The sequence below is a fragment of the Enterococcus sp. 3G6_DIV0642 genome, from assembly GCF_002140635.1.
Taxonomy (GTDB): Bacteria; Bacillota; Bacilli; order Lactobacillales; family Enterococcaceae; genus Enterococcus_D; species Enterococcus_D casseliflavus.
The window spans coordinates 393,372-624,057 of the sequence record NZ_NGLH01000001.1 but is presented as its reverse complement, the minus strand read 5'-3'; the positions used below and the strand labels follow the sequence as shown (position 1 = coordinate 624,057).

203 protein-coding genes, 1 pseudogene, 1 riboswitch and 3 other annotated features (1 of these 208 running past the window's edge) are annotated in these 230,686 nt (G+C 43.2%); of the genes and pseudogenes, 49 read left to right on the top strand and 155 right to left on the bottom strand.

The features are described 5' to 3' along the window. From A5878_RS03025 to A5878_RS17440, 3 genes are all read left to right on the top strand, one after another. Nucleotides 1-1,078 carry the 3' portion of a helix-turn-helix domain-containing protein gene (locus A5878_RS03025; RefSeq protein ID WP_086294568.1) on the top strand. 428 nt of this gene lie to the left of the window's left edge, so 1,078 of the gene's 1,506 nt are visible here — the last part of the coding sequence; the start codon falls outside the window, past its left edge; the stop codon is at nucleotides 1,076-1,078. A 459-nt stretch (nucleotides 1,079-1,537) separates the two neighbouring features. Continuing rightward, the gene (locus A5878_RS03020; protein ID WP_086294567.1) at nucleotides 1,538-2,413 is read left to right on the top strand and encodes a LysR family transcriptional regulator; all 876 of its coding nucleotides are present in this window, start codon (nucleotides 1,538-1,540) and stop codon (nucleotides 2,411-2,413) included. A 490-nt stretch (nucleotides 2,414-2,903) separates the two neighbouring features. Beyond that, entirely contained in the window at nucleotides 2,904-3,056 is a 153-nt protein-coding gene (locus A5878_RS17440) for a hypothetical protein (protein ID WP_010748814.1), read from the top strand. 51 nt (nucleotides 3,057-3,107) lie between these two features. Here A5878_RS17440 and A5878_RS03015 read toward each other — a convergent pair whose 3' ends face one another. From A5878_RS03015 to A5878_RS03000, 4 genes are all read right to left on the bottom strand, one after another. After that, nucleotides 3,108-3,641: a ParB/RepB/Spo0J family partition protein gene (locus tag A5878_RS03015; RefSeq protein WP_005227576.1), complete on the bottom strand. Its 534-nt coding sequence runs from the start codon at nucleotides 3,639-3,641 to the stop codon at nucleotides 3,108-3,110. Next, on the bottom strand, nucleotides 3,568-4,059 hold the full coding sequence (locus A5878_RS03010; protein WP_005227570.1) for a hypothetical protein: 492 nt from the start codon (nucleotides 4,057-4,059) through the stop codon (nucleotides 3,568-3,570). The genes A5878_RS03015 and A5878_RS03010 overlap by 74 nt, the downstream gene beginning before the upstream one ends. 36 nt (nucleotides 4,060-4,095) lie before the next feature. Beyond that, the gene (locus A5878_RS03005) at nucleotides 4,096-5,403 is read right to left on the bottom strand and encodes a DUF3440 domain-containing protein (protein ID WP_086294566.1); all 1,308 of its coding nucleotides are present in this window, start codon (nucleotides 5,401-5,403) and stop codon (nucleotides 4,096-4,098) included. Nucleotides 5,404-5,726: 323 nt separating this feature from the next. Then, a complete protein-coding gene (locus tag A5878_RS03000) occupies nucleotides 5,727-6,185 on the bottom strand; it encodes a hypothetical protein (RefSeq protein ID WP_086294565.1) in 459 nt (152 codons plus the stop codon). A gap of 957 nt (nucleotides 6,186-7,142) precedes the next feature. On the opposite strand from A5878_RS03000, the gene A5878_RS02995 reads away from it, so the two are divergent. Further along, nucleotides 7,143-7,331, top strand: coding sequence for a hypothetical protein (locus tag A5878_RS02995; protein WP_005227564.1), 189 nt, complete (start codon nucleotides 7,143-7,145; stop codon nucleotides 7,329-7,331). Nucleotides 7,332-7,746: 415 nt separating this feature from the next. Here A5878_RS02995 and A5878_RS02990 read toward each other — a convergent pair whose 3' ends face one another. The 4 genes from A5878_RS02990 to A5878_RS02975 all read right to left on the bottom strand — a co-directional run bounded on the left by A5878_RS02990 (nucleotide 7,747) and on the right by A5878_RS02975 (nucleotide 12,645). Next, complete coding sequence (locus tag A5878_RS02990) at nucleotides 7,747-8,673, bottom strand: LacI family DNA-binding transcriptional regulator (RefSeq protein WP_167827340.1); 927 nt, start codon at nucleotides 8,671-8,673, stop codon at nucleotides 7,747-7,749. Between the two features lie 229 nt (nucleotides 8,674-8,902). Beyond that, on the bottom strand, nucleotides 8,903-11,266 hold the full coding sequence (locus A5878_RS02985) for an HAD-IC family P-type ATPase (protein ID WP_086294563.1): 2,364 nt from the start codon (nucleotides 11,264-11,266) through the stop codon (nucleotides 8,903-8,905). Nucleotides 11,267-11,688: 422 nt separating this feature from the next. Next, the gene (locus A5878_RS02980) at nucleotides 11,689-12,201 is read right to left on the bottom strand and encodes a ClbS/DfsB family four-helix bundle protein (RefSeq protein WP_086294562.1); all 513 of its coding nucleotides are present in this window, start codon (nucleotides 12,199-12,201) and stop codon (nucleotides 11,689-11,691) included. Nucleotides 12,202-12,216: 15 nt separating this feature from the next. After that, nucleotides 12,217-12,645, bottom strand: coding sequence for an effector binding domain-containing protein (locus tag A5878_RS02975; RefSeq protein ID WP_086294561.1), 429 nt, complete (start codon nucleotides 12,643-12,645; stop codon nucleotides 12,217-12,219). Nucleotides 12,646-12,738: 93 nt separating this feature from the next. Here A5878_RS02975 and A5878_RS02970 point away from each other — a divergent pair, with 93 nt between their 5' ends. From A5878_RS02970 to A5878_RS02945, 6 genes are all read left to right on the top strand, one after another. Then, complete coding sequence (locus A5878_RS02970) at nucleotides 12,739-13,647, top strand: YafY family protein (protein WP_086294560.1); 909 nt, start codon at nucleotides 12,739-12,741, stop codon at nucleotides 13,645-13,647. 41 nt (nucleotides 13,648-13,688) lie between these two features. Next, entirely contained in the window at nucleotides 13,689-14,207 is a 519-nt protein-coding gene (locus tag A5878_RS02965) for a helicase (protein ID WP_306297920.1), read from the top strand. A 99-nt stretch (nucleotides 14,208-14,306) separates the two neighbouring features. Then, nucleotides 14,307-14,768, top strand: coding sequence for a GNAT family N-acetyltransferase (locus A5878_RS02960; protein WP_086294558.1), 462 nt, complete (start codon nucleotides 14,307-14,309; stop codon nucleotides 14,766-14,768). A gap of 61 nt (nucleotides 14,769-14,829) precedes the next feature. Beyond that, nucleotides 14,830-15,183, top strand: a complete 354-nt coding sequence (locus tag A5878_RS02955; protein ID WP_086294557.1) for a DUF3784 domain-containing protein — start codon at nucleotides 14,830-14,832, stop codon at nucleotides 15,181-15,183. A 316-nt stretch (nucleotides 15,184-15,499) separates the two neighbouring features. After that, entirely contained in the window at nucleotides 15,500-15,991 is a 492-nt protein-coding gene (locus tag A5878_RS02950; RefSeq protein WP_086294556.1) for a PH domain-containing protein, read from the top strand. Then, the gene (locus A5878_RS02945; protein WP_086294555.1) at nucleotides 15,981-17,447 is read left to right on the top strand and encodes a PH domain-containing protein; all 1,467 of its coding nucleotides are present in this window, start codon (nucleotides 15,981-15,983) and stop codon (nucleotides 17,445-17,447) included. Before A5878_RS02950 ends, A5878_RS02945 begins: the two co-directional genes overlap by 11 nt. Before the next feature lie 114 nt (nucleotides 17,448-17,561). Here the strand turns inward: A5878_RS02945 and A5878_RS02940 are convergent, their stop codons facing one another. From A5878_RS02940 to A5878_RS02900, 8 genes are all read right to left on the bottom strand, one after another. After that, nucleotides 17,562-18,524, bottom strand: a complete 963-nt coding sequence (locus A5878_RS02940) for a transketolase family protein (RefSeq protein ID WP_086294554.1) — start codon at nucleotides 18,522-18,524, stop codon at nucleotides 17,562-17,564. Between the two features lie 3 nt (nucleotides 18,525-18,527). After that, complete coding sequence (locus A5878_RS02935) at nucleotides 18,528-19,385, bottom strand: transketolase (protein ID WP_086294553.1); 858 nt, start codon at nucleotides 19,383-19,385, stop codon at nucleotides 18,528-18,530. A 22-nt stretch (nucleotides 19,386-19,407) separates the two neighbouring features. After that, on the bottom strand, nucleotides 19,408-20,772 hold the full coding sequence (locus A5878_RS02930) for a PTS ascorbate transporter subunit IIC (protein ID WP_005232062.1): 1,365 nt from the start codon (nucleotides 20,770-20,772) through the stop codon (nucleotides 19,408-19,410). Between the two features lie 16 nt (nucleotides 20,773-20,788). Then, nucleotides 20,789-21,070, bottom strand: coding sequence for a PTS sugar transporter subunit IIB (locus tag A5878_RS02925; RefSeq protein WP_005227537.1), 282 nt, complete (start codon nucleotides 21,068-21,070; stop codon nucleotides 20,789-20,791). Continuing rightward, complete coding sequence (locus tag A5878_RS02920; RefSeq protein WP_086294552.1) at nucleotides 21,067-23,106, bottom strand: BglG family transcription antiterminator; 2,040 nt, start codon at nucleotides 23,104-23,106, stop codon at nucleotides 21,067-21,069. The genes A5878_RS02925 and A5878_RS02920 overlap by 4 nt, the downstream gene beginning before the upstream one ends. A gap of 363 nt (nucleotides 23,107-23,469) precedes the next feature. Continuing rightward, complete coding sequence (locus A5878_RS02910; protein WP_086294551.1) at nucleotides 23,470-24,732, bottom strand: PTS sugar transporter subunit IIC; 1,263 nt, start codon at nucleotides 24,730-24,732, stop codon at nucleotides 23,470-23,472. Between the two features lie 14 nt (nucleotides 24,733-24,746). After that, entirely contained in the window at nucleotides 24,747-25,472 is a 726-nt protein-coding gene (locus A5878_RS02905; RefSeq protein WP_086294550.1) for a glucosamine-6-phosphate deaminase, read from the bottom strand. Between the two features lie 2 nt (nucleotides 25,473-25,474). Continuing rightward, on the bottom strand, nucleotides 25,475-26,800 hold the full coding sequence (locus A5878_RS02900; protein ID WP_086294549.1) for a 6-phospho-beta-glucosidase: 1,326 nt from the start codon (nucleotides 26,798-26,800) through the stop codon (nucleotides 25,475-25,477). 145 nt (nucleotides 26,801-26,945) lie between these two features. Here A5878_RS02900 and A5878_RS02895 point away from each other — a divergent pair, with 145 nt between their 5' ends. Then, on the top strand, nucleotides 26,946-27,698 hold the full coding sequence (locus tag A5878_RS02895; protein ID WP_086294548.1) for a MurR/RpiR family transcriptional regulator: 753 nt from the start codon (nucleotides 26,946-26,948) through the stop codon (nucleotides 27,696-27,698). 192 nt (nucleotides 27,699-27,890) lie between these two features. Here A5878_RS02895 and A5878_RS02890 read toward each other — a convergent pair whose 3' ends face one another. Further along, nucleotides 27,891-29,219 carry a PTS sugar transporter subunit IIC gene (locus A5878_RS02890; protein WP_086294547.1) on the bottom strand — a complete coding sequence of 443 codons (1,329 nt, stop codon included), beginning with the start codon at nucleotides 29,217-29,219 and terminating at the stop codon, nucleotides 27,891-27,893. A gap of 144 nt (nucleotides 29,220-29,363) precedes the next feature. Then, on the bottom strand, nucleotides 29,364-30,077 hold the full coding sequence (locus tag A5878_RS02885) for a GntR family transcriptional regulator (protein WP_005227520.1): 714 nt from the start codon (nucleotides 30,075-30,077) through the stop codon (nucleotides 29,364-29,366). A gap of 168 nt (nucleotides 30,078-30,245) precedes the next feature. Here A5878_RS02885 and A5878_RS02880 point away from each other — a divergent pair, with 168 nt between their 5' ends. Next, complete coding sequence (locus A5878_RS02880; protein ID WP_086294546.1) at nucleotides 30,246-31,670, top strand: glycoside hydrolase family 1 protein; 1,425 nt, start codon at nucleotides 30,246-30,248, stop codon at nucleotides 31,668-31,670. 518 nt (nucleotides 31,671-32,188) lie between these two features. Here the strand turns inward: A5878_RS02880 and A5878_RS02870 are convergent. Beyond that, entirely contained in the window at nucleotides 32,189-32,293 is a 105-nt protein-coding gene (locus tag A5878_RS02870) for a putative holin-like toxin (protein WP_086294545.1), read from the bottom strand. 368 nt (nucleotides 32,294-32,661) lie between these two features. On the opposite strand from A5878_RS02870, the gene A5878_RS02865 reads away from it, so the two are divergent. Together A5878_RS02865 and A5878_RS02860 are read left to right on the top strand one after the other, a co-directional pair. After that, on the top strand, nucleotides 32,662-33,495 hold the full coding sequence (locus tag A5878_RS02865; RefSeq protein ID WP_008377906.1) for an AraC family transcriptional regulator: 834 nt from the start codon (nucleotides 32,662-32,664) through the stop codon (nucleotides 33,493-33,495). Beyond that, a complete protein-coding gene (locus A5878_RS02860) occupies nucleotides 33,488-33,907 on the top strand; it encodes a DUF2000 domain-containing protein (RefSeq protein WP_005232083.1) in 420 nt (139 codons plus the stop codon). Before A5878_RS02865 ends, A5878_RS02860 begins: the two co-directional genes overlap by 8 nt. A 193-nt stretch (nucleotides 33,908-34,100) precedes the next feature. Here A5878_RS02860 and A5878_RS02855 read toward each other — a convergent pair whose 3' ends face one another. The 3 genes from A5878_RS02855 to A5878_RS02845 form a co-directional block, all read right to left on the bottom strand. Then, nucleotides 34,101-34,643 carry a DUF3267 domain-containing protein gene (locus tag A5878_RS02855; RefSeq protein ID WP_086294544.1) on the bottom strand — a complete coding sequence of 181 codons (543 nt, stop codon included), beginning with the start codon at nucleotides 34,641-34,643 and terminating at the stop codon, nucleotides 34,101-34,103. Nucleotides 34,644-34,701: 58 nt separating this feature from the next. Next, entirely contained in the window at nucleotides 34,702-35,019 is a 318-nt protein-coding gene (locus A5878_RS02850; RefSeq protein WP_034868787.1) for a hypothetical protein, read from the bottom strand. A 461-nt stretch (nucleotides 35,020-35,480) separates the two neighbouring features. Next, nucleotides 35,481-36,605: a GGDEF domain-containing protein gene (locus tag A5878_RS02845; protein WP_228074223.1), complete on the bottom strand. Its 1,125-nt coding sequence runs from the start codon at nucleotides 36,603-36,605 to the stop codon at nucleotides 35,481-35,483. A gap of 135 nt (nucleotides 36,606-36,740) precedes the next feature. On the opposite strand from A5878_RS02845, the gene A5878_RS02840 reads away from it, so the two are divergent. Then, nucleotides 36,741-37,484, top strand: coding sequence for an EAL domain-containing protein (locus tag A5878_RS02840; protein WP_010748787.1), 744 nt, complete (start codon nucleotides 36,741-36,743; stop codon nucleotides 37,482-37,484). Between the two features lie 371 nt (nucleotides 37,485-37,855). On the opposite strand, the gene A5878_RS02835 is transcribed toward A5878_RS02840, so the two are convergent. The 16 genes and pseudogenes from A5878_RS02835 to A5878_RS02760 all read right to left on the bottom strand — a co-directional run bounded on the left by A5878_RS02835 (nucleotide 37,856) and on the right by A5878_RS02760 (nucleotide 58,547). After that, nucleotides 37,856-38,203 carry a hypothetical protein gene (locus A5878_RS02835; RefSeq protein ID WP_086294543.1) on the bottom strand — a complete coding sequence of 116 codons (348 nt, stop codon included), beginning with the start codon at nucleotides 38,201-38,203 and terminating at the stop codon, nucleotides 37,856-37,858. 124 nt (nucleotides 38,204-38,327) lie between these two features. Continuing rightward, a complete protein-coding gene (locus tag A5878_RS02830; RefSeq protein ID WP_086294542.1) occupies nucleotides 38,328-38,723 on the bottom strand; it encodes a hypothetical protein in 396 nt (131 codons plus the stop codon). Nucleotides 38,724-38,895: 172 nt separating this feature from the next. Next, nucleotides 38,896-39,225, bottom strand: a complete 330-nt coding sequence (locus A5878_RS02825; protein ID WP_086294541.1) for an LPXTG cell wall anchor domain-containing protein — start codon at nucleotides 39,223-39,225, stop codon at nucleotides 38,896-38,898. A 34-nt stretch (nucleotides 39,226-39,259) separates the two neighbouring features. Then, nucleotides 39,260-39,823: a hypothetical protein gene (locus A5878_RS02820; protein WP_015508954.1), complete on the bottom strand. Its 564-nt coding sequence runs from the start codon at nucleotides 39,821-39,823 to the stop codon at nucleotides 39,260-39,262. Between the two features lie 27 nt (nucleotides 39,824-39,850). Then, nucleotides 39,851-40,369 (bottom strand): hypothetical protein, encoded by a 519-nt coding sequence (locus A5878_RS02815; RefSeq protein WP_015508953.1) that lies wholly within the window; start codon nucleotides 40,367-40,369, stop codon nucleotides 39,851-39,853. A gap of 39 nt (nucleotides 40,370-40,408) precedes the next feature. Then, entirely contained in the window at nucleotides 40,409-44,986 is a 4,578-nt protein-coding gene (locus A5878_RS02810) for a hypothetical protein (RefSeq protein ID WP_086294540.1), read from the bottom strand. Nucleotides 44,987-45,360: 374 nt separating this feature from the next. Continuing rightward, nucleotides 45,361-46,836 (bottom strand): helix-turn-helix domain-containing protein, encoded by a 1,476-nt coding sequence (locus tag A5878_RS02805; RefSeq protein WP_086294539.1) that lies wholly within the window; start codon nucleotides 46,834-46,836, stop codon nucleotides 45,361-45,363. 242 nt (nucleotides 46,837-47,078) lie between these two features. Further along, nucleotides 47,079-49,316: an excinuclease ABC subunit UvrA gene (locus A5878_RS02800; protein ID WP_086294538.1), complete on the bottom strand. Its 2,238-nt coding sequence runs from the start codon at nucleotides 49,314-49,316 to the stop codon at nucleotides 47,079-47,081. 393 nt (nucleotides 49,317-49,709) lie between these two features. Further along, entirely contained in the window at nucleotides 49,710-50,120 is a 411-nt protein-coding gene (locus A5878_RS02795) for a type II toxin-antitoxin system death-on-curing family toxin (protein ID WP_086294537.1), read from the bottom strand. Then, nucleotides 50,117-50,353 (bottom strand): addiction module antitoxin, encoded by a 237-nt coding sequence (locus A5878_RS02790; protein WP_086294536.1) that lies wholly within the window; start codon nucleotides 50,351-50,353, stop codon nucleotides 50,117-50,119. Before A5878_RS02790 ends, A5878_RS02795 begins: the two co-directional genes overlap by 4 nt. A 263-nt stretch (nucleotides 50,354-50,616) precedes the next feature. Then, nucleotides 50,617-51,636 carry a serine hydrolase gene (locus A5878_RS02785; RefSeq protein WP_086294535.1) on the bottom strand — a complete coding sequence of 340 codons (1,020 nt, stop codon included), beginning with the start codon at nucleotides 51,634-51,636 and terminating at the stop codon, nucleotides 50,617-50,619. A 213-nt stretch (nucleotides 51,637-51,849) separates the two neighbouring features. Beyond that, a pseudogene (gene nagE, locus A5878_RS02780) lies at nucleotides 51,850-53,295 on the bottom strand (N-acetylglucosamine-specific PTS transporter subunit IIBC); the annotation flags it as partial. Nucleotides 53,296-53,355: 60 nt separating this feature from the next. Further along, complete coding sequence (locus A5878_RS02775) at nucleotides 53,356-54,537, bottom strand: ElyC/SanA/YdcF family protein (protein WP_086294533.1); 1,182 nt, start codon at nucleotides 54,535-54,537, stop codon at nucleotides 53,356-53,358. Between the two features lie 790 nt (nucleotides 54,538-55,327). Further along, nucleotides 55,328-56,071, bottom strand: a complete 744-nt coding sequence (locus A5878_RS02770; RefSeq protein WP_086294532.1) for a hypothetical protein — start codon at nucleotides 56,069-56,071, stop codon at nucleotides 55,328-55,330. Between the two features lie 483 nt (nucleotides 56,072-56,554). Continuing rightward, nucleotides 56,555-56,890: a nucleotide pyrophosphohydrolase gene (locus tag A5878_RS02765; protein ID WP_086294531.1), complete on the bottom strand. Its 336-nt coding sequence runs from the start codon at nucleotides 56,888-56,890 to the stop codon at nucleotides 56,555-56,557. After that, nucleotides 56,853-58,547 carry a DUF2075 domain-containing protein gene (locus A5878_RS02760; RefSeq protein WP_086294530.1) on the bottom strand — a complete coding sequence of 565 codons (1,695 nt, stop codon included), beginning with the start codon at nucleotides 58,545-58,547 and terminating at the stop codon, nucleotides 56,853-56,855. Before A5878_RS02760 ends, A5878_RS02765 begins: the two co-directional genes overlap by 38 nt. Nucleotides 58,548-59,438: 891 nt before the next feature. Here A5878_RS02760 and A5878_RS02750 point away from each other — a divergent pair. The 5 genes from A5878_RS02750 to A5878_RS02730 all read left to right on the top strand — a co-directional run bounded on the left by A5878_RS02750 (nucleotide 59,439) and on the right by A5878_RS02730 (nucleotide 63,286). Beyond that, nucleotides 59,439-59,747 carry a hypothetical protein gene (locus A5878_RS02750; protein ID WP_086294528.1) on the top strand — a complete coding sequence of 103 codons (309 nt, stop codon included), beginning with the start codon at nucleotides 59,439-59,441 and terminating at the stop codon, nucleotides 59,745-59,747. A 698-nt stretch (nucleotides 59,748-60,445) separates the two neighbouring features. Then, a complete protein-coding gene (locus tag A5878_RS02745) occupies nucleotides 60,446-61,024 on the top strand; it encodes a hypothetical protein (RefSeq protein WP_086294527.1) in 579 nt (192 codons plus the stop codon). Between the two features lie 809 nt (nucleotides 61,025-61,833). Further along, complete coding sequence (locus tag A5878_RS02740; protein WP_016609659.1) at nucleotides 61,834-62,079, top strand: hypothetical protein; 246 nt, start codon at nucleotides 61,834-61,836, stop codon at nucleotides 62,077-62,079. A 123-nt stretch (nucleotides 62,080-62,202) separates the two neighbouring features. After that, complete coding sequence (locus tag A5878_RS02735; protein ID WP_086294526.1) at nucleotides 62,203-62,604, top strand: VOC family protein; 402 nt, start codon at nucleotides 62,203-62,205, stop codon at nucleotides 62,602-62,604. Between the two features lie 496 nt (nucleotides 62,605-63,100). Continuing rightward, a complete protein-coding gene (locus tag A5878_RS02730) occupies nucleotides 63,101-63,286 on the top strand; it encodes a DUF6440 family protein (protein ID WP_086294525.1) in 186 nt (61 codons plus the stop codon). A gap of 288 nt (nucleotides 63,287-63,574) precedes the next feature. On the opposite strand, the gene sufB is transcribed toward A5878_RS02730, so the two are convergent. The 13 genes from sufB to A5878_RS02665 all read right to left on the bottom strand — a co-directional run bounded on the left by sufB (nucleotide 63,575) and on the right by A5878_RS02665 (nucleotide 76,848). Beyond that, the gene (sufB, locus tag A5878_RS02725) at nucleotides 63,575-64,966 is read right to left on the bottom strand and encodes a Fe-S cluster assembly protein SufB (protein ID WP_005232103.1); all 1,392 of its coding nucleotides are present in this window, start codon (nucleotides 64,964-64,966) and stop codon (nucleotides 63,575-63,577) included. Between the two features lie 29 nt (nucleotides 64,967-64,995). Further along, nucleotides 64,996-65,490: a Fe-S cluster assembly sulfur transfer protein SufU gene (gene sufU / locus A5878_RS02720; protein ID WP_005232105.1), complete on the bottom strand. Its 495-nt coding sequence runs from the start codon at nucleotides 65,488-65,490 to the stop codon at nucleotides 64,996-64,998. Next, nucleotides 65,468-66,712: a cysteine desulfurase gene (locus A5878_RS02715; RefSeq protein ID WP_086294524.1), complete on the bottom strand. Its 1,245-nt coding sequence runs from the start codon at nucleotides 66,710-66,712 to the stop codon at nucleotides 65,468-65,470. The genes sufU and A5878_RS02715 overlap by 23 nt, the downstream gene beginning before the upstream one ends. After that, nucleotides 66,709-68,010 carry a Fe-S cluster assembly protein SufD gene (sufD, locus tag A5878_RS02710; RefSeq protein WP_086294523.1) on the bottom strand — a complete coding sequence of 434 codons (1,302 nt, stop codon included), beginning with the start codon at nucleotides 68,008-68,010 and terminating at the stop codon, nucleotides 66,709-66,711. Before sufD ends, A5878_RS02715 begins: the two co-directional genes overlap by 4 nt. Before the next feature lie 13 nt (nucleotides 68,011-68,023). After that, nucleotides 68,024-68,797 carry a Fe-S cluster assembly ATPase SufC gene (sufC, locus tag A5878_RS02705; RefSeq protein WP_005227367.1) on the bottom strand — a complete coding sequence of 258 codons (774 nt, stop codon included), beginning with the start codon at nucleotides 68,795-68,797 and terminating at the stop codon, nucleotides 68,024-68,026. Between the two features lie 226 nt (nucleotides 68,798-69,023). Next, nucleotides 69,024-69,566, bottom strand: a complete 543-nt coding sequence (locus A5878_RS02700) for a GNAT family N-acetyltransferase (protein ID WP_010748768.1) — start codon at nucleotides 69,564-69,566, stop codon at nucleotides 69,024-69,026. Nucleotides 69,567-69,626: 60 nt separating this feature from the next. Continuing rightward, nucleotides 69,627-70,283, bottom strand: coding sequence for a DUF624 domain-containing protein (locus tag A5878_RS02695; RefSeq protein WP_086294522.1), 657 nt, complete (start codon nucleotides 70,281-70,283; stop codon nucleotides 69,627-69,629). An 11-nt stretch (nucleotides 70,284-70,294) separates the two neighbouring features. Then, a complete protein-coding gene (locus A5878_RS02690; protein WP_005232123.1) occupies nucleotides 70,295-71,167 on the bottom strand; it encodes a carbohydrate ABC transporter permease in 873 nt (290 codons plus the stop codon). A 13-nt stretch (nucleotides 71,168-71,180) separates the two neighbouring features. Beyond that, a complete protein-coding gene (locus tag A5878_RS02685; protein WP_005232126.1) occupies nucleotides 71,181-72,083 on the bottom strand; it encodes a carbohydrate ABC transporter permease in 903 nt (300 codons plus the stop codon). Between the two features lie 86 nt (nucleotides 72,084-72,169). Beyond that, on the bottom strand, nucleotides 72,170-73,441 hold the full coding sequence (locus tag A5878_RS02680) for a sugar ABC transporter substrate-binding protein (RefSeq protein WP_086294521.1): 1,272 nt from the start codon (nucleotides 73,439-73,441) through the stop codon (nucleotides 72,170-72,172). Nucleotides 73,442-73,486: 45 nt separating this feature from the next. After that, the gene (locus tag A5878_RS02675; RefSeq protein WP_016609652.1) at nucleotides 73,487-74,638 is read right to left on the bottom strand and encodes a glycoside hydrolase family 88 protein; all 1,152 of its coding nucleotides are present in this window, start codon (nucleotides 74,636-74,638) and stop codon (nucleotides 73,487-73,489) included. Then, nucleotides 74,622-76,463: a DUF2264 domain-containing protein gene (locus A5878_RS02670; protein WP_086294520.1), complete on the bottom strand. Its 1,842-nt coding sequence runs from the start codon at nucleotides 76,461-76,463 to the stop codon at nucleotides 74,622-74,624. Before A5878_RS02670 ends, A5878_RS02675 begins: the two co-directional genes overlap by 17 nt. Continuing rightward, the gene (locus tag A5878_RS02665) at nucleotides 76,426-76,848 is read right to left on the bottom strand and encodes a hypothetical protein (protein WP_086294519.1); all 423 of its coding nucleotides are present in this window, start codon (nucleotides 76,846-76,848) and stop codon (nucleotides 76,426-76,428) included. Before A5878_RS02665 ends, A5878_RS02670 begins: the two co-directional genes overlap by 38 nt. Before the next feature lie 177 nt (nucleotides 76,849-77,025). Between A5878_RS02665 and A5878_RS02660 the strand changes: the two genes are divergently transcribed. Next, nucleotides 77,026-78,069, top strand: a complete 1,044-nt coding sequence (locus A5878_RS02660) for a LacI family DNA-binding transcriptional regulator (protein WP_005232137.1) — start codon at nucleotides 77,026-77,028, stop codon at nucleotides 78,067-78,069. 59 nt (nucleotides 78,070-78,128) lie between these two features. Here the strand turns inward: A5878_RS02660 and A5878_RS02655 are convergent, their stop codons facing one another. Then, a complete protein-coding gene (locus A5878_RS02655; RefSeq protein WP_086294518.1) occupies nucleotides 78,129-79,796 on the bottom strand; it encodes a heparinase II/III family protein in 1,668 nt (555 codons plus the stop codon). Continuing rightward, nucleotides 79,793-80,641, bottom strand: coding sequence for a hypothetical protein (locus tag A5878_RS02650; RefSeq protein ID WP_179190614.1), 849 nt, complete (start codon nucleotides 80,639-80,641; stop codon nucleotides 79,793-79,795). The genes A5878_RS02655 and A5878_RS02650 overlap by 4 nt, the downstream gene beginning before the upstream one ends. 169 nt (nucleotides 80,642-80,810) lie before the next feature. Here A5878_RS02650 and A5878_RS02645 point away from each other — a divergent pair, with 169 nt between their 5' ends. After that, the gene (locus A5878_RS02645; RefSeq protein ID WP_086294516.1) at nucleotides 80,811-82,646 is read left to right on the top strand and encodes a DUF2264 domain-containing protein; all 1,836 of its coding nucleotides are present in this window, start codon (nucleotides 80,811-80,813) and stop codon (nucleotides 82,644-82,646) included. Nucleotides 82,647-82,890: 244 nt separating this feature from the next. Here the strand turns inward: A5878_RS02645 and A5878_RS02640 are convergent, their stop codons facing one another. After that, nucleotides 82,891-83,376 (bottom strand): hypothetical protein, encoded by a 486-nt coding sequence (locus A5878_RS02640; RefSeq protein WP_086294515.1) that lies wholly within the window; start codon nucleotides 83,374-83,376, stop codon nucleotides 82,891-82,893. A 91-nt stretch (nucleotides 83,377-83,467) separates the two neighbouring features. Next, nucleotides 83,468-84,235 (bottom strand): AraC family transcriptional regulator, encoded by a 768-nt coding sequence (locus tag A5878_RS02635; RefSeq protein ID WP_010748756.1) that lies wholly within the window; start codon nucleotides 84,233-84,235, stop codon nucleotides 83,468-83,470. A 101-nt stretch (nucleotides 84,236-84,336) separates the two neighbouring features. Here A5878_RS02635 and A5878_RS02630 point away from each other — a divergent pair, with 101 nt between their 5' ends. Beyond that, a complete protein-coding gene (locus A5878_RS02630; RefSeq protein ID WP_086294514.1) occupies nucleotides 84,337-85,869 on the top strand; it encodes an alpha-N-arabinofuranosidase in 1,533 nt (510 codons plus the stop codon). 243 nt (nucleotides 85,870-86,112) lie between these two features. On the opposite strand, the gene adhE is transcribed toward A5878_RS02630, so the two are convergent. From adhE to A5878_RS02580, 10 genes are all read right to left on the bottom strand, one after another. After that, nucleotides 86,113-88,704: a bifunctional acetaldehyde-CoA/alcohol dehydrogenase gene (gene adhE / locus A5878_RS02625; protein WP_086294513.1), complete on the bottom strand. Its 2,592-nt coding sequence runs from the start codon at nucleotides 88,702-88,704 to the stop codon at nucleotides 86,113-86,115. Nucleotides 88,705-88,932: 228 nt separating this feature from the next. Continuing rightward, nucleotides 88,933-89,433 (bottom strand): NUDIX hydrolase, encoded by a 501-nt coding sequence (locus A5878_RS02620; protein WP_086294512.1) that lies wholly within the window; start codon nucleotides 89,431-89,433, stop codon nucleotides 88,933-88,935. 153 nt (nucleotides 89,434-89,586) lie between these two features. Next, nucleotides 89,587-90,693, bottom strand: coding sequence for a M42 family metallopeptidase (locus A5878_RS02615; protein ID WP_010748752.1), 1,107 nt, complete (start codon nucleotides 90,691-90,693; stop codon nucleotides 89,587-89,589). A 12-nt stretch (nucleotides 90,694-90,705) separates the two neighbouring features. Then, nucleotides 90,706-91,776, bottom strand: a complete 1,071-nt coding sequence (locus A5878_RS02610; RefSeq protein ID WP_086294511.1) for a M42 family metallopeptidase — start codon at nucleotides 91,774-91,776, stop codon at nucleotides 90,706-90,708. 13 nt (nucleotides 91,777-91,789) lie between these two features. Then, the gene (locus A5878_RS02605; protein WP_010748750.1) at nucleotides 91,790-92,311 is read right to left on the bottom strand and encodes a GrdB-related putative oxidoreductase; all 522 of its coding nucleotides are present in this window, start codon (nucleotides 92,309-92,311) and stop codon (nucleotides 91,790-91,792) included. 13 nt (nucleotides 92,312-92,324) lie between these two features. Then, entirely contained in the window at nucleotides 92,325-93,671 is a 1,347-nt protein-coding gene (locus tag A5878_RS02600; RefSeq protein WP_010748749.1) for a PTS sugar transporter subunit IIC, read from the bottom strand. Between the two features lie 54 nt (nucleotides 93,672-93,725). Next, on the bottom strand, nucleotides 93,726-94,673 hold the full coding sequence (locus A5878_RS02595; protein WP_005227347.1) for a N(4)-(beta-N-acetylglucosaminyl)-L-asparaginase: 948 nt from the start codon (nucleotides 94,671-94,673) through the stop codon (nucleotides 93,726-93,728). Nucleotides 94,674-94,797: 124 nt separating this feature from the next. Continuing rightward, a complete protein-coding gene (locus A5878_RS02590; RefSeq protein ID WP_086294510.1) occupies nucleotides 94,798-96,099 on the bottom strand; it encodes a Sapep family Mn(2+)-dependent dipeptidase in 1,302 nt (433 codons plus the stop codon). Nucleotides 96,100-96,124: 25 nt separating this feature from the next. After that, nucleotides 96,125-96,853, bottom strand: coding sequence for a GntR family transcriptional regulator, LSA1692 subfamily (locus A5878_RS02585; RefSeq protein WP_086294509.1), 729 nt, complete (start codon nucleotides 96,851-96,853; stop codon nucleotides 96,125-96,127). A gap of 26 nt (nucleotides 96,854-96,879) precedes the next feature. Beyond that, entirely contained in the window at nucleotides 96,880-97,722 is an 843-nt protein-coding gene (locus A5878_RS02580) for a YitT family protein (RefSeq protein ID WP_086294508.1), read from the bottom strand. Nucleotides 97,723-97,969: 247 nt separating this feature from the next. On the opposite strand from A5878_RS02580, the gene A5878_RS02575 reads away from it, so the two are divergent. Continuing rightward, a complete protein-coding gene (locus A5878_RS02575; protein WP_005227339.1) occupies nucleotides 97,970-98,401 on the top strand; it encodes an Hsp20/alpha crystallin family protein in 432 nt (143 codons plus the stop codon). Between the two features lie 131 nt (nucleotides 98,402-98,532). Here the strand turns inward: A5878_RS02575 and yajC are convergent, their stop codons facing one another. Further along, complete coding sequence (gene yajC, locus A5878_RS02565; protein ID WP_086294506.1) at nucleotides 98,533-98,874, bottom strand: preprotein translocase subunit YajC; 342 nt, start codon at nucleotides 98,872-98,874, stop codon at nucleotides 98,533-98,535. An 83-nt stretch (nucleotides 98,875-98,957) separates the two neighbouring features. After that, on the bottom strand, nucleotides 98,958-100,103 hold the full coding sequence (gene tgt, locus A5878_RS02560) for a tRNA guanosine(34) transglycosylase Tgt (protein ID WP_005227333.1): 1,146 nt from the start codon (nucleotides 100,101-100,103) through the stop codon (nucleotides 98,958-98,960). Between the two features lie 198 nt (nucleotides 100,104-100,301). Here tgt and A5878_RS02555 point away from each other — a divergent pair, with 198 nt between their 5' ends. Next, nucleotides 100,302-101,012, top strand: a complete 711-nt coding sequence (locus A5878_RS02555) for a DUF975 family protein (protein ID WP_086294505.1) — start codon at nucleotides 100,302-100,304, stop codon at nucleotides 101,010-101,012. A gap of 448 nt (nucleotides 101,013-101,460) precedes the next feature. Here A5878_RS02555 and queA read toward each other — a convergent pair whose 3' ends face one another. Then, nucleotides 101,461-102,492, bottom strand: coding sequence for a tRNA preQ1(34) S-adenosylmethionine ribosyltransferase-isomerase QueA (queA, locus tag A5878_RS02550; RefSeq protein ID WP_005227329.1), 1,032 nt, complete (start codon nucleotides 102,490-102,492; stop codon nucleotides 101,461-101,463). A 352-nt stretch (nucleotides 102,493-102,844) separates the two neighbouring features. Here queA and A5878_RS02545 point away from each other — a divergent pair, with 352 nt between their 5' ends. Genes A5878_RS02545 through A5878_RS02530 form a run of 4 tightly spaced genes read left to right on the top strand, consistent with a single transcriptional unit; the run spans nucleotide 102,845 to nucleotide 106,246 of the window. Beyond that, nucleotides 102,845-104,020, top strand: coding sequence for a betaine/proline/choline family ABC transporter ATP-binding protein (locus A5878_RS02545; protein WP_005227327.1), 1,176 nt, complete (start codon nucleotides 102,845-102,847; stop codon nucleotides 104,018-104,020). Nucleotides 104,021-104,023: 3 nt separating this feature from the next. Next, nucleotides 104,024-104,659: an ABC transporter permease gene (locus A5878_RS02540; protein ID WP_016609633.1), complete on the top strand. Its 636-nt coding sequence runs from the start codon at nucleotides 104,024-104,026 to the stop codon at nucleotides 104,657-104,659. Next, complete coding sequence (locus A5878_RS02535; protein ID WP_005227318.1) at nucleotides 104,659-105,579, top strand: osmoprotectant ABC transporter substrate-binding protein; 921 nt, start codon at nucleotides 104,659-104,661, stop codon at nucleotides 105,577-105,579. Before A5878_RS02540 ends, A5878_RS02535 begins: the two co-directional genes overlap by 1 nt. 4 nt (nucleotides 105,580-105,583) lie before the next feature. Beyond that, nucleotides 105,584-106,246, top strand: a complete 663-nt coding sequence (locus A5878_RS02530; protein ID WP_005227316.1) for an ABC transporter permease — start codon at nucleotides 105,584-105,586, stop codon at nucleotides 106,244-106,246. 130 nt (nucleotides 106,247-106,376) lie between these two features. On the opposite strand, the gene A5878_RS02525 is transcribed toward A5878_RS02530, so the two are convergent. The 9 genes from A5878_RS02525 to A5878_RS02485 all read right to left on the bottom strand — a co-directional run bounded on the left by A5878_RS02525 (nucleotide 106,377) and on the right by A5878_RS02485 (nucleotide 119,759). Beyond that, nucleotides 106,377-109,208: a discoidin domain-containing protein gene (locus A5878_RS02525; protein ID WP_086294504.1), complete on the bottom strand. Its 2,832-nt coding sequence runs from the start codon at nucleotides 109,206-109,208 to the stop codon at nucleotides 106,377-106,379. Nucleotides 109,209-109,383: 175 nt separating this feature from the next. Then, a complete protein-coding gene (locus A5878_RS02520; protein ID WP_086294503.1) occupies nucleotides 109,384-111,324 on the bottom strand; it encodes a glycoside hydrolase family 127 protein in 1,941 nt (646 codons plus the stop codon). A gap of 49 nt (nucleotides 111,325-111,373) precedes the next feature. Further along, entirely contained in the window at nucleotides 111,374-112,006 is a 633-nt protein-coding gene (locus A5878_RS02515) for a YesL family protein (RefSeq protein WP_086294502.1), read from the bottom strand. A 4-nt stretch (nucleotides 112,007-112,010) separates the two neighbouring features. Further along, nucleotides 112,011-112,904, bottom strand: a complete 894-nt coding sequence (locus A5878_RS02510; protein ID WP_016609627.1) for a carbohydrate ABC transporter permease — start codon at nucleotides 112,902-112,904, stop codon at nucleotides 112,011-112,013. A gap of 12 nt (nucleotides 112,905-112,916) precedes the next feature. After that, nucleotides 112,917-113,840, bottom strand: coding sequence for a sugar ABC transporter permease (locus tag A5878_RS02505; RefSeq protein WP_016609626.1), 924 nt, complete (start codon nucleotides 113,838-113,840; stop codon nucleotides 112,917-112,919). A gap of 102 nt (nucleotides 113,841-113,942) precedes the next feature. Beyond that, complete coding sequence (locus A5878_RS02500; protein ID WP_016609625.1) at nucleotides 113,943-115,529, bottom strand: extracellular solute-binding protein; 1,587 nt, start codon at nucleotides 115,527-115,529, stop codon at nucleotides 113,943-113,945. A 121-nt stretch (nucleotides 115,530-115,650) separates the two neighbouring features. After that, nucleotides 115,651-117,201, bottom strand: a complete 1,551-nt coding sequence (locus tag A5878_RS02495) for a response regulator (protein WP_086294501.1) — start codon at nucleotides 117,199-117,201, stop codon at nucleotides 115,651-115,653. Continuing rightward, nucleotides 117,176-118,819: a sensor histidine kinase gene (locus A5878_RS02490; RefSeq protein WP_086294500.1), complete on the bottom strand. Its 1,644-nt coding sequence runs from the start codon at nucleotides 118,817-118,819 to the stop codon at nucleotides 117,176-117,178. The genes A5878_RS02495 and A5878_RS02490 overlap by 26 nt, the downstream gene beginning before the upstream one ends. A gap of 40 nt (nucleotides 118,820-118,859) precedes the next feature. Continuing rightward, nucleotides 118,860-119,759, bottom strand: a complete 900-nt coding sequence (locus A5878_RS02485) for an AraC family transcriptional regulator (RefSeq protein WP_086294499.1) — start codon at nucleotides 119,757-119,759, stop codon at nucleotides 118,860-118,862. 120 nt (nucleotides 119,760-119,879) lie between these two features. Between A5878_RS02485 and A5878_RS02480 the strand changes: the two genes are divergently transcribed. Further along, the gene (locus A5878_RS02480; protein ID WP_005227309.1) at nucleotides 119,880-121,145 is read left to right on the top strand and encodes a glycoside hydrolase family 27 protein; all 1,266 of its coding nucleotides are present in this window, start codon (nucleotides 119,880-119,882) and stop codon (nucleotides 121,143-121,145) included. Nucleotides 121,146-121,268: 123 nt separating this feature from the next. Here the strand turns inward: A5878_RS02480 and A5878_RS02475 are convergent, their stop codons facing one another. The 10 genes from A5878_RS02475 to A5878_RS02430 all read right to left on the bottom strand — a co-directional run bounded on the left by A5878_RS02475 (nucleotide 121,269) and on the right by A5878_RS02430 (nucleotide 132,182). After that, the gene (locus A5878_RS02475) at nucleotides 121,269-123,269 is read right to left on the bottom strand and encodes a TIM-barrel domain-containing protein (RefSeq protein ID WP_086294498.1); all 2,001 of its coding nucleotides are present in this window, start codon (nucleotides 123,267-123,269) and stop codon (nucleotides 121,269-121,271) included. 33 nt (nucleotides 123,270-123,302) lie between these two features. After that, complete coding sequence (locus A5878_RS02470) at nucleotides 123,303-124,229, bottom strand: AraC family transcriptional regulator (RefSeq protein ID WP_086294497.1); 927 nt, start codon at nucleotides 124,227-124,229, stop codon at nucleotides 123,303-123,305. Between the two features lie 136 nt (nucleotides 124,230-124,365). Beyond that, nucleotides 124,366-124,632: a DUF6171 family protein gene (locus A5878_RS02465; protein WP_005227303.1), complete on the bottom strand. Its 267-nt coding sequence runs from the start codon at nucleotides 124,630-124,632 to the stop codon at nucleotides 124,366-124,368. A 4-nt stretch (nucleotides 124,633-124,636) separates the two neighbouring features. Beyond that, nucleotides 124,637-126,082: an alpha-N-arabinofuranosidase gene (locus A5878_RS02460; RefSeq protein WP_010748730.1), complete on the bottom strand. Its 1,446-nt coding sequence runs from the start codon at nucleotides 126,080-126,082 to the stop codon at nucleotides 124,637-124,639. Nucleotides 126,083-126,092: 10 nt separating this feature from the next. Then, nucleotides 126,093-127,715 (bottom strand): glycoside hydrolase family 43 protein, encoded by a 1,623-nt coding sequence (locus tag A5878_RS02455; RefSeq protein WP_086294496.1) that lies wholly within the window; start codon nucleotides 127,713-127,715, stop codon nucleotides 126,093-126,095. 18 nt (nucleotides 127,716-127,733) lie between these two features. Beyond that, nucleotides 127,734-128,690: a family 43 glycosylhydrolase gene (locus A5878_RS02450; protein WP_060792633.1), complete on the bottom strand. Its 957-nt coding sequence runs from the start codon at nucleotides 128,688-128,690 to the stop codon at nucleotides 127,734-127,736. A 15-nt stretch (nucleotides 128,691-128,705) separates the two neighbouring features. Next, nucleotides 128,706-129,122 carry a hypothetical protein gene (locus tag A5878_RS02445; RefSeq protein WP_008376104.1) on the bottom strand — a complete coding sequence of 139 codons (417 nt, stop codon included), beginning with the start codon at nucleotides 129,120-129,122 and terminating at the stop codon, nucleotides 128,706-128,708. An 8-nt stretch (nucleotides 129,123-129,130) separates the two neighbouring features. Continuing rightward, nucleotides 129,131-129,982 (bottom strand): carbohydrate ABC transporter permease, encoded by an 852-nt coding sequence (locus A5878_RS02440; protein ID WP_005227285.1) that lies wholly within the window; start codon nucleotides 129,980-129,982, stop codon nucleotides 129,131-129,133. A gap of 12 nt (nucleotides 129,983-129,994) precedes the next feature. Beyond that, on the bottom strand, nucleotides 129,995-130,885 hold the full coding sequence (locus A5878_RS02435; protein ID WP_005227284.1) for a carbohydrate ABC transporter permease: 891 nt from the start codon (nucleotides 130,883-130,885) through the stop codon (nucleotides 129,995-129,997). Between the two features lie 46 nt (nucleotides 130,886-130,931). Then, nucleotides 130,932-132,182, bottom strand: coding sequence for an extracellular solute-binding protein (locus tag A5878_RS02430; protein ID WP_086294495.1), 1,251 nt, complete (start codon nucleotides 132,180-132,182; stop codon nucleotides 130,932-130,934). 315 nt (nucleotides 132,183-132,497) lie between these two features. Here A5878_RS02430 and A5878_RS02425 point away from each other — a divergent pair, with 315 nt between their 5' ends. Further along, nucleotides 132,498-133,388, top strand: a complete 891-nt coding sequence (locus tag A5878_RS02425; RefSeq protein ID WP_005227282.1) for a transcriptional regulator — start codon at nucleotides 132,498-132,500, stop codon at nucleotides 133,386-133,388. 71 nt (nucleotides 133,389-133,459) lie between these two features. Here A5878_RS02425 and A5878_RS02420 read toward each other — a convergent pair whose 3' ends face one another. The 12 genes from A5878_RS02420 to A5878_RS02350 form a co-directional block, all read right to left on the bottom strand. Next, nucleotides 133,460-135,283 (bottom strand): APC family permease, encoded by a 1,824-nt coding sequence (locus A5878_RS02420; RefSeq protein WP_005227281.1) that lies wholly within the window; start codon nucleotides 135,281-135,283, stop codon nucleotides 133,460-133,462. Nucleotides 135,284-135,500: 217 nt separating this feature from the next. After that, entirely contained in the window at nucleotides 135,501-138,212 is a 2,712-nt protein-coding gene (locus tag A5878_RS02415; protein ID WP_086294494.1) for a YhgE/Pip domain-containing protein, read from the bottom strand. A 288-nt stretch (nucleotides 138,213-138,500) separates the two neighbouring features. Continuing rightward, nucleotides 138,501-139,175 (bottom strand): HAD family phosphatase, encoded by a 675-nt coding sequence (locus tag A5878_RS02405; protein WP_086294493.1) that lies wholly within the window; start codon nucleotides 139,173-139,175, stop codon nucleotides 138,501-138,503. A 46-nt stretch (nucleotides 139,176-139,221) separates the two neighbouring features. Continuing rightward, entirely contained in the window at nucleotides 139,222-140,022 is an 801-nt protein-coding gene (gene proC / locus A5878_RS02400) for a pyrroline-5-carboxylate reductase (protein WP_086294492.1), read from the bottom strand. A 61-nt stretch (nucleotides 140,023-140,083) separates the two neighbouring features. Beyond that, nucleotides 140,084-140,785, bottom strand: a complete 702-nt coding sequence (locus tag A5878_RS02395; RefSeq protein ID WP_005232219.1) for a GntR family transcriptional regulator — start codon at nucleotides 140,783-140,785, stop codon at nucleotides 140,084-140,086. A gap of 41 nt (nucleotides 140,786-140,826) precedes the next feature. Continuing rightward, the gene (locus tag A5878_RS02390; protein ID WP_086294491.1) at nucleotides 140,827-143,265 is read right to left on the bottom strand and encodes a DNA translocase FtsK; all 2,439 of its coding nucleotides are present in this window, start codon (nucleotides 143,263-143,265) and stop codon (nucleotides 140,827-140,829) included. Between the two features lie 130 nt (nucleotides 143,266-143,395). Beyond that, the gene (locus tag A5878_RS02385; RefSeq protein ID WP_086294490.1) at nucleotides 143,396-143,833 is read right to left on the bottom strand and encodes a PIN domain-containing protein; all 438 of its coding nucleotides are present in this window, start codon (nucleotides 143,831-143,833) and stop codon (nucleotides 143,396-143,398) included. 7 nt (nucleotides 143,834-143,840) lie between these two features. Next, complete coding sequence (locus tag A5878_RS02380) at nucleotides 143,841-144,158, bottom strand: hypothetical protein (protein ID WP_015508880.1); 318 nt, start codon at nucleotides 144,156-144,158, stop codon at nucleotides 143,841-143,843. 175 nt (nucleotides 144,159-144,333) lie between these two features. After that, nucleotides 144,334-145,137: an amino acid ABC transporter substrate-binding protein gene (locus A5878_RS02375; RefSeq protein ID WP_086294489.1), complete on the bottom strand. Its 804-nt coding sequence runs from the start codon at nucleotides 145,135-145,137 to the stop codon at nucleotides 144,334-144,336. A gap of 13 nt (nucleotides 145,138-145,150) precedes the next feature. Beyond that, nucleotides 145,151-145,783, bottom strand: coding sequence for an amino acid ABC transporter ATP-binding protein (locus tag A5878_RS02370; RefSeq protein ID WP_086294488.1), 633 nt, complete (start codon nucleotides 145,781-145,783; stop codon nucleotides 145,151-145,153). A 12-nt stretch (nucleotides 145,784-145,795) separates the two neighbouring features. Next, complete coding sequence (locus A5878_RS02365; protein WP_010748717.1) at nucleotides 145,796-146,440, bottom strand: amino acid ABC transporter permease; 645 nt, start codon at nucleotides 146,438-146,440, stop codon at nucleotides 145,796-145,798. 309 nt (nucleotides 146,441-146,749) lie between these two features. Further along, nucleotides 146,750-146,984: a binding site (T-box leader), on the bottom strand. Between the two features lie 126 nt (nucleotides 146,985-147,110). Next, nucleotides 147,111-148,265, bottom strand: coding sequence for a cobalamin-independent methionine synthase II family protein (locus A5878_RS02350; RefSeq protein WP_179190613.1), 1,155 nt, complete (start codon nucleotides 148,263-148,265; stop codon nucleotides 147,111-147,113). A 126-nt stretch (nucleotides 148,266-148,391) separates the two neighbouring features. Between A5878_RS02350 and A5878_RS02345 the strand changes: the two genes are divergently transcribed. Continuing rightward, nucleotides 148,392-149,312 (top strand): LysR family transcriptional regulator, encoded by a 921-nt coding sequence (locus A5878_RS02345; RefSeq protein WP_005227268.1) that lies wholly within the window; start codon nucleotides 148,392-148,394, stop codon nucleotides 149,310-149,312. Nucleotides 149,313-149,441: 129 nt separating this feature from the next. Here the strand turns inward: A5878_RS02345 and A5878_RS02340 are convergent, their stop codons facing one another. The 5 genes from A5878_RS02340 to A5878_RS02320 all read right to left on the bottom strand — a co-directional run bounded on the left by A5878_RS02340 (nucleotide 149,442) and on the right by A5878_RS02320 (nucleotide 156,871). Continuing rightward, entirely contained in the window at nucleotides 149,442-151,808 is a 2,367-nt protein-coding gene (locus tag A5878_RS02340) for a phosphoketolase (RefSeq protein ID WP_086294486.1), read from the bottom strand. Nucleotides 151,809-152,005: 197 nt separating this feature from the next. Beyond that, entirely contained in the window at nucleotides 152,006-153,430 is a 1,425-nt protein-coding gene (araA, locus tag A5878_RS02335) for an L-arabinose isomerase (protein WP_086294485.1), read from the bottom strand. A 19-nt stretch (nucleotides 153,431-153,449) separates the two neighbouring features. After that, nucleotides 153,450-154,145, bottom strand: coding sequence for an L-ribulose-5-phosphate 4-epimerase (locus tag A5878_RS02330; protein ID WP_010748713.1), 696 nt, complete (start codon nucleotides 154,143-154,145; stop codon nucleotides 153,450-153,452). A 19-nt stretch (nucleotides 154,146-154,164) separates the two neighbouring features. Next, a complete protein-coding gene (locus A5878_RS02325) occupies nucleotides 154,165-155,760 on the bottom strand; it encodes a xylulokinase (protein ID WP_086294484.1) in 1,596 nt (531 codons plus the stop codon). Nucleotides 155,761-155,764: 4 nt separating this feature from the next. Then, a complete protein-coding gene (locus A5878_RS02320) occupies nucleotides 155,765-156,871 on the bottom strand; it encodes a GntR family transcriptional regulator (RefSeq protein WP_081091733.1) in 1,107 nt (368 codons plus the stop codon). A gap of 148 nt (nucleotides 156,872-157,019) precedes the next feature. Here A5878_RS02320 and A5878_RS02315 point away from each other — a divergent pair, with 148 nt between their 5' ends. From A5878_RS02315 to A5878_RS02305, 3 genes are all read left to right on the top strand, one after another. Then, complete coding sequence (locus A5878_RS02315; RefSeq protein ID WP_074934402.1) at nucleotides 157,020-157,886, top strand: SHOCT domain-containing protein; 867 nt, start codon at nucleotides 157,020-157,022, stop codon at nucleotides 157,884-157,886. 205 nt (nucleotides 157,887-158,091) lie between these two features. Further along, nucleotides 158,092-158,922, top strand: a complete 831-nt coding sequence (locus A5878_RS02310; protein WP_086294483.1) for a helix-turn-helix domain-containing protein — start codon at nucleotides 158,092-158,094, stop codon at nucleotides 158,920-158,922. A 107-nt stretch (nucleotides 158,923-159,029) separates the two neighbouring features. Further along, entirely contained in the window at nucleotides 159,030-160,139 is a 1,110-nt protein-coding gene (locus A5878_RS02305; protein ID WP_005227260.1) for an ABC transporter ATP-binding protein, read from the top strand. Nucleotides 160,140-160,649: 510 nt separating this feature from the next. Here A5878_RS02305 and A5878_RS02295 read toward each other — a convergent pair. The 4 genes from A5878_RS02295 to chvE form a co-directional block, all read right to left on the bottom strand. Next, nucleotides 160,650-160,985: a PTS sugar transporter subunit IIB gene (locus A5878_RS02295; protein ID WP_086294481.1), complete on the bottom strand. Its 336-nt coding sequence runs from the start codon at nucleotides 160,983-160,985 to the stop codon at nucleotides 160,650-160,652. Between the two features lie 12 nt (nucleotides 160,986-160,997). Further along, nucleotides 160,998-162,194: a multiple monosaccharide ABC transporter permease gene (mmsB, locus tag A5878_RS02290; protein ID WP_005227258.1), complete on the bottom strand. Its 1,197-nt coding sequence runs from the start codon at nucleotides 162,192-162,194 to the stop codon at nucleotides 160,998-161,000. Nucleotide 162,195: 1 nt separating this feature from the next. Then, complete coding sequence (gene mmsA, locus A5878_RS02285; protein WP_005231476.1) at nucleotides 162,196-163,725, bottom strand: multiple monosaccharide ABC transporter ATP-binding protein; 1,530 nt, start codon at nucleotides 163,723-163,725, stop codon at nucleotides 162,196-162,198. Between the two features lie 147 nt (nucleotides 163,726-163,872). Beyond that, the gene (gene chvE, locus A5878_RS02280; RefSeq protein WP_005231478.1) at nucleotides 163,873-164,973 is read right to left on the bottom strand and encodes a multiple monosaccharide ABC transporter substrate-binding protein; all 1,101 of its coding nucleotides are present in this window, start codon (nucleotides 164,971-164,973) and stop codon (nucleotides 163,873-163,875) included. A 231-nt stretch (nucleotides 164,974-165,204) separates the two neighbouring features. On the opposite strand from chvE, the gene A5878_RS02275 reads away from it, so the two are divergent. From A5878_RS02275 to A5878_RS02265, 3 genes are read left to right on the top strand one after another with little or no spacing between them, the layout of a single operon-like run. Further along, nucleotides 165,205-166,209, top strand: a complete 1,005-nt coding sequence (locus tag A5878_RS02275) for an ABC transporter substrate-binding protein (protein ID WP_008376147.1) — start codon at nucleotides 165,205-165,207, stop codon at nucleotides 166,207-166,209. A gap of 10 nt (nucleotides 166,210-166,219) precedes the next feature. Continuing rightward, on the top strand, nucleotides 166,220-167,668 hold the full coding sequence (locus A5878_RS02270; protein ID WP_074934406.1) for a sensor histidine kinase: 1,449 nt from the start codon (nucleotides 166,220-166,222) through the stop codon (nucleotides 167,666-167,668). After that, complete coding sequence (locus A5878_RS02265) at nucleotides 167,646-169,199, top strand: response regulator (protein ID WP_015508871.1); 1,554 nt, start codon at nucleotides 167,646-167,648, stop codon at nucleotides 169,197-169,199. Before A5878_RS02270 ends, A5878_RS02265 begins: the two co-directional genes overlap by 23 nt. Nucleotides 169,200-169,276: 77 nt before the next feature. On the opposite strand, the gene A5878_RS02260 is transcribed toward A5878_RS02265, so the two are convergent. After that, entirely contained in the window at nucleotides 169,277-171,349 is a 2,073-nt protein-coding gene (locus A5878_RS02260) for a DNA topoisomerase III (RefSeq protein WP_005227252.1), read from the bottom strand. Next, nucleotides 171,282-171,659 carry a DUF1033 family protein gene (locus A5878_RS02255; RefSeq protein ID WP_005227251.1) on the bottom strand — a complete coding sequence of 126 codons (378 nt, stop codon included), beginning with the start codon at nucleotides 171,657-171,659 and terminating at the stop codon, nucleotides 171,282-171,284. The genes A5878_RS02260 and A5878_RS02255 overlap by 68 nt, the downstream gene beginning before the upstream one ends. A 311-nt stretch (nucleotides 171,660-171,970) precedes the next feature. On the opposite strand from A5878_RS02255, the gene A5878_RS02250 reads away from it, so the two are divergent. After that, entirely contained in the window at nucleotides 171,971-172,831 is an 861-nt protein-coding gene (locus A5878_RS02250; protein WP_086294480.1) for an AAA family ATPase, read from the top strand. A gap of 56 nt (nucleotides 172,832-172,887) precedes the next feature. Here the strand turns inward: A5878_RS02250 and A5878_RS02245 are convergent, their stop codons facing one another. After that, nucleotides 172,888-173,178, bottom strand: a complete 291-nt coding sequence (locus A5878_RS02245; RefSeq protein ID WP_240937438.1) for a hypothetical protein — start codon at nucleotides 173,176-173,178, stop codon at nucleotides 172,888-172,890. 197 nt (nucleotides 173,179-173,375) lie between these two features. Then, on the bottom strand, nucleotides 173,376-174,494 hold the full coding sequence (gene mnmA, locus A5878_RS02240) for a tRNA 2-thiouridine(34) synthase MnmA (protein WP_086294478.1): 1,119 nt from the start codon (nucleotides 174,492-174,494) through the stop codon (nucleotides 173,376-173,378). 413 nt (nucleotides 174,495-174,907) lie between these two features. Here mnmA and A5878_RS02235 point away from each other — a divergent pair, with 413 nt between their 5' ends. Next, nucleotides 174,908-175,621 (top strand): C39 family peptidase, encoded by a 714-nt coding sequence (locus A5878_RS02235; RefSeq protein ID WP_086294477.1) that lies wholly within the window; start codon nucleotides 174,908-174,910, stop codon nucleotides 175,619-175,621. A gap of 86 nt (nucleotides 175,622-175,707) precedes the next feature. On the opposite strand, the gene A5878_RS02230 is transcribed toward A5878_RS02235, so the two are convergent. From A5878_RS02230 to A5878_RS02125, 21 genes are all read right to left on the bottom strand, one after another. Further along, a complete protein-coding gene (locus A5878_RS02230; protein ID WP_005227237.1) occupies nucleotides 175,708-176,226 on the bottom strand; it encodes an Asp23/Gls24 family envelope stress response protein in 519 nt (172 codons plus the stop codon). Between the two features lie 56 nt (nucleotides 176,227-176,282). Next, nucleotides 176,283-176,477, bottom strand: a complete 195-nt coding sequence (locus A5878_RS02225; protein WP_005227236.1) for a DUF2273 domain-containing protein — start codon at nucleotides 176,475-176,477, stop codon at nucleotides 176,283-176,285. 11 nt (nucleotides 176,478-176,488) lie between these two features. Beyond that, nucleotides 176,489-177,052, bottom strand: a complete 564-nt coding sequence (amaP, locus tag A5878_RS02220; protein WP_060792382.1) for an alkaline shock response membrane anchor protein AmaP — start codon at nucleotides 177,050-177,052, stop codon at nucleotides 176,489-176,491. Between the two features lie 205 nt (nucleotides 177,053-177,257). Beyond that, entirely contained in the window at nucleotides 177,258-177,863 is a 606-nt protein-coding gene (locus A5878_RS02210; RefSeq protein WP_086294475.1) for a metallophosphoesterase, read from the bottom strand. Nucleotides 177,864-177,904: 41 nt separating this feature from the next. Then, nucleotides 177,905-178,750 carry an aldo/keto reductase gene (locus A5878_RS02205; protein ID WP_086294474.1) on the bottom strand — a complete coding sequence of 282 codons (846 nt, stop codon included), beginning with the start codon at nucleotides 178,748-178,750 and terminating at the stop codon, nucleotides 177,905-177,907. A gap of 177 nt (nucleotides 178,751-178,927) precedes the next feature. Next, a complete protein-coding gene (locus tag A5878_RS02200) occupies nucleotides 178,928-179,269 on the bottom strand; it encodes a DUF1831 domain-containing protein (protein ID WP_005232263.1) in 342 nt (113 codons plus the stop codon). A 68-nt stretch (nucleotides 179,270-179,337) separates the two neighbouring features. Next, nucleotides 179,338-180,477: a cysteine desulfurase family protein gene (locus tag A5878_RS02195; protein WP_086294473.1), complete on the bottom strand. Its 1,140-nt coding sequence runs from the start codon at nucleotides 180,475-180,477 to the stop codon at nucleotides 179,338-179,340. Nucleotides 180,478-180,676: 199 nt separating this feature from the next. After that, the gene (gene manA, locus A5878_RS02190) at nucleotides 180,677-181,630 is read right to left on the bottom strand and encodes a mannose-6-phosphate isomerase, class I (protein ID WP_179190654.1); all 954 of its coding nucleotides are present in this window, start codon (nucleotides 181,628-181,630) and stop codon (nucleotides 180,677-180,679) included. 45 nt (nucleotides 181,631-181,675) lie between these two features. After that, a complete protein-coding gene (locus A5878_RS02185) occupies nucleotides 181,676-182,692 on the bottom strand; it encodes a serine hydrolase (protein ID WP_086294471.1) in 1,017 nt (338 codons plus the stop codon). Between the two features lie 199 nt (nucleotides 182,693-182,891). Then, nucleotides 182,892-183,713, bottom strand: coding sequence for a VOC family protein (locus A5878_RS02180; RefSeq protein ID WP_086294470.1), 822 nt, complete (start codon nucleotides 183,711-183,713; stop codon nucleotides 182,892-182,894). A gap of 175 nt (nucleotides 183,714-183,888) precedes the next feature. Continuing rightward, nucleotides 183,889-184,650: an acetylglutamate kinase gene (gene argB, locus A5878_RS02175; RefSeq protein ID WP_086294469.1), complete on the bottom strand. Its 762-nt coding sequence runs from the start codon at nucleotides 184,648-184,650 to the stop codon at nucleotides 183,889-183,891. A gap of 35 nt (nucleotides 184,651-184,685) precedes the next feature. Next, nucleotides 184,686-185,876 (bottom strand): bifunctional glutamate N-acetyltransferase/amino-acid acetyltransferase ArgJ, encoded by a 1,191-nt coding sequence (argJ, locus tag A5878_RS02170; RefSeq protein ID WP_086294468.1) that lies wholly within the window; start codon nucleotides 185,874-185,876, stop codon nucleotides 184,686-184,688. A 78-nt stretch (nucleotides 185,877-185,954) separates the two neighbouring features. Then, complete coding sequence (gene argC, locus A5878_RS02165; protein ID WP_016609579.1) at nucleotides 185,955-186,977, bottom strand: N-acetyl-gamma-glutamyl-phosphate reductase; 1,023 nt, start codon at nucleotides 186,975-186,977, stop codon at nucleotides 185,955-185,957. 146 nt (nucleotides 186,978-187,123) lie between these two features. Further along, nucleotides 187,124-188,269: an acetylornithine transaminase gene (locus A5878_RS02160; RefSeq protein ID WP_086294467.1), complete on the bottom strand. Its 1,146-nt coding sequence runs from the start codon at nucleotides 188,267-188,269 to the stop codon at nucleotides 187,124-187,126. Nucleotides 188,270-188,473: 204 nt separating this feature from the next. Beyond that, a complete protein-coding gene (locus tag A5878_RS02155; RefSeq protein WP_086294466.1) occupies nucleotides 188,474-190,354 on the bottom strand; it encodes an ABC transporter ATP-binding protein in 1,881 nt (626 codons plus the stop codon). After that, nucleotides 190,351-192,078 carry an ABC transporter ATP-binding protein gene (locus tag A5878_RS02150; protein ID WP_086294465.1) on the bottom strand — a complete coding sequence of 576 codons (1,728 nt, stop codon included), beginning with the start codon at nucleotides 192,076-192,078 and terminating at the stop codon, nucleotides 190,351-190,353. Before A5878_RS02150 ends, A5878_RS02155 begins: the two co-directional genes overlap by 4 nt. Further along, the gene (locus A5878_RS02145; protein WP_005227217.1) at nucleotides 192,071-192,739 is read right to left on the bottom strand and encodes a TetR/AcrR family transcriptional regulator; all 669 of its coding nucleotides are present in this window, start codon (nucleotides 192,737-192,739) and stop codon (nucleotides 192,071-192,073) included. Before A5878_RS02145 ends, A5878_RS02150 begins: the two co-directional genes overlap by 8 nt. A gap of 266 nt (nucleotides 192,740-193,005) precedes the next feature. Then, nucleotides 193,006-194,037, bottom strand: a complete 1,032-nt coding sequence (locus tag A5878_RS02140) for an LPXTG cell wall anchor domain-containing protein (RefSeq protein ID WP_086294464.1) — start codon at nucleotides 194,035-194,037, stop codon at nucleotides 193,006-193,008. Between the two features lie 128 nt (nucleotides 194,038-194,165). Then, nucleotides 194,166-196,178 (bottom strand): glucose PTS transporter subunit IIA, encoded by a 2,013-nt coding sequence (locus tag A5878_RS02135; RefSeq protein WP_086294463.1) that lies wholly within the window; start codon nucleotides 196,176-196,178, stop codon nucleotides 194,166-194,168. Further along, nucleotides 196,178-197,086: an N-acetylmuramic acid 6-phosphate etherase gene (gene murQ, locus A5878_RS02130; RefSeq protein ID WP_086294462.1), complete on the bottom strand. Its 909-nt coding sequence runs from the start codon at nucleotides 197,084-197,086 to the stop codon at nucleotides 196,178-196,180. The genes A5878_RS02135 and murQ overlap by 1 nt, the downstream gene beginning before the upstream one ends. Next, complete coding sequence (locus tag A5878_RS02125; RefSeq protein WP_153882984.1) at nucleotides 197,079-198,143, bottom strand: DUF871 domain-containing protein; 1,065 nt, start codon at nucleotides 198,141-198,143, stop codon at nucleotides 197,079-197,081. The genes murQ and A5878_RS02125 overlap by 8 nt, the downstream gene beginning before the upstream one ends. 246 nt (nucleotides 198,144-198,389) lie before the next feature. Here A5878_RS02125 and def point away from each other — a divergent pair, with 246 nt between their 5' ends. After that, entirely contained in the window at nucleotides 198,390-198,953 is a 564-nt protein-coding gene (gene def / locus A5878_RS02120; RefSeq protein WP_005227211.1) for a peptide deformylase, read from the top strand. 78 nt (nucleotides 198,954-199,031) lie between these two features. On the opposite strand, the gene A5878_RS02115 is transcribed toward def, so the two are convergent. The 8 genes from A5878_RS02115 to A5878_RS02080 form a co-directional block, all read right to left on the bottom strand. Next, on the bottom strand, nucleotides 199,032-200,240 hold the full coding sequence (locus A5878_RS02115) for a M20 family metallopeptidase (RefSeq protein WP_086294460.1): 1,209 nt from the start codon (nucleotides 200,238-200,240) through the stop codon (nucleotides 199,032-199,034). Nucleotides 200,241-200,298: 58 nt separating this feature from the next. Next, on the bottom strand, nucleotides 200,299-201,138 hold the full coding sequence (locus A5878_RS02110) for a MetQ/NlpA family ABC transporter substrate-binding protein (protein ID WP_086294459.1): 840 nt from the start codon (nucleotides 201,136-201,138) through the stop codon (nucleotides 200,299-200,301). Nucleotides 201,139-201,190: 52 nt separating this feature from the next. Then, the gene (locus A5878_RS02105; protein ID WP_010748680.1) at nucleotides 201,191-201,871 is read right to left on the bottom strand and encodes a methionine ABC transporter permease; all 681 of its coding nucleotides are present in this window, start codon (nucleotides 201,869-201,871) and stop codon (nucleotides 201,191-201,193) included. Next, the gene (locus A5878_RS02100; RefSeq protein WP_086294458.1) at nucleotides 201,872-202,948 is read right to left on the bottom strand and encodes a methionine ABC transporter ATP-binding protein; all 1,077 of its coding nucleotides are present in this window, start codon (nucleotides 202,946-202,948) and stop codon (nucleotides 201,872-201,874) included. A 68-nt stretch (nucleotides 202,949-203,016) separates the two neighbouring features. Beyond that, nucleotides 203,017-203,257: a binding site (T-box leader), on the bottom strand. A gap of 50 nt (nucleotides 203,258-203,307) precedes the next feature. Then, nucleotides 203,308-203,546, bottom strand: a binding site (T-box leader). Between the two features lie 53 nt (nucleotides 203,547-203,599). Then, nucleotides 203,600-204,118 (bottom strand): cysteine hydrolase family protein, encoded by a 519-nt coding sequence (locus A5878_RS02095; RefSeq protein WP_086293862.1) that lies wholly within the window; start codon nucleotides 204,116-204,118, stop codon nucleotides 203,600-203,602. An 11-nt stretch (nucleotides 204,119-204,129) separates the two neighbouring features. Next, nucleotides 204,130-204,654 carry a transcription repressor NadR gene (locus tag A5878_RS02090; protein WP_086294457.1) on the bottom strand — a complete coding sequence of 175 codons (525 nt, stop codon included), beginning with the start codon at nucleotides 204,652-204,654 and terminating at the stop codon, nucleotides 204,130-204,132. Beyond that, entirely contained in the window at nucleotides 204,651-205,499 is an 849-nt protein-coding gene (locus A5878_RS02085; protein ID WP_008376222.1) for a chorismate mutase, read from the bottom strand. Before A5878_RS02085 ends, A5878_RS02090 begins: the two co-directional genes overlap by 4 nt. A gap of 13 nt (nucleotides 205,500-205,512) precedes the next feature. Beyond that, complete coding sequence (locus A5878_RS02080; RefSeq protein ID WP_086294456.1) at nucleotides 205,513-206,205, bottom strand: NAD-dependent protein deacylase; 693 nt, start codon at nucleotides 206,203-206,205, stop codon at nucleotides 205,513-205,515. Between the two features lie 157 nt (nucleotides 206,206-206,362). Here A5878_RS02080 and A5878_RS02075 point away from each other — a divergent pair, with 157 nt between their 5' ends. Both A5878_RS02075 and A5878_RS02070 read left to right on the top strand, forming a co-directional pair. Continuing rightward, nucleotides 206,363-207,031, top strand: a complete 669-nt coding sequence (locus tag A5878_RS02075; protein ID WP_074535357.1) for a response regulator transcription factor — start codon at nucleotides 206,363-206,365, stop codon at nucleotides 207,029-207,031. A 14-nt stretch (nucleotides 207,032-207,045) separates the two neighbouring features. Beyond that, nucleotides 207,046-207,951: a sensor histidine kinase KdpD gene (locus tag A5878_RS02070; RefSeq protein ID WP_086294455.1), complete on the top strand. Its 906-nt coding sequence runs from the start codon at nucleotides 207,046-207,048 to the stop codon at nucleotides 207,949-207,951. A 75-nt stretch (nucleotides 207,952-208,026) separates the two neighbouring features. Here A5878_RS02070 and A5878_RS02065 read toward each other — a convergent pair whose 3' ends face one another. Continuing rightward, nucleotides 208,027-208,788 (bottom strand): ABC transporter permease, encoded by a 762-nt coding sequence (locus tag A5878_RS02065; protein WP_179190612.1) that lies wholly within the window; start codon nucleotides 208,786-208,788, stop codon nucleotides 208,027-208,029. Between the two features lies 1 nt (nucleotide 208,789). Then, nucleotides 208,790-209,707 (bottom strand): ABC transporter ATP-binding protein, encoded by a 918-nt coding sequence (locus tag A5878_RS02060; RefSeq protein ID WP_086294453.1) that lies wholly within the window; start codon nucleotides 209,705-209,707, stop codon nucleotides 208,790-208,792. A 317-nt stretch (nucleotides 209,708-210,024) separates the two neighbouring features. Here A5878_RS02060 and A5878_RS02055 point away from each other — a divergent pair, with 317 nt between their 5' ends. The 6 genes from A5878_RS02055 to A5878_RS02025 all read left to right on the top strand — a co-directional run bounded on the left by A5878_RS02055 (nucleotide 210,025) and on the right by A5878_RS02025 (nucleotide 217,000). Further along, nucleotides 210,025-210,327 (top strand): hypothetical protein, encoded by a 303-nt coding sequence (locus tag A5878_RS02055; RefSeq protein WP_005227198.1) that lies wholly within the window; start codon nucleotides 210,025-210,027, stop codon nucleotides 210,325-210,327. Nucleotides 210,328-210,474: 147 nt separating this feature from the next. Continuing rightward, nucleotides 210,475-210,648: riboswitch (Lysine riboswitch) on the top strand. Nucleotides 210,649-210,763: 115 nt separating this feature from the next. After that, nucleotides 210,764-212,353 (top strand): ABC transporter permease subunit, encoded by a 1,590-nt coding sequence (locus tag A5878_RS02045; RefSeq protein WP_016609561.1) that lies wholly within the window; start codon nucleotides 210,764-210,766, stop codon nucleotides 212,351-212,353. 11 nt (nucleotides 212,354-212,364) lie between these two features. Further along, nucleotides 212,365-213,099 carry an amino acid ABC transporter ATP-binding protein gene (locus tag A5878_RS02040; protein ID WP_086294452.1) on the top strand — a complete coding sequence of 245 codons (735 nt, stop codon included), beginning with the start codon at nucleotides 212,365-212,367 and terminating at the stop codon, nucleotides 213,097-213,099. A gap of 204 nt (nucleotides 213,100-213,303) precedes the next feature. After that, nucleotides 213,304-214,656, top strand: coding sequence for a branched-chain amino acid transport system II carrier protein (brnQ, locus tag A5878_RS02035; protein ID WP_074535362.1), 1,353 nt, complete (start codon nucleotides 213,304-213,306; stop codon nucleotides 214,654-214,656). A 118-nt stretch (nucleotides 214,657-214,774) separates the two neighbouring features. Beyond that, the gene (locus A5878_RS02030) at nucleotides 214,775-216,280 is read left to right on the top strand and encodes a helix-turn-helix domain-containing protein (RefSeq protein ID WP_086294451.1); all 1,506 of its coding nucleotides are present in this window, start codon (nucleotides 214,775-214,777) and stop codon (nucleotides 216,278-216,280) included. A gap of 360 nt (nucleotides 216,281-216,640) precedes the next feature. After that, nucleotides 216,641-217,000 (top strand): iron chaperone, encoded by a 360-nt coding sequence (locus A5878_RS02025; protein WP_015508846.1) that lies wholly within the window; start codon nucleotides 216,641-216,643, stop codon nucleotides 216,998-217,000. Between the two features lie 63 nt (nucleotides 217,001-217,063). On the opposite strand, the gene A5878_RS02020 is transcribed toward A5878_RS02025, so the two are convergent. From A5878_RS02020 to A5878_RS01960, 12 genes are all read right to left on the bottom strand, one after another. Continuing rightward, entirely contained in the window at nucleotides 217,064-217,417 is a 354-nt protein-coding gene (locus A5878_RS02020; RefSeq protein ID WP_005227192.1) for a hypothetical protein, read from the bottom strand. Between the two features lie 108 nt (nucleotides 217,418-217,525). Continuing rightward, complete coding sequence (locus A5878_RS02015; RefSeq protein ID WP_074535364.1) at nucleotides 217,526-217,984, bottom strand: low molecular weight protein-tyrosine-phosphatase; 459 nt, start codon at nucleotides 217,982-217,984, stop codon at nucleotides 217,526-217,528. Between the two features lie 3 nt (nucleotides 217,985-217,987). Beyond that, nucleotides 217,988-218,557 (bottom strand): TetR/AcrR family transcriptional regulator, encoded by a 570-nt coding sequence (locus A5878_RS02010; RefSeq protein ID WP_005227190.1) that lies wholly within the window; start codon nucleotides 218,555-218,557, stop codon nucleotides 217,988-217,990. Nucleotides 218,558-218,765: 208 nt separating this feature from the next. Beyond that, nucleotides 218,766-220,226, bottom strand: coding sequence for a helix-turn-helix domain-containing protein (locus tag A5878_RS02000; protein ID WP_086294450.1), 1,461 nt, complete (start codon nucleotides 220,224-220,226; stop codon nucleotides 218,766-218,768). Continuing rightward, nucleotides 220,204-220,695: a hypothetical protein gene (locus tag A5878_RS01995; RefSeq protein WP_015508844.1), complete on the bottom strand. Its 492-nt coding sequence runs from the start codon at nucleotides 220,693-220,695 to the stop codon at nucleotides 220,204-220,206. Before A5878_RS01995 ends, A5878_RS02000 begins: the two co-directional genes overlap by 23 nt. A gap of 44 nt (nucleotides 220,696-220,739) precedes the next feature. Further along, nucleotides 220,740-221,540 (bottom strand): class A sortase, encoded by an 801-nt coding sequence (locus A5878_RS01990; RefSeq protein ID WP_086295798.1) that lies wholly within the window; start codon nucleotides 221,538-221,540, stop codon nucleotides 220,740-220,742. Beyond that, complete coding sequence (locus A5878_RS01985; RefSeq protein WP_086294449.1) at nucleotides 221,530-222,612, bottom strand: DUF916 and DUF3324 domain-containing protein; 1,083 nt, start codon at nucleotides 222,610-222,612, stop codon at nucleotides 221,530-221,532. Before A5878_RS01985 ends, A5878_RS01990 begins: the two co-directional genes overlap by 11 nt. A 67-nt stretch (nucleotides 222,613-222,679) precedes the next feature. Beyond that, a complete protein-coding gene (locus A5878_RS01980) occupies nucleotides 222,680-223,420 on the bottom strand; it encodes a WxL domain-containing protein (protein WP_060792398.1) in 741 nt (246 codons plus the stop codon). A gap of 11 nt (nucleotides 223,421-223,431) precedes the next feature. Then, complete coding sequence (locus A5878_RS01975) at nucleotides 223,432-224,232, bottom strand: WxL domain-containing protein (RefSeq protein WP_015508841.1); 801 nt, start codon at nucleotides 224,230-224,232, stop codon at nucleotides 223,432-223,434. Nucleotides 224,233-224,277: 45 nt separating this feature from the next. Beyond that, complete coding sequence (locus tag A5878_RS01970) at nucleotides 224,278-224,991, bottom strand: WxL domain-containing protein (protein ID WP_016609549.1); 714 nt, start codon at nucleotides 224,989-224,991, stop codon at nucleotides 224,278-224,280. Further along, on the bottom strand, nucleotides 224,924-225,292 hold the full coding sequence (locus A5878_RS01965) for an LPXTG cell wall anchor domain-containing protein (protein WP_015508840.1): 369 nt from the start codon (nucleotides 225,290-225,292) through the stop codon (nucleotides 224,924-224,926). Before A5878_RS01965 ends, A5878_RS01970 begins: the two co-directional genes overlap by 68 nt. 14 nt (nucleotides 225,293-225,306) lie before the next feature. Next, nucleotides 225,307-230,175, bottom strand: coding sequence for a hypothetical protein (locus tag A5878_RS01960; RefSeq protein WP_256925755.1), 4,869 nt, complete (start codon nucleotides 230,173-230,175; stop codon nucleotides 225,307-225,309). Between the last annotated feature and the right edge of the window lie 511 nt (nucleotides 230,176-230,686).

Below are 230,686 nucleotides of genomic sequence, written 5' to 3'. Positions count from 1 at the left end.
TATTGCCACGAATCATCTTGACTTTATTGGTACCGAAGCGGACATCCGATTTTGTCTGTTCGTCTTTTTTTCTGCTTATGGCGATAGCACGATTTTAGATAAGGATAGTCCTGCTGATGCCCGTCTGCTGGTCCAAAAAGCCAAAGAAGCCAACAAGAAAGATTTGCATTACAGCCATTACCGACTTGCTCTGTGGTTAAGTATCGCCAAGCGTAGGTGGCGCTATTCTTACTTTTTGACCTTGCCGCCGTCTTTAGAACGCAATCTATTGGAGAAAGAACGCTTCGCTATTTTCTCAGAAATATTAAACGAACATTACTTGAAAAAATACCGAATCATCCACTTGCCGCAACAAGAACTACTTTGGATCTTTGTCAATGCGCTCCACTGTCTTTCCTATAGTACGATGGACATCAATGGAGAAAACGATGCGGATTACATTTTTCACCATACAGAAAGACCAGAAATTATTGCAGAAGCGGCTGCCTTTTTAGAGAAATCTGGCGTCGCTATTCCACCTGCAGCCGCCCACAAGATCGTCGCGTATCTCGTAAATCTTCGCCTGCTGACGATGATTTCTGCCAATTATGAGTTTGCTGATCCGCAGATCAAAGCCTTTGTTGAAACGACATTCAAGACGGATTACCTTGCTTGGAATGAGTGGTTGAAACCCTTCAACGATCAAAGCCGCTTCTTTTCCTTTACTCACTTGGAACATATCGCAGTCACATTGACTTTGTTAAGCGAGTTAGCGCCTAATCCCCAGCTGAAAAAACACCTCAAAGTAGCCTTTGCTTTTCAAGGCGGTGCTGGTCTAGATGCTTTCTTAGCCGCATCAACGGAATTATTTAAAAACGACCATACAGAAATCAGTTACTTTTTTGAAGTCGCTCCTGATGAACAAGAATTGATCCATCGGGAAATAGATTTGATCGTTAGCAATTTTGACTTACATCTGAAAAGCAACTCCAAATTTCAGCAACTGCGCATTTCCAATGTCCCCACCCTTTCGGACTGGACGATCATCCACAAAACGATTGAACAGCTGATTCAGCCAAGAATCACACCGATTCGTTGACCTAAGGAAACTGACGGCCTTCTTGAAGGAAGCGCCGCCAGTTTTTCATTGCGCGGTTTGCTATTTTGACCCTTTCCTAAGTATCCATTTTTCTTTTCTCTTAGCGTGTCTATTTTTTTCACATCAGAAAAAAATCAGACCTTTTTTGCAAGATTCCTCTCCTAATAAACGCTTTTCCATTCAAGCGCAGCGGAGAAAACCACTGTCTTGTTTTTATGTGCTGTTCGTAATCCCTGAAAAGTTGGCCTGCTTCGTGGATTTTTTAATAAATGAAATTTTAGCGGATATCCTTAGCCACAAATGTGAAATTCGTTATTTTAAAAGCAAAGAAACATACGGTCATAACAGACTGCATGTTTTAAATAACTTTTGTATCTAATTTTTTTATTTACTAGAAAAAAAAGAAATTTTCTCCCCGCTCCTTTTTTGTATAATAGGTAAAAAGAGAGGGGAACAAACGTGGATTTTATCAAGGAGCTGCAATCCTTCAAAACAATCGTCGAGGAAGGTACGTTTACTAGAGCTGCCGCCAAACTAAACTATGCCCAGTCGACCGTTACGAACCATATCAAAAAGTTAGAAGACGAATTAGAAGTAGCGTTATTTTTGGAAGGAAAAAGCAATGTATTGACCTTGGAAGGCGAATTGTTGAAACAGGAAGTACCCGAACTGATTGCCCACTGGGAGCGGGTCAAAGAACAGTTGATCAATGCTTCCCATACGGTCGAGTATTCGTTGCGGATGGGCATCCTTCAACCCTATGACATTTTGGTTTTGCCTGCACTGCTTCACGATTTTTCGCAGCACTATCCAAAAATAAACTTCGAGATCATCGTGGGCTCAACACTGGAATTAGCCAATGCACTAAATGAAAACCGAATCGATTTCGCCTTATGCTCACTTCCTCACGAGAAACATTTTGCCTACGAGGAATTGTTTCAAGAAGAGCTTTGCTGCATTACCTCAATCTCAAACCCATTAATCATCAATAAGCTAGCCGACCTTGAAGGGAGCCATCTCTATCGTTCCAAGTCTGATTGTCCAGCTCGCACAAAAATTGAAAGCTATCTTGACAATCAGGTTCCTTCGATCCATTGGGAGTCTGTCAGCAATATCAGTACGATTCCTTACTTGATCGAACGAACTGGATACTGCAGTCTGATCCCTCGTTCCATCATTGAGCAAACTCATGCTCGAGTAAAAATCGTCTCGCTTCCTTTGCCTGATCCCCACATGTCGATCGGCTTATTATCAAAACATCCACTGATGCTTTCTCCCAGCATCACAAAAAATTTTGTCATCGAGCTAAAAATGCGCTTACTATCTTTGTTATAAAACGGTTTTAATCCGCATTGATTTTTATGCAATTATGCTTTTTCCGGAAAAATAATGTCAGTCATTTTGTAAACCTCGTCACAGTGGGAAACAAAAGAGCTGCACCAAGTCTTTACATATTAAAGACGTGGTGCAGCAAGGCTTTTGAATTCGCTTACGGTTATAAAGTTACGAAATAGTATCTTTTTTCTCGATTCGATTTTTTGTTATCATTTTACTTTTTTTATGCAACCTGATACGATTATTGATGTAAATCGAAGAAAAATTAGAAAAGGTGTCGTTATTCTTAACATTTCCGATTTTTTCTCCGATTGTAAAAAATAGAAACGTATTTTCATTATTTATAAAGTATACTCAATTTTGAAGCGACGGGGTCTCAAGAAACTGAGGCTTGTACCCCGCAGGGCAAAGTCTTTGGGTAGTTATTGCTCAAGGAAGCTGTTTTTGCAATTGTCAGAAAAAATAGACGATGAGAAAAGGAGGAAAAACCATGTTTATCATTGAAGCGATCTTCAGCTTTCTAAGAGACGCATTAGGTGTGATCCTAGCTATTCTCTTAGGGACGCTTTGCTTGTCGATGGTGGTCAATTTGATCGTTATCGTTGTAAAAAACACCTATTCAAAATTTAAAAAGAATTATTAACGAATCGCTATCTTCTAATAGATAGCTTTTTTAAATAGTTTTTTCAACCTCTCAGGTCTCTTTTTTGCCTTTGTAATATCTTTTTTCAAACTCAATCCAAGACTTGCTGAATTCATGGTTAGAAAAGGCACTTTTTAAACCTGAACGCTGCTTAAAGCGAAAGACCTCTTCACGATCCATCCCCAATTCCTTGGCAATTCGTTCATCCGACCACTCGTTAGCCACCAACTGCTGCACGATATTTCCCATCTTCTCGATGCCATGGGTACCACGTGCTCGATTGTGGCGAATCGTTGAAGCGATGCGATTCTCAAAAGGCTTATCGATCACCGTGACCGGAACGCTTGGCAATTCCAAACGATCTTTTGCTACGATGTACCGATGAAACCCATCGATCAAAATATACTTGTCTTGCTCCTTATCGTGGTAACAAACCAATGGCTGCGTAAAGCCATCTTCTCGAATCGACAGTTCCAGTAAATCCATTTCTGGAGCAGCCACGGTGTTGGGGTTATACGTATTCGCGTGAATCTTGCTGACTGGGATCAGCTTCGCCGCTAACACTGGAAAATCGATATCGCTCATGAGGTACTACACTCCTTTTTAGAAATGAATAATTTTTTGTTTGCCGATAGACCGCAAACCCTTTTGACTCCAAAAGTGCAATTTCACTAGGCTGGTTACTAGAAGCGAGAATCTCTGCTTCTGGGTAGTTGCGGCTGATATCCACCAGCATCTTCCGTAAAAGAAACTTTTTAAATTGAGCGGCTGGATCTTTTTCATAGAATTCCCCTAGCTCCACTTTGTTGGCGCCTTTTTCATAATAAGAAAAAGCAGTCACCCGTTTTTCGTCATCAAGAATCACGTACCAGTAGCAGTTCTCATCATTGACTAAGTACGGAAATTGCTGCTGATACACCCGTTCCGCAAAAAAAGCCCCCATCAATTGATAGAATTGGCTTTTCTTATACGGTGGAAAAAATAAAACCAATCGTTCGTTCACAAAACCCTTCCTCTCTAAGGACGCACTCGTCCATCGTTAGGTGATTTTTTTCGTTAAATACTCGTATTTGGCATTCAATTTTTTCAACTGATACTTGGGTAAATGCTCGATCCCCAAAGCCGCCCCAAAATCGACCGCCAACTCATACAATTCAGACTCATCTTTTTTCGTCAAACTATATTGTCGCGTACTCAAAGAAAAATCATTTTTTTCTAACGCACGAGCGATCCCTTTCCAGTCATGCCAGAGTACTTCGTTTTTCAGCCAGTCCTTACGTTTGGTCACATCGGGTATATCTTCCACTTCGATCCCGTGCTTTTCTCGATAATGATCAATCAAAATCGTGATTTTGCGGTAATAATGATCCTGTAATTTCTTTGAATAAAGTCCAATTGATTCCAGTAAAAAGACCGCATACTCTTGCCAAGTCATATGACTGGGCTTTCTCGTATTGTAATGCGCCAATAATCCCGTCTGGGCATACAATCGACCAAAATTGGCTCCTGACACACGATTGACGACGCGTTCCCACGTTTCCGGTTCCACCAAAGCATATTGGTACAAGCCTTTACGTTGCTGCATACCGTAAGGCTGACAGATCCGCATTTGATGGATCGGAACGCCATGATCATACAACTTTTCATAAAAGCCATTGATCGGCCAGTCAAAATGGGCATAGGCTCCCCAGACATCTTCGGTCTTCCAATCATAGATTGGGTAAAAATTAACGACCATTGAATCTGCTACTTGCCGTTTGATCCAGCATTGCTTCCGAAAGTTATACTTTGGCGATGTGATCGATCGATACCGATACAGACTTTCCTGGGTTCGTATCCCCACACCACAAGCAACCGGCTCAAACTGATGATAGCTTGCGTACCAATGAGCAAAGTTTCGTAAAAACTTATCAGGGTTCATATTTGCACTCTGATAGATTTCCATCAATGATTCATCCAAATCAGCAAGTGAAATCGCATCTTTAGGCATCGGCTGTACCCACTTCTCACGTTCTTGTTCATCCCACATCAGCCATTGTGGCTGAAAGACGCTGGTATTGTTGTCCTCGTAAAAGGGCAAACAGAAGTGGAAGGTTTGATTGATACTTGGTAACGCTTTGATTTTTTCCATGAACGTTCTCGTAGCATCATAATTTGCCTCGATATCTAAAATCAGCAGATCAAAGGTTTTCTTTTTGTTCTGTGCGACTTGGTCAGCCAACTGGATCATGGCCCCGCTATCTTTTCCACCACTGAAAGAGAAATACACATGGGGAAACGTATCAAAAATATATTCCAAACGCGTCATCGCCGCTTCTAGCACATTTTCCTTACAATATTTCTTCATAAAAGCTCATGTCCTCATTTTATTTGTCCTTTTTTTGAATAAGTATTACATTCTAGTATAAAGTTTCACTTGGCTTCTTACAAGGACTTAAGGGAGATTTCCCTGTTATTTCATACAGCGACATGTTGAAATACGCGCGCTCATTATCGGATAATCAGTCAACTACAGGCTAAAAAAAGCAGAGATATCAATTTTTTAAACTTCATAATCGCTGCTTGCTACTGATACATCTGCTCTTTTTTGAATCACAAAAAGATAGCCTGTTTTTTCTATGATTTAGCTAATAGAAAGCAATACCATCAACCTGATTATCCGTTCATTCATCACATGTACTTAATTTTCCATAACAGTGAAATTTCTTTGCTGAGGTCTTTGAGCTTCATAGCCTTTTGGATATTCTCAGACATCTTCTTGTAATTACTGATTTTTTCTTCTTTGGGCAGCAGTACATATTCTCGCTTGATTGCTTCAAACTTGTCTTCATGATCGATCACCAGAAGTTGCGTGATCAGATCATGGGCGATCCACCGATGATAGGAATTTTTGTGGGTATGCAGTGCCCAGATCCGTTCCCACTCATCATAAATCAGCTCAGGGTTTTTAATGGCTACTTCTTTAATGATCAAATAACTATTAAAATACTCATTGATATGATTTTGGCCATCAACGACATTCTCCACTAGCTTCTCCCTTACCTTTCGATCATCGATCGCAGTTTGCACAAACGGTTTGGGATCAAACGATGTCGTTTGAAAATGACGCGCGATTTCTTGGTAGTCCATGCTTTCACCTTCTTTAAATGATTGATTTGCAGCAATTACTTTTTTTATCCATATCTTCATTTTAACAGAATCTTTGTACGAAAAAAGCGCTTTTTTGATTGCTTTTACGTTCCTTAAACGTTGGTCTCCTGTACCATTAGAGAATGATAATTCGTTGGCGCGTATTTTTCCTGGCAATATCCAATTTAAAATCGATCAAAAGAAACAGGGAAATCCCTCAATGAAAAGAAGGATTGTAGTCTTTCATCCAATGATCCATTGAGTGCTGACATTGGTTTCTTTGTAGTTTGTGATTTCTTACTCCATCGTATTCTTGACCTTGCGTCTGTAAAAGAGCGCCTGTACTAATAATTTTCTCAATGAAGAATGTGATAAAAATGACATAAAAAAGGAAGTCCCATGACGGGACTTCCTGAGTTTCGTTTCTTCAAACACTATTTTACGCATAGCTGCGAGATGCTGGATCACGCGTCCTTTCTCCGAATACCTCGGTCGGTAGGCATTTTGATCCATTGTTCGGGTGGACGTTTTCTGATTTTTTTTGGTGCAAACATCAGTTGAACCGTTCTTTTGACAAAGTTATTTCGGTATACGTTTTCCATAACTTGCACGCCCTTTTCAATTGAATTAGGAAGTGGTGACACCGATCGTTCTTCCTACCTTTATTATAAGCGTGAAGACGGGACAAAACAAACAATATAGCTGGGGATTTCTAGCTTTCTTTCCCTCAACTTTGTAGTCGATCGCTCGCTAAATTGGTACGATCCATTGAATAATATTCAACTAGCCATCGTATATTTATTGAAAATCCAAATGAAAAATTACAGAAAAGGTTGGTTTTCACTCGAATAAACAGCCGAAAGGACGAGTTTTTGAATGAAAAATCGTTTCACTTTACTTTTTCTTAAATTTTAATTATTATTCTTTTGAAATAAGATTAATGAAGGAGATAAAAACATGGAAAAATACCAAGTGTTCCCTGGTCAAAACTATCAGGCAAATGTTATTGGCTTTACCGGTTTACAAGAAGTTAGTGTGATTCATGTTTACGAAAATACTGCGACTGTTCTAATCAAAGAAACAGCTGAAACAGGTGTTGCGAAATTATGTAATTTTCTAGTGGGTGCAACACAATTAGTTAGTTGATGCTTTGTAATTAATCAAAACATGATGGAGCAATTTGCCATCCAGCATGTTGTAGGAAATCGCTCCAGAGAAACTCGTCTGTGAGATTGCCTTTTTCCTATTCATCAATTACAGTAGTATTTTTATTTATCTACTCAATATCTCTCTACTTTATATATAAATAGTGTTAGAATGAACAAAAGGAAACGTATCAGGCTTCCCCCAAGAGAATCTTCCCCAAGTACTCTTGTCTGATACGTTTCCTATTTTTGTGGCGAAAAAGCCACAGACCAATGGTAGCCCTTTACTCTGTGAAAAGCAAGCTTTCAAAATAAATTTTTTCTTTATTTTTTTATTTTGTCTCTACAATTCCCCTTTAATAAGCAGGCAAAAACACACCTCTCGACAAAAAGGTGTGTTCTTTTTATAACAATGATTATTCACGAATAATAAGTTCGTAAGGCAGAATGATCTGCTCTTGTTTTCTTTCTTGAAACAAGCGAAAGGCTTCTTTGCCGCACTGATCCAGATGAAACTCAACGGAAGAAAAGTGCAGCATTTGACTGATGAGCAGGTTTTCTTGCCCAATCACGACGGGTGCTGTTCCGTGAGGGTATTGATTTAAGATCATCGCTGCGATCTCGTCCCCATTTGTGATCACCCCATCGATTCCTCGTTCCTTAAAAAATGCAGCTGCGGAAATCCCATCTTGTGCTTTGATACAATCCCAATAAATATCTGCTTCAGAAAAATTAGGAAACAGCTCCTTGGCTTTTGCGATCGTGTTGACTGAATTGCAGCTGAGGCGTTTGCTGCGCCCTAGCGTCAGTCCCAAGCGTTTTACACCTTGTTCTTTCAAATAATTGATACTGGCTGTCACAGAGCCGACCAAGTCGATCGCAACGAAAGGAACGGCAGTACCGGTCGAATTTTCACAAAAAACAATCGGTCCTTTTTCCATGTAGGGATAAAATGTCTCGATATGATTTGCGCGGGTGATGACGATCAAGCCGTCAAATCCCTTTGCAGCGAATTCTTCTAGATATTCTAGCTCCAGCTTCCGATCAAAATTGGTCGGAAGCAACGTCACCTTGTATTTTTGGGCAAAGGCTTCTTCCATGATGCCATTTAAAATTCCATCAAAGAAGGCGTGATTGACAAACGGTACGATGACTCCAATATTATAGGTTTTCCCCGAGCTAAGTTTTTGGGCGATTTTATTCGGTTTGTAATCCAGTTCTTCCATCACCGCCAAAATCGCTGCTCGCTTTTGCTCATCAACATAAGGATGGCCATTGATCACACGAGAGACCGTCGTGATCGAAAAACCAGTAATTTTTGCTATATCGCGAATCGTTGCCATTTCTTTCATTCCTATCTGATTGTTTTGCTAATGACCTAAGTCTACCATAGAAAATTAGTTGTTCCACTTTCGACAATTTTCTGAAAAGGTCCCTTGGTTGATTGTACGGTATGAAACGAGTTTCATAGCAAGACTTAGTTAGACTCCTTGAAAAGAAATTTATTTAAAATCAAAAACTGACTGCCTAGCAGGCTGCAAACGCTGCTTAAGCAATCAGTTTTTCTATTATTTACTGAATCATTTCTTTTGATAAACTTTTACGTTTCTTCGTATATCTTCGCATCAGCAGCTCGATGCCCTTATCCGCAAAGCGTTGCATGTAGGCGGAAAAATTCAACAAGGCAATCAAGAGAATGAGGTTGAGATAGCTGGTATTGCCTAGGTTAAAGAGGTCGCGACCGACGATCAAAGCAGCAAAGTACAAGATCTGAGTGCTGAAAAAAATCATCGTTCGATAGCTGTTGATCGCTGGATAGACTTTTTTCTGGATCAAGCGATAGTTCCAAGCAGTAAAAATAATGCTCATGATCGATAGAGCTTTACTGCTGCTGTTGAACCAATAACCAAAGTTGATGATCAGCAGAGTTCCTACCGTAATCGTCAAGGCTGTTGGAAAAGCATTTTTGAAAATCGTTGTCATAAAGTCCCCTTTGATCCGATTGAAGTCTGGTTCAAAGTTCAAAAAGAAAGTCGGAATGCCCACAAAGCAGGCATTGATGATCGTTAATTGGATCGGCTCAAAAGGATAGGTCGTTCCTGATAACAACGTCCCCATGGTGATCATGATGGAGAATAAGACTTGCACTAGCACCAATGAACCTGAGCGGGTAATGTTATTGATCACTCGGCGGCCTTCATCCATGACCGATGGCAAAGCATCAAATTGATTTTCCAAAAGCACCAGATTTGACACTTGACGCGCAGCATCAACACCAGAAGCCATTGCGATCGAGCAGTCGGCTTCTTTCAGCGCCAAAACATCGTTGACGCCATCGCCAGTCATTGCGACGGTATGCCCTTGTTCTTTCAAGTAGAGCACCATTTCTTTCTTTTGTTGCGGCGTCACTCGACCAAAAATCTGATAGTTGCTGACAGCTTCTTTTAATTCGGTCGCAGTTAATTTTGACACATCGATAAAATCAGCAGCCCCTGGTAGATTGACTTTTTTCGCGATTTGACTGACTGTCACTGGATCATCGCCAGAGATGATCTTGCATTGGATTGCCTGTGAACGAAAATACTCCAAGGTTTCCTTGGCATCTTCACGAATCGTGTCTGACAGTAAATAAAAGCCCAGCGGTTCAATATCCGTCGGCAGTCCTGCCTCCTCATAGCCTTGCGTACTGTGAGCCAAAACGATCACTCGGTAGCCTTCTTCTGCCAGCTGTCTTTCCTGTTTTAAGACAGCTTCATGGTTGGTTCCCAGTAAAATCGACGCAGCTCCGATGGAATAAGTGCCTTGTCCTTCAAACGTGACGCAACTGAATTTACGATCTGATGAAAAAGGGACGACTTGCTGCATCTGGTACGTCGTTTTTTCTGGGAAAAAGGTCCGCAGCGCCATTGCTGTTGGGTTCTGATCGGGTAGCTGCGCCATTAAGTTGCCGGTGATTTCTGCCAGCGGTGTTTCCGATTGAAAGGAAATCGTCTTTTCCACCGTCATCTTGCCTTCGGTGATCGTGCCGGTTTTATCTAAGCAAAGAACATCGACCCGTGCCAAGGCATCAATGCAGTTCAATTCTTGCACCATCACTTTTTTGCGGGCCAGATAGACGGCACTGATGGTCAACGTGACACTCGTCAATAAAAACAAACCTTCGGGGAACATTCCCACAGCTGCCGCCACCGTCCGTAAGATGGCGGTGTTGAAAGTTGCATGAGAAAAATAGAACTGTTTAACGAACAAGAGGGTGCATAATGGGACCAAAATCAGGCTGATCCAACGAATGATTTTGTTTAAACTGCCTTGGATCAAGTATTTTTGTCGTTTGATGGTTTTGGCTTCTTTGTTGATTTTTGCGATATAGTTGTCAGCGCCTACGTGGATCACTTGGCATAACGCTTCGCCAGCAGTGATAAAACTGCCAGAAAACAACTCGTCTGCTGGCTGCTTGTAGATCGTATCCATTTCACCAGTCAGCAAGGATTCATTGACTTCTAAAGACCCTTGAATGACTTTGGCATCCGTCGGCACTTGATCCCCGCTTTTCAGTCGTAACACATCATCCATTACGAGTTTGTGGATCGGCAAATTCTCCAGCTTGCCATCCCGATAAACATCGGCTTTGGCAACTTTTAGCAATGCCAGCTTATCCAGCGTTCGTTTGGAACGAACTTCTTGAAAGAGATTGATGATCACATTGCTGAAGACAACAAAAACGAACAAGCCGTTTTGATAAGAACCCGTCAAACAGACGAGAAAGAATAGGACACAGTTGATCAAATTGAAAAAGGTAAAGATATTGGTAAAAAGGATTTTCGGGTACGTATTCGTCGTATCCTTTTTTGTCTTATTGACTTGACCGCGCTGCACCCGCGCCTTGACTTCTCCTGACGTCAAGCCAATGGTTTGGTTGTTTTCGATGATCCTCACCCTTTCTATTCTTAGTCATTTACTTTTATTTTGCTGAATATTCAGCAAACTTGCATCAGACTTGGGAATGGTTTTGTGTTTTTTCTATAAAAACAATTGGCGTCGATTGCGTAAGATACGCCATCGACTCCCCGCTTTTTTTCTGTAAAAAAACAAGTACTGTTTAAAATATAGCATACCCTTTTACGAATTGGCGTTTCATTTTTGTCACCTTCGCGTCACTTTAGTACTTAAAATAACAGTTTATTTCTTAACCTGAACCGACTAGACAATAAGCTATCATAGACTTTCCAGGTGGTTTCTTGCGATGACACAAAACAAAAAAACAGCTGATCTTCACAGATCAACTGTTTAACAATTCTTTAAGTCAGCTGTTCCCTCAGTTGCTAAAAAACGCTCAACCAGCTTGCTTCTTTTATTGATCAATGCAGTGCTTCCTTTTTCCATTTTCGGATTTTCGTTCGGAAATTGGTAAAGGGTGCTACTGTATTGATATGGATCCATTTATAGGCTGGCCACTGTGCTTTGGTGGTTGCCCAATCCCGCTGCCCTGCTTCAAACAGTTCCTGATCGGATAAGCTTTCGATCCACTGGCAAAGGGCCGTCACCTTTTGGTCTAAAAGCTCTTGTTGCTGTGCTAAGGTCAAACTGCCGTATGTCTGATAAAAAGATTGATACAATCCGCCAAGGTTGTTCCATTTGTACCCTTCAGCAGGTGTGTGAACGCTCATCCCTTGCTGTTCCTGTGCTTCCCATGACAATAACAAACTGACCCAGCCGATTTGGTAAGACAAGTTTTCTGAAGGGGTCTTGTCGACACTTGCTATCCGTTGATTTCGCAGGGCTTCAGGAATTTCATCAAATTCTTGGCGAAATTTTTGGTAACGTTCTGTGATCTCTTGGATCAGCGCTACTTTGCTTTCATACTGTCTCATTGTTTGTCCTCCTATTCAGGAAAATAGCTGCTCTTTGTCGCTTTCAGCAATGGCGATAAAAATCGTTACTTCGCCGTCTGGCGCATATTGTTCAAAATCAAAGGAATACTTGCGCTGCAGCTGCTGGTTTTCTTCCTCAGACCAGATTTGACGCCAAGTAGTCAAAATGCCCTGCGCATCGCGCCGATCGATCGGATACTTTTTCCAAGTATATTTTTCTGTATCAAAGTCTGCTTGCTCCGTTTCTTCGAAACAAAGCGAAACGGCATAGTCTCCTTGATAGTTTGACTCATACTCGTGGTAAACGCAAGCGATGACCATTCCTTTTTCTGCGGCTTTCTTGACCGCCTCGCTGTTTTTCTCCCATAAGCCAGTGATTTTTGCTTGAATCGCTGGATCAGTAAAATTATTGGTTCTTTCCGTTGCCATTATCGAAAATTTCATTGGAGTTCCTCCTTCTTTGTCTTTATGATACGATAGAAACCTAGACACCTTCTGTCAGTGTTTTATCATCTTTTTATAAAAGGAGTAACCCCAGTGAGCACGACACGCCTGTTCGGCCTTATCTACCACCTGTTGAATCATGAAAAAGCAACCACTTCTGAATTAGCCAAACAATTTGAAGTCTCGACTCGCACCATCACCAGAGATATCAATACCCTAAGCAGTATTGGCGTGCCCATCTATACCGAAACGGGTCGAAATGGCGGCGTTTATTTGTTAAGCAGTTTTGTGTTGGATAAAGTGTTATTATCAGAGGAAGAACGGAAAAACCTGCTTTTGGCGTTGAAAGGGATTCGCCAGCTGACGCCACAGATCAGTGGGCAATCGCTGGCAAAACTGCAATCCTTGTTTAAACAGCCCGATGCTGATTGGCTAGAAGTGGATTTTTCCACTTGGCATCGGCGAGAAAACGGCAACGACACGTTTAATTTATTAAAAAAGAGTATTTTAACAAACCACGTGATCACCTTTGACTATGTCAGTAAACAGGGACTGCAAAAACGCATCTGCCAGCCTTATAAACTGCTTTTTCGCTCGCAAGCTTGGTATCTGCAAGCCTTCGACCAGCAAAAGAATGCCTTTCGGACATTTAAAATCAGCCGCATGAGTCAAGTCCACGTCACTGACCAGCATTTTTTCCCAGTCACTGCGCCTGATTCTGCCATTGAGTTGACTGTTGACACCTATCCTGCGCGTCTATTCTTTCAAGCCGACGTTCTTTATCGGGTATATGATGAGTTCGATCATCAGGATATTACTTTGACGGAGGAAGGCACTGCTGTCGTTACCGTTGATTTGCCCGAGGAAAGCTGGGTAGTGCCCTATTTGTTCTCTTTTGGAAAAAGCCTACGCATTTTAAGTCCCCCTCGACTAAAGAATCGTTACCAAGAAGAAGTTGCTGCGATTTATGCCAATTTGTCTGAGAACGAGGGTGCGAATTGATTTTTTTAAGAAAAGGATCCCTATTGAAAGGAGTGTTTGATTTGAAGGAAGTGATCGTACAGTATGGCGGGGTTTCGCTAAACCGCCTTTGCCAGCAGTTGGAAGAAAATCAGATTCACTTAAACGCGTATGCTAACCAGCTCTTGCGCCATCCCCAGCTCTCCTTCAGTACCGATAAACAGCGTGCTGCTTGTGTGATTGTTCCCCTTAAAGAACTGGGACTCCCCCAAGGCGGCTCTTTGACGGAGATTTTTGCAGCTGCGCCTTCTTATGGATTGACTTGTTGTACCCTGGAAATGGCCTTACACTTTCGTCTTAGCTATCGCCAACTGGCAAATAGTACCGGACTGAAATCCCAAGGAAAAGCGCCAGCTGCCGCAATCACGATCGCTTCTGTGCCTTTGGAAAAAACCGACGATTTCCCCAAAGGATTCTACGTTCGCCGCATCGATGGGGTTGACTGGCTACGAGGCTATACTTGCGATGCACGCCACCAGTTTGCCCCGGATGACCTGTTTTTGTTTCAACGACGAGACCCGCTGCCAGAGCGCCTCAGCTGAAGGGGAAACAAACCGTTTCATATCAAATGTCCTTGTTTCTCATTTCCTACAATCATTCTGTAGGGTAAGAAGAGCCGAAAAGGACAAAAGGAGAAATAGATGAACTTAATCCCAATGAAAGACAGCGACTATGCTGCCTACTTAACCAATGCAGTTTTCAAATACGCCAATGACAAAGTCCAAGCAGGCACATGGGCCAAAGACGAGGCCCTCGCTCTAGCCAAAGAAAGCTTTGCTTCTTTACTTCCTCAAGGGACTGCCACCGAAAACAATCACTTGTTTTCTTTATTTGCAGCTGATTTTAATGAACCGATCGGGGTGATTTGGGTCAACACAGCTGCCCAGAAAGCCTTCATCTATGACTTTATCATCGAGGAAGACCAGCGAGGAAAAGGCTATGGCACCAAAGCGTTACAGGCTTTGGAAAAGTGGGCGATCCAGCAAGGCATCACCGAAATCGGCTTGCACGTTTTTGCCCATAATCAGTCTGCGTATCAGCTATACAAAAAAATGGGCTATTTGGAAACAGATATTACGATGGTTCGACGTTTAGCTGATTAACTGATGTTGAAACACGAAACCTAACGATCGTTCTTGAACGATAAGAAAGGAGTGAGGAAACTTGTATTGGTTGATTTATCTTTTGGTCGTTGCATTTGCTCTCGGATGCTTTTTGTGTAGTGTTCAGTTTCGCAAACAAAAATGGGGCTTCTTGATAGCTGGATACAATGATTTGACTGAAAACCAAAAAGCACAAGCAGATAGTCAGGCAATCTCAAAATCAATGAGCAAATGCACCTTTTGGACAGGTGTTTATGTTTTGTCTTTGGGTCTTGTGCTCTACCTGCTGCTTGAAGAAATCGGTGATTCGTCAATAATTAGGATAGTATGTGCCCTCCTTACCTTGCTTTTTGTTCTCTTCATTTTCAATGAAGTCCGAAAAAATCGTTCGTACTATTCGATAAATAAAGACTGAGATAAAGAGAGAATTTCTCGTTTTACTCATAAGGTATTTCTAAGCGATCACTGTAATCCAAGTTTTTTTAACCAATGATTGGTTGTTTTAAACGAAAGCATCTGAATGTGATCCCCCTAGGACCGTCATCTAAGACGGTTTTTTTTTTAGGTTATTAGACGACAGTTCTTCCTTGTTTTATAAGAAGATTTCTCACATATCTTTTCGCAATCGAGCCAGCTGTCCTTTCTGAATTCTCCCTTGCCTCTTGTTTTTCTTACACTGCACCATTATATTTATACTTATTAGACATTTTTTTATAGAGAGGACGTTTCCCTTGGATTATCCCTTATTAAATGAACAAATGCCTCAGACCATCATCCGTGTTTGGCGGTTGCGGACAATTACTTCACTAATCATTTTCAGTTTACTTTTCGCTGCTTCTTTTTGGTTTTTATCCATGCAAAACTGGCTTCATTTCTGGGTGTTCGCCCTTTGGTCAAGCTTATTGGCGCTGACTTTGATCAGCCATCTGCTTTCTTTTGTGCTAATGAACTACCGTTACAAATTCCATCGCTACGAGATCCAAGAAAAGGATATCGCTATTCAACGTGGCTATCTATTTCGCAGCACCACGTATATTCCGATCCGTCGAATCCAGCACATCGAAACGGACCAAGGGATCTTTTTGCGAAAATACGCTTTAGTCTCCTTACAGATCCATACGGCTGCCACCAACCACACCATTGAAGGCTTGCCAGTGGCACAAGCCGAACGCTTGCGAGAAACCATCATGAATTTAGTCGAGGTGGTCAAAGATGATCTATGAAAAACAACGACTGCCGTTGCTGTGTATCGGTCTTTATTGGTTCAAAAATTGCAAAAATTTTCTGGTACTAGCATTTCTGCTTGTATTCAAATTATTCAACGACGCCCCTTCTTTTCCGATGATTCTGGGCGGCATTCTGCTATTTTTACTGGTCTGTCTGATTTTTGCGGTACTGTCTTACGTCCGCTTTACCTTTCAAATCGATCAAACGAGTGTACTAGTCAACAAAGGACTCTTTATCCAAAAACAAACGATTTTGCCATTTGAACGCATCCAAACGATTCAAGAGAATCATTACTTTTATTTACGTCCGTTTAAACTAGCTGAAGTGAAGTTGGAAAGCGCCGCAAGTTCGAGTGGCGAAGCCGAAATTCTTTTCCCCGCATTGCCGCTGGCTCTCATTGCCTCTATCGAAGCGTCAAAAAAGGCGGCTGCGACACCACAACAGCCGACTGCCCAAACAACTAGTAGAGAAGAACCAACCGACGATTACGCTGCGTTTTCAGCTGAGAAGTCAGCCAAGCCGCCGCTAGAAACATTCACTTTGAAATTCAAGGAGATTTTCTTGTTTTCTCTCACTGATTTTTCTGTTTTCACCTTGGTTCTAGTCATCGGCTACAACGTGATCGACAACATTCCCAATCTCTTTGCCTATGCATCGGAATTGCAGCAACTTGGCCTTTTATTAGGTGCTGCAATTTTACTCGGGCTGCTGATTTTGTTTTTCTTCCTTGCGATCGCCAGAAATCTTTTCCGTTATTATGGCTTTACGGTGGAAACGAACCAACAACAGCTGCTGATCACGCAGGGCTTGTTTTCTAAACGACACCAAACGATTCCCCTCGCTAGGATCCAAGGGCTGAGTGTCGAACAAAACCTTTATCGAAGAATCTTTCATCTAAGCTCCGTCAAATTACTGCTGGCTGCTGGCAGTTCGTCAGAAAGCGATGATACGGTCTATCTGTTCCCCATTTTGAAAGAGGCGCAGCTGACCGAAACATTGACCCGCTTTTTACCCGAATGGTCGTTTCAACAAACCGCTCTAGTGAAAAATCCACGACCCAACTTTTGGTACTTCTGCCGTTGGCCGCTGCTGATCGGACTGCTTGCTGTAGGAATCTCTGCCTTCTTTTTCTGGTGGTTAGCGCTGATTTTCTTCGTGTTCTTTGGCTCCTTCGTGTTATCAAGCATCTGGCGAGGCAAAATACAAGGCTATCAATTTTTAGATAACCACGTATTGTTGTGCCAAACGATCCGCGGTCTTACGAAGGTGACCGCTTATCTGAAGAAAAATAAAATCCAAGATTTCACTGTCACCACCACGCATTGGCAGCACAAAAGAGGGCTTGGCAAGTCACAGCTAACCATCAAAACCGAAGATACTCTCACCGAAAGTAAGCTGTTCTATTTTCCATTAACCGAAGCAGAAAACTTACGGCGCTGGTTTTTGTCTTAGTTCATAAAAAAGCGTCAAACAGCAGGACTGACACGCTGTTTGACGCTTTTTTTACAAGATCTGAAAGGAATGAAAAGGAAGCATCAACCATTGATTCGCTGATGCTTCCTTTTTCTATCCCTTGACCTTCCCCTCGACTATTTGCTGCTTGATTGAAGCAGCATCTAAGCCATATTCTTTTTGCAGGAAATCGGGTGTGCCGACTTGACCGAATCGTTCGTTGACACCAATACGTTTTAAGGGGACAGCACTGCCTGTTTCAGCAAGCACTTCGGCGACGGCACTTCCTAGTCCACCGGTAATAGAATGATTTTCGATGGTGATGACTTGCCGTTTCCCCTGAACTTCGCGGAGGATCAATTCTTTATCGATTGGTTTGATGGTAAACATGTCGATCACTTCGCAGCTAATTCCTATTTCTGCTAATTCTTCTGCCACTTGCAGTGTTTCAGAAACCAATTGTCCGCTAGCAATCAACAACAGTTCATCGCCTGGTCTTAAAATATTGCCTTTTCCTAGTTCAAAGGTCGAGCCTTTTTCATAAATCATCGGAACCGCTTTCCGATTGCCTCGTACGTAATGAATGCCTGATAATTGGCTAAAGGTTTTTATGATCCACGCCATTTGGACTTCATCCGCTGCATCGCAGACGATCGATTGGGGAATCATTCGCATCAAAGCCACATCTTCCCATGTCGTATGGGTGCCGCCGTTGTGCCCGACTGCAAACCCTGGATCAGAACCGTAAATATTGATCGTATTGCCGCCATAGCCGCCAGAAATAAACAGCTGATCGAATACCCGACGCGTTGCAAATGGCCCAAAGGTGTGGATAAAAGGTGTATAACCAGTTAAACTCAAGCCAGCCGCGACACCAACCATATTGGCTTCCGCGATCCCCATGTTGATAAAGCGTTGGGGATGTTTGTTGGCAATCGCTGTCCAGCCGCTGGCAGAACCAAGGTCGGCATCTAACGCAACTAGCTGGTTATTTTCATCCATGAGTTCCACCAATGTGTCAACGACACAAGTTCGCAGCTCTTTACCAGCAGCAGTGGTTTTGCTTAATGTAAACATGCCTTAGCGTCCTCCTTCGATTTTTATCGTCAATTCTTTGATTGCCGCTTCTGCCGCTTGATTGATCTCATCCGTGATAAACTTCACGGAGTGATTGGCATCTAGTTCTTCAAAGAAAGGAACGCCTTGTCCTTTCACGCTGTCCAAGACAATGCAAACCGCTTGGTCTTCGATTGCTTTGCAGCGCTCGATTGCCTCATCAATGGCTTGCATGTCTGCCCCTGGAACTTTTTCTGTATAAAAGCCAAAAGCAGTCATCTTCTGCTGGATATCAAAGGGATCAAGAATGTCTTTGGTTGGCCCATCTAGCTGTTTTTTGTTGTCATCAATAATGACGATACAGTGATTCAGTTTAAAGTGGGCAATGTATTGGAAGGCTTCCCAGCACTGTCCTTCATTTAGTTCACCATCTCCAACGATCAAATAAACAAAATTGTCCTTGCCTGCCAAGCGCAGGCCTGTCGCGATCCCAGCAGCCATGGAAGTTCCCTGCCCCAGTGAACCTGTGGTGGCATCAACCCCTGGCGTTTTCCAGCGATCCGGATGGGAAGGCAGTCTCGTGCCGCCCTCATTGATCGTCCATAACCACGACCGATCAAAATAGCCCGTATTTGCTAATGCACTATACAAGGCGGCGCCAGCATGCCCTTTTGACAAGACGAGTCGGTCACGATCCGCCCACTGTGGATCTTGTGGATTGATTCGCAGCTGTTTGCCGTACAAAACGGCCAATAATTCAACAATTGAAAAGGAGCCGCCCAGATGGCCTTGTCCCATTTTCTTGATGCTGCAAAGGGTATCTAAACGAATCTTTGCCGCTAATTCTTCAAGCTCGTGGTATTTTTGTTCACTGATTGCCACTATTTATCCCTCCATCCTCTATTTATTCAGAAACAGATTTTGCCCGACTGTTTTTCTTGAAAATCGTCAATCCGATCAAGACCGCGACTACCGCAATTATCCCTGAGAAGATGGCGATTTGACCGCCCATATTGGCTAGGTTTCCTAGGAAGATCCCTGCAACCCCATAGTCGGTATCAGAGAAAGTTGATCCTTGGAACCCAAGATCCCCCATGACTGGCATCAACAAGATCGGCATAAAGCTGATAATGATCCCATGAATAAAGGACCCAATGACGGCGCCTCGCACACCACCCGTTGCATTGCCGTAAACACCTGCCGTTGCGCCACAGAAGAAATGGGGTACGACCCCTGGAATAATAACGGTTGTTCCTGTGAAGACCATGATGATCAAACTAACGATCCCACCGACAAAACTGGTTAGAAAACCAATCAGAACAGCATTTGGCGCATAAGGAAAGACGATTGGACAATCCAATGCAGGAATCGCATTAGGAACAAGCTTTTCAGAAATCCCTTTAAAGGCTGGTACGATTTCTGCCAAAATCAAACGGACACCAGCTAAAATCACAAAGACACCAGCGGCAAACGAACCTGCTTGCTGCAACGAATAAATGATCGAGTTCGTGCCATTGCTAAGATTTTCCGTAATAAATTCACTCCCAGCAAAAATTGCTACGATCACGTATACAACCGCCATCGTAATCGTGATACTAACAGTAGAATCCCGCAAGAAAGACAGGCCTTTCGGAAAATTGATGTCTTCGGTAGATTTTTCCTTATTGCCGACGTATTTCCCAATCAACCCGCTCAATGCGTAGCCGAAGTTTCCCGTATGCCCTAATGCGACGGAATCATTTTTGGTAATTTCTCGGGTAAACGGCTGTGCGATCGCTGGAAAAATCGTGTTACAGATCCCTAACGCTAAGCCGCCAAATAAAACTAGATTAAAGGTGTTCATTCCAGTAACGCTCAAAATCACCGCAATCATGCAAGCCATATACAACGTGGCATGCCCAGTCAAATAAATGTATTTAAAGCGAGTGATACGGGCAATCAAAATATTGAAGGCCATTCCTGCTAACATAATAAGTGCGGTATAGGTGCCGTAAGTCGTCAACGCTAACGCAACGATCGCTTCGTTATTCGGTACGACCCCTTGCATGTTAAAGGCTGCTTGGAACATCTCCCCAAATGGCGCCAGAGAGCTTTCGATCACCCCAGCCCCGGCAGTGACCACGAGAAACCCAACAAAGGTTTTGATCCCCCCTTTGACGATCGTGGCAATGTCTTTTTTCTGCAGCACATTACCCAAAACGGCGATCAGCGCAACTAAGATCGCTGGGGTACTCGCGATATCAACAAGAATATCTAAAAATTCGTTCATGACTGTCTACTCCTTTTTATAGTAATCCTTTTTCCTGACAAACGGCTTGAACCTTTTGCTTCAATTCATCGAGATCGATAATACTGTCTAAAACTACGATCTCACCTAGATGCTGCGCACTATCGGCTAAATCGCCGCCAACGAAGAAAACATCCGCCATATCGGGTGCAGCACTTCCTAAATCATAATGGGACACTTCCACGCCTGAGACACCCAGTTCATTTAAAACAGAATTGATATTCATCTCCACCATAAAACTTGATCCTAATCCTGACCCACACACTGCTGCAAATTTCATTTTTCATCTTCTCCTTCTCTAATCACTTCAATTATTTGATCCGCATTGGTTGCGGAAAGTAACGCAGTTAGTTTTTCATTATTCGACAAAATTTTAGTTAAACTCGCTAACGCTTTTAGATGGAGTTCATTGTCAACCGCCGCCAAACATATAAACACGTGAATGGGGTGTTGCGGATCATCATTCAAAAGCACTGGTTCTTTGACTTTTAATAACGACATCCCGATGGCATTGACCCCATCTTCTGGACGTGCATGAGGCAAAGCGATGCCTTTTCCAATATGGATAAAAGGACCGTGATCCACCACTTTATTGATCATGGCGGTAATATACTGCTCCTCAATTTTATTGGTCTTTTTTAATGGCGCAGCAGCTTCTCGAATGGCTTCTTGCCAAGTCAGCGGCACCTCGGTAAATTGGATGGTTTCTGCTGTTAATAAATCTGATAACATCGGACGTTGGTCTTCCCTTCTATTCAATTCTCGATTGATTTTTCTTTGCAAAATTTTTCTCAGCTTTTGCTTACTGATTCCTGCTTTTAAATCAACATAGGGCAAAATCACTTCTAACACATCGTCAATGGAATGCAATCCAGTTTTTGAAGGGAAAAATGCCGCTTGTACGTTTTTAACCAGTTCATCCTTCTCAATGGGTGTCATAATCGGATTGATCACATAACAGGGTCGTTTGGTTTTGATCGACGCACTGGAAAAAATCAGATCAATCTCTTCATTAAACCGAACATTTTCATACTCTTCGATCGAACGAGCCGGCAAAAAATGGATCTGGGGAAACAGTTCCTTTAATTCTGATTCCAAAATCAAGGATGAACTGATGCCACTGGGACAAACGACTAATGCATTCAGTTGGAAGTAATCACGTTTGGCCTTTTGTTTACTGATTTCTCCACCAAACAAAATCGTAAAATAACCGATTTCTTCATCAGGGATCGTGCCGACTAGGTCTTCTAAAGAACCCAGTGCTCGTCTCGTCAGTTCAAACAACTCATTGTATTGCAGCTTGATTTCTTCAATCAGTACATTCTCCAGTGGAAAACCGTAGCGGATTCGAAAATACGCTGGGACAAGATGATAGAATGTGTTCATCAAAAGGGTGCGATAGTCCACAAACTCGATAGCTGCCAGCCGTTCCATTTCATGAATGATCTTACTGGCACATTCCAATAAAAACTCTAATGAAGTATCTTCGATATCTCCTTGCAGAATCGTTTTCAACAGGATCGTTACATAAAGTTCTTCTGTTTTCCGATCTTTGATGTCAGGAAATTCTGCTAAAAACTGCTGACTGACTTGATGGACATGCAGCGACTGGAGCAGCGGTATTTCTGTCTCCGCTAAAGAAACAGCCGTTTCTGCCATCCGAAAGGATAGATAATTAAGAAAATAAAGCATTTCTTCGAAGCGACTCGGAACGATCACCAGATTGAAATCAGTCAGTGTTGCGGACAAACGATCTCTGATTTGAACATAGATCGTTTTATCCTGCTCATAGATTCCCTCAAATAAGAGCAAGTTCCCGTTTTTCGTATTGGATAACGTGCTGACCTTTCGAAAGGCAAGAGCGCGAATCTGATATTCCTCTCCCTCTAGATAAAAGCCATATTTTCGAGAGTACAATAGTTGAATCTTGAAAGCTGCAAGTTCCTCTCTGATCCCCTTTACATCCTTCAAAATCGTATTTTTACTGACATAGAACAGCTCTTGAAACTGATAGACGGATAAATCTTTCACTGCTGAAAAAGTCAGAAGATAAATCATGGACCGCCGCTCTTCTTCCGAAAAAAACAACGTATTCTTCTGGACATCGAAAAGAATTTCCGGCCATTTTCGTTGAATCAGTGAAGGAATCAAAACTTCTCCCTCATGAATCATGATTCGTTGATTCAACCGCTGTTCAGTGATTTGATTGATTTTGGCAATCTCCGCCAAAAATTCCTCATCCCTCCACTTCGTCAAATCAAGAAACGCCTCAACATTTGGTTCTGAAAACAGATACGTCAATTTGAAATGAATCATATTTGCTACCCCCACCTAAACTATAGCTTGCACAAAATGAAATCGCCATCATTTCTCGGTACAACTGAAACTTCGTTTTTTTTTAACGATGGACCGAAGAGGTGATTTCAAGGATTACCATAACATCCAATATAGTATCCGAGAAGGTTTTGTTGATAGAAACAAATGGATAAAAAATACAACATTAAAAAAAGCGAATCATTTACTGATTCGCTTAGATACTGATGCTATTTGTTGTTTTATTATTGAAACTATCAGAATCATTAAAAGCAATCGTCATTTTTCCAATATACTTTTTTAAAGTTATTTTCTGATACCTAAAAGACTTATCTTAATGAATGATGGAAAATAAGCTTTTTCTATCTACTCACTTATACTAACAGGAATCGTTGTTTCCGTTTCCTGTGTCTTTGCGGCTTCGTTTTTTACTTGCTGCTTTTCCAATATTTTGAAAAATGGCATATAAATAAAATATGAGATAGCAATTGATACAACAGACCAAACAGCTGCTCCAATACTACCATTAGTAGCTAAATAAGGACCAATAATAGGAGGAATAGTCCATGGAACTTGAATAACAATCGGTCCTACTATACCAATATTCATTAGGATATACGTACCGATACATAGGACCATAGGCGTTGCTATAAAGGGAATAAGCATTACAGGATTCATCACAATAGGCAAACCAAAAATAACCGGTTCATTGATACAAAAAATAGCTGACGGCAATGATAATCGTCCAATCGACTTATACATCTTACTTCTGGAATGGAGCATATTTAACACTAGACCTAGTGTTGCTCCAGTTCCGCCTAAACACATAAAGACAATCCAAAATCCATCGGCAAAAACATGAGGAACTTCTACACCACTTTGAAAAGCTGCCGTATTATCAGCAAGATAACTTAGGAAAACAGGGGTCGCAATTCCAGACAAAACATTGTCTCCGTGGATTCCACATATCCATAGCAAACAAACGAGAAGTGTGTATAGCAGCATGCCTGGGAGTGTTCCCATCCCTTGCATTAAAGGTTGGAAAACAATAGTAATGATTTCATTGATATCAACCCCTAATAAAGTTCTGACGATCCATATAACGGTCAGAATAAATGCTCCTGGGATTAACGTTGCAAAAGAAGTTGCTACAGTGGGCGGCACACCTTCTGGCATTTTTATTACAATATTATGAGTGACAAACCATTTAAAAGCATGAGTGACAAATACCCCAACAATGATCGCGGTAAACATACCACTAGCACCAAAATTAGCCAAATTTATCGTCCAGTCATCGTTTAATGTTGCTAGAAGAAAGCCGATAGTTGTGAGCATCGAATTAGAAATAGCATCAACACCAAACTCTTTTCCTAAATGATAGCCTATGCCAATTGCAGATATCAGTCCAAGGATTCCGAACGTAACATTGACTGGTGCATTCAACTGCGGCCCCCAATTTGACACAAAATCCATCCATGACTGTATTGGAAAGTTACCAATGATTAGGAAGATACTTCCAACAATAGTAAAAGGAATCGTCATGGAAATCCCATTTCTTATAGCAACTAAGTGTTTACTATTGCCTATTTTCAGCAATATAGGCAATATCTTGTTCTCAATGACCTGCATCTTTTTTCCTCCTTTTAGTTCACGACTTCCTTATCAACCACCAATACAGGATCTTTGTGCAACCATAGAGAAGTAACAGGACACTCTTTTGTAATCGTACCGCTTAGAAATTGTTGTATCGCAGATTTCTTTTTTGCTCCACTAGCTTGTACGATCATTGTTCCAGATTGTAATAATTGTCCTATCCCTAACGTAATTCCTTTCGTACGATCAACTTTCTCGTCTGAAAAATATTTTTTCCCAACACTTTGGGTTGATTCGTCTAAGTTCACTATATGAGCTTTATCTTCGAAGGACGAACCAGGCTCATTAAAACCTAAGTGACCATTTACTCCAACCCCAAGCAAACTCAGTGTTAACCCTCCATTCTCCTCGATAAATTTATCAGCTTTTTTGCATTCCTCATTTAAATCATCGGCTAAAGGATCAAATGTGTGAAGTTGCTTTAGGTCAATAGGAACCCGATTGAATAAGTTTCTTTTCAAATAGGATATACAACTGCCTTCATTTTTCGGATCGATTCCAACCCATTCATCTAGTTCAATAAACTTTGCCTGGGATAAATCTATTTCTTTATTGATTGCTGCTTCTGCAATGATGTTAAGCGTTCCTACGGGTGTATCACCACCTGCAAAGCAATATAACCCATTTGGCTTTTCTTTCAAGACATCTAAAATGAGTTTTGCACAGATCTTACTGACTTCCTGGTAATTTGCCTCAACATAGTATTTTATATTCATTGTCATTCTCCTTTAAAAAAATTCGGCAGATATTCTTTGTGTGCCAAAAGCATTTCATCAAGTAGTTGCTTTGCTGTCCTATCACTTGGAACTAAGGGATTGATCGTCATCGCTAATAAAGCAGTGTTATAGTCTCCCGTAACAGCTGCTTGGGCCGCTATACGTTCAAAAGACTTAATTTGTTGAACTAGCCCTTTGATAGGAATAGGTAATTCACCTGTAGTCAAAGGGATCGGTCCTTGTTTTGTAATCAAACAATTTACTTCAACCGCTGAATCACAATCGATATCGCTGATGGCTCCATTATTTCTTGTATTGACCGTTTGAATATCACGTTTGTCATTATAGATGGAATTAATTAAATTACATGCTGCTTCACTATAATAAGCACCCCCACGTTCTGATAATTGAGGTGGTTTGATTGCTAGATGTTCATCTTTATAAAGTTCAAACAATTCATGTTCGATTTTCTGCACAACTTCTGCACGAGTTCCTTCTTTTTCTGCTGATTGTTTTTGCTCAGACAACATAGTGGCTGTTTGATAGTAATACCTTAAATAGCCGATGGGAATCATGCCAAGTGTTCGGAAAAAATCTGGTTCCCATTCTAAATCAGCAATGTTTTTCAGACCAACTGCATCACCAGCATCTTGCGTCATCAATGTAAGTACTTTTTGGGTCACATCAATCCCTTTATGATAAATCTTTTTCGCAAAAACCATATGATTTAGTCCAGTAAATTCAACATATAATTCTTCTTTGGGTACTTTTAATGTTTCTGCAATGCCACGTTCTATTCCAATTGGTCCATTACACAAACCTACTACTCTACGCATATTGCTATGGCGTAAGACAGCTTCTGTCACCATGCCAGCTGGATTAGTAAAGTTGATCAGCCATGCTTCTGGGCAAAGACGCTCCATGTCTTTCACTATTTCTAAGATAACGGGAATCGTGCGTAATCCTTTAAAAAGCCCTCCTGGACCATTCGTTTCTTGTCCAATCGTGTCATATGTTAAAGGGATTCTCTCGTCTTTCGCTCGCGCTTCCAAAAGACCTACACGAAATTGGGTCGTAACGAAGTCCGCATCCTTTAATGCCGCTTCACGATCAAGAGTCATATAAATTTTCATTGGAAGTTCCGCTTTTTTTACCATACGTTTAGCAAGTTCCCCAACAATTTCTAATTTCTCTCTTCCTTTTTCAATATCCACAAGCCATAATTCTGAAATCGGTAATTCAGCATATCGTTTAATAAATCCTTCTATCAATTCTGGTGTATAACTTGATCCACCGCCAATTGTTGCAATTTTTATTCCTTTATCCATCCTGAAACACTCCTTTAACTTAACTACATGGTCAGTATAGATTATTTTTATCTCCATAAATACCGCCTTTAAGTAAACGGTTACAAAAGCAAGCGATTGACACCGGTTACAATCCTGTTACAATTTGTAACAGGAGGGGATTACTATGTTGTTTCTTGACTATCAACCAGACTTAAATGAAACGGATATTGAAGTATATAAAGCAATAATTTCAGACGTAAATGCAGTTGCTTCCATGAGTATTCGTGAATTAGCTGAGAAAAGTCATACGAGTACTGCCAGCGTACTACGCTTTTGTAAAAAATTTCGCTGTACCGGTTTTTCTGAATTTAAAATTTACCTCAGTGCGTATCTCGAATCTCTTAAAGAAGAAAAAGAGGTAAAAACACTTGATTTTGAGAGTGAACTCTTGAATTTTTTAGCACGGACACAAGACAAATTCTTTGAAGATAAATTTGATGAGGCAGTTCACTTATTGATGGAAAAAGAGCTGATTATTTTTATTGGCGTAGGCTCCTCAAATGTTGTTGCTGAATATGGTTCTCTTTATTTCTCGTCACTATTTAACATGGCGATTCGCATTGAAGATCCTAGTAATTACCCTATTAATTACCTATCCACTGAGTTAGCAAAAAAAATGTGTATCGTCGCTTTATCCGTTTCGGGCGAGACCACAGAAATCATTCAATATTTAAATCATTTGAATCTATCAGAAAGCTCAGTAATAGGAATTACCAGCAGCTCTAATTCAACACTTTCTAAATTAGCTGATATTACAATAACCTATAATATTTCGCTAGAAAAAATTAATGAAGCTGATATTACAACACAGATACCGGCAATGTACATTATTGAAAAGTTAGCGAAAACCGTGAGAAATAGAATGGAAACTCAATAGATTTGTAAAAAAAAATTCTTCAGGTAATTCTTTCCCTCTATTCACAAGTTCACCGATCGATATTCCCACAAAAAAAAGAGACTCACATGTATCTATGTGGTCTCTTTTTGATATATAGATTTGTTCAATTTATTTGTTTCTCTTACCTTTGGTTTGAGAAGACTTCAAAAAATCTTGTGAAGTTTCCTCTTCTCAATCATTTGCCTCTTCATTCCCTATTGTTGAGGTAACTTTTTCATCGATACGTAAAAATGGTAAGTAGATAAAAACACTCACAGCAATGATCGCAATTTGCAAGACTGATGCTCGCCAATCGCCACCAGTTGCTAAAAATCCAGATATGACAGGAGGAGTGGTCCAAGGTATCTGCACGACAACATGATTGATTAAACCAACAGCTGTTGCAAAATACGCAACTGTTAGGGAAAAAATCGGCGCCAATACAAATGGAATAATCAAACTAATATTGAAAACAATTGGTAAACCAAAAATGATCGGTTCACTGATATTAAATAGTGCAGGAGTTACGGATAATTTTGCAAAGTCTTTGTAGTCTTTACGACGACTAAAGATAAAAATAGCAATTAGCAAAGCAATAGTATTTCCTGATCCTCCCATAACAGCAAACGTATCTTTAAATGCCATGTTTATGATATGTGGAATATCTTCCCTATTCGCATAAGCAGCCATATTCTCTTGCATATTTTGAATTAAGAACGGATCGAGAAGTGAACCTGATATCACTGCTTGATGAATTCCAAACCCGAAAAATAGATTTGCAATTGAGGTAATTAAGAGGAACCCTGGTAAACCTGTCGTTACCTTACTTAAAGGTCCAGTGATTAGAGTAGTAATCAACGAATTAACATCCATATTGAATAATTGATTGACAGCAAATGAACCAATTGCGAAGGTAGTCACGGTAATCATGATTGGAATAAGGACGTTAAATGACTTCAACACAGCTGGTGGGATATTTCCTGACAACTGAATTTGTAACTTTTTGTTATTTGATAACTTAATAAAGAGTTCCGTAGCAGCTAAGCCCACAAAAATTCCAACGAACATTCCTGACGCGCCAGTATGAGTGACAGGAATAACCCCACCTACCTCCAGCGCTTCTTGACTTCCTTCTGGTGTAAACATCGTCATCATAGGGGTGAGAACAATAAACGTGGAAATAGCGACTAGAACAGCAGCAATATGATTTGTATAATTTCTGCTAACACACATATGATAAGAAACTGCCGCAACAACTAATAGCGTCGTTATACTTAGCGTTCCATTACTGATGGAAGTCCCGATTTCTTGAATCGTCGTTAATGTTGCTGGATCAATGATATTTCCCATAAATCCTGTTGGCTCTAAAATAACATAGTTGATCAATGTAACAAATCCCGCCAACATCATAAAAGGCATAAAAGTGGCGAAAGCATCCCTTAGTGTTCGAAGATGAATCTGGTTCCCTAGCCTTGTGGCTATTATTCCGAACTTTTCAAAAATAGCATCTTTTTTACTCATAATCCCGATCAGTCTCCTTTTTTAGTTGTAAGCGATTGCTTATGGGATGATCATACACCAGCTTTTTAAAAAAGTAAATATCTTTATTTAAAATTATATATCTTTTTTAAAAATCAAAAAAAGACCAACGAAATTCGTTGGTCTTCACTTCTCAACAAAAACTGCTTCAAAAATAAAATCTTTGTATAAATGTCTCGAAAGAGAATATTCAAACGGTACACCAGATGACAATGACACCACTTTGTCTACCTCTATCATAAACTCGCCTGGTTTTACAGAAAGAATTTCCGCATCGAAGTCATTTGCCACATCACCTTTGATCCAAATATGGGAAGATTTAATCTCTAGACCAAGCTCATTTGTAATGTAGCCATATACAGAACGTTTCAAATGCTTTGGTTCTAACCCCGGTATAACAGAAAGTGGCATAAACGTTTGCTCAATAGAATACGGTTGTTCATCAATAAAACGACTTCTAATAATATTATAGACATACTCTTTTTGATTTATTTCTAAAATTTCTGCCACTTCATTCGATGGCAACTCAATTGAGAACGTATGGATTTCAGAAGTCACATGTTCTTCCCCTACTAAATCAAAAAGACCTTCATTTGGTCCAAACACTTTCGAATTATCAATTGGTCTGCGTAGAACTTCCGTTCCGAATCCACTACGTGTTCGTAAAACTCCCTCTGATACTAGCATATCAATACCTTTCTTCACAGTGAGCTTACTTGTTTGATACTCATGCGCAAGTTCATCGCCTGTAGGTAATTTTTCGCCGATTTGATAGGTTCCATTGGCAATTTTTTTCTTTACCTCCGTATAAACCTCCATATATTTTGGCTGTTTCTTCATAACTTACTCCCTCATACTCATCTCTATTACTTATACTTTAACATAAAAAATTGTCTTTTTACAGCTAAAAACATACCCATCACGAAAAGATATATATTTTTAATAAAAAGTATTTATTTATACTAAAAGCAATGTTACACTATTAAAAACGAACAGGAGGAAACGATAATGTCAAGACAAACTCAGTTAACATTTCCAGATGACTTTTGGTGGGGCTCCGCTTGGTCAGCAGAACAATCTGAAGGGCGTGGAGAAACAGGAAAAGCAGAGACCGTATGGGATCGGTGGTTTCACGAAGAACCTCATCGTTTTTATAAACGAATTGGACCTAGTATTACGACAGACCATATTCATCGTTACCACGAAGATATTCAATTGATGAAACAAACGGGGCACAATTCATTTCGTGTGTCTATCTCATGGGCACGAATGTTTCCAAATGATGGGGTTGGTAAACCAAACGAGAAAGCGATAGCCTATTATCGAGATCTTTTTACCGAAATGAAAAATAATAATATCAAAGTTTTTGCGAATCTCTATCATTTTGATATGCCCGCAAAATTACAAGATAAAGGGGGATGGGAATCACGTGAAGTTGTTGATGCTTATGTAAATTTTGCTGATACCTGTTTTCTAGCGTTTGGCGACTTAGTTTATCATTGGTTCACCTTTAACGAACCTTTGGGGCCAATCTTGGGCTCTTATTTAGAAGATTTTCACTATCCAAATCTCATTGATTTTAAGCGTGGTGCTCAAGCAGCGTTCTTTACCATATTAGCCCATGCAAAAGCCATTCAAACTTTTAAAAAATACCAGCTATCTAGCAAAATCGGAGTAATTCTCAATTTGAGTCCGACTTTCCCAAGAAGCCAAAATTCAGCAGATAAAAAAGCAGCAGAAATTGCGGATCTTTTTTATACTCGTAGTTTCTTAGATCCCATGGTCAAAGGAGTATTTCCAGAAAAACTAGTCTTGTTGCTGGAGGAATATGACCAATTACCCGTTGATTTCAATGACACAGACCTAAAAATTATTGAAGAGAATACCGCACAGATACTTGGTCTAAACTACTATGAACCACGCCGTGTCAAAGCAAGAACTTCTGCCGTTAATCTAGAAAGTCCATTCTTACCAGAATGGTTCTTTGAACCGCATATTATGCCTGGCCGTCGAATGAATGAATATCGTGGATGGGAAATCTATGAAAAAGGAATTTATGATTTATGTATGGACATCAAAAATAACTACGGAAATATTGAATCCTTTATCTCAGAAAACGGTATGGGTGTTGCTAATGAAGAACGGTTCATGGATGAAAATGGACAGGTGATTGATGACTATCGCATTGAATTTATCCAAGACCATCTCGCCTATTTATGGAAAGCAATTCAAGATGGCTGTAATATAAAAGGATACCATCTATGGACATTCATTGATTGTTGGTCATGGATCAATGCATATAAAAACCGCTACGGCTTAGTTTCTTTAGATTTAGCCACACAGAAACGTACAATAAAGAAAAGCGGCTTGTTTTACAAGGAACTAAGTAAGCAAAACGGTTTTTCCTACGATCTCGAGCGACTGGTAGATTAGCATTCACGAATATGATCGATAGTGATCTGTATAGAAGAAACCTGTTGCCACAACTCCTCTTTCGCACCTTTTAAGAAGGCGACAGGGTTTTATTAGTAAAAAAATAACCGTTTCCTTGCTAAAGTCGACGGTTATTTTTTTGTCATTTTTCACTGTGGCTAGGATACGAAAGAGCAGCATGGCAATAAATGTACCAGAATTTATCTGGAACTTATTAGCCGCTAGTTTCGATAATCATGCTTCCCTTTTCTTTAAACATTGCATTCGTTTTTAAATGTTCGAACACTTTTCCAAAATGACTACATCGAACACCTTATTCCAATTGAGAATAAGGTTTTGCCTATGTCGCTTATCGATTTTGTTTGAAAATATCCTTGTTAAAGTTGAAAAATCACTCTCTTCTTGCTATACTAACTATGTAAAGAGGAGTTGTGGCCACAACCCCTCTGCAGCGCCATTTAAGACGGCGACAGGTTTATTAACTTAAAAAATAACCGTTTTCCTGCTAAAGTTGACGGTTATTTTTTTTTGTCATTTTTCACTGCGGTTAGGATACCAAAGATCAGCATGGCGGTAAATGTACCAAAACTGATCATTAGCCCGATTGCTTCCGCTGTGGACAAAAAGGCTTCTCCTTTCTGAAGAGTTAGTACTTACATTCATAAGCACCACCACCTTTCAAAGATAGCCACCGTCACAAACTTTACTGCAGTCAAATGATACCATACTTCCATCAATAAAACTTTCAAATGCCAAGGATTTATCATTATTTTTTTCACGGCGCATGGTCCATCTGCTGTGATTCATTCCATAGAATCGTCAAAATAACCCGCTGTTCTCTCTTCAAGTCTGATCCGCTCTTTTCCGACCTTCTCCAGCCCTTTTTCTCATTCCCAATCAAGTGCCTTCCATCAAGAAAAATAGTCAAAAGTCAATATCATTCTATTCACCAAAAACCACTTTTGTTATAGTAACAAAAAGGAGAATGCAGATGAGAAATGAACGAAAAATCATTCAAGATAGCACCCTTGGTGTAGAAGCTTTATTATTTAACGGCATCCAGCAGGAGTTTCCTAACCATTGGCACGAATATTATGTGATTGGCTTGATGGAAGCTGGGACGCGTCAATTCACCTGTCAAAATACCTGCTATATCGTTGAAGCAGGCGACTTGATTTTGATTCCGCCAAAGGCTGCCCACCGCTGCCAGCAACTCACGGAGGAAAAGCTGGTTTACCGCAATATCCACTTAACCCCAGAGAACATGGCGGTACAAGTACAAAAAATTTTTAACACTCAATTGACGCCCCACTTTCCTGAACCGGTCATTCGCCAAGTGAAAGAAAAAGAGGAATTTCATGCAGTGCACCAGCTGCTACTGTCGGATCGCGGTGATGAGTTTGAAAAGCAAGAACGCTTTACTTGTCTGCTTCACGACCTGCTTGTTCAGTATGCGGATTTCACCCACGAACAAACGGACCCGGTGTCAAATAAAGCCGCAGCGGCAAAAGCCTATATCGATCAACATTATGCCGAAAAATTGTCCTTGAGTGAATTAAGTGACGTTCTTGGAATGAATCAGTACGTCTTGATTCGGCAGTTTACCAAAGCGTATGGGCTGTCGCCGTTTCAATATTTAAGTACGGTGCGCATCAGTGCTGCCAAGAAAAGACTAGAAGCACAAGAAGCAATTGCAGAAGTCGCTTTTCTGACAGGTTTTAGTGACCAAAGTCATTTTACCCGTATCTTTAAAAGCTTGATTGGGGTCACCCCGAAAGCTTACCAAACAATTTACCAAGAAGATGGAGTGAGAACGTATGAATAACCAAGAAAAATGTGTCATGATTATCGATGAACAATTACCGATTGGCTTAGTTGCAAATACTGCAGCAATTTTAGGCGCAACCTTAGGCAAATTGTTTCCCGAAGGAATCGGAGAAGATATTTACGATTCGACGGGCAGAAAACACCTTGGCATTGTCAACTTCCCCATTCCTATCTTAAAAACGAACAAGGAACAGTTGCAGACCATTCGTGAATCGATCAGTCAGCAAGCAGATCCAGAAGTAACCATCATTGATTTTTCCGACGTTGCTCAGACCACCAATTCTTACGAGCAATACCGTCAGACGCTTGAGACAATTCCCACAGAAACACTGGCTTATTTTGGTCTTTGTTTAAAAGGCAAGAAAAAGAGTATCAATAAAGTCGCTGGCAGCTTGCCGTTGTATCGGTAAAGCGCTAGTAAGAAAACGATCGTTTAAAACAAGTTTTCTTTTTGTCGGCCGAACAGTCTTCTTGCTATATACGTTTTTTATAAACAGTCCTACAAAAAAACAAACACTTTTGAGGTGTTTGTTTTTTTGTAAGAGATTTTCTAGCATACATTTTCTTGCTCTTTGATTTTGCCAAGATCAATTGAAAAATAAACTACTCTCCTTGATAAATATTCAACCCCACTTCAGTATCTTCAACACAACTGTTCGCTGGTGCTTTAACAATCAGAAAAAGAAAGTAAAAGTCTCCCACACAAGAAGCGGCATGTGCGGCAGCAATCAAGATAAAAAGAGATGCCGTCAACCAGCCAAATAAATAAAAAAGAAAGAGACCCACAGAAATGCCAAGGAATGGCGCCAATAAAATGATGGCAAATTTCCCTTTTGAATAAAAGGAATGGGGACTCGTGGCATATGCTACGCCATTTTTGAACCCAAACATTACCTTCCCTTTAGGGTCAAAAAGCTTGAAGAAGGCACCATGGATCAATTCATGAATAATGATGAGAATAAAATACGCAACCATTAAGATCAAAAGATCGAAAATAAACGAAGTTTCAGCATTTGACCCATGACCACCTAAGACAAAGAGTGTAAAGAACACATAGAAAAAAATAAAACTAGGGATCGCCGCGAGATTCAATCTCTTTATTGTTTTTTTATCATCCATTAAATTAATTTGTTTGAGTATTTTCATCGCTGTTCTCCTCTTCTTTTTGTCATTCTTCTTAGTACATGATTTCTATGAATTCCCTTTACCCAACCAACAAGAGCAGCAAACACAAAACCAGTGCCGTTAAAACGAAGAGGAAATTGATCATCTCTGGCGCACCTTCAATCCTTCTCTGTAATGGCGGAGGACGAAAACTTGGATTCATACGTTTCGTTTGGTAGTCCACGCTGCTTGATAAAAAGCTGTCGGAAGGGATCATAAACACCAACAGAACGCCATAAATAATGGATGCAGGAATCAGGAGTGAGCATTTGGCTAGGTAGCCAATCAGTAGACTCACGATCAAAGGAATAGCTACGTACAAAACACTTTGGTACAGTATTCGTCGAATTGGTTTCATAGGGAAGTCTCCTTAGTCAGTAATCGTTACGCACAGGTACAAAATAATTTTATTTACTTATCAAATAAATATACCATTGCTTTTAAAGACTGTAAACACGCCAGAAAACCAAGTCGATGCTGCCAAGCGCGACTGCCCAATGCTTGGTGCAAAAAAAGAAGTGGTTTCTTCCCACTTCTTAAAAAGCACTCTACTTGCCTTTCTATACTCGCTTAACCTCTCAAGATAATCGGCAAACCGTTTAGTAAACCGTTATACTTACCAGATTGCTTCCTCTCTTCCCTTTGAAAAAGACACGACGCTGGAAAAAGAAGCCTGCGAACCTTGTCTCTTTATTAAAACTTCTTCTGAAAAATATTCGTCTAAAAAAATCATACGACCTTGTCTTTCCTTTTGGTTTCCTACAACACCCGATCTACTTGAGAAAAGACTGCGAAACCTTCTTTAGAAAAGCAAACGTCTCAAGAAAAAATAATCGTGCGGTTTCTGCCCTTCCTTTTGGCTTCGTACAATGCTTGATCTGCTTGGTAAAAGGTTTCTGAAATGTCTAACGCAGAGGCTGCTTCTGAAATCCCTGCCGAAAAGTAAAGGGTCAGTTGGGCGGTTTCTAATTTCAACTGTTCATTGCTTAAAAACAAATGGAATTCTTCAATAATTTTTTTCACAGCATCAGAAGTATTCTCTTTAAATAGGACTAAAAATTCTTCGCCGCCATATCGATAGACTTCGACTAAATGGGAAGGACTTTTCTGGTAGAGAAACGTCATCAGTTTTTCCGAAAAGAAGGATAGGGCTTGATTGCCGATTTGATGTCCATGGTGATCATTGATGCGCTTAAAATGATCTAAATCCATCATCACCACGACGAGCTGGTCCTTCTCAAGTAGCGCCAGCTTTGAAATATCCTCGTTCAGACTGCGGAAATTTTTCACCTTGGTCAACTCATCATAATTGCGTTCAATGATTTTTGTGTTAATTTTTTCCAGGAAATTTTTTTGATTCTGCAAATAATACTTCCATAAAGAAACGATCCCCACAGATCCAATGCCTAAAGACACTACATCCCAAACGCTAATTTCGCGGCGATAAAAAAGCAAGGCGTTGAGCATCGGCGAGACAACCGTAACGAAAATCGAAAATAGGTAAAATGCCGTGTGATTTGGTTGTCCATAAAATCTTTTCTTTAATAAGCCCGTAACGATTAAAATGATGTAATTTAATCCGATAATAAAGAGCATGGCTTCCCATTCAAATTTATTGATCAATGCAAAAAAGGTCAGCAAAATGACGGGTACTAACCCAACCAGATAGATTTTTTCTTTGAGAATGCCAAAATAATAAATAAAGATTGGAATCGTATATTCATACGCAACATAACCGATACTGTTCAAAGAAAATGATATAATAAAGTAGACTTGCGAAATAAACAAAACAATACCAATAAGAATTTTAAACGACAGGCGTAAATTCAATTCTTTGAAGTTCTTGATAAACAAATCATATGAAATGAGCAAGCTCACGACTAAAACAGAATAGATCGCAGCATAAATCAGATGGACAAACACACTACTCCTTCTTTCTTTCATAGATTTTTCTTTAAAATCGTTCGCCCATGATTTTGAAAGGCTCGATTCTTTAACGATGAAGTGCACGAAATAAGCTTTTTTTCCTGCACTTCATGAAACCAAAAATAAAGCGACCCCAGAAAGGAGCAGAAACCAATGTCTGAGAAAATAGAACAAGAACTCTTATCGATATTTCCCCAATTATATTTTGATGCCCAGCCTATCTTTCAAATGAAAGCAGATAGTCAGAAAGTGATTGGCTACGAATTATTATTGAGAAGTACCGAAAGAAATAGGTTTCCCCTTTCCTTCTTCCAGCAAGTGATCAAATACAAAAAATTACATACTCGATTACTGCAGTGGTATCGAAATGAAATTTTCAGCTTGCTTCATCCGAACGAAGAAACAAAAATCAGTCTCAATATCCACCCGCAACAACTCAGCTACCCAGAAACCTTTTTGATGTTAGCTGATTTAGCTCCCTACCATGATCGTATTTTGATCGAGATCACCGAAGACGATACAGAACCTTCTATCGCCTGTGATCCCAAGTCCTTTCTTATGAACAAAATCAACCAAATAAAAAAGATGCGCTTTTCTGTCGCATTGGATGATGTAGGGACAGGCATTCATTCACTGACAAATATTGCACCGATGCTGGATAAAATCGATGTGATCAAATTTTCGCCTATCTCGTTGCGAGTGCTTTCCCAAAAGGAAATTTTCTTTTTGATCGACTTCTGGCGAAATATCGCCAGCAATCGTAAAATCCAATTTATTGTCGAAGGGGTCGAAACCTCGGATATCCATGAGTACCTGCTTGAAGAAGAGATTTTTCTTCAACAAGGGTTTTATTTGGACAAACCTGCCCCAGCTGATCAATTAAAGCGAAAAAAATAGCCCTCGCATCGTTTATTTTTCTCACTATACGCGATCAAAAATAAACGATTATTAAAAAAATGAACAGATGCCCTTCAAATATAACACAAATAATTTTATTTGCAGAATTTTTGCTGATTCGGCATCGTTTTAACGGTAATTTCACATGAGAGAAAGTAGAAATCAAAGAAAAGACCTTTTTTTGATAGGTGAATAGACAAAAAGCATTCAAGAAGTCAATTCCTGAATGCTTTTTGTCTATTCACTCTTTTTTCGATACACCCCTTCTATTTCAATCGCTCACCTTCCCTAATTGCAAAAGTATTAAAAATAGTCATCACTTCTTACCTACTCGTCTTGCTAGAAGTGATGCCTACCATTCCCTCTTTGATTCATCTCACATTGAAAACCAGAGAATGTTTCGCTTTTGTTCCTAGATTGTAACCACACAGTTCTTTTAGATAAAAGCGGTAATCATTTTCAACGATTCGAATGATCTCATTGTCGGAAAAATCGTCGAATCGCATCATTTCTGTGACTAAGACCAGTTTGGCGTCGATGCCCAAAATATCTGGGGTGATCGCCCAAAATGTTTCTGGTGAAATGGCTGCTACCAATTCATCAAGGAGGGCCAATTGCTTTTCAACATACGCCGCTAAAGCGCCATTGGCGCGGCGTGACTCCGCAAATTTCTTTTGAAATCCATCAAGGTATTCTGTTTTTGAAGTAAATACCGTCATGCTTTTTTACTCCTTTCTTTGAGGGGAACAAGCCCCGTTATTTTCTTCCTAAAGCTCAGCTTGTTCTTCTAGTTATTCATTCACTATTTTCTCTAGCTGCTGAAAAATCACCCAGGTACAGGCGTCAATGCAGAATATCCAGCAATCCTCTGACCAACTGCTTGTAATGCTCTTTTTGATCTTTTGCTCCATTTTCTGCCTTGATTGAAAGACTTTGCTCAATGGCTGCTTGAGGAATCAGCAGATGAGTATTTAAACTTGAGATAAAGGAAACACTTTCTTCCAATAATTGATACTCTTTTTGCAGGTTGCTGGGTAATTTATATTTACGTAAAGGAAATAAATAGCGAGCACTGGCTTTTATTTCTTCTATACGATCGTTTTCTAGTAAGTAACGCATGGTATCGAGTTGCTTTCCTTGGTGATACGGGCAAGTATCTGCACTCAGCAGATGGGTGTAGTACCCGATGTATTCACTATTTAGGATGGTTCTTTCAAACGCTTCTTTCTTGATTTTCATCTTCTGTATCCTTCTTTCAAAACTATCACTGACCTCACTTATACAGCGTTTGTGGTATCACTAAGTACTGTTTCTTCTTTTGGTCCATTTTTTGTTAAATCTTTCATCAAAAAAAGAGAAACTGCAAGTTTTCCCCACAGTTTCTCCTTTACGCTTCTAGCGATGCCTATAGTTAAGGAGCGACGCTTTCACCGTGTTTCTTTTTTCTTGTTACTGCGACGACAAACAGTACTAGGAGTGCATACCCAAGAATGATCAAACTGCTTGTGTTTGACGAACCTGTTTGTGGTAATTTTCCTTGTCCAATTTGAGAACCATCTGCTACGATCGTTTTCTTATTGTCATCGTCTGCTTCTTCCTCTTGCGTCACCGTTTCACCGATTCGACCAGTCACAGAGACTTGCCCTGTCGTCGCCTCTGCGACGCTGGTTTCCGATAGATCCCAGACAGTCAGAGTCAGTAACACAGCGACGAAAAGAACGATTCGTTTTCGTTTTTTCATACGATAGATCCCTTCTTTACTGGGATTTCAATTCTTAGTCTTCCTCTACATCCGGCGCAAAGCTCAAGACCAATTTGAAACTTGGATTTGATTCTTCTGATGCATCGGTCGGTGTTGCTTCACCAGTAAACGCAAATGTTCCTACATTCGTACCTTGGTTGCCTTCAAGGGTAAATAATTCTGTTTCTGCTACGGTTGGTGTGCCGTTTTCAAACAACTCGATACCATTTACGTTTAACAAGTCTACTTCATCCATATTCAATGGTGTATCGACACCCGCAACAGAAGCGATCACGCCAACTGCTGAGTTATTTGTCACAGTGTAGCTAGGTGAAACGATCTCTTTGTGGCTTGACTCTTCTGTCGTATAGAACAAAGCAGTCGTTGGAATCGTCACATTGATCCATTGGTTCAAATCGTCGGGATTTGGTCCAGGGGTTGTGTTATCGAATGATCCGATGATCCCGTTTACTTGGACATCTCCTGACGTATCGCCTTCACGTCCGTCAATGGTTTGTGTCGCAAAAGCGGTGGTGCCGCTTGCGATTACTCCTGCGATCGTTGCGGTACTTAGAATAGCTGCTACAAATTTTTTCATTTTTATTTCCTCACTTTTCCTTTTTTTTTAATTCTTAACGATAATCGTTAATTCAGCTTCAGTGACCCCTTGTTTTTCTTTGCTTTCAGGGTCGTAAATATTGATCGTGGCTTTGGCGGGATATTCCCCTTTTGCCAACGGTGTCGCCAAGGCGACATTTTCAACAAATTGGTTTGGATAGATCGCACCGGAAGAATAGATGACTTCCCCGCTCGACAGTAAAGAGATATCCACGGCGATTGGGTACACATTGGTGCCCGGATTGACGATCTCGATGGATCCTGTGCTTTGACCATCTTCAAAAATGGCTTCTGGATTGATTTGCAGCGTGAAATAATTCGCATCCGCAATCTCCTGCGCTCGTTCAGAAACCCGCTGATCGGTGGCATCGCCAGATTCTGGCAACAGGTCGGCACTGATCAAAGGGACTGCTGTTTTTGATTGGTAAAAGTAGTACCCGATCCCACCAATAAGTACTAGCAACAGCAACAACCACAAGATCCATTTCCGTCGATCCTTCGTTTCGGTTTGATTCGTTTGCTCCAATGGATTCACCTCCTTCACGTTTGGTACGATCTTTTTTCTTTAATCTCGTGGGACAAAGCGTAAGACGATGCGATACTTCGGTACGAGCAAGTCTTCATAATACCCACCTTGGTCGGCTTCTGTATCAACGATCCATTGGGGATAGTCTCCATAGAAGTCCCCCGTTAAGGAAATCGGCACGCGGCTTCTTTCTTCTAGGCGAACCAAGTGTTGTTCCTCCATTGCTTCATAGAGTTGGATCTGTGTTTCTTCCGTTTTTAGATTCAATCGCAACAGCGGGGTTGAAATATCGTCATAGGTCAGGGTTGGGTCTTCTTCGCTTTCACTTTCGGCATAGTCGAGAGGATCTTCTCCCGCTTCTAATAAGACAATACTGGCACTATCATCGATCGCCAGTTGATTGACGTAGGTATCCACGGCAAGTGGCGATTGATTGCGGATCTCATACGTTTGGCTTTCAAAATTACGATTCGATTCCGCTGTGTTGTACAAGGATTCGAAGACCATTTTGGTCGGGATCGTCACTCGCATATGCTCCAGTTTCGATGTCACATCGATACCGACTGTCAGCTGGTAGGCTTTATTCCCCACCTCAAGAACAGCGAAGTAGCTACCATCTTCGTCCACTTCTCGTGTAAGATCCGTTTCTACGATGCGAAAGTCATCCGTCATATCCGCTTCCGTCAAAACGTTTGCGGCTTGCGCGCGACTTTCTTGAAGGATCAAAGCATCCAATGCCTCTTTTGTAGGTAACTCGTTAATCTTATAGCGATCTAAGGTGATATTGTATGCTTCAAAGTTCACACCTTTAATCACGGTTTGACGAGCGGTCACATCGACATAGGTCTCAATCGACGGTTTTGATAAGAAAATCGACACTTCTGTCTCGGTTTCCAATCGTTCATTTTCTCTTAGTGGAATACGGAAATAGCGATACAGCTGATTTTCATCACGATAGTCGCCCCATTCAATTCGTTCAGAGTTTTTGTCTAATTCGACGAGTTCTCCGTCAGTATTGGTATAGGAAATCACTGTGATATCGGTATCCTCGTACATAGAACCAGTGATTTCAGTCGACTGATCACTCAATGCATCGATTCGGGCAACGAGGCCTTCTGGTTCTGAAAAACGAATTTTATTGTAATTATTTTTCGCAATCACTTGATAAATATCTGTTTGTGTTTCAAGACTTTCTAAGGAACCATCGAATTGTTCGCCACTCAGCAATCTGGAACGTGCTTCGCCATTTCCTGTGCCTCCATAGGGGAAGGTATTCCCACCATTTCGATTGATTCGCATCGTTCCTGATATATTGATAAATTCTTCCGTTGGTGCCTCTAAAGAAGCATTTTCCCAAACTGCTAGTTTTTGACTTGCCACATTGATTCGCAAACCATTCGTAACCGTATTTTGTGCGGAGCGGATCAAACGCTGCAATTGCGCATTGGCTTGACCAGTTCTTGTCGTAGGGTGACTAATTTCAAACAAATTCACATTGTTTATATTCAATCGTGCATTGGCTAGTCTGAAATAAAGAACTTCAGATTTATTTCTTATGGTTTCTAATACAACCGTAGCGTCTTCTTCTGCCGAAAATGAATTACGGACATTGACTAGTGGTCGATTGATAAATTCTGCTGATGTCCCCATGCCTGTTCGATTATCAGTCATGAAAAAATTAGCTCTGGCCCCTACCATGATGTTCGCAAATGAATTCGAATGATTGCTTGAGGCATTCCCTCCCGCTTGCGTATTTAATCCTCTCGCAACCCCTTTAAAGGTCGCGTCATCATTGAGGATGAAATTAGAGGAAGTCGTGACTCTAAAGATTCCTCCAGATTGATCCACGTCAAGGGTAGCTCCTTTGCCAATCCGAACAAATGAATTACTAGCAGTCAACCATATAAAGCGAGAATCTGAAGTCGTTCGATCTCTTCTTGACGTCATGGTGGCATTGTCTTGCAATTCCACTCTTTGTGACACTCGGATTCTGGCGTAATTTTGACTTGTAGCTGAATTTTGAATCGCCGTCGTTGTTGGCTCTGTCAAATGAACTTCAGCATGTTGTCCAAGCGTAACGGAACGAACAGTGGTGTTTCCTGTCATTCCTCTCGCTGCGTTGATTCTCGTATAGGAATTTTCGCCAAATAGCAGATCCGTCGTTCCGACGCCTTGTAAAAATCGTCCCCCCGTATCAACTTCGACTTTACTTGCTTCTTCCATCGTAAATTTCGAGTTCGCCAAGGTTAAACGAAAGACCGCTCGTGCTGCTTGTCGCGTAGTATGATTGACCGTTACTTTCGCTTCACGTCCGAGTTTGATTTCTTCTCTAAATCGGAAAAAATCAACATTTGCATTGCTTCGTCCAGAAACGGTGATCTCAGAGTGATCGCCCACATGCAACCTGCGAATGGTTGAAGAAGCAGCAGATGAGGTACCGCCGGTAAAGCCTTGTGCGGTTTGTAGGCTGATCGTATTTGCTTCACCAATATAGATATCTGTTGTGCTGCGACCAGTGACCAATGGTCCTACTTGATTGAGGGTGATAGTTGCATTTGCTTCTGATAGAAATTGGGATGCCGCCGACGTTGAACCCAATGCAATGAAAGGATTGGCGGCCGATGACGTGCGAGAATAGTTGATTGTCGCTTTTTCTCCTAGAAAGAAGCGTCGTTGCACGGAAAACGCATTGGCTGCTGCACTCGTTGAATGTTCAGCAATCGTGATTTCAGCCCCTTCAAGCAGCTCAAATTGATCGACCATCGTTCCAGCGGTGAAGCCATGACCTAACACACCAGTAAGTTTCGCGTATTTCCCTAAAGTTACCTGAGCCAAGCTTGCGTTGACGAACGCCCCACGCTGATTCACAGCTATTTCTGAATAGTCACCAATGGTGATTTTTCCGTTGCTCGATGCTAAACCGATGACGACATTCGATGTACTTGCTGAAGAGGTCGTTCGCGTTCTCGGTACGTCAATTGTTGTATGACTGCCGACTTGAACCGAAGACGTTGCGAAAAAGGTGCGATACGCTTGACCAACAGTGGCATTACTAGGTTCACTGATGGCTATTTCCACCTGATCACCAATCGAAATACTGTCAACGGCTATGTTGCCATTAAACCCGTTGCTATGCTGATTGTTCATTTTCACGTGGTCTTGGATCACGATCGTGGAACTCGCCACCCCTGTAAACATTGGTCCATGCTGCGAGATCTTGGTTTGTGTGTGCTCCCCAAAATCGATGGCAGAATTCGCACTTCGAAGTTGAATAAATGCCTCGGTCGTTGTGCCCGTCCGCGTTCCTTCAATGATGGTAGGTTGGTCTGCGGTACTATTTTCAACGATGAAGCGGCGTCCGACATTGATGGCGGGTGTCGTACTGACTGTTCCATACTCAGATAGCTTTAACTGACTACCTGCTTGTAACCGTATCTCTCCTAACGTACTGGTAGAGTTCCCGGAAAGTCCTTGTCCTGTACCAACATCCAGAGTTGCCCCTGTGGCTAACGTCAATCGGCTATCTTGATTGGCATTTGGCAAGGAGACCATCGCACCAGATTGGCGAATCGTCGTCACACTTCCTTGACCAAAATCAAGGCTTGCTGCGGTACCTGTCATGTGAAAGACGGTGCCAGTATTGCTGTTGGTACTGCGAGTGACAGAAATTTCAGCTTGGCTAGCGACTGCTACTTGGTTCATTTCAAAAATCGGTGTGGCATTTGAGGAGCGATGATTGATCGTCAATTGCCCTTCAACCAAAAGCCTTTCCGCCGTGAACAAGGTTGGAATGGAAGACATCGCTGTCGTCACCACATTGGTTCCTTTGAAATGAAGTTGTGCTTGGCTGTTATTCACCACGCGTCCTGCGGTAGTGGTCAGCTCCAGTTGGGTATCTTCAAAAGTAATCGTTGATGCCCCAGTTGTTTGAGCCAGCCCTTGCGCTGACTGGATGCCTTGTTGCTGCACCCCTTGCCAAGTCAGTTGAACAGGTGCTGCAAACTGCATCAGGTTCTCGGCTGCCGTCTGTGAAACGATCACAGGTGTTTCTTGACTACGAAAGGTAACGTGCGTCCGTTGGATCCCACTGATTGGCTCAGTTAATGCCAAGTTGCTGGCAAAAGTAAGCACTAGCGATTGCTCATTGGCGATTTCTTCGTAACGATACTCCGCGCCCTCTTCATCGGTGAAGGGTTCCCCAAGTAAAATTGCCCGCAATTGCGCCTCACTTGCTACAGTCAGTTGGATGGTTGCAGCTTCTGCATCGAACCCTTCAACTTGCTCGTTTTCAGATTCTGGCTCCTCTTCATCTTCTGAGCTGTCTGGCGTTTCTGCTTCGGGCAGTGCTTCAGTTTCTTCTACTTCTTCTTGGCTAGCGATCGTTGAATCATCGGTGGCTTCCGAAGAGGTTGTTTGTTCCTCGCTGCTTTGCTCGGTTGACTCTTGCGTTTCCGATTGATCAGCAGAATTATTGGTTTCCTCCCCAGAAGATTGTTGCGTCCCTTCAGAAAGTGACTCTGTTTCTGCATAAGCAACTTGCTGGAACGCCATCGTCGTGTTGACGCCCGTGCTGCTCAGTAGTAATACGGCCGAAAACAATGTAAGTAATTTCATCATATCCTCCTTTCTTCAAGTCTTTGTTGCGTTAAGAAAGCTGAAAACTAGGGAATAGCTTCTTGCTTTTTCACGCAAAGCTGTCTCAATATTCTTCGTTTTTGAGGGAACGACAAAAAAAGACATTTTGATGAATCAAATGTCTGGAGAAAGTTGTTAGATTAAGTTTTCATAAAATAATAACTACATACGAGTTCTGCATTCTCAAAAACGAAGGTTATTGGGACAAATTATTTGTAAGTATGACACGCGTGTTCCTTACTAAACTAAGAATAGCGTGCTCGTTTCTCAAAGGAAAATCATTATTTTCATAAACACCTGAAATAGATGAATAAATAACATACCTATTTAAACGCGTGAACAGCACAGCAATTGGTTTAAAAGAGCGGTTTTTGATAGGGATTTATTTTCCTTTCGAGGTGTTCCCAATCGCGATCATCCGGGAGAGATTTCAACAATAAGTAATCTGTTTTGACTTTATAATCAACGAGGTAGCGATTGTAATTGGTCACGATCAAATCGATATGGTCAGCATTAAGCGTATATTTTGTTAAATATTGCAGTTGAACAAACGTCAATTTATGCTTGCTGCCAAATCGCTGGATCGCTCGGGTTTGGATATGCTGGCACACAAAATGATCCCCTTCTAAGAGGAAATAAATGGTTTTTGCTGGTGCATAATAATCGAAAATCAGCTCGCTATAAATCGTTAAACTGACACAGATGTCTTCTAAGTAAGCAGTAGACAAAGAGAGTTTTTTGCTCTGCTCCTTAAGAAATTGTAAGTTCTTTTGGTAACTCTCGCTGTTGGAACGCATGATCACCTCTTTGATATCATCCATTTCCTTGTTCAAAACTGGCGCAATCGCATGGTTAATTTTTCTCGATAAAAAGAAAGAACGTAAAAATGTCGCAACCGTTTTGGCTTGTGCTTGGGGCACCTCATGGTTTTTAAGAAACAAGTCCGTCACAGTTGTGATGGCTTTGCCTTGATGAAATTGTTGGTAGAACTTTTCCTCTCGTTCTTCTTGATCCAAGGTTCGCTTGCACAAGGTGACTAAGTAGATCCAAGCGAATTCTTCTTTGGGCAGCTGAACTTGATAGATTTTTTCAATGCCTTCCTTCAGTGCGTATAGCTTGGAAAAACTGTTCCCTTTATACGCCTGTCTAACGAGTTCCTTCGGCACAGTGATAGGATAGCCGAGGCTCGCTCGTTTGATGGCAATATAAAACGTGTAGTAAAACGCTGCGGGAGTTGCCCCAGATCCGATTTCATAATAGCCGAACTTGTCCTCCAATTGACCTAAGATCAAGTCATGCAAGGCTTGATCTGGAACCAACGTATAGATCGTTTCCACACCTTCGTAATAAAAATCTTTAAAAAATTTACGCAAGTTGGCTTCGCTTCCCTCAATCGTTAAGGGATTAGATGCCCACTGCAAGCCATAGCTTTTTAAAATAGGGTTTCGCTGATTGAGTAGACGCCGAAACGTACTCTCTGAAAAATGATAATGATGTGCCAGCTCATCCACCTTAGATAGTTTGCCATGAAAAATATTCCCGAGAATTTCAAATAAGCATTCATTTTTTAACAAGCTTTGCTTTCTTTTTTGATAGTCTGCTGGCTTTTTCTCTTCGAAAACAAACCCGCTATTGCCCGAAACAAGTGCAATACTGTCCCCAAAATATTCTTTCATGTATTTGATATCATTGGCAATCGTTCGTTGCGTCACCTGATTGCGCTCTGCTAAGTCGCCAATCGTGAACACACGGTCTCGCTCAATCGTACTCAGCAGCCGAAACAAGCGCGCGGTCGTACGGTTGCTGATGAAGGCCAATTGCAACTCTCTCATTCATTCCACTCCTTTTTTTCAAGAAATTCTTTTCTATACTATTACATAAATAGCACACTATTTGGTAATTATATACTCAAATTTATATATTTTTAATCAAAAAACCTACTAAAAATGAAAAAAATAGCGGGCAGAAATTCATTTTTTAGACTTATCATTTTCTTTTTTGCTGGAGGAAAAAGAAAAAAAGCCGCAAGCAGCGCTCGATGAAAGAGCTGCTTGCGGCTATTTTGGTTTTCTCATTAAAATAAATACTGGGCTGTAATCGAGGACTGGCACTCGATCAGTTTTTCTGGAATCCCTTCGTACAACACTTCGCCACCGCGAATCCCGCCATCAATGCCGACATCGATCAGCCAATCCGCTGCTTTCATGACCTCAAGGTTGTGTTCGATCACGATCACCGTGTTGCCTTTTTCCACTAGTCGTTCGATGATCGCCAAAATGCTCTTGATGTCTGCCATGTGCAATCCGGTTGTTGGTTCATCCATAATGTAGATATTGCCTTTTTTGCTTAATTCTTTTGCTAACTTCAGTCGCTGGCATTCACCACCAGACAAGGTATTCAATGGCTGTCCGAGGGTCATGTATCCTAGTCCCACAGCCAAAATCTGTTTTAATTTTCTTTGGATCGCTTTTTCCTCAAAGAATTCCACCGCTCCTGTGATGCTCATGGCAAGGACTTCATCGATCGACTTGCCTTTCAAGCGATACTGGTAGACTTCTTCTTTAAACCGTTTGCCGCCACAGGCCTGACACAAAACCTCGACGGAATCCATAAAGGACAGTTCCATCTTGATGGTACCGTGGCCTTTGCACGTTTCACAGGCGCCTTCGGAATTGTAGGAAAAAAGACCTGCTGAGACCTTGTTTTCTTGGGAAAATAACTTGCGAATGTCATTCATGATCCCAGAATAGGTCGCTGGATTGGAGCGCATATTTCCCGCCACCGCTGATTGATCGATCGTAATGGCTTCGGGGTATTCTTTAGCAAAAACCCCATTCACTAAACTACTCTTTCCAGAACCAGCGACACCGGTCACCACTGTAAATACTCCTAATGGCACCCGCAGTGCTGTATTTTTCAAGTTATGCAGCGTCGATTTTTTCGTTTCGATAACCTGCTGACTCTGGCGAGGTGCTTCTTTAAAGTCCACCATCTGTCCAAATGCTTTGCCAGTCAGTGTATCTGAGCGCAGCAATCCTTCAAAGGTTCCTTCGTAGGTAATATAGCCGCCATTTTTCCCCGCTTTAGGACCAACATCGATAATATGGTCAGCTGCTTTAATGACGCCTGGATCATGCTCCACTACGATGACAGTGTTCCCTTTGTCCCGTAGTTTGACTAACAATTCATTCAATCGATGGACATCCCTTGGATGCAGCCCAATACTCGGTTCATCAAAAATGTAGATCACATCGTTCAAGCTAGAAGACAAGTGTTTGACCATTTTTACCCGCTGACTTTCCCCACCAGAAAGGGTCGTTGTTTCACGGTCTAAGGAAACATAATCCAACCCGATATTGATTAGATCAGTGATTCTCGCTTGGATGTTTTGAAGCAGCGGTTGGACACTCTCCTCCGAGATTTCTTGAAGAACCGTCAATAGTTCATCCACTTGCATCGCCAAAACGTCCGCAATCGAATAGCCCGCGATTTTGCACGCGAGTACTTGTGGATTGAATCGTTTTCCCTGACAGTCAGGACACTTCTGCTCATTCATGAAAGAAGCGATTTTCTTCTGGGTAGCAGCGGAGCTTTCATTGCCACCTTTGATATTGGAGCGATTAAAACGAGCGACTAAGCCTTCATAGGTGGAACTTATCCCTTCCATATACAAGGAATCGATTTTTTCTCCTTGGGCATACAAAAAGCGGTTCATTTCTTCTTCGCTATATTCTTTCAATGGCTTGTCATTGTCAAAAAAGCCCGTATTGGTGAAAGACTTCAGCAGCCAGGAGCCGACTTTGTAGCCAGGAAGCAAGATCGCCCCTTCGTTTAAGGACTTTTCAAGATCCAGTGCCTTTTCTAAATCTAAGCCGACGATGCGCCCAATCCCTTCGCAAGTGGGACACATCCCATGAGGGTCATTGAAGGAGAAATTCCATGCAGGACCTAAATACGGTTGACCAAGACGAGAAAAAAGCAAGCGGATCAAAGGATTGATATCCGTGATCGTCCCTAATGTGGAGCGGGAATTACCGCCTAAACGGCTTTGATCAACTACTACCGCCATCGAAAGATTGTCGATGGCATCGGCATCGGGCTGGCTGTATTTTGGCAAAAAGTTGCGGACAAATTTCGAAAAGTTCTCATTCAGCTGTCGACCTGCTTCTTGTGCGATCGTGTCAAAGACGATCGATGACTTGCCTGAACCAGAAACACCCGTGAAAATCGTGATTTTTCTTTTGGGAATCTTCAAGTCAAAGCCCTTCAAATTGTTCTGCCTGGCGTTGTGGATCGTAATGTATTCCTGCATGCTATACCCTCCCAGATTCTGTTGAATTTTTTCAGTGAGCGACCATTATAGCACAAACATTCTCGCTGTTTCTCGGAATTTTGAAAAAAAAACTATGTTTATTTTATGTTTTGTTCTAAATGCTGGAATAGCAATGGTGGGGGCTTATGCGATTTTTCGATTGATAGATGAACCGAGGGTTAGAAGAATAACTATTGAATAAAAAACTCGTGGCGCAAGTGGCGAATAGAAAAGACGAAAACAGACCAAATCCCTTTTTATAAGGATTTGATCTGCTTTCGCGTCGATGTGTTTAACGAAAAGTCATGATTAGCTACTAACCTTTAAGCGAACAATTCCGTTTGATTACTAAACAACCATCAATTAATTGAAATGTTTCTTTGCACACTTTACTTAAAAGTTAGGCCTTACGCGATTAGAATCTTGTAAGTAGCTTGCCACCTCTTCGTTTAAATCGTTAAACTCTTTTTTATTAGTAGTAATAGTCAGAATAAAATGGACCGCTTCATCTTGAGAAAAATTTGTCACATATCCATTAAGCTGTAAAAAAGTAATCATAGAAACTAAAGCGGTCCGTTTATTACCATTATGGAAAGGGTGTCTTTTTACTAAGTTAATTGCTAAAATTGATGCCTTATCAAAAATTGTCGGATATAATTCTTTGCCAAACACAGCTTGTGAAGGTTGATTTATTGCCATATCCAACGCACTTGCATCTTTTACACCAATTATTTCTCCTTTAGAATACTGTACAATTACTTTCGCATTGATTCTAATCACATCTGCCGCCGTCAAAAAAATCATAAGTCAACCAAGTCTTTTAAAGCTTTGTCGTATTGATCCATGACTGAATCTACGATTGAATCAATAGAAACTTCTTCAACCGCTTTAATCATTTTTACAGATCCATCCCGTTCAAAAACATAAGTGATTGATTCACCGGTCTGAACACCGATATACTCCTTTACTTCTGCAGGTATCGTTGTAATATCACTATTACCAGATCTTCTGACTTTATAATTTTTTGTTTTTTTCAATTTCCACCCTCCCAATGTATATACAAATGAATTTGTATATACATTATACAACAATAGATACATGCCGTCAAAATATGTCTTAAAGAGCATAACCTTTAACTCTATGATCCGACATACCAAAGAATAATCAATCCAATTTGAAAATATATTTCCTAATTTTTTTCCTACTCACCACAATTGTTGCGAATTCTTGATCACGCATTAAAACTTACTATAAAAAAAACCGAAACAAAGAACTCACTCTCTGTTTCGGTCTTACTTCATTAGTCTACGAAAAATTCTTCTAACACTTCTTGTATTTCATAGGCATGTGCCGATTTGTTTGAACATACCGCGATCAACAACTGCTGATCTGGGTAGTAGACGGAATGGTAGTTGACACCTGGATCATAGCCCATCTGGATGTACTTCACCACTTTTTGTTCTACCACTTTCATCAAACCGCCATAGCCATAAAAAAATTCATCTTCCTCATGGACTTGTGGTGTCAAAAATATCTCGATCATTGGTTTACTCAGTAATTGCCCGCTCATCAATGCATGCCAGAATTTTTCTAAATCTTCAACTGATACATAAGCACCGCCATCCGGCCCGCCCTTGGCTGGGATGGAAAATATATTGGTCTTAAGTCCTGATTCCGTTTCAATATATCCCAATGCCGTATTGCGAGGCAGCGTGTCTTGGGCAAAATAACCAGCATCTGTCATTTCTGCTTTTTCAAAAATATTCTTTTCAATATAGTCGGTAAAGTGCAAGCCGCTAACTGCTTCTACCACCATTCCTAAGAGGATGTACCCTGCATTGTTGTACTTGACCTTGCTTCCCACTGGATCAGCCATGGCTTTTTTTTGAAAAAGCGGCAAAAAATCACGGGGGGTTCGCACTCGATAGGTCGGCAAATCTTGCCAAAGTGCTTCAAAATCATCGGATACTTCTTCATCAAAATAGTCAGGGATACCAGAGGTATGTGTAAGCAAATGATGAACAGTCACAGCTGAATCAAAGTTTGGCAATACGTCTGGAACGCACTCCTGCAGTGTGGTGTCAAAACTCAGTTTTCCTGCTTCAACTAATTGGCAAATGGCTAGTGCCGTAAAAAGCTTACAGCCTGAGGCAATGCCAAAACGGGTATGGGCACGATTTGGCAGTTTCTCTGCCTCGTTTGCATAGCCAAAAGAGCGATCCACCAAAACCTTGTCAGCTTTGACCACACGAATGTTGCCATAAAAAGCGTACTCTTTTTGCTTTTGTTCTAATCTCTTATCAATTAATTGGGTATTCATTTTCTCTTCCTCCGAATGTTTCGTACAAGGACAACTTGTCGTCAACACCAGCCTACCCTTTTCATATTTGGAAACGCAACATCCTTATCTCCTCCTATCTGTTATCAGGGTATCATAGAATAAAGCGCTTCACAATGGTGGTATCTTTGTACTTTTGTGCAAAGACACCCAACCATTCTATCCATCTATCATTTCATGAGCAATGGCAACCTATCTCATCATTTGGTCCAATGCCTCAGCAACGAACCCTACATCTGTTCCAATAATCAACTGTAAATGCTGTTCATCAATAACGACAAGTCCTGCAATTGGTGGTTGTTTGAGTGCCTTTTGATCAACGATACTTACCTTTTTTACGGCAATTCGTAAGCGCGTGGCACAGTGATCGATACTTTGAATGTTTATGGTATCTCCTAATGCGACAAGAATTTTTCGGGCTAGCGCATGGTGATTATCTTGGCCTTCTTTTGCCTTCATTTTGGAAAAAGGAACGTCATCTTTCTCTCTGCCAGGTGTCATTAGATTGAATTTTTTGATAGCAAAATAGAAAGTAAAGTAATAAACAACTGCCATCGCCGCTCCTAAACCAAGCAACATATAAGGCTTATTGGCAATAGGAACCCTCAAACTCAAAAGAAAATCAATAAAACCTGCACTGAAATTGAAACCAGCCGTCCATTGGAAAGTTGCCGCAATCATCAATGATAAACCAGTCAATCCAGCATGGATGAGGTATAGCGGCCAAGCAACGAACATGAAAGAAAACTCTAAGGGTTCAGTCACCCCAGTAAAGAAAGAAGCAAAGGCTGCCGCAACCATTAATGAGCCAATTTGTTTTTTCTTCTCAGGTCTTGCACATTGATAAATTGCGTAAGCACCGGCAGGTAGACCAAACATCATCACTGGAAAGAACCCAGCCTGATACATCCCAGTCACACCTTTGACTCCTTCACTCGCCCAGAACTTGCCAATATCATCAATCCCTGCAATATTGAACCAAAAAACATTGTTTAAGGCGTGATGCAAGCCAGTCGGGATCAACAGCCGATTAAAGAACCCATATAAACCAGCACCGATGGCTCCCATGCTGGAGATCCAACCACCAAATGACACGAGTCCACTATATACCGTTGGCCAAAGAAAAATTAAAATCGCCGATGCGATGGCCATAACCGCTGTTGTCAAAATTGGAACTAATCGCTTGCCACTAAAAAATGAAAATGCCATTGGTAACTTGACTTGCCCAAACCGGTTATAGGTCTCAGCAGCAACGATCCCTGCCAAAATACCGATAAAAACATTTTTGTTATTGATGGCAGAAAAAGCAATATTGACCGCTTCAGCATCTATCCCCTGAAACATAGCTACAGCGCTCGGTGTTAGAAACGTGATCGGTGTTAAAAAAGCGACTAGTCCAGAAACAGCGGCAGCACCATCCTTATCTTTAGCCATACCATATGCCAGTCCGACAGCAAACAAAATACCTAAATTATCTAAAATCGTACTACCAGTCATCAGTAAAAAGGCAGCAAGTAAATTGTTACCTCCCCAACCACTAGGATCGATCCAATAACCGATCCCCATAAAAAGTGCTGCAATTGGTAATGTAGCCACTGGCAGCATCAATGAACGCCCGATTCGTTGCATATATCCTTTCATCTCTCTTGATTCCTCCAACTCTGTCATTTGTGTGTTGTATTTTTGAATCGAATACCTTTCTCATCGCTGCAAGTTTGGGTATTGCCAGATGCCTTCGATCCGCAGCAAATCACGGTACAAAACAAGGCGCTCTTGTTCCGTTGAGGTTTTGATCAGCTCTTCATTATCTGGTTCACCAATGATGTCTATCTCGTATTTAGGCTTTCCTTGTGGATGCAGCTGACCATTGATAATACGATCCGCAGTTTCAAACAAAACTTTTCCGCGGCGGACATGACTCGCAGAACTAATCACTGTGATTTTATTACTGAAATCAAGCTCATTTGCTAAATCAATTGAAAATAAGGCATTTTCAATCGTATCTGTTGCCAATGCTTCTTGAATAATTCGCTTCTCGTCAATGCCATTTTCAACCAACCATTGCTGCATCAGTTTTGCTTCCGTATTCTCTTTCTTCGGAACGCCTCCTGTCACAATGATTTTCGCTGTAGGATTTTTCTCCAAAAGTTTCAATGCATGCTCTAAGCGATTGATCAACGTTTCCTGCATTTGCCCTTCATCATTTAAGGCATAACCGAGTAAAATAAATAAGTGATTTTCTTCGTATTCTTTGATCGCAGTCGGCACTTCTTGCTTGCGTACCGCTTCTATGCGTTCAAATCCATCTTTGAATTTTTCTGTTTGGGCTTTATTTAAGGTTTCCATTTTCTTATATACTGTTTCATCAAAAGAGCCTTCTAATAAACCTGCATATACGTAATACTGAACAAGTGCTTGATAGTTTTCCGGTTCTTGCTCAACCACACTTTTGAAAATCGCCACTGCTTCATCAAGTTTATTATTGATCACTTTTGTGCTGGCTAATGATCGTCGATAATCGGTGGTGACTGGATCTAGGCGGATCACTTGCTTCAGCAGTTCCTCACGTACTTCTTGATCCACTTTAAGGGTCAATCCAGCAAAAACCTCACGTTCATTTTCCTTGAGGTCTCCCCCGTGCCAATAATAATACATTGCCTTATCTAACAAATAATCGATTCGTTCTTGTGTTGGGTTATTGTTTTCTAAAGTGCTAAACCCATCTTCCGTTTGTTCTTCTGCAGTTGCTGATGCTATACTTTGTTCTGTTTGTTCACTTGTATTGATTGTTGTATCGGAGGTTTTCGTTTGGTTCATCTCCGTACATCCGCCCAATACGAGCATTGCGATGAGCAATAAAAGATAATGGTGCATTTTTTTCATAAAAAGACCTTCTTTTCTATTTAATATTTCACTTCTTGAAGGTAAGCGGATTCAAAAGGATGAACCCGCTTGCCATGGTAAAGAAAGCAACCTTCTTTTTTGAAGAATAGAAACCTAGGCAAGTTACGTGCTTCTAGTGGATAAAGCTGACCCTAGTTCGTCTGCTGTCACTGTTCCTTATAGACTGAGGGACAACACAAAGTAAGATTTCATCATCGCTATCTCCTCTTCTATACCCGTGGACATTACTGTCTGCCTCACCTCGTCAGGGATAATCGACTTCTTTCTAATCGTCACTAGAAAGGCGTAGGTTCTTTCTTATCGGCGCCAATAAGAAACGAAACACACGCAAAAAAAGTCATCAGACAGGAAATGTCCAATGACTTGACACAGCGAAATAAACCTCCAGCATCCCGCGTTTTTTTCCGTTAAAATCGCTGGAATCACTAGAAAAACCGCGAGATTTTCGGTACAATAAACACGTTGAGCCTTTAGGGATCAACTATGGCAACTTGATTGGTCATCCTGGTTAGGGGTCTGACTGATCAGGGCCTCGTAAGTCTGCGCCAACAGAATTACGGGGTGCCTATTTTTTTTGGTTTCTATTCGCTTACATTCTATAGAATGTCTTTTGGAAAAGCAAGCGAACATCACAATAAAATTGTAAATAATGGTCAAAAATATAAAAACTGTTGTGATTTTTTTCGATTCGTATAGAATTATCTGTTACTTTGCGTATTTATAAAAAAAGGAGGACCGAATCATCCATGATTCAGTCCTCCTTTTTGCATTAGACAAATACAAACAAAATTCCAGAACAGATCGTGCCTACCAATAGCCCACGAATACTGCCTTCTCCTTCATTGGGTAACTCAAATTTGATGATATTCACCAGCAAAGCGCCGGTGATCAAGGCTTCAATGATGACCACCAAATAGTAGGGCAATGAAACAAAGAGGGAGAACGCAGCTCCCGCGAAAATACTGAAGGAAAGCACAAAGCGGCCATATTTGTTATAGAGGGCACCATGATGGTGATAGAGCAGCCAATCGTTCATGAGAAATTGCAAACCAAAGGCAATAAAGTAGGTCAAAATGTAAAAACGCTCTGATAGCGTATTGGCAATCACGATATAGCCTATCATAATATTGTAGATCACATGAAAAGCGATATCCGACCAAAAAAAGGCGTTTTTGGCACTGGTGATGTCTTTCTTTTCTAACACCATAAACGTCCGCTCATCGATTTTGTAGATCACGTAACTGAAGACTAAGCCAAACAAAACGATGCCATAGACCCCATGACTATAAAAAATCCCCGAATCCCAGCCAAATTCATCGATCAACACCGTTTGAAAATAAGCCAAATGGGGCAATAGATGAACGATCGCATAGGAGATCCCTACCCCAGCGGCAAAGGAGCTCATGTATTGCACGTTTAGTTTTCTGGATGAGATAACATTTGAAGATAGATGGATGAAGATAAACCCTAAAGTGATCATGCAATTCACAAGATTGTTTGTTAGATACGTCATTGTTTTCTCCTTCTTACATTCCGTTTGCGGCATCGTTTAATCGCAATTTTCAATAACAAAGTCTTTTTAATTAGTTATTTTTGGTTATTTTCATGAAATATTCTTGTTTACTATACAGTAAGTGGGCTTTGGGGGCAATAGGTTTTTTAGGATTTTGGGGAGAAATATTTTTGATAGAAAATGACCTTCATTGTTGCCGATTTTTTCCCGATGATCTTGTCTTCATTTTCGGATAGGATAATCTTGTTTTTGCTCTTGCAGACAGTAGGTCTAACTTCATTTTTTATAAAAAATTGGGCTTATTTGAAGTTAACTTCAAATTTCCGAAAAAATGTAACCAATTTGAAGTTATCTTCAACTTTTTCTATTACGACAGATTTTTGACGTTCGTAACCAATCACTGATGAATTCAGAAAGCCGTTGTTGCTCCTATTCCATCAAAAAAAAGAAGCAAGAACTTGCAGCGTCCTTGCTTCTTTTTTGTTACAATTCATTATACTTCTTTTTCGAATCTTTACTTTCTTTCATCGGATACTTCATGTTGTTTTTTTCCAGCTTTTCTTTGATGATCTCATCAATATCAAGGCCCAAATTGTCTGCCAGCATATAGGAATAAATCAGAACATCGGCAATTTCTTCTTTTAGATGTTCGAAATCTTGAGTGGCTTCTTCAGGTGTTTTCCATTGAAAAATCTCCAACAATTCGGCGGCTTCGATGGAGATAGAAATAGCTAGATCTTTTTCATTATGGAATTGTCGCCAATTGCGATCATCTCGGAATTTATTGATCCGTTCCATTGAAGAGGGTTGGTTTTGCATGGTAGGACTGGCTCCTTTCGTTTTGTAGGGTTAAGAGTTTTTGGCGGAGATTGGGATTGATTGCATAGATGTAAAGCCCTTTGATTGCTCGTTTCATTAATACATTCAATGAATTAAGGATGATCGTTTCTTTGGCTTTCTTCGTCAATTCTTGGTTCATATCGTCACGTCCCGTAAACGCCCCTTTGTCCTCATATTTATCGATATCGATGACAAGCTGGTCGGTCTCTGGATCGTAATCAACAGAAGGACCAATGACAACTCCTACATTGTTTAAATCAAAGCCTTGGACGGTGTAGATTGAACCGACTTCACTGATTGTATCTGGTCGCTCCGCCCATGTTCGCTTCGTATCGGTCGTATTCCATGGCAGGTTGATCCCACCAGGATCTACAAGATATGAAGCTCCGTCTTTCTTATGAACATAATCGAATGTTGAGATGATCCGTGACAGACCTTCCTTTTTATCGAGAGAAAAGATTTTATTCTTCAACGCATCATGGGTTTCCATAATCTGAAGCTCAAAAGATGCTGTTGATTCTGGAATCGGTGTTACACGTTTTTCTACGATATCATCGATCCATTGAATTATTTGTGGACTACTTTTCATTCTTAATTGATCTTTTAGCTGAAAGCGAGAAGCATTGTACCTTTTCTGAAACTGATCCAGTTTGTCCTGATCCCAGTAACTTTTGATTTTCAATACTTGCTTCGGATCAAAAATGCAAATCGTGATTTTTGCTCGCTTGATAATCTCTTCTAGTTGGTTTTCATAGTGAAAACTGTTATAGCTGTCTTTCTTCGTTAAAAGCAAATGGGCCTCATCCACAATAACGATGTCTGGATGCAACTTCTGATTATCTGTTTTATTAATAAAGGAAGTTGGCTTTAACATATGATTCTTTTTTAAATTTGGCAAACTTTCTGCCATTGTATGATAGGTTTTTAACATTTCTGAATGGTTGACCAACAAATAGTTATCGGTGCCATTTAATACAGGCTCTGACTTTGTATAGTCTTGAAGGGTGTTATAGAGAGATGCCAATAGGACGCTCTTTCCCGTTCCAGCTTCTCCTTCGATCATCAAGACTTTTTGTGTCTCATCCTGCTGAATCGCTTGTTTACAGTACTCAATGATTTCAAGTTTTATATCTAACTGTTCTGGCGTCAGTTCTTTAAAAGGGGATAATTTATATACATCTTTGTTGCGAATCGTATCGATTGAGTGCTTCGCCAATTGCCGCCTTTGCAATTCTTCCCATAACTCTTGGAAGACCACTTCATCATAATACTCTTTTTCATAATACTGATGCATCTGCACCTGTCTTGTTTGACTGACATTTTGTAACTGAAACTGCTCATCCCCAATGAAGTGATTGATCAAATTGGTTTCGATATTGTAGGTCGCTGATTGATTGAATTTTTCATGTCCAATCAGTAAGACTTCTTTAATTTCTTTGCGCTTAGAGTTATTCAAGTGCTGCTTCAATCGTTTGTTCACTTGAACCGTTTGACCAATGTACGCAACAGGTCTTTTCTTTTCATTTCGGTTGTATAGTATGTAAACGACTGGGTACTGATCGATATAAGCCGTCGTTATGCTAGATAGCTCACCTTTCTTGAAATGATGATCTTCTATGATTAGTTGGTTGGTCATATTTTAGAGTCTCCGTTTAGTGTCTATTCCATTAAGGTTATTTATTTTAGTATATCACTGCATATTTTGCTCTTAAAGCATTAAAGACAAAATTGGTAATTTTTTGTTTTAGCAAAATAACCATTATCTAAAAAATCACTGTTGATTAATCTACTAATTTCGTCCAACGTGCATACTTTGCTAATGATTTAATAGACTAACCTATTATCCTGAAACTCTTTTCAAACGAATCCTCTCTAAAACGTTCTAAAATAAATAGCTGAAAATCCCATTTGCTAATTCATCAAACATCCTCTGTTTAGGATATTTATAAATTGTTTATTAAATTAAAATAATTTATTTTTCAACATTAAAATAAATAAATATTTTATAATTTTAATTTGACTAAAACATTCAATATGCGATAATCATTTACGAAAGGATGATTTGATGAATCATACAGTTACCAGCCTAAGATATCTACGGATCGCTCAAATTTCTTTGTTAACATACTATATTTATTTAGCCGTCCATGACAATATTTTCGAAGCAATTCCATTACTGTTAATCAGTGGTATTTTAGATCTCGTGTACCCGCCAGACTACGCAAACCAGTCATTTTGGTTCCCTTATAAAAAGAAAACAATATTTTTAAAAAGCAACAATTTGTTTCTGGAAAGAGCATTGGAAATCTTAACCATAATTGCTCTTGGTGTTTTTTTATCGCTTGTTTTTTAAATTAAAGGAACAACTTGTGATTGCTGGTTCCCTTTTACCCAACAACTGAATTATGTTTCTATTACTCACTATTTTTTATCCATTTGTCTATTAAAATAGATTTACCAAATGAATAACGAATCCTTGACTGTTGAGATGACGCTAGTATTTAATCGAAAAGAAAGGTGATTTTTTATGAAAAGAATTTGTTTTGTCTTAGTGTTGAGCAATGGATTATCTTACACACCATTAACTCCAGGTGTTCTTTATCAAAGAGACACAAGCCTCAAAGACTATTTTTCACCGTTTTACGACGTTTCAATCAATTATCTGAGAGATAAAGATACTGTTGATTACTTAGTCCTTCCTGAGCCATTCGCTCCTTTTGATAATGAAAATAACCTCCCCATCATAAAAGTCCCTTCTAAATTTTTTCTGACTAAAGATTTTGAAAAAATTAAGGCGTACATTGATGACTACTTTAAAGAAAACGCGGAAAAGTAATACTGATTCAAGAATATTAAATTGATACTAATGACATGCATCCTAAAAAAAGCCGTAGTATTTGAACCATTCCCTGTCCACTTGATGCGATGGCTAATCAAATACTGCGGCTTTGCCTTTTCTTTTAGTTATATTAACTTTTTTTCCTCAAAAATATTTATACTAATCGGGAATCAATAGAAGATCATTAATCCAAGTTAGATAGAGAAAAGTATCTACCCAATTTCAAAATGAGTATTTTTTCATACCTTCCATCATTATGCACGATATCTAACGTTTAACTATATAAGTTGAAGCATTCCGTGGATTATCTATTAAAAATAAGAGAGGAAATCGACCCTTTACCAGTAAATTTCGCTTATATGAAAATTTTAGATTATGAATAAATCTATAAAAAAAACAATAAAATCAGGTTCATATATAAACAAAATATAACGGCAGACTTCCTGATATGAAGCGTATCTTCATCAAGCAATTAAATAAAAACACCCACCATACAGCTTATTTTCCTACTGTCAGTTGGTTACACTTTCGACTTGTAAAAGTTTTAGATGTAATCAATATTTTTGTGTCCTCTTCATCGTTAAAGCAATCAGATAATTTAATATTATCAACATAAAATATTATTGTTATATTCTTATTTATGTGTTACTATTTTTTTGTTGTCTAACTAACAAAAAAAAGAAAGAAGGTTCAATATGTCGTTTCTGAAAAAATCAAAGATCGCTTGTTTTATCGCTTCACTTTTCATAGTAATTTCGCCCTTTTTTGGAACATTACAAATTGTAGCTGCAAACGAGATCAATACTTCTGTGGAAACAGAAGCAATCGAACAAGAACTTATTAATCAATACGCAGAGGATTTAGAATTTATATATGAACACGCTGCTGTGACGGACCGTGAAGGAAATATTGTTCAGATCAACTTGACTGTGATGAGAGAAAAATATGGTAATAATGATTTTTATGATATGTTAGAAAGAGATTTTGGTCAGCAACAACCTCAATTAAGAAAAGCAAACTTTGTCGATTGTATGAAAAAAGAATTTGAAAAAATTGTAGGTTTAGATATTGCAAAACAAATTTTCACGCCTCAGGTAAAAAATTTAATAGCTAGTAAAGCATGGAAGAAAGCGTCTGAAGTAATCATTAAGACCTTAGATAAAAAATTAGGAACAGCTGCTTTGAAAAAAATATTAGGAAAATTAGTCCCTGGTGGAATTCCAGCTCAAATTATTTTCAGTGCTGGAAAATGTGGGATAAAAGCGGTAATATAGATTTATGAAAAAAATAATTGGTTTTATACTTATATGTGTTGTTATAGCGGCAATTCTTCCAATCGGATATTTTTTAATCTCAACTATATTCTTGAGAACACCACTAAACGAAGCGTTCAGGGACTTCTTGCTTACCTTCGGACTAATGTTCATAGTGACTGTAGTAGGAATGTTTTTCAAAAAAGACTGAGTCTTTAGAATTGCTATCAAAAAAATTCAAAGCCTTAACATTTTGATTTTCTAGGTATTCCTTGATAGATGAAAAAGGCGAAATATAAATATTTCGATCATGCACAGCAAAAAAGTAGCCCTTTTTCACCATAGGCTTATAAATTGTGCAAAAACAAATCTGAGATAGAATGATTTTTATTCTATCTCAGATTTTTTGTTGTTCTCCCTCATTCAATGATTGATGAAAAGATTAATTCTAGCTATAGTACTTATTTCACTGTTTTATTTTCACATCTTTGTTTTCTATAATCTAGATCACTTCATATTTATATTTTTATTTGAGGTGATTAACTTGTAGTTATTTACCTCTATCGATGGAAAATATACTTTAGCCAGCAATGCTATGACAACAGTAAAAACTATTTTGTACCTATTCTGCTACCATTTATCAGACAAATTCAGAAAATACTCATTTGACTAAACAAAATCAATTTAATCATCATATTTACATACTTATCTAATGATTAAACAGTTTATTTGAACTTAAATTAAGAATTATTGACATTGATGTCACCTCACGCACACTTCTGCATGTTATAATTGTCACTATAAAAATTATAGTAGGAGCGTGATTAGCTATGGGTAAAATTGAAAAAAAGGAAGTCGTAGGAAATATTGTCGCATTCACTACTGTTCTTCCCGACCTGATGGATTTTCGCAATTCAAAACTTGCAACTTTTAGCTACTTCATTGATGGAAAATATTATATCTCAGAAAATAGTATTCCTGTTCCAATGAGATATGGTGTGGGCAATACAATGACCATCAAATATAACGTAGAAAAACCTACTGAGATTTTTCCAAGACATTATTTTGTCATTTAATTGCAGCGACGTATTCTGTTCCTTTTTTGGATAACCAATTCAAAATTTTCCGATTCCTACGAAAAAACTGAAAGAAGCGAGTAACTTCTTTGTGATACTATCAGTAAAAAGGAGAATTTTTGTATGCTTATCCCATCTATAAGTTTTCAAGGAAATTGTGAAAATGCAATAAAATTTTATCAAGAGGCGTTAGACGCTCAAATTAAGTCCATCGTTTATGCGAATGAAGCACCGGTAGATTCAGGTTTAGATCCTGAGATGCCTGATGATTTCATTATGGACTCAGAAATCATCATCGACGGTCAGAGAATCATGATGACAGACGGCAGACTAAATAGACCAGCAAATGATTTTTTCTCCTTTTGTCTTGTAAAAGAATCAGCAGATGAAGTTACTACTATTTTTAATAGCCTCTCGATAGACGGAAAAGTGATTGACCCTCTTGCGCCAGTGTTCTGGGCCTCGCTCTATGGTATGGTTGAAGATAAATATGGTATCACATGGATGATCATGACCTCGCACTAGCATACTGCCTTTTACTTACTACTCGTTTAGCTATTTTTTGTTTCAACAAATTGGGTGTTTGTTTATTTAGTACCATTTACTTTTGATATTATTTATTTATCGTGGTATTCTTTTTCTAGAGGTGATTAGATGAAAAAGAATAGTACTCGGTTAAGTCTATGGAAAATTTTGTTGATTGCGCTTGCTTTTGTCGCTGGTTCCTTTCTTGCAAAAATGGTCTTTTCTTTATTTTTTGAACACGTCTAATAGCTATTTCAGTCTATGATCATTGTTATCAAGGAGGCGTTTTTTATTGAGTAAAGTTCCTAAAGTATTCAAATGGGTAGGTATATTCTTGGCAGTCCTCTTTCTTCCTGCTTTCGCTACTTATGGCATAGACAGGAAAAAATAAACAGAATATATCGGAAAAAAGGGAACTCTTGAGTTGCCTTTTTTACTTAAAAAAGTTTTTGAGTTTGATATCTTTGTTGATACTGAATTTAAAAGGAGTGATTGTATGACCACCAATACAGAGTTTACAGTTGAAAAAGTCTATAAAAAGGGCACCAATGAAATCTTTATTATTACCGATCCTGAGACACAAGTGCAGTATATTCAAACGATAGTTACAGGTGCTAGTGGAAAAAGTGATGCACTTACACCAAGATTAGAGCCAGATGGAAGTATTCATTATAAAGAGTAAGTGAGATCAACTTATTTGGTCTTTTTTTATCTTCTAGTTAGCAATTTCTGCTGTTAATAATACGATAAAGTCAATTTATTTGTTTGAGTTCCAGATAGGTTAAGGAAAATAAACATGGTGTGGTTTTGGATACAGTTTTTTCGTGGTGCTCCATATTTCTTTTATCAAATAAAAAAAACGACAAAAAGGAGCGCTCCTAAGAGTACTCCTTTTTGTCATATTATTTTATGGAAAACAGTAACATACTAATCAAGTCAATGAAGCTTTGAATGTAATAGTGTCCCCCTATTACCCCACAGACCCTTCCATCTCATAACTAATCAACCGGTTCAATTCGACTGCGTATTCCATCGGTAATTCTTTGGTGAATGGTTCGACGAATCCCATGACGATCATTTCGGTTGCTTCGCTTTCGGAGAGGCCGCGGCTCATTAGGTAGTATAGTTGTTCTTCTGAGATTTTGGAGACTTTGGCTTCGTGTTCTAGGGACACTTGGCTGTTGTGGATCTCATTGAATGGGATGGTATCGGATTTCGATAGGTCATCCATGATGATAGTGTCACACTCGATATGGGAGATAGAGCCTGCGCTCTTCTTGCCGAAGGTGACTTGTCCACGATAGTTTACTGCACCGCCGTCTTTAGAAATTGATTTTGAGACGATGGAGCTGGAGGTGTTTGGTGCGTTATGGATCATTTTTGCACCAGTATCTTGGATTTGGTTGGCACCTGCAAAGGCAATGGAAAGCATCGTGCCTCGTGCGCCTTTGCCATCAAGATACACACTTGGGTATTTCATGGTTGTTTTGGCACCTAGGTTGCCATCGATCCATTCAACGGTAGCACCTTCTAAGGCTTTGGCCCGTTTGGTTACTAGGTTGTAGACGTTGTCTGACCAGTTTTGAATGGTGGTGTAGCGGCAGTAAGCGTCTTTTAGGGTAAAAATTTCAACGATGGCTGCGTGCAAACTATTGCTTGAATAGGTTGGGGCGGTACAGCCTTCGACGTAATGAACGCTGGCGCCTTCGTCAACGATGATCAATGTGCGTTCGAACTGACCAGTATTTTCGGCATTGATTCGGAAATAGGTTTGTAATGGCACATCGACACGAACGCCTTTTGGTACATAGATAAAGGTACCACCTGACCAAACGGCTGAGTTTAAAGCAGCAAGCTTGTTATCAGTTGGTGGGACTAATTTTGAGAAGTATTGTTTGAACAGCTCAGGGTATTCCTTCAAGGCTGAATCGGTATCGGTAAAAACGATGCCAAGTTTTTCAAACTCTTCTTTCATGTTGTGGTAAACGACTTCTGATTCGTATTGGGCAGAAGCGCCGGCCAGGTATGCCCGCTCGGCTTCTGGAATACCAATGCGCTCAAAGGTCTCTTTGATTTTTTCTGGTACGTCATCCCAATCACGGGCAGGACGATCACTTGGTTTTTGGTAATATTTGATGGCATCAAAATCGATGTCAGACAGGTCTGGGCCCCAGTTTTGCATGGGCATCTTGTTGAAGGCTTCAAGAGACTTCAAGCGGAACTCAAGCATCCATTCTGGCTCTTGCTTGACCCGTGAGATTTCACGGACGATGTCTTCGGTCAATCCTTCGCCGGTACTAAAAACAGGCTGCACGTCATCGTGGAAGCCAAATTTATATTCTTCTAATTCGGGTACACCCATGGTTCTCACTCCTTTTGTAGTGCGTTTGTCTATTCGCTGGTTTCTTCAGTGTCAGATTCATTGGCGTGGCTGTGACTGACAGATGCTTGTGTACTGTCGGCAGCAATGGCTTTTTCTAATGCTTTCCAAGCTAAAGTCGCACACTTGATGCGTGCAGGAAACTTCGCCACCCCCCCAAGCATGGAAGCATCGCCTAAACGATCGCTTTGGGGAATGTCGTTTCCTTGGACGAGCTCAGAAAATAAGCCTGAAAGTTCACCAGCTTCTGCTAGTGTCTTGCCGATAATCGCATCCCCCATCATGGATGCACTGGCGGTACTGATGGAACAGCCTTCGCCAGTAAAGGCGATGTCTTTGATGGTGTCTCCTTCGACAGCGAGCTCCAAGTGGATCACGTCGCCACAGGTAGGGTTATTCAATTCGACTTTGTACGTTGAATCATCCAAGGTGCCCCGATGATGTGGGTGGCTGGAATGATCCAGAATGACTTGTCGATACAAATTATCTAATTTCGTTAGTGCCATGTTGGAAAAACTCCTTCGTCAGCTTGATGGCGTCAACCAGTCGATCGGCGTCCTCTCTTGTATTATACAGGTAAAAGCTGGCCCGTGCAGTCGCTGGGACTTGCAAATAGGTCAAGAGGGGTTGGGCACAATGATGACCTGCCCGTACCGCGATGCCTTCCATGTCTAAAGCGGTGGCAACATCATGAGGATGGATGCCTGCTAGATTAAAGGCGATTACTCCCGTGCGTTTTGCTGCTTCTTGGGGACCATAGATGGTCAAACCTTCAATGGCTTGCAGTTTGGGCAAAACGTAGGCAGCTAAGTCTGCTTCATGGGCGTGGATGTTTTCTAAGCCGATTTCTGTTAAGTAATCCACCGCTGCACCTAAGCCGATCGCGCCGGCAATATTGGGTGTGCCCGCTTCAAATTTCCACGGCAGTTCTTTCCACGTGCTTTCTTGCAGATGGACAAAATCGATCATTTCACCGCCAAATTCGACGGGCTCCATCTGATCCAGCCATTGCCGTTTGCCGTATAAGACACCGATGCCAGTTGGTCCGCACATTTTATGGCCAGAAAAGGCATAGAAATCACAATCCAGTGCTTGGACATCAACTGCCATATGTGGAACAGCCTGAGCACCATCCACCACCATGACGGCTTGGTGCTGATGCGCCAATTTGGTTAGCTCCGCAATCGGATTGATCACGCCTAAAACATTGGAAACGTGAGCGATCGAAACGATGGCGGTTTTGTCTGTGATCTGTTTCTTGGCATCTTCCATGTCCAAGATGCCTTCTGGCGTCAGCTGGATATATTTCAAGGTAGCTTTTTTTCGGGCTGCTAATTGTTGCCAAGGGATGATATTGGAGTGATGCTCCATATAGGAAATCACGATTTCATCGCCTTCATTGACAAAACGGTCGCCGTAGCTGCGGGAGACCCAATTTAAACCAGTGGTCGTCCCTCGAGTAAACAGCACTTCCGCCGTTTCATTCGCATGGATAAAGCGGCGCACTTTTTCCCGTGCGCCTTCATAGGAATGGGTCGCCCGTTCTGCGAGGGTATGGACCCCACGATGAACGTTGGCATTGTCTTGATGGTAATAATCGGTGATCGCCTGCAGCACCGCCTCTGGTTTTTGCGTAGTGGCGGCATTGTCGAGGTAGATCAATGGTTCGTCATTTACGAGCTGATCCAAGATGGGAAACGCTTGTTTCACTTTTTGGGCATCGATCATGCGAGTAACTTCCCTTCGATAACGGCAACCAATTCTTGTTGCACTTCTTTGACTGGGATCGCGGTCAAGACGGAGCCTAAGAAACCACGAATCACCAAACGTTCCGCTTCTGCTTTGCGCAGGCCACGACTCATCAAGTAGTACATTTCTTCTGGATCGACCCGTCCCACACTGGCTGCGTGTCCGGCTGTTACTTCGTGTTCGTCGATCAAAAGGATTGGGTTGGCATCGCCACGGGCTTGGTCAGAAAGCATCAAGACCCGACTTTCTTGTTGCGCGTCCGCCCCTTTTGCTCCTTTTAAAATGTGTCCGATACCGTTAAAGGTTAAGACGCCGCGTTCTCTAATGACGCCGTGTTGCAGGATATGGCCAATGGAATGCGGTGCTTTGTTGGTAACACGGGTGTCGATTCCTTGTGTTTGACGCCCAGCACTGATTGCGACCGCTTTGACTTCCGAATGCGCGCCTTCGCCTACAAGATCAGAATCAAAGTCCGCCACGACGTCGCCGTCATTCATGACTCCGATCGCCCAATCTACCATCGCATCTCGTAATACGTAGCCGCGACGATTCATGTACGTAGTGATGTTGATACCTAACTGATCAATCGCAGAGAATTTGACCTTCGCACCTGCTTTGGCGATCACTTCCACTACGATATTGCCAGACAGTTTTTTCGCTTGGTCGCCTTTGGTTTGGAAACGTTCCAAGTAGCTGAACTCACTGTGCTCATCAGCAACGATCAAAATGTGTTTGAAGAAATGCGCTTGACTATTGCCATTGTGATAGAAAATCGCTTCAAGGGGTTCTTCGATCACCACGTTTTTTGGTACATACAAGAACATGCCGCTATTCATAAACGCCGCATGTGCTGCGGTCATTTTATCTTCATCCATTGGCACTGCTTTGGTCATGTAGTATTGATTGACCAACTCTGGTACTTCTTTCATTGCTGTAAACAAGTCAGTGAAGATCACGCCTTTGTCGATCAACTCTTGCGGTAATTGCTCAAAGATGGTGGTGTCATCAAACTGAACGAGGGTCGGATGGTTATCCATCGCGTCAAAGGCGGGAACTGCGCCTGCCACTTCTTCTGACAAAGCGTACTCACCAGCAAGTGCTTGTTCGTCGATATTGAACAATGGCCAACGCTCGTAACGCACCCGCTCGATTTTTGGAAACGCAAGTTCATCCACTTTCGCAAGGGCTGCTTGGCGTAATTCCAACATCCATTCAGGCTCTTCTTTTAACGCTGAAAAAACGTTGACTTGTTCAAGATAATCCTGTAATTTTGCCATTTACCTTGCCTCCTTACGCTTCTTCTTCTTTGTAGTCGATCCCTAACTCTTTACTGATCCCAGCATAGCCTTCTGCTTCTAGGCGTTTGGCTAAATCTGCCGAACCGGTCATCACGACACGGCCTTCCATCATGATATGAACCACGTCTGGTGTGATGTAGTTTAACAGACGTTGGTAATGGGTGATGATTAAAGCGCCAAAGCCTTCGCCGCGCATTTCATTGACGCCTTTTGCTACGACTTTCAAGGCATCGATATCTAGACCAGAGTCGATCTCATCCAAAATCGCAAAGGTTGGCTCTAGCATCAACAATTGTAAGATTTCATTTCGTTTCTTTTCTCCACCAGAGAAGCCTTCATTCAAATAGCGTTCCGCCATTTCTTCGGGCATATTCAATAAATCCATTTTTTCATCTAATTTTTTCAAGAAATCCATGACAGAGATTTTGTCGTCTTCGTCACGTTTGGCATTGATCGCTGCCCGCATGAATTCTGCATTGGTGATGCCTGGAATTTCGCTTGGGTATTGCATCGCCAAGAACAGACCTAAACGAGCTCGCTCATCCACTTCCATTTCCAAGACGTTTTCGCCGTCGAACAAAATTTCCCCTTCTGTCACTTCATAATTCGGGTTGCCCATGATGGCAGCGGACAAGGTTGATTTCCCTGTACCGTTTGGTCCCATGATGGCATGAATCTCTCCAGTTTTTAACACTAAGTCAACGCCTTTTAAGATCTTTTTATCTTCGATTTGGACGTGTAGATTTTTGATTTCTAAAACTGACATTTCTTTCCCTCCAGTATCTTTTCTTTCTCACTATTTTAGACTAATTGAGAATGAACTTCAAACGCTATTCCCGACTTTTTTAAAATATTTCTAATCTGTACATTGGAATTATTATAAAGTATTACATAGAGATAGTACATGGTTATTGTCTGTAATGCTAGAAATTTTTTTGATTTGTTGTAAAAAAGAAAAAGGAATACGACATTGGCTGTCGCATCCCCTACCTTCACTTCTGCTGTGCCCATTCTTCTCGCAAGATGCCATACTTGATGGAATCATAATAGGTGCCTTCCCAGAAACGGACTTTGCGGATCTGGGCTTCTTTGGTCATCCCTAGCTTTTCTCCTAGTTTCATCATGCGGTGATTGCCCGACCACGTGGTATAACCGACACGCTGGATATGAGGCTGTGATTCAAACAACTCATTGATCCACTGGCGAATTGCTTGGCTGCCAATCCCTTGATTCCAAAGGGAAGCATCATAGATGGCTATCCCGAATTCCAACCACTGCTGCAAGGTATTGTCTTCCCAGTAAGCGGTCGCGATCCCCACGATTCTTCCTTGATAGCTGATCGCTTTACGTAACGGGTTGTCGATGCAGCTAGCACCAAACCCCGTTCGAAATTCTTCCCACGTCAACACGGGGTCTTGGAAATACGGTCCGTCCCATTTTTTCCATTCTAAATCTGCCTTAGGCCCATAGCTGATCGACCAAAGTTCAGCAATCATTTCTTCCGTAATCGGTTGAAGTGTGACTGTTTCTGCCATCTTCAAGCCCCCCTTTCTCCTAAAAAAAGTCGTCTCCTTTATTCGTAGACGACTTTCTTTCTATTTTATCTGAAATTTCCGTAAGTTTAAATAAAGGAGTCCGAAAAAAAGGACTGGAAAAAGAGTAAAGCCAAATTGCGGCTTCAAAATCAAGGCGACAAAAACGGCAACAAACAAAAAGGTTGCTAACAAACTAACAGGCCATTTTTTCAAAGTGAAGAAAAGTGCGGTACGCAGGACATCTTTCTTAGCGGCTTTTGGATTACGCACTTGGAAGTACCAAGCGTTGATACTTAGAGCTATGGAAAGCATCCCTAACAAAAGAAAGAAAGGAACGAGCCATTTGCCACTTTCAAATTGAACCGCAAACAGAATATCCACGATCGCAATGACACTTCCCAGCCAGCCGATGAGCCAATAGAGAAACCCGCGCACGGCAAAGGTTCGTAAAAAGTAGCAGAAATCTTTTACTGGATCGATGTCTTTGTGTTCTGCAAAGCGATCGATCGCAGCCAGGAGGCTGATCATGCTTGGACCAATCAGCAAGAGTGTCAATGCAAACCAAAGGAGGTTTCTAGGATCGACTGCCAAGAACATTGCCGTGAGGGTGTAGGGTGTATTCACGACCCAAAAACTGATATTCAGGGCAAAGCCAATATATAGCCAGCGGAAGATCCGCATGTAAAGATTGTTTTCAAAGGTAGGTTTGGTAAACATGATTGATCACCTCAATTTTTCATTCCCGAAGTAGCGATTCCTTCTACGAAGTATTTTTGCATTGCTAAAAAGACGATCGCTACTGGCAAAATGGAGACCACAGATGCTGCCATGATCAGGGCGTACTCGGCATCATATAAGCCGACAAACATTTTCAACCCTAACTGAATGGTTTTGTTTTCGGTTGAGGAGAGGTAGATAAATGGTCCCATATAATCGTTCCATGTATTGACGAAGGTGATGATGGTCAGACTCGCTAAAGCGGGCTTCGTCAGTGGTAGAATGATTTTTCGATAGATCCCCCACTCACTCAGGCCGTCGATCCGCGCACTTTCACACAATGAGTCAGGAATACTACTATAGTATTGTTTCAACAAAAAGACGCCAAAGGCACTGAAGGCTTGTAAGAGGACCAAAGACCAAAGCGTGTCTGTCAGCCCGAACTGGCGCATCATGATGAACTGAGGAATCATATAGGATTGCCAAGGAATCGCAATCGTACCGATGTATGTCAGAAACAACAGGTCGCGTCCTTTGAAATGCATCTTCGAAAACCCATAAGCCGCAAAGCTAGAGGTAAACAGTTGAATCAAGGTAATGATGACGCTCAAAAATGCTGTGTTCTTGAAAAAAGTCAGCAAAGGAATGCGATCCCAGATCACCGTATAGTTTTCTGGGTGCCAACTTTTTGGAATCCATTGGATCGGTACGCTAAAAACATCGTTATTGGTCTTAAAAGAAGCAGAAATCATCCAGAGAAACGGGATCAGTGTCACTAACGCGAGAAATGTTAATAAAAGAATCAAGGAGACACTGCCGACCGACAGCTTGGCTTTTTGTTTTGGTTTGGCTTGAACATTCTTTTTACTCAGTGTATTTTCCATCTGTACTCCCTCCTTACACCCGTTCTTGTCTTTGGTTCCACTTAAACTGGATCACCGTGATGCCCAAAACGATCACAAACAAGACCATGGCGATCGCAGATGCGTAACCAAAATTAAATTTCACAAACGCTTCGTTGTAAATTTGATACACCAAGACATTGGTGGCTCGACCGGGTCCGCCGGCAGTCATGACTTGAACCAAATCGAAGATCTTGAAACAGTTGATGACCAGCATGATCGAAACAAAGAAGGTCGTAGGTCGCAAGGACGGCAACGTCACGTTGCGAAACTGCTGCCACTTGTTGGCGCCATCGATCGAAGCCGCTTCATACAATTCCTTTGGCACACTTTGTAACCCTGCCAAGTATAAGATCATGTAATACCCCATGCCACGCCAGACGCTGACTATGATGATCGCCGTCAAAGCCCAATCAGAGCTGGAGGTCCAACCAGGAGGATTTTCAATAAAAAATTTCAAAAACTGATTGATTGGTCCCATCGTTGGGTGAAACAACATGTTCCACACGACAGCGATCGCAACTAACGAGGTGACATAAGGAAAGAAGAAGGCCGTACGGAAAAACTTCATTCCACGTACTTTTTTATTTAATAAAATCGCTAAGCCTAAGGAACATACTAACGTCAATGGAACGACGCCAATCGTATAGAGAAAGGTGTTCTTTAACGAGATCCAAAAGGTGTCGTCCCCTAGCATTTTGCTGAAATTTTTCATTCCCACAAATTCAGGCGAACTAAAGGAATCCCATTCCATGAAAGCCAGAATCAATGAGAACACAACGGGCACTAAGGTAAATAAGAAAAAGCCGATAAAGTTCGGTGCAATAAAAGACAGCGCGGTTAGCGTATTTTTGCGTTTCAACTTATTGGCTGCTTTTGATTTTGAGGTTATTTCCATATTTGTCTCCTGCTGCTTGCCAGCAGGCCCCCTTTCATTAATAAAGAGAAGGAACTTTTTTGCCCAAGTCCCTTCTCTCGTTAGGACTATTCGGTTTCAGATTTCACCCTTTTTTCCATATTCGCAATGCCTTCTTTTGGTGTTTCGTCCCCTACAAGAATCAAGTCATGTTCTTCTTGCAAGATTTTGTCGATCGCTGGTCCATTTTCATCGACAGGAAACTCGATCGCGACGGTTTCTGGATTGAAGGCTTTTTTCGATACTTCATCGGCGGGCATGCCTTCACGGGAGAAGTAAAGTTCATCAATGGCGTCAGTCTTATACGAAGGAACGACACCGACTTCTGCTAATACTTTGGCGCCTTCTTCACCAGAACAAAAGTCTAAGAACTTTTGCGCGGCTTCTTGATGTTTTGAATTTTTATTGATGGCAAAAGCAGTCGGAGAACCAAATGTCGTTACTTCCCCTTTTTCATTTTGCGGCATTTCCGCAATACCCCACTCGACATCTGTCTTGCCATCGTCGATATTGGTCATCAATGCACCCATATACCAAGTTCCCATGTACATCATGGCTGCTTTTTCATTTTCAAATTGTGATTGGTACGTAACTTTCGTTGATTTTGCTGTCCCAAAGTCCATTTGCGCCTTTTCGTCTTGCATCCGCAATGCACGATCATAATATTCTTCTAAATAGTCGTATTGAGGATCGATCAAGTTGGCGCCATTTTGGGCAGCTGCAATCGCTTGGGTAGTGGAACGCCACGTGTGTTGATACGCACCATAAATTTGTTCGTCTGGTTTTGTTAGCTGCTTGGCAAGCTCCTCATATTCGTCCCAGGTGATGTTTGATGGGTAGTCTAAGCCTGCTTCATCGAACATTTTTTTGTTATAATACAAGACCCAAAAATCCGTCCGATACGGTTGTGCATAGGTTTTGCCTTCTACGTCATACATGTCATAGCTTTCTTGCGCTGGGGCAATATCCAATGATCCGATATGGTCGGTGAGATCCACCAATTGGTCCCGCAACGCATAATTAGAGTAAGAAAGTAAATTTTTCATGGTCAAAATATCTGTCGTATCTCCTGAAGAGAGCATCGTCGTTAGCTTGGTATCATAATCATCTGAAGCAATATCGACAGGTTCAACGGTAATGCCTGGATTCGCTTCTTCAAAGGCACGGAATAGTTTTTCGAATTCAGGTGTCGTATCGTAATTCCAAGTGGTTACGGTCAATTTGATGTCGCCATCTTCAGAAGCAGCGGAATCATCTGTCGCTCCGCCTCCACACGCTGCCAAGGCTGCGATTGTCCCAAACATCGTTACTGCTAATAAACCTTTTTTCAAAAAGTGCATGTTCATTCCTCCATTAAACATTTTTTTAAAGGGTCGCCCCTAAAACTACCAATAGGAATACCAACTTTGTGACACCCGCATCAGCGCTTCCATGTAATAGTAATCGCCCCAGATCATGCATTCATCGACCCCTTTGAGGGAATTCTTGTCATAAACCCCATGCATCAATAGTCCGTTTGATTCGGGATGGTCGATCGTTGTATAGTTTTGGGCTAACGACGCCAAGATCGCCAAGGCGTTTTCCTGATAGGCGGCTTGGTTTGGCTGCGTGATCGGTAAATGTTTCGCCAGTTCTAGCAAGCCACAGACTGCGATGGCGGCGGCCGAACTATCCCTTTCTTCCTGACTACCATCGTTAAACACTAAATCCCAATAACTGACCTTGTCCGCCGGTAATTCAGCAATAAAGTAATCCGCAAGGTCTTGAGCAGTCTTCAAGAAACTGGTATCACCGGTGTAAAGGTAACTCAGCGTAAATCCGTAGATTCCCCACGCTTGCCCTCTCGCCCAGCAGGAATCATCGGCATAGCCTTGTTGGGTATTGCCGCCGATCGCCGCTCCAGTTTCAACGTCGAAGTAATAGGTGTGGTACGTCGTGGCGTTGTCTCGCACGATGTATTTCTGGGTCTGCTTGGCATGAGCATAGGCTGCTTGTTTGTAGGATTCATCCCCCGTCATTTGGGAAGCAAAATACAATAGCGGCAAATTCATCAAGCAATCAATAATGATGCGCCCTCGTTGTTGCGGATCATCGAGATTGCCCCACGCTTGAATGATCTGGGCTTTGGGTGAGTAACGGGCCATCAATAGATCGGCGGCGGCAATCGCGAGTTTTTTCGAAGATTCCCGTCCGTTCACTCGATAGTCGGCAATCGCAGTCAAACTATACAAAAACCCGATATCATGGGTTTCTAGTCCAATTCTTTGGTCCAATCGTTCTTGGAAAGAGTGCAGTTGTTTTTCGATGGTTTCATCAAATTCTGTTGATCCCGTCAGTTCTTTACTCAAAAACAACATGCCAGTCCAAAAACTCGCCGTCCAATCATGGTTGGCTTCTGGTCGATAGACAAGCTGTTCACTTGCTGCAGGTGGGACCAACGTGTCAAAGGTCTTAGTATTCTTTCTTACTTGATTAACGGTGAAGTCGATTTGCTCGGCTACCCATTGTGATAGCTGTACGTCATAGCTGGTTTCCATTTTTTCCTCCTATTCGCTCAACCTGGATTATATGTCCGGATTGATTGATCGTAATGTTGTTTGTTGTCACTTCGACGGTCACTGCTTGTTCTTGTTCTTGTGGAAGCAAGCCGGTGACGAGGGAAACGAACAGGTGCTTTCCTGCTTGTCGTTGAGCAGTTAAATACGGCAGCCACGTTGCAGGATACAAGAGGTTCGTATTTGGCTCCGTTCGTATGACATCGCTCGTTTCATAGCCAGCGATCGCCTCGATTTTCGAATAGCCGATCGATGTTCGTACCGCAGCGCTGCTTGCGGTTTTTTCAGTGATGGCAGTTGCCTCTTTCGGTGATGAAAACCCACCCTCATAGAAAGAAAGGGCGCGCTGAGAATTGATCTCATGAATGCGAAGGTGACTGCCTATCAGTGGAATGATTGTTGTTTTTATCTGGACGTCTTCCCATGGATTCCATTCATGAATGATCCGATCAGGTAAAAGCTGATACTGGCGATCCAATCCTTTGGTGCGAAAGTAATGGTCATCTTCTGATAAAGCCAATGTGTTGTCATAATTTCCTTCATAAAACCAATAATTGCTCTTGGGCACGCTATTGCCAAACGTCGTTGAGTAGACAAATTTGCTATATTTGCTGCTGGCATGACTTTGATAGTTGATACATTGTCCTGCAGGAAACATCAAGGCATGGGTCAAGTCTTGATTGTGTTGATAAAAGTTCTTACTGATGGGATGAGCCAGTGTTCTTTCAGTGATCACTAATGGCGCTGGGGTGGATTGCCAATAGGGATGCTCCTTTGGTACCGCTAACAAAAGAAAGATTTTTAACGCCCAATAAGGTGAACCTGGTGCATTGTAGCCTTCGGCAAAGATCAGATTCTGGTACGAATAGCCGACCGTCAGTATCCCTTCGGAAGTAAAAATGTCTTGCTGCATCCACTGATGCAGGTGACGACTGATCAACCCTTTGATCTCTCCCCATGGCAATGCTTCAACATCCGCAAAAACCAATGCGCTGAAGAAAGAAACTTGCGCAAAGCGATACGTCAAACTTCGACCAAAAGGAACGGCAGCTCCACCTGCTGCAAACCAATGCTTGAAGGTTTGAGCAAACTCGGTGGCTCGTTGTTTGAACTTCCTTCCCCTTTCAAGATCCTCAGGGACAAATCGACAGTACAGAAGACTATAGTAGTGGATCGCAAAAGATACATAGTAATCGATTTGAGTGGCTACTCCGTCACAGTACCATCCTTCCCCTAAATAAAAGGTCTCGATCAATGCCAAGTCAGCATCGATCTTTTCTTGGGAAAAGCTGCTGCCACAACGCTTCATGGCTACATTGACGAGAACCCGAAAGAAATGCCAATTGTTTGCGGGAATTTCTCGTTGATTGACTTGGATCAGCCACGCATGGAGATTATCTTTTTGGCGTTGGGAGAAAACATCCCACGTTTTTTCCTTGTTTAATAATAAAAAGGTACTTAGCGAAGCCATTTCCACGATTCGTTGGTCGAAGTCTTCCACAACACCCCAATAATCGGGACTCTCTGGATCTGTACCAGCAATAATTCCTGAGAGATAGGTTTCCATGAATGAATCTTCTTGCTGGGTTAGATAAGGCGCGAGTCCCCAAAGCGGTCGCAAGAACGCTTCAAGTTCCTGTACCTCTTTCTCATAGACAGTCCCATGGCTGCCTAAAGCCAAATGACCGGGACGACTGCTTGCAAAAGCGGGTTTGAGTTGATCCATGATCGTTTTGAAGCCGGCTGCTACATCTTCATAACTTTCAAATTTATTCTTTTTCAATTGCTGCAGCTTCTGTGATTGCATCCGCATCCTTCCTTTCAATCAATGTCGCTTTAATAAAACCATAATATTCTCCGTAGACCGTCACCACATCTTGCAGTTTCAGTTGTTGCCTTTGTTCATTGAATACTTGGTACTGTCCAGCCGCTGTTTCTAGAATAAATCGATCCCCTTTCTCAATGTCTGCTGTTTTCGCATCACTCTTTACGATGGTGCCAGATAGCTTCACGAATTCATGCAACGGGACGACACCTTGCGAAAAATCTTCGTCAGAATAACAAAGCGCTCGTTCTTTTAATTGCTTTTCGCTGCTTTGGGAAAATGCTTGCGTCTGCGTTGTTTCATTTGGAGAACAAGCAGTCAACCCCATAAGTAGACCCAGGATAAATAACGAGTTAATCCACTTCATTTATGCCACCCTCATTTTTAAAACGCTTTCTTCATTTCAAATCATACTTTTTTTTAGGAAAATAATCAATAGTTTTTCCTAAAAAAAGTAAAATTTTTACTTGAGGGCAATTTCTCTCTTGGTTTTTTTACTAAAAAGAAATATACTGAAGAGGAGAAGCATTGGAGGAGGGATTCTATGGCTACGATTACCGACATAGCGACCATAGCTGAGGTATCAATATCAACCGTATCACGGGTTCTGAACTACGATCCTAGTCTTTCAGTGACCGAAGAAACCAAACGAAAGATTTTCGAGGCAGCTGAAAAACTAAATTATACGAAATACAAAAACAAGCAAAAGCAGCGTGAACTACCAGTGGATGTACCAAAAAAACACAACAAATCGATCGGGATCGTTCAGTGGCGGATGGATGATGAAGAATTGGAAGACATTTACTATATGTCGATTCGTTTAGGTGTGGAAAAACGCGCCGCCGAACTGGGTTGCGACCTGTTAAAAATCTCCAACCTTGATGAGTCAGTGATCCAGTCCGTCGACGGCTTACTGGCAATCGGCAAGTTTACAGAAGAGCGGGTCAAGAAACTCCATGAGCTACACCCCAACCTCTGTGTGATTGGCAGTAACTTTCCCCTGGATGACTACGATTCTGTCAATACCGATTTTACGCAAGCAACGGAGTTGGCTCTTTCTCACTTGATGGGACTTGGTCATCAAAAAATCGCCTTTATCGGCGCCGAGGAAAGTCAAAATATGTATGGGTATCGGCGGTACAAAACGCCAACGGTCAACACCTATGTCGATATGATGCAGCATTATCAGCTGTTTGATGAGGATTATTTCATCGTGAAAGAAAATAGTCGGTTGGATGTCCAAACGGGGGAAGAATTAACGGAGCAGGCTTTGGCTTTGTGGCAAGACCGCTTGCCGACTGCGATTTTGGCAGCCAATGATGCCTTTGCGATCGGGGTCATTCATACGCTAACGGCTCATGGAATCAAGATTCCTGAAGACATCAGTGTTATGGGCATCAACGATATTTCGGTGTCCCGCTATGTCTCTCCACCCCTTTCTTCAGTCCAAGCATTTACTGAAGAGATGGGTGAAACGGGGTTAGAGCTACTCTATAACCGCATCGAAAATCCTGGGATCGCCAGACGCATCTTTTTAAGTACACAGCTGGTGATTCGTCAATCTACCGCAAAACCAAAAGAAGGCTGAGAAGGTGCGGTGTCTTCTTGCATTGATCAATGTCATTGCAAGGAAGCACCGCATCCTTCTCACCCTTTTTTTATTTTAATGGTCGTTTTGATTTCCCCTGTCTGCTCAAGCGCGTATTCGGCTTGAATCAAATACGCTTGTGCCTGTACACCATGGTGATCTTGATAAGTGACTGGCTGTATTTGGATCTTATCACTGGTAAAACCAAGAACACAGCGTGCTTTTTTTGTCATCAGTTGAACGGTCTTATCTTGCACCATTGGTGGTATGTTCGTAATAAAGTTTTCCACCACCAGATTCTTTGCTTGGTGCTCGTCAAAGACAAAATGGTCTTCGATCGTTACTTGTTGCTGCGAGATAACGAAGCGCCGCTGGTATTCAGTGACCGCTGCTTTCGGATAGAACGCACTGAGCTCTAAGTCAAATTGCTGGTCATTGACCTGCAGCACCGTTGCTTCCTCGGCTGTTACGCGTTGGGTATGCTGGTTGATGATTGGCAGCGAATGACTGATTGCGGCTGCGGGAAAGTAGTGATAGCGCGTGTTCTCGTCAAAATACTCTTTGGTGTACTCCCCTGCACCAAGGTCCGTCAGAAACAACTCCTCCGTCGTTCCTAAGACAAAATGACCGACATCAAGATGATTGTGGCTTTCTTGATTGCTCCCCCCTTTGGCAGCAAAAAAGAGATTCTCCTGCACATCTTTTGCCATGAACCACTGCGCTTGTTCAAAATAGTGATGAAACGAGGCATTCGTTTCTCGTGTGATCGCTTCGTTATGCCAATACAAATTTCGATAGCTGTGGGCAAACCGGTAGCAAGGATCAAAATCTAACGGACTGACCCCCGATAATTGGGGAACCACCACGCCCAAATGCTCGTAGCAATAACTGACCAAGCCACTAGGCAGTTCGATCGCCGAATAATCAGAAAAAGGAATGTAATGCCCTGGAGAAATCATCGTGTAGTAAGGAAAAGCGGCAATTTTTCTGGTTTTAGGCTGCTTTAGGTAGGTGTCTTCTTGCAATACTTCTGCCAACAATTGTGCATAATACAGAAAATAACCAAACCCATACGCCCAGTAACCGACGCCTTCTACACAAGCACCATCTTCGCCAAAGCTGTTGAGATAGCTTTGCATTGCAGTATCCAATCGTTTGATCATCCGCAATTGTCGCTTGCTTTTTTTCGGCAATACATAGAGCGCCGTCATTCCAAGACAGCCACCAATAACTGCGGACCAATTGTTCTCTTTTGTCTCCCACTCCCAGGTTTGCTCCTCGAAGGGTAAAAAAAGCCGTTGATCGATCTCATACAACACTCGTTCTGTGATGACTGGTGAAAGGTCTCCCCCAACCAACATAAACAACTCTGCTAAGGATTGCCCAGTTTCAGCTGCAAAAAGATCGACTGTGTGGCGCGCTTGCGAAGAAAACTGGCCATCGACAATCGGCAGATGCGCTGGCAGACACCATGTATATTCATTGCAGATTTCCCAAATCACTTGCTCCAACAGCACTTTGATCGCTGCCTTACGCTCCATTTCATAAGCAAGTCCTAAAACCACCAACATCCGTCGACGGGCAAAATAATGGGATTCGAAGGCAACACGATTCCCCGATTCGAGATACTCTTGATAGCCTTGATAAGGCAAATAGGGAATCTCACCAGTGTCAAGGTACGCCTGTGCCGCCTGTAAAATTTCTTCTTTTACATCTGCTGGATTCACGCGTTTTCCTCCTGAATGGAGCGTCCGAAGACTTCGATTTGGGTCAACGCTGGAAATGGTGAGGGATCGTCATTTTGGATCAGCTCATGCAATTTCACCCAAGTGACCGTTCGCGGCTGGAAAGAAAACCGTTGAGGCTGGCTGCTTTTGACCGTCTGCAAGATTTCTTGACTCCCGTCGGAAAACGCCAACGTGACTTGTTGCCAATAGCTATCATGGGGAAAATCCGCCCGTAACGTAAGCGTACATTGGTCGATGCGGACCTCATGACCAAAGTCGATCGTCAAAGCGGCATCTGCTTGTTGATTGATCCCCCATGAGCCATAGGGATAATTGCCATGAGACGTATTGGCAAAAATGCCATCAATAGCGTTACAAGCGAAAAACGTCGCATCATCTCTTGTTTCAACATTGGCATGGGCATGCGGATAGGCACCCAAGAATTCTTTTTGATCATGAGGGTTTAAGGCGACATTGCGGTAAGCCGCTAGTTCTTCTTTTGTTGCTACCCGCACACTCAAATAATGGCTTTTCCCAGAAAAACGGCCTTCTGGCGCGGCTTCTTTGGCATTTTCACTAAGATGTACGGGGTAGATCCACTCGTTGCCTTTGATGTACACCAAAGTAGTCGCCAGCGTTTCATCGAGTGTGACCCACACAAATTGTCCACTGCGTGAGAGCGAGACAACGATTTTATCTCCGTCCTCGTAACAATACTCTTGGGATGCCAACGTGACAAAGTCTTCCGCCGTCGCTTGAAGAAGGGTAGGTTCACTTTCAGGTGTTCGTTTGCCTTTTTTTACTTGATGCTTTTGGTCATAAATCGTTAAGGAAATCTGGGTCATTGCATGTAGCTCCTCTCGTATTTTCTCCATTATAGCGATGTCGACAAAAAAATGTAACAGGTTCCAGCGATTTTTTACTATTTTTTTACTTAAAATCGAGAAATGTAACAGTTTCCATTTCTTTATTTTACTAAATAAAGTAAAATAACAAATAAAAGGAGCTGTTTGCATGAGAAACTTCCAAGAAGCATTAAGTAAGAACCCTCTTCGAACCAAAACTGATCTAGAAGAGGCCCTTGTTGATCTGGTCACTCCCGTATACGAATGTATGGCACAACAAGGAACTCCCGGGAGGGTCCACCTAGGAAATTCAGGAGCGGTGTACACTCAGGAAAAGAGTGACATCGAAGGCTTTTTACGGACACTCTGGGGATTAGGCCCATTGTTCAGCCAAGAAGAAGCGTGCCTTCGTTACCCAAAACTTTTTCAACAAGCCAATGCCGGGATCGTTGCAGGCACCACCCCGACCTCTCAGGAGTACTGGGGAAAACTGCATGACTACGACCAATTGTTTGTGGAAATGGGTGCCCTTGCTAGCTATTTGATTTTTACCAAACCCGTCTTTTGGGATCGCCTCACACCAAGAGAGCAAACAAATCTCTTTGATTGGCTCAATCAGATCAATCAGCACACCATCCCTAAAACCAATTGGCTCTTCTTTCGGATTTTAGTTAATACCTTCTTTGAAATGGCAGCATTGCCTTTTTTAGAAACAACCCTTTTGGCTGATCAAGAAGAGATCGAGAGGTATTACTTAGCAGACGGCTGGTATTTTGATGGCTATGAAAACCAAATCGACTATTATATTCCTTTTGGGATGCAATACTACGGACTCCTTTACAGTGTTCTTACTTGTCGTTCCCAATGCCCTTATCAGTTTAGCTATCGTCAAAGAGCCGCTACGTTTGCGCAATCCTTTAAGCAGTGGTTCACGAAAACCGGTGCGGCATTGCCTTTTGGTCGTAGTCTAACGTATCGGTTTGCGCAATCAAGTTTCTTTGCTGTCGGTGCTTTCGCCGATATAGAATATGAAGGCTTCACAAAAAATGAAGGAAAATATTTACTGTTACAAAACATGCGTTACTGGTTTCGCCAACCAATCTTTACGCAAGAAGGCTTTTTAAGTATTGGCTATGCCTACCCCAACCTAAATATGGCTGAAGGCTATAACGCACCAGGATCGCCTTATTGGGCTTTCAAAAATTTCTGTGTATTGGCAATCCCAGCGGATGCTGAATTTTGGACGCTTGAGGAGCAGGTGCCAACCTTTGCCACACCGGTGCGCAATCCGCATAGTCGGATGCTCTTGGTGCATAACCAAGAAGGGACAGAATTGCAAGCTTTCACTGCGGGGCAACATTCCCACGAACATGCTCACGGCAATGCCAAATACGAAAAGTTTGTCTATTCGACAACGTTTGGGTTTAGCGTACCGAAAGCAACCGTTTTACTGAAACAAGGTGCCTATGATAATACATTGGCGATCTCAGAAGGGCAGACGGATTTTAAAACGGCTTTTGGTTATGAAGCCTTTGCGATTGAAGATGACTACGTCTATAGTCGCTGGCGCCCCTACGAGCAGGTCGTTATCGAAACCTTTGTGATTCCGATGTATCCTTGGCATCTACGTTACCATCGGATTCAAACGGATCGAAAGTTGCAACTGGTCAATGGCAGCTTTGCAGCACCAGCTGATGGTGCTGCGCTTTCTAGCAAAGAAGGCACCTTTTATCAAAGCTCGGTTGGCTGTGTCGGTATCAAAAGCTTCCCGACGCATCAAGAAGGTACCCTCTTGATGCCAGAACCCAACACGAATCTACTTTATAGTCGAACAGTCATCCCTCAAATAAGCAAAACCGTTCTCGCCGGACAACAGGAATGGCTCGTTGCGTGTTTAGGCAATGCCTTTTCTGATCAGATTCCACCCTTTGATGTCACTATCACAGCGGACAAAGTAGCAATGAGCCAAGGGGATCAGAGAAAAACCATTCAGCTTAGCTACTAGCAAAAAATTACTGGCAAATGCTAGTAGAAAAGCTACCGAAAACACCTTTCTGATTTACGGGATTGAAGAATGTCCCCCCAGAAGTTCGATTTCAGTCTAAGGTTTCAGCGTCGGTACCTTCTGATCCCTCCGTCTCTATTGGCAAAAAGCAAAAAAATACTTGTACCACAAAACGGTGCTTCACGTATTGTGAAGTGCCGTTTTTTGGGTACAAGTGATTCATGTTTTGATCGACGATCAGTGCTTATTTCCCAAAAAGCTTTTGGAGAAACCCTTTTTTCTCAGGGACTTCCTTTGTTTCAGTCACCTGAAGCGGTCCAGTTTCCTTCACGACTTGCTGAAAGCCACGATTGTCTTGCAGCAACAGACCGTTTAGTTCCAGGATCCCAGACAGACTGCCAATCATCCGCCGCACTTCTCCCGCACTTTTGCCGAAAAAGCGCTGGTCGTCATTTGCTTCGGCTTCTTCCAAAATAACCAGCAGCTGCTGGATGCTTTGATTTTGTTCACCTAAGACGTACGACAACTGGTCAACTTCCACTGTTGTAATGGCCGCTGACGGTACTAAATCTGTTACGAGCTTTAAGCTATCTAAATAATCCTTTAAGTCAAAAATTAACGTTTGTGCCGCTTCATTATTCATTAATTGGCTTTGACTCAATTTTCTTTGTAGCGCTTCCATTTCACTTGAACGTTTAGAAAGTTCGCTTACGATCGTTTCTGTATCCATACGCCACCTCCTAATGACATTGTCCCGTTTTCTCTTTCATCCGTCAAGAATTCGTCGGACTTTTTTCTGCGTTTTTACCGATCAGACCTGCCTATTGCTCCTGTTGGTACTTTGACGGTGCGCAGCCATAGCGCTTCGCAAAGAGCCGATTAAAATGGTTGATGTTTTGGAACCCAGATTGAAACGCCGCCTCTCGAATCGTTAGTGTTTCGTTACTGCGTAAATAAAAAAACTTTTGAAACCGAGCTTGCAATAAATCTTCTTTGGGCGTTGTATGAAAAAATTGTTGATAAAGCTTATAGAATTGGCTTTTACCGATGGAAAGCTCTCGGCTAAACTGGTAAAAATCCCATTGCTGTTCGCAATTGACTAACATTTTCAACCGCATCGCTTGAAACAGTTGATAGTGTTCGTTTTGTGGTTGCGGGATGCTTTCTTCAAAATTGCGTTCAAGTAAGACCAATAGGTTTGTCATATACGCCGCGATCAATTCTTCCGTGTGCCGTTGTGGCAACAAGGATTCATGATTGATCTTTTGGATCAATTTGTTGATTTGTTGAATATTTTTCGGCTGGAACAGTTGATTACAAGGGATCGCATAGGTTTCTTCGATCACCTGATCCGTTTGAAACTCAACAAAGCTATTAAAAAAATCTTCTTTGCCACGATAATCTTGATAGACGGTTGGAGGAAAAAGAATGCAGCTACCTTTTTCACTAGTTTCTTGATGACCATCTTCAAAAGTGAAAACCATTGGAGACAACGTCAACACGAAAAGATAATGCTTTAAGCCAGAGGGGCGATAAATATGATCGGAAACAGCATTGTGCATTTGAAATCCTGAATAGGTTACGTTCAACTTCTCACTCCTTCCTACTTGTCTTTAGTATAAAGAAAACGGACAAAACGTCAATAGAATAAGACAGAATGTAGTGTTTATTTTCATGGACTATCGCTACAATGAAAGAAAAGAAAGGGGTTGCAAAATTGAAGAAAACTACGATGTATTTAGACAAACACTTTATTTTGGCACCAGTCGACGAACGGATCTACGGCTCTTTTGTGGAGCACTTAGGGCGCTGTGTGTACGAAGGGATCTATCAACCAGAAAGTCCTTTTGCCGATGAGCAAGGCTTTCGTCAAGATGTCGCTGCCTTGATCAAGCAGTTGAATGTGCCGATCGTCCGTTACCCAGGAGGCAATTTCGTCTCTGGGTATAAATGGGAAGATAGCGTCGGCCCTAAAGAGCAACGGCCAGCAAAAATCGATTTGGCCTGGCGGGTAATCGAAAGCAATCAGTTCGGCTTAAACGAATTTATGGATTGGACCAAACAAGTCAATACGGCACCGATGATGGCGATCAATCTTGGGACACGAGGAATCGAAGCAGCGAAAAACTTGATCGAATACACCAATTTAAAAGGCGGCAGCTATTATAGTGACCTCCGTCGTGCCCATGGGGTGGCCGATCCTCATGACATCAAACTTTGGTGTCTAGGCAATGAAATGGACGGTCCTTGGCAAGAAGGACATAAGACAGCCGATGAATATGGCCGGCTCGCAGAAGAAGCTGGCAAAGCGATGCGTTTGGTGGACCCAACGATCGAAACCGTCGCTTGTGGTAGTTCTTCTCTCACGATGCCGACCTTTGGCATGTGGGAAGATACAGTATTAAGTCATTGTTACGATCAAGTCGACTACATTTCCATGCACCAATATTATGGCAACCGTAACGGCGATAGCCAAGATTATCTAGCAAGCAATGTCGCAATGGATCAGTTCATCAGTCAAGTCGCAGCAATCTGTGATGCAGTGAAAGCCAAACGCCGAAGCAAGAAGACGATCAATATTTCCTTCGACGAATGGAACGTCTGGTATCACTCAAATGAACAGGATCAAAAAATTGAACCTTGGAGTCAACACCCACCACAATTAGAAGACGTCTATCACTTTGAAGATGCGTTACTCGTCGCAAGCATGATGATCACGATGCTTCATCACGCAGATCGCGTTAAAATCGCCTGCATGGCACAGCTGGTCAACGTGATCGCACCGATCATGACTTCCGATACTGCCGCTTGGAAACAAACGATTTTTTATCCCTATAAAATGATCAGCAACTATGGTCGCGGTCACGTGTTGCATAGTATTCTTCGAGGGGCTGATTTCGATAGCAGCCACGGAAAAGCTTCTTATGTGGATGCCATTGCGATCGAAAACGAAGATGACTATTTGACCTTTTTCTTAGTAAATAAGGATTTGCAGGATGCCAATGAATTCACTTGCGACTTGCGTCAATATGATTCATTGCAAATCGCTACCCATCAAGTCTTGCACCACCCAGACTTGCATGCCGTCAATACCGAAGCAACCCCGAACAACGTTGTGCCCGTCAATGGAAAAACAGCGGAATTGAATGACGGCATTTTGCGTGTCGTCTTGGAAAAACAAAGCTTCCAGATGCTACGCTTGAAGAAAAACGTCAGCAAGTAACGAGCGTATCTGTTTGAGCAAAAAAAAAGCAGCAGCCTTGGTGACATCCTGAAAAAACGAGACTTTTACGGAGTGGAGAAATCCACTCCTTTTTTATGCCCCCCTGTTCAATTGCTATTTTTCGCATTCTTAACTGATCTGGGCAAGGAAGCGGCAACTGTCGGCTTACTTTTCCAAAAAAAGAGACGACAAAAGAACACCCTGCGGCAGCTAAGATACCGCAGGGTGTTCTTGATTCATTGTTTAGCCGTTATAGGCATCAACGATGATTTGTTTCAATTCAGAGATTAGTGGTTCTTTTGGATTTGCTGTTGTACATTGGTCTTCGTAAGCCAATTCAGCCATGCGATCAACTGTTGTATCTAGTGTTTGTTGAGTGACGCCTTGCGCTTTCAAGCTCATGTCGATACCCACAGATTGTCCTAATTCGTAAACAGCTGTTGCCAATGCTTCAACCAATTCAGCCGTTGTTTTGCCTTTAAGGCCTAAGAATTTCGCAATGTCTGCGTAATCTGTATCGGCACGGAAGAAGTCATATTTAGGGAACATTGCATGTTTTTGTGGGTCTTTGGCATTGTAACGGATAATGTGCGGTAAAAGAATCGCATTTGTACGTCCGTGAGGAATACCATATTCACCACCGATTTTGTGAGCTACAGAGTGACAAATACCTAGGAATGCATTGGCGAAGGCCATACCTGCCATTGTTGAGGCATTATGCATTTTTTCGCGAGATTCCATATCAGGTGTTTTCACTGATTTTTCTAAGTAGTCAAAGACTAACTTGATTGCTTGTAAGCTCAATCCACGAGTGTAATCAGATGCCATTACTGACACATAAGATTCGATCGCATGAGTCAAAACGTCCATTCCAGTGTCTGCTGTAACAGAAGCAGGTACTGACATTACGAATTGAGGGTCAACGATTGCAACATCTGGTGTCAATGCGTAATCAGCTAATGGGTACTTCACGTGTGTTTCACTGTCAGTGATAACCGCAAATGGTGTTACTTCAGAACCAGTACCAGACGTTGTTGGGATACAAACGAATTGCGTTTTTTCTGGTTTGTCGATCTTGTATGTCCGTTTACGGATATCTAAGAATTTTTGTTTCGCGCCGAAGAATGAAGTATCTGGGTGCTCATAGAACATCCACATGCCTTTGGCAGCATCCATTGCTGATCCACCACCAAGGGCGATCACTGTATCTGGTTTGAAATCAACCATCATTTTTGTTCCAGCGTAAACGGTGTTTGTTGATGGGTTTGGTTCTACGTCAGAGAAGACTTCGATTTTCACGTCATTTTTACGACGAGCAAGTACTTCACGAACCGTATCGCAATAGCCGAATTGAACCATACCAGGGTCACAAACGATCATGACACGTTCAACGTTTTCCATTTTCTCCAAGTACATTAGAGAGTTCTTTTCAAAGAAGATTTTTGGTGGCAATTTAAACCATTGCATATTATTTCTCCGTTTCGCTACAGTTTTCACGTTGATCAAGTTCACAGCAGAAACATTTCGTGATACAGAATTTTTCCCGTATGAACCACAACCAAGTGTCAATGATGGAATCATTTCGTTGTAGATATTTCCGATACCACCTTCTGCAGATGGTGTGTTAACTAAGATACGGCAAGCTTTCATGCGTAGGCCGAATGCTAATTGCAAGTCTTCGTTTTCAGTGTGGATCACCGCTGTATGGCCTAATCCGCCTAAATTAAGCATTGCTTCACATTTTTCGAACGCGTCTTCTGTGTTGTTTGCTTTGATCATTGCTAAAACTGGAGAAAGTTTTTCTCTTGATAGTGGGTAATCAGCACCGACACCGTCAAGTTCAGCGATCAATAATTTTGTTCCTTCTGGTACGTTGATGCCTGCTAATTTCGCAATTTCCATTGCTGAATGTCCAACGATTGCTGGATTTACGGCATATTTTCCTTCGTTCATCACGGCATCTTCAAGTTTTTGTAATTCTTTTGCTTTTACAACATAGACTTGATGTGCTTCAAATTCTGCTTTCACAGAGGCATAGACTTCTTTATCAACGATCACTGCTTGTTCAGAGGCACAGATCATTCCGTTATCAAAAGTTTTTGATACGATCAAGTCATTGACTGCTCGTTTCACTTTCGCTGTTTTTTCGATATATGCAGGTACGTTCCCTGGTCCAACACCTAATGCAGGTTTACCAGTTGAGTATGCTGCTTTGACCATGCCAGCGCCACCAGTTGCTAATACGATCGCAATTCCTGGGTGGTTCATCAATAAGCCAGTCGCTTCGATTGATGGATGTTCGATCCATTGCACACAGTTTTCAGGTGCCCCAGCAGCGATGGCTGCATCACGAACGATACGTGCAGCTTCTGCTGAACATTTTTGTGCAGATGGGTGGAAAGCAAAAACGATCGGGTTACGTGTTTTCAAAGCGATCATTGCTTTAAAGATCGTCGTAGATGTTGGGTTGGTTGTTGGTGTTACCCCACAAACGACACCAACTGGTTCAGCGATTTCGATCAAGCCTTTTTGTTTGTCTTCATTGATCACGCCGACTGTTTTGTCATGTTTGATACTGTTCCAAATATATTCTGAAGCGTACATGTTTTTGATCGCTTTATCTTCATAGATACCACGGCCAGTTTCTTCTACTGCCATTTTAGCTAAAGGCATATGTTTGTCTAATGCTGCCATTGCCATTTCATGAACAATGTGGTCCACTTTTTCTTGATCAAAGCTTTCCATTTCTTTTAACGCCACATTTGCCTTCGTTGCTAAATCGTCAATCATTGCTTGTACGTCGATTGTCACTTCTTTTTCCAATGTCTTAGCCATTGTATGTCCTCCTAGTTTTTAAACATGTTTTGTTTGTTAACTACTTCACATACAGATCATACAACATCTTTTTTCGTTTGTAAATAGTTTTTGTGATTTTTTTCACAGTTTTATTAAACTCCCATTAAATTAAGCGTTTTCATCGTTTTGCACCGCAATATTCCTTGAAAAAACTGTCCTAGGCAGTAAGAAAAATGAATGTGTTATATTGAACAATATCTAAATTATTTATAAAGATTCGTGAACATGTGGCTTACTTAAAACGGACCATTCCGTAATCCGCTGCCCTTTCTCAATGAATTGTTTTTTACGTCCGTACTCACAAGCCTTCAACACTAGCGGTGAGGCATTGGCGGCGTGAAATTGTTCTTGCGGCAAAAAGACACAGCCTAACGAATCTTGTCCATCAAACTGCGGGGCATGTGAAATTGGTGTTCCTGCTGTTTCTTCGATTTGAAAAAAAACACAGATATGATTGTTCATTGTTGTCTCTTTGTATCGCCAAGGATAGAGAAAATTAATTGTTCCTAATTGATGATAGCTAGTGACGGTCATGCCGGTTTCTTCTTTAAATTCTCGGCACAGCGTGTCTTCCAGCAATTCACCTGCCTCCATGCTGCCGCCTGGTAAATCATAGCGGTTTTGATAAGGTCCCGCCTTCTTTTTGATGACGGCCAAGCAGTTGCCTTGAAACAAAATTCCATATACTCCAAATGCGGTATGGTACATCTTCTCAACTCCTTTTATTGATCATATATCTTCCAGAAGCAAGAAGCAACAGATTGCCAAGTTTGGCTTAATCCGCTGCTTTTGCATTCCTAATCGATGAACCAAAAAGACTGCTGACGAATCCTCTATCGCCAGCAGTCTTCTATTAATTGCCTAATCGCCTGAAGGAAAAACCCCCGCCGATTCTTTAAATTCACGAATATCGGAAGCTGAAAGTACATTCAAGAAGGCGCATAGCAAGTGAATGGTTTGACGATAATCTTCTTTATGAATCACCAAGCGGGAAGAATGCATATAGCGGGTGGGGATCGACAGGGTCATTGCTGGGATGCCTTTCATTGCTTTATGGATATTGCAGGCATCGGTGCCGCCAACAGTCATAAAATCGTGTCGGAAAGATAGCTGCTGCTCAAAAGCGAGTTCTTCCATTTTTGCCACAAGACCGGGATTGCCGATCGTCAATGAATCAAGTACGGAAAGCACGGTCCCTCCGCCTAATGTCAATCCGCCCTGATCAAACAAGGTATCTTCAGCTGTCGTCACATCCAATGCGATCGCTAAATCCGGTTTGATTTGGTGTGCGGCCGTGCGTGCACCGCGAATACCGACTTCTTCTTGAGTTGTAGCAGCAAAATAAACATCCACTGCCAATTCTGAAGAAGCTAAGTTTTTCATTACTTCGATACAAGCTGCTACGCAAACGCGATCATCCCAAGCTTTACCCAGCAAAAAATCAGGATCATTCATTTCACGAAACATCGTATGCGGCGTGACCATATCCCCAATGGCAATCCCCAGATCTTTTGCAGCTTCTGCTGAGGCCACACCGAGGTCTAAGTAAAAACGATTTGCCGGAATGACTTTGTTTTTCTCGTCTGTCGGCATACCATGAGGCGCACGGCTTCCGATGACGCCCACAAATTTCTCTCCAGATACTGTGGTGACACGCATTTCCTGTGCCGGCATGACGTGTCCCCACCATCCGCCTACCGGCAGAAGTTTTAGATAGCCCGCATCTGTGATTTCTTTTACCATAAAACCTACCTCATCCATGTGAGCAGAAAGCATGACTTTCGGTGCATTTTTCTGTGTGCTTTTTTTGACGAGGATCAGCGAACCTAAGGCATCATAGAACAAGTCATCAACATATGGCTGTGTATATGCTTTGACGATACGAGACACTTCTTTTTCCCGCCCGCCTATCCCATCAGCTTCACTTAGGGCTTTCAGAAGCTGAATATCTATTGTTTGATTTGTCATTAAAATCGTCTCCTAGCGGTTTTCTTCTTTGAAAGAACGGATTGCTTCTTCGTCAAGCTCAGTCAAAAAACGCGCCAATGCTTGCAGTGCTGTTTCATAGTCGCGGCGGGCAACGACTTGAGAAGCAGTGTTCTTGTTCCGCACAGACAAACTCGCTAACAAAATAGGACATCCGGTACGCAATTTGTTGAACCAAGCCCCATCTGATGCTTCAAAGGAAAAATAACTCTGACATGGTAGATTCGCAGTTTGACAAACTGCTTTCAACCGCTCCAGCGGCAAGCGATTTGGCAGAACGGTCGGATTGTAATACGTCAGCAGAAGGCCTTTACCCAAAAAACCTTGCTGATCTTCTTGTTCGTTTTGGTAATCCATTGCCTGGGCAGTATCAAGAACGATCGTAAAATCCGGTGCTGTTACATTGGCTGCTGTCTGAGCTCCTCTGGTACCGACTTGTTCCTGCACCGTACAGCCGATCATCAGATCGTAGGGCAATTTGACACTAGCAACTGCCATTGCTTTGACTAAATCAATGGTTTGACTAACATTGATGCGCCCGTTCCAATTGGACGCAATCCATGCTTGTCCATTGCTGGTTTCTTTCATTTTCGGCGCAAAGGTCACCATGTCGCCTAAAGTGATTTCCTCCGCTAAAACCGCATCTTTTGATGAAAAACCAAAATCCAACAGTACTTCATCTTTTTGACTTTTGCCATGATTGTCTTTATCGATGCCTAAAACCACCCCAAAATACTTTTCACCGCTACGGGTGATTAGCCGAACTTCTTGCCCCAGCAAGCTGTTGGCTTCGATTTTTCCCATGATGAGTCCGCGGATCAGTCCATTTGCTTCGATTTTTTTCACGAAAAAGCCTGCTTCATCCATATGAGCGCTCACCAGCACTTTAGGAGCCGCCGGTCTTTCTGATCGAATGACGGCATAAATAGATCCTAGATTATCGTAGATGATTTCATCGCAATAAGGCGCATACTTTTTTGCCAGTAATGCGGCTATCGGCTTTTCTCGTCCGGAAACACCAGGTGTATAAACGACTTCTTCTAACTGACGCATTAATTCTTCCATATTCTCGCCCTTTCTAATAGCAGTGCTGTTCAGCGAAGGCAGTGATCTCTTGGTGTGCTGCTTTCATTTGGCAAAGCGTCAGCATATCATTCATTGCCTCGGTCAATCCAGTACCGCCTTTTTTCGGCATCTTCACGATAGTGACTTGGTCTTTATATGTTTCAATTGCCTGCTGGCACTCTGGCGACATGGCGGCAACTGCTGGGATCTGTACTTTTTCTTCAATGATCTGCGCTGTTTGGGCAGCCATCTCGCCATACTTTTCATAGTTGAAACAAGGTCCGCATAAGACCGCATCTGCTCCGAGTTTTTGAGCCATAGCAGCAATTTTTAGTGACGATTCTTTCGGATTTTGTAAATAATAATCATCTCCGCAATAAATAGTGGCGAGAACATCGATTTCCTTTTGTTTCAGCAATTTCTCAAACATTTTGACTGATCCGATCGCCGTTTTTTGTCCGCCAAGCGGCTGATCACCATGCTCCTTGCCGCCTAATCCTGCTTGAATCTGATCTAATAGAAAAATAATTTTCATGGTTGCATCCTTTCTAAAGCAAATGATCGATGGAAAGATCATCAAAAGATAATTCCAAAGCGTCATTTTTGGCTTTTTCTGCTTCACGTTCTTCCTTCAGATATTGTTTGTCCAGCGTCATAATAAACGGATAATAGATCAAGCATCCAATGGCTAACAAAACAAACTGCCAGATTGACGCTACCAGACTACCGGTACTCAAGTAGCCGGAAAAACCGATCGGAGTTGTCCATGGTAAAGATACCCCTGTTGTATAAGGAATCAATCCAAGATTCGTTACGAGAGTCGACAGCAAAAGATTGATCATCGGCACGGCAATAAAGGGAATAATGATAATTGGGTTCAATACGACCGGCAAGCCGAAAATGATTGGTTCATTGATCCCGAAAATCCCCGGCACTAGTGAAAGTTTCCCTAATTCTTTGATTCGTTTTGATTTACAAAACAGCACCATGATGATGACTAGTGACAACGTCGAACCGCCGCCGCCAAAATTGGTAAAGAAGTTTGAAAATGGATCGGTAAAGATATTCGGTAACGCTTGTCCCGCTTGAAATGCATCTAGATTTTCCATCGTTAAAATACGCAAAATCGGTGAAAAGACGGAATTGGCGACTGCTGGACCATTGATGCCGAAGAACCAGAAAATCGTACATGCCAGACTGTAAATCAATTGGGCAGTCAAGGTATTGCCCGCTCCCTTGAGAGGCATTTGCAAGACATTAAAAATAAAGTCATGTACGGTACCATATGCGGTCAATCCAAATAAAATGTTGATAATAAAGAATAAAAGCATAACGAGGGCACTCGGAATCAATGCGGCAAATGATTTTGTAACAGCAGGCGGAACCCCATCTGGCATTTTGATCGTCCACCCTTTTTTCGTTGTATAGGCATAGATTTCAACAGAAAGGATCGCTGTCAGCAAGCCGACAAAAATACCGTTTGTTCCTAAATGATTGAAAGAAAGCCCGCTTATTGGGTCCGCAACGCCTTCAACTACCAATTTATTCGGCGTTAAGATCAAAAAGGCGATGACGGCAACGGCAGCTGCTTGGATTGGGTCGGTCTTCTTTTCTCTTCCGTAGGCATAGGCTGTTCCTAAGCAGGAGAAAAAACCGACCGTATTAAAGACAGAACCGGAAACTCTAGTCACCCATGATTCCCACCCGCTGCCAAAAAGACCTGCCCAAAATTCTGACCATCCTGGTATCGGGAAATTGGCAAACAGCAAGAAGATCGAGCCAACGATTACCAGCGGCGTTGTGATTAAAAAACCATCGCGTACAGCGATCAAGACTTTATTTTGTCCGAGTTTGACTGCCAGAGGCATCAAAATATTTTCAATTTTATTGAACATTCCATTCTTCCTTTCATCTTGTGTCTTTCATGGTAAAGCTGGTTGATTCCTTGATCAGACTGGTGCTTTGATCCGTTCTTCATACGCCTCCAACCATTCTTTCGTGATGGGTTCGATCACGGTTGTCTGCTCAGGTCCTGGCGTTGCCATAAAAATAGCAGGCTCTTGATTGGTGGTTGCGACACTAAAGGTAAATTCTACATTGGTTGCCACCCCCCAGCGACCCTGTTTATCTAAGGCGATCAGCGAGAAGGCGCCGGCTTTGCCGTAGCGCTTCTTCAATCGCGCTTCAAAGTCGTAAACGGCTTGATCACATGCTTCTTGCGGTGCTAGCCCTTCTCCCATCAAACGGACGATCTCGTAGGAAAGGCAGCCTTTCATCAAGTCTTCCCCTAACCCTGTGGCAGCGGCACCGCCGATTTCACTATCCACATAAAAACCAGATCCAGATAAAGGTGAATCGCCAACACGACCGCTTTTTTTCATAAATAAACCAGAACTAGAGGTTCCTGCTGCCATGCTTTGGTGTTCATCCAGCGCAACTACTCCCACTGTATCGTGGCCGTCATAGGGATCGAGGTTGTTGGCAGCGATCTCTGCTTTGCGCTTTTCCCAAATGGTTTTGGCTCGCGGTGTCAGCATCTCTTTGGGCTGGAATCCTTCGGCAAGCGCATAAGCGACCGCTCCTTGGCCGATCCGAAAACTATTGAATTTTTCCTCACTTAGGCTGCGTGCCACGGAAATAGGATTTTCCACATCGACGATCCCAGCGACGGCACCAATTTTGAAGGTATCACCATCCATGAAAGCAGCGTCCATTTCCAACACGCCTTCTTCGTTTGGCAGTCCGCCATACCCCACCGATTTATAAAATGGATAATCCTCCACTGCTTTAATGGCTGTTTCTACTGCATCTTGGCAGGAGCCTTGTTGCTCTAATATTGCTTTAGCAGCGAGCACGCCATCGTGTGCCATCCGCCATGTAGCAATCATTCCCCACATAAATATCCCTCCATTTTTCATAGCGCTTTCAAGTATATTCTATACGGTATATACTACTATGTCTATACTAAAAAAAGAGTTTCTCAAAAAAATTGGAAAAACTCTTCTTCGTTCGTGTCTTCGCTTATTTTGTCAGTGCTTGTAAGCTGCGCAAATAAATTTCAAGATTCGTCCGTAGATCGGCAACCGCCATGTACTCATCTTGGTTATGAGCGATCCCTTTTTGCCCTGGAAAAGACGGACCAAAAGCAAGGATGTTTGGCATCTTGCGGGCGTAGGTTGCTCCTGTAGTGGTCACGGGGGTTGGATCATTGCCCGTTACTTGGTGATAGATTGTCGATAGCTTTTGAATTTCGGGGGCATCTTTTGATCGGCAGAACCCTGGAATGCTGCGAAGGATCGTAAGGCTTGCCCCTTTTGGCAATGCCTTTTGCACCCTAGCGAGCACTTGTTCCTCCGTTACCGATACAGGATAGCGGAAGGCCACTTCTAATGCTAGTCCACTGGCGGATTTTTGGAGAACCACAGGGGTCAAGATCAATTTTCCTGAATCAGCATCTTCTAGTACCAAATCAAGGCCTTCGCCATAGTGCTGCTGGTGAAAACTTTGGGTGATCCACTGAAAAGCTGCTTGCAATGACGGTGTCGCCGCCAGTTGCGGTGCCGCTTGCTGCGCAAGTTTTGTAATGGCATTGTCCCCTAGCTCAGGGGCATTGCTAGGGGAGCGTTTGCCTAGTGCTTCAAAGGACTGGCTGCCTACGGTTACCGACAGGTGGTCTGGCACATGATCGCGGAATTGATCGCCAGAAAACGCAGCTAACAGCTGAGTTTCTTGGACGGGCAATGGAAAATCAAGTTGCACATTGACGACACCCCGTTCGCCGTAAACCACTGGATACTTGCAGTCTGGCGTAAAACCAAAACGCGGTGGCTGCTCAACCGCTAGATAATGCGGGATATCCGACATGCCGCTTTCTTCATCTGTACCGAAAATGATCCGCAGCGGTAATTGCGGTTGATGACCAAGGTCTTTCAATACTTTCATGGCAAACAAACAGCTGATGATCGGGCCTTTGTTATCTAAGATCCCTCGGCCATAAAAGTTGCCGTCTTTTTCAGTTAGTGCAAACGGTGGGTAGCTCCAGCCAGAACCTGCCGAGACGACATCCAAGTGTCCTAACACACCGATATAGTCGGTATCCGTTGGTCCCCAATGGGCATAGCCGATCGCATCATCGATGACCGTTGTTTGAAACCCGTATGCTGCGCTTTTTTCCATGACGTATGCTAACACTTCTCGTGGTCCTGTGCCATAAGGCGCATGAGGCGCCGGCTCACCTTTGACGCTTGCGATCTGCATCACCTCGCTCAAAAGCGTGAGAAATTCTGACCAATTGGCTTCAATACTTACTGTGAGTGGATCCATTGTCTTCACCTCTAAAGGATTGATTTTATTTTTGACGCACTAATGTATTTTTGAAGGTATATTTGTCTGCTCGGTAATAGGATATATCGTATAAGATCGGTTTGGCTGATGCGGAATAGGTCATCGAATGGACCAAAAGCATCGGTTCCTCTTGAGGCACCTGTAAAAGTTTCGCAATATCGGCAGGACTTTTCACAGCTTCCACCTCTTGATGGGAATAACCAATCTCGATGTTGGCTTCAATGACTTGATACAAAGACGACTCTAATTGAGCTTTCGTGAGTTCTGCGGTGTCTTCTTGCAGATAGCGTTTCAGTACGTAAAGATTTTCCACCGTCATGGGCTCATCATCAAAGTAACGCAAGCGCACCAAATAAACGATCGGTTCCTTGGCATAATCGCCAAACAGCTGACCAATCTCTATCGGGAGCTCTTTGACGGTTTCGATATGCAAAACTTCCGTACGGGTCTTTTTCCCTTGGATTTTGGCGATCTCGGTAAAACTTTGGAGCCCGCCAGAGCCGCTTTGGATCTTGGGCTGTTTCATGACATAGGTTCCTTTGCCTTTTTCTTTCACTAACAAATTTTGGCCAATCAATAGATCGATGGCTTTGCGCACCGTTAAACGGCTGCACTGAAATTCCTCTGCTAAATCATAATCGGAAGGAAGCTTTTGGCTCGTCACGTACGTACCTTCATGAACCCGTTGCGCAATCTGCTGGGCAACTTCTTGAAATACTGCTTGTTTTTTCAACGTCTCTCCTACTTTCTTTCACTTTGCTACCATTCATAAAACGATCGATTGGCACTGACGCCAGAAGAAACACTGACAAACGCTTGTTCATCGATTCCTTGGATCATGCCTTCGACGGTCTTGAGTTCTCTATGGGAAATGACCATTAATAATAGTTTTTTCTGTTGATGATCAAATCCACCTTCGACATCGTTGATGACCGTGATGCCTCGCTGCAAGGCACATTGCAACGTCGTAATGACGGGTTCTGCTTTTTCTGTAACGACCAGCAACTGTACACGCCGCTGCTTCAGGTTGACGTAGTCGACCATCCGCCCACTGATGAAGAAGGAAATGGCACTATAAAAAGCATAAGGCCAACCAAAGATCAGCCCAGCTGCTAGCTGCAAACTGACATTGAAGCCGATAAAGAAACTGCCGATACTTCTACCAGTGGCTTTTTTCACTAAAATCCCTAAAATGTCAAGCCCACCCGTTGAAAAATCGTCGTTCAATGTCAAGCCCACCGACACCCCGTGCAGCAATCCGCCAAACACGGCACAGATCACCGGATCGGTCGTTAAAGCAATGACCGGTACTACCTTCATCATAACAGAAGACAGGACGACGGTACAAACCGTCATGATGGTAAATTCTCGATCGATTTTGACCCAAGCAACCGCTAACAATGGCGCATTAAAAAAAAGCACCAAAAGCGGGATCGAAAGCTGCAGATTCAACTGCTCAGCTAAAAGCTGCGACAGCAATTGCGACAAACCAGTGATCCCACTCGCATAAATATTTCCCGGCAGCCAAAAGAGATTTAGGGCAATCGACGACAGCAATGCATAGATCAAAGCAACAAGCATTCGTTTTCTATAACGTGCCATGTTTTTCCTCCTCCACTTCACTTTTAGTATATATCATTAAGTATATACTGTCACGCAGAAAAAGCAGGCGAAATGAGGGGGAAAACAGGAACAAAGCAATGTAAAAACACGCCAAAATCAAGGAGTGAAACGTTGGTATCAAAGGTTTTTTAAGATTTTTTTAAAGCGAGTAAATCACTTGAAATTCGCTAAAAAATGAATAAAATAAAAAGTGTAAAAACAAAAGAATAAAGAAAGGATGATTCTTATGACACATGAGATTGTGCCACGCCGCTCAGATTCATACAGTATGACACCTTTTGATTTCTTTGAAGATTTTGGCCGCAGTTTTTTTGATGGGTTTCCATCGAACCTGATCAAAACCGATATTCACGAGAATGACAAGGAATTTCTCGTTGAAGCAGAACTGCCTGGCATCCCTAAAGAAAATATTCAAGTAACCTATGAAAATGGGGTTTTAACGATTACGGGACAACACCAGACGGATCATGCGACCGAAGATGAAAAAGGACGTCTGGTTCGCAGCGAGCGCAGCTTGACAAGCGTTCGGCGGCAATACCTGTTAGAAAACGTCAAAGAGGATGAAATCAAAGCCTCTTACGCTGAAGGAATTTTGAAATTGACGTTGCCAAAAGACCAAGGCAAACAAGCGTCAAAGAAACTGATTCCGATCGAGTAACCAAGGCAATCAAAGCACCGCAGCAAAACGAGCAATCTCTGTTTTGCTGCGGTGTTTGTTTTATTTTAGAAACTGTCCGACTACTAAAAAAACGCACCATCGCTTCTAAGAAAGCGACGGTGCGTTTGTGCTTATTCTTTGGTTTCGTCTTGGATGCTCGTTGCGTCTTCGACATCAGCTGGTTCGATTTGTGTTTCAACGGATGCAACAGTTCCGGGTTTCACTATGCGGATCGCTGAACGATCAAACTCTAAGAAAATTCCTTCACAGTCGATGATCACGGTGCTTTTTTCTGTGTTGACTTCAGAAAGAACGCCGTGGAGTCCGCCGATGGTTACGACTTCATCGCCAGCTTTCATATTTTCTAAAAGATTTTTACGCTCTTGCTGTTGTTTCTTTTGTGAACGACTCATAAAGAACCACATTGCCACTAAAGCAACCAGCATAAAGAGCATTGGTAAAGATTGTGCCATTTTTTTCACCTCGATTTATTTTCTTTCCTATAAGATACTTTATCAGAATTCCTCTATTATTCCCACCATTTTAGTAGAGAATGTTAGAAATTCCTCGCATTTTCCTTGTTGAACCCATACTCTTCAATAAAATGCTCACGGAACTCCAACAAGTTGTCATCCATGATGGCTTGACGGACATTTTTCATCAGATTCAATAAGAAGTAGACATTATGGTAAGACGTCAAACGCATACCAAAGGTTTCATCACATTTGATCAAGTGGCGGATGTACGCACGAGAATAGTTTTTACATGTATAGCAATCACACTTCTCGTCAATTGGTCGAAAGTCACGGGCATATTGCGCATTTTTCACGACTAAACGACCTTTTGAAGTCATACAGGTACCGTTTCTTGCGATCCGTGTTGGTAAAACGCAGTCGAACATATCGACACCGCGAATCACGCCATCGATCAAGGAGTCAGCTGCCCCAACGCCCATCAGGTAACGTGGTTTGTTTTCTGGAATCCAAGGAGTCGTAAATTCCAACACGCGATTCATTTCCGCTTTTGGTTCGCCAACTGACAGGCCGCCGATGGAATACCCTGGGAAGTCCATACTGATCAAGTCTTGGGCACTTTGCTTGCGCAAGTCTTCAAAGCCTGCACCTTGAATGATCCCAAACAAGCCTTGCCGATCTGGATTGGCATGGGCTTTCAAGCCACGCTCCGCCCAGCGAGACGTCCGTTCCACCGATTTTTTGACGTAGTCATAGCTTTCATCAAATGGCGGACACTCATCAAAACTCATCATGATATCTGACCCTAATTTGTTTTGGATATCAATCGCTTTTTCAGGAGATAAAAACATTTTCGACCCATTCAAATGGTTTTTGAAATGGACACCTTCTTCGACGATGTTGCGCATTTCGGCTAATGAAAAGACTTGGAAACCACCTGAATCTGTTAAGATCGGTTGATCCCAATTCATAAATTTATGTAAGCCGCCTGCTTCTGCAACAATGTCTTCTCCTGGACGCAACCACAAATGATAGGTATTGCTTAAAATGACGCCTGCACCCATTTCTTTCAACTCTTCAGGGGCAAGGGTTTTGACCGTTGCTAATGTGCCGACTGGCATGAACATTGGCGTTGGAAAGGTTCCGTGAGGCGTGATCAGTTCGCCTAAACGGGCACCGGTATGCTTTTCTTTCTTTATCAGACGATAACGAATGGCTGGTTCCGTCATTCATTTCCCTACTTTCTCTCTATACTCGATTAACTGTGCAACGCTATCTATGATAAGGGTTGCCCTTACATTTTGCAAGGAAGTTTAAAGAAACTAAGAGTATTTTCTCCTAGTCATGCGAAACATCTATTACTTTTTTTTGAAGATTTAGCGAAAGTTTGCTATCATGTTATTTATATTGAAGGGAGGTTTTTTGAAATGAAATCAAATAGAGAACTAAAAGCAGAAGCAAAAGCAATGCTGCGAGGACGCTGGAAAGACAGTGTTTTGATGTGTATTGTACCGACTTTGATCTCGATCGCTATCGCATTCGTCATTATCGTCCTTACTGTTATTCCATTGTATCAAAGCGGTATGTTCAATGATCTTGGTTCTACCGATGCAGTCAATTCCGCTGGCGGCAGTGGTGGCAGTGGCGGCGGCGGTTTGATCAGCGGTCTATTTTCTGCCTTATTCGGTGCTGGGATCTCTTGGACTTTCCTTGATCTTTTACGCGGTAAAAAACAGTCGATCCAACCCTTTTCTGATGTCTTTCGTGGCTTCAGTGGTGCTTTCGTGTTAGGGATCATCGTCATTTATATTTTGTCGACTATCTTCACGACGTTGTGGACATTCCTGTTTATCATTCCTGGGATCATCAAAGCTTATTCTTATTCTCAAGCATATTTTATCTTTTATGATACTTATGAAGAAACGGGCATGCGGCCAGATTTTCTCAGCTGCATCACAGGTAGCCGTCATTTAATGAGAGGCTACAAAGGTCAACTGTTCATCCTTGATCTGAGCTTCATCGGCTGGCACATTTTGGCCATCATGACTGCAGGAATCGGCTACTTATGGCTGACACCTTACATCAGTGCAACCAAAGCAGCGTTTTATGACAATCTGCCTAAACGAGCACTTGCTTAAAAGATCGGTTCGCCGGTCTTTTTTTTGAGGAAAACGACCTTTTTCTTTTGCAAACGCTTCCGTTTCGTGTTATAGTATACGTGTAAGGAAGGTAGCAACTCTGTTGGTGGTTTTCGTAAATATCGCAAACTCAATCTACTAAAAGTTGTTGAACGTACAAGTTTCACCTAGTACCAAACGTGTAAAGTAACAAGAAGAAAAACGTAACAAGGATCGAACATTTCCATATCGAAAAATGATACGTCTCATTTTGTATCGGAATACACGAAACATGTGTAAGTTTGTAAATGAAAACAAATTTTCGAGAAACATTGCTTTGCATGGACCACAAAAAGCGACCACCACTTATACCTTCCTCTAGTAGTAAGCTGGGCGACAAAAAAGCAGTTCTAAAAGTTGAGAAATTGTTTCAACTTAAAGAGCCGCTTACGTCGCTCAGTTTTTTTGTTTATTTTAAGAACATCGCATCGCCAAAGCTAAAGAAGCGATACCGCTCATCGATGGCATGCTGGTAGGCAGAAAGTGTTAGGTCGCGTCCTGCAAAGGCACTGACTAACATCACTAAGGTTGATTTTGGTAAATGGAAGTTGGTAGAAAAAGCTTCCACGATTTTAAACTGATAGCCTGGCGTGATAAAAATACTCGTCCACCCACTATCGGCTTTGATTTGCCCATCAAACTTAGTCCCAATGGTTTCTAACGTACGGATCGAAGTCGTACCGACTGCAACGATCTTGCCGCCATTTGCCCGAACCTCGTTCAATTGAGCGGCAGCTTCTTCTGTCAAACGGTAAAATTCGCTGTGCATCTCATGATCAGCGATATTATCGACACTCACTGGACGAAACGTTCCTAAACCAACGTGCAAAGTCAGATAAACCAGCTTGACGCCTTTTGCTGCGATCTGCTCCAGCAATTCTGGGGTAAAATGCAAGCCGGCAGTCGGTGCAGCAGCTGAGCCGTTTTCTTTGGCATAAACCGTTTGATAGCGGTCTGGGTCTTCTAGCCGTTCTTTGATATAAGGCGGTAACGGCATTTCGCCAAGTGATTCCAGAATCTCTAAAAAGATCCCTTTGTATTGAAAACGAATGATCCGGCCGCCGTGATCGAGCTCTTCTTCCACCACTGCCTCTAATCGTCCGTCGCCAAAGGTGATCTTCGTGCCGACTTTGGCTCTTTTGGCTGGCTTGATCAAGGTTTCCCACGTATCCCCTTCAATATTATTCAGTAAAAGGATTTCCAAATGGGCACCTGTTTCTTGTTTTTCGCCATAGATACGAGCTGGTAATACCCGCGTATCATTCATCACCAAAGCATCCCCTGGTGCCAATTCATCAATGATGTTATAGAAGTGCTTGTCCTCAAATTTGCCAGTCTCGCGGTCAACCACTAATAAACGGGAACTTGAGCGATCACTTAATGGCGTTTGAGCAATCAGTTCTTCCGGTAAGTCAAAATCAAAATCTTCAGTTGTAAGCATGTTGTTCCTCTCTTTCCCTAAATTCTTCTCTATTCTAGCATGTTTTTATAAAAAATGAAAAAACAGCTTTTAATTCTGCCCTTTCTTAGAAAAAAATAAAGAGACTGCTGCCAAGGCGTTCTGCAAAAAAGCCCCCTTTTTCCCAATGAAAAATAACGGGGGATCTTCGCCGTTTCTTTTCTCTATGCACCGCTCCTTAATGTGGACTTGCTTCTGGCGCTATTTTCGGTTTTGTCTATACAATTATGAAAAAAATGGGCAGATTATTTGAATAACAAGGGACTTTTCGGCATACTTAGTACAGATTCTAAGCCATTATTCAGATTGCTTAAATAAAAATAGAGGTGACATCATGATTGAGTTTCAGCAGGTATCCAAAATTTACAAAGGTGGTAAAGTCGCTGTTGAAGATGTGAATCTTTCCTTTGAAAAAGGCGAATTCATTTGCTTCATCGGGACAAGTGGTAGCGGAAAGACGACTTGTATGCGGATGATCAACCGTATGACGGATCCTTCTAAAGGAAAAATCTTGATCAATGGAAAAAGCGTCACAGAGATCAACCCAGTGGAATTACGCCGTCAAATCGGCTATGTGATCCAAAGCATCGGTTTGATGCCTCACATGACGATTCGGGAAAACATTACACTGGTTCAAAAATTGTTAAAAGTCAGCCAAGAAGAACGCAACAAAACTGCCGAGCGCATGATCGATTTGGTGGAATTGCCGCGAGAAATGCTCGACCGCTACCCCAACGAATTATCTGGGGGCCAACAGCAACGGATCGGTGTTGTCCGTGCCTTGGCAGCTGACCAAGATGTCATCTTAATGGATGAGCCTTTTGGCGCACTAGACCCAATCACTCGTGATTCCCTACAAGATTTGGTCAAAGACTTGCAAGAACGGCTTGGAAAAACCGTCGTCTTCGTTACCCATGATATGGATGAAGCATTGAAACTTGCTAGCCGTATCGTGATCATGAGTGAAGGAAAAGTCATTCAATTTGATACACCAGAAAATATTCTGCAACACCCAGCAACACCGTTTGTGGAAGAATTGATCGGTGAAGACCGCTTGTTGCAAGCAAAACCTGACACGACGCCAGTTAAAGACGTGATGTTGAATACCCCGATCGCTATCACACCAGAAAAATCCTTACAAGAAGCGATTCACTTGATGCGGGAAAAACGGGTCGATACCTTGCTGGTTACCGATAATAGCAACGTGCTAAAAGGCTACATCGATGTCGAATCCATCGACCGCAACCGTGGCAAAGTTACTAGTGTCGGCGATATCTTGAACAAAGATGTCTTTTTCGTTCGTGAAACCGCCTTGTTGCGGGATACCTTGCAACGCATTTTAAAACGCGGCTTAAAATATGTGCCGGTAGTAGATGCCGACAAACATTTAGTCGGGATTTTGACCCGTGCTTCCTTAGTTGATATCGTTTATGACGTGATTTGGGGCGATGAGCCATCGATCATGGAAGCCATTGAGTCGGCGAAACCTGAAGAAACTGAGGAGGTCTAGCGCATGCAAAGCTTCTTTAATGAATATGGCGGCCAATTGGTCACCAAAAGTCTCGAACATTTGTATATCTCCTTTGCGGCTTTGCTCTTAGGGATTCTTGTTGCTGTACCGATCGGTGTGATCTTGACCCGTTTCCCCAAAGCAGCAACGGTCGTGATCGGCATCACCAGTGCGCTGCAAACCGTGCCTTCTTTGGCACTATTGGCATTGATGATCCCGATTTTAGGTGTCGGAAAAGTCCCTGCCATCGTCGCTCTTTTCATTTATTCCTTGTTGCCGATTTTGCGAAATACCTACATTGGAATGAAAAAAGTCGATTGGAATTACCGCGATGTTGCCAAAGGGATGGGAATGACCAACTTACAGTCGATCATTAGTGTGGAATTACCCCTAGCGATCCCAACGATCATGGCAGGGATCCGCTTATCGGCCGTGTATGTTTTAGCCTGGGCTACCTTGGCTTCTTACATTGGTGCCGGTGGGCTTGGTGATTTGATCTTTAGCGGACTAAACAATTACCAACCGCCTTTGATTTTTGCTGGAACGATTCCAGTGACGATCTTTGCTTTATTAGCTGACTGGTTACTGGGTTTGTTAGAAAACAAACTGACACCAGCTGCCTTAAGGGGGGATGCGTAATGAAAAAAACTTCAAAATTAGCGCTGTTGTTTTCCTTAAGTGTCGCTTTACTGTCCGGCTGTTCTTTTCCCGGTTTAGCCTCGACTTCTGATGAGAATACCGTGGCGATCACAGGTGGGATCACTTCCGAAGCCCAAATTCTTGGCGCGGTGGTTGCCGGTATGGTCGAACACTATACGGATAAAAACACAACCGTCATTAACAACTTAGCAACAACGACCATCAATCACCAAGCGATGATGAATGGCGATGCGTCGATCTCAGCTGCTCGCTACACAGGAACTGACTTGACCACGACGTTAGGGTTGGAACCAGAATCTGATCCGCAAGCCGCCTTTGACAAAGTCAAATCAGAATTTGAGCAACGGTACCAACAGACTTGGTTCCCTTCTTACGGCTTTGATAACACATATGTCTTTCTTGTCAGAAAAGATACTGCCGAAGAATACGGATTGGAAAAAGTCAGTGACTTGAAAGATGTCGCAGATCAATTGGTTGCAGGGGTCGATACCGCGTGGATCACACGGGTCGGCGATGGATACGATGGCTTCCAGAAAGCCTATGGATTCTCTTTCCAAAATATCCTACCGATGCAAATCGGTCTCGTCTACGATGCTGTTGATAACGGAAAAATGGATATCGTTTTAGGGTACTCAACCGACGGCCGGATCGGCAGTTACGATCTCGTGATGCTAGAAGACGATCTAAACTTCTTCCCGCCTTATGATGCCGCACCGATCGTCGATGACAAATTGTTGAAAGAAACACCTGAAATCGGCGATGCCCTGAACAAATTAGCAGGCAAAATCGATACCGAAAAAATGCAAGAATTGAATTACCAAGTGGATAATGACCTTCTAGAACCAACGGTAGTTGCCGAACGTTTCTTAGAAGAAAATAATTACTTCGAAGGAGAGTGACGAAATGGCAGACATGAATTTATTCCAACAATTTCTTTTCTATTTTCAAGAAAATGGCGGCTATGTTTTTGCCCAGTTCATTCGTCACTTCTTGATTTCAATCTACGGGGTACTTTTTGCCTCGATCGTCGGGATTCCAATCGGGATCTTGATTTCTAAAAAAATGCGTTTGGCAGATTGGGTGATTCGTTTCGCCAATATCATCCAGACGATTCCATCTTTAGCGATGATCTCGATTTTAATGATCGGCATGGGCTTAGGTGTGAATGTCGTGATTTTAACGATTTTCCTTTATTCTTTGTTACCGATCATCAAAAATACCTATACCGGCATGCGCCAAGTCGACCGCAATACGTTAGATGTCGGCAAAGGGATGGGGATGACTAGCTGGCAGCGATTGTATATGATCGAATTGCCATTGTCTGTTTCGGTGATCATGGCAGGGATTCGAAACGCCTTAGTCGTGGCGATCGGTATCACCGCTATTGGCGCTTTCGTTGGTGCTGGTGGACTGGGGGACATCATCATCCGCGGAACCAATGCGACGGATGGTGCATCGATCATCTTAGCCGGTGCTTTACCAACTGCCTTGATGGCGATCATTACGGATCTTGGGCTAAGCTTTATTGAACGCCGCTTAGATCCAGCCAGCCGTACGTCACGCTAAACTTATTTGGAAAAAGCAAAAGCCGTTGTGACCATTTATTGGTCGCAACGGCTTTTTTGGTTCGGTCATTTTTCAGAAAAGCATGCTTCAGACGCTTCCCTTCTTAGGTTTAACGCCCTGCTCTTTTTCGCTATTTATCCATTCCGTATACTTCGATTTCATAGATTCGGGCTGCCGAATCTGCTCCTTGTGTTGGTTTATCGATACTGATTTTTACATATTGCACCTTCTTGACGGCAAACGTATTGGTGCTAGTGCCCGCTTCATTTTTCAACGTTCGTGAAACTGGCTCATAGTCTTTGCCATCTTCACTGACGAGCACCGTATACGCCCGCGTATTCATGTCTGGGCCTTCTCCACCAGCTTCCGCATGGGCGAGGCGGACTTCACTGACCGTTTGTGGTCGACCGAGATCGATCATCAACTCATGAGGCGCATTGCCTGTCGCACACCACTTCGTACTCAAATCACCATCGAGGGCAAAAGCTGGTGCTTCGGCATCATTGACAAACGATGAAGCAGTTGCTTCGGCATCTTTTGAAAGCAGTAGCAACTCTTTCGGCGCATCAGCAGAAATCGTGATCAATCCCGCCATTTCCAGAGGGGTCTCTCCTGCTTCGTTTTTGGCAACAAGCGTGACTTTGTAGGTACCTGGTTCCGAATAGGTCACTTGGGGATTTTCTTCTGTACTGCTGCTGATATCGCCGCCTTCAAACGTCCATTCAAATGCTTCGGCATTCGCAGATGAGGTATTCGTGAAGGTGATCGTTTCCCCCGGTGCCGCTAAGGTTTTAGAGGCTGTAAAGGCTGCTTTTGGCAGCTGATTGTTCGGCCAAGTGATCTCCACCGTATCGGATAGCTTGCCACGATTGCCATAGCGATCCACTGCCACCACCGCGAACTTGGTTTTCGTTCCTTTTGGTCGTTCAACGGCATTCAAATAGTGGTTGGTTGCTGGCGTAGCTGCTAAGAAGGAGCGTGAGCCGTCATCGTTCAATTGGTAGACCTCATAAACCGCAGCTGTCTTGTCCTTGGCAGCTTCCCACGTTAAACGGACCCCCGCATAGTTGCCCTCTTCTTCATCAAAGAGCACATCCTCAACCGTCAATGCTTCGGCAGCGAATTTCTCCGCTTTCTGATCTCCGATCGTTAATTGCCCTAGATTCAACTCATAGACATCACTGGTTTCTTTCGTGGTTATGTCATAACCGATCGCTGTCACTTCCCCTTTGATGTCTTTCAATGAGTAAGTGATCGTCGTCCAGTCTGTTGCGACCTCTTTGTCTCCTTTGATCGTTTGTGTTGAACCATCAGCTAAAGTCACGACCAAATCAAGAGCTGTCGGTACCGTTGCTTTGACAGTCGTCGTCAACTTCGTCTTTTTCGTCACAGGAAATGCTGTCTGATACAATGCCATGTGACTGGTACTACCTTTTGTCATCTGTCCACGTAGTTTCAGTGCATTTCCGCCATTATAGGCCTCAGCATAATTGATTGATACAGCCAAATCATTGTCTTTTCCATGGTCAAAGACCCAACGATAGGTCGGCAAAACAGCTTGCAAACTTCGGTTGTTCCAATTGCGGCTGGACACTTTTTCTCCCTCGATAAAATAGTTGTAGCCATTCCCCAAACTAAAATTCGTCACAAAAGGCAGCTCTGTGATAGCGGTCTGTTCCAGGGCATACGTGGAGATCCCAGGCCACTCTGTCGCTTCTGGCAGCTGGCTTTCCCGAGGATCGCCCGTGATATTGACCCAAAAAGCATTCTCTTTGCTTTGGAAATCATCCGGCGTACTAGCAGAAGAATAGGTCCAGCTAGGCACATACAGGCCCAATGAGGTATAAGGAACGCCTTTTTCATCCGTAAACAGATCCCAGCGCACAGGCGTTGAATAACCATTTTCTTGCACATCGATCCCAGCAAAAAGATCGTAAGGATCGACACCGATTTCATGGGCTTTTTCATTGGAGGCCTTCAACAGCTCTTTGTCCGCCAGTTTGTCAGTGGTCCACCAGAAATTCAAGAACATACTATCTGCCAATGGGTTCATCTCTGCATCCACCAAATAGGCTTTGTTCTTATCCGTCAAAGCGTTTTGCCAATCCATTTTCCCATCACTCGTCATGGAATCATACCACATGATCTCTAAATGCTCGTCGGCTTGTTCTTTGAATTGGGCGATCAATTCTTGCATTGCTTTGGCGTGGCTTTCATTTAGTCCTTTACCATCAGCCCCCGATTGTTCGACACCTTCCGCTGCATCATCAAAACTAGTGACCGCCGTATCGGTTTCTTGATTGATGAACCAGCCATCAAAGCCATACGTATTGGCAACTTCGATCATTTTTTCTACGATCGGAAAGTTGCCGTCCTCATCCTTAGCTAAAAACGTATCTAGCCATTCCAGCTTCCCACCATGGGCAGTTTGCGGAAAGAAGATCGTTCCTAAAACCGGCACGCCATTCCTATGAGCAGCATCTGTCACATCAGGACTTGGTGGTACGATGATCCCTTCGCCAGAAGAGCCGCCCCAATAAACCAATTGATCGATGTATTGCCAATAAGAAAAGACATTGGCATCAAAGGTATTGATCCCACGTGGTGCATTGCCGCTCGTACTGCTATTCATGATCGAAAGCGCCACGACTTTGGTTTCTGCCGTTTGCGTGTCATTCATCTTCGGCAACGTCTCTTTAGCTGCCCGCTGCGCTAATGGAACAACGCTGGTATTGTATTTCGCATCTGGATCTTTTTCAAAAGACCATGCCAACAAATCCTCTGGGAACCAATAAGACGACTCCGGTTGATTGTCCATCGCTTTTTCCAACGTACTTTTGGCTGTTTCTTGGTAAACGACTTTTCCAGTTGTCTTCGCCTCACTTTGGGTGCAGCCACCGATTGCCGTTGCCGCTGCCAATACCAACAAAGATGCGCCAACTTTACTGATTTTCCTTGTCACACTTCTTCCTCCTTGTTTTACATAAACCCGCCAACATTCCTACACTAAAACGATAACGCTTTCAAAGACCGGAATATAGGAACAAATTAAAGAAATCATGCAACAAATCCAAGAAGGTTGAGTTTAGAAAAAAAAGAGCCTCCGTTTAGGGAAGCTCTTTGGCCCTGCTTACTTCTTACTTCTTTCCAACGAGCGGCAGCCAAACGCGCATTTCGCCTATGCCCCGATTGCCCCATAAATGGTATGGGATCAGTTGCCACGTACGAGGAATGACCGTTTCCGCTCGTTCTTCGTAAAGGGTTGTTCCCGACCATTCTTCGCTTTGGTAGCCTTTGATCGCCAAGCGTAAAGTAGTTGGCAACAACGTATCCTCTTTCGAAAAGGTCGCCTCCAGCGCCTGTGGGTCGATGCGGCAACGCCAGAGTGCTTGACCATTGTCGGCTTCTTCTATGCAATACACGAAGGGGCCACGTTGCAATGCGACTTGATTGATGTCTTGAATAACTTGAGGATTCGCACGCAAGATTTGCAATGGTTGTTCAAAACGGATATTGGCCGTTACGTTTTCGACTGCCTCAAAGATGATTGCCTCGTTCGTCTCCTGCCATTCGTGTTCACTATCGATTTGAAACTTACTTAGTCCGTTAGGTTTGTGGATGATGAGCGTCTTTGGAATGCCTTGATAGCGAATCGTGAGGTCCTCTGTAAAAGGAAACCCGCCCGTTTGTTCAAACGTAAATTGATCAGGTTCTTCTAAACGGCTTGCTACAAATAAATTCACGTAAAGCTTCTCTTGATCGCAAGTGTAAACCAAGCGCTGCAGCGAAGCGACCATCCGTGCAAAATTCGGCGGACAACACGCACAACCGAGCCAATCAGGTCGTTGGGCTTTGACGTGACCTTTGCCAGGATTTTCTTGATCTCGTTGGGGATTGACCTCCAAAGGATTCACGTAGAAAAAGTGTTTACCGTCAATTGCCGCACCAGAAAGGACGCTATTATACAACGCTCGTTCCATCGTCGCTAAATATTTTGGTTCATTGGTTAGTTTGAACAGCTCAAAAGAAAATTGGACCAATGCAATAGCTGCACAGGTTTCACAATACATCGTATCATTTGGCAAATCATAGGGACCGACAAAGGCTTCCCCGTGAACGGTTGAGCCGACGCCACCGGTCACATACATTTTCTTACAGGCGATGTCTTCCCAGATCGCTTCGCAAGCGTCGCTTAATGCTTGATCTTGGGTATGCTGGGCGACTTTTGCCATCCCGCTTGCCATATACAGCATTCGTACCGCATGACCTTTGGCTTCATGCTGCTTTTTAGGTTGATCGTAGGCTTGTAAATAGGTGAGGTCTACCCTTGGCGTTTCATCCGATAAGCCATCCGCTTGGTTTTTCAAGATTTCTTTTTCGTAAAAGGCAGGATCTTCCCCACGTACTTCAAGAAAGAAATCAGCTAATGTCAAATAGGTTTGTTTACCGGTGTATTCATACAAACGCACCAGAGCCAATTCGATCTCTTGATGGCCATCAGCACCTTGAATTTTTCCAGGCTCCCGCCCAAAATACGTGCAAATATTGGCGATATTTTTCTCTGCCACGGTCAGTAATTTATCCTTGCCTGTTGCTTGATCATAAGCGATAGCCGCTTCGACTAGATGCCCGGCACAATAAAGTTCATGACTGAAATACAGCTGACGGTATTTTAACTTCGGTCGGGTCAATTGAAAGAAGGTATTTAAGTAGCCATCCGCTTCTTGCGCAGCAGCAACTAAGTCAATCACTTCATCTACTGTCGTTTCCAATTGCGGATCGCTAGTATTCAACAAGCTATACCCAGCCGACTCGATCCATTTGTAGACATCACTATCTTGGAAAAACCAGCCAAAATGTTCCCCTTCCATTTGCCCTGCAGCGATGCGAAAATTCGCCAATGCATGGCTTTTCCCAGCTGGCAAATTGGGATCTTCCCGTTCTGCTTGAACATCTACATCGATTTCATCATTTAGGACTTGGTATTGGTAAGGAATCGTTTCTTTGCGAACAAGCTCTTGGTATCCTTGCCAAAACTCGTCCGTGAGCTGGATCTTGTTTAATGCGAATTCTTTCATTTCGTTCTCCTATTCTTTTATTTTGAGATTTTATGGTAAATGTACGAGCTTAGACAGTCGTATGCTTTTTTTCAGGTAAAAAGACATACGCATCTTTTTGTTTAAACAAATTAAGTTGAAAATAAACCAGCGGTGTAACACCAAATACGAAGAATAAACCCGGTAGTAGGTAGTAGCAACAGCTGATCCCGACCATAAGGACGAAAATTTGACCGGTCAATCCAGGTTTGCCAAGCATTAGAATCAAACTTTTTTTAAGCATGGGTTTCCAAGCTCGTTCGTGTTGAAAAAACCAAAAGAGATTGGCTAAAAAAAGGAGACTAATCACTATCAGAAGTTGGATCAACAAATAAACGGTTGTATCGGCTTCGGTAAAGACATAGTGTCTCATTAGCATCAAGTCAATCGAAAAAAGGGCTGCTAAAGGAAGGACAAAGAGTCCTAATCGATTCATTCTCCAAAAGTTTTTTCGAAAGCTTCTTGCAAAGGACTGAAACAATTTTATCGCATTTGCTTCTTGGTATTTTTCGTCATTGCAAAGTTCGTAAACCGCATTGGTTGCTGGCAATAGTCCGAAAAAAACTAAGCCGAATAAGGTAAACAGCAGCCAATAGCAATGCAACAGAAATAACAGTAAGCCTTTTTTCCCAATGCTCACATGTAAATCGACTAGCTTATTCATGTACTCACCCTTTCATTGCACCAATCATGACTCCTTTATCAAAGTATTTCTGTAGGAAAGGATAGATCACCAAAATCGGTAAGGTCGAAACAATGATGGCGCCATATTTGATCTGATCTGCATACTGTTGTCCGTAGCCATCACCCAAAGCGCCCGCACCACCTGCAGATGCTTGATTTGATAGTAAAATATCTCGCAGAACGATCTGTAAAGGTTGTTTTTCGTAGTCGCGAATAAATACGAGTCCTGTAAAGAAATCGTTCCAATGTTGGACCAAATAGTAAAGACCCACCACAGAAATGACTGCTTTGGATAGCGGTAGCGCCACAGTAACAAAAAATTTTGCATAGGAGCAACCATCTAGAGCGGCTGCTTCATAGAGACTATCCGGAATGCTTGTCTCAAAAAAGCTTCTTGCAATGATCAAATTATAGACATTGACTGCCGAGGGAATAATAAAGACCCACATACTATCGATCAACCCCACATCTCGATAAAGTAAATACGTAGGGATCAAGCCACCATTGAAAAACATCGTAAAGGTAAAGAGAAACATCAAAAGTTTTCGAGGTTTAAATTCCTTTCTTGATAAGGCAAAAGCTGCGGGCAAAGTAAAAATTAAATTGACCGCCGTTCCTCCTAACGTATAAATCAAGGTATTGCGATAGCCCGTCCAGATCCTAGCATCTTGTAAAATTTTTTCAAAACCAAAAAAGCTGATATTCCTAGGAAAGAGCGTGACTAATCCTTTAGAAACCATGTTGGAATCACTAATTGAAGCGATGACGACAAAAAAGAGCGGATAGACGACAATCAAAAAGATACTCAAGCAAAGTATAATGATCGCTAGGTTAAAAAGAAGATCTGATTTAGGTTTGTTTGTTAGTGATAGATTCATATAGCCACCCCTTTACCATAAACTACGGTTCGTGTATTTTTTCGAAAGACCATTTGCTAAAACTAAAAAGAGAAAATTAATGATGTTATTGAATAGCCCGATCGCTGTTGAATAACTAAATTGACTGTTTAAGATCCCAATTTTATACACATACGTAGAAATGACTTCTGAGACGCTCAAATTCAAACTATTTTGCATCAGGAAAATCTTCTCAAAGCCAGCATTTAAAACCCCACCCATATTCATAATCAACAAAATAACCATCGTTGGCACTAATGCTGGTATATCAACATGGAGGATTTTTTGAAAACGATTGGCGCCATCGATATCTGCTGATTCATAGAGTTGCGTATCGATACTCGAAAGTGCCGCTAAGTAAATAATGCTGTTCCAGCCACAGTGCTGCCAAACCTCAGAAATGACATAGACAGGCACGAACGTACTGTCGCTCCCCATTAAGTTGACAGAAGAATCCAAGTTCAAGAGGTTGACTAAAACACCTGTTTCTGGTGAAAGAAAGACTTGCAATATCCCTACCATCACGACCGTAGAAATGAAGTGAGGTAAATAAACCGCAGTTTGCATGACTTTTTTTCTTTTAGGGTTTCTGATTTGATTGATGATCAATGCCAATAAAATGGGGGCAATGAACCCAAAAATCAGCGTTGTCACACTGATCCGCAACGTATTGACTATCACGGTTTGGAACATCGGGCTTTCGAAAAATTGTTGGAAATACTTGAAACCGACAAATTCGCCACCAGTGAGTCCCTTCGTAAAATCGAATTCCCGAAATGCTAGTTGGATACCATACATTGGTATGTAATTAAAAACCAAAATGATCGCTAATGCCGGTAAAACCATCAACCATAGCTGCCATTGTCGACTGAAATGAGAAAGTAACCGATTATTTTTTTTCACGAGAACTGTGTCCATGATCTTCACTCCTTTGATAGATTTAGGTAAATGGCTGGTCTTTGTTATTCAAGCATGAACTTGCGATTGCTTTACTCAACTCTGACCAGCCTCACCACTCACTTAATTCCCGTAATATTGATCAAATCCTTTTTGAACGATCTCGATATTTTGATCTAAGCCGCTATTTTGCAAGGTTGTGACATATTGCTCCCACTCATCTTCAATGCCGCCTTTTGTCACCCATTTAGCAAATTTTGTCATTGCTTCATTGAGGATCGTTGTATTGTTGTTTGCTAGTGTTGTGGCATCCTCATTACTAAATTTCAAGAGATTGAATGGTACTACTTGTTCTTCAGGAACGATTTTATCCACGTAAGGATGCAACACTTCATCTTGGACCTCATTCGCTTTCATATCTGCGCCAAGTTCGACATCAAGAGCGTCTGAAATATACATTGGACTATTGTCCGCCCAAGTTGTTGTCCACTTCCATGTCCCTGGATCGACATTTTCATCTGCAGGTGGCAAGACGCGGTAAGTGTCCCCGTCTTTTTCGATGTTAGTGCCCAATGACCCAAACAATGCTTGGATTCCGATTTCTGGATCGTATAGCGCATTGACGAATTTTAAGGCTCCGTCCATATTTTTGGTTTGAGAGGAAACAACGGCAAAGTTTACCCCATAATTAAGCGAGGTTTCATAGCTCCATGTCGGTTCTACTCCAGCTTTTTGAATCAATGGTGCCATTGATGTATATTGATCTGCTAACTGATTACCAAATCGGTCTGAAGCTTCCCAGCCCCAAGTAAAACCGACTTTTGCCGTCTCGCCTTCTCCTCTACCAGTGGACTGATAGGCACTATAATCTTGAGAAAAAGCCTTAGGATTAATCAAGCCAGCTTCCCAGCACTTGTTCAAAAATTCCACTGTTTCTTTGTAACGCTCATCAACAAAGAAGTTGCCTACCTGTCCATTTTCAGCAAAGTAGCCGGTATTTCCTCCTTCAGAAACAACGATACCCGTACTTGCTAAAAGCTGCATTGGTTGGAAATAGCCAAAACCGCCAGTTCCAACTGGACTCCAATCCATTGGAATTTCATCGCTAGCATCCCCATCTCCATTCGCATCGTTTTCTTTGAATGCGACCAACACCTCGAATAGTTCATCCCATGTTTCAGGTACGTCTAACCCAAGATTGTCCAGCCACGTTTGATTGATATATTGACGAGAAGCAGATTTAGGCCAAAAACGCTGGTATTTTGGTAAGCCATAGATCTCTCCATTCAGTTGAGTAGCAAGTGCTTTTGTTTCTGGTTTTTCTTCAAACATCTTTTGAACATTTGGCAGGGCATCTAAGTGATCAGATAAATCGGTGAACAAGCCAGGAAACTTCGCAAATTCCGCATCCGTCACAACATTTGGTCCCAGAATCAAATCGGGAATATCTCCAGAAGCCAACATTGGGGCTTTTTTCTGATCCCAATCAGCGGAAACTTCCTCCCACTTTATGGTCAGCTCAAGTTCTTCTTCTAGTTTGTTCAACCACTCAATATCTTTGTTCTTTTGCGTCAAGCCATGCTTTACCACTAACACATTTAACTGGTTGCTTGACGACTCTCCATCTCCCTCACTTGAAGATCCTCCCCCGCATCCAGAGAGCAATCCGATCAATGCTGCGGAACAAAACACCAAACCTAATTTTTTCATTTTCTCATCCCTTTCACTCTTGTTACACTAAGTATAACGCCGAAAATGAAAACGCTTTTATTAACAATTTTTACTTCTACTCTCTTTTTTTTACTCGCCAACCATTTTTACATGATCCGCTTCATTCATAGTCCATAATGTTGCGGTTAAACTGATATGGAGAGATTCCTACACGTTCTTTAAAAACACGGAAAAAATAATTATAGTTCGCAAATCCGCTTTGCTTTGCGACTTCATTGACACTACAAGACGAGGTACTCAACAATAATTTTGCATAATCGATCCGCAACTCAGACAAGTATTTTGAAAAAGACTGTCCCCATTGCTGCTTAAACACCCTACTTAAATAGGAATAATTTAAATCAATCGCTTCGGCGCAGGTCTGCAAGCTGATCGGTTCTTTGAAGTGTTGATGAAGATAAAGAATACATTTTTTTACCGGCTCGTCAACAGGCTTAAAGACTTCTTTTTGGAAATTTTTCACACTTAATGAAATGGCTTCAAAAAAATCTGCTTCGATTCTTAGTAACGTATCGAACTGTTGATAATAATTGATTTGAATCATCGTTTCCATCGGCTGTCTAAAGCTATTACTCATCGCTAAACTGCTTTGAAAATCAATTTGTGCAATTAGCTCTAAAGCCAGCGAACGTGCGACCCGTTTTTCTCTTATATACTCAAACAGTTTTTTACTATAATATTCGATGTTCTCTGGTTCGATGTATTTGGTATAAAAATAGATTTTTTTCAGATACAAAGCGATCTCATGCTGTTGAAAGACGTTTTTGCTGCATTCTTGGCTTGAAAAATGCAGCAACTCATTCGGACGTGAAAAAAAGAGTAAATCTGAGATTCGTTCATCGCTCTTAAATAGTTCTAATACCTCAGACAGTTGATTGCTTACTGGGGAGCGCAGGAGAAAAAGTTCAACATCTAGTAAGCGCTTGGCAGCATGGTAGCACTTGGTTTTGATCGTTTCCAAGTAATCATTGATCGCTTTATAGGATTTGATTTTTGCAAACGAGTAGAGCATAAAAAGCTTCCCATCATCAGTCACAAAAGAGAGCATTTCTATGGTTTCATTCTTTGTGTCTAAAATCAATTGCTCTAAAACAGCGCTCACTTTTCGTTTATACTTTTCTTTGTCCCAAACATTTTTGCTGATAGAGATAGGTATCATAACAAGTCCTACCATTTTTTCAGTTACAAAATGCGGATACTGTTGCATCAAGAAGCTTGTATTTCCATGAAAAAAGTCTCGTAGAGAGGGTGTCTCGTAAGCAGGCGCAGCCATTGGCTCGTCTGTAAAAAAATTTATTTTTTTCAGCGCTTCCGAAATCACTTCCTCGCTCAATTCATGTTTCAAAAGATAGTCAACGACCCCATATTTCATGCTACCACTCGCATAATTAAAGTCGGCATAGCCACTCATCACGATCACTTTAGTCGTGCGATCGATCAGTTCTAATTGTTCTAAAAAGGCTAAGCCATTCATAATTGGCATATTCATGTCTAAAAAAATGAGATCTACAGAATAAATCTCCAAATAATTTAACAACTCGTAAGGATTTGCCGTACTGAGTACAATTTCAAATTGAGGGAAATTTTGTAAAATAGTACTTATTTTGTTGCGTGAAATCAACTCATCATCTAAGAGGGCTATTTTCTTCATCGTCTTTTTCTCCAATCATAGGAAGCTCAATAATGACCCGGGTGTAAACCCCTAACTCTGTTTCATATGTGATCCCATAGTCTGGACCATAGTAGAGCTTGATTCGTTTATCGATATTATGGATACCAATTTTCGAATAGTGTTTTCCATTGCTTTTTTCTCGCTCGTTTATCTGTTTTATCGCTTCTTCTGTTAGTCCATTGCCATTATCTTCAACCATTAAACAAAGCTTATCTCCCTTTTTTTCTCCACTTATTTTTATTTGCCCTTTTTCGCTATTCGTTCCAACAAAATTGTGCAAAATGCTATTTTCAACAATGGGCTGCAAAATAAATCGAAGGATACGGCAAGATAAAATCGCTGGATCAAGCGCCCAATGAACATCAAAGCTATCAATATAGGCAACTTTTTGGATGGACACATAGCTTTTGACATGGGCTACTTCTTCAGACAAAGGAATCAAGTCTTGCCCCTTATACATCGTGGCATGCAACAATGATACAAGTGATTTCGAAAGATGGGCAATATTGTTAGCCTGTTGTAATTCAGCCATCCAGGTAATCGAGTTTAGCGTATTGGACAGAAAATGGGGGTTGATTTGAGCTTGTAGAAAGTCGATTTCAATTTCTTTTTTCTCTTTTTCTCTGGCTTTATTTTCTTCCATTAAAGTATTGATATTGGCAACCATCGAATTAAAGACTATACTCATTTGTTTTAATTCGTCATTTCCTTGAATCTCAACAGTGGTCGATAAGTCCTTATTCTTGACCCGCTCCATTGCTTGGTTTAATTGATCGATTCGTTTCGACAGTTTTAATATAATCAGCGTAGCCACAAAAATACTCATGCTGACGATCACGATACACAGGAAAATCATCAGTCGCAAATTCTGTGTCAACGGTCCCAAAAATGGTTTTTTGGGGAGATGGAGATGAAACCACGCTTCGACTTCTTCACTATAGAATGATTTCTCATACAAATTGGCTTGGTCTTCATCAATGGTGCCAACTTCAGCAAGCACCGTTTGCTTTTGATCTAACAAGGCGATCTGCGTCCCAGCTGGGAGGTTTTCTAATTGATCATTAAGAAACTCGCTTGTATGAAGAAATCCCACCAAGTGCCCTAGGACTACTTGCCCGACTTTGATTTCATTTTTGATATAAACAGTCGAATCATCAATTTCTCTTGCATAAGCGGCCTCATTGGTGTAACCAATCAACGTTTCTTCAACAACTGGATCAACTAACCCAAACGACATCAACCGATTTTCTTTGGAATAAATCGCCATTCCCAGCAAATAAGGTTGAAATTGATACAATGGTTCCACGATCTCCTTCAATTCCATGGTCAGCTTGATGCTCTCAAAGGTGTCTCTCGTAATCCGTGGTTGTTCACTGGCCTCTTTCAACGTGTCGTAGCCATCCATAATCAATTTATAATTGATATGATTAAGATCCGTACTGATCGTATGGATATTACGTAAAATAGAGACCTCGATCTCTTTCGCTTGGATCTCCATATTTTTATCAATGATCTTATTCGCGGTATTAGAAAAAAAGAGAATGATCAGTGACGAAGTAACGACATTCGCAATAATGATCGTTACCATAAGTTTCATTTTTATCTTCAATGGCTTCACACTTTCTAACTATCTGTCTTTACTTCATTCTTAAAAAAGCTGTATGTTCCCCTAATATATGTTGTCCTGCTTCTTCTTTGATTTGATGGGTGTAGATTTGACGATAAACTTTAGGACTCATGCCTTTTTTCTGTTTAAAGGTATTGGTAAAGTGCTGCCTACTGTTGAATCCTGCTTGAGCGGCAATTTCGACGATTGGCAGCTGACTATTGCTTAGTAAAAATGCTGCCTGCTTCAGACGCTCACTAGTGAGAAAATGGTTGACCGTCACTCCCAGTTGCTCATGAAAGAGTTTATGCAAGTAGGCTTTCGTAATCCCCACAGCCGCTGCGATTTGGGAGACTTGAATATCTTCATCAAAATGCTGTTGAATATAGTTGACCGCAGCGTTCACATAGCAATTGCCCCGTTTGGTTTCTTTCGTACGTAATGAAAAGGCTAATTCCATCAACATCCACTTAAACAAGAGCTCGATCGTAAATTGCCGTTCAGCAGACGGTTGCTCTTGAGTATCATCGATCATTAACAGCTGCAGCAATGACTTGATCGCTTGTCCAAATTGGCGGACATCGCGACTTTTCGCGTAAGGCTCATTCCATTGTACATTTCCTTTGATGTATGCAAAAACATCACGAACACAAAGGGCGGACGGTGTCTCACTCAGAAGAAATTCAATATTCAGTAAGGTGCAGGAATCTCCTTCAACGAGTAAGGCGTGTTCCACAAACGCATTTATGAAAACGAAATCATTTCTTTCCAGAACAATTACTTGATCTTGCACCTTTATCTTACACTTCCCTTTGGTCACAAACATGATCTCACACGCTGGGTGTTGATGTGGATCCATGGAAAAACGCTCAAGGGCAACACTATAGTATGCTGTAATCTTCGCATAGTTTGTTTCTTGTGGAAACACCATTGATCAACTCCTTTTTCATTCGTTGACGATTTCTTTCTTTTTTATTTCTAGTAGACAAAACTTTCCCTCTCTTTTTTATTGCTTACTATACTATAAGAAAAACGTACTAGGAGGAAATCAATGTCTTTTTTACATTTTGCACAAACACCCCCAATGGGATGGAATTCTTGGGACTGCTATGGCGCTTCTGTAACCGAAGCAGAAGTGATCGCCCATGCAGATTTTATGGCAGAGCATTTGAAAGCTTATGGTTGGGAGTACGTCGTCGTGGATATTCAATGGAGCGAACCAGAAGCAAAGTCTACAAGGTACAATGATTTTTATCCGTTGTGTATGGACGACTATTCTCGCTTGATTCCTGCTGAGAACCGTTTCCCTTCAGCAAAAGATGGCGCTGGTTTCAAAAAACTTGGTGACTATCTGCATCAAAAAGGGCTGAAGTTTGGTATCCATATCATGCGCGGCATTCCACGACAAGCAGTTCATCAAAATACGCCGATCAAAGGAACAGATAAACGGGCACGGGACATTGCTATGAATTCAATCTGCCCTTGGAATTCCGATATGTATGGGGTCGATGTTTCATTGCCTGAAGGACAGCTTTATTATGATTCTTTGCTCGAATTATATGCTTCTTGGGGTGTTGACTTTATAAAAGTGGATGATATCGGCGATTCGAAAATTTACGGTGATGCCCATAAAGCAGAAATCAAAGCGATTCGCCGTGCGATCGATCGATCGGGTCGAGAGATCGTCCTTTCTTTGTCTCCCGGACCAGCTGCCCTCAAAAATGGTAGTTTCTTTCAAAATCATGCCAATATGTGGCGCTTGACGGATGACTTTTGGGATCATTGGGACGCCCTTTACGCCATGTTTGACCGAGCAGCAGAGTGGGCACCTTTCGTCCGTCCAGGTAACTGGCCTGACTGTGATATGCTGCCGTTGGGTCATATCGGCATTCGGGCAGTTGATGGTGGCGGTGGTGATAGCTGGACACGTTTTACGGAAGACGAGCAATACTTATTGATGAGTTTATGGACGATCTTCCAATCTCCATTGATGTTCGGTGGTACTTTACCAGACATCGATCCCTTTACGTTACGTTTATTGACGAATACTGAAGTCTTAGAAATGTATCGAAGAATCCATACGAAAAAAGAGTTCTATCGTGATCAAGAGTGGATCATTTGGGAGGCGTTGAGCGACACAGCCGTCTACTATGCCATTTTCAATGTTTCTGATCAAACGCAAACCATCCCAAAATCGATCGCTGCTTTACTACCAATTAAAAGCGGCACTGAGTTATGGCAACAAAAAGAACAAACAATTGCCGATGCTGAGGTTCCTACTCATGGTGTCTTGTTACTCAAAAGCCCATTACAATAGTCCTCTCAATGAAAGCAACACAATGTGCCGAGCACATTGTGTTGCTTTTCTATTCATATGGTTCTTACCCTCTCAACAAGGTACCTACTAGTCTTACAAACAACTCACCGTAACCATTTCCAGTTACACTTCATGAATCAAGTAACTCTGTTTTCCCTCTCGTAAAAAGATTGGTAAGGAATCAATTTGTGCCTGTGCGACAATCCATTGTCCACCTTCATAGATAGTTCCATCTCGAGCATCGGTCCATTTTGCTCCTGTTGGCAAATATACCTCACGATCAGTAGCATGCGCTACAACGATGGGCGCTACTAGAATATCAGAACCATAGAGATACTGTGTTGTCAGTTCCCATGCCTGGTGATCCTCTGGAAATTCATAAAAAGTTGGGCGAATGACTGGCGTTCCTTTTTCATGAGCTGCGCGCATCAATTCACGCGAGTAGTCCCGCATCAATTCACGAATTCCAATAAATTTTTTCATAATCTCATAGTTCTTTTCCCCAAACGCCCATATTTCGTTAGCTGCTCCGGTTTGCTCTGTTTCTTCACCATCTGCCTTGAAGATTTTTTTATGGGGAGTACGTGAACCATGCAATCGCATGACTGGACAAAAAGTCCCATATTGAAACCAGCGGATCAATAAATCTTGAAAATCTAGACTTGTCACAGAACCACCATGAAATCCGCCGATGTCACTTGTCCACCACGGGATGCCTGCTAACCCCATTTGCATGCCAGCAACGATTTGGTTGCGAAAGTCTTGGTAAGTCGAATGAATATCGCCGGACCAAACCAATGCCCCATATCGTTGGCTGCCCGCCCAAGCACAACGAACCAATTTGATTGAATGTTCTTTTTGTGAGGAGGCTTCTCCCTCATCAAAACCACGAACATACTCACGGGGGTAAATATTGCCTTTTTGCAGCACACTCCCTACATAATAACGATAGGAATCATAGTCATACGTACCAAATTCTGGTTCAGCCTCATCCAACCAAAACAAGCGAATGCCGTTATTGACATAATTTTTTGATACTTTCTCCCAGACATAGTTTCGAGCTTTAGGATTTGTTGGATCATAAAAAATGTTATTCCCATGAAACAACATCTGTACATCAATGCCGCGATCCGTTTTGACTAATAAGCCTTTTTCTTTCATCTCTTGAAAATTCTCACTACGCGTGTCGATTTGGGGCCAGATCGATACCATTAGCTCGATTCCATATTTATCTCGTACTTCTTCTGCCATCGCCTTGGGATCTGGAAAGAAATTTTCATCAAAGCGAAAATCACCACAGCGCGGCCAATGATAATAATCGATCACTAGTACATCAACGGGAATGTTCCGCTCTTTGTGTTCCCTAGCGATCGCCACTACTTCCGCTTGTGTCGCATAGCGAAGTTTACATTGCCAAAATCCTAGACCATATTCGGGCATCATAGGTGCCCGTCCTGTCACTTGGCTAAATTGTTCTTCGATTTGAGCTGGTGTCTCTCCAGCAGTGATCCAGTAATCCAATTGCTTCGTACTTTCGGCACGCCATTCGGTCGTATTTTTACCAAAAGAGACCGAACCGATTGCTGGATTGTGCCAAAAAAAGCCGTATCCTTTGTTTGATAAATAAAAGGGGATCGAAGCTTGTGAATTTCGATGCGCTAATTCTAAATTACACCCTTTTAGATCAAAAATATCCTGTTGATATTGCCCCATACCATAGATTTTCTCCTCATGATTGGCTTCGAAAGTAGCTTTTAGTTGAAAATCTCCTCCAATAATCGACTTGAAAAACCGCGCCTTTTTCAAGAGCGCACCGCCAGATGCTGCTTCTTTCAAAATCACTTCGCCTTTTTGATTGTAAAAAGTGATCTTGCCATAGTTGTTCCAGCCTGACTCTTTGGTGACTATTGCGTGGATTTTTCCATTACCGATAGATCCTACATCCCCCTCAATCGCAACCTCGGCCTTAGAATCTTGTGTTAATAATGCACAGCAGGATAAATCTAGTTCACCAGACGGTGCACTCACCACCCGCAAACTGTTCGTGCCCCAAGCAATAATGCGCACGACTTCATTTCCATTTTGAAATTCGAGGTAATTCTCACCTATTGAAAAAAACGACATTTTTGAACCCTCCTTTTTTTCAGTATAGCTGGATTACAGAGGGCTATCCTTCGATTTTATGGCGTGTTCTATCGTAATCATGTCATTTTTCCGATATTGTGTAGGGGTCTCACCAAACATCTTTTTGAAGCACACAGAAAAATGATTACTATTACAAAAACCGACAGCTTGAGCGATCGCCACCATGGTCAAATCAGTCTCTCGCAACAATTCTGCCGATCGGATCAAGCGATAATGATTTAGATAAGCCATTGGGGAAGTTCGAAATGATTGTTTAAAAAATCGTGTAAATTGCTCTTTACTTAAGGAAACAGAATCGGCCAAATCTTGTAATTGGATCATTTCATGATAATTACTATGAATATAAGATAAAACCATTTTTTCCCGTTTTTCTTGGAGGCGCTCGCTTGATTTTTTTGCTGGCTGGTCGGTCCCAACTTCTAATAGATATGACAAGAGTTGGATAACAATCCCTTTCAGACGTAATTCACGATAGGACGATTTCCCCATAAAGCATTGATCAAATAGTTGAAACAAGGTGAGACTTTGTTGACTTTTATCTGGAAAATCCACATAAGAAGTAACACCTTCTTGTCTCAAAAAAGGATCGATTTGTTGGCTTTGAATTCTATCTGATTGTCGACTCGTGATTAATTGTTCAGAAAAAACGATACACGAAAAACGGCAGCTTTGTTGTACGATTCGATAGGCAGTGTGTAAAGTGTTGGGAGGAATCAGTACGATCGTATTTGCCTTAATCTTGCGTGAGACTCCATTAACGACTAATTCTAGCTGTCCTTGATGGACACATAAAATTTCGATTTCTTTATGCCAATGTGGCACAAAAAAGAATTCTCGCCAAACACTCACTAAATTAGGATAATATGCTAATGGGAAATCTTCTGTGCCATGGTTCGCAGCTTCATAATAAGCAAGCGCTGCAGGTTGATTTATTTTCATTGAATCACTCGCTCACTTTCCACTTTGTTAACAGTGTTTTTCGTTTTATCATAGCGTATCTACAACGATTATGTAAGCGTAATCAAAAAATAGTTTATCTGTTGATCCTTTTGACCAATTGAAACAAACAGGACAGCTACTTGACGAGCTGTCCTGTTTGTTCCCACATTCCTGCAGGACAGTTTTTCTTAGCTAAATTTGCGCGAAACCGATAAAAGCAGCCGCATTTGGTACAGGTATGATTCAATCGCAATGGACAAGTCTCACAAACAGCGATTCTCCTACTGACGATCTCCGGCGAAGCCAAGTCGCTTTCTAAAGAAAGTTGTTCTGCAATCAAGGATTCAATGTCTTCCTGTGCTGCTGCAGCAGCATCTTTCACTTCGCATCCTTTACAAGTCATGGGATCAGACTGTCAATGAGATCGTTAGAACACTCATTGCTGGCACCCGCAAGCTGACTTTGTTCTCTTCAACATCGTAAGCGGTGAAGTCTTGGATCACCACATCTTCAGGATGATCAAAATCATTGTGTGCGTTCATTTTGTCCCCCACGATATAACGAGCTTCTTTCACTTCATTGATCGCTGTTTCCAAGGAGAAGGTTAATTCTTCCGTGCCTTGGGTAGCAAAATTACAAACCGATAGATGGATCGTATCCTCTTTTTTCGAAATCGTATACGTAATGGTATCACTGCTAGTTCCATGGCTATCAATGGTTTCAGCATCTTGATGGACTTTGTACAAATCAAAGACATGATAGCTTGGGGTTTTCACCATTTGTTCGCCATCTGTCAAAATCATCGCTTGCAGGACGTTGACGGTTTGTGCGATATTTGCCATATGCACTCGCTTGGCATGTTTATGGAAAATATTCAAGGTGATCGCTGCGACCATGGCATCACGAATCGTATTTTGTTGGTATAAGAAGCCTGGATTCGTCCCAGGTTCTGCTGAGAACCAAGTGCCCCATTCATCAACAATGATTCCCACACGCTGTTCTGGGTCATACTGGTCCATGATCGCGCTGTGGCGGGTCAATAATTCATCCATGTAGGCTGCTTTTTCACAGGTCACTTGCCACTCTGCCTCATCAAATTCCAAGGCGCTCCCTTTTTCTTCCCATCCCTGCGGATGAACGTAGTAGTGCAAGCTTAGGCCGTCCATCAACCAATGGGCGTTTTTCATCAGCGTTTCTGTCCAATGATAGTCTGCGACATTCGCTCCGCCAGCAACTTTGTAGATTTTTTTGTCACCGTATTGGCGGACATAGGTTTGATAGCGGCGATACAGATCCGCATAGTACTCTGGCCGCATATTGCCGCCGCAGCCCCAGTTTTCGTTTCCTACGCCAAAGAATTTCATTTCCCACGCATCTTCATGGCCATTTTCTCTGCGAAGATCAGCCATCGGAGAAATGCCATCCATCGTGATGTATTCCACCCATTCCGACATTTCTTGCACCGTTCCGCTGCCGACATTGCCGTTGACATACGCGTCACATTCCAGCTGCTTGATCAATTCAAAAAATTCATGGGTCCCGAAATGATTGTTTTCAGTCACGCCGCCCCAGTGAGTGTTGACCATCGTTTTGCGGTTTTCTTTAGGTCCAATTCCGTCTTTCCAATGGTATTCATCGGCGAAGCAGCCGCCTGGCCAACGCAGCACAGGGATTTGAATGTTTTTCAGTGCTTCAACCACATCGATCCGCATCCCATTTTTATTTGGGATCTGCGAATCTTCTCCAACGTATAATCCTTCATAGATACAACGGCCTAGATGCTCTGCAAAATGACCGTAGATATATTTGCTGATCGTTGTTCCTGATTTTGTGTTTTGAATGTTAATCGTCATTGTTATACTCCTATTCTTTGATTCCCCAAATGGACTCATTATTATCGCCAATCGTTGAGAACGTTAATTTTTGCTGCTCAAATTCTGTTATTTCCTGAGTTAATAAAATTCCTTTGAAGGTCGCTTCTTCAAAAGTCAATGCCAAGTATCCCGCATCGTACGTCCAAGTTCCGGTCAAGTCACCAGTAACGCTTCCATCTTTTTGAAGCTCGATCGTCTGCGTTTTTAGCATGGTCGTTCCATTGTCGGTACCATGGTTAATGATTTCATAGCGCCCGATAATGTCATCTTCTGTCAAAGCATCCGCTACTTGTTCATTGCCTCGATACTCGTAGGGTGCTGGAACTGGCCAGCCTTCCTCATTCATATACATTCTGTTGACCCGCACTTCATGGGCTTCGGTTCCATTGTTAAAGCGCGTATGGTACACCAAGGACCACTGACCATTCTCATCGATGATCGCCGAATTGTGTCCCGCTGCTCGATACCCCATTTGTTGAAACGAGAATTGGTAGTTTCCAATCAATTTGATGCCGTAGTTTGAATTTTGGTCCCCTTGTTCTAAGATTGGGTTATTTCCTTGGGCATCAAGGTAAGGTCCTTCTGGTTTTTCAGCGCGAAACAGTCGCATATTGTAACCACCTTTTGCTGCTAAACCACCGTAAGTGACGAATAGGTAATAATAATCGGTTTCCTCATCATATACAATATAGGGACCTTCTCCTGATTGATGATAGCCGCCAAAAAGCTTGATCCCGAAATAGCGATCAATGATACGCCCATCTTCCGTCGTGCCATCTTCCCCAGGATACATTGGTTTTCCAGTGGCTGGATCAACTTCCAATAAAAAGATACCGCCAGACCAAGAACCATAGGTCATCCATAGTTTCCCTTCTTCATCATAAAACAACGCTGGATCAATGGCGTTTGGCGCATAATCGGTGTTATACGTCAGACCATCTTCGATCGCCCAGTTTTCACTGAACCCACTGATTTTCCCCTCTTTGATCAATTTGGCCAAATGGGTATTTTGATAGTTGGTATTGCGTTCACTACCATCTGTCGAATCTTTTTCTGTAAAGCCAGAATAGATCACGGTATCCGCATAGCTATAGGGTCCTTCGATCGTTTTAGCTACGGCCAATCCAATCGCTGAACGCCGCCAAGTAGAACTAGCTGAGTAGTAGAGCATGTAGGCTCCTTTGTCTCCATTTGACCATTCATAATCAGCATTCCAAATGACATCTGGTGCCCAAAGGCTGTAACCACCTTGTGAATCGGCATCATCATAGCCTGCCCATTCAAAAGTCTCAGCTAGATTTTCTTTTGTGTTACCATAGATCATATTGTCTTCCATTGATTCATATTCGTGAGTGAAAGGCACTTCCCAAGTTTGTAAATCTTCTGTTTTCGCTTGGGCGAGATGCGAACCAAATACGTAAAACAGCTCTTGGTCACCAACATGAATAGAAGTAATCGATGGGTCATGAATCGACACTCGATTTTTTGTCGTTGTTTCCCACTCCTTTTGTGAAAGTTGCTCAGCAGCATCTCCTGTTTGACAGCCATCAAGAAATAAACTAGTAAAAAAAACGGACATGGTTAAACAGAGCATTTTTCTTTTTGTATTCATTTTTTCCCTCTCTTTTATCTATCCTTTGACTACACCGGGTTCGCCAAAATCAGGTAATCCATTTTTTTTCCAAGTAAACGGTTGGACATACGCATGTCGATTGGGATTTTCTAAAGGATTACTGTAATCATTTTTTTCTGGTCTTGCATGATACACTAAAATCTCTTGTTTCCCCTCCTCATCGACTGTAAAGGAGTTATGTCCTGGTCCGTATAGGGAATTTTGTTCAGAACTTGAAAAGACTGGTTCCTTCAACTTATGCCAAGAATACCCATTCAATAAATCACTATCCTCATCTGCCCACAACAGTCCCATCGCGTAGTTTTCATCCGTCGCACTGGCTGAATAAGTAATGATCACTTTTCCATTTCTAATCAAAGCAGCTGGAGCTTCGTTCACTTTGAAGCCGATTTTTTCCCATTCATAATAAGGAATGCTCAGCAGAATCTGCTTTCCTTTCAATGTCCAAGGATTTTCCATCTCTGATAAATAAAGATTGGAATTGCCTGGAATGTTTGGATCTGCTTGTGCCCAGACATAATACAATCGGTTCCTGTGTTCAAATACCGTAGCATCTAAACTGAAACTCTCAAATTGCGTCTTGATCTGTCCTTTTTCTACCCACTCGCCTGCAAAGGGATCTTCATTCGCATTTTCGATCGCAAACATCCGATGATGATGCTGATCATTTCTGACTTCTCCATGATCTGCAGCAGCAAAATAGATGTACCATTTTCCTTGAATAAAATGAATCTCTGGTGCCCAAATCAGTTCACTCATGGGGCCTTCGGCATGAGCCGTCCAGATGACTTTCACTTCACCGTCAGCCAGTCCTTTCAAGGTTTTCGCACGTCTTAATTCGATTTCCTGATACCCTGGTTTAGATCCAGTGAAGTAATAATATCCATCGGTATGCTTGTATATCCATGGGTCTGCACGTTCTAATACAATCGGTTCCAAATAATTTTCTGCCATAAATTCTACACCTTCTTAAAAAATTCCATTTTCCGTTTTTAGTATTTTTATTGCTTTGTTTTTAGACATATACATCGTCGTAGCTAGTAAATAGAGGACAACACCGATCACATCATAGATGATCAAATGGATGATGACACAGGCGATCATCCAACGTATCGTTCCTTTGTTTATTTGTTTGTCTCGCATATTCTTCGCGTTGATCCAACTGATAACGCCCATCAAAATCGTCGCTAACGCAACGATCATAACTACCTTCGATATCATTCCTACCAGACTTGACTGCAAGTATTCATACTGATTTTGATTTTGAAATGCTGCGATCCCTTGTTCTTCAAACCAAGGATAATACCCAAACATCGTTACAAGACCAATACAGACATCCCAGACCGCACTGGCACGTAGTAAATTTCTTTCCAATTTTCGATTCATGATCTTCACTATCCTTTTATTCCTGCATTTAAGTTCATAGATTCAATGAAGTATTTTTGAGCAAATAGAAACAGCATGACGGTGGGAATGATCGCAATCAATGCCGAGCCCATCAATTGACCAATCATTCGGTAGTTGCCATAAATGTCTTGTAGTAATAGCAAACCGGCTGTGATCGGCATTTTACTAACATCCGTATACACGATCACTGGCCACAAGAAATCATTCCATGAACCTGTGAAAGAAAAGAGGCCTGCAACGATCAACACAGGTTTGATCAAAGGAACGATGATCTCTGCAAAAATTGTAAATTCATCTGCACCATCCATTCGTGCTGACTCGTCAAATTCAAGCGGGATACCTTTCATAAACTGTCGCACAAGAAAGATATTTCCCATTCCTGCTAAGCCTGGAATGATCATGGCAAGAGAAGAGTTGACCCAGCCGAAGGTTTCAATGATTTTGTAAGACGGGATCAAATTCACTACACCGGGAAACATCGAGATCCCCATCAAAAGATAAAAGATACGATCACGGTATTTAAACCGCATTCTGCCATAGCCATAAGCGGTCACTGAAACAACGATCACAACTAAAACAGTGTGCGTGACTGCGATAAACATTGAATTCCATAACCACTGCATAATTGGTGCAGTAGACGTATTAGTCAAAATCGCTACATAGTTATCTAATATCCAGTTTACGGGTAATAAACGAAACCCAGTGGAGACGATTTCGGTTTGAGAACGAAAAGAAGTGGCGAAGCTAAAAATCAATGGAATAACCCAGATGATACATAAAACGATCAGAAACAAATATGCGATGACCATACTAGGTATATGTTTCTTTTGTGTATTCATTTTTTTGCCCCCTTAAGTATTGCTTCTATCTAAAAGAAAATATTGAAATACGGACACACACATAATGATCAATCCTAAGATGACTGCCATTGCCGAAGCCATTCCTGCAATTGATTCTCCTTGACTAAAAGCCAGTGAGCGGATATACATCATCAATACAGTCGTGCTTTGGTTTGGACCTCCACCTGTCATCATCAAAGGCTGTGCAAAGACATTAAATGCTCCAGCAGTTGTCATCACGATCGTATATAACAGTGGAAAGCGAATAGATGGCAAGGTCACATTCAAGAATTTTTGGAATGCTCCCGCTCCGTCGATCTCTGCCGCTTCATAAAGGTCTTCATTGACACCCGCTAAAGCTGAGCGATAAATGATCATGTTACCACCGATCGCTCCCCAAATGCTGACAACAAAAATTAAGATCCAAGCATAGGGTTGTCGCGAAGCCCAAGAGAAATCGAACCCAAAAATATTATTGACGGCACCTAATCGAGAGTGGAAAATCAATGACCAAATCAAAGAACCTGCTGAAACAGAGATAAGACCTGGAATATATAGAATTGCTTGAAAAAGTCCTTTCAGCTTCACTTTTTTATGTTGCAATGCAGCTGCAATCATCAGTGGAATGATGATTTGTAACGGCACCATGATCAAAACGAAAATAAAGGTATTTTTCAAACCATTCCAAAATTGGGTATAGAACGTCGAGGAACTATCAAACAATAATGTTTTATAGTTGTTAAAACCGACCCAGACTGGATCAGAGATCAAATTCCATTGCGTAAATGAAGCATAAATACCATAGATCGTTGGAATACATACAAAAATAATAAAGAGTACCATGTGTGGTCCAATGAATGCGATCGATGCCCAGTTAATGCTCTTTTTTTTCATTCCTTTCATTCCCTTCTAAAAATTGGAAAAGGGGATAGAATTATCCCCCCTTCACTTATCTAGCTACTTCTGCAATCTTATCTTCGACATATTGTTGCATCGTTTCTAATCCTTCATCCATATCTAATTCACCGTAAGCGATATCTGTACTATAAACATCTAATGCTTCTAAGACATAAGAGAAATAAACGTAGTCAAAGATGTAAAGTGTTTCTTCTTCCTCTGGTGTAGAAGTAAAGAATGATTGTGGGTATTGTTGGTAATCATCACTTTCTAAAATATCTTTACTTGCAACGATTTGACCGGCTTTTGCCCATTCGATCGAGTTTGTACGAACGAATTCTAAAAATTGTGCGATTACTTCTTCTTTTTCTTCTGTTCTGCTTTCACTCTTCAACATGCCAAACATATGAGAAGCTGCTCGGTTGGTTGCGATTTCATCTGAAGTCGAATAAATATTTGTTACGCCCCAATTCAAGCCCTCAACCGCATCATGAGCGGTAGAAGTCCAAGTACCATCTGTTGATAAGAGTACGTTTCCGCCTTGGAACATCAAATACCCATCTTCTCCATAAGGTGTCATCAGGCCTGCATCTGTTAACGCTTTAATTCTTTCTAACGCTTCTTTCATTTCTGGCGTATTCACCGTCGGGTTCCCAGCATCGTCAGAAATCGCGCCGCCTAAGTTACGGATTTGCGCTAAGATAACCCAAGAAAGTAACGCATTATTTACGACATAATCGCCTTCTTCCATCTGCCCTGCTAATGACATCATTTCATCAAACGTCACGATGTTATCGTCTAACCAAGAAGTGACATTGTATTTTTCTAAAAGATCTTGATTGTAATACATAGCACTGGCATGAATATCTAATGGGATCGTATATTGAGTATCGCCGATTTTCCCTGCATTCCACGCCGTATCTAAATAATTGCTTTCTTCTAACTCAGGTTGATAAGAAACCAGACGATCAACCGGATCAATAATATCGGAATTGACAAATTCCTCTACTTTATAAGAATGCATCAAAGTCAAATCTGGAATCCCACTTTTAGAACTTACGACCGTACTTAATTTAGTGTACATATCAGACGTGATCACATGATTGATTGTATAATCGGAACCTGATTGTTCATTGAATTCATTTACGATCTGATCCATATAAGCGCCATCATCACCAGTAAGGGGTGACCAAAAATTAATCGTGTATTTTTCTTTTTCCGCTGCCTGATAACGATTAAAACCAATAAGGGCAACTGCAACGACTGCAACTAAAGCACCAATAATAATAAGTTTCTTCTTCATGTTTTTCCCTCTTTCATAGAAATTGAATTTTGGTCTTTGAAGCCGAACACGCCTATCCTCCTTCTCTTATTTGCTATCCCAGCATTTATAATTGCATTATTCATTTCTAGCGTTTGCAAACACTTTCAATTTACAAATAAATCATAACTTGATTTGTAATCGCTGTCAACAATATTTTGATTAATTTATCTAGGATAATATCTATATTAATTAATAAATATATTAATAACTATCGAAATAAACAACGCTATTTACACATATTAGCAAATATGTTAACATTCAAGTAAATCAAACAGTTTAAGCGGAGGTGACACGATGCAATTAGAAATCAATCAAGAAGCATTGCCTGTCTATGAGGCACTTGCCAGTAACGTGCGAATCAAAATCATTCAATTGCTGGCTAAAAACAAGATGAATGTCAAAGAGTTGGCACAGGAGTTGGGCTTAAGCAGCGCCATCATTACGATGCACATCAAAAAATTAGAAGAAGCCAAAATCATCAAAACAGAGCGTGTGGGGCAAAAAAAGATTTCCAGTTTAAGAGTGGATCATATCGATATCAACTTTCCTGAGAAAATCTTTAATGCCTTTGATACAAAAGAAACGGCGATACCGATCGGTCATTATACAAATTATTCGGTAGAACCAACGTGCGGGCTTGCTACTTCAGCTGATTTTGTGGGAATGGTGGATGAACCGAAGTTTTTCATGGATCCTCGACGAATGGATGCCCGCATCTTGTGGTTTACGAAAGGATTTGTTGAATACCAATCGCCAAACTTTTTAGCAAGAGAAGAAAAACTGGAAATGATGGAGATTTCAATGGAAGTTTCGTCTGAATTTCCTTTTTCCAATAACAACTGGCCGTCAGACATCACCTTCAGCTTAAATGGTGTGGAGCTTGGTACATGGACTAGCCCAGGGGATTTTGCAGATATTCGCGGCAAGTATACACCGGATTGGTATCCAGACAATCTCAATCAGTACGGGTTATTGAAGACGATCCGCATCATGGATCACGGAACCTACATGGAAGGTGTTCCTCTTTCCGACATTACGATCAAGGATATACCTGCCTACGAAGATACGTGGCACTTAAAAGTGGAAGTCAAAGAAGATGCCGAGCATGTCGGCGGTTGTACCCTCTTTGGCAAGGGGTTTGGGAATTACGATCAGGATATCAAACTGAAAATGTTTTATAGCTAAAAAAAACGCTAGTCTTAGCGGCTGACCCAAACATTTCTTTTGGGAATCAGGTCGCTAAACTAGCGTTTTTGTTATTTCTTCAAATGGTAACTGTACGTACTTACAATGATGTTCTCACGCCAAGAGAGTCTGAAACGCAAGCGCAGGCTTGTTTGGTTGTGCAAAATATTTTGCCAGCGACGTCTTGGGACAAACTGTGGAATGATGACGGTCGTTGTGTAATTATGTTTGGCTGCATTGCGGCTGACTAGATCCACATAACGCAAGATGGGATTTTCAATCGAACGATACGAAGAATGAACGACGGAGAAACGCACGTCTGGGAATTTTTGCTTAAATTCTTGTTCGATCTCTTTTTCTTTCTTCACATCTTCATCCAACGAGACGTGCATCGCCACGACATAATCACCAATCGATTGGGCATAGTTCAATGCACCGATATTTACTCGGGTAACATTTCCGACGAGAACGATCACGGTATTTCCTTCATAAACATGCAGTGCTTCTTGTTTTTCCAATCGCAGCTGTTCTGCGACTTTTTTATAATGATCATGGATCTTGTAAAAGATATACAAGAGGATCGGCATGATAATGAAGAATGGCCAAATATCGCCTAAGCGATACACGAACAAGATGGCAATGATCGCAAAAGAAATCAAAGCCCCAATGATGTTGGCGATCGATTTAAAGAACCAGCCTTTGCCTTCTTTTTTCCATTTGACGACCATTCCGCTTTGGGATAGTGCAAAAGGAATGAATACCCCGATGGAATACAACGGAATCAAACGCTCGGTCGATCCTTGGAAGATAAACAATAGGACGATGGAACCAGCAGCTAAGGTGATGATCCCGTTTGAGTAGCCGAGACGATCCCCACGGTCTTGATACATGTGTGGCATATATTTGTCTTTGGCTAAGTTATACGCCAACACGGGGAAGGCGGAAAATCCAGTATTTGCGGCAACTGCTAAAATCAGCGCTGTGGCAAATTGCAAAACGTAGTACATAAACCCATGACCAAAAACAGCAGAGCCGATTTGAGATAGGACGGTCACTTCTGCTTCTGGTACGATACCGTACCAATAGTTGATAAAAGTGATACCGACGAAGAAGAACCCTAAGATCGCAGCCATGATCGTCAAGGTCGCAGCTGCATTTTTCGCCCGTGGTTTTTTGAAAAATGGCACCGCGTTACTGATCGCTTCGACCCCCGTCAAAGAAGAGGAACCTGATGAGAAAGCCCGTAAGATCAAGGCTACGGATACCCCAGGCACCACAGCTCCCGGCAGTGCGGTTGCATTCAACGGTTGCGCACCAGTTACGATGTTGTACAAGCCGACCACGATCAAGACTGTGATCACTGCGATAAAGGTGTAGACAGGAATCATCAAGAAGCTAGCTGATTCTCGCAGCCCTCGCAGATTCATCATCATGATCAAGAGTACGATCACGACAGAAATGGCCACTTGATGGCCGAACAACGCTGGCACAGCAGAAGTGATGGCTTCCGCCCCTGCTGAGACGGATACTGCTACTGTCAGCATATAATCGATCAACAGTGAGCCGCCGGCAATCAGGCCCGCATTTTTCCCTAAATTTTCACTACTTACTACATACGCCCCACCACCGTGAGGGTATGCATGAATGATCTGACGGTAAGACAAGGTCAATGAAATCAAAAGAATAATAACAAAAGCAGCGATCGGTAATGAATACCAGATAGCAGCAGCGGAAAGTGCCACTAATACGACAACGATCTGCTCTGTCCCATAAGCAATCGAAGACAAAGCATCAGAAGATAGCAACGCAAGGGCCGCCGTCCGGCTCAGTTTTTGTTCATCATTCTCTGCGGATTTCAATGGACGTCCGACCAACAAACGTTTCAAATACTCCACTTTTTCTACACTCCTTTTCATGAAAAAATCCTTCGTTAAACTTGTAACGATATCCTCACAAATATTGAATTATCAAGACTGTATGCTACTCTTGTAACCGCGAAAAGTCAATGAAAATCAGATGAAAAAACGGCCCTTTTTCCCTCTTTTGATTATTAGAAATTTCACGTGATGGCACAAAAGCAGAAAGAACAAATGCTCTTTCTGCTTTTCGATGTTAGTGGAAGAAATGACTTTCTTTTGAAATGTCGCTTAATTTCTTCGTAGAGTTGACTAGATAAGGATACGCGTAGGTACCGACGATCCCAAAGACCAGGAACAAAATCGTTAAAATAACCAATTGTGGTACGGCATTTGGCCAATAGATCCCGCCAGCTGATTCTCTTAACAGATTGACTGCATGGGTAAATGGCAGCAGCGGATTAATGAATTGGAAGAACTTCCCAGAAACTTGGATCGGGTAGTTTCCTCCCCCACCTGAGATGGAGAGAACCAAAATGATGATGGCGATCCCTTTCCCGAGGTTGCCAAACAGTCCTGCCAGTACGTAAACGATCATCATAAAAGCGAGTCCGACGAGTAATGCGAAGAAGACACTGTACACTGGATTGTGGACATCAACGCCTAATAAAAACATATTTCCTAGGGTCACGATCAAACTTTGGGCGACTGCCATCGTCAAGAACGTCAGCATTCGTGCCACAAAGGTTTCACGTTGGGTAAAGCGTTTTTTGTCTTTCTTCTCTAAATGATACTCCGTTGTAGCGACACTTGACAACAATAATGCCCCTACCCACAAACACAATGCGGTATAAAACGGTGTGCTAGCTGAACCATTGTTGGCGATTGGATAGATTTCATTGCTTTTTAATTCCACTGGTTGTTTGAAGAAGTCGGCTTCATCGGTGGCATCAAGTTTCAATAATTTGATGACTTCCCCGAGATCGACTTCATTTTCGCCTGCTCGGATCGCATCAGCGGCTTTGTGGATGCCTGCTTTGATACTTGGCCAATCGTTATTGATCAAATCAACGGCCGCATCCAAGGCTTTTTCAACTTCTGGTAGTTTTTCATCCACCATTGCCATCGTAGAGCTGATTTCTGATTTGATAGTTGGCCAATCGTTTTGCAAGAAGTTTAGGGCCAGCCCTAATTTTTCTTCGACCACTGGCAATTCGTTGTTGTACAGGTCGGCTCCTTTGTTGATGGCATTGACGATTTCATCCATGTGACCATTCAGCATCGTATTGGCATCGTGCAATTCTTGCTTGATGGCAGGCAATTCTTTTTGGTATTTTTCCAAAATCGTCACGGCATTGCTGACCACTGATTTGGTGGAAGACAGCAACGAGTCAAAATCGATCTCTTGGGCTTTTTTCAAGACATCTTCGGCGGTGGTGATGGTTTCGATTAGTTTGGTTAGGATGTCGTTGATGGTGGTGGTGATTGAATCAACATTAAAACTATTAGGATCCAGAAGATCAGTAACATTTTGAGCAGCTGCGGTGACTTGATTGAGATACGCTGTAATTTCATCAACAGACCCATTTTGAACAAGGTTATTCAATTGCGATAAGCGGTCAGATAAAACACCTAGCGATGTTTTGGCATTGCTCAGTTGCGTAATGATACCTTCTAGGTCGGCGTTACTGCCAGAATTCTGAATATTGGTTAAAAAGGCAATCAAGGAATCCAAGGCTGCTTGTTGTTGTTGGATGTTCTTTTGAAAGTCAGTGATCGTTGCACTGATTGCTTGGCGTTCTTCATCTGTTAATTTTTTATCGGTTAGTTCTTGACTAATCCAGCTGGTTAACCCAGCAGTAGTTGTTGCCACTTGACGAATCGACTCAATCGTCACCTTCACACTGCTAGAAATACTTGGCAGGGCATCTTGCAATTGTTGCGCCCCATCTTTGGTCGCGGTGGCGAAGCTGGCGGCTTGGTCGCCTAGTTTTTCGATCTGTGGTAAAGCGGCTTGCACTTGTTCAATGACTTGCAGTCCTTGCTTGGCGGTGTCGATGCCGTCCGTCATGGTGCTGGCAATGTCATCGAAATCATCGTCGATCATCTTCAATTGTTTGCCGGCATTTTGGATCTCTGGGATCTTTTCTTGCAAGGTCAAAATGATGCTGGCTTCTTTCTTCAATGCAGGCAGCTTATCGTTTAAGCCAATCAGTTTTTCCCCCATGGCATCCACTTGTGGGATATAATCGGTGAATTCTTCGGCTTTTGCGATCTTTTCTTTGATTTCTGGAAACTTATCGTGCAAGGTGACGATCTCTTTCGTATAGCCATCGATCGTAGCCAAATTGTCATCGGTGTCTAAGATCATCGATTTGACTTTGTTGATGCTGACTAAGTTGGAATCAATGTCATAGCCGATTTCATTGAAGACTTTTATCAACGTGGAGCTGGCGGTTTCAATAAAGTTTTGTGAGATCTCTTCTTGAAGGCTGCTGGCTCCTTTATCGGTGATTTTTGGTGCGATGGCATTGATTTTTTGGTTGCTATAATACTCGATGGTCGGTTTTTCGATTTTTCCACTGGTAAAGCTGATCAGATCATCTGAAAAATCCGCTGGTAGGTAAATACCCGCGTAATATTTTCCTGACTTGACCCCTTCTACTAAGTCCTCTTTTGAATCCAAGAAGCGCCAGCCCAACTGCTTGTTTTTATGGAGGGTGTCGATGACTTCATCACCGATATCGATGTGCTTGTCTTGAAATTCTGCCCCTTTATCCGCACTGTAAACGGCGATCGGCAATTCACTGGTGTTGCCGTATGGGTCCCAGAGGGCTTTGATATTGAACCACGCATAAAGCGAGGGTAAAATCATTAAGGCAATGATCAAAAATGCAGAGATTGGATTGCTGAAAATTCGTTTCCAGTCCAGTTTATATAAATAGAAAACATTCTTTAGTTTATTCATTTTTTTCTTCCCCCACTAGTTCTTCGTCGAAGGATAATTTACCATGTTTTTCCCCTGCCGCCAACGGCTAGGATCGACCAAGAAAAGTCCTTTTGACAAATGGACGTTTTTGTCAAAATGAAACCCCTTTACTTTTTGTTTTTTTTCGCTTATTGTTAAACTTTCTTTAACTTTACCATGATGGCGAAAAACACACCACTCATATCCTTTGTTCTGTTTTTTTACAGGCCTTTCCTATACAAAAAAAGCTTCCTTTTTCTGCAATGAAAAAGGAAGCTTTTTTAGGTATTATTTCAGTTGATCCTTTGCCAATAACTCATACACATACTTCAATGAGGTAGCTTCGCCATATAATTGAAGATCTGCTTTTTCCTCTGGGGAATAGACTTGATCAAAGCTTTGATCGGGAATCAGCACGACATCGATGCCCGCACGTGTCGCGGCTGTTGCTCCCACAAGAGAATCTTCCATGACTAAAGCTTTTTCCGCTGCGACTTGCGCTTTTTCTAAAGTCAGCAAGTAAGGTGCTGGATCAGGTTTATGGGCGGAAACGTCATCGCCAAAGGTCTGATAGTCAAAGGCCTGCAACAAATCGAAATGCGCCAACAATTCAGAGGCTCTTTTTTTCATCGTCGAGGTGGCTAGTGCCGTTTGGAAGCCTTTCTCACGAGCCAAGGCGATGGTTTCTTTCGCATAGGGTTTAGTTTTGAAGGTGCCATCAGTTATTTGCTGGGCAATATAGACTTCCCGTTCTGCTCGTAATTCCTTCACCCGCTGCTGACCGCCTACGAGGTCGGCTAATTTAGTGGCAGTCTGTTGCCAGCTTTGACCACGCCAACCAAAAATATCAGCGGCTGTAATCGGAAGCTCATACTTTTTAAATAGCGCCAACCACCCATCAAAATAGACTCTTTCAGTATCGACTAACAATCCATCAAAATCAAAAATCAAAAGTTCTTTCATAAACGCTCCTTCGTTTTGCTAAGATTTTTTCCTCACTCACTGGGGATCAAGACATCTTCCGACTTTTGTCAGCAGCTGCTTGCACTGCTTTGATGACAGCCGCACGAAAGCCATTTTCTTCTAAGGTTTTAACTGCTTGGATCGTTGTGCCCCCTGGCGAGCTGACACGATCCTTTAAGACGCCTGGGTGTTCCTTCGTCTCTAGTACCATCTTCGCTGCGCCTAATACCGCTTGAGCAGCAAATTCATACGCCATCGGCCGCGGCATTCCTTCTGCCACTGCTCCATCTGCCAAAGCTTCAATGAACAAATACGTGTAGGCTGGTGAAGAACCGCTGACACCAATGACTGCATCGATCATGCTTTCTGGTACTTGCTCGGCTTTGCCTAGGCTTTCAAAAAGCTGTTTGACTTCGTTGGCTTCGGCTTCCGTCACTTGACCGTTGGGACTGATAGAAGACATGCCTTCGCCAACAAGTGCGGGGGTATTTGGCATGACCCGCACGATTTTGTGCGCACCAATGATTTCTTCCATTTGCGCGATTGTCACACCCGCGGCAATGGATACTAGCAAATGCTCCTTGGTCAAGCCGTCTTTTAAATCAGCAAGTAAGCGGGGAAAGACAAAAGGTTTAACTGCTAAGACGAGGATCTCCGCTTTTTCGGTGACATCTGCTAGCTTAGTTGTCCCAGTGATCCCGGTTTCTTTTTCTAATTGTGCCAAAGTCGGCTCGTAGCGATGGTTATAAACCAAGATCTCTGCTGGTTCATACAGGTTTGCTGCAATCAAGCCGTTGATGATGGCTTTTGCCATGTTACCGGCTCCTAAAAAGGCGATTTTTCTCATAGTTTTCACGCTCCACTTCTGATTTTGGTACCACTTTTTGCTAAAAAAGCCTAATCAATGACTAGGCTTCAAACTCGATCATATACGGATGCAAGGCGGTGTTATAGATCCCTTCTGTATATTCTACCACTTCTCCTTGTAGATCATACGAATAACGGGTTCGTTTCAAGGCAGCGACCTCTGGCGTGATCATAAACTTCTGTTGCTCTTCGGTCAAGGTCGTTGCCACGAACGCATCTTGAAAGCGATCGATGATCATTCGATGTTCATCCAATAGGCGATACAATGATTTTTCTTCAAAGACCTCGATGGAGGTACCCTTTAGCTGCTTTGGCAAATGGTACTCATAGTAAATAAAGGGTTGGTGGTCAAAATAATACATGCGACGTAAACGCATGACTTCTTTGCCCATCAAAGAATACGCGGGGTGCTCAGGCGCAAGTTCGACTAATTCATAGCTGAGGTTTTTCTTCGTGTATTCCTTGCCAGTCTTTTCAAGCAATTGGCTAAACGTCGTGCCTTTTGACAGCTTGTTATAAGGGCGATTGCTTAAAACCGTCGTCCCACGTCCGCTGCGTTTTTCCACATACTCATCTGCCGCTAACAATTCGATGGCTTTGCGGACAGTGATCTTGCTGACATTGAAGGTGGCTTCCAATTCTGTTTCCGTCGGTAAAAATGAACCAATCGGGTAGCGACCCGACATGATGTCTTCTTTGAGCTTATCGGCAACATCACGGTAAAGAATGTGTTTGCGTTTCATTGCTATCTCGCCTTTCTCTCATTGGATTGGTCTTTTTCTCCTTATTCATCAAAGGTAGGAATGTCTTCTGGTTGCGGCTCGATCAAGACTTTCCGCGGCTTGCTGCCTTCAGAAGGGCCAACGACGCCTTGATCTTCTAATTCATCCACTAACCGAGCCGCTCGGTTATAGCCGATGCGAAAACGTCGCTGCAAGAGAGAAACGCTGGCGGTCTGCATTTCCACCACAAGGGCTTTGGCATCTTCGAATAGCTCATCTTGCGGTTGTCCGCTGCTGCCAGCACTCGTTTCTTCCTCAGTGACCATCATTTTTTCTTCATAATTGGCTTCTTGCTGATCGGTCACGAATTCAACCACTCGTTCGACTTCTTGGTCGGAGATAAAGGCCCCTTGGACCCGAATCGGTTTGTTCTCACCCATCGGCAGATACAGCATATCGCCGCGTCCCAGCAGTTTTTCGGCTCCGTTCCCATCAATGATGGTCCGCGAATCGACACCGCTGGAAACCGCAAAGGCCATCCGTGATGGAACATTGGCTTTGATGATCCCTGTAATGACATCCACACTTGGTCGTTGCGTTGCTAGGATCATATGGATACCTGCTGCCCGTGCCATTTGCGCCAAACGAATGATGGCATCTTCGACTTCGTTGCTGGCAACCATCATCAAGTCGGCTAACTCATCGACGATCACTACAATGAATGGCAAGATCGGACGATTTTCGCCGTCTTCTAAATTCTTATTGATCACTAAATCGTTGTAGCCAGTAATGTTTCGGACCCCAGTTGCCGCAAATTTTTCGTAGCGCTCTTCCATTTCCTTGACCACTTTTTGCAACGCTTGCGCCGCTTTGCGGGGATTGGTCACGACAGGTGTCAAGAGATGGGGAATCCCATTATAAACATTTAATTCAACCATTTTCGGGTCGATCATCATCAGTTTGACTTCATGGGGTTTTGCCCGCATCAAAATACTGGTGATGATGCCGTTGATGGCTACGGACTTCCCGCTCCCGGTCGATCCGGCAATCAAGAGATGGGGCATTTTCGTTAAGTCTGCCGTTTGGACACGGCCAGAAATATCGCGTCCTAAAGGTACTTCTAATAGTTTATCTGGATGATCCGGTTGGGCTTCGATCACTTCTCGGAATGAAACCATGCTGACTGCACTGTTTGGAACTTCGATCCCAATCAATGATTTCCCTGGGATCGGCGCTTCCATCCGTACATCTTTGGCAGCTAAGGCCAAGGCGATATCGTCGGTCAACCCGACGATTTTGCTGACTTTGACCCCTACTGCTGGTTGAACTTCGAATTTGGTTACTGCTGGTCCTAAGCTGGCTTTGACGACTTTTGCGTCAACACCGAAGCTTTGGAAGGTGGTTTCTAACACACCGATATTTTGTTCGATCTTTTTGTACTCGCTGCTTTGATCCGTTGAAGGGATCGAATCGAGTAATTGCGCTGAAGGCAATTCATAATCACGATTTTCAGCTTCTTCGGAAATCTCAAATTCCAACACTTCACCATCATCATCAAGGATCTCTCCGTCTTCATTGACCTTTTTGCTTGGTCCCGGTTTGTTTCCTGCTGGATGTGGTGCTTGAGCGGCCTCTGGTCCCGCCGCTTGCGGCAATTCCTGGAAGTGGTCGATGGGTACAAAGCTCAGCTGCTCTGGTTCAAAATCAGCTGGCGCTTGCATCTGTTGTTCTTTTGCTGATTTTTCGTCTTCTGTCATTGGTCGGACTTGATTCTTTTCTTTGATCTCCGCCATGACTGCTGCTCGTTCGGCTTCTTTTTTGGCTTCTTTCGCAGCTTGTTTCTCTGCTGCTCGTTCCGCTTTGCGGGCTTCTCGTTCGGCTTGCTTTTCTGGAGAGCCTTCTAACAACCGCTGCAGCTTGTCACCAGCTGCTTGCAGGTGCTCGACTAACTCGTGGCTGCTCATTTGGCTGAACAAGAACGCCCCAATCATCATGAGTAAAACAGCGATGATGTAACTGCCGATCTGGGAAACAAGAAAATAGGTCGCCCCATAGAGGATGGCGCCAATCATTCCGCCCCCGACATTTTGGGTCACTTGGCTGCGCCGAATATCGCCTAACAGCGTCATCCACGTCGTTTGGAAGATATTGGCTTGTTCTCCCACCACATTACTAAAGATTTGCGCATGGAGGATGATCAGTAAACCAAAATACACCAATACACAGCCAATCACTCGCCGAATACTCTTAAATCGAGCATCGGTCGTTTTGATCGCTAACCAGACACCATAAGCGGCTAGGGCAACACTCAAAAATTGGTACGTGTTTCCGCCAACGATCCGAAACCCGTTGGCAATCAAGGTTCCTAAAAAACCTAAATGGAAAAAGCCAAATATCGAAAACAAGACAAAGAGCAGGCCGACGCCGACCAGCATTAATTTCTCTTGCTGTTTTTGTTGTTTTTTTGTTTTGCGTTTCTTTGCGCGTTTTTTTTGCGCCATTTCTATCCCTCTTTTCATCTTTCCCTATTATAACGAAAAAAGAAGGCGAACAAAAGTTTTCCTGTGAGAAATTTTGGTTAGCTGTTGGAATTTAAGAAAAAAAGAGGATGTCTGCCAGATATAGCAGTGATCATCCTCTTTCTAGCTGGTCAACAAATTCAGCGACTGTATAGACAATCAGTCCCGATGATTCAAAATCAGCTGTATTGGTCGTTACTAGACTGTCGATTTGATTTCGCTTCGCACAAGCTGCTAAAACAGCATCCTCAAAATCTGTCATTGTTGAATCAAGCGCCTGAAGGCAATCTGCTTCCGTAACTGTTAAGACGGTATGCACTTGGATCAGTTTTTTGACTTCCCTCCGAGCATCGACTCCTGCTGCTCCATCGAGAATATAGAAAAGATCCGTTAAGGTACTTGCCGTAATCACGCCCTCGCAAAGTCCATAAATGGAACTGTTGTATATCTGTTTGATGGCTTCTTGATGGCTTTTAGACCCTCTTCCTAATAAATAGTCAAGGATCACATTGGTGTCAATCACGACTCGTTTGGCTTTGTATTTGGTCATGCTTATTTTATTCTCCCAGATATTTTTTCCTACGCCGTTCGTTTCTTACTTTTTTGATGTCCACAACGTCAGGTGTTTCAAATGAATCTGCTAAAATGCCTTGCAAAGAATCGACTAAACGAAGTTTCTCCTCTGGGGACAACGCTCCTACTGACTGCTTTTCTGTAATAACTAACTGTTTTTTGCCATTGACTTCTTCTGCCAGTTCCATTTCTAGTTCAGAACCTACCTGGAGATCCAATTTCCGAATCATTTTCTTAGACAAGCGAACCCCCTGTCCGTTGCCCCACTTAATCAAATGAGCGGTCTCTTTATAATGTTCCACTCGGCTCCCCCCTCTTTATCGGATTTTCCTTACTACCTATCATTATAACATGAGCACGCCTATGTATACACAAGTATATACTTCAATCGTTCCTTCTTTCCTTAAATACGCAAAAGAAATGAATGTATAAAAAAACACCAACTGCTAAGCAGCCAGTGCCTCTTGTTGACTTGTTTTAGTTTGGTGTGACGTCTTCGCCAAACCACTTTTCAGAGATTTCAGCAAAGGTGCCATTGTCTTGCAATTCTTTCAAGCCATCATTGATTTTATCTGCCATGGCTTGATCGTCTTTACGCACACCTACAGCAAAATCTTCTGCTTCAAAGGGGCTTTCGATTTCGTTGAAGTCATCGGTTTTGCCTGTTTGAGTCAAATAATATTCTGCGTAGACGCGGTCGATCAAAAGACCGTCGATCCGACCGTTTTCTAGATCGATAAAGGCTTCATTAAAGCTGGCATACAAGGTTGCGTCATTGCCGTCTACGAGATCCTTCAAAACTTCCGGTTGGTTGTTGAAGGTCTCATAACCAGAAGAACCTTCTTGGGCGCCTAAGACTTTGCCCTCCATATCATCAAAGCTAGTAATGCCGCTGGATTTTGCTGTGACTAAGACTTGTTTGTTTTCCATATAAGTATCTGTAAACAATACTTTTTCTTCACGAGCTGCGGTTTTGGTATACCCGTTCCAGATCATATCGATGGTGCCATTGCTTAGTTCGGTTTCTTTCATGGACCAATCGATTGGTTGAAATTTGACTTTGGTTCCTGTTAGATCCAAGATCGCTGTGGCTAAATCCACATCAAACCCAACGATGTTGCCTTGGTCGTCTTTAAAGCCCATCGGTACAAAAGTATCGTCTAGGCCGACGATCACTTCTTCTTTGTCAGCGGCACTGGTTGTGGTGTCATTGTTGCTGCCACACGCCCCTAATAAAAACACACTTGCTGTTGCGATTCCCGTCAATAGTAATTTTTTCATTTTGTTCTCCCCCTTATTCTTCTGCTACTTTTAATAATTGATCGCCGATATTTTCGGCAAAAACCAAATCATGGGTCACCACGATCTGGGTCACTCCTTCTTTTTTCAGATCCAAGATCAGCTGTTCGACTTGCTGTCTCAAGCCTGGATCTAAGGCGCTGGTAGGCTCGTCATAGGCCAACACTTTGGGATTCATCGCCATCGCTCGTGCGATAGCCACCCGTTGCCGCTGCCCCCCGGACAATTGGAAGGGATATTGGGCTAGTAGGTCACTTAATCCTAGTTTTTCTGCCAACTGTTCGGCTTTTGCTGTATACGCGGCCTTGTCTTGTTTTAGCACCATTTTTGGCGCCAAAGTGATATTTTCAAAAACTGACAAGTGCGGAAACAATTGGAAGTCTTGGAAGACGACACCGACGACTTGTTCTTGTTCTTTTGTGTCGGTGGGATCAAAGGCTTTGCCATCCAGTAAAAAGCTTCCAGAATCGATCGTTTCTAAACCAGCCAGTGTCCGAAGCAAGGTAGTTTTCCCACCACCGGAAGGACCGACCACCGCTAAGATACTGCCGTCTTCGATCGTCAAGTCTAGCTGATCGATGACTTTTTTAGCGCCAAATGACTTTGATACTTGTTTTAGTTCTAACATATGTGGTTCCTCCTAACGGTAATAGTCCAGTTTGGTCTCGATTTGTTTTAACAATAACGTAAAGACGCCTGTCATCACCAAGTAGATCAAGCCGACCCCGACTAACGGAAGCAAGGTACTGTCTCGCTCCATGGCGATTTTCCCGATTCGCATCACGTCTGACAATCCTAAGATGTAAACGAGGGATGTGTCTTTGACAAGATTGATGACTTCATTGCCGACAGATGGCAGGGTGATCTTGACGACTTGTGGGATGATGATTTTTTGGATCGTTTGGATCGGGGACAAACGCAAGACTTTCGCGGCTTCGTATTGTCCGGCTGGAATCGATTGGATCCCTCCACGGAAAATCTCGGCAAAATAAGCAGCGTAATTGATAATAAAGGCGATCAAGGCTGCTTCAAAGCGGTCAAAGACGATCCCTAAGATCGGCAGACCGTAGAATACGAAGATCAGCTGTAGCAATAAAGGCGTTCCTCGCATCAACCATACGTAGACTTGCACGATCAATTTCAAAATACGCAGGCGACTGGCTAAAACAAAGGCCAACAAGATGCCTAAGGGAATGGACCCGATTAAGGTCAGTGCGAACAATTTAACGGTGATTCCAGTTCCTGAAATCAGTTGTGGCATAACATTGACTAAATACTCAAACATGGTGACTTCCTCCTTGATAGGTTTCAATTTCGATTAGCAGCGATACAGCTTCGCGACGGTTTGCTCCGACGCTTATGTGACGCTGGGCGTTGGCTGGTGAGGGGCAACTGGCAAGTTTCATTTTTCTAAAAAAGAAAAACAAAAAAAGCGCACACTGGCATTTGCCAGAGGACGCTTGATACGTGGTTCCACCTCAATTTGCCTTTCCTTCACAGGAAAAGGCCTCGTGCAGTCCTTGTGATCCTTCCACTTTCTGTTTTCGGTGAGATGCAAAAAAAAGAGAAAAAAAACGTCCCCTAGCCATTACAGCTAAAGGACGTTATCAACGCGGTTCCACCTTTGTTTATCAGTGCTTCACAGCAACTGAACTCAGAAAGTCATCAATCAATGACTGCTGCTGTAACGGGCAAACCCGGTCTTTCCTACTTTTCTTTCGGAAAAACGACTCCAAGATGTGTTTCACAACCATGCGTTATCTCTTTGCACCAACCAGAGACTCTCTTCAAACAGCAAGCCTTGCTACTCTTCTTTTCGATGTCTGTTTCATTAAGTTGTGTCTTACTTTACTCGCTCTTAAAGAAAATGTCAAACATTTTTTCTGAAATTTTCGAAACTTTGTCGCATGCACCGGTTTCGAGGGGAAGATTCAGGGAAAAGAAGACGCAGCTGCTCAACCGAAGTACGCTTCAGCTAAGGCTTGTCCTTGCTTGATTTTTGCCCATTGCTGTTCAGTCGAAAGCTCATTGCCGCAGTCACAAGAGGCAAAGCCGCATTGATGAGAAAGATAAAGCCGCTCCTTAGGAATGATTTGGCTGGCTTTATCTAATAAAGCGATCACTCGCTCTTCATCGTCTAATGTGGCGGTTTTGCTGGATAATAAGCCTAAGACAACTTCCACTTCTGGACGGTCTTTCAGCGCTTCTAAAGCCGAAATATCACCAGCACGGTCATCGTCCCACTCTAGGAAAAAGCGGTCATAATGCTGATCACGCAAGAATTTTTCGGCGATCGCTTTGTAGGTACCGCTGGCTGCCGCGCGGCTTTGGTAATTGCCGCGGCAGTTGTGGGTCCAGACTTTTAATCCTAATTCGTGGGCGTAGTCAGCGACTTCGTTGTTAATCGCCACGAATTCATCGGCTAACGCTTCTAAGCCGTCATTGCCTTGGGTGAAGAAGCTCTTGTCATTGTCTTCGGCGAATAATTCCCATAAACAATCATCGAACTGAACGATTTCACCACCTGCTTCTCGGTATTCCTGCAAGAATTCCTTGTAGGCGTTAAGCAGCCCTTCCCGCAAGGCTTCTTTCGTTGGATACACCTGACCTTCACCAACGAGGTCGTTAAAGACAGTCAGCTCGGTAAAGGCGTGGGCAGCCCCCCAGACGGTGATTTTGACTGGCAGGTCGCCAGCTTGGCGTTTGGTTTCTTTAAACAACGTCAAGTAATGATGGTTTTTGCCAGATAATGGTTCTGTGATTCGGATGCCGATGTCTTTACGTGTCTCAAAATGTCCACCGTCCAAATCTTCAAAGGCATACCCATGATCGGAGATATAGCGCTCAACGCCTTTTAATCCCCAGAGAAAATCCAGGTGCCACATTGAGCGGCCGTGTTCGCCGTCTGTGATGACTGTGATGCCGTGTTCTTTTTGCGCTGCAATGATTTCAGCGATCGCTTTTGCTTCCGTTTCTTGGTAGCCAGGAAACGCATCATAAAACGGGTAGCGGATGTCCTCCCGATGCTCGATTTGATTTTTGTAGTCCAATAAATCTTGTGGTCGTAACAATGACCCCACAAGCTGAAATTTGTCTGTTGCCATATCCATTCCTCCTATACAAAGTTTTCAAAATTGTTAGATTTATTCTAGCAAACATCTTATACTATAGATAATACTTATAAACTTATATATTCCATAGGCAATACCTATAACAAAAAAAGGAGGTTGCATCCCATGCGTATCCAGCAGCTTGAATATTTGGAAAAAATCGTAGAAACTGGCTCTTTCAATGAAGCCGCTAAACAGCTTTTCATCAGTCAGCCCTCCCTCTCTCAAGCCATGAAAGAGTTGGAAAAAGAGTATGATCTGCAGCTGTTTTACCGCAGTAAATTAGGGGTGACCTTGACCGATGATGGCCGTTCCTTTCTCAACTATGCTCGAAATGTTTTAGACCAAGTCAATCTCTTGGACGAACGCTTTCGCAAAGACAGCCATCGCAAGCATGTTTTCAGTGTTTCCGCACAACACTATGCCTTCGTCGTCCACGCCTTCGTGGAACTGGTCAAACAGTTAGGGGAAGATGAATTTCAATTCACCTTGCGGGAGACCCAGACACAAAATGTGCTGGATGATATCCAGACGTTTAAGAGCGAATTGGGGGTCATTTATCTGAATGATTTCAACACGACGGTCCTCACCCGTTTGATCCACGAAAAAGACCTGCAATTCATTCCTTTATTTGAAGCCAAACCCCACGTCTTCATCGGCCGAGAAAATCCCCTGACTCAGAAAAAAAGCATCACATTAGCTGATTTGGAACCATATACCTATCTGTCGTACGAACAAGGGGAAACCAATTCCTTCTACTTTTCTGAAGAGATCTTAAGCACTTTACAGCGCAAAAAACACATCCGCATCAGCGATCGTGCCACGATCTTCAATTTGATGGTGGGTCTCAACGGCTATACCATCAGCTCTGGGATCATCAGCAGTGAGCTGAATGATGAAAAAATCGTTGCGATCCCTTTGGAAGTCGATGATGCGATGACACTAGGTTACCTAAAACACAAGAAAATGGAACTGAGTGAGATGGCTTTGGACTATCTCGCCTTGTTGAAGCAGCATATCAAAAACTACGGTTTCGACGTCTTTTAAAAAAAACGATCCGCAGACAGTCGGTCGGGCTACCTTAGTAAGGTGTCCCGACCCTGTTGCGGATCGTTTTGTTTCTTTTGTGCTTTTTTTGTTCTTAAACTGTCTTACGTTGGCGTTGTGGAGAATAAATCAACGCAATGGTTTCCATTCCCACTCTTCGACTTCAGCGATATCATAGCCGTTTTCTCGAATAAAGTCATGGTGATACGCAACGGTGTTTGCCATTTTTTTGGCAAAGTCCGCTGCTTTTTCTCCATAGACCCATTCGGCAGCGTCTTTGGCTAAGTGGAAGCGATCCAATTCAGAAAGGATCCGCATATCAAACGGTGTCGTGATGTCGCCATTTTCTCGGTACCCATGAATATGAAGCTGTTGGTTGCGACGGCCAAAGAAGATATCGCGAATCAGTCCTTCATACCCGTGGAAAGCAAACACGATCGGTTTGTCTTTCGTAAAGTAGGCTTCGAATGCTTCATCGCTTAACCCACGAGGATCGACTTCTGGACGACGCAATTTCAATAGATCGACCACATTGATGAAGCGGACTTTCAACTCTGGGAAGGCTTCAATCAGCAAGGAAACAGCGGCTAAAGCTTCCAAATTCGGTTCCGTCCCAGCAGCTGCGATCACAATATCGGGTTCTTGTCCTTCATCTGTCGATGCCCAGTCGATGACTTTCAAGCCATCTTTGACAAGCACTTTCGCTTCATCCGCCGAATAAAACTGCGGACGTGGGTGTTTTGAAGAGACCACTAGATTGATCTTTTCTTCAGAAGCGAGTGTTTCTGCCATGACAGCCATCAAGCTATTGGCGTCGGCTGGCAAGTAGACCCGCACAAAGTCGGCTTTTTTCTCTGCAATATGGGTCATGATCCCTGGATCTTGGTGGGTGTACCCATTATGGTCTTGTTGGAAGACCGTTGATGAAGCAATCAAATTCAATGAGGGGTACGGGTTGCGCCAGTCAAGATCATGGGCTTTTCGTAACCATTTGAAGTGCTGCGTGATCATAGAATCAACGACTCTTAGGAATGACTCGTAGCTGGCAAAGAAGCCATGACGACCCGTCAGCACATAGCCTTCCAAGAAGCCTTCTGCTTGATGCTCTGATAATTGTGAATCAATCACACGGCCCACTGAAGACAGCCATTCATCATAATCAGGATGTTTTGGCTCCAACCATTGGCGATCCGTGACTTCAAACACATGGTTCAACCGATTGGATTTGGCTTCATCTGGGCCAAAGATGCGGAAGTTGTCGGGATTTTCTTTGATGATGTCCCGGGCAAATTTCCCAAAGACCATCATATCTTGGGCAGTCGTTTCCCCTGGTGTCTCGATCGCAATGGCATGTGCTTGCCAATCTGGCAAGCGTAGCGGTTGCGGATCGATCCCCCCATTGGTGATTGGGTTGACCGCCATCCGCTGCTCTCCTTTTGGTGCCAATTCTTGAATCTCAGCTTTGATGCGGCCGTTTTCGTCAAAAAGCTCTTCTGGACGATATGACTGCAGCCAATCCGTCAAAGCATCCACGTGTTCCATATGTTTCGCATTGACAGGGATCGGTACTTGGTGGGCACGGAAGCCCCCTTCAATCGGCTCGCCATCCCAGACTTTCGGTCCAGTCCACCCTTTCGGTGTGCGAACGATCAAAACAGGCCAATGAGGCATAGCGGCTTCTTCCGCAGAACCTTTGCGGGCTTCTGCTTGGATCGCGTGGATCTGTTCAATGGCTTGATCCATTTTCTGTGCCAATTGCGGATGAACGGCTTCTGGATCGTCCCCTTCTACGAAATAAGGGGTCCAACCCATGCCTTCAAAATATTTCGTGAGATCTTGGTCACTTTTACGAGCCAAGATCGTTGGATTGGCAATTTTGGCGCCATTTAAATGCAAGATAGGCAAAATTGCGCCATCATTGACTGGATTGATAAAGGTATTTGAAAACCAGCTGCCCGCTAATGGTCCAGTTTCGGCTTCGCCATCACCGACCACTACTGCTGCAATGACATCGGGATTGTCTAAAATAGCTCCGGTAGCGTGGGCGATGGAATAGCCTAGCTCGCCGCCTTCATGGATCGAACCTGGCGTTTCAGGTGCCGCATGAGAAGCGATCCCACCTGGGAAAGAGAAGGTTTTGAATAGATGTTTCATCCCTGCTTCGTCTTGGGTGGCTTTTGGATAGATCTCGCTGTAGCTGCCGTCTAAATAAGCATTCGCAACCATGACTTGTCCGCCATGGCCTGGTCCTTCGATATAAAACATGTTTAAGTCGTACTTATTGATGACGCGATTGAGATGGGTGTAAATAAAATTTTGCCCTGCGATCGTTCCCCAGTGACCAATCGGATTCACTTTCAAATCTTTTTCTTCGATGGGGCGGCGCAATAAGGGATTGTCTTTCAAATAAATCTGACCAACGGAAAGGTAGTTGGCTGCTCGCCACCAAGCGTTCATTTTCTGATAATACTCTGGTGTATCGTAGGTTGTCTTCATTGTGCTCCTCCTTTTAGTCCATTGTTCCACTCTTACATAAAAGTCTATGCCCCCTATATTTAAAAGTCAATTTTGCTGATTGCTGGTGCTTTCAGGGGTCTGCTTATCCGCACTTTGCAGCTAGAAGGCAAGAAAGCTTAAGAAAAACGCAAAGAAACCGCCGACCATCGCCAACGGTTTCTTTTGTGATTGGGTACTTATTTGATCGTTACGTATTCTAATCCCACAAGCTTCGCCCATGTTTCGATCTGATCAGAATTTAGGACAAGTGAGACAACGGTGTGATGGCCACCGCCTGTTTCGATCCACTGTTTGACGCCATCGTGGAAGTTTGGTTTTGGTGTCCACATTACTCGTGCAACCGGTAGTTTTGGTGCTTCTTCAGTTGGCTCAAAGGCATCGACTTCATTGATCAGTAATTTGTAGTGGGTGCCAAAGTCGGCCATCGAAACCACAACACCTTCGCCGCCTTGGCCGTCAAAGACAAGTCGGGCTGGGTCTTCACGATCCCCCATCGACAATGGCGAAACCACGATTTTTGGTTTGTTGGCTGCTAATACTGGATCGACTTCCATCATGTGGGATTGCAAGATGGCTTCTTTTCCTGGTGTCAGCTCATAGGTATAGTCTTCCATAAAGCCAGTCGCTTTATTGTGGGCCATGATTTTCATCAAGCGGTCAATAGCGGCGGTTTTCCAGTCCCCTTCACCAGCAAACCCATAGCCTTCTGCCATCAAACGTTGTACAGCTAAACCAGGCAACTGCTGCATACCATATAGGTCTTCAAAGTTCGTGGTAAATGCCGTATAGCCGCCTGCTTCAAGGAAGCGGCGCAGACCGATTTCTTGTTTGGCTTGGGCTTTGACATGACGTGCCCATTCTTCTTTGTCGTAATTGCCATAATCGAAATCATACAGCTGGCTGTATTCTTCAAAGAGTGCATCGACTTCTTCGTCAGTCACCGCATCGACGACTTGAACCAAATCGCCGATCCCAAAATAATCAACGGTCCAGCCAAATTGGATCTGTGCTTCGACTTTATCGCCTTCGGTCACCCCAACGTTACGCATGTTGTCGCCAAAACGAGCGACTTTGATTTGGAAGCTTTCATTGTAGCCGACTGCCACGTCCATCCAAGCAGCGATTTCTTTTTGGATGGCTTCATTTTTCCAATAGCCGACAACGATTTTGTTTTGCTTTTTCAAACGGGCATTGATAAATCCATATTCTCGGTCACCATGAGCCGCTTGGTTCAAGTTCATAAAGTCCATATCGATAGTTTCCCATGGAATTTGTTCATTGTATTGAGTGGCAAGGTGCAGCAATGGTTTTTGTAATAATTTCGTGCCGCGAATCCACATTTTTGCTGGTGAGAAGGTATGCATCCAGGTGATCACCCCAGCGACTTCATCCCGATAGTTGACTTCTTTCATGATTTTCGTAATCGTATCGGCAGTAACAGCGAGTTCTTGTAAAACGACTGGATAAGGCAGCTTTGAGCTGTCATTTAAGCTTTTGACCATTTCTTCTGCATGGTCCCGTACTTCTTGTAAAGCTTCTTCTCCATACAAGTGCTGTGATCCTACAACGAACCAAAATTCTTTTTTCCCGATTTCTAACATTTTACTTGCTCCTTTTTCGTTATTTTTGCCCGTAATAGGCATTTTCTCCATGTTTGCGTAAATAATGCTTGTCTAAGACCCGCTGCGGCAATTCGGGTGCGTAACTGTTCAGCTGACGCGTGATAAAATTCATCTTAGCGACTTCTTCTAAGACCACTGCGTTCATCACCGCCGCATCCGCCGTTTTGCCCCAGGTAAACGGTCCATGACCGTGAAGCAAGACACCAGGAATTTCTTCTGGCGTGATGCCGCGTTCCTTAAAGGTTTCGACGATCACCTGTCCTGTTTGTGCTTCATAGCCTTCATCGATCTCGGTTTGCGTCAAAAAGCGCGCACAGGGGACTGCTCCATAAAACGTATCGGCATGGGTCGTGCCCATCGCTGGCAGATCGAGTCCTGCCTGAGCCCAGCTCGTCGCCCAAGTAGAATGGGTATGGACGATTCCACCAATTTCTGGAAATGCTTTGTATAAAACGGCATGCGTTGGCGTATCGGAGGAAGGATTTTTCGCTCCTTCCACTACGTTGCCCTCAAAATCACAAACCACCATATCACTGGCTTGCATGGTTTCATAGTCAACACCGCTAGGTTTGATGACAAACAATTGCTGTTGGCGATCCACTGCTGACACATTGCCCCAGGTGTATTTGATCAATCCTTGCTTAGGCAATGCCAAATTGGCCTGAAAGACTTCTTCTTTTAATCCTTCTAACACAAAATTCCCTTCTTTCTTTTTAAATCAACGCATCGATTGCCGCTTGCTCGATCGGCAACCCTGCTTGGTAACGTTGGGTAAAGACGGTGAACCCCTGAATGTCGGCTTCTGTCGGGGCTAAGGTCACGCCGTGGTCACTTTTAAACACTTGATCTGCTAAGAATGCTGCCAAGGATTGTTCTGGCGTATGACAGCGAAGGTACGCTGCTAAAAGGGCGATCCCCCAGGCGCCACCTTCACCAGCCGTTTCCATGACCGTAACTGGGGCTTCCATGACAGCTGCCAAGACACGCTGGGCAACTTCTGGTGTTTTGAAGATCCCACCGTGACCAACGATTCGATCAATGGCGACGTCTTCGGCTTCCAGAATCTTCATCCCGATCTTCATCGCACCAAAGGCACTAAACAGATGTAAGCGCATGAAATTTGCTAAAGTAAAAGAACTCTCTGGCGATCGGACGAAAAGCGGCCGTCCTTCAGGGATCTTAGTGATATTTTCACCAGAATAATAGCCATAAGAGAGCATCCCACCACAGTCTGAATCCCCTTTCAATGCTTCGTTGAACAAGGTCGCAAACAATTCTTCCGTGGAAAGTTTCATTCCAGCTGCGTCGGCAAATTCGCGGAAAAGTTTGACCCAGGCATTGATCTCCGAGGTACAGTTATTCGTATGGACCATCCCCACCAAATCACCAGAAGGCGTCGTGACCAAATCGATCTCTGGATACACTTGCGTTAAGGGTTCTTCTAAGACGATCATGGCAAAAGCCGACGTCCCGGCTGAAACATTCCCGCTTCGCTGTGCCACACTATTCGTGGCAACCATGCCAGTGCCCGCATCGCCTTCTGGCGGACATAACGGGATGCCAGCTTGCAAAGTACCAGTTGGGTCGAGTTTTTTTGCCCCTTCTGCCGTCAATGTGCCGGCTGGTTCGCCTGCTGTCAACACTTGCGGCAAAAGGTCTTTGATCTGCCAAGGATACCCCTGACTGCTGATTTGTGCATCAAATTGCTGCAGCATATTCGCATCATAGTTTTTTGTCGTACTGTCGATTGGGAACATCCCTGATGCATCGCCGATTCCGATAACTTTTTCCCCTGTCAGCTGCCAATGGACGTAGCCGGCTAAGGTAGTGAAAAAAGCAACCTCTGGGACGTGGGCTTCTTGATTCAAAATCGCTTGATACAAATGCGCGATACTCCAACGCTGCGGGATGTTGTATTGGAACAATGCCGTCAAGGCTTTTTCTGCTTCTTCCGTGATCGCATTGCGCCATGTCCGAAAAGGTACCAACAGCGTGCCTTGCTGATCAAAAGCCATATAGCCGTGCATCATTGCAGAAAAACCGATACTGCCGATCGTCGTCAAAGGTACCTCGAATTGCTGTTGGATGTTGTGCGCCAACTCTTGGTAGCTGGCTTGCAGTCCTTGCCAAATCGCCTCTAGTGAGTAGGTCCAAATCCCTTGCTCCAATTGATTTTCCCATTCAAAGCTACCTGAAGCGATCGTCTGAAACTGCTCATCGATCAAGACAGCTTTGATCCGTGTCGAGCCTAGCTCGATCCCAAGAGACGTGCGCCCGTCAATAATTGCTTGCCTTACTTGTTGCGTCATCTTCTTATTCTCCTTTTTGGTTATTGACTGAACCGCGAACGATCAGCTCCGGTTCAAAATAAAAGCGTTGCGCTTCTGTTGCCTTACCTGTAGTGATCCATTCTGCCGCCAATTCCCCCATCGCTTCTTTCGGGTGAGTCAGTGTGGTGATCGTCGGTGTGGACAAGGTGCTAAGAGGCGAGTCATCGTTACCCACGATCGAAAAATCAGTAGGAACGTTCTTCCCAGCAGCCGTCAATGCTTGAATCAAGCGATGCGCGATCTCATCGTTGTAACAAACGATGCCTGTGACTTGATTATCGGCAGCCGTCAAGCGCTGGATCGCTTGTTCAATAACGGCTTCTTTCGTCTCGGTCGTATACGTCAAGACGTCTTCTGCTGCAAACGTCCGCTTGGCTTGGGTCAAGGCTTTGACAAACCCTTTCATCCGATATTTCCCTTGTAAGTCATCGATTTTCGTGATCATCATTAACTGCTGATGCTGTTGTTCTAATAAATAATTGGTTGCTAAAAAACCAGAACGTGTATCGTTGACACAAATATGCGGCAAGTCTAGTTCTTCATAATAGGCATTGATCATGACGAGAGGAATCCCGGCTTCTTGGAGGGCGACATAATAAGCAAGATTTGGGTTGTACTGGCTGCTCTTCGTTGGCTCAACGATCAACCCGTCTACCCCTTGATCCATCATTTGCTGCAAGCACGCTCTTTCTTGCTCATGGTCATTGTTGGTTGAGCCTAAAAGCAGTGAATAGCCTTGCTCCCGCAATGTCTGCTCTACGCCGCGCATGATCGAAGGGAAAATATAATCAGACAAATAGGTCATGATGATCCCAATCGTTTTGCGGTTTTTATGATTGACAGTCTCAGGTTTTGAAACGTAGGTGCCTGAGCCCCGTTCTTTTCTTAAATAGCCTTCATTGACCAAAACAGCGATCGCTTGGCGTACCGTGTGACGGCTATAATGAAATTCTTCCTGTAAGGTTGCTTCTGAAGGGATCGCATCGCCTTCTTGATAGGTGCCTAAGCGGATCTTCTCTCTTAAGATATCCGCAAGTTGTTCGTACTTATTCGCCATTTTAATCCCATCTTTCAAAAGTTGTCCGTACATCTAAGATACCAAGAAACCGCTTCCGTGTCAATTGCTGCTATGGTTTTTTTTCTAAAAAAACTAACGAAAAGAAGGTAAATGATAAATTCCCCTTATTTTCATCAGAATAAAACGAATAAAAACACTATTTGTTGTATAATTGAATAAAATGTTGCTTATTACGTTTAAGGAGGTAAGTATTTTGACGAGAACACCTAATGAAACCTACGAGGAACCCATTATTTTGTATTCAAAAAAATATCGAGAAAATCGCAGACATGATGCCAGCTGTCGTTGGCTCATTACGAAAAAAGGCGTCTGGATAAACAACACCCATCCAAAAATCCCAGATGAAAAGATCCCCATGGCAAAAATTGCCGATGTGGAATTACATATAGGCAAAGGTCTCTTAGTGGACTACCTCCGACTGCAGGTACCAGGTAATTCTCAATTGCTCTATTTCACCAATCGAATCGATGCCCAAAAAGCCTATGAGTTTTTAACGGATCATTTGGCAGCACTTGGTGGGCAATCAGCCAAAAGTTACGTGGATGAAGAGGCTGGAAAAATCAAATTACTTTCCTATCATTATCGTGATGCTTGGGTCATTTCAGAAGATACCCTTACAATCATCGATTACAAGAAGAAAGCGAAACAGGTTCTGCAGATTCCCCAAATTACCAGTGTCAATTTGAAAGAAGTTGCTGAATCAGGTCTTTGGAAAGGCAATGGCTTTTTAGAATTGTATATTGGCGGCGGAGCGATCAGAGAAACCCATTCCTTCAGACGAATGGAACCGAATCACTCCCTTTGCTTTGCCGAAAAAGACCTGGTGATTGCTCGGATCATACAGCGCTACCTCACCAACTTCCCTCGGGAGCGGTCGGTCCCGTTAACGAACCCATCGCCGCCGCCAGCTGCGAAGCCGACGGAAGCGCTCATTGCTGAACTACGCGAACTAAAAGTGCTGGTCGACGAAGGAATTTTGACTGAAGAAGAATTTGCATTCAAGAAAAAACAACTGTTAGGATTATAGAAGCAATCGCTTCGGAGAAAAAAGCCGCCCTCCTGCCATGAGAAGGCAGAGCTTTCGGTGAAGGGCTGTGCTTTTTTCCTGGGAAAATTTTGAACGGTTTTTTTAGAACATGCTATACTAAATGAAGAATACGTAGAGTATCTCAAAGGAGGTCTTTCTCATTTTTTCTTTTAATGACATCAAAGCACGTTTCCCCCAGGCAACGTTGCATGACAAAGTTGCCACAACGAAGGATATCGAATCCATCGCCTTCGGCAAAAAATATATTTGGCTGCCAACTGACCAATTAAGTGACAATGAAAAATTGCTGATCCAACTGGGAAACGGCTCTTTGCAACCAGAAATCGATAGCCGAAACCATCCATGGTATCCGATTTTATTTGAACATCAGCCCGTTCAAGAGCCAGAGTGGATTCGCCTGCTGCAAGTTCATTTCACCCGAACCATCGACTCTTTGCAATCCGAATGGCTCGCAGAGATTCAGCAAATGCTCCCTAGCGTGGTGGATCTTTTTTTCCTCACCGAAGACCATGCAGTGATCGTAGAAAAACAAGATGGTGCCAATTTGCCCATCGAAGATCTCGACGGCTTATTCGTCGCTTTGGATATGGATTTCGACTGCTATTCCCAGCTGTTCGTCGGCCCCTTCCATCATCCGCGCCACGATTTCACTGCCTTATGGGCAAGTGAGTCTAGCCTGTTCAAAAATGAGTTAAAAACGAAAACCACCAGTAAAAGTATGGATCTGCCCAAAGTGGTCTTCTCTCTTTTTCGCAACGGCTTTTCCGAGTATATTTCCTTGTTTCGTACCTTATATCTAGATTGGTTTGGAGAAGAGACCGAAACGATCATTCAATCCCTGTGGCGCAATCAAGGCAATGCAAGCTCCACAGCCAAAGAACTGTTCATGCATCGGAATTCTCTCCTATATAAGATCGATAAGTTTCAAACACTGACGCGCTTAAATTTAAAAAATATGGATGATCTGCTGCTTTGCTATTTATTGATCGATCAGTTCACCCATCAGAGCAATTAAACAACATGCACAAGAAAACGTTTTTTTCTTGTGCATGTTTCCGTTGCACCTTCGAAGCGTTTTCATTTATGATGTTCATGTAAACTAAATGGAAAGAGGTAATCCCAATGGTAGAAATGGCCTTAAAAAATATCCACAAAAAATATGATAATAATGATGCGTATTCGGTAACTGATTTTAATTTAGATATCGCAGATCGCGAATTCATCGTTTTCGTTGGACCTTCTGGTTGCGGAAAATCAACAACGCTTCGAATGATCGCTGGTTTAGAAGATATTTCTGAAGGCGAATTGAGCATCGGTGGAAAAGTAATGAACGATGTGGCACCAAAAGACCGCGACATCGCGATGGTTTTCCAGAACTACGCATTGTATCCCCATATGACTGTTTTCAACAACATGGCATTTGGTTTGAAATTGCGTAAATACGACAAAGAGGAAATTAAAAAACGGGTAGAAAATGCCGCTGAGATCCTAGGATTGACAGAATACTTAGATCGTAAACCTGCTGCCCTTTCAGGTGGTCAGCGTCAACGGGTTGCCCTAGGCCGTGCCATCGTCCGTGATGCCAAAGTCTTCTTGATGGATGAGCCGTTGTCAAACTTAGATGCGAAATTGCGGGTTGCCATGCGTGCGGAAATCGCAAAATTACACCAACGTTTAGAAACAACGACGATCTATGTAACCCATGACCAAACAGAAGCGATGACCATGGCTGACCGGATCGTTATCATGAAAGATGGCTTCATTCAACAAATCGGTTCACCAAAAGAAGTCTACAACACACCGAAAAACATTTTCGTTGCCGGCTTTATCGGTTCACCAGCAATGAACTTCTTCAATGTTACGTTGAAAAACGGTATGATCTCTGATGGACAAAGCTTGAACTTACGTATTCCTGAAGGCAAGAACAAGATTCTTGTGGAAAAAGGGTACGAAGGCAAACAATTAGTCTTTGGTATTCGTCCAGAAGATATTCACAGTGAACAAATCGCATTGGAAGCTTCTCCTGAAGCAACTGTACGTGCCGAAGTAGTCGTATCTGAATTATTAGGTGCAGAAACGATGCTTTATACACGCGTAGGTGCGACTGAATTTATCTCGAAAGTTGATGCTCGTGACTTCCACCGTCCAGGTGAAACAGTTGATTTGGCTTTCAACATCAACAAAGCACACTTCTTCGACAAAGATTCAGAAAATGTCATCACACTTCCTTAATTTGTAGTTACCATGCACTGTTCTCGGATTTGCCCCCTAGGCAGTCGCATTTAACTAATATCCACTTTTATTCCTTATTTGTATCCCCTAAAAACAGACAGTCAGCAGACTGTCTGTTTTTGGGTTTCGTTGTGTTTCCTACGAAACGCTTAGTTACGAACGAGAAACCAGAAGCGGTGTAATGCTCATTTCCCCCCTTCTACCGCCCACAGCCTCGATGCTTTAAGTACGTGAAACACTCGCCCATCACTTACCTTTAGACAGCATACGCGTGGTGTCAGCTTCGTCCTCTTCCCCCTCAACTTCTCTTTTGTTTGTCTATGATGCGATGTCCTAAACACGAGAAAACGAACCAACGGGCTTGCCACGCATTGCTGCTTAAGAGGGGCTTTCTTGGCTAGTGTAGGCAGAAAAGCACCACAAAAAGAGTAGTGCTTGTGGGGGATGACAAGCACTACTCTGGGGAGCCTATTCACCTGCTGACCACCTAGCTTTTTGCCAAGCTGCTGGTTAGCGATCGTTTTGCAAGAGGGTCAGGCTGTCTGCAAGGACAGCTTCGCCATCTAACAACTCGTAATCTGTTTCTTTGATCAATTTATAAGGTACCGATTTGACCATGAGAAAGTCTTTCAATCGATTGACTTCGTACTTCGACTGCGGACCGATCAGCAAGGCATCGACAGTCTGCTGCTGCAGGATCTGTTCAGCAATGATGGCTGGTGCCGAATAGATATGCACGGCTAATCCTTTTTCATCTGCAGCCCGCTGCATGTTTTTCACTAAGAGACCTGTAGTGATACCTGCGGTACAAATCAATAAAATCGTCTTTTGTGCTTGTTCCTCCATAAACAGGCCCTCCTACGATATTTTCTTTTTCTTATTGTAAATATCCAACACGACGGCCAGCAGCAAAATCAACCCTTTGATGGCTTGCTGCCAATCGACACCGACTCCTAAGATCGACATCCCATTGTTTAAGACACCCATCACGAGCCCACCAACGATCGCACCCATCACAGTACCAATACCGCCTGAGGTGGAAGCACCGCCGAAATACACTGCGGCCATTGCATCTAATTCCATTGACGTTCCTGCTTGCGGGGTGGCTGCGTTCAACCGAGCGGCTAAAACCAAGCCCGCCAAAGCTGCCATCATCCCCATGTTCACGAAGACCCAGAAGGTGATTTTCTTCGTCTTGATCCCAGAAAGTTCCGCTGCTTTTTTGTTGCCGCCTGTTGCATAGATTTGACGACCAGCAACGGTTTTGTTAGTCAAAAAGCCATAAGCAGCCACGATCACCCCTAAGACGATCAAAATGATCGGATACCCTTGATAAGAGGCAAAGATATAGGTAGCGCCGAGAAATACGACCGCAGTAAAGACGGCTTTAAAGGCAAAGGCTGCCATTGATTCCACTTCAAAAAGATTTTTTTTGCGACGCTCACGGGTCCGCCATTGGCCTAAAATCAGGATGCCCGTGATCACTACACCTAAAATCATGGAAAGTAAATGGATCTGACCGCCTGCAATATCTGGCAAATACCCAGTAGAAATTTGTTGGAATGCCTTGGGAAACGGCGCCAATGATTGACCCCCTAAGACGACTTGGGTCAGTCCTCGAAACATCAGTAAACCAGACAAGGTCACGATAAATGCTGGGATACCGACATACGCGACCCAGAACCCTTGCCAGGCACCGATCACTGCGCCCATCAGTAAGCAAAGAGGCACTGCCAGCCAAGGACTGATGCCGTTATTGACCATTAAGACGCCTGCAATCGCACCGACAAACGCCATCACGGACCCTACGGATAAATCAACGTGTCCTAACAAGACGACCAAGAGCATACCAGCTGCCAAAACGAGAATATGACTGTTTTGCAACACGAGGTTGGTGATATTCAGCGGCCGCCAGAAAATCCCGTCGGTCATGAGCTGAAAGGCCACCAGCAGCACTGCTAAGATAATGATCATACTGTATTTGCTAAAGATTTCCAGTGCCTTTTCTTTCAGCGAATGGCTGCGTTCTTTTTTTAATTTATTGGTTGTTTCCATCTCAAACCCCACTCTCTTCTAATGTCATTAGATTCATCAATCGTTCTTGATCCGCCTCTTCCCGCAGGACCTCGCCAGTGAAGCGGCCTTCGTTCATCGTATAGATTCGGTCACACATGCCTAATAGTTCTGGCAGCTCCGAGGAGATGATGCAAATGGCTTTGCCAGCTGCTGCCATCTCTTCGATGATCGTATAGATTTCGTATTTCGCCCCGACATCGATCCCACGGGTCGGTTCATCTAAAAATAAGATGTCTGGTGTGGTCATCAGCCATTTTGCCAAAACGACTTTTTGCTGATTCCCGCCGCTCAAGCTGCCGACGTTTTGATAGATCGAATTGGTTTTCGTCCGCATTTTTTTGCGGAATTCTTCAGCCATCGTGACTTCTTTTTCTTTATCGATGACCCCTTGGCGGCTGATTTTGGCAAGACTAGCAATGGTGGTATTCTCGCGAATATCCATCAGCAGATTCAAGCCCAGCGCTTTTCGATCTTCCGACACATAGGCTAACCCATTTTTGATGGCGGTTGGCACGTCTTTGACAGAAATCGGTTGGCCGTCTTTATAGACTTCCCCCGAAATCGAACTGCCGTAGGAATGACCGAAGACACTCATGGCAAACTCTGTCCGTCCCGCACCCATCAAACCGGCGATGCCGATGATCTCTCCTTTGCGGATCATCAAGTTCAAATTCTCATTCACCACACGGGTATGGTCGATTGGATGATGGACCGTCCAATTTTTGACTTCAAAAAACGGTTCACCAATAGTGGGGTTCCGCTCTGGGTAGCGATTGGTCAAATCTCGCCCAACCATGCCGCGAATGATGCGCTCTTCAGAGATTTCGGCACCACTCAGCGTCTCGATCGTTTGCCCGTCTCGTAAAATCGTGATGCGATCCGCCACATTGACGATTTCATTCAACTTGTGGGAGATGATGATCGAGGTGATTCCTTGGTTGCGAAACTCTTTGATCAGCTCTAACAGATTGGCGCTTTCTTCTTCATTCAACGCCGCGGTTGGCTCATCTAAAATCAACAATCGGACGGATTTTGAAAATGCTTTGGCAATTTCCACCAGCTGTTGATGCCCGACACCGATTTGTGAAACCAGCGTATTCGGGTCTAATTTCAAGCCAACGATCTTTAAGAGGTTGTCTGTTTTCTTTTCGGTCAGATCCCAATCAATGATGCCGTGTTTGGCTTGTTCGTTTCCTAGAAAGATATTTTCTTTGATCGACAGGTAAGGACTTAATGCTAACTCTTGATGAATAATAACGATTCCTTTGTCCTCACTGTCCCGCAAATCTTTGAACTTGCATAACTCCCCTTCATAATAGATCTCTCCGTCATAGCTGCCGTAAGGATAGAGTCCGCTTAAGACATTCATCAGCGTGGACTTGCCAGCGCCATTTTCTCCACACAGTGCGTGGATCTCTCCTCGCTCGATCGAGAGGTTGACGTTATCAAGGGCGCGAACCCCTGAAAACTCTTTGACGATGCCTTTCATCATCAAAATATTATCTGCCATGTTCTTTCACCCTTTTCCTTTTTATGTAAAAGTGGTGCGCTGCCTTTGTAAGAAAAGCGGAAAGAACGAATAGTGGGGATAATTCGTTCTTCCCTACTGCTTTCGGGGAAACCATGTATCTTTTCTCGCTGGATCAGCGCTTCTTGCTTAAATGCCTAGCTCTTCTTCTGTATAGTAATCGGTATCGATCAGTTCTTCTTTGTAGTTGTCGCTATCCACAGAAACGGGATTTGACAAGTAGGTTGGTACGACTTTGACGCCATTGTCATAGGTTTCCGTATCGTTGACTGGCACTTCCTCGCCATTGGTGATGGCTTCGATCATTTCGATCGTGTTTTTCGCCAACACCCGTGTATCTTTGAAAATCGTTTGGGTCTGTTCGCCCGCGATGATCGATTTCACCCCTGCCACCGTCGCATCTTGACCGGTAATCACAGGTAGTGGTTTATCGGAAGAACCATAGCCAACGCCTTTAAGCGATGAAATGATTCCTAGGCTGATTGGATCATAAGGTGAAAGAACAGCATCCAATGTTTGATCCGTATAGTTGGCACTCAACAAGTTGTCCATCCGAGCTTGCGCAGTTGAACCATCCCAACGCAAAGTAGCGATTTGGTTAAAGTTGGTTTGACCAGAAGGAACGACTAGCTGTCCGCTGTCAAAGTATTGTTGGAAGACCGAAAGGACCCCATTATAATTGATCAGTGCATTGTTATCATCTGGAGAGCCGCCGAATAATTCAATGTTAAATGGTCCTTCACCGTCTTTGAGACCCAATTTGTCTTCAATATAAGACGCTTGCAGCACGCCGACTCCAAAATTATCAAAGGTGGCATAATAATCGACGTATTCCGAGTTCATCAGTAAACGGTCATAGGCGATGACTGTGATATCTTCGTTATGGGCTTTTTCCAACACGTCTGTCAGTGCCGAACCATCGATCGAGGCGATCACTAAAGTATCAACGCCTTTGGTGATCATATTCTCAATTTGTGCCACTTGGTTTTCTACTTTGTCTTCTCCATATTGCAGGTCAGTTTTATAGCCGAGCTTCTCTAATTCTTCTACCATGTTGTCGCCATCTGCGATCCACCGTTCTGCCGATTTGGTCGGCATCGCGATCCCAACAAATCCTTTGTCTCCGTCACCGTTTGCCCCGCTGTCTGATCCATTCCCACAAGCTGCTAACAATCCGCCAACCAATAAGGTGGATGCTAGGACGACCAATTTACCAAAAGTACCTTTCATTGTGATCCCTCCATGTCTTTTTCTTACATTCTCAGTATAGCCAGTTAAGGAATCGCTTACATTTAGATTTTTTCGAGGTTTCTTGGATTTCTTGAGAAAAAACGACTCAGTTGCCCCCATTTCTTTTCGTAATCTTGGATTTTTTAAGATTCCCTTGGTTTTTATTTGATTTGATATTTTGTGTAAAGGCTTCCGTATTTTTTAGTAGAATAGACCATAGAGGTGAAAAAAATGAGGAATATAAAAATTGGGTTACTCCTTTGGTTGTGTTTGTCTTTCTTGGCTGGTTGCCAAGCAGTCAAAGAAACGACCGCTGAAACATCGGAAGAAAGTATCGTGATCGGTTTTTCTCAATCGGGAACAGAAAGCAGCTGGCGCAAGCGCCACACCGAATCGATTCGCACTGAATTAGAGAAGGAAGGCTATGAAGTGCTCTATCGTAACGGCTATATGAATCAAGAACGTCAGATTCAAGATATCCGCAGTTTTATCGTGTATCAAGTCGATGCCATCGTCTTTACCCCGATTCAGGAAAACAATTGGGAACCGATTTTGGAAGAAGCTGCGCAAGCGGGGATTCCCGTTTTCGTGGTGGACCGTCATGTCAACGTCAGCGATCCCTCCTTGTTTCTGACTCATATCGGGCCAAGCTTCAAAGCCGAGGGCAATCGTGCAGGTCTCTACGTCAGCAATTATTATAAAGAACATCAAAATGAAACGATCAATGTTTTAGAATTGACGGGACTGGATGCTACTTCTCCGACGTATTTGCGCTCAGAAGGGTTCCGAGAAACCATCAAGCGTGATTATGCCCACAACAATGTAACGATCCAAGTCAAAGATGAGCTAAATGGTGACTTCATTCGCCGCAAAGGCAAAGAAGTCATTGAACAATACATCGCAGAAGGCAAAATGGAGCAGATCGATGTCTTGTTCAGTCACAATGACGAGATGACTCTTGGCGCTCTTGAAGCCCTCGAAAAAACCGATATTGAGCCAGGGAAGGATTTGGTGATCGTATCGATCGATGCCCAAAAAGAAATGATCGACAAATTGAAGCAAGGGATCGTCAATTGTGTCGTTGAATGCAACCCAGACGCTGGTGTGTTCGTCAAAAATGCCATCTCGCGCTACTTGGCTCGCGGCGCCGATGCCATTCCTCGTGAAATCTATGTCCATGAAACAGTTTTTTCCAGTGATATGGACTTTGATCAAATTCCACCGAGAAATTATTGAGGAGATGAAGATGAAAACAAAAAGTATCAAGGGCATCTTCCAGCAGACCAACAAACTGATGATCCTCGTCGCCTTTATCCCCCTCGTAGTAAGCAGTGTCTTTTACTCGCGACAGATTTTTATTTACCAAAACACCATCAACAATATTGAAGAAGCCAATCAATTATCGGAAAAAGTCGATGCCATTGTCTTGGAAGAAATGTGGGATTTAGTCTTTGGTCAAAAAACCGTCGCACAAGTCCAAGAAACCAATGTGATCGATGAACTAAGGAGCGATCTGCAGCACATTCAAGAAAATACCAGCACTGCCAAAGAGCTCAATATTTTAGCAGTCGCCTTTCGGACGCTCGATTCTTTAGAAACCTATCAGCAACAGTTGATCGATAATATTCTCAACGATGAACCGGTGGAACAAAACCAATACGTCATGATCCAAGTGGATTCGGTGATCGATTTGCTATCCGATATTTTGCAGCAGTTTGTCGGGGTAGAGATCAGCTTAGCCAGCCAAACCAATCACGAATTGGTCCAATCCGTGTTGCTGCTAATCCTTTTTCAGGTCGTGTTGCTTTTGATCATCTTTGCGATCATCAATAAAAACCGCCGCTTTGTTCGTGACAATCTGCAATACCCGCTGGATCGGTTGTTAGACCTTTCCAATGAACTATCCCAAGGACATTTGAGCTACCGAGCAGAACTGCCCGAAACCCCAGAGCTGCGGACTCTGACGAGTAGCTTGAATCGGATGGCAGATGACTTGACTCGGCTCTTGGAAGAAAATGCCTTGAAGCAGTATCACTTAGCCCAAAGTGAGGTGCGGGTCTTACAAGCCCAGATCACTCCACATTTCATCTATAATAGTTTAGATGCGATCGTTTCTTTGATTGAAGCTGCCCGTTACGAGCAAGCAACCGAAATGACTTATGCGCTGTCAGATTTTTTCCGCATCTCCTTAAGCAAAGGGCAAGACTGGATTCCGCTGGAAAAAGAATTGCGGCATGTGGACGATTACTTGAAGATTTTGCAGATCCGCTATGGCAGGATGCTGTCTTACACCATTGAAGATCAAACTGTCAGTCCAGAACTACAGGTTTTGAAAATGGTCCTGCAGCCCCTTGTTGAAAACGCCGTATATCATGGCACCAAATTTGTCCGTCGTGTCGGCATGATTCGAATCACAGTGTCAGAATTGCCTCACCAGATTCAAATGACCATCAGTGACAACGGTGTTGGGATCGACCCTGAGCGTTTGGAGGAGATTCGTCGTAACCTTAAAGAAACCACTGATCCCGCCTCTGAGAGCGGCTATGGCCTATATAACGTCTATCGCCGTCTCCAGCTGAACTACGGCAGCGAAGCGCAACTGACGATCCACAGTCAATACCAAGAAGGCACCACGATTAACGTCACAGTACCAAAAAGGGAGGAACCCAACCATGTACAAAGTGTTCATAGTTGAAGATGAACATCTGATTCGCGATAGTTTGCGCCACCAAATCATGACTCTTGCCAAACAATACCCGATCGTTTATAGCGATGAAGCCGCAGATGGCGAATTGGCGCTGGCTTCGATCCTTGATCTGCGTCCTGATATTATTATCAGTGATATCAAAATGCCGTTTATGGACGGCTTGGTCTTTGCGAAAGAAGCCAAGAAATTATTGCCGCAAGTTCGCATTATTTTCGTTAGCGGCTTTGATGATTTTGACTATGCAAAAACGGCACTGCAGCTGCAAGCAGACGATTACTTGCTCAAGCCCATCAAAAACGAAGAATTAGAACAAGCCATCAAAACCGTCGTTCAACACTTAGATGAACAACAAGCCACTCATCAGCAATTATCCAAAGAAGACGATTTATTCGAAATGGAAATCAAAAAGAATCACTTTTTGAATCACCTCTTTAAACAAAAGATCACGATCTCAGAAGCCTTTTTGCAAGCAGAAGAACTGGGCCGGCGCTTTTCAGGTAAACAGTTTTGTGTGCTGTTAGCAAAAACCCCCTTCAATCAAAGCTTTTCTGACTACACTCGCTTTAGCCAGCAGCTGACCAAAGCCTATGAACAAGATGATGCCGTCTTGTTCTCCAGTGTGTCCAGCCGCTTCATCAAGTTTTTGCTTTTTGACCATGACCGAGAACAAGTTTTAGAAAAAGCCTATCAGATCGCTCAAAGCCTCGTTCATGGTTCTGGGGAAGAAGTAGCAGTGGCGATCGGACCGGTAGCAGATCGCTTCTCGGGTATCTCTCTTTCTTATCAGAAAGCTCGTGACATGCTAAAAACCTATGGTAGCATCCGCAAGGAAAAAATCATCAGCTATGAAGATGACATTCGCGAAGGGGAACTGTCCCCCACCAATCCTTTCAAAACCGACCTTGCTTCACGGCTGGCAAATGCTGGGAAACAGACGATCCCCGAGCTGATCGCTGAATTGATGGCGCCTCAAGGAACCGTTGAGCGAACGCAAATGTACCGTTTGTTCGTCTTAGTCGAACTGCTGGCATTGTTGAAGAAAAAAGACAGTCATTCGCTACCCCAGATCGTTCAGCACGCCCATGACTTAGACTATCTAGCGGCATTGACCCATGAGCCAGAGAACTATCAAACGACTCTGGCAGAACTGTTGCCATTATTGACCAAACAACCCATCAATCCTGCAATGGCGAAATATCAAAGCGTCATCAATCAAGCCAAAGCCTTTATCAGTGAGCACTTTTCTGATCCCAATATTTCCTTAAATGTAGTTGCTGAAAAAGTTCATTTGAGTCCAGCACATTTCAGCACCATCTTCTCGCAAGCCACTGATTCTACGTTTATCGAATACTTGACCGAGCAACGGTTGACCTTAGCTAAGGAACTGCTGTTAACGACCAATCTGCGACTATCTGAGATCGCCTTTGATGTTGGCTACAATGACCCAAATTATTTTTCCTTTTTGTTCAAGAAGAAAGAAAAAATCTCACCGAAAGAATACCGTCAAAAAAATGCCTAAATGAGTGAAGGGATGCAAAAAAAGAGTGAGGGACAGCAAAATCGTCCTCACTCTTTTTCATTTTCTACTTCATGCAGTTATTTCTTCTCCATAGCAGCTTTTAAAGCAGCTGCTAATGGGCTTTCTTGCGGTTCTTCTTGATTGATTTTGTTCATCAAGCGGCGTTCTTCGTGTTTCGACAGCTTTTTGCTGCGTTCCTTTTTATCCGCCATTTTTTCGGTGGTCCCATCGAATTTACAGCGGAAATAGGCGCCGTTTTTGCCTTCGATGATCTCCATCTTTCGGTGGCATTGCGGGCAGCGTCGGTTTGAAACTTTCGGGTCTTTCCGACGACGGTACTTGCAGGTGCCACTGGAGCAAACATAGATCTTGCCATCACGGGTATTTTTCTCCCGCAAGGGTTCGCCGCATTCGGGACAACGTTTTTGGGTCAATGAGAAATCTTGGTACTTGCTTTCGCTTTGCTTGATTTCTTTGACCAGTTGTTTTGTGTCTGCTTCGATTTGTGCGAGGAAGGTTTGGGCAGAATAGGTGCCTTTTGCAATGGCTTCCAGTTCCTTCTCCCATTTTTCCGTCAATTCTGGTGTCACCAAGGATGGATTAACTAAGACTAACAGCTGCTTGCCTTTTGGCGATACTTGCAAGCCGCTTGGGGTCCGCTCCATCAGCTCAGATTTGATCAGCTTTTCAATGATCTCCGCACGGGTTGCCGGCGTACCAAGACTGTGTTTTTCCATTTTGCCTAAAAGAGTTCCTTCATTCAACGGTTTCGGTGGTGTAGTCAACTCTTTCTGGATGGTAAACTCAGGCTTGACGGTACTGCCTTTTTGCCAAGCCACATCACTGGTTTCTTCTTCAGAAGTCGTTTTCCATCCCGCTTCTAACACGGTATTGCGGTTGAATACAAAGGTTTCTGAACCAAAGGTCACGGTCACTTTCTGCTGCTGCTTTTTATGGGGTTTCGCAAAGAGCATTAAGAAACGACTAACGATCATTTGATAGATCCGTTGTTCATCGGTAGTTAATTTTTCATAACGTGCCCGCTGTTCCGTTGGCAATAGGGCATGGTGATCGGTAACTTTTTTATCATTGAAGACAGCTTGCTGCACCACTTGTCCGCCATTTTTCAAGTATCCTTTGACTTCTGGGGCAAAATCCGCAACTGCCTGCAGGCGTTCCTTCATGGTTGCCTTCATATCATTGGTCAAATACTTGGAATCCGTCCTTGGGTAAGTGACGATTTTATGGGTTTCATACAAGCTTTGAACAAGCGACAAGGTCTTCTTGGCTGAAAATCCATAACGCTGATTGGCTTCTCGTTGGATCTCGGTCAAATCGTAGGGCAATGGTGCACTTTCTGTTTTGACCTTTTCTTCGATCGCTGTCACGCGACCATTTTGTTGACTCATTTGCTTGACCAATGCTTCGGCGTCGCTGCGTTCTTTTAGTTGATAGGGATTTTTTTGCTGCAGGCGGGCCTTGGCATCGCCTACGTTTAGGGTAATCACATGATAGGTTTGCGGACGGAAACTCTCGATTTGCATTTCCTGACTGCGCACCAAAGCTAAGGTAGGGGTTTGGACCCGACCCGCACTAAGATTGTCTTGATATTTGACCGTCAATGCCCGGGTGACATTCAACCCTACCAGCCAGTCGGCTTTTGCCCGCGCAAGGGCGGAGTAGTAAAGATTGTCGTAGTGCTTGGCTGACTGCAATTTTGCAAAGCCTTCTTTGATGGCTTTAGGGGTTTGCGAAGAAATCCACAAACGTTTGACTGGTTTGTCAAAACGAACCCACTCCAAAATCCAGCGAGCGACTAGCTCCCCTTCTCTTCCCGCATCGGTAGCGATCACGACTTCCCCGACATCTTTTCTTTGAGCCAGTTGTTTGATGGCTTTTAGTTGATGACCGGTTTTTGGTAACGGCTTGATCCCGATGGACTTAGGGATCATCGGTAACGTTTCCATCTGCCATGATGCCCAGTCTTTGTTTAAATCTTCAGGCATTTTCAAGCCCAATAAATGACCAAGGGCCCAAGTAACGATCGCCTTGGGTCCTTCGTAATAATTTTTATGTTTTTGCTCACAGCCCAAAACTTTGCTGAGGTCTTTGGCAACGCTTGGCTTTTCCGCTAGAATTAGTTGTTTCATAAAAATCTTTCCTGCTTTCATCGACGACTTGCTGATACTCTTTAAGCAATGCCAGTCCAATATATTGTTGGAGGTAATCGTCGCATTCTTCGCACCAGCGTTCGTCTTCTTCATTCCAAAAAGCCGTCATAAAGTTTGATTTTGCATTTATGTACGAATACTCTTCTCTGATTTCTTGCCATTTTTGTTCATAAAATGACTGCGCCTCGCTGAAAGTTGCAAATGTGAACGCCTCTTGAATATCTGACTGCCATCCCTCAAAAAACCACCACGGTTCATTGTCCCCATACATGACTACTACTTGATACATTCCATTGCTCCTTTCACGATTCCTTCCTCATATTAGTCACTTTTACTTAAACTTGCAAGGAATAAGTTTCAGCATTTAAACATTGCTTTAAAAATTCATTAAACCCTCGTTTTTTTGTACGATTTATCGGTTGTTTAAGATTACATCATTTCTATGCCCCTATAGTCTAGCACAGATGTTTCCTGTTGTGAATATAACATCAAAAGATTAAAAAAATATCAAACAAGATTTATTTTAACCTCGTAAAAAAAATTTGACTGCGATGGATATGCTACAATAATGACAACCATGAAATTGCCAGGAGGTGCCCTATGTATCTCGAACAAATCACTTTTCCCGATCAAGAGACCGAGTTTGATTTTTTCCATTCCATCAAACGAACCGTTTATGATTCTTACTACCCTTTTCAGATTCTCAGTGCCCGCCTTTTTCAGCAGATCGATTTTGAACCGGTCACGATCTTATATGGCGGCAATGGTTCTGGCAAAACCACCGCATTGAACGTGATTGCCGAAAAGATCCACGCGCGGCGCTTTGCTGCGTATAATCGCTCGAATTTTTTCGAGGACTACTTAGCCTACTGTACTACTGGCAGCATCGACGAACCGCAAGAAAAAGTACTTTTGACCAGCGATGATGTCTTTGATTACATGCTGGCTATTCGAAACTTGAATCAAGGGATCGATCATCGCCGAGAAGAAGTATTCCAAGAATACTACCAAGCAAAGTATGCGGACTTTCGTTTCACAGGTTTTGACGACTACCATGAATTGAAGAAAATCAATCTTGCACGATCCAACACACAGTCCAAATTCACCCGCAAGCACTTGATCGACAATGTCCGAGAATATTCCAATGGCGAAAGTGCCTTTCGCTTCTTTCAAGAAAAGATTCGTCCCAACAGCCTTTACTTATTAGATGAACCAGAAAATTCTCTTTCTGCTGAGCGTCAGCTGGAACTGGTGCAGTTACTGGAAGATTTTGTCCGCTATGAACAGTGTCAATTCATTATTGCTACCCATAGTCCTTTCGTTTTATCTTTAAAGGAAGCCAAAATCTATGATTTGGATCAAACGCCCGTCGATGTTCGGAAGTGGACCCAGTTAGCTAGTGTCCAGCAGTATCACCGCTTTTTTCAAGCACACCAAGCCGAATTTGATGATCGATCATGAGCAAAGCAACCCAGTTTCCGCCAAAGATTTCTTTTGGTGGCTTTTTTCCGTCGCACTCACACAAAGACTAAAATCAAATTGATCAGCGCAATACAGAAGGCGACCACTCCCGCAATTTTGCCCCACTTGACTTCTGCTTGGTTATACTGATCGGAATGCCCCGCAATCTGAGAGGACAAAAAGTAGAACTTTTTAAAAACAATCAAATACCCGGCTAAACCCCATAGTACGGCTAAGGCAAGATGGTTGATTTGGCTTGAAATGACATGAGTCTGATGAAGCATCACCACCCCTACGACACTAACGACACCCCCCCATTTCATGAGATTGGCTTTTGTACGATTCATGCTCCTCCTCCTTTCTTTTAAAAATGCCAATGCATCAAAAACATTCATTTTCTATCTAAATTATAGCATAATTTGACTATTTTTTAAAAATGGAAAGCGCTCGCTCTAATCGGTTTTTCGAATTGATTTATAAAAAGCCCTAGCTAAGTGCAACTGATTGGTTCAGTGTTCTTAGCTAGGGCTGATTGTGTTAGTGGTTAAACATATTGTAATTCTTTGGCTTCTTTGTAGGCTGCATCGATCAAACCGCCGCCCAAGCATTCCATCCCGTCATAAAAAACGACTGCTTGTCCAGGAGTGATGGCGCGGACTGGTTCGTCAAAAATCACTTCTGCTCGATCTCCATCTAATAGACGCACCGTTACTGGTACATCTTGTTGACGGTAGCGGAATTTTGCTGTGCATGAAAATTCCGTGCTGCGGTCTTGTTCTGTAGTAAAGTGGATTTGGCTTGCTTCCAAGCGATCTGCATACAATGCGGGGTGATGGAATCCTTGCCCCACATACAAAGTGTTGGTCGCCAAGTCTTTTCCTACGACAAACCATGGTTCTTGAGTGGCACCGCCGCCGCCAATACCTAAGCCTTGACGTTGTCCGATGGTGTAGTACATCAAGCCATCGTGTTGTCCTTTGACTTCGCCATCTAATGTAACCATATTGCCTTTTTTCGCTGGCAAGTAATTACTCAAAAATTGTTTGAAATTCTTTTCTCCGATAAAGCAGACACCCGTGGAATCTTTTTTCTTGGCTGTTGCTAGACCTGCCCGTTCAGCGATCGCTCGTACTTCTGATTTTTCCATGCCGCCTAGTGGGAACATGGTTTTGCTCAATTGTTCTTGTGACAATTGGCTTAAGAAATACGTTTGATCTTTGTTGTTATCCACGCCTCGCAACATATGAGTTACGCCGTTTTCATCAACAGTCACTTGCGCATAATGGCCAGTTGCTACATAGTCGGCACCAAGATCCATCGCATAATCCAAAAAGGCTTTGAACTTGATTTCCTTGTTACACATGACATCTGGATTTGGCGTCCGTCCGGCACGGTATTCTGCAAGAAAATATTCAAATACACGGTCCCAATATTCTTTTTCGAAATTCACTGAATAATAAGGAATCCCGATTTGCGCAGCCACTTTGGCTACGTCTTTGTAGTCTTCTGTTGCGGTACAAACACCGTTTTCATCGGTATCATCCCAATTTTTCATAAAGATCCCGACAACATCATACCCTTGTTCTTTCAGCAAAAGTGCTGTTACTGACGAGTCTACCCCGCCACTCATTCCAACCACCACACGGGTGTTTTCGTTAGACATGATCGTTTCACCATCATTTCAATTATAGATTCTGAAATCATCTACGATTTGAAGGTCGCAACTTTTCAGTAATTTGCATTATACAACAAAACACAAAAAAGTTCACTGTTTGCTGTCTTTTCTTATAAATTCCTTTTTTAGAAAAGACATCTGGAGAGAAGTTGCTCTTCGTTATTCCACCCACTCAGTCTAATAGAAGAAGCGCTGCTTTTTGTGTATCTTATCGACAGCCATCCAAACGACTCCCATTGTTCAAAGACAACTAGATAAGCGAATGCTAAGAAGCCGCATTTTACCATTTAAACGGTCGTTTGTCATAAAATCGTATGGAATTCTTCAGGAAATGTAGAAATGCCGCTATCAGAAAAAGACTATACTTCTCTTAGATACTACTTTACGAGGAGGGGCATTTCATGAGATCACACACAGGGATATCGAAAACTAGGAGAAACGACGGAAAGAAAAGAAAGAGCCTTGCGCTACTGCTTTTTCTCATCGGTGGTGTTTTTGTCATTCATTACGTGATTGATCAGGTCAGGGATGCTGCGTTTGATCAGACAGCGCTTGTCTCAAAAGAGTTCACTCACCAAGCCAATCAAATGATTCAACAAGCGATGGCAGACACGCAGCAAGTGCCGTTGATTGTACAAACCGATCAACGCTGGGGCAATAACACATATGGATATGGAGAAACGCAAAATACGTTTGCAGCAAACGGGTGCGCTATTGCTTCTTTAGCGATGATCGATTCTTTTTGGACGGATCATCCGTCGAATCCTGACAAACTATTAAAGTGGGCTGGCGATCAATTTTATCTTCCCAAACAAGGAACGAGTTGGCAAATCTTTCCTCAGTTTGCCGAAGCTTTTGGTTACCAATTTGCCGATTTAGGAAGTTCCTTTGCGGCTGCCTATGAGAAAATGACACAAGGCATCCCCGTTGTGGTCTCGGTTCAAGCAGGAACCTTTACGACCTCCGGACATATCATGGTATTGGCTTTGAACAAAGAAGGAGCGATTCAAGTATTCGATCCTAATGATTCCCCCGAAAAAGCCCATTATGAGAAAAGCTATCCTAACGATGTCTTTCAAGCAGAAGGAATCCATTATTGGAGCTTTTGGCTTTGATGTTCTGATCGGCTGAAGCTGCAAAAACACGCCAGTTTTGCGACAAAAAAAGACTAGCCGAAGCTAGTCTTTTGCTTATCTTACTATTATTGAACGCGTGGTTCGTTGTTTTCTTGAATACGCGTCGTTGTTCGGTTGAAGGCACCTTTGGCTTTACGTGTTTGTTTTGACGCAAAGTCGCCAGTTGTTTCTGCCGCACTGCTTACTTTGTCTTGAACTGTTTCAGAGTCTTTTTCGAATTGTTCACGTGTTTTGACATCTGCTACGTTCACGTTTACTTCGATGACGTCTAAATTCGTCATTTTGTTGACTTGTGTTGAAACAACCTCTTTGATTTGGTCGTAGATCGTGGTCATGTCGCTGCCGTATTCTGCAACGATATCAAGATCGACTGCCACTTGTTTTTTCCCAACTTCAACGTTGATCCCTGAAGTCACATCATCGGTGTTGACTAATTTACCTGCAATATTTGAGAAGAAACCGCCATCGACTGTTAAGAGTCCGTCTACAGATTCTAATGCAATGCCTACGATTTTTTGAATCACTTTATCTTCGTAAGTTAATTCTCCTTTAACACCTGTTGTTGGTTTTGTTTGGTTTTCCATCGTACATTCCTCCTACTATAATCTTGATATAAATTAAACTAATAATGTTACCAAAGTTAACGGCGCGGTCTTTGAAATTGTTCAAAGAATCCGACTTCTTTGAGATAAAATCCCAGATACATACCTAGTGCCGTAAACAGCACCAGCAGTATGGTTTTCAAAAAGCCGATCGTTAGAAACAGGATCGCTAGGATCAAACCGAAACCTGCAAAGATAAGCGGGATCTTATAGTGGTAGAACCATTCACTCATACCTGTTCCTCCTAAACTACACGCGGCTGGTCATGGGCTGCTGGCGTTTCTTGCGTATCTTTTAAGACAACTTCCGTTTGGATATTGCTTTCGATACCGAAAAGCTGCTGCAGACTGCTGCTGATCTCACCAACCAATGCTTCTTGTTTTTGCGGGATGGCTGCTGTTTGTTTCATTTCTCCATCGATTTTTACGGATACTTTATTCTTGACGATTTTGATTTTTACGGATGGCTGATGGATGAAATCTGCTTGTTTCACCCGTTCAAGCACAAAATGCTCTAACGCCTTCTTCTGAATCACTAAATCGCCTGTCTTATGGGAAATGATCAAGCGGTCCGAACGTTTTGGATAAAACAAAACGACAAAGAGCGCGATCACGGTAAAAATGGCAAAGCCAACAGATAACCAAAAGAGCAGCATACTCATGGAAGATCCGACCCAAGGATATTCATCCAAAGGAATCAAGTAAACAGGCAATGAAGCCGCTTGCTGATTGGCGATGATCCCAAAATAAAAGACAAGTAAGAGTAAAAGCAATCCGATGATAAAAATCACTTTAGAAATCTTACGCATTGGCAACCTCCTTTACTGCTTTCTACTTAAAGCATACACATTTCTTAAATATCCATCAAATAATAACTCTTGGAATCGATTATTTTTTACATATAAAGTTTATTTTTATCAAAAAAATTTCCTTAATCAAAGCTTGCTGTCAAAGTCATCACAAAAAAATCAAGCCGCCCAAATCTGTTTGGACGCTTGCTTTTTTTGTTATCTGTTAACGAGCCAGCTTAGTAAGTTCTTGTTGTTTTGCATGATACAACACCGCCAGTTCATTTTCGGAAACTGGCCGACCAAAAGGACGCGGCTGTGGCAGAAACGCCAATTCTGGTGCATCGACTCCTACGTTGAGATTCTCAGCGATCGGTACACTGTGATGATGAATGTGCCCATGCAGATTGCGGCTGTTTTTGGTGATCCCCAGCAGCATAGGATAATGGGTCAGTATAAATTGCTGATGAGCAAGCTTCAGCAAGACACCGACATCTTCAAACGCATACTTTTCGGCTCCCAAACAACCAGGATCATGCTTGCGCAAGTACGCAAAGAAAGCTCTGGTATCATGATTGCCTTTGATAAAAACGATTTTGCCCTGCAGCTGTGCTAACAGCGCAGCAATTTCTGGAAAGCCCGCTTCGTAGTCAGGGTGCATCGCGACATCCCCTAAATGATAGACGACATCTTTATCCGCAACGACCTCATTCCAGCTGGAGATCATCGTTTCATGCATTTGCGTCACTGTCTCAAAGGGGCGTGGGGCAAAGTCATTGTCCCCGAGCAAGGCTGCATGAAAATAGTGGGTATCAGACGTAAAAAATTTCATAGTCGCTCCTTACCTTGGTGCTTTTTCTGTGATCAGCGTCTTTAAATCATCGCTAACGGCTGCTTTTTCGTCGGTGCAGGAAACCGCGCATCGATTGCTGCCAATTCGCTTTGGGAAAAAACGATTTTGCAAGCTTCAATGTTCTGCAGCATATGCAGCGAGTCACTGGTTTGGGGGATCGCTAAGACGTGGGGTTGTCGAAGGGTCCATGCCAAAAGCAGCTGAAAGATCGTGCAGCCTTTGGCTTCTGCCAGCTCTTTCAACACTTCATCATTTTTGAAGTGGTGCCCTAGCCGATCGCCTTGAGCAATGGGTGAGTAGGCAATCACAGGAATCTCAGCCTCTGCCTGCCAAGGAAAAAGATCGTATTCGATCCCCCGGGCACCTAAATTATAGAGTACTTGGTTGGCGGCACATTGATCGCCGTTTTCTAACCGCAACAGCTCCTCCATATCTGCCACGTCAAAATTAGAGACGCCCCATGCACGAATCTTTCCAGAGGCTTTGGCAGCTTCTAGTGCGTCAACTGTTTCTGCTAACGGCACATCTCCTCGCCAGTGGAGCAGATACAGATCAAGATAGTCGGTGCCTAAACGCGCTAAGCTGCGGTCTAAAGCTTTCGGCAATTCATCTGCGGAGGCATTCCAAGGATAGACTTTTGAAATCAAATAAAGATCCCCTCGTGTAAAGGGCTGGATCGCCTTGCCAACTAGCGTTTCTGCGTTTCCCTCGCCGTACATTTCTGCGGTATCGATGACAGCCGCTCCAGCTTTGATGCCCGCTTGCAACGCATCGATCTCGGCTTTTTCCTTGGCTGGGTCATCCCCCATATGCCAAGTCCCCATGCCGACGGCTAGCACTGATTGCTTGTTTAAGGTTCGTTTCATCTTGATTCCCTCTTTCTCGTCTTAACTCATCCTGTTCCTGCGAACACCTAGGGTTTGTTTTCTATAGTATAAAAAGAAACCGCCAAAGATACAAAAGAAGTGTATCAATCCCATGCCTGCTTGGCGGAGTGACACACTTCTTGCCCTTTGAATGATATAGCTGCTTTTGGCAAAAGCTTACGCTTTGACAAACAACCCGCGGCTGATAAAACCATCCATTAAAAAGTAAAATTTTTCTTGCAGCATTTTGTGCTGTTCATCTTTGAAAATGTTGACTGCTTTTAACCCATTGGCTGTCGTGATGGACATCTTGAAGGTTTGCAGATCTTTTGCAACAGTGATTTTTAATTTAAAGCCTTCTTTGCTTTGGGGTGTTGCTTCAAGGCCGCGAATCAATTGGAAGTTGCCGCCGTTCGTTTCTGTAAAGCCATTGTCCCGCAACGTATATTTTTTTGCTTCAGGAGCAATGCGGTATTGGGTTGCTGCGCCTAAAACGGTTGCTGTTGTTTCAAATGCCATGTTCTTCACCTCTTTAACATCATTTCTTTCATTATAAATAGTTTTCAGCGAGATTGCTAGCTGTTCTCCTACTTTTTCGTGGCTAAGACAGTTTCTGCTAATAGCTGAGCAAATGCTTCGATTTCCGCCAATGTGTTACCATAGCCAAAGCTGACTCTGACCGATTCCCGAATAGCTGGATGCTCTTTGCCCACCATCGCTTCTAGCACATGGGAGGGCTCCACATTGCCCGCCGTACAAGCGCTGCCTGTCGAGATCGCAGCCCCTTTTAAGTCCAATTTCATCAGCAGCAAGTCACTGCTGACACCTGGGAAACGCAGATTCAAAATATGCGGCAATTTGTGTGCTGGATCACCATTCAACTGAACATCGACGCCTTGTGCTGCTAAGGTCTCCATCAGCACATCGGCAAACGTTTGATATTGTTCCGCCGCTGCTTGCTGCGCTTCGGGGGTATGCAAAGAAGCTGCTTTGGCCATTCCCATGATGGCTGCTAAGTTTTCCGTCCCTGCTCGCCGTTTTTCTTCTTGCTCGCCGCCATGGAGTAGCGCAGGCAGCGACAAGCCATCTCGTTTATACAAAAAGCCGATCCCTTTTGGTCCGTTGATTTTGTGAGCAGAAATGCTTAGAAGATCAATACTGTTTTCATTGATTTCAAGCGGGATCTTGCCATAAGCTTGCACGGCATCGGTATGAAACACGGCGGGATGCTCCCGTAAAAGGGCCCCAATTTCTGCAATCGGCAGCAAATTGCCCGTTTCATTGTTTGCCGTCATTATGGATACTAAAATCGTATCGGGACGTAAGGCAGCCTCAACTTCACTGACGGCCAATTGCCCCTTTTGATCTACGGGCAAATAGGTCACCTCAAAACCTAAGCCTTCTAAATAGCGCATACTCTCAATGACCGCCGGATGTTCGATCTGGGTCGTAATGATATGTTTGCCTTGTGCTTGTTTGCTAAGGGCTGTACCGATGATTGCTGTATTATCACTTTCGGTACCACCACTATTAAAAATGATCTCATGTTCTTTGACTCCTAGCTGCTGAGCGATCGCTTGACGAGCCAATTCTAATTGGGTGTGGGCGTCTCGACCATAATGATGAATGCTTGATGGATTGCCAAATAATGTCTGCATCGTTTCACTCATCACTTTGATCACTTCTGGATGCAGCGGTGTCGTTGCTGCATGATCTAAGTAAACCATTCTTTTCACCTATCCTTCATTACTGCCATTATAACAAATCTTCCTCAGACGTCTATCGTGAGTGTCCATACGAAAAAACCTGTCAGTCAAAAGCGGAAAAATCGCCAATGATGACAGGCAGCTGAACGAGTTCAGCCTTACGAAAAATCAGGAACGTGTGCTGTTTTGCTCGTGCGGCTCACGTCACTTACTGATCGTTTTATTTTTTTCCAGGTTCAGAGGCAATGACAGTCAATTCACCAACCAATTCCCATTTCTTGATCGGGTTTGGCAAAATGCAGCTCGTGCCCATTTTTAGTTCATAGGAATGACCGTCGATCATCAAATGCCCATACCCATCGATCACGGTCATCAAGGTATAATCGGCCTTTTGTGCCAACGATAATTTTCCACGTACTTCCCACTCATACACATTGAAAAATGGCGTTTCAAGATAGGTAACGACTGCTGATTGTCCTTGTTTGACCTCACGGATCGATAATTCTGGCGTCCGTGCAGGAATCGTCGTCACATCGATCGATTGTTGGATATGCAGCTCCCGAGTTTGTCCTTGATCATCGGTACGATCATAGTCGTACACCCGATAAGTCGTATCCGAACTCTGCTGGGTTTCCAAGATCATGATCCCTTTTCCAATGGCATGGATCGTTCCACTTGGCACATAGAAGAAATCGCCTTTTTTCACAGGGACTTTTGTTAACAAATCATCCCAACGACCCGCTTCGATCATTTCCGCAAGTTCTTCTTTGGTTTGGGCATGGTGGCCATAAATGATTTCCGCACCTGGTTCGGCATCAATGATGTACCAGCATTCCGTTTTCCCTAATTCCCCTTCATGGGCTAACCCATACGTGTCATCAGGATGGACTTGAACGGATAGATCATCTTCCGCGTCTAAAATTTTAATTAATAATGGAAAGACTGGTTCGTCTGAATGACCAAATAGTTCTTGATGGTCTTGCCAAAGATCCGCCAATGTTTTGCCTTTAAACGGACCATTTTCAATGACGCTCACCCCATGAGGATGCGCACTGATCGCCCAATTTTCACCGATCTTGTCGCTCGGTAAATCAAAACCAAAAACAGAATGCAGGCGACTGCCGCCCCAAATTTTTTCTTGAAAAACAGGTTTCATAAACAATGGTTCCATAATTGTTCCCCTCTCTAGTTGTTCGTGCATATTATAGCATGAATCCGCTTATTCGGCAGATTCTTTTAAGTAACATTGCAGGATTTCGTCACGATGACCCAAATAGCTTTCTCGATGATCCACTGGATGGACCCGATTCGATAAGAAAATAAACGCTTTTTTGTTAGGGATATCTGCTGCGAGAAACGTGCCTGTATAGCCTGTATGAAATAATTGATACGGTGCACCTAATAAGTCCCAACCATAGGTGCGAGGCTTTGTGCTTTCAGGCGTCTGCCTGTGAGCCAGCGCCTGCATGACTTTTTCTGAGAAAAACGGCGCTCCTTGCTGCTGACCATTTGCCAGTAACAGTTGAACGAAAAGCGTCAAGTCATCCACGGTAGAAAACAACCCTGCGTTGCCGGCATGGTTTCCCAAAACCCGTGCCTTAGGATCGTGGGTGATTCCTCTAAGGATGCTGCCGTCTGGCTGCTGCTGGGTAGGAACGATCATTGGCAGCTGTGAAGGAGGAAAAGGCGGAAAGCCGCTGTTCTTCATGCCTAAAGGCGTCAAGACTTCTTCTTGAAAAATCTCGGTCACTGGTTTTTGATACAGCTCCTCCAATAAAAAGCCCAGCAAAATCGTCCCAGTATCCGTATAGCTGACCGTTTGACCGATCGTATCACTGCTTTCAAGCTGCAAATACGCCTTGCGCAAGGCAGCAGCATCCAACTGGTCTCGATGAGGAATCCACGTGTTGATGGCTGCCGTATGCGTCAGCAAGTGCTTGATCGTTACCCGATCGTCTTTAAACGCTGGCAGCCAACGAGTAAGCGGCGCCTCCATTTCGATTTTTCCTTGATCCCAAAGTCTTAGCAGGACGGTGGTTGTACAAATGACTTTCGTCAATGAGGCTAAATCAAACAAATGATCTTTCGTCATAGGTTCGGTTTTCGGAAGAAGCGCTGCCTGTCCGAATACATGAGTCTCTTGGGTTTCACCGGCGATAAACCGCAGCACCGCTCCTGGGAAAACGGTCGGCATTTTCTCTTGAATGAGCTGTACTGTTTTTGGGTACATTGTCATCGTTCCATACTCGCTCCTTTCAGGCTTGTCTTGCTTCTAACTTTAGCACTTTTTAGCAGCAAACAAAACTCGTTATCCCCTTTTTTCCTCCAACTATCCGACTCGATCAGCTAGTCGATTCGCTTGCTTGGTTTCTTAGTCATCAAAAAACATCGACTACTCAAAAGAGTTTCCGATGTTTTTTCTTATCTATTTAGATTTATTTTTTAACGATAAACCACCATTCGATCCCGATCGCATCGTAGGTCGTCAACAACTTCCGTTTTTTGTCGATGAAGAACTCTTGGTTCTTCTCAGACAAGTGCTTTTCCAATGTATCGATATCTTCTTGACTGATGGAGATTTTCAAGAAGTCTAAGCCAAGCACCTCATGGGTCGGCAAATCGATCGTACCACCTTGTGCTTCAGTCAAGCCGACTTGGAAGTCACCATCATTGAGGATAAATTCCTTCGTTTCGGCTTCTTTTGTTTTCAATCCTAAGCTTTCTTCTAAGAAAAGCTGCTCTTTGGCTAGATCACTGACGTTTAAATACAGCTTGCCAAAATGAGCTTCTTTTGATAAGCCAGCCGCTTTTGCAGGTGCCGCTTTGATCAATTCTGCTTCGTCTTTTGGTACCGAAGTTCCTGCGGGTGCTGTAAATAAGACTTCAATTTTGTTCCCTTCTGGATCAGCTATAATAAAGCCTAATTGATTCGCTTCATAACGAGCTTCTTCGAAAGCAATCGCTTTTTGTTGGGCATTGCTCGCGATAGTTGCCGCTTCTTCTAATGAGGATACGGCTAAGACGATGCGCTGCATTTTTTTGATCTCGCCGAAGTGATCGTTGGCACGCGGGCTTTCTTCCAACCATAAAACTTCTCTATCTAATCCTTTTAGACCAAAGATGGCCAATTCATTTTCTTCTCTTTTCAACTCAAAACCAAGTACATCCCGATAAAAGGCAATCGCTTGATCACGGTCTTTTACCCGGATTGCAACAGTCAGCAACTTCGTACTGCTCCCCAATAAGAAATCTGTCATTGTTTCTCCCCCTACTTACATATGTACTCATTGTACTGATAAAACGAAATTCTAGCAAATGAAATCCCTACCTATTTTATTCTTTTTTTAGAGAAAATAAGAAGAAAAGCACAGAAAAGTCAGAATTTTGCATTTTTATGAGTAGAGAAGAGGCATTTGGGTGTTGCTAATGGCTTCAGCTACAGACAGCTGCGGCTGGACTTGCCGCGAGGATCTGGGTTCCTAAACGATCGATTCGATCGGTGATACAAACGGCAGCTACCCCTGCTTTCAAGGCTTTCTGCGCACTTTTTAGTTTTGGCAGCATGCCGCCTGTGACTACTTCTTCGGTGATCAAACGGGGGATCTCTTCAAAAGAAACAGCCGATAACCACTGGCTTTCTTGCTTGATCCCAGGGACATCCGTCAACAAATATAGTTTTTCGGCTTGTAAACTAGCAGCAACCTGACACGCTACTTCATCGGCATTGATGTTCAGCCATTGCCCCTCTGGGGTAATTCCTAGCGGTGCTAGGATCGGGACATGTTTTTTCTCTGTCAAGAGCTGCAGGAAAGCAGCGTTGATTTGTTGAACCTTCCCCACCTGTCCTAATTTTTCTTCATTAATGACTTCTCCTTGAATCAGTTGATCACAGCCAGCATTCAGTCCTACGGCATGGAACCCAGCTTGCTGGAAAGCGGTCGTGATCAGCGGTTGAACTTGTCCCAAAAGGACCATTCTAGTTACTTCAAGCGTCTGGGGGTCGGTCACCCGCAGGCCGTCTTTGATCGTGACTGTCAACGCCATTTTCTCCATCATTTCTGAGATGTAGTGACCGCCGCCATGGACGATGACTACTTTTTTGCCCGCAGCTTGCCAGTCTGCTATCGTCTCAAAGAATGACGGGGTTAAATTGTCTGAGGCGACACCGCCGATTTTTACTACGATCGTTTCCATCTACTCGCTCCTTTTTGTCTAGTACCTGATTTCTTTCAGGTATGATATAGTGCGTTGATTTTCACATAGTCATACGTCAGATCACAGCCCCAAGCGGTGCCAACGCCTGTCCCTTCTTTCAGCTCGACAGCGACTTTGACTTCATTTTCCGCCAACTGTTCTTGCATGATGGTTTCGTCAAAAGCTACCGGTGTCCCTTGGACAAAGACGGGAATGTCGGCTAATGCAATCGATACCGTTGCTGGGTCGATCGGCTGCCCACTATAGCCCACTGCACATAAGATACGCCCCCAGTTCGGGTCTTTGCCAAAGAGGGCTGTTTTGACCAGTGGCGAACCAACGATGGTTTTGCTGATCATTCGGGCTGCTTCATCGGTCACAGCTCCACTCGTGTGAGCTTCGATCAATTTGCTGGCGCCTTCTCCGTCCTTTGCAACTGCTTTGGCTAGTGCGGTCAGAACTGCTTTGAGCATCCCTTTAAACTCATGATAAGCTGGCGTGTCAGCTTCAATCGTTGGATTTTTGGCTAACCCGTTGGCTAAAACTAACACCATATCATTGGTGGATGTATCGCCATCGACCGTGATTTGATTGAAGGTAACGTCGGTTAATTCTTTCAGCAGTGCTTGCAAGAGTGCTGGAGCGATCGCCGCATCCGTCGTAACAAAGGCCAGCATCGTAGCCATATTGGGATGGATCATACCAGACCCTTTTGCACAGCCCGCAACAGTCACCGTTTTGTCAGCGATCGTTGATTGGATGACACTGCTTTTTTCAGTCAGATCCGTCGTCAAAATCGCTCTTTGAAATCGGTGGGCATCCCCTTGCCTGTTTAGTTGCTGAATCCCTGCAGTGATTTTTTCCATCGGTAAGCTCTTACCAATGATCCCGGTGGAGGCTACCGCAAAGGCTTCGGGACTCGTATGCAGCTGGGCTGCTGCCAATTCTGCCATCTCTTGTGCATCTTTTAAACCTTGCTCCCCGGTACAAGCATTGGCATTGCCCGCATTGACGATCACGCCTTGCAAGGTGCCTGCTTGCATTTTTTCCTTTGTAACGAGAATGGGTGCCGCTTGTACTTGATTGGTGGTAAAGACTGCCGCAGCACTGGCTGGCACTTCAGAGACGATCCAACCAAGATCGACTTTCTCTTTCTTCAGACCGCAATGCAGACCGTCGGCAAAAAAACCTTTGGGGGTTGCGATCGTTCCTTCGATTTCTTTCATTTTCTTTCCTCCTACTGCCACCTTTTTGCGGATTGTCCACTGGCTGACACGAGTATCCTCACGCGTCTGTTGGCTATTTTATGGATATAACGGTGCTTGCATAAGACCAGTCGTTTCTGGTATCTTTGCCCATCGATTGAAGTTTTGGATCGCTTGGCCAGCAGCCCCTTTGCCTAAATTATCGATCACTGCGACAACGGTCAACACTTGGGTCAGCGGATTGAAACATATGCCAATGTCACAAAAATTCGTTCCCGTCACTTGCCGCAGCTCGGGCAGCTTTCCTAACGGTTGCACTCGGACAAACGGATGGTCTTGATACGTTTTTACGTACTGCTCATAGATGTCCTCTTGCGAAATCGCGTCTTTGATAGGCGCATAAAGCGTCATAAAGATCCCTCTTTTGACAGGCAGTAAGCTGGTAGAAAATTGGATCGGCGGCATTGCCTGATCCCATTGCTGAAACTGCTGCATGATCTCAGGAATATGCTGATGCTGATTTGGCTTATACATCGTCATGTTATCCGCAGCGGTTGCAAAGTGACTGCTGTCCGTCAATTTCTTACCAGCACCCGACAAACCCGACTTGCCATCAAAAATCAACGTACCGCTGAATAGTTTTTGCTGAACCAACGGCGCAGCAGCTAAAATGGCAGCAGTCGCATAACAGCCTGGATTGGCGATCAAATTGCCAGGAGTCGTTGCAAACTCAGGCAGCGAATAGGTCGCTTGTGCCAACAACTCGGCAGGTGCAGCTTCTTGGTGATACCATTTTTGATAGCTATCCCGATCCTTCAATCGCAGATCACCGGAAAGGTCAATCACTGGAAAGTCATTTGCGACAAGAGTCGCTGCGAGTTCTTTGCTGATTCCAGCAGGAGTCGCAAAAAACACGAGTTGATTTTCCTTTTGGATTTTTTCTGCATCAAAAGGTTCGATCAGCCGCTCTGTCAGTCCAATTAAATGAGGATACAAAACTGATGAATTTTCATGCATAGAATGACTATGCAAGGTGCCCACCTCCAATTGGGGATGTTGCTGGATCAAACGAATCAATTCAATTCCGGTATACCCTGTTACACCAACGATTGCTGCCTTCAAACACGTCACTCCTCAAAAGAATTTACTTAAGATTATAAGAAACTCCCATCGCTCTGTCAATGATTATTTATAAAACTATTCAAAATAAATTCGCTATTATTCGGTTTTTATAAGAAAAAAAGCCCGAAAAATCTATTTTTATGCAATTATGCTAAGACAGCTTGCAAAATCGCCAAGGCTGCTGTCGTTTCCTCTTGCGAGATCGTTAAAGGCGGCAGCAAGCGCAAAACCTTGGTTCCCGCTTTTAATGCGAGGAGGCCTTGGTTCCGCAGTTGGGTCAACACGGATTGCAAGCTTTCCGAATCGGCTAATTCGATACCGATCATCAATCCTTTCCCACGAATCGCCTGCACCTTAGATAGTCCTTGCAATCCGTCGAGAAACTGCTGCTGGCGCAATTGAACATTGACTTGAATGTCCCCTTCTTGCAACACACTGCAAACGGCACTAGCAGCGGCCATCGCTAATTTATTGCCACCAAAGGTCGAACCGTGACTCCCCGGTCCAAAAGCCGTTTGCAAATGGCTTTTGCCTAGCATCGCTCCGACAGGGATCCCGTTACCAAGCCCTTTTGCTACGGTAAAAAGATCAGGTTCAATGCCATATCCTTCAAAAGCAAACAGTGTTCCTGTCCGTCCCATCCCGGTTTGGATCTCATCCACCACCAGTAGTACCCCCAACTCCTGACAAAGGGCTGCCACCGCTTGGACCCACGCCACCTCAGCAGGGATCACACCGCCTTCGCCTTGGATCAATTCTAAAAACACGGCTGCCGTCTGCTCATCTAAAACGGCTTGCAATGCCTCAAGGTCATTAAAGGGTACATACACCATCTCTGGTACTAACGGTCCAAACCCATCATGGATACTACTTTGCCCAGTCAAAGACATCGCCCCAAAGGTCCGACCATGGAAAGATTGTTCAAAACTAATGACTTTGCTGCGGCCAGTCGCTTTGCGAGCCAACTTTAAAGCAGCTTCGTTCGCCTCAGCGCCACTATTGCAAAAATAAGCCAGATACGGCTCGTCTGAAGCGCTCTTTTGATTTTGGGTCAGCTTTTGGGCAACTTCTTCTTGCAACTGGCTGTCATACAAATTCGGCACATGCCAAATCTGCTCTGCTTGTGTCATCAATGCGGCTTGCACTTTGGGATGCCCATAACCGAGATTAACGACCCCGATGCCGCTTGTTAAATCTAAATATTGGTTGCCTTGCGAATCTACCACATAGCTGCCGTTGCCTTGCTGGATATCGATGGGTAAACGGCTGTAATTAGGAAAAAGATGACTCATTGGTTTCACTCCTTGTCTTGGATTATTCGAAATTATGTATTAATATACATTTTAATCCAGTTAATTGCAATAAATATTTAAATTAAAGCGATAAAAATTCATAAAAAAAAGAAAGCAGTGACAATCACTGCTTTCTTTCAGTCAACCTTTGGCGGTCTGTTTATCATTATTTGGGGAAGAATTTCTTTCATTACAAACAGTGGATCACGCCACTTCTTCTGAAAATTGACTGTTATACAGGTCTGCATAGAAACCGTTTTGTGCCATCAATTCCTCATGATTTCCAGTCTCAACAATGGACCCGTGATTCATCACGATGATATTGTCAGCATCACGAATCGTAGAGAGACGGTGAGCAACCACAAAGCTGGTCCGATTTTCTAACAAACGACCCATTGCTTTTTGGATCAAGATTTCCGTCCGCGTATCGACACTAGAAGTTGCTTCATCCAAAATCAAAACGTCGGGATCCGCTAAGAAGGCGCGGGCGATCGTGATCAGCTGACGTTGACCTTGGGAGATGTTGCTGGCTTCTTCATTCAAGACCGTATCATAGCCTTCTGGCAATTTGCGAACAAAATCATCCACATGGGCAGCTTTCGCCGCAGCGATCACTTGCTCTTTGGTTGCTTTTTCATTTCCATAATGAATGTTGTCATAGATGGAACCAGTAAACAACCACGTATCTTGCAGCACCATCGAGATATTACTACGCAACTCATCACGAGTCAAGTCTCGGGTATCTTTGCCATCGTAACGAATGCTACCGCCAGAAACATCATAAAAACGTTCCAAGAGATTGATCAGCGTGGTTTTCCCAGCGCCGGTAGGTCCTACGATAGCCACCATCTCACCAGCTTTAACATCCAGATTAAAATCGGTCATCAATAATTTGTCTGGCGCATAACCAAATTGAACATGATCGAAACGAACTTTGTATTCACTGTCTTCCACTGGCAATCCAGAAGGCTCATCAGTCATTTCTTCTTCATCCAAGACTTCAAAGACCCGTTCGGCAGATGCAACGGTTGATTGGATGGTATTTAGTAAGCTAGCGATTTGAGTGATTGGTTGAGAGAATTGATTGGTGTATTGCAAGAATGCTTGCACATCCCCTAACGTCATGTTCCCATTCGCCACTTTGATCCCACCAAGGACAGCCACGAAGACATAGCCTAAGTTTTTAATGAAGTTCATCAAGGGCATAATGATCGCTGAAATAAATTGGGCTTTCCAACCAGCGGAATACAGACGGTCATTTTCTTCTTCAAAAACGACTTGATCGGCGGCTTCATGGTTGAAGGTTTTGACAACGGTATGACCGCCGTAAGTTTCTTCGACTTGGTCATTGAGCAATCCTAAACTTTTTTGTTGTGCCGCAAAGAATTTTTGCGATTTTGGTGCGACGATCATCACGACGATCAAGCTTAAAGGAACCGTTGCTAAAGCAACCAAAGTCAGTTGCCAACTGATCGTCAACATCATCCACAAAACCCCGATAAAGGTCACGACACTCGTAATAAATTGGGTCAAGTTTTGTTGCAGGGTACTTGCGATATTATCCATATCATTGATCGCCCGTGACATGATATCCCCATTTGAGTGAGTATCATAGTAAGAGATCGGCAAGCGGTTCATTTTTTCATCTAAGTCACGACGCAGCTCATAAACCGTCCGTTGCGAGACACGGGTCATAATAAACTGTTGTAGAAAGTTGAAGACGGCTGAAATCACATACATGCCGATCGCGATCAAAATGATTTGACCAACTTTCTCAAAATCGATAGGAAATTCTGTTACCTGTTGGCCGGCTTGCATCTGCTGCGCACCGATCATGACACCTTTAAAAATTTCAGTGGTCGCTTCCCCTAAAATTTTCGGTGTTTGGATTTGGAAGATCACGGCTGCGATCGCTAAAACGAAGACGGCAATGATAGCGATGGAGCGTTTCGACATGTACCCGAAAAGCCGTTTGACCGTCCCCCAAAAGTTTTTTGGTTTTGGTCCTTTGGCACCGATGTTACGGCCTGGACCGCCGCCCATTGGTACGCCACGGTGTTGTGTTGTTGTTTTCTTTTCACTCATGCAAGATCCTCCTCTCTCAATTGTGAAGAAACGATTTCTTGGTAGGTTTCATTGTCTGCCATTAATGATTCATGGGTTCCTTTTCCTACGAGTTTTCCTTCATCCAATACTAAGATCGTATCGGCATCCATGACGGTGCTGACCCGTTGGGCAACCACGACCATAATGCTGTCTTGCATGTCGCGTTTCAGCGCTGCTCGTAAGTTGGCATCGGTTTTGAAGTCCAGTGCGGAGAAGGAATCATCAAAGACATAGACATCTGCTTGTTTCACTAACGCACGAGCGATCGCTAAACGTTGACGTTGTCCACCAGAGAAGTTGCCGCCGCCTTGTTCTACACGGCTATCTAAGCCATCTGCCAGTTCGGAGACAAAATCTTTGGCTTGGGCAATCTCTAGTGCTTGCCAGATTTCTTCATCTGATGCATCGGGTTTTCCGTATTTCATATTTTCACGAATGGTACCAGAAAACAGTACCGCTTTTTGCGGAACAAAGCCCACGACTTCTCGTAGATTGTGCTGGGTGACTTCTGCAATATTGACCCCATTGATTTTGATTGCACCAGACTCCACATCGTACAAACGAGGCAAGAGATTGACTAAGGTCGTTTTCCCTGAGCCCGTCCCACCGATGATGGCAACAAAATCACCAGATTTTGCTTGAAAATCGATATCTTCCAACGCCAATTTCTCAGCGCCTTGGTAGCGATACGCCACATGGTCAAAGGCCAAGCTTGCTTGGTCCCCTTGTAAGCTCAATGTCGCTGGTGTTTTTGGATCGAGAATTTCATCTTCTTCATTTAAGACTTCGTTGATCCGATCAGCTGATGCTTGGGCTCTTGGCACCATCACGAAGATCATGGACAGCATCATAAAGCTGATCAAAATTTGCATTGCATAGGTCATAAACGCAATCAAGTTTCCGACTTCTAAGGTCATTTCGGCAATATAATGTCCCCCAAACCATGTGATGGCAATGTTCGTCCCACTCATGATCAACGTCATCAATGGCATCATCAATGCCACGATGGTGTTTACTTTAATCGCGGTGTGGGTGTAATCTTTGTTGGCTTCATCAAAGCGATTCGCTTCATAATCCGTCTTGTCAAATGCCCGAATAACGCGGACCCCCGTCAAGCCTTCACGAAAGACTAAGTTCAAACGGTCGGTTTTCTTTTGCATACTTTTGAATAAAGGAACGGCAAAATACATAATACCGCCGACCAATACTAGCATGATAGGAATAACGACTAAAAAGATTCGTGTTAATTGGGCATCTTTTTGATAGGCCAAGAAACTCGCCCCAATCAGTGTGATCGGTGCATTGATCATCATACGTAAAAACATTTGCGTCACCATTTGAATTTGGTTGACGTCGTTGGTGGTTCTTGTAATCAATGATGCGGTCCCAAATTTATCAAAAGATCGAGAAGAAAAATTCTCAACTTTTTGGTAAATGTCCGAACGTAGTTTTTGTCCTAATTTTTGTGATTCTCTTGTTGCGAAATACGTATTTCCTAAAGCGGCGATGATACTGATCAATGAAAAGCCGATCATGTAAAAGCCGGTTTTCCAAATGTAATCAATGTCGCCTGTCGCCACCCCATTGTTGATAATATTGGAAGTCAATGTCGGTAGATACAAATCAGAAACGACTTGGATCACCATAAACACCACTGCCATGATTATGGAAATGACGGATACGCGTTTTATCAGCTTAATCATAGGTTTCCCCTCTTTCTTTTTTTGCGCCCTCTCTTAACCAGCGGACTTTACTGTTGAAATCAGCGATCGCTTCGGCAGGATCATAGTCTGGATCAAACGCTGATTGGCGATAGGCTTCGGCAATCGTCGAAAAAACGGTATGCATCAGCAGCTGGATCAGCATTTTCAACTCATGGTCGTCTTTGACTTTCAATAAATCTTTGTCGACCTCTGACAAAAAGATGGCTTGCTGCTTCTGCCGATCGGCTTTGTTTTCTTGATGCATCTTGTGCTGCATCTCTGGCACGACTTTATGGAAGGAACGATAATCCATACTCATAAATAAATTGCGGTAAAAGTTTGCGTTTTTGCCTTTGAAAACCTCGGCGATCATCCGTGAAAAGTACCATTCGAACCCCGCAAACAGATCCCCGTTTTCATGTTGGATCGATTTCAGCAGATCTCGCTGACTATTTTTTTTCAACGTATGGAAATAATAGTAATAAAGATCTTCTTTGTTTTCGAAGTATTGGTAAAAACTCCCGCGAGGAATCTCGGCATCTTTGATGATGTTGGCGATCGAGGCGTCTTTCAGCGGTAGCCTTGAGAATTCTTTTTTCGCCGCATTTAAGATGCGCTTTTGTTTTTCTGGCGGCAAGTGAAAAAATGTATCGGTCGGCATCACAAGCAACTCCTTTCTAATTTAAAATAAATCACAGCTCTCGATATGACACGTTGTCATATGACACTGTGTCATTATACACCCCTCACCAGAGAATGCAAGAATTTAAATTTGACTTTTTTATGAAGGAATCGATTCTGGTCTTTTTATAAAGGGCGTTATTTGAAAAGAAATAACCAATGAAATTTCTGAAAACAAAAAACCTTCGTTTCCCTGATGGAAAACGAAGGTTGCTATTTTTTCATTCTGACGATTATAAATAACAATCATTTTTTCTTGCGGCGCCATAGAATCAAGAAAACAATCAGCAGCAGGATAACACCTGCGATCAGTAAGGTATAGCTTGGCGCTTCATTGGTTTTAGGTAATGTTTTTTCACCATCGGCAGTAGCGTTGGCCTCTTTCGAAGAAGTCGTTGTCGCTGTTTCTTGAGCACTCGTCGATGTTGCGGTCGCTTCTTCAGTCGTACTCGTTTGCGTGCCTGTAGGCAGATACATGGAATCATTTGCCGCTTGAATGATATACGAGATCCGTCCTGGGACAAAGGCACCTGGATCGACTTGCATCTCTTGTTCCATCTGATTTAAATTGGTCAAAATTGAGATCATCCATTCGTTGGAAACGGCTTGATTCAAATGTAAAAAGACTCCGTCTGCTGGATAGACGACCCGTAAATATTCCTGCAGCTGATCCACAACAGGAATCAAGTCAGCAAAACTGGCGTAGCTATTCGCATCAAAAGCCAGTTGCGGCTCAATGGCTTCCCAGGATAACGTCTGATCGACAAACAAGGCACCGATGATTTTTGCTAAGTAAGCAATATCAAAGCCCATCGCATCACTGGAATAACGTAGCGCCAGACGATTGCCATTGGTCAATTCTTCATCTGTCAACTGGTCCAACTGTTCTTGGGTAAATGCGGTCACACTTCCTTCAGTGATCCCTTGGGTTAAGGCGCTACGCAGCGAACTAGGTTCATCGGCTAACGTGTTGATCTCACTGACATCTTGCGTCCCCGTCTCTGCTTGGATCGAGGCAATAACAGCTTCGGAATCGACTGGTTCTTGATTCTCGGTAGTCGTAGTTTCTGAAGCAGCGGATTGATCCGTCTCTTGATTTTCTACTGTACTTTCTTGGACAGCAGCTTGTGTCTGATCCGTTCCTGATTGCTCCTCTGATGAAAGCGTCTCGCTAACGGCAGCCTGATTGCCACTTTCACTCGTAGCTGTTTCATCTGCATGAACCATCAGTGGTGAAAAAGCCAGCGTCATTAGTCCGAACCAAATTATTTTTTTCATCCTCATTGCCTCCTCGAATGGGATCACTCCCTTTGTAACGAAACTGTAACATAAAGGAAAATTTTTCGCAATCTATTTAGTAACTTCTTAAAAAAAACCTCTATCTTTATCCGATAGAGGTTTTAACATTATTTTATCGTTGCCACATGCATGACGGCTTGACCCGCTTTTGTTTCTGTTCCTGGTAATCCTTCGATATTGGCTACTTGCTCCATATTGGTGATGATCACGAGCATCTCAGAAGCTTTGCCTTTAGCCGTCAACTGTGCCAAATCGACTTGGGCAACTTGGGTAGTTGGTGTCACGGCTTGGCCTTCCTCCACCAGGATCTCAAAAGGCGCTCCTTGCAATTCGACGGTGTCAACACCCATGTGCAGCAGAATCTCTAGCCCGCTGGCAGTCTTGATCCCCAATGCATGTTTCGTGGGAAAAATCGTCGTGACGGTTCCTGCTGCTGGTGCAAAGATCGCTCCATTGTCTGGCAAGACAAAATACCCGTCGCCCATCATTTTTTGCGAAAATACCGGATCACTTGATGCACTGATTGATTTTGTCGTGCCTGTTGCTACTGCGTATAAAGGGGTATCGATCGGTTCTTTTGATGGAGTTGCTGTCGTTTCCTTTGCAGCCGTTTCACTCGTTTGTTTTGGTTGCGGTTGCACAGTAACGGTTGCAGCTGGTTTTTCTTCCTCTGCCTCGCTTTCTTTGACTGCTTCTAAGCGATCCTTCGGAATCCCAAAGAAGTAGGTGGCAACGAAGCCGCCAGCATAGCCTGCTAACAAGCCGAAAATATAGCCCATCCAACGGCCGTTGGCAATCAATGGAATCAAAGCTAGCCCTGATGGTCCAATCGCCGTTGCGCCGATATTTGTCAAAGCGCCAATGACCGCACCACCGATCCCACCACCAATACAAGCAGTGATAAATGGTCGACCTAATGGCAACGTCACTCCGTAGATCAATGGTTCGCCGATGCCTAAGATCCCAACTGGCAATGCACCTTTGATCATTTCAGAAAGCTCTTTGTCTTTACGTAGTCGTACCCATAAGGCTAGAGCTGCTCCGACTTGACCGGCACCAGCCATTGCTAAAATCGGTAATAATTGCGTGCTGCCTGTTGCTTCGATCATTTGGATGTGGATCGGGGTCAAAATTTGATGCAAACCAAACATGACCATTGGTAGGAAGGCCGCTCCTAAGACAAACCCAGAAAAAGCACCGCCCACATTCAAGACCCAAGTGATCGAACCGACTAAGCTGTCAGAGATCAGACCTGCCAATGGCATGATCAAGAAAATCTCCGTCAAACCGATGATCAACAAACACAACGTCGGGGTCACGATAATATCGATCGCTTCAGGAATCACTCGATGCAGCACTGCCTCTAATTTCGCCAAAAGCCATACAGCGAAGATCACACCGATGATCCCCCCTTGGTTGGCAGCTAACGCTTCGCCAGTGAACAAGTTTTGGATCGGGGCTTCTGGGTTCATACCTGTCAGCAAGATGATCGAACCGATCACTCCACCAAGGGTTGGATTGGCTTTAAAGACCTGCGCAGCATTGACCCCAGTAAAGATCGCTAAATAGGTGAACATCCCATTTCTTAGGACGTTTAAAATCATGACATAATAATTCCAAGTGTCTCCATCTAATCGGCCAGCCGTGATCATGTTGGTCAGAACGGAGGCGATCCCTGCAACGAGTCCTGCACCAACGAAGGCTGGAATCATTGGAACAAAAATATTTGAAATGTCTTTCAGCAGCGACTTCAATGGCGATGATTTTTGTTTGGCTTTTTGGGCTGCTTTCATCTCTGCCGTTTTTTCTGATAACGCCTCTTTGCCTGATTTTTGCTGCGGGATCTCTTGCCCTAAATCAACACCGGCTTTTGCCACCATTGCGTTAGCTACTTTGTTGACTTTCCCTGGTCCGATAATGACTTGCAGCTGCTCGTCATTGACGACCCCCATCACACCGGGAATCTCTTTTAACCCTTGTTGATCGACCTTGTCGTGATCGCGGACGGTCATTCGTACACGAGTCATACAGTGATTGACTGTTTCTACGTTGTCCATTCCGCCGACTTCTTGAAAAATCTTCTCCGCTAGCTCTTCTACCGTCAGTGTTTCTTTTGCCATTACTTTTCTCCTCCTAACGCCGTTTTGACAAACCCTTGTGCCGTGGCAAGTTTTGCTTGTGCTTCGTCTTTCGTGCTATCCGTCAACAGCATCACGATCGCCAATTTGACATTCTGATCTGCTTCTTCAAATGCCGCGGCGGCTGTTTCATAATCAGCTTCAGTTGCCTGCATGATGATCCGTTTTGAGCGTTCCACCAATTTTTCGTTGGTCGCTTTCACGTCGACCATCAAATTATTGTAGACTTTGCCGATCCCTACCATCGATAACGTCGAGATCATATTCAAAATCAATTTTTGGGCCGTCCCAGATTTTAAACGAGTCGAACCTGTCAGAAATTCTGGTCCACAATCGACCTCGATTGGAAAGCTGGCATGCTGAGAGATCTCCGCGTCTTTATTACAAGCGATCGTAGCCGTTGTGGCACCGAGCTCATTGGCATAGTCAAGCGCCCCGATCACGTAAGGGGTTCTGCCACTGGCAGCGATCCCGATCACCATATCATTTGGGTTCAACTTCAAATCGACAAGGTCTTGTTTGCCTAGCGTTAAGGAGTCTTCTGCTCCTTCAACAGCGACCGTCATCGCTTCTTCGCCACCGGCGATCAGACCGACCACCATCTCAGGTGATACCCCAAAGGTTGGGACACATTCGGCCGCATCCAAGACGCCTAATCGACCACTCGTCCCAGCGCCAAGATAAATCAAGCGTCCGCCCTTTTTAAAAGCGACGATGGTTTGTTCAATCACTTTTTCAATACTAGGAATTTCTTTTTCCACCGCATAGGCAACTTTTTGATCTTCTTGGTTCATTTTTTGACACGCTTCTAAAATCGTCATTTCATCTAAATTGCTCGTTTCGCTATTGCGTCGTTCGGTCGTTAATTTGTCTAAATTGATTTTATTCATCGGAATCATCTCTTTCTAATTTAAATCGCATCCCTGCTTTGATTTGTTGGATCAACGGCAGATCGGCTGGTATCACCTGAGCGGCGAGGTTGACTTTTGGGTCTGCCGGCAAAGGTCGTTTGCACACCTGGATCTCTCCCATATAGCGCAAGTACTCTTGGTTATCGATCGTCACAGCCCCCACTGGCCGCTCTTGACTAAGTTCAGGTTTGACTTCTGGAATGGCATTGAAACGGGCATCGGCGCTGCGCAAGACATCCCGAGCTTCATCGTAACGATTTTGGTGATTCCCTAAGACGTGTTCAAAGTAAGTGGAACCAAGATCTTTGACCCGCAAAACGATCCGCGCTTCTTGCAGATACGTCGCAAACTGCTGGGCACTTTTTTCAGAAACCATGCCATCGCCAATGTAAACAGCATCGACTGAGCCAGTTGCCAATAAGTCGATCGCTGCGGCAAAAGGCGACCAGTTGCGGTGTCTTTCCAGTGTGGGTAATCCTTGAAATAACGGTCCGCGTTTCTTGGCATCCCCTGGAACAAAGGCTTGGACGAAAAAGCCTTGTGCTTTCAACCAGCGGTTCTTCTCCTGAAACCAGCCAACATCCAGTCCCGTTTCTGGTCGGGGGTAATAATTGTGCCAAGCTTCCAAACGAGTAAAATCGGCTCCATACGCCTGCAGCTCTCGAATGTCTTTTTCCGTCAATGTACTGGCATTCAAACTGATGGTCATTTCTTTTGAAAAAGCTGCGATTTGCTGATTGTCGATCGCATAATCCATTCGTAAACCAGTGACACCGATCTCCCTTAGTTCCGCCAGATTGTCGATGGAAAAGCCCGCTTCTGCTAATGCGTTTCCAGAAATATCTACCATTAAAGACAGCTGATGGTCTTTTGCGAAACCTCCCAAGTCCGTCAAACGCTGCCGATAAGTACTGCGATCATCTTCTGGTATGTGCATGGAGGTGAAAATCCCTTTAAAGCCTGATGCCATCGCAGTCATCTGCTCAAGTTCTGCTGCCGTCAAGTCTTCGTTCATAAATACAGAAAAGCCGAACATCTCTTTGCCTCCTTGATGGGTCACTTTCGTGATACCGTTTTCTATAAAAGCATTATAACTGATTCTTTTCCCATTCGCAACTATATTTCATAATTAAATCATTAATATAGAAATATCGTTTCATTTAATAAGAAAGCTTTACCGTTTAAACTTTCTTATGCCCTTCTTTCTACACTTATGGTACACTTTATTAGGAACGAAACTTGCTTTCGTCATTTTTACATAGTAGGAGGAATCACATCATCAATGATTACAATGGATGATATTATTCGCGAAGGCAATCCAACCTTGCGTGAAGTAGCAAAAGAAGTACCTTTTCCTTTGAGCGAAGAAGATATCGCACTAGGAAAAGAAATGATGACCTTTTTAGAAAATAGCCAAGATCCAGTCAAGGCAGAAGAACTTGAATTAAGAGGCGGCGTTGGTCTAGCAGCTCCTCAATTAGATATTTCAAAACGAATCACAGCGGTCCTCGTCCCTAGTAGCGACCCAGAAAAAACAGAACCTGATTTTAAAGATGTTCTATACAACCCCAAAATTTTAAGTCATTCCGTGCAAGAAGCTTGTTTGGGTGAAGGCGAAGGCTGTCTGTCCGTGGACCGTGAAGTCCCTGGCTACGTGGTACGCCATGCCAGGATCACGATCAGCTATTACGACATCAACGGCAAAAAGAAAAAAGTTCGTTTGAAGAACTATCCTGCGATCGTCGTTCAGCATGAGATCGATCATTTGAACGGGGTCATGTTCTACGATCATATCAATCAACAAAATCCTTTTTCATTGAAAGAAGGCATTTTAGTCATCGACTAACTAAAAAGTCTCTACCGACATTTTGCGGCAGAGACTTTTTTTCTATACTATTGACTATCTTCCTTCACGGTTTTGGCATTAATTGCCTTTCGCTAGGCTTTCTTGATGATCGGCTTTGATTTTTTCTAATAACGCTGGCTGCTCAAAAAGGTCTAATGCCGTCAGCGCTAAAAGTTCCGCCGCGATGGCGATCGATTGCAAGCCTTTTTCACTCTTGGCAGCGGCTTTGAATTCTTCCGAATGACCCGCAATGTAGTCATCTGAAATCGAAACGGTGGGTTGGATCGTCGGGATCACTTGACTGACATTGCCGACATCAGACGAACCAAGGCTTGTTTTGGCTTCCTTATCGATCTCATCGGCAGGTACGCCCGCTTCTTGGGCATGGGCGAAGAAGATCTCATCAAAACTTGGTGTCACGATCACATCGTCGACGGAGTTTTGGAACAAACCAAATTCATAGGTCGCTCCCGTAGCTAAAGCGGCTCCTTTTACGATGTTTTCGACTTTCTCGTAGACATCATTCAAGGTTGCTCGATTGGCAGCTCGTAAATAAAAACGACCGGCTGCATATTCTGGCACGACATTGGCTGCCACGCCGCCATCGGTGATCACACCATGAATATTGACATCTTTTGGTAAATGCAGGCGCAACCCATTGATCCCGTTAAAGACTTGCAGCAATGCTTCTAACGCGTTGATGCCTTTTTCTGGTGCAGCTGCCGCATGGGAAGCCCGACCATAGAACTTGATGTCCACTGGATCATTGGCTAATGAAGCCGTCGTTTTGCCATAGCGATGGGCTGGATGGACACAAAGAGCGGCATCGACATCATCGAAGAACCCTTCACGGACAAAACTGCCTTTAGCGGAACCATTTTCTCCACCTTCTTCTCCTGGCGTCCCATAGACTCGAATCTCCCCGCCTAGCTCATCGATGAAAGGTTGCAGAGCACTGGCAGCTAAGACGGAATAAGTCCCGAAGAGATTGTGTCCGCAGGCATGACCGATGCCAGGTAACGCATCATACTCGGCTAAAAAGGCAATCGTCGGACCCGGTTTCCCACTGACATAGCGGGCATCAAAGCCGGTGCGATGGCCTGCCACATCCTTTTTAACAGCAAAGCCTTCTTTTTCTAATTGGGCGATCAGGGCATCGGCTGAATAAAACTCATAGTTGCTGACTTCTGGGTGATTGTGGATATCTAATGCCAAGGCTTGATAAGCGGCTAAACGCTCTTGGATAAATGGTTTGATGGTTGCTTTCGTAATAGTTGCTGTTGTCATAATCAAATCTCTCCTTTTTATACATGCTTTTTCAGTTTTTTATCAAATTACATGGTGCTTATTTTGCCCCAAAGGTTTCCCAAGCAGGAACGCTTGATCCTTTTGACGTTTCCTCGATGACTTTTTTCGTATCCTCTGTTTGGTAAGCAGCGACCACTTTTTGGTAAACTTCATTGTCTTCCTCTTCTTTACGGGCGGCAATGATGTTGACGTAAGGACGGGCCGTTTCATCAACAGGCTCTAAAAAGATCGCATCTTCGGTTGGTACAAATCCTGCATCCACCGCCATGCCGCTATTGATGACCGAAACATCGACATCCGAAAGTGCCCGGGCGGTTTGCGCTGCATCAAGTTCTGAAATTTCTAAGTTCAAACGGTTTTCTGTAATATCCGCGACCGTTGGTGTTTGTCCGGCTGCTTCATCCACTTTGATCAATCCAGCTGATTGTAATAAAAGCAATGCCCGACCACCATTGGTCACATCATTAGGGATCGCAACTTTAGCTCCTTCCGCCAAATCGTTGACATCCGTCACTTTGTCGGAATAAATGCCTAATGGCGCATTGACTGTATTGCCGATCGATACGAGATCAGTACCAAATTCTTCATTATAGTTGTCCAAGAAAAATTGGTGTTGGAATGAATTAAGGTCGATGGAGCCATCAGCTAAGGCTGCGTTGGGTTGGTTGTAATCAGAAAATTGGACATATTCTAAATTGATGCCTTCGTCTTTCATACGATCCTTGACATCATCCCAGACGTCGGTGTCCGCACCGATCACCCCTAATTTCACCGTCACTTCTTCTTGATCGTTGGCTGCGGCACTGCCATTGTTTCCGCATCCTGTAATAAATAATAATGCTGCCCCTAAGACGATTGATTGTACGATTTTTTTCATTTTTGCTTCCTCCATAGACTTGCTTGATTTTTTGTTTGTACGTAAGTGGTGGTCAGTGTGATACTCGTTTAATGAGTAGATTGCTGACAAATTGACTGATAAAAACGAATACTAAGATGATCAAGGTCGCCATGATCGTGACATCGGTCTGGAATCGGTTGTACCCGCGGGTGATGGCTAAGTTGCCTAAACCACCAGCGCCAACAGCTCCTGCCATGGCGGTCAATCCGATCACATTGATCACAGTCAATGCAGAGACCCGAATGATTCCCGCCACGCCTTCTGGCAAATAGACCCGAAAAATGATACCGAAAGGACTGGTGCCCATCGCTTCAGCTGCTTCTACGACACCGGGGTCAACTTCTAGCAAGGCGATCTCGATCTGCCGAGCAAAGAAGGGGATGATCCCAGCAATCAAAGGGACCAATGCTGCTGTTTCGCCGATGGTCGTTCCAACAAGGAATCGGGTAAAGGTTCCTAGTAACGTCAATAAGATAATGAAGGGAATCGAACGGACCACATTAATGACTTTATCGAGAAATTCAAAGAGCGGTCGATTTTCTAAAATCCCGTTCGGTCGAGTCACTACCAAGACGATCCCTAACAAGATACCTAAGATGCCCGCAATCAAAGAGGTCCAAAAAACCATATACAAGGTTTGGATCGTTGCTGTCACAAATTCATCTTGGATCGCAACAACATTGGGAAAATATCTTTCTAATAAGGCAGCCATCTAAAATCCTCCTTTAATCACATTGTTTAATGGTTCTGCATGATTTTCTTTTAAAATATTGGTGTAAACTCCTTGCGCCTTCAAGTATTCTAAGGCATGTTTACGCTGTTGGTATTCACCGGATAAGCTAACGACTAAGCTGCCGATCGGCACTTCTTGCAAGATCTCCACGTTGCCGTAAAGAATATTGGTGGTCACTTTGTAGCGGCTGTACAATTGGGCGATCAGTGGTTCATTGGTTTGATCGCCAACGTAGGACAGCTCCACCAGCCATTCATTTGGTGCCAAGGAAGAAAACTTCGAACTGCCAAGGATCGTTTCTAAGGCTTGGTCGATGTGCGTCGCCGTTCGGATGAAATCTTTGGTCAATGGTTTTTCTGGTTGACTGAAAATCTGAACGCTTGAACCTTGCTCGATGACTTCGCCGTCTTCCATCACTGCCACTTTGTTGCAGATTTCTTTGACGACTTGCATCTCATGAGTAATGATCACGATAGTCAAGCCGAGAGTCCGATTTAATTTTTTCAACAAAGCCAATATCTGTAAGGTCGTTTTCGGATCAAGGGCGCTAGTTGCTTCATCACAAAGCAAGATCTCTGGATCATTCGCTAACGCTCTGGCAATGGCGACCCGCTGTTTTTGTCCTCCAGATAGTTGGCTAGGAAACGCTTGGGCTTTTTCTTCCAATCCCACCAACGCTAACAGCTCGGTTACTTTTTGATGACGTTCCTGTTTGGACCGTCCCCCATATTTCAAGGAGAAATCCACGTTATCAAAAACATTGCGGCTGTCCATCAAGTTGAAGTGCTGAAAGATCATTCCGATCGTTTTCCGTTTTTCTCGCAGGTCTTTCGCCGAAAGCGTGGTCAGCTCGGTACCATTGACGACGACGCTGCCGCTGCTTGGGCGCTGCAATAAGTTGATTACACGGACGAGTGTACTTTTCCCGGCGCCTGAGTAGCCCACGATGCCGTAAACGTCCCCTTTGTCGATCTCGATCGATACGTTTTTGACCGCTTGGATCGCGGGTTTCTTTGGTTGATTGAATGTTACTGATATGTCTTTTAATGAAATCATCGTCTTCCCCCTAGTTCTTGTCTTTTTCAATAAAAAAAGGCATCCTCAAACAAGTCACCTGTGACTTGTTTGAGGACGCCTTTTTGCGTGTTACCACCTCAGTTTAAGCTGCACTCGCATACAGCTCCTTTTCGAGTACGATCATACTCTAGCCAGATAACGGTCGCTACCGTCGTCGCCTTGCAACCTACTGCTCGGAACGAATCACTCCTTGGCCATTTTCTAAAAGTCGTTTGATGCTTCTTTTCAGCTACCGAAGCTCTCTGTTGAAAAAACGTGCTTTTGTACTTACCAATTCTTCGTGTGTGGTGCTATTTGATTTTGGGTATAAAAAAAGTCCTTTTACCAGTGTTTGCTAGTAAAAGGACGAATACTCGTGTTACCACCTTTTGTTTAGAAGGTTTCCCTTCCCTCAACCCAACGTCTAGTCGTGCTAGAGATTGGTGCACTTTGTAACGGTAGTGCGCATCCGTGATTGCCTACTTATCGACAATCAATCCTCCAAGGCCATTTTTCATCGCTTCTGACTTGACTCTTTCCACCAACCAGAGTCTCTCTTTGAAGTATCCGCGGTTACTTTCCTTCTCAACAGATTCATTATTCTTGTTGAAGAGTACTTTACTGGAAAATGAACGCCTTGTCAACAAAAAATCACAATTTTTTCATTTGAGGATTTGCCAAGACTTCCGCAAAGCGTCCTTGCCAGATCATTTCGTACCAATCAATGATTTCAGCTGCTGATCGTCCTCGGCTTGGATACGTCGTTGTGGCTTGGGCATACACGACGTTTTGATAACCCAGACCATGCGCGAATTTGATCGTGCCATCAAGGCAATATTCCGTCTGAGCACCAGCAAATTCGATACTACGCACTTGGTTTGTCTGTAAGACCGCTTGTAGATCTGTTTGAAAAAAACTATTGGCGTGTTTTTTTCGAATCAAACGATCCGTTGGTTCATAGGCCAATGCTGGGTGCAGTTGCCATGCTTTGCTACCGTAGGGCAACGTCTCCTCTTCATGCTGAACAAAAATAACTGGTTTTTCTTCTTTACGATATCGTTGGATTCGTTGGTTGACGAACAGCAATAATTCCGACAAATGGTCAATTGTTTGGTCATTTGTTTGACAGACCCCATTTTGCAAGTCAATGATCAATAAGACATCTTGCATCACTTCACTCCTCAATTTTGGTAGAGCATGCCTTTTTCTGCTAACTGTTGGTTGGCTTTTTCCAGAGCCGCAGGATCGGTGTAGCGCAACGTATGCAAGTGTACCCCATTGGTTAAATCTGAGAGCAAGCGGGCTTCTGCATGTTTGGTTTTGTTGATGAACTCAGTCACGTCTTGGTCTGTTTGGATCTGCAAATTGCCAGTGATCTCTCCATAGATCTCATGCTCAACGATGACATCGACCACTTCCACACCACAAGCGACAAAGATGCGCAATTCTTCTTCCGTTTGTTCAGGTCGATGCTGCACCGCTAGCTTGCTGACATGTCCTGCCTCATCCAACAGCGCTTGCAGACGATAGCCGCGAGCCGTAGCCACAATCGCTTCACCAGCTGCTCGCAATAAGGCAATGTCCCCAACGATGATTTGACGGCTGACTCCTAGCGATTCTGCCAGTTTGCTGGCACTGATCGCTTTGTCCGCTTGCTTCAATGCCGCTAAAATGTTTTCTCGACGTGTTCCTCCATCCATACTCATTCCTCCAATTGATTCTCTTGATAGGTTTTTGAGTGTTTCATAATTGATTGAAACATAGCCAAAATCGTTTCTTCATAGGCTTGATTAGAAATCGCCTGCCGAATGTTTTCCAGCACTTTCTCTTCACGATTTTCATCTAATACTGGCAATTGACTACTTTTCTTCAATTGTACGATTTCGTTGACCGTGCTCATACGTTTTTCCAAAAGATGCGTGAGTTGCCAATCAATGTCATCGATCGCTGCCCGCTGAACAGCCAAGGGATCTTGCTGGTTGTTTTCTTCTTCTAAGTCGATCGTCTTGATGACCCGTGCCGGATTTCCCGCCAACACAACATTGTCTGGGAATGATTTGGTAACGACACTGCCAGCGCCTACCACGACATTGTTGCCTAAGCGGACCCCTGGCAAAATCGTGGCCGCGCCACCAATCCACGCGTTATCGCCAATCACGATCGGTGCCCCTAATTCTAAGCCGCTATTTCGTTTGACCGGATGCAATGGATGCGTCGCCGTAAACAACCGAACATTGGGTGCCAGCATACAGTTGTCACCAAAGGTAATTGGACAAACATCTAATAGCACACAATCGTAGTTAGCATAGAAGTTTTTGCCGACAGAAATATTGTAGCCATAATCAAAACGGACATTCGGTTCGATATAGATTCGACCAGTCACAGAGCCGAAAGTTTCTTTTAGTAACTGCTCTTTGATTTTTGTATCAGTTTCTTGGTTGATCAGGTTCATTTGTTCACGGGCATATTTTCGATCTGCCACCAATTCTGGATCTGGGGAAAAGTACAATTCGCCAGCAATCATTTTCTCTTTTTCGGTACGTTGTGTCATATCATAAACTCCTTCATTCAATTTTCTGGAAAAACGTTTCGGCTGCTGCGGTCAACATGCCATATTCATTCGGGATCGTCAATGGTTCCTTATTGATGACCAACACCTGCTGGCTGTAATCGACTAGCCCTGCAAAAGGATAGACTTGCAGCGAAGTCCTCACGACCACCGTCAGGTCGGCTTGAGCAACGGCTTGAATGGCTCCTTCAATGGTTTCATCCGTAAATCCTTCCCCATAAAGCACGATCGCTGGCCGGATCTGACCACCACATCCTGCATGGTGCCAATCCTCCAAATACGCTTGCCACGGTACCGGATTGCCGCATTTTCGGCAATAACAGTTGTACAAGGAGCCGTGAAAATCAATTCTTTGGTGACTGCCTGCTTTTTCATGCAAGCCATCGATGTTTTGCGAAACAACCCAAACGGTTTTCTTCGCTTGCAGCGCAGCCATTTTTTGATGAATAATATTAGGCTGTGCTTGAGGATGGTAGAGGTGCTTGACGAACTGATAAAATGTTTCCGGTTCGTTTTCTAAACAGTCATGGCTTAACAAATACTCTGGCTGTGCCACTCCTTGATAGACCCCTTTTAAGGAACGGTAATCAGGAATGCCCGATGGGGTCGAAACACCGGCACCCGTCAAAAAGGTCACGGATGGTGCGGCGGTGACCGCTGCGATTGCTTGCTCAATAGATACCTTCATCGTTCTAACTTCCTTTATGGCTTTTCTCTTATTCTAACCGAAAAAGAACCGTTTTTGCGAAAAATCAGCCATTTTCTTTTTTAAAAGCAACTAATGCTTTTTCGTGCGGAATTGCTTATAATAGATGCAACAAATGCAAGGAGAATGGGAAAACCAAATGAAAATTTTGATTATCGAAGACAACAATGAGATCAGCGAAATGTTGGCTACTATTTTAGCAGCTGACTATACCGTCCAGCAAGCCTATTCAGGCACGGAAGGTCTGCTACTTTTTCAGCAAGATGCTTTCGACTTGATTTTGCTAGATCGAATGCTCCCTGGTAAAGATGGGACACAAGTCTTGCAAGAGATTCGCCAAACCTCCACGGTCCCCGTCATTATCTTGACTGCCTTAGATGAACCAGCCGATGTTTCCACCCTTTTGCTGGCAGGTGCCAATGATTACTTGACCAAACCCTTCAATGTCGAAGAATTAAAAGCCCGTATCATTGTTCAGTTGCGAACAAATAAACAAACCCCTCCAGTTGCCAGCAGCCACTCGTATAAAAACATTCAACTGTTGCCTGACTCGTTTCAGCTGCAACGAGGAGAGGCAACGGTTCAGTTAAAGAAAAAGGAGTTTGAGATTTTTTCCCTGCTCTTAGCCAACCCCAAAAAAGTTTATACCAAAGAAATGCTCTATGAAGCTGTTTGGCAAGAACCTTACTACGGTGAAGAAAACACGATCAATGTCCATATCAGCCATTTACGCAGCAAAATCAAAACACTCGATCCAGAGGAAGCGTATATCGATACTGTCTGGGGCATCGGCGTCAAGCTAGCTTAAAAAGGAGGAACCTCATGCATATACTTCAGTTTTTCGCCGCTCTGATCGTTGTGTTATTGTTGGGCTATTGGTTTTTCTTACTTTATGATCTAAAAAAGTACCACCAGCAATTAGCAAGAATCAGCGAAATCGAAACAAATCAAGAGATCCATTTGCAGACCCGCGTCCCCGCTTTAAAAGCGATCGCTTTGTTAAACAATCAGATACTTAGAAAAAATAAGCAGCAGCACTATCAAATGCTGCAAGAAAACCAGCAGTTGGAACAAGCCATTCAAAATATCTCTCACGACTTACGCACACCTTTGACGGTCGCCAGCGGTTACACACAACTGCTGCAAGCCGATGCGACCCTCACCCCGCAACAGCTACAGCTGCTGGATAAAGTCAGCAGCAACCTAGAAAAAGTCGAAAATCATCTGGAACAGTTGTTGACCTATCAGCGTCTCAAAGACAATCAGCTCGCTTTGACTTTGGAAGAATTCAATCTTTCTCGTTTATTGGAAGAAGAACTGCTCCAGCTTTATCCTTCTTTTGAGGAAAACCATTTATCACTGACGGTTGCGATCCAACCCAACATCATGATCATTTCAGATAAAAAAAGCTGGCAACGAATTTTCCAAAATGTCCTTGGTAACCTGCTGGAACATGGCAGTGAAACGGGGACGATCCGCTTGAATCAGCAAGGAGATCGCATCGTTTTCCAACAGGAAAATCAGCTGAGGACACCGATCCAGCACCCAGAAAAATTGACTCACCGCTTTTATACGGAAGACCTTTCACGGCACAAACAGCAAGCTGGACTTGGTCTGTATATCATTGCGGCATTGACTCATGCATTAGAGGGGAAGATTCAACTGGATACAACCGAAGAGACGTTTCGTTTGACTTTGTCTTGGCAACAGTCTGCTAAGGCCCATTAAACACTGGCTACACGGACAAAAACGCCCAACAGTCTGACCTTTTTCGGTCGGTCCTGTTGGACGTTTTTCTTTTCTTTATAATTCTTGTCTCTTAAACACCAGATGCGCAGCCAAGAGGCAAAGCAATAAACTGATCAGGCTCCCAAGAAAAATGGGTTGGACTGTTTCCCATGTTTGGAAAGTAGTCATGGTCACCATCTCTAACCCACCTTGAAAGTCCAAGTATTCTAAAAACTTCCAGTTGGGTAAGGAGATTCGGGCAATCGCAAAGGCCATCGGAATAAAAATCGTCGCCAATACGCTGACTGCTGTATTTTTGGTTAAATACAGAACTAGCACTGCAAAAGAGGACGTGGCTAATAAAATCAGTACAAAACTAACGAAATAATACAACAAGTTTTCTATCTGTGAAAGGTCATTATAACCAATCCCCCCAATAACCGTTCCCGCTACAAAGCTCACCACACAAATCGCGACGATCTGTAAGACCAGTACCAACGCATATACCAAGAATTTCCCAAAAAGATAAGCGGGTTTAGAGACACCGACGGTAATGATATTCTTCATGGTCCCTTTCGTGTACTCACTGCCTAAGACCTGCATCACCAATGGCAAGGAGTAATACAGCAACATGGAAGACAGACTGGTCTGGATCGCAAGAAAGCCCGTCATTTCGGCAAGGCTGCCTGTGGTTTGCGTACTATCTCCCAGGGTGACTCCCACGTCACCATTTGAAACAACCGCTAAAATCACCAACAATAAAATAATTCCTTCTGTGATCCAAAAACTTTTACTTTTAGATAAACGATACAAATCTGCCCGAATAAAATTCAACATCTTAATTTCCCCCTTCACTTGTCACTAACTCTTTGAAATACGACTCTAGGTTTTCCCCTTCAAAAGAAATCTGGTCGATAGCGATCCCTTCATAAACCAATTGACGGATTAGATCACGAATCAATACATTTTCTTGGTAGATGTGGATCTTGTGGTCACTGACAACTTTATATTCAGAAATCAGCTGACTGTCCAGTAAGCGGCTAGCTGTGGCTACATCATCGACTTCTAACTGAATAAACCGTTTCGCCATCAGATCGAATTCGTGTTTGGTCATCTCTTTGATCAGACGCCCCTCACTAATGACCCCAAAGCGTGTAGCCACTAGATACAGTTCTTCTAAAATATGGCTGGAGATCAAAATCGTCATGCCGCGTTCTTGATTCAATCGTAAAAGCAGCTCTCGAAATTCAACGATCGCGACAGGATCCAAGCCATTGATCGGTTCATCTAAAATTAGAAAATCTGGCTGATTCAATAAAGCAATCGCTAAGCCCAGTTTTTGTTTCATCCCTAAAGAAAAATCACGGTATTTCTTGTTGCCGACATTGGTCAAACCAACAAACGCCAGTGCCTTACTAACGGCATCAGGTTCCACCACCCCGCTGATTTTGCAATAATAGTTCAAATTTTGTTCTGCTGTCAATTGGTCGTAAGCGACTGGGGTCTCAATCACATTACCGACCCGTTTCAGCATCTGGATGTACGCTTTGCCGCCTTCAACACCAAACAACTGCAGACTGCCACTGGTGGGTTGGATCAACTGCACGATCGCTTTTAGTAAGGTCGTCTTCCCAGCACCATTTCTCCCTACCAATCCATAAATATCTCCTTTGGCGATCGTTAGATCGACATCATGCAGTGCTTGCTGTTTGCCGTATCGCTTGTTTAACCCTTTGATTTTAAGAACATTTTCCATTTCTACTTCCTCCTTGCTTGCTTCTGTGATCATTCTAGCAAGCAGATCTAAATCAGCTATTAACTAATTATTAATTGATTCTTAACTCGTATTTTTTTGCAAAAAACAACTTATTTCTATTATACACAGCTGAAAATAACCTCGGTGAGAAAAATCGTCCCTTTTTCACCAAATCCTCTCAGACGCAAACAGAAACCACCTTCTTTTCACTGCAGCTTTTGCTCTTTGTTTTTTGCCTCACAAAGAAAGAGATTCCTTCATGACAAGGAACAAAAAACGTGGTAAACTAGTCACGAATCAAAGTGAGGTGAAATACATTGGTAGCAGCTATTATTTATTGGGCAATGATCATTATCAGTTTCGGTTGGTTGGCAGTCAGCTTATATTTCTCTATCTTCTATTTAGCACGTAAAGAAAATGGCAATTTATGGGCATTTGGCTTTTTAAATGTCATCACAGCAATCATTCAAGCCATCGTCCTTGTGGTTTACCGTACCTTAGGACAAGATTGGGGCGTTACACAATACTCAAGCCTCATCTATCTAGCACTTGGCTTATTGCTTGGCTTGACAGTCATCCAAGCTGTTTTAGGCCGTGAACCAAAAGCGAAAGTCGCTTAAGGGTTCCAATAGACACTCGTAAAAACGATCCGCTTTCTCTTTGATAAAAATAGGGAAATGGTCGTTTTTTTGTTAAAAAGAATTGACATTTGGGTGCTTTTCTTCTAAACTCTGAGAAGAATCAAATTAAATACGAGTACCCTTTAACATTTAGGTAGAGGTCGCGAGGTTCATTAATCCTGCTGAGTGAAGCAACACGTTTACAGCAGAGCTAGGGAACATCGCCGAAACAAGATCGGTTTTGCTTGCATCGATTTTGTTGGGCCGCAAATGAACAATTTGCGGACTGTCTTAGCTTGTCTAAGTTGCGCTATGTTTTGTGAAAGGTTTGTCGACGATGACCTGTCAACAGCCGTTTTCCAATCATGGAGTACGGCTGTTTTTTTGCTTTTTCATCCTTACCTGCTTGTCCAACTCGTGAAAGGAAAGAGATAAAATGAAAAAAAATAATTGGATCTGGGCGGTCTTCGCCCTCTGTCTAACCCTCATTCAGCTGCCCCTAACCGTGCAAGCGGATGACCAAACGCCTGCGGAACAATTCCGTGTCGGTATGGAGGCAGGCTATGCCCCCTTCAACTGGACGCAAACGACGGACGCCAATGGTGCCGTGCCGATTTCTGGGGAAGAAGGATCGGCGTTTGCCGGCGGTTACGATGTCCAGATCGCCAAACGAATCGCTGAAGGTTTAGGCAAGGAATTAGTGATCGTTAAAACCCAATGGGACGGTCTGCCGCCAGCTTTACAGGCGGGGACTATCGATGCCGTGATCGCTGGTATGTCACCAACGGCCGAACGCCGCGAGCAAATTGATTTTACCGATCCTTACTATGAATCCGACTTGGTGGTCGTAGTACGCAAAGATGGGGCATTCGCCGATGCCAAAAGCCTCGCCGATCTTTCGGGGGCAAAAATCACTGCTCAGCTAAATACCTTCCATTATACGGTCATTGATCAAATCCCTGAGGTCCAAAAAGAACAAGCCATGCGGGACTTCTCCTCCATGCGCGTTGCTTTAGCTTCGGGCATCATTGACGGCTACGTCAGCGAACGTCCAGAAGGCGTCACTGCCGTCGGGGCAAATCCTGATTTGAAGATGGTCGAGTTCGATGAAGGGGCTGGTTTTGAAACCAATCCAGAAGACGTCCAAGTAGCAGTCGGGATGCGCAAAGGCGATCCCGATGTTGAAAAAGTCAATGAGATCCTTGCAGGAATCTCTGAAGAAGAACGGGTTTCCCTGATGGATCAAGCAGTCTTAGACCAGCCTGCAGATGCCAGCGGAGAAACGGCAGATCAAGGTCTGATCGCTGATTTCAAAAAAATCATTGATGATTACGGCATGCTCTTTTTACGAGGCGCTGGCTTGACCTTATTCATCGCGATCCTTTCAACGATCATCGGATTGATCATCGGTCTTTTAGTCGGTATCTTCCGGACACTGCCGCTTTCAGAAAATCCAGTAGGACGTTTCTTCCAACGAATCGTCAACGGCCTGCTGACCATCTATATCGAAGTTTTCCGCGGTACCCCAATGATGGTTCAGGCAATGGTTATTTTCTACGGAACGGCTCTAGCCTTTGGTGTCTCCATGAATCGCACGCTGGCAGCTGTGCTGATCGTTTCTATCAATACGGGTGCCTACATGTCTGAAATCGTTCGTGGGGGGATTTTTGCTGTAGATGACGGCCAATTTGAAGCAGCTCAAGCGATCGGAATGACTCATTGGCAAACCATGATCAAAGTCGTGTTGCCGCAAGTAATGCGCAATATTTTACCAGCTACCGGAAATGAGATCATTATCAATATCAAAGATACTGCTGTCTTAAGTGTCATCAGTGTTGCGGACCTCTTCTTCCAAGGTACATCAGCCGCTGGAACGAACTTCCAATACTTCCAAACATTTGCGATCATCGGTGTGATCTACTTAGTCTTGACCATCAGTGCCACCCAGATCTTGCGCTTTGTTGAACGCAAAATGGATGGTCCCAGTGCGTATGTCAAATTAGAAGACATCAACCCGAACGAATAAGGAGGAAGAACATGTCAGCAATCATTGAAATTGACCATTTAAAAAAGAGTTTTGGCGACAACGAAGTCTTAAAAGACATCAGTTTGTCTGTTAATAAAGGAGAAGTTGTCACGATCATCGGTTCTTCTGGTTCAGGAAAATCCACACTTCTTCGCTGCATCAACTTGTTAGAAAAACCAACCAGTGGGCAAATCATCTACTTAGGTGAAAATGTGCTGGAAAAAGGCTATGACTTGCCGAAATACCGTACGCATCTAGGAATGGTTTTCCAATCCTTTAACCTATTCAACAATATGAATGTATTAGAAAACTGCGTGACGGGCCAAGTCACTGTTTTGAAACGTGATCGCAAAGAAGCAGAAGCGACTGCCAAAGAAAATCTGGAGCAAGTCGGTATGGCTCAATATGCCAATGCCAAGCCTTCCCAGCTTTCAGGTGGACAAAAACAACGGGTAGCCATTGCCCGTGCCTTATCGATGAATCCAGATGTCATGTTGTTTGATGAGCCGACTTCTGCGCTAGATCCAGAAATGGTCGGTGAAGTGTTGAAGACCATGAATACGTTAGCTCATACTGGTTTGACGATGGTGATCGTTACCCACGAAATGGGCTTTGCCAAAGAAGTGTCTGATCGGGTCATCTTTATGGATAAAGGTGTCATTGCCGAACAAGGGACACCTGAAGATATCTTTATTCATCCAAAAGAACAGCGCACCAAAGAATTCCTTTCCCGTGTGTTGAATTAATTTTCTGTCTTGAAACACTTAGCGATCTTCTTCCGAGCTTTTTCGTCCTTTTTCAGTACGCTTGGAAGAATTCAATGCTAAGTGTTTTTTTATTGCAGGAGGAGGAATTGTCAAAATTTATCAAAAAATCACAAAAAACCATTGCTATTTGTTAGAAACTTTGTTATTTTTTTTAAAACTAAGGAATTATAGGAGCTTTCATTTATGGAAAAAAAGTTACAGTTTAAGGATTATATGTATGTTGGATCAATGCTTTTCGGTCTTTTCTTTGGTGCCGGAAATCTGATTTTCCCCGTTCACATGGGACAAGAAGCTGGCGCGAATGTCGGCTTAGCCAACCTTGGCTTTTTAGTTACAGGGATCGGCTTGCCATTTTTAGGGGTCATTGCTATTGGCGTTTCCCAAAGCAGCGGTGTTTTTGAATTAGCTTCTCGGATCAATCGCCGCTATGCAATGATATTTACGATTTTGCTTTATTTAGTGATTGGGCCATTCTTTGCTTTGCCCCGTTTGGCTACCACTTCTTATGAGATCGGGATCGCTCCCCATGTTTCGTCTGACATGCAAACTTGGTTATTGGCGTTGTTTTCTGCCCTCTTCTTTGGCGCTGCCTGGTGGTTTTCTCGTAAACCAAGCAAAATCTTAGATTATGTAGGGAAATTTTTGAATCCATTATTTCTGGTCTTACTAGGCGTTTTGCTGTTTTTTGCTTTTTGGCAACCTCTAGGAACCATCAGCGATGCGCCGATCTATCCTAGCTATCAAAGCGATGCTTTCTTTACTGGTTTCACCAACGGTTACAATACCCTTGATGCGCTGGCATCTTTAGCCTTCGGGATCATCATCGTCTCGACGATTCGTAATATGGGGGTTGAAAAACCCACGACAGTCGCAAAAGACACGATCCTTTCTGGTTCTGTCAGCATCGTGTTGATGGGGATCATCTATACCTTACTTTCTTATATGGGAACCAAAAGTCTAGGGCAATTTCCTATCAGCGAAAACGGTGGGATCGCTTTGGCACAAATCGCCAACCATTACCTTGGCACTGTCGGCAGTCTGCTATTGGCATTGATCGTCATCTCTGCCTGTTTAAAAACCGCCATCGGTTTGATCACGGCCTTTTCCGAAACCTTTGCTGGGTTGTTTCCAAAACAAAGCTACGGTTTCTTTATCGCTTTGACAAGTATCTTGCCAGCGATCTTCGCCAATGTCGGCTTGACCAATATCATCGAGTTTTCTATTCCAGTCTTGATGTTTATCTATCCACTGGCGATCACGTTGATTTTGTTGGCGATCATCAGTCCCTTGTTTCATCATCGTGCCAGTGTCTATCGAATGACGACATACTTCACATTGATCGCTGCAATCATCGACGGCTTAAATGCAAGTCCTGCAGTGATTACCAACAATGCTTTCGTGCAAGGAATCTTGTCTTTTGCATCAGATTATCTGCCTTTCTTCCAAATCGGGATGGGGTGGGTCGTACCGGCTGCGATCGGATTTTTGATCGGTTTGCTATGGTCGTGGTTCAAAAAAGACCCTGTTTCAGCCTAAATTAGTTAAAAAGATGAAAATAACCTACCTTTTTTTAAAGGGTAGGCTATTTTTTTGATTAAAAAGACTGACAGTTTCGTAAAAAAAAGATACAATAGAGCCACAAAGGAGGATACCTATGTTTTATGAAGAACTTATGATGGACCCGCAAACATTAATTAAATTTAAAATATTCCGGCGTATGCTGACTCTGCAAAATCCTAGCCACCCAATCGCACAATTGGCAAAGGAAATGGAGTTAAGCTACCAACAAGCTTTTATAGAGTTGACTGAGATCGACCAAGATCTAACTGAGTTAACTCCGGATCATATGTCGATACTCGGTCGTGGCGGTAAATTACAGCCTCAGAATATCGCGGTAACGATCGATGAATACCGCTTCTATTTATTGAATAAAAGCGTTCCGTTCTTATATGTTCTTTACATGCTGAATGAAGACCATCCTACGATCACGGATTTTTGTGCAAAATACGATGTCAGTCGTTCAACGGTGTCTCGCAAATTTGAACATCTAAAAAAACATTTGAAGCAATTTCAGCTTCGCTTTACGTACACTGAATCAAACTTGGTGGGCGATGAGCGTCTTGTGCGGCTCTCCCTATTCAATATCATTTGGTTAGGTACTCGTGGAATAGAATGGCCATTTGCGATCGCTGAGAGTGAGACAGAAAAAATGGTGGATCGATTCACGGAGTACTTCCCAATGACTCATTCTTATCTTGGCCGATTAGAGTTGAAATATTTCGCCGCCTTGATTCTTTTACGAATCAAAAAAGGAAATTTTGCCAAATACGACAAGCGGTACAATTTCCTAATGAAAAATAATCCATATTTCGATTTTGAGCGTTTGACACAAGTCGTTGATCCTGAAGTTTCAATGACAGACAAACAATTAAAAGGCGAATCAGGGTTTATTTATTTGATGGCGCAAATCTTCCCATTCTATTTGAGTCCTGAAGAAGAAGCGTTGCAACAAACCTTGCAATTCTTTTCAAGCAAACAAAACCCAGTTTATCCATTAGTCGCAGACTTGTTAGCAGAGATGAAAGCAACCTTCTTTGCTTCACAACCTGGCCTGTTAGATGAGCCATTGGTCGTGGGTAATTTAATCAATGTGACTTTCGGCAACTACGTTTTCCGTCAGCCGTTTCCAAATATCTATCGCTTGCTGACGCCATCGATCAATCGCGGGTCTGCTGAAGAGCAGCTGCAGCAAAAAATCGATGAATTCTTAACGAGTTATCGCGAAGAATCCGCGGTGGACTATATCAACGATGAAAACCAAGAGCAGATGGCAACGATGTATACCCACGCCCTGCTGCCGTTTTATGATCAAATCCGTTATTCGAATCGTTTACGGGTAGGGGTTGCGTTAGAAGACAATTTCTTAATCGTTCAAGGATTGAATCAATTCTTACATGACTTGACCTTCGTAGCAGCAGAACCTTATGATCTAAACCAGCAAGAAAACTATGATGTCATCGTTAGTTCCAATCAGTTGATGAAAAAACTCAAACCAGAAAAAATGAGTTATATTTGGGATTATGCGGCAGATGATCGGCAATACATTGATTTGTATCGTACCTTGAAAAACCGTTTTGATGAAAAGAACCTTTCTCTGTAATCAAACCGTTACGGTTTCTTAAGAACTTCCGAAAAGATTTGTCACAAAATATTCATATTTATCTCGTATACTCTATGTATACCAACAAACAACCCTAACTAACACTTTTTCATTTTTAACTCCTTCCCGTCGGCCACCCACCGACGGGTCTTTTTTTGCTTCTTTTCGCAGCCAGCAAACTTAAACACTTTCCAATCTTTTCTCCACAAAAAATTCATATTTGGACAGTATAGTATACATAACCCAACAAACAACCCTAACTAACACTTTTCATTTTTACTCCTTGCCTGTCAGCTACCCACTGACAGGCTCCTTTTTTTCTTACGGGGTTTGCCGTATACTAAAGCCAGGAGGTGTCCTATGACAAAAGCCATTACGACAGTTGACCAATACATTGCAGCAGCTCCAGCAGAACGACAAGCGACTTTAAAAAAGGTCCGTCAAACCATCAAAGCCGTTTTACCTGAAGCGGTTGAAAAAATCAGTTATCAAATGCCTACCTATCATCAGGGAGAAACTATCGTGCATTTTGCCTGCGCCAAACAGCATCTTGGCTTTTATCCCACGCCTTCTGCGATCACGGCCTTCCAAGAAGACCTACAACCCTACAAAACCAGTAAAGGGGCGGTTCAGTTTCCTTTTGCACAGCCGATCCCTTACGAACTGATCGCTGTGATGACCGCTTGGCGACTCGCAGAAGTCAAAAACAAGCACGCTTAACCAGCAATAAAAAAACCGCTGTGTCTAATGACGCAGCGGTTTTTTTGCTATGCACAGGCTTGTTTACAAGCCAGGTTTTGTATTCAAGGTGCTAACTTTCAGCACATGATGCAGGGGAATAATCCGCAGCTGCTGACGGTCGCTTTGTAATTTCAAGACAACTTGTTCTTTTGCTACCGTTTTGCCGACGATCCAGCCGGTAACGGTTTCAAAACCACCCAATTTCTCTGTTTTTACTTGCAGCACGACCAGGTGCTTGGCAGCGGCTGCCTCTTGCAGCGTTCGCTGGATTTCTTTGACTTTTTCAGACTGATTCTTCTTGTCAGCATCATCACTGAAAAAGGTATCCAGCAACGTTGTGGATGTCATCACAATGAGTTTGCCCAATTGTTTGATGGGCGATGGTTTCTTTTCCATTGGACATTCCTTTCTGCGCGTTGCAGCAGTTTATAAAAACCACACATACGTTCGCATTTCCATGGTTCTATTTTAGCAAATTTTTGGTAAAATACAAGCGAACACGCCTTATTTTTCAGAAGAAATAACCTCTAGCCAAAAAGGAATTCCTTCTTGCAGCAGTTGATAGGTCTCTTCGAAATCTCCTGTATAATAAGGATCTGGTACTTCCGCAGTTTCTTTGCCAGGAACAACACTCAAATACGAACGGATCTTTGCGGTGGTATCGGCAGGTGCCAGCGCTTGAAGTGTTTCAACATTGCTTTGATCCATACCGATGATCCAGTCAAATTTGGCAAAGTCTGCTTCCGTGATCTGCCGTGAAATGAGTCCCTCGCTGGATAAGCCTGCTTGACGCAATCTTTTTTTGGTTCCGGGATGAGCAGAATGTCCGACTTCCCATGAGCTGGTCGCTGCCGAATCGATCTGCCAATCCAATTTGCGTTTTGCTATTTCTGCTTTATAAATAGCTTCTGCCATGGGGGAACGGCAAATATTACCTAAACAAACAAATAAAACTTTCGTCATCGCTCACTGCTCCTCTTTTTCATAGATTTGGTGGCCAAAAAATTCCACATCCTTCGCCAAACGAAACAATTGCGTTGCAATCTCTAAAGGGGTCTCTGGAAAGTCGTTGTGAATCCAATTTTCCAAAATGCCTCCGCAGCCGTAGGAAAAGAACCGGCTATAAAATAGAATGTCTTGTTTCGTCAATTGTTGCTCTTGATCGACCTCCAAGAACAAGCGCTGAAAAAGCGGTTCTGTGATCTGTAGAAATCCGTTCATTAAGATTTCGCGGTCATAAGCCAGTGATTTGCGGTAAAAGGCCGGCGCTTGTTTCATTGCTTTCAGCATGCGCAAGGCGGCTTCTTCCCAGTTATCAAGGGAGACATCTTCTGTCGTCAAAAAAATCAGGGCATCTTGCCGATAGATCCATTGGATCAAAGCTTTTTTATCAGGAAAATGGTAGTAAAACGTCTGCCGATTGACTTGCGCCTTTTCGGCGATCTCCTGTACGCTGATTTTATTCACTTCTTTGGTCTCACAAAGGGTGATCAATGTCTGGCCAATCACAGCCTTCGTTTGTTTCCCATCCATCATAGGGCACCTCTTTTTCTTCTCTTTCTATCATACCAAATTTTCCTGCAAAAAAAAATCCTATCAAATGGTCCTTTTTCACAGACCTTCCCCGAAACCTTCATCAGAGCAATAGATTCCTGGGCGCTTTTTAAATAGGACAGGTTTCTACAAAAAACGCCTGCCTCCATTTGAGGCAGACGTTGCTTTCGATAGTTAAACGGCAGGTTGCTCATTGTGCCATTTTGGTTTGAAACTGTTCTCTTCGAATCACACTGACTTTTTCAGTGAAATTGGCCCAGTCGATGGGTCTAGGTGGTGCCAGCCATAAGATATGGTCGATCCCCAATGCACCATAAAAGGGTAAGTTTGAAAGAATCAGATGCGTATGATCATCTGGGTAACTTTGGAATTGGACATTTAAATCGAGGATTTTTTCGATATTCTTTTGGATCATCTGATTGTAGGAATCGCCAAATGAAAAGTCCACGCAGACATACAAGGGAACCAAAATCTCTTTTAGCGAAATCGTGGAAATCAACAGAATCAGGTACCTGAAAAACAAAAACTCTTTATTGTTCCATAAGATCGGCCGGTTGCGGCTTTCTTCCAGATAGTTACGGCAAAAGGCAGCATATTCTGGATAGGTTTCAAGAAAATACGTCACATCCATATATTGGTATTCATAGCGAGAACTAAAGGAAAACGACAAGAGCTGATAATGGATCGTTGTCGTTTCAGCATGAAGAAGTGCCAACGTATCTGCGGTTAAGGAAAACTGCTGTTGGACGGCTTGAATAAAATGCTCGTTTAATTGTTGGATATAGGTTTGTTCTTGATCGATGTAGCTATTGTTGTCGATCAGCCAGCCCTCAACGATCAAAAAGCGCAAAATATCTCGAGCTTCACGCTCTAGCACTTCTTGATCGGTGATCGTCAAAATCTCCTGCAGCCAGCGTTTCAATTCCTCAATGATCACGAGATGTTTGGGCAAGACTAAATCATTTTCCACGCTGTTTTGCAGGTAATGACCATTCGTCATCCGTGCCAAAACGATTCCTAGATAATGTTTCTTGCGAATCCGCATGCGAGCAGACTGTTCTGGTTTAAGCCAGGTGCTTTCATTAAAATGATCAAAGGTCTTTTCTTTTTCCAGGATTTCTTTTGGAAAAGGGGAATGATTCAGATAGTATTCCTTCATAAAAAAGAGGAAAATAAATTCCCTGATCTCACTTTCCTCCCCAACCAGCTGAAATTCTTTCGTCACTTCAATATCATATTCTTTCAAGATCAGTTTGAACTGTTTAAATTCTTTATAGACGGGATTATGGCTTAAATAGTGATTGGTGGCAAATTCGTATAAAGAAGACAATTGCTCAAAAAAACATTCTTTCAACATGGAAAATTTCAACGCTTGATCCAAATAATAGGTCAGCAGTGTATCGGAAGTTGCCAGCCCCGAGGCATTCAGTTTAATGACCGTCCCATCGGTCACGATCTCAAATTCCTCGTTCAATCCGAGTTCATAAAAATCAAGATTCAATTCTTGAACGGTTTTGTTGATCAAAAATTCCGACATGGTCAATTGATCCATCAATGTTTCCTTCGTTTCCGAAAGAGCGACTGCGTTTTCCAAATATTGCAGCATCACCAATTTTCGTTTGTCCGCCTTATTCAAAAATGTCACAAACATGCGTTTTCAAGCCTCCATTGTTTTTTTGGCCATAAAGGACGTTTCCTGAAAATAAGTAGCACAAGCTGGCAAGATAAGAAGGCTTATCATCGCCATCACCATCTGTATTATTTCCTGGCAGTGCTAGATCGACGTTCAAACGATCCGGCGCAAAGACATCCTCCAGCATGACTCGTTGGGCAAAATGTTTTTGCTTTTCCAAAAAACTGCTTTCTGACAGTGAGGATCGCTCCGGCTCTTTTTTCGGAACGGTTTCTGGTTCAGGCGCGGGTTGTTCTTTGGATTCTTCCATTTCAGTTGGCGGTTCCTCCACTTTTTCTGGTATTTCTTCTGGTGGGTCCGTGGGGACGATTTCTTCTGAGGGGTCCAGCGGATTATAAATGGTCGCAAAAACGACTTGTTCTGTAACAAGATCGATCATTCCGATAATCATGCACGCACCAATGACAAAGCCAAATCTGCGTTTCATTTTATTCACCCTCCTTATCATCAGCGCATCTTCTGATGATGTTTCTACGACGCTGAACGGTCCAACAACTTATGGGCGCCCAGCAGACATCCACTAATTATAAATAAAATAACAAATAAAAGAAACCAATTTTTCATTGATTGTTGTTTCCATACCGTTTCTTGTTTTTCAACCATCACTTTTGCTGCTTTCGGTGTGCTGATTATCGCCGCTGGTTTTTGTGGGTGATCGGCAGTTGCCTGCTCAACAGGAATTGCTGTCAGCACGTACCGTTCTTCTGTTCGAGTAGGCGTAGGACAAGTGATCAAGGTCAATTTTGGTGTCTGTTCTTCCTCTAGCACCGACAAGTCCGATTCGTCTACGATTTTTTTATCCGTGATGATATACTGTTGACTCTCCTCGAGATAGGTCACTGATACTTCCATCCCCACCTGTGCTTCTAGCAATTGACCAAATAACAAACTTTGTCTGCCAAGATGATGCCCTAAAACGACAAAATTGCTATTTTTCAACGAACGTTCGGGAAACATCACGACGCCGCCTCTCAGCAGCTGTTGATTCGTTAGTCCCACCAACAGCGGCTGCTGGAAATCGATCGCCTCGATTGCGACAAAGCCGTACCCAGTGATCGTTGTCGGCTGAGGCGCCAATACATCTGACAGAGCTGGCATTTGGATCGTTTCTTCTTCTGGGATCGTTGCCAGCAGCTGCGTGGCTATCGTCAATTGCGTGGTGCGTAATTGCCAACTGACGATGCTTTCTTTTAGAAAAGGCAGTGCCAGCAAAAGAATACCTACGATGATCAACCCATCGATCAAGCATTTCTCAAAGTGCTCACGCTTCATCCGTTTCATTTTTTTTCTTTCGTCGGTACCATAAAAGCAGCAGCAAGGCGAGTAGTAGCAACAGTCCGCCGATCAAGAAATAAAGCCATGTGTAATCTGTTTCGATCGTCACATCCTTCTTATTAAGATCACGTGCGACCTCTCCAGTCACTGTAAATTCTTTTTCGAAGGTCCATTTATAGAGATAGCTTTCTTCTTCGCCTTCTTCATTTTCAATTTTGTATTGCCCTTCATCGCTTTTTCCACCATAAGCAACGGAAGTCAACACGTAGGTCCCTGCTTCTAAACGTTGTCCTTCTAAAGAGATTGGGTACGAGAAGTTGGAATTAGGTGCCATTTGCATTCGTGAGGTATCCGAAGAATACAAGACGTCGCTATCACCTTTTTTCTTCACTTCATTGATCAGGCGTAATGAATTCAAGTAAGCTGCTTCAGGATTTTGAAGGGTGACATTGATAGTATTTCGGGCGTTGACTTGACCTGGTCCAACATCCAGCAGTTTTAGATCCGGTGAAACTTCTGTTGTGTTTTGTCGCAGTAAAATCGCAACGACATAGGCATACTCATTCTTGATAGCTAACCCTTGCTCTTCTTCACTGTCAGCAGTATCGGCTTCCTCTGTCGTCTCTTTTAAGGTCAATCCACCTGCGATGACCCCTTCAAAGGATTCTGAAGGCATGGTGATCTTTAAGGGCAAGGTGATTTGGGATTGTTTTGGGATCGTGATCTCTTCATCCACTTCAATCAAATCAGCCATATCATAAGGCAAGGTTTCGTCTGCTTCGATGTCGTTTTCGCCATATTCCACGACTCCGTTTAAGTTTGTGGTAGCTGAAGCGATCACTGGTGCGATGACGACCTCTTGATCGGTGTCATTACGCAATTGGACTTCAACGGTTTGTACCGCACCCGGCGCCATTTTCAAGTCAAAATAAGTTTTTTCTTTATCGATTTGATTTTCTGGAATTACGGGATTGACGGCAAAGTTAAATTCAGAAGCGGTTCCTATCGTTGGTACAAAAAAGAAAATACTTGCGAATAGGAGCGCCAAAAGCTGGTTGATTTTTTTCATGATGGATGTCCCTTCTTTCTATGTATTCTCCTTAAACCACGAAAGGGTTCAAGGAGAAAGCTGGTACTTATGGGTTTGTTGGTGTGTCTGTCAGTAACCAAGTAAACGTGGTGTTGTATTGGCTGGCATATTTTGTCGTTGAGCCTGGAACTTCCAACTCAATGCTATCCATAGCTGCAGCTAAACTATCGCCCCAGCTCATTAGATAGGTCCCTGCCCCTTCGCCATCTTGGGCACTCATCACTAAGGATTGAGCACCATTTGGATTCAATGTGATCGTTGAACTTACATTTGATGGTTTTGGTGACAAGGAAGGTGTTACTACAGTTCCCTTCGTCAAACGAATTTGCGCGGCGGTCAATTCTTGATCTTCTGCTGTTTTGAACTGACCATTTTGGCGAACATTCAATGTCCAACCGCTCTCTGTTCCCCGATTGTCTGTCACTTGGACAAAATTTGGTCCTTCTTGATTCACATTTGCTGAATCTACGTATTTTTGGGTTTCCGCATGGTAGATCTCTGTTTTTGAGGTGATTTTTTGCGTACCAAAGTAAAGGCTTGAAGCAAAATCAATCGATAACGGTCCGTTGGTTCCTGGATTTGGTCCATCTGGGTCCGTTGGGTCAACTGGTTTGATCGGATTTTCTGGATCTGGGTCTGTTGGACTGATTGGATTGGTTGGGTCTGTATTTGGTTCAAAAGTGATCTGTCCGTTTGAATTATATTCTGCGCTGTCCGCTGCTTGTGCCAGCACAGGAGCAGCGAAGCTTAGCCCTAATACTGAGAGAAATGCTAGTGTTTTTTTCATGTCTATACTCCTTATCCTTCCGTTCCTGGTGTATCTGATAATACCCAAGTTAGTGTAGTCGTGTAGCTAACGGCATCTTTTGGTGTGCTGCCGGGTACAGAAAGTGCGACTGCTTTGGTAACATCTGCTTGTACTTCTTGGCCATCCTTATCTATTTCAGTGACCGTCTCAACGCTTCCCCAAGCGTTGACCCATGTTCCAGCACCCGTTTGATTTGCTGCGGTCATCACCACTGATTCAGCACCTGCTGCATCCAATGTGATCGTCGCTTCTGCCACTGGAGCAGTAACGCCGATCGCATTTGATTTAACGGCAGGACTTGTTAGGGTAATGACAGAACCAGTCAATTCTTGATTCAACGTCGATTCGTTTTTGAATTGACCATTTTGCTTCACAGACAACCGCCAACCAGCATTACTACCGCGATTATCCGTTACTTGAACATAATTGGCAGTTTTTAATGTAGAAGCTGTGTCATCGTCATTCAAATACCCTTGTGCTCGTGCATAATAGACTTCGTTTTTATTGGAGATTTTATTGACGCCAAAATCTAAGCTAGAGGCATAATCGATCGATAATGGTCCATTCGTTCCAGGGTTTGGTCCATCTGGATCGGTTGGATCCACAGGATTGACTGGGTTTTCTGGATCTGGATTTTCTGGATTGACTGGGTTCGTCGGATCGGTATTTGGAATAAAATCAACCGCCCCATTTGAGGTGTAAGAAGCCGCTTCAGCTGCTGAAACCTCAGTTGCTGCACTCGCTGCTGCCAATACGGCAAGACTTAAAAAGACCCATGCTGTTTTTTTCATTTCTATTTGACACTCCTTTATCTGTTTTACTGAAAATCAGTGATTTTAATTGCTTTCAGGGACATTCTTTAAATTCCAAGTCAATGTCGTCCGATACTCTTTGGCTAATTTTACGGAACTGCCTGGTACATTTAATTTTACTGCCGTTGACCCTTCCGTTGCATCGTTCCCAAACTTGTAGATCCAAGTGCCCATTCCTTTTCCGACAGGTGCGTTGACCAATGTGATTTCACTATCGGGTACAAAGGTATGACTTGCCGTAACCGTTGGTGCATACTGCATATCGGTGACCGAAGTTGCTGCACCTGAGGCGATCGATAATGAAGCCCCGACTAGCTCTTCGTCATCAGCCGTTTTGAATTGTCCGTTTTGCACAACACTCAATGACCAGCCTTCTTGCGTTCCTCGTTTATCTGTTACTTGCACATAGTTTGGTCCAGCAGCGCCAGCTGTGAACTCTTGCAGCTGTGCGTAATAATCTTTTGTTTCGGAAGTGATCAATTGGTTGCCAAATTGAAAGCTTGAAGCAAAATCGATCGATAATGGTCCAGCTGTTCCAGGGTTTGGTCCATCTGGATCGGTTGGATCGACGGGATCCACTGGTTTTTCTGGATCGGTCGGATCAACTGGATTGGTTGGATTCGGGTCCGCTTCAAAAGTGATTGCTCCATTTGAGGTGTATTCAGCGGCATTAACGGTTGTTGGTAACAGAGCAGTGCTCATCAATAGAATGCCTGCCGTCAAGAAAAGTTTTTTCATTTTTTGTTCTCCTTTTGATTAAAATGATTCCTGCTGCCAACAAAACGACAAGACCACTGCTTTGATAGCGATTAAAGTGATCCGACCCTGTTGCCGGCAGAATGTTGTTGCCTTTTTGATTTACTTGTTTATTCCCTGGCTGTTCTTTTACGGGCTCTTCTGGCTCCTCAACTGGTTCTTCATAGACACCGAAAAAGGAAGTAATGCCATTGCTGTCATAGGCACCTGCTTCGGCTGCTGAAACGAGCTGAGGAAACATTAATAGACAGCCAGCAATAATACCGATCATGATTTTTTTCATTTATTTTCCTGCCTTTATGGGTTGCCAGGTGCCGAAACTAGCTGCCAGCTCAAGGTTCCTTGATAGTCCCCGACTTTTTGCTGTTCGACTGGAACGGTAAGCTTGATTCCTTCATTCTGACTTTCGCCCCAGTGCTGATTCACGACGTATGTGCCATTTTCTGTCAATTCCGTTTCCTCGATGATCATTTCCCCACTGGTTATCATCTGTTCTTGACCGTTTGTCACAAAGCGGAAGACATCGGTTAATTGATCTGTCCCATCCGTTAATGGCTGTTGCTCTTTGACCGTCAAGCGCCATGGACTCCGTTCGGACCCTCTCGTATCTTTCACTGCTAGCTCGCCTGTGATCGTTGGCCAATAATCTTGTGTTTCTGTGGCAACTTTCTGCTGCCCAAAATCAAAGTCTGTTGGCACACTGCTTAAAATAAGCTCGCCGGCAACTGCGACATTGACGACTTTTTCTGCCCGTTGACTGCCTGCTTCATAATGGTAAGCCGTTGACACATTTTTCAACAGCTCAGCTTCCGTTGCTTGCTGGATCGCGACAAAAGCTTGCGGATCGACAGTCGGTGGTACATTTGCCCGATTATCTGCAAAAATCGTGGTTGCTTGGGTATAGTCTGCCAAAGCGGCTTCATCTGTCAGTGCCGTTGCTTCCGGTAAGGTCAAACGGACATCTTTTGCATAGATGGCAAATTGCCGGTCGTCAGAAATGACACTTTCATTTTTGACCACCACCAGGTTCACGGTAGTTTCTGCCTGATTCTGATCGTTTTCCCCTACTGAGAAAGTGATCGCTTGTTTGCGATAGACCGCTGTTTCTAACGGTTCTTGAATCGCATCTAAGACCTCATCTGTCAGCGTATCCTTAAAGAAAGGACGCCCGCTGGCTTCAAGATAAGTCACAGCTTGTTCTTTGGTCAGCGATTGTGCCTCTTGTTCTGTAAGAATCACATTGCGGGCTTGGACTTCCGCCTTATTTGAGTAGCGGACACTGATATCGTAACTATACTCCCCATCAGGACTCGTCCAATCAACTGGCTCTGAATCTGGTTGTTCCGTCAACTGCTGATCCGTGCTATCCAGCTTGCTGGATTTGATTTGACCCGCATAGACCCATGAACCGGACGTTTGGGTTTCTGGTGTGAACGTCAATGTTGGCAATTCCGTTACCGTGTAGGGAATCAATAAACGCCCTTTTTGCACCTGTGTCCCCGCCTGCTCAGTTCCCCATGCTTGCAAAGTCAACGGCGTATTGTTCTCTTTGACTGCCGTTACATTGTGACTAATGGCACCGATCCCATTCGCGACTCCGGGTGTTTCGACTTCGTAGTTAATGATCGAACCTGGTATTGCAATACCGTACCCGTTGGCTGCATTGGTCACATCGTTGTCCCCGATGAAGGTTTTCCCAGTCGCTTTTTCGATCCCGCTGAAATTGATTGGCGTGATTGCTGCAGCATTAGCAGCAGTTGGATTTATGGTCAGTACTTGATAGGCACTAACCGCACCAAACCACGTTCCTTGACTGTTGACTCGAGAACCTGCATCATTGGTCGTCGTTTTCAGCCACGTTAAGTGATCTTTGTCCGTATCTGGTGTAGCGAAATCTGAAAGATTGATTCGCCCCGTTCCCGGCGGCGACTCGATCGTCCCTTTGTCTTCTACCGTTAACTTCGCTCCTGAAATCAAATTCGTTGCGGAAGAAATCCCGATACCAGCATCTTTGGAAAGATGGATGTCACCGAACTGATGATAGGTCGTTGCGTGATTGGCAGCAGTCGCTGAACGGCCATTTTTGATGTCTCCCCCATTGGCCATCAGCTTGATGCCGTTTGTCACATTCAATTCGGTAAAGTTGACGATCCCCAGACCCGTCACAGCGATCGGGTCGGTTTGATAAGAAGCTGTCCCATCGACATTTTCACCAAAGTTCATCATCACTTGATTACTGCTGTTGGCTACGATCGTGTTCGTAAAGTTATCTGACGCGTTTCCGCCTGAGATCCCATTGATACTTTTGGCTCCTTGAAGTCGCATCTCGACATCTCTTAAAATTTGATTGGAAGAAATATTGGAATAATATGTGGTGTATAAATTCCCGATACTTGATCCTTCCGCCTGGATATTCATATAAATTTTGCCGCTTCTCGTATTGCTAGCAGTCCGTCCGCCATCACCATAGATCGTTGCCCCATTCAGCGCATCTGACCCCGGCTTTGTGTAAATGTTCAATGTAATCGTATTGGAGCTGTCGGTCCCAACGATATTTGTACTGTTAAACGGATTACCGCCTGAGATGTTCGTTCCAGAAGGAAGGGCAAACTCACCATCGTAATTTCTCAAATCCAATGTCAAACTGGCATTTCCTAATAACCGTCCATTGTTCGTAACACCGCCTGAAAAACCATTAGACCCTGTACGCGGAGTACCTGAGAAGTTTCCGCCAAACACTCGATTATCTGAGTTTCCGTTAATGGTGTGGGAAGAAGCGACACCATAAGAGGCACCGAGCGAGGCATTGATCACCCCATCATAAACCGTTACTGCGACATTGCCGGTCACTAATAAGTCATCCCAGCCGCCACCAGATAAAAACCAGTCTACTTGCCCATTATTTACTGTCGTTCGTCCATCTCCGTAAACACGGCGTCCAGTATAGCCTGTTCCTTCTAGCGTATCGACGATCCCAGAGTTCAAAGTATTGGAAGAATTTCCCTCAATGACACCTGAGAAGGAACCACCGTAGGTCCAGCGAGCAACCGTGTTATTCAAGATCGTTTTGGTATTCCCTTTAATATAGATATCCCAAGCTGTTCCTGGATAACCACCGCCACCAACGATATCCCATCCAGATGAATAGCCTCTCGTTTTATTGCTCGTTGAGTAATCTAGATTTGTCGGTCTGGTTCCTGTGTAAGCAATCCCATCTCCCCCAGGACTACCATCCGAAGTGATCGTACCAACTTCAATCGTCGTATTTCCCTCAACATAGCCGCCTCGACCAGCTGCCGTCGAATAAATCGCACCGTTTGAAAAGGAACCGCTGACTAGATGAGAAGTGATATCGCCATAAACTTTAAAACTTGCCGCTGCTTCTGCCAGTGCTGCTCGTTGCTCAGGAGTATAATTGTCATACGTCGTCGTATTCGAAGCCCCCATTGAACTTTGAGTCAATTTACTAACATCATTCCCCCCGCCACCGTTAAAATCACCAATTCCGCCAACGCTGGCACTCGGTCCCGCTTTCACGGTGTTGACGATGTTTCCTGTGATGGTACCAGTATTCCGATTGCCACCTTCAAATTCACTCCGGCCAGTGGAATAGCTGCTGGCATCAAGGTTGGTCACGATGGCATCCTTAGAACGGTCTGAGCCGATGTTGCCATAAAATGAACCACCTACAAACCGATTGGATATCCCTGACCAACCGCCTGCACCCGAGATCGTACTGCGGATCGTTCCATTGATGTTGCCATATTGAACGCCACCAGCAAAAGTACTTAAACGGAAGCTTGCATTGGTGGTTTGAATCGTCGTTTCAACATTGCCTGTCACATTGGCTGTATTGGAAGCGTTTGTTCCAAGACCACCGCCATAATAACTACCTAAGGTCCCATTCAAACGATTGATCGTGACACTGGTATTCCCATCAATCGTACCGATATTGGCACCTCCAGCGATCGTACTGATATTACCTACTGTATTATTTACGACAATCGCTGTATTCCCGGTCAACGTACCACCGTTTTGATTCCCCCCATAAATGTTCCAAGTTCCTGAACCTGTCGCATTCAATGTGATTGTTGGGTTTCCCGAAAGGTCGCCATTGTTGCTTCCCCCATAAATCGCAAGACCATTCCCGGTGGACCCACCGTTCAATGAAAGGCTATACCCATTCATGTACATCCTCGTACCACTATAGTTGAGGTTTCGAATCACTACATCAGAACCGAAGTAAATGTCCGTGCCAAGTGCAACCGTGCGACTCCCAGTGGTCAACGTTGTTGCATCTGTGATGGGATCATCACTATGCCCTGTGATGATCAAGCGGCTGACTTTTCCTTGTAGCGCATAAAAAGTCATGTTCGTATTATCGACTGTGGCTGGAATCGTCTTTGAAGTCAGATTCGTTGGCAGTGATAGCGATCCACCCGAGCCAACATACAAAGCAAATTCTTGGCCATTGCCGTTTTGATACATATCAAACAACGCTTGACGAATGCCTTCAGCACTATTGGTGTATTCCGCATATGCTGATCCATCTCCAGCTGGGCTTGGTACAGCGATCACTTTCGTTTTATCGGCTTCTGCAATGATCTCTTTGATCGATTGCTCTGCCAATGAGATGTCCGCCGCTCTTGCCTTAACCGTCGGTTTAAAAACAGCAGTTAAGGTTTGGTTCTCCGTGAGAATCAATTCGGTCAACGCTTGACTTGTATAGACCGTGCCATCTAACGACCAGCCTTCAAAAGCAGTATCATCTTCGAAAACTGGCAACTCACTTTCTTTTAGTGCTTCCCCTTTGTTTTTGCTGATCTGAGTGCGGGTTTCCCCGGTAGCAAATAGATGCTCCGTGTCTGTCAGAAAGGTCACCTGTACTTCTTCTGCAGCTTCCGATGAAGCTTCTGTTTCAGATGAAGCTGTGTCAGTGGCTCCTGTAGACGAATCTGTCGAAGCAGGTTCACTAGATGCTTGCACTTCAGTTTCGTTCGTCTCTTCCAGACTGTCGATCGATGAAACGACAGGGTCAGAAGAAGACATACTTTGTTCTTCACTTGTTTTTGTAACACTTTCGGCTTGTGCCACTACCATTGCATATGAAAAACACGGACCTGATGTTAGTAGAAAAACAAGTAAAGTTGTTAAAAACCGTTTCACTTTATCCCTCCTATCTTAAAAAAATAAACGTATCGCGCAGTGCACGCCCTGTGTTACAACTCTTAGTTTAGCGAGTTGGCGAAAGAGAATTATAATTCTTTTTTTCTTCCATTCAAAATTATGATTATAATTGATTTTTCATAATTCCGATTTTTGTAACTTCCACATCTTATAGCTATCTGTTACTCATCGATTGAAAAAAAGTGCAAATTATCAGGATGAATCATCGATTCTTTTCAAAAAACTGCTTTTCTCTTTCATAAATCATACAAAAAACGAGGGATAAATCAACACTCATAATTAAATTAAGATGAGAAAAATAAATAAAAAGTTAGAATATTTGACAAAATTCAGCGGCACAAAACTCTTTTCTAATGACCTAAAATAATAAGTTAAAAGAACGCTTCCTATCTTCTGACTGTAGATAATGATAATGTTATAATCAAAAATGAATAAAAAACGTTATTTAAAAATCCCATTGCATATAAAATAACAAAATAAAAATTATTAT

Bases quoted from the DNA above. Each gene is read 5' to 3' on its own strand.
- A5878_RS17440 (WP_010748814.1), top strand. From the start codon at position 2,904: ATGTTTATCATTGAAGCGATCTTCAGCTTTCTAAGAGACGCATTAGGT.
- A5878_RS03015 (WP_005227576.1), bottom strand. From the start codon at position 3,641: ATGAGCGATATCGATTTTCCAGTGTTAGCGGCGAAGCTGATCCCAGTC.
- A5878_RS03005 (WP_086294566.1), bottom strand. From the start codon at position 5,403: ATGAAGAAATATTGTAAGGAAAATGTGCTAGAAGCGGCGATGACGCGT.
- A5878_RS03000 (WP_086294565.1), bottom strand. From the start codon at position 6,185: ATGGACTACCAAGAAATCGCGCGTCATTTTCAAACGACATCGTTTGAT.
- A5878_RS02995 (WP_005227564.1), top strand. From the start codon at position 7,143: ATGGAAAAATACCAAGTGTTCCCTGGTCAAAACTATCAGGCAAATGTT.
- A5878_RS02990 (WP_167827340.1), bottom strand. From the start codon at position 8,673: ATGGCAACGATTCGCGATATAGCAAAAATTACTGGTTTTTCGATCACG.
- A5878_RS02980 (WP_086294562.1), bottom strand. From the start codon at position 12,201: ATGAGACAGTATGAAAGCAAAGTAGCGCTGATCCAAGAGATCACAGAA.
- A5878_RS02975 (WP_086294561.1), bottom strand. From the start codon at position 12,645: ATGAAATTTTCGATAATGGCAACGGAAAGAACCAATAATTTTACTGAT.
- A5878_RS02960 (WP_086294558.1), top strand. From the start codon at position 14,307: ATGAACTTAATCCCAATGAAAGACAGCGACTATGCTGCCTACTTAACC.
- A5878_RS02945 (WP_086294555.1), top strand. From the start codon at position 15,981: ATGATCTATGAAAAACAACGACTGCCGTTGCTGTGTATCGGTCTTTAT.
- A5878_RS02940 (WP_086294554.1), bottom strand. From the start codon at position 18,524: ATGTTTACATTAAGCAAAACCACTGCTGCTGGTAAAGAGCTGCGAACT.
- A5878_RS02930 (WP_005232062.1), bottom strand. From the start codon at position 20,772: ATGAACGAATTTTTAGATATTCTTGTTGATATCGCGAGTACCCCAGCG.
- A5878_RS02925 (WP_005227537.1), bottom strand. From the start codon at position 21,070: ATGAAATTTGCAGCAGTGTGTGGGTCAGGATTAGGATCAAGTTTTATG.
- A5878_RS02920 (WP_086294552.1), bottom strand. From the start codon at position 23,106: ATGATTCATTTCAAATTGACGTATCTGTTTTCAGAACCAAATGTTGAG.
- A5878_RS02910 (WP_086294551.1), bottom strand. From the start codon at position 24,732: ATGCAGGTCATTGAGAACAAGATATTGCCTATATTGCTGAAAATAGGC.
- A5878_RS02905 (WP_086294550.1), bottom strand. From the start codon at position 25,472: ATGAATATAAAATACTATGTTGAGGCAAATTACCAGGAAGTCAGTAAG.
- A5878_RS02900 (WP_086294549.1), bottom strand. From the start codon at position 26,800: ATGGATAAAGGAATAAAAATTGCAACAATTGGCGGTGGATCAAGTTAT.
- A5878_RS02895 (WP_086294548.1), top strand. From the start codon at position 26,946: ATGTTGTTTCTTGACTATCAACCAGACTTAAATGAAACGGATATTGAA.
- A5878_RS02890 (WP_086294547.1), bottom strand. From the start codon at position 29,219: ATGAGTAAAAAAGATGCTATTTTTGAAAAGTTCGGAATAATAGCCACA.
- A5878_RS02885 (WP_005227520.1), bottom strand. From the start codon at position 30,077: ATGAAGAAACAGCCAAAATATATGGAGGTTTATACGGAGGTAAAGAAA.
- A5878_RS02880 (WP_086294546.1), top strand. From the start codon at position 30,246: ATGTCAAGACAAACTCAGTTAACATTTCCAGATGACTTTTGGTGGGGC.
- A5878_RS02865 (WP_008377906.1), top strand. From the start codon at position 32,662: ATGAGAAATGAACGAAAAATCATTCAAGATAGCACCCTTGGTGTAGAA.
- A5878_RS02860 (WP_005232083.1), top strand. From the start codon at position 33,488: ATGAATAACCAAGAAAAATGTGTCATGATTATCGATGAACAATTACCG.
- A5878_RS02855 (WP_086294544.1), bottom strand. From the start codon at position 34,643: ATGAAAATACTCAAACAAATTAATTTAATGGATGATAAAAAAACAATA.
- A5878_RS02850 (WP_034868787.1), bottom strand. From the start codon at position 35,019: ATGAAACCAATTCGACGAATACTGTACCAAAGTGTTTTGTACGTAGCT.
- A5878_RS02845 (WP_228074223.1), bottom strand. From the start codon at position 36,605: ATGAAAGAAAGAAGGAGTAGTGTGTTTGTCCATCTGATTTATGCTGCG.
- A5878_RS02840 (WP_010748787.1), top strand. From the start codon at position 36,741: ATGTCTGAGAAAATAGAACAAGAACTCTTATCGATATTTCCCCAATTA.
- A5878_RS02835 (WP_086294543.1), bottom strand. From the start codon at position 38,203: ATGACGGTATTTACTTCAAAAACAGAATACCTTGATGGATTTCAAAAG.
- A5878_RS02830 (WP_086294542.1), bottom strand. From the start codon at position 38,723: ATGAAAATCAAGAAAGAAGCGTTTGAAAGAACCATCCTAAATAGTGAA.
- A5878_RS02825 (WP_086294541.1), bottom strand. From the start codon at position 39,225: ATGAAAAAACGAAAACGAATCGTTCTTTTCGTCGCTGTGTTACTGACT.
- A5878_RS02820 (WP_015508954.1), bottom strand. From the start codon at position 39,823: ATGAAAAAATTTGTAGCAGCTATTCTAAGTACCGCAACGATCGCAGGA.
- A5878_RS02810 (WP_086294540.1), bottom strand. From the start codon at position 44,986: ATGATGAAATTACTTACATTGTTTTCGGCCGTATTACTACTGAGCAGC.
- A5878_RS02805 (WP_086294539.1), bottom strand. From the start codon at position 46,836: ATGAGAGAGTTGCAATTGGCCTTCATCAGCAACCGTACGACCGCGCGC.
- A5878_RS02800 (WP_086294538.1), bottom strand. From the start codon at position 49,316: ATGCAGGAATACATTACGATCCACAACGCCAGGCAGAACAATTTGAAG.
- A5878_RS02795 (WP_086294537.1), bottom strand. From the start codon at position 50,120: ATGATTTTTTTGACGGCGGCAGATGTGATTAGAATCAATGCGAAAGTA.
- A5878_RS02785 (WP_086294535.1), bottom strand. From the start codon at position 51,636: ATGAATACCCAATTAATTGATAAGAGATTAGAACAAAAGCAAAAAGAG.
- A5878_RS02775 (WP_086294533.1), bottom strand. From the start codon at position 54,537: ATGAAAAAAATGCACCATTATCTTTTATTGCTCATCGCAATGCTCGTA.
- A5878_RS02770 (WP_086294532.1), bottom strand. From the start codon at position 56,071: ATGACGTATCTAACAAACAATCTTGTGAATTGCATGATCACTTTAGGG.
- A5878_RS02765 (WP_086294531.1), bottom strand. From the start codon at position 56,890: ATGCAAAACCAACCCTCTTCAATGGAACGGATCAATAAATTCCGAGAT.
- A5878_RS02760 (WP_086294530.1), bottom strand. From the start codon at position 58,547: ATGACCAACCAACTAATCATAGAAGATCATCATTTCAAGAAAGGTGAG.
- A5878_RS02750 (WP_086294528.1), top strand. From the start codon at position 59,439: ATGAAAAGAATTTGTTTTGTCTTAGTGTTGAGCAATGGATTATCTTAC.
- A5878_RS02745 (WP_086294527.1), top strand. From the start codon at position 60,446: ATGTCGTTTCTGAAAAAATCAAAGATCGCTTGTTTTATCGCTTCACTT.
- A5878_RS02740 (WP_016609659.1), top strand. From the start codon at position 61,834: ATGGGTAAAATTGAAAAAAAGGAAGTCGTAGGAAATATTGTCGCATTC.
- A5878_RS02735 (WP_086294526.1), top strand. From the start codon at position 62,203: ATGCTTATCCCATCTATAAGTTTTCAAGGAAATTGTGAAAATGCAATA.
- A5878_RS02730 (WP_086294525.1), top strand. From the start codon at position 63,101: ATGACCACCAATACAGAGTTTACAGTTGAAAAAGTCTATAAAAAGGGC.
- sufB (WP_005232103.1), bottom strand. From the start codon at position 64,966: ATGGGTGTACCCGAATTAGAAGAATATAAATTTGGCTTCCACGATGAC.
- sufU (WP_005232105.1), bottom strand. From the start codon at position 65,490: ATGGCACTAACGAAATTAGATAATTTGTATCGACAAGTCATTCTGGAT.
- A5878_RS02715 (WP_086294524.1), bottom strand. From the start codon at position 66,712: ATGATCGATGCCCAAAAAGTGAAACAAGCGTTTCCCATCTTGGATCAG.
- sufD (WP_086294523.1), bottom strand. From the start codon at position 68,010: ATGGCAAAATTACAGGATTATCTTGAACAAGTCAACGTTTTTTCAGCG.
- sufC (WP_005227367.1), bottom strand. From the start codon at position 68,797: ATGTCAGTTTTAGAAATCAAAAATCTACACGTCCAAATCGAAGATAAA.
- A5878_RS02700 (WP_010748768.1), bottom strand. From the start codon at position 69,566: ATGGCAGAAACAGTCACACTTCAACCGATTACGGAAGAAATGATTGCT.
- A5878_RS02695 (WP_086294522.1), bottom strand. From the start codon at position 70,283: ATGTTTACCAAACCTACCTTTGAAAACAATCTTTACATGCGGATCTTC.
- A5878_RS02690 (WP_005232123.1), bottom strand. From the start codon at position 71,167: ATGGAAAATACACTGAGTAAAAAGAATGTTCAAGCCAAACCAAAACAA.
- A5878_RS02685 (WP_005232126.1), bottom strand. From the start codon at position 72,083: ATGGAAATAACCTCAAAATCAAAAGCAGCCAATAAGTTGAAACGCAAA.
- A5878_RS02680 (WP_086294521.1), bottom strand. From the start codon at position 73,441: ATGCACTTTTTGAAAAAAGGTTTATTAGCAGTAACGATGTTTGGGACA.
- A5878_RS02675 (WP_016609652.1), bottom strand. From the start codon at position 74,638: ATGGAAACCAGCTATGACGTACAGCTATCACAATGGGTAGCCGAGCAA.
- A5878_RS02670 (WP_086294520.1), bottom strand. From the start codon at position 76,463: ATGCAATCACAGAAGCTGCAGCAATTGAAAAAGAATAAATTTGAAAGT.
- A5878_RS02665 (WP_086294519.1), bottom strand. From the start codon at position 76,848: ATGAAGTGGATTAACTCGTTATTTATCCTGGGTCTACTTATGGGGTTG.
- A5878_RS02660 (WP_005232137.1), top strand. From the start codon at position 77,026: ATGGCTACGATTACCGACATAGCGACCATAGCTGAGGTATCAATATCA.
- A5878_RS02650 (WP_179190614.1), bottom strand. From the start codon at position 80,641: ATGACCCAGATTTCCTTAACGATTTATGACCAAAAGCATCAAGTAAAA.
- A5878_RS02645 (WP_086294516.1), top strand. From the start codon at position 80,811: ATGAGAAACTTCCAAGAAGCATTAAGTAAGAACCCTCTTCGAACCAAA.
- A5878_RS02640 (WP_086294515.1), bottom strand. From the start codon at position 83,376: ATGGATACAGAAACGATCGTAAGCGAACTTTCTAAACGTTCAAGTGAA.
- A5878_RS02630 (WP_086294514.1), top strand. From the start codon at position 84,337: ATGAAAGAAAAGAAAGGGGTTGCAAAATTGAAGAAAACTACGATGTAT.
- adhE (WP_086294513.1), bottom strand. From the start codon at position 88,704: ATGGCTAAGACATTGGAAAAAGAAGTGACAATCGACGTACAAGCAATG.
- A5878_RS02620 (WP_086294512.1), bottom strand. From the start codon at position 89,433: ATGTACCATACCGCATTTGGAGTATATGGAATTTTGTTTCAAGGCAAC.
- A5878_RS02615 (WP_010748752.1), bottom strand. From the start codon at position 90,693: ATGACAAATCAAACAATAGATATTCAGCTTCTGAAAGCCCTAAGTGAA.
- A5878_RS02610 (WP_086294511.1), bottom strand. From the start codon at position 91,776: ATGGAAGAATTAATGCGTCAGTTAGAAGAAGTCGTTTATACACCTGGT.
- A5878_RS02605 (WP_010748750.1), bottom strand. From the start codon at position 92,311: ATGAAAATTATTTTTCTATTAGATCAGATTCAAGCAGGATTAGGCGGC.
- A5878_RS02600 (WP_010748749.1), bottom strand. From the start codon at position 93,671: ATGTTCAATAAAATTGAAAATATTTTGATGCCTCTGGCAGTCAAACTC.
- A5878_RS02595 (WP_005227347.1), bottom strand. From the start codon at position 94,673: ATGTGGGGAATGATTGCTACATGGCGGATGGCACACGATGGCGTGCTC.
- A5878_RS02590 (WP_086294510.1), bottom strand. From the start codon at position 96,099: ATGGATCCACTCACAGTAAGTATTGAAGCCAATTGGTCAGAATTTCTC.
- A5878_RS02580 (WP_086294508.1), bottom strand. From the start codon at position 97,722: ATGGCACGTTATAGAAAACGAATGCTTGTTGCTTTGATCTATGCATTG.
- A5878_RS02575 (WP_005227339.1), top strand. From the start codon at position 97,970: ATGACACATGAGATTGTGCCACGCCGCTCAGATTCATACAGTATGACA.
- yajC (WP_086294506.1), bottom strand. From the start codon at position 98,874: ATGGCACAATCTTTACCAATGCTCTTTATGCTGGTTGCTTTAGTGGCA.
- tgt (WP_005227333.1), bottom strand. From the start codon at position 100,103: ATGACGGAACCAGCCATTCGTTATCGTCTGATAAAGAAAGAAAAGCAT.
- A5878_RS02555 (WP_086294505.1), top strand. From the start codon at position 100,302: ATGAAATCAAATAGAGAACTAAAAGCAGAAGCAAAAGCAATGCTGCGA.
- queA (WP_005227329.1), bottom strand. From the start codon at position 102,492: ATGCTTACAACTGAAGATTTTGATTTTGACTTACCGGAAGAACTGATT.
- A5878_RS02545 (WP_005227327.1), top strand. From the start codon at position 102,845: ATGATTGAGTTTCAGCAGGTATCCAAAATTTACAAAGGTGGTAAAGTC.
- A5878_RS02540 (WP_016609633.1), top strand. From the start codon at position 104,024: ATGCAAAGCTTCTTTAATGAATATGGCGGCCAATTGGTCACCAAAAGT.
- A5878_RS02535 (WP_005227318.1), top strand. From the start codon at position 104,659: ATGAAAAAAACTTCAAAATTAGCGCTGTTGTTTTCCTTAAGTGTCGCT.
- A5878_RS02530 (WP_005227316.1), top strand. From the start codon at position 105,584: ATGGCAGACATGAATTTATTCCAACAATTTCTTTTCTATTTTCAAGAA.
- A5878_RS02520 (WP_086294503.1), bottom strand. From the start codon at position 111,324: ATGAAAGAATTCGCATTAAACAAGATCCAGCTCACGGACGAGTTTTGG.
- A5878_RS02515 (WP_086294502.1), bottom strand. From the start codon at position 112,006: ATGAATAAGCTAGTCGATTTACATGTGAGCATTGGGAAAAAAGGCTTA.
- A5878_RS02510 (WP_016609627.1), bottom strand. From the start codon at position 112,904: ATGAATCTATCACTAACAAACAAACCTAAATCAGATCTTCTTTTTAAC.
- A5878_RS02505 (WP_016609626.1), bottom strand. From the start codon at position 113,840: ATGGACACAGTTCTCGTGAAAAAAAATAATCGGTTACTTTCTCATTTC.
- A5878_RS02500 (WP_016609625.1), bottom strand. From the start codon at position 115,529: ATGAAAAAATTAGGTTTGGTGTTTTGTTCCGCAGCATTGATCGGATTG.
- A5878_RS02495 (WP_086294501.1), bottom strand. From the start codon at position 117,201: ATGAAGAAAATAGCCCTCTTAGATGATGAGTTGATTTCACGCAACAAA.
- A5878_RS02490 (WP_086294500.1), bottom strand. From the start codon at position 118,819: ATGAAACTTATGGTAACGATCATTATTGCGAATGTCGTTACTTCGTCA.
- A5878_RS02485 (WP_086294499.1), bottom strand. From the start codon at position 119,759: ATGGTGTTTCCACAAGAAACAAACTATGCGAAGATTACAGCATACTAT.
- A5878_RS02480 (WP_005227309.1), top strand. From the start codon at position 119,880: ATGTCTTTTTTACATTTTGCACAAACACCCCCAATGGGATGGAATTCT.
- A5878_RS02475 (WP_086294498.1), bottom strand. From the start codon at position 123,269: ATGTCGTTTTTTTCAATAGGTGAGAATTACCTCGAATTTCAAAATGGA.
- A5878_RS02470 (WP_086294497.1), bottom strand. From the start codon at position 124,229: ATGAAAATAAATCAACCTGCAGCGCTTGCTTATTATGAAGCTGCGAAC.
- A5878_RS02465 (WP_005227303.1), bottom strand. From the start codon at position 124,632: ATGACTTGTAAAGGATGCGAAGTGAAAGATGCTGCTGCAGCAGCACAG.
- A5878_RS02460 (WP_010748730.1), bottom strand. From the start codon at position 126,082: ATGACGATTAACATTCAAAACACAAAATCAGGAACAACGATCAGCAAA.
- A5878_RS02455 (WP_086294496.1), bottom strand. From the start codon at position 127,715: ATGAATACAAAAAGAAAAATGCTCTGTTTAACCATGTCCGTTTTTTTT.
- A5878_RS02450 (WP_060792633.1), bottom strand. From the start codon at position 128,690: ATGGCAGAAAATTATTTGGAACCGATTGTATTAGAACGTGCAGACCCA.
- A5878_RS02445 (WP_008376104.1), bottom strand. From the start codon at position 129,122: ATGAATCGAAAATTGGAAAGAAATTTACTACGTGCCAGTGCGGTCTGG.
- A5878_RS02440 (WP_005227285.1), bottom strand. From the start codon at position 129,982: ATGAATACACAAAAGAAACATATACCTAGTATGGTCATCGCATATTTG.
- A5878_RS02435 (WP_005227284.1), bottom strand. From the start codon at position 130,885: ATGAAAGGAATGAAAAAAAAGAGCATTAACTGGGCATCGATCGCATTC.
- A5878_RS02430 (WP_086294495.1), bottom strand. From the start codon at position 132,182: ATGAAGAAGAAACTTATTATTATTGGTGCTTTAGTTGCAGTCGTTGCA.
- A5878_RS02425 (WP_005227282.1), top strand. From the start codon at position 132,498: ATGCAATTAGAAATCAATCAAGAAGCATTGCCTGTCTATGAGGCACTT.
- A5878_RS02415 (WP_086294494.1), bottom strand. From the start codon at position 138,212: ATGAATAAACTAAAGAATGTTTTCTATTTATATAAACTGGACTGGAAA.
- A5878_RS02405 (WP_086294493.1), bottom strand. From the start codon at position 139,175: ATGAAAGAACTTTTGATTTTTGATTTTGATGGATTGTTAGTCGATACT.
- proC (WP_086294492.1), bottom strand. From the start codon at position 140,022: ATGAGAAAAATCGCCTTTTTAGGAGCCGGTAACATGGCAAAAGCCATC.
- A5878_RS02395 (WP_005232219.1), bottom strand. From the start codon at position 140,785: ATGAAACGCAAACACATTCTTTACCGTGATGTTGCCGATAAGCTCAAA.
- A5878_RS02390 (WP_086294491.1), bottom strand. From the start codon at position 143,265: ATGGCGCAAAAAAAACGCGCAAAGAAACGCAAAACAAAAAAACAACAA.
- A5878_RS02385 (WP_086294490.1), bottom strand. From the start codon at position 143,833: ATGACCAAATACAAAGCCAAACGAGTCGTGATTGACACCAATGTGATC.
- A5878_RS02375 (WP_086294489.1), bottom strand. From the start codon at position 145,137: ATGAAAAAATTACTATTGACGGGAATCGCAACAGCAAGTGTGTTTTTA.
- A5878_RS02370 (WP_086294488.1), bottom strand. From the start codon at position 145,783: ATGTTAGAACTAAAACAAGTATCAAAGTCATTTGGCGCTAAAAAAGTC.
- A5878_RS02365 (WP_010748717.1), bottom strand. From the start codon at position 146,440: ATGTTTGAGTATTTAGTCAATGTTATGCCACAACTGATTTCAGGAACT.
- A5878_RS02350 (WP_179190613.1), bottom strand. From the start codon at position 148,265: ATGGATATGGCAACAGACAAATTTCAGCTTGTGGGGTCATTGTTACGA.
- A5878_RS02345 (WP_005227268.1), top strand. From the start codon at position 148,392: ATGCGTATCCAGCAGCTTGAATATTTGGAAAAAATCGTAGAAACTGGC.
- A5878_RS02340 (WP_086294486.1), bottom strand. From the start codon at position 151,808: ATGAAGACAACCTACGATACACCAGAGTATTATCAGAAAATGAACGCT.
- araA (WP_086294485.1), bottom strand. From the start codon at position 153,430: ATGTTAGAAATCGGGAAAAAAGAATTTTGGTTCGTTGTAGGATCACAG.
- A5878_RS02325 (WP_086294484.1), bottom strand. From the start codon at position 155,760: ATGACGCAACAAGTAAGGCAAGCAATTATTGACGGGCGCACGTCTCTT.
- A5878_RS02320 (WP_081091733.1), bottom strand. From the start codon at position 156,871: ATGTACGGACAACTTTTGAAAGATGGGATTAAAATGGCGAATAAGTAC.
- A5878_RS02315 (WP_074934402.1), top strand. From the start codon at position 157,020: ATGTTGCTTATTACGTTTAAGGAGGTAAGTATTTTGACGAGAACACCT.
- A5878_RS02305 (WP_005227260.1), top strand. From the start codon at position 159,030: ATGGTAGAAATGGCCTTAAAAAATATCCACAAAAAATATGATAATAAT.
- A5878_RS02295 (WP_086294481.1), bottom strand. From the start codon at position 160,985: ATGGAGGAACAAGCACAAAAGACGATTTTATTGATTTGTACCGCAGGT.
- mmsB (WP_005227258.1), bottom strand. From the start codon at position 162,194: ATGGAAACAACCAATAAATTAAAAAAAGAACGCAGCCATTCGCTGAAA.
- mmsA (WP_005231476.1), bottom strand. From the start codon at position 163,725: ATGGCAGATAATATTTTGATGATGAAAGGCATCGTCAAAGAGTTTTCA.
- chvE (WP_005231478.1), bottom strand. From the start codon at position 164,973: ATGAAAGGTACTTTTGGTAAATTGGTCGTCCTAGCATCCACCTTATTG.
- A5878_RS02275 (WP_008376147.1), top strand. From the start codon at position 165,205: ATGAGGAATATAAAAATTGGGTTACTCCTTTGGTTGTGTTTGTCTTTC.
- A5878_RS02270 (WP_074934406.1), top strand. From the start codon at position 166,220: ATGAAAACAAAAAGTATCAAGGGCATCTTCCAGCAGACCAACAAACTG.
- A5878_RS02265 (WP_015508871.1), top strand. From the start codon at position 167,646: ATGTACAAAGTGTTCATAGTTGAAGATGAACATCTGATTCGCGATAGT.
- A5878_RS02260 (WP_005227252.1), bottom strand. From the start codon at position 171,349: ATGAAACAACTAATTCTAGCGGAAAAGCCAAGCGTTGCCAAAGACCTC.
- A5878_RS02255 (WP_005227251.1), bottom strand. From the start codon at position 171,659: ATGTATCAAGTAGTAGTCATGTATGGGGACAATGAACCGTGGTGGTTT.
- A5878_RS02250 (WP_086294480.1), top strand. From the start codon at position 171,971: ATGTATCTCGAACAAATCACTTTTCCCGATCAAGAGACCGAGTTTGAT.
- A5878_RS02245 (WP_240937438.1), bottom strand. From the start codon at position 173,178: ATGAATCGTACAAAAGCCAATCTCATGAAATGGGGGGGTGTCGTTAGT.
- mnmA (WP_086294478.1), bottom strand. From the start codon at position 174,494: ATGTCTAACGAAAACACCCGTGTGGTGGTTGGAATGAGTGGCGGGGTA.
- A5878_RS02235 (WP_086294477.1), top strand. From the start codon at position 174,908: ATGAGATCACACACAGGGATATCGAAAACTAGGAGAAACGACGGAAAG.
- A5878_RS02230 (WP_005227237.1), bottom strand. From the start codon at position 176,226: ATGGAAAACCAAACAAAACCAACAACAGGTGTTAAAGGAGAATTAACT.
- A5878_RS02225 (WP_005227236.1), bottom strand. From the start codon at position 176,477: ATGAGTGAATGGTTCTACCACTATAAGATCCCGCTTATCTTTGCAGGT.
- amaP (WP_060792382.1), bottom strand. From the start codon at position 177,052: ATGCGTAAGATTTCTAAAGTGATTTTTATCATCGGATTGCTTTTACTC.
- A5878_RS02210 (WP_086294475.1), bottom strand. From the start codon at position 177,863: ATGAAATTTTTTACGTCTGATACCCACTATTTTCATGCAGCCTTGCTC.
- A5878_RS02205 (WP_086294474.1), bottom strand. From the start codon at position 178,750: ATGAAACGAACCTTAAACAAGCAATCAGTGCTAGCCGTCGGCATGGGG.
- A5878_RS02200 (WP_005232263.1), bottom strand. From the start codon at position 179,269: ATGGCATTTGAAACAACAGCAACCGTTTTAGGCGCAGCAACCCAATAC.
- A5878_RS02195 (WP_086294473.1), bottom strand. From the start codon at position 180,477: ATGGTTTACTTAGATCATGCAGCAACGACACCGCTGCATCCAGAAGTG.
- A5878_RS02185 (WP_086294471.1), bottom strand. From the start codon at position 182,692: ATGACAATGTACCCAAAAACAGTACAGCTCATTCAAGAGAAAATGCCG.
- A5878_RS02180 (WP_086294470.1), bottom strand. From the start codon at position 183,713: ATGACAGATTTCTTATTGGGGAGCAGTACGAAGTTGCTGACTGTTGCA.
- argB (WP_086294469.1), bottom strand. From the start codon at position 184,650: ATGGAAACGATCGTAGTAAAAATCGGCGGTGTCGCCTCAGACAATTTA.
- argJ (WP_086294468.1), bottom strand. From the start codon at position 185,876: ATGAAAGAAATCGAAGGAACGATCGCAACCCCCAAAGGTTTTTTTGCC.
- A5878_RS02160 (WP_086294467.1), bottom strand. From the start codon at position 188,269: ATGAGTCATCTTTTTCCTAATTACAGCCGTTTACCCATCGATATCCAG.
- A5878_RS02155 (WP_086294466.1), bottom strand. From the start codon at position 190,354: ATGAGTGAAAAGAAAACAACAACACAACACCGTGGCGTACCAATGGGC.
- A5878_RS02150 (WP_086294465.1), bottom strand. From the start codon at position 192,078: ATGATTAAGCTGATAAAACGCGTATCCGTCATTTCCATAATCATGGCA.
- A5878_RS02145 (WP_005227217.1), bottom strand. From the start codon at position 192,739: ATGCCGACCGATACATTTTTTCACTTGCCGCCAGAAAAACAAAAGCGC.
- A5878_RS02140 (WP_086294464.1), bottom strand. From the start codon at position 194,037: ATGAAAAAAATAATTTGGTTCGGACTAATGACGCTGGCTTTTTCACCA.
- A5878_RS02135 (WP_086294463.1), bottom strand. From the start codon at position 196,178: ATGGCAAAAGAAACACTGACGGTAGAAGAGCTAGCGGAGAAGATTTTT.
- murQ (WP_086294462.1), bottom strand. From the start codon at position 197,086: ATGAATAAAATCAATTTAGACAAATTAACGACCGAACGACGCAATAGC.
- A5878_RS02125 (WP_153882984.1), bottom strand. From the start codon at position 198,143: ATGTTCGGCTTTTCTGTATTTATGAACGAAGACTTGACGGCAGCAGAA.
- def (WP_005227211.1), top strand. From the start codon at position 198,390: ATGATTACAATGGATGATATTATTCGCGAAGGCAATCCAACCTTGCGT.
- A5878_RS02115 (WP_086294460.1), bottom strand. From the start codon at position 200,240: ATGACAACAGCAACTATTACGAAAGCAACCATCAAACCATTTATCCAA.
- A5878_RS02110 (WP_086294459.1), bottom strand. From the start codon at position 201,138: ATGAAAAAAATCGTACAATCAATCGTCTTAGGGGCAGCATTATTATTT.
- A5878_RS02105 (WP_010748680.1), bottom strand. From the start codon at position 201,871: ATGGCTGCCTTATTAGAAAGATATTTTCCCAATGTTGTTGCGATCCAA.
- A5878_RS02100 (WP_086294458.1), bottom strand. From the start codon at position 202,948: ATGATTTCATTAAAAGACATATCAGTAACATTCAATCAACCAAAGAAA.
- A5878_RS02095 (WP_086293862.1), bottom strand. From the start codon at position 204,118: ATGCAAGATGTCTTATTGATCATTGACTTGCAAAATGGGGTCTGTCAA.
- A5878_RS02090 (WP_086294457.1), bottom strand. From the start codon at position 204,654: ATGAGTATGGATGGAGGAACACGTCGAGAAAACATTTTAGCGGCATTG.
- A5878_RS02085 (WP_008376222.1), bottom strand. From the start codon at position 205,499: ATGACACAACGTACCGAAAAAGAGAAAATGATTGCTGGCGAATTGTAC.
- A5878_RS02080 (WP_086294456.1), bottom strand. From the start codon at position 206,205: ATGAAGGTATCTATTGAGCAAGCAATCGCAGCGGTCACCGCCGCACCA.
- A5878_RS02075 (WP_074535357.1), top strand. From the start codon at position 206,363: ATGAAAATTTTGATTATCGAAGACAACAATGAGATCAGCGAAATGTTG.
- A5878_RS02070 (WP_086294455.1), top strand. From the start codon at position 207,046: ATGCATATACTTCAGTTTTTCGCCGCTCTGATCGTTGTGTTATTGTTG.
- A5878_RS02065 (WP_179190612.1), bottom strand. From the start codon at position 208,788: ATGTTGAATTTTATTCGGGCAGATTTGTATCGTTTATCTAAAAGTAAA.
- A5878_RS02060 (WP_086294453.1), bottom strand. From the start codon at position 209,707: ATGGAAAATGTTCTTAAAATCAAAGGGTTAAACAAGCGATACGGCAAA.
- A5878_RS02045 (WP_016609561.1), top strand. From the start codon at position 210,764: ATGAAAAAAAATAATTGGATCTGGGCGGTCTTCGCCCTCTGTCTAACC.
- A5878_RS02040 (WP_086294452.1), top strand. From the start codon at position 212,365: ATGTCAGCAATCATTGAAATTGACCATTTAAAAAAGAGTTTTGGCGAC.
- brnQ (WP_074535362.1), top strand. From the start codon at position 213,304: ATGGAAAAAAAGTTACAGTTTAAGGATTATATGTATGTTGGATCAATG.
- A5878_RS02030 (WP_086294451.1), top strand. From the start codon at position 214,775: ATGTTTTATGAAGAACTTATGATGGACCCGCAAACATTAATTAAATTT.
- A5878_RS02025 (WP_015508846.1), top strand. From the start codon at position 216,641: ATGACAAAAGCCATTACGACAGTTGACCAATACATTGCAGCAGCTCCA.
- A5878_RS02020 (WP_005227192.1), bottom strand. From the start codon at position 217,417: ATGGAAAAGAAACCATCGCCCATCAAACAATTGGGCAAACTCATTGTG.
- A5878_RS02015 (WP_074535364.1), bottom strand. From the start codon at position 217,984: ATGACGAAAGTTTTATTTGTTTGTTTAGGTAATATTTGCCGTTCCCCC.
- A5878_RS02010 (WP_005227190.1), bottom strand. From the start codon at position 218,557: ATGATGGATGGGAAACAAACGAAGGCTGTGATTGGCCAGACATTGATC.
- A5878_RS02000 (WP_086294450.1), bottom strand. From the start codon at position 220,226: ATGTTTGTGACATTTTTGAATAAGGCGGACAAACGAAAATTGGTGATG.
- A5878_RS01995 (WP_015508844.1), bottom strand. From the start codon at position 220,695: ATGAAACGCAGATTTGGCTTTGTCATTGGTGCGTGCATGATTATCGGA.
- A5878_RS01990 (WP_086295798.1), bottom strand. From the start codon at position 221,540: ATGAAGCGTGAGCACTTTGAGAAATGCTTGATCGATGGGTTGATCATC.
- A5878_RS01985 (WP_086294449.1), bottom strand. From the start codon at position 222,612: ATGAAAAAAATCAACCAGCTTTTGGCGCTCCTATTCGCAAGTATTTTC.
- A5878_RS01980 (WP_060792398.1), bottom strand. From the start codon at position 223,420: ATGAAAAAAACACTAGCATTTCTCTCAGTATTAGGGCTAAGCTTCGCT.
- A5878_RS01975 (WP_015508841.1), bottom strand. From the start codon at position 224,232: ATGAAAAAAACAGCATGGGTCTTTTTAAGTCTTGCCGTATTGGCAGCA.
- A5878_RS01970 (WP_016609549.1), bottom strand. From the start codon at position 224,991: ATGAAAAAACTTTTCTTGACGGCAGGCATTCTATTGATGAGCACTGCT.
- A5878_RS01965 (WP_015508840.1), bottom strand. From the start codon at position 225,292: ATGAAAAAAATCATGATCGGTATTATTGCTGGCTGTCTATTAATGTTT.